Below are 226427 nucleotides of genomic sequence, written 5' to 3' on the forward strand. Positions count from 1 at the left end.
GCCGATCACGTGTCCGGGCGATGTCGAGACGTCCCAACCCGTTCCCGCAGTTCGAGGAGGATCGTGAGCACGCTCGCGCCCTACGACGCCGTGATGGTCCTGTCCTTCGGAGGCCCCGAGAGCCCGGAGGACGTCATGCCCTTCCTGCGGCACGTCACCGGTGGGCGGGGGATCCCCGATTCCCGCCTCGCCGAGGTCGCCCATCACTACGACATGCGCGGTGGCGTGAGCCCGATCAACGACGAGAACCGCCGGCTCATCGCCGCCCTGAAGAACGAACTGGCGGCCCGCGGAGAGTCGGTGCCCGTCCTCTGGGGCAACCGCCACGCCGCGCCGTTCACCGTCGACGCTCTCCGCGAGGCGGGCGCGCGTCGCATCGTCGTCGTGGTGACCAGCGCGTATCCGTCGTACTCCGGGTGCCGTCAGTACCGCGAGGACCTCGCGGAGGCCGTGGGGGAGATCGCGGCCGAGGCCGACCCGCAGTCCGGTGTGGGCTCCGGCCTGCGCATCGACAAGGTGCGGCCGTACTCCGATCACCCGGGGTTCGTCGAGGCCGCCGCCGACCGCACGGTGGCGACGCTGCGGGCGTTCCTCGCCGAGCACGGTCCGAGCCGCCCGCACCTCGCGTTCGTCACCCACTCCATCCCGGTGGAGATGGAACGCACCTCCGGCCCGCACGGCGGGGCCTATCTCCACCGCCACGCCGAGGTGGTCGAGCAGGTCATGGCACGCGTCCGCGAGATCGCTCCGATCGAGCACAGCCTCGTGTACTGCTCGCGCTCGGGCCCACCGCGGCAGCCGTGGCTCGAGCCCGACATCGGCGACCACCTGCGCGCGCTGTCGGCGGACGGCGTCGACGGCGTCGTCGTCAGCCCGATCGGGTTCGTCGCCGACCACATGGAGGTCGTCCACGACCTCGACACCGAGGCCGCCGGCATCGCCGCCGAACTCGGCCTCGCGTTCACGCGTGTCCCCACGGTGCAGGACGATCCGCGCTTCGTGCGGGGGCTCGTCGACCTCCTCGAGGAGCGGGCTCGTGAGGCCCGCGGCGAGGTCGTCACGCCCGTGAGCGTGTCGGAGGAGCCGTTGCCGTCGGTGTGCGCACCCGGCTGTTGTCCCAACCTGCGGGGCGAGCGCCCCGCGCTCTGCGAGGAGTCCCGATGACCGAGAACCCCACGCCGCTCGTTCCCGACGACGCCGAGCTCGCACGGCTGGAGGCCCTCGCGGTCGACGTCGCCGCGGAGGCCGCCCGGTTCGTCGTCGACCGCCGGGCCGTCGAGCTCGAAGTGACGACGAAGTCCTCCGACGTCGACATCGTCACGGTCATGGACTCCCGCAGCCAGGAGCTCATCGCCCGCCGCTTGCGCGAGGCCCGGCCCCAGGACGCGTTCTTCGGTGAGGAGGACGCCGCCGCACCGGAGGCCCCCTCGGACTCCGGGCCCGGGGAGGGGCGTCTGACCTGGGTCGTCGACCCCATCGACGGCACCGTCAACTACCTCTACGGCTACCCCCAGTACGCCGTGTCGGTGGCCCTCGTCGAGGGCGACCCCACCGTGCCGGGGCGATGGCGTCCGATCGTCGGGGCGGTCGCCGACGCGGTCGCCGGGGTCGTCCACCACGCCCGCCTCGGGGGCGGCGCACACACCCGAAGGGCCGACGGCACCGAGACCGGACTCGCGGTGAGCGAGGCCACCGATCTCGCGACCAGCCTGGTCGCCACCGGCTTCGGCTACGACGCGGCCAAGCGCCGGCGTCAGGCGCTCGCGCTCGCCGAGATCGTCTCCCACATCCGTGACATCCGACGCGGCGGCTCGGCCGCCCTCGACCTCTGCCACGTCGCGGCGGGGCGCGTGGACGGCTACTACGAGATGGGGATCAACCCCTGGGACATGGCCGCCGGTTGGCTCGTCGTCACCGAGGCCGGCGGCACGCTGACCGGCGCGCAGGGAGAACCGCCGTCGACCGACTGCGTCATCGCCGCCGGGCCTGGCGTGTACGCAGAACTCGCTGCTCTGGTCGACGGCGTCGTCGACATCGTCCGCGAGGGCACCCCCCGGGCGTGAGGTCGGCCGGGACCAAGGTCCCGGTCGAGAACGCGTGCCGATGCGGTGGCAACACCGAGGCGAACGAAGAGGCGAACGCACGGGCGGGCACCCGGATGATCCGGATGCCCGCCCGTGATGGAGCGATCGTGACCGACCCTCGGGCCGCGCGGCGGCGGCCGCCTCTCGAGGTCAGGCCACCTGCGGCACGAAGGGACGCAGCTGGGGAACGTCGAGGTCGTGGTCGTGGGCCGTGCGGGCCAACGATTCCAGTTCACCGGTGTGAACGTGGACGAGGTGCTGCTCGTCGTTCTCCTCGGCACGCTGCAACGATGCCAGCGCCTCGGTCGCCCGGTGAACGATCTGTGTCTGAAGCTCGGTCATGACCCACCTCCTGCGGGAGTTCTCGGCTGGTCCGCCGGCGGCGCCGGGGACGTGACGGACGGTCGTCCACGATGAGCGTAAACGCTTCTCGGCGTCGTCGAGAATCGCGAGGTGTCCTGTGGATGACGACTCGGTGACATCTCGCGCGAGAGCGTAACGCCGTGCCCGGGGCCGCCCGCCCGCCTCCTGGTCACTCGTCCAGGTGCGCGGGTACCACAGGTGTTCGGGCCCGGGCCACCGAGCCACGAGAAACTCGTCGGGGCGGTGGGTGTGCTCCGGAGCCGCCGATGGTGCAGAATCCCCGGCGTCGGAATCGTTGCGCGTGTCCGTGCGTTGGTCCGATACGGCCCTCGAGCAGGGCCGGCGAAGCAGACACCTTGAGGAGAGACGAGCCGGATGGCCACTGACTACGACGCCCCACGCAAGACCGACGACGACGAGCTCGGTGAGGACTCCATCGAGGAGCTGAAGTCGCGGCGTGTAGACAAGTCGGCCTCCAGCGTCGACGTCGACGAGGCCGAGCAGGCCGAGAGCTTCGAACTGCCGGGCGCCGACCTGTCCGGCGAGGAGTACTCCGTGCGCGTCGTGCCCAAGCAGGCCGACGAGTTCACGTGCTCGCGTTGCTTCCTCGTGCACCACCGCAGCCAGTTGGCCAAGGAGGTCAACGGCCTGCCGGTCTGCAAGGAATGCGCGAGCTGACCCGCCGATGACGCGAGCCGAGCCACCGACGAGCCGACGCGACGACGAGCCGCTGCAGGTGCGCCTGCGGCGGCTCGCGGCGGATCTGCCGATGCCCCGCCGGGCCCATCCGGGTGACGCCGCGGTCGACCTGCACGCGGCGCAGGACGCGACGATCCCACCCGGACGCCGTGTGCTGGTACCGACCGGCATCGCCCTCGAGATTCCCGAGGGGTGGGTGGGGCTCGTGCATCCGCGCTCCGGACTCGCCGCGCGGCACGGCATCACGGTGCTCAACGCACCCGGCACGATCGACGCGGGTTATCGAGGCGAGATCAAGGTCGACCTCGTCAACCTCGATCCCGACGAGACCTTCGACGTCCGCCGCGGCGACCGCATCGCCCAACTGCTGTTCGCCCGGGTGCCGCGAGTGGAGTTCGTCGAGGCCGATGTGCTTTCCGACACCCCCAGGGGTGACACTGGACACGGCGACAGTGGTGGATTCGGCCCGACGACGGGCCGTTCCGCCGTCGAGGGCCCACCGGCCCGCACACGACGCGAGGAGTAGACATGGCCTGGTTCCGCCGCGGCAAGGGCGCGAAGTCGTCACAGGACGACGCCCAGCAGGACGCGCCCACAGCCGAGTCCACCGCACCCGGCGCCGGTGCAGACTCCGGGGCTGGCGCCACCCCGGCCGACACGACCGACGCGTCGGGTGACGGCACACTCGAGTCGCGCCCCGCGCCCGAGCACAGCCCCCGAGATGCGCGTGACGTGACCTCCGACGAGGGCTACCTGCGCCTGGGCGCGATCTGGTTGCCGGCGGTCGAGGGCATGATGCTGACCTTCGAGATGGATCAGAGCCAGAGTCTCGTCACCGCGGTCCAGGTCGTGCGCGGTGACTCGGCCTTGCAGTTGCAGGCCTTCGCCGCCCCCCGCTCGGCGGGTATCTGGGACGAGATCCGCGACGAGATCGCCGAGGGGCTGCGCGCCCAGGGATCGTCGGCCACCGAGGAGACGGGCGAGTTCGGCACCGAGCTCGTCGTCGAGACCGGCAGCGGCGTCATGCGCTTCGTCGGCGTCGACGGCCCGCGCTGGTTCCTCCGCGGTGTCCTCAGCGGCCGGGCCGCGGTCGATCCCGCCGCCGCCGCGCCGCTGCGCGAGCTCTTCACCCACCTCGTCGTCGACCGCGGGGACGAGCCGATGGGTCCGCGCGAGCTGCTGCCGCTGACGTTGCCGAACGACGACTCGGCCTCCGAAACCGATGGCGACCCGGGGCGCAGCGCCTCCGACCTCGATCCCTTCACGCGTGGCCCGGAGATCACCGAGATCCGCTGACCGCTCGTTCGCCGCCCGGAGGGGGAGCCGAGATGGAGTTCGTCGACCGGTTGCGTCACTGGTCCAGCCCCGGCAGCGACGACGCGCAGGAGTTGGAGCAGCGCCGTCACGCGCTCGGCGCGACCTCCATCGCGCAGGCTCCCGACCGGGAGTCGGTCGACGTCGGCGGGGTCGTGCGCTCGCTCACCCACCCGCCGGCGTCGGTCGGTCCCCTCGAACTCGTCGTCTCGCTCTACGACGGCACGGGCGCGCTCGACGTCGTGTGGCTCGGCCGCCGCGCGATCCCGGGGATCCGTCCCGGCGTCCATCTGCGCGTGCAGGGCCGCATCACGTACCGCGCGGGGGTGCGCACGATGTTCAACCCGCGGTACGAGCTCCTTCCCACCGACTGAGGCGACCGAGACGACTGCGGCGGCGGGCACCGTCGCGCGCGTCTCGGCTTGCGACCGGACGACGATCCTCTCGCCGTCGGCTCACTCCTCGTCGTCGTCCTTCGGCTCGGGCGCGTGGGGGTTGAGCAGGCGTTCGAGCTCGTGTTCCCGGTCGGTGGCGGTGACGAGGATGAGTTCGTCGCCCACCTCGAGCACGTCGTCGGTGCTGGGAGCGATGGCCCGCTGTTGGCGCACGAGACACGTGAGCACGGTGTCGGCGGGCCACGGCACGTCGCCCGCCCGGTAGGTCGCCCACGGGCTGCCCTCGGGGAGGGTGAGTTCGACCAGTACCGCCTGCGACTGCTGGAACTCGAAGATCCGCACGAGATCGCCGACGCTCACGGCCTCCTCGATGAGGGCGGTCATGAGACGCGGGGTCGAGACCGCGACGTCGACCCCCCAGGCGGAGTCGAACATCCACTCGTTCTTGGGGTTGTTGACGCGGGCAACCGTGCGGGGCACCCCGAACTCGGTCTTGGCGAGGAGCGACACGACGAGGTTGGCCTTGTCGTCGCCGGTGGCGGCCACGACGACGTCGCAGTTCTCCAGCCCCGCCTCCTCGAGGGAGGTGAGCTCACAGGCGTCGGCGAGCAGCCAGGAGGCATCCGGCACCCGGGAGGACTGCACGTCGGCGGCGTCGCTGTCGATGAGCAGCACCTCGTGACCGCTCGCGATGAGCTCGCGGGCAATGGACCGGCCGACGCTGCCGGCTCCGGCGATGACGACGCGCATGGGTGTCCTTTCGAGTCGGGCGGTTCGGGCCGTCAGTCGCGCTCGGCCGGGGGCTCGAGCAGGACGTTCTCGACGGCGTGCAGGGCCTCGGACTCGCAGATGACGTGGAGCACGTCGAGCTCCTGGAAGACGGTGTCCGGCCCGGGGATGTGGCCCTGGTCGAGCCGGGTGTAATAGGCGATGCGCGCCCCGCTGCGCTGCTCCATCTCGGCCATGCGGTGACCGATCCACTGGGCGTGCGCGGGCACCTCGGCGAGCACGACGCGCCCGGTGGGGTCGGTGTACTGGGGGACGGCGCCGATGGGCAGCAGCCGGCGCATGATGCGATCGGAGGTCCATCGCACGGTGCCGACGGTGGGGATACCGAGACGCTGGAAGACCTCGGCGCGGCCTGGGTCGTAGATGCGGGCGACGACGTTGTCGACGCCGTAGGTCTCGCGGGCGACGCGCGCGGCGAGGATGTTCGAGTTGTCGCCGCTGCTCACCGCCGCGAAGGCGTACGCGTTCTCGATGCCGGAGCGCACGAGGGTGTCGCGGTCGAATCCGACGCCGGTGACGCGTCGGCCCTGGAAGTCGGGGCCGAGGCGGCGGAAGGCGTCCTTGTCGCGGTCGATGACCGCGACGTCGTGGCCGCGGGCCTCGAGGCTGCCGGCGAGGGCGGCCCCCACGCGGCCGCAGCCCATGATGACGAAGTGCACGAGGCCACGCTACGACGACTGCGGCTCACCGGTGCACGCGGATGCGCCCGTCGGGCCTACATTGTTGCCCGTGTCAGATCTGACCCGCGCCCTCAAGCGCCTCGTCGTCGGCCGCGCCATGCGCAGCGACCGCCTGGGGGAGACGCTCCTACCGAAGCGGATCGCGCTCCCGGTCTTCGCGAGCGACGCGTTGTCGTCGGTCGCCTACGCTCCCGACGAGATCTTCCTGACGCTCGCCCTGGCCGGCGGGGCGTTCGCCGCGATGCACTCCTGGCAGATCGGCCTGGGCGTCGTGTTCGTCATGGTCGTCGTCGTGGCCTCCTACCGGCAGAACGTCCACGCCTATCCGTCGGGCGGCGGCGATTACGAGGTCGCGACGGTCAACCTCGGTCCCAAGGCGGGGGTGACGGTCGCGAGTGCGCTGCTCGTCGACTACGTCCTCACCGTGGCGGTGTCGGTGAGCTCGGGCGTGCAGAACGCGGCCGCGGCGATGCCGTTCCTGCGGGGGCACGAGGTGTGGGTGGCGCTCGCACTCGTCGCGCTGCTCACCGCGATGAACCTGCGCGGGGTGCGCGAGTCGGGTTCCGCGTTCGCGGTGCCCACCTACGCGTTCATGATCGGCATCATCGGCATGGCCCTGTGGGGCAACGTGCGTGCGGCGATGGGCACCCTGCCCGAGGCACCGAGCGCCCACTTCGAGCTGCGCCCCGAGCCCGGTTACGAGATGCTCACCGGCATCGCGTTCGTGTTCCTGCTGCTGCGGGCCTTCTCCTCGGGGTGCGCGGCCCTCACCGGCGTCGAGGCCATCAGCAACGGCGTGCCGGCGTTCGAACGTCCCAAGAGCCGCAACGCCGCGACGACGCTGGTGATGATGGGGACGATCTCGGTCGTCATGCTCCTGTCGATCATCGCGCTCGCACGGCGCACCGGCGTGCAGTTCGCCGAGGACCCGGCCACGCAGCTCTTCGAGAACGGCCGGCCGGTGGGCGCGGACTACGTGCAGGAGACGATCATCGGGCAACTCGCCCACACCGTGTTCGACAACTTCCCCCTGGGCGTCGTCGTCATCGCGGTGTGCACGGGCGTCATCCTCATCCTCGCGGCCAACACGGCGTTCAACGGGTTCCCGGTGCTCGCGTCGGTGCTGGCCAAGGACGGGTTCCTGCCCCGCCAGCTCTCCCAGCGGGGAGACCGGCTCGCGTTCAGCAACGGCATCCTCATCCTCGCCGGGTCGGCGATGCTGCTGATCTTCCTGTACGACGCCGAGGTCACCAAGCTCATCCAGCTCTACATCGTCGGGGTGTTCGTCTCGTTCACCCTGAGCCAGATCGGCATGGTGCGGCACTGGAACCGGTACCTCGACGACGTCGTCGACCCGCGTGAGCGCGGTCGGGTGTACCGCTCGCGGGTCATCAACCTGGTGGGTGCCGCGATGTCGGGCACCGTGCTGCTCGTCGTGCTCGCGACCAAGTTCGTGCGCGGCGCCGGCTTCGCGATCGCGGCGATGGTCGTGTTGTTCTTCATCATGCTCGCGATCGACAAGCACTATCGGCGGGTGTCGGAGGAGCTGGAGCTCTCCGCGGACCGGGGCCAGGAGCGAGCGCTGCCCTCGCACGTGCACGCCGTCGTGCTCGTGAGCAAGATCCACAAGCCGACGATGCGGGCCCTCGCCTACGCGCGGGCCTGCCGCCCGTCGGTGCTGGAGGCGCTCACGGTCGCCGTCGAGCCCGATCGCACCGACGACCTCATCGCGGAATGGGACGATCTCGACATCCCCGTGCCGCTCAAGGTCCTCGACTCGCCGTACCGCGAGATCACGCGGCCGGTCGTGGACTACGTCAAGTCGATCCGCCGCTCGAGCCCCCGGGACGTCGTCACCGTCTACGTCCCCGAGTACGTCGTCGGGCACTGGTGGGAGCAGGTGCTGCACAACCAGAGCGCCTTGCGGCTCAAGGCGGCCCTGCTGTTCACTCCCGGGGTGATGGTGGTCAGCGTCCCGTGGCAGTTGCGGTCCTCCGAGGGGGCCGAGGAGTGGTTCACCGGCGGTCGGTCCTCGACCTCGTCGGTCCGCGGGCCGGGACGGGGGCGGCGATGAGCGCAGCGAGGGAGCCCAGGGGCGGTTCGGAATCGCGACGCGGCCGCCCGAAGGAGTCGCTCGTCGGCGCCGAGTCGGAGGTCGACCTCACCGACATCGCGCACGGGGGCCACGCCGTGGGCCGGGTCGAGGGCCAGGTCGTGTTCGTGCGCCACGGCCTGCCGGGTGAGCGGGTGCGGATCGTCGTCACCAAGGGCCGCGAGGGCGACCGGTTCGTCTTCGCCGACGCCGTGGAGGTGCTGCGGGCCTCCGAGCACCGGGTCGAGCCGCGGTGCCCGGTCTCGGGACCGGGAGGGTGCGGGGGTTGCGACTTCCAGCACGTCGCCCTGCCGTACCAGCGCGAGCTCAAGGCGCACGTCGTCGAGACGCAGCTCGCCCGCCTCGCCGGTCTCGATCGGCGGGTCGAGGTGCGGCCCGTCCCCGGCGACGAGGACGGCCTGAGGTGGCGCACGCGAGTCGAGTTCGCCGTGGACGAACAGGGCCGGGCCGGGCTGAGGCCCCAGCGCAGCCACGACGTCATCCCTCTCGCCGACTGCCCCATCGCCACGCCGGGGGTCGTCGGCACGGGCGTGCTCGCCGAGGAGTGGCCGGGCATGCGTGCGGTCGACGTCATCGCACCGTCGGTGGGGGAGGCCGTGCTCGTGCCGATCCCCACCGACGACGAGATCGAGGTGGAGGTCGACGGCGTACCGGCGGCCGAGCAGTTCGTCGTCGAACGCGTCGAGGGTGAGCGCTGGGCCGGCGAGTTCGAGGTCCACGCCCGCGGCTTCTGGCAGGTGCACCCGGGAGCGGCCGCGACCTTCGTCGACCACGTGCTCGACCTGCTCGCGCCGCGCCCGGGGGAGCGTGCGCTCGACCTCTACGCGGGTGTCGGCCTGTTCGCGCGGGCGATCGCCGACGCGGTCGGGCCCGAGGGCGCGGTGCTCGCGGTCGAGGGCGACGAACGGGCGTGCACCTCGCTCGCCGCCGACGCGGCCGACCTCGAACAGCTCGAGGTCCGACACGACGCGGTCGGCACCGCGCTCGCCCCGCTCGTCGAGGGCGGTGACGAGGTCGACCTCGTCGTCCTCGACCCACCCCGGGTCGGAGCCGGGGCGGAGGTCGTCACCGACCTCTGCGCGATGGGCCCGCGCGCGATCGCGTACGTCGCCTGCGACCCCGCCGCCCTCGCCCGCGACCTCGCGACGGCGGCCGAGCACGGGTACGTCGCCACCGACATCACCGGCTTCGACGCGTTCCCCATGACCCATCACGTCGAGACCATCGCCCTGCTCGAGCCCGCACGACGCTGAACGGCGCTGAACGGCGCGCCTGGTGTGCGGTCCGTTCGCGGGCCACGGCCGGCCGCCGCAACCCGACGGCGAGTTCGGCGGCGAACGGCAGGGAACTGCGAGAGGATCGGACGTGTGCCGCACGCGGTCGCGCACGCCCGTGTGGTTGAATAGAGGCAGTTGTCTCGATGTCGAGAGACTTCGCGCTCCGGCGCCGCTCTCGACGAGACACCTGTCACGCATTGCGCGTAGGACTCAACGCGAAGGAGCACAGGTGAGCCAGGACACCTTCAAGGCCAAGAGCACTCTCGCCGTCGGCGGGCGCGAGTACGACATCTTCCGGATCGACAAGGTCGAGGGCAGCCAGACCCTCCCGTACAGCCTCAAGGTCCTCCTCGAGAACCTCCTTCGCACGGAGGACGGCGCCAACATCACCGAGGAGCACATCCGCGCCCTCGGTGGGTGGGACGAGACGGCCGATCCCGACACCGAGATCCAGTTCACGCCCGCGCGCGTCATCATGCAGGACTTCACCGGTGTGCCCTGCATCGTCGACCTCGCGACCATGCGTGAGGCCGCCGCGGAGCTCGGCGGTGACGCCGAGAAGGTCAACCCCCTCTCGCCGGCCGAGCTCGTCATCGACCACTCCGTGCAGATCGACGTCTTCGGCCGCCGCGACGCGTTCGAGAAGAACGTCGAGTACGAATACCAGCGCAACAAGGAGCGCTACCAGTTCCTGCGCTGGGGCCAGGGCGCGTTCGACGACTTCAAGGTCGTCCCCCCGGGCACCGGCATCGTCCACCAGGTCAACATCGAGCACCTCGCCCGCGTCGTCATGTCGCGCGAGCAGGACGGGGTGACCACGGCCTACCCCGACACGTGCATCGGCACCGACTCGCACACGACGATGGAGAACGGCCTCGGTGTGCTCGGCTGGGGCGTCGGCGGCATCGAGGCCGAGGCCGCGATGCTCGGCCAGCCCGTCTCGATGCTCATCCCGCGCGTCGTCGGCTTCAAGCTCACCGGCGAGATCCCCTCGGGCGTCACCGCGACCGACGTCGTGCTCACGATCACCCAGATGCTGCGCAAGCACGGGGTCGTCGGCAAGTTCGTCGAGTTCCACGGCGAGGGCGTCGCCTCGATCCCGCTGGCCAACCGCGCCACGATCGGCAACATGAGCCCGGAGTTCGGCTCCACCTGCGCGATCTTCCCCATCGACGACGTCACCCTGGACTACCTGCGCCTCACCGGCCGCAGCGACGAGCAGGTCGCGCTCGTCGAGGCGTACGCCAAGGAGCAGGGCATGTGGCTCGACCCGAGCGCGCAGATCCGCTTCTCCGAGCAGCTCGAGCTCGACCTGTCCACGGTCGTCCCGAGCATCGCCGGGCCCAAGCGCCCGCAGGACCGCATCCTGCTCTCGGAGTCCAAGGCCCAGTTCGCCGCCGACCTCAAGAACTACGTCATCGACGGCAACGGCATCGACAAGAGCAGCGTCGACACCGAGCTCATGGAGTCCTTCCCGGCCTCCGACGCCCCCTCGCACGACGTGTTCGACGTCTCCGAGGCCGACGGTGCGCCGGTGCTCTCGCCCCCGCTGCGCAAGGGCATCGACCGGGCGACCAACCCCGTCACCGTCACCCGCGACGGCCAGAGCTTCGAGGTCGACCACGGCGACGTCGCGATCGCCTCGATCACGAGCTGCACCAACACGTCCAACCCCTCGGTCATGCTCGCCGCCGGCCTGCTCGCCAAGAACGCCTCCGAGAAGGGGCTCGAGGTCAAGCCGTGGGTCAAGACGTCGATGGCGCCCGGCTCGAAGGTCGTCACCGACTACTACGAGAAGGCGGGTCTCTGGCCGGCGCTGGAGAACCTCGGCTACCACCTCGTCGGCTACGGCTGCACCACGTGCATCGGCAACTCCGGCCCGCTGCCGGAGGACGTCTCCAAGGCCGTCAACGACAACGACCTCGCCGTCGTCTCGGTGCTCTCGGGCAACCGCAACTTCGAGGGTCGCATCAACCCCGACGTCAAGATGAACTACCTGGCGAGCCCGCCGCTGGTCATCGCCTACGCGCTCGCGGGCACGATGGACTTCGACTTCGAGACCGAGGCGCTCGGGCAGGACTCCGAGGGCAACGACGTCTTCCTCAAGGACATCTGGCCCAGCGCCGAGAGCGTTCAGGCGACGATCGACTCCTCGATCAACCGCGACATGTTCGTCGAGCAGTACGCCGACGTGTTCGCCGGTGACGAGCGGTGGAAGACCCTCGACACCCCGTCGGGCAACACGTTCGAGTGGGATGCTCAGTCGACGTACGTGCGCAAGCCCCCGTACTTCGAGGGCATGTCGATGGAGCTCACGCCGGTAGAGGACATCTCGGGTGCGCGTGTGCTGGCCAAGCTGGGTGACTCGGTGACCACCGACCACATCAGCCCGGCGGGCTCGATCAAGGCCGACAGCCCCGCCGGAAAGTACCTCGCCGAGCACGGCGTCGACCGCAAGGACTTCAACTCCTACGGGTCGCGCCGCGGCAACCACGAGGTCATGGTGCGTGGCACGTTCGCCAACATCCGCCTGAAGAACCAGCTCCTCGACGGCGTCGAGGGCGGGTTCACGCGCGACTTCACCAACGGCGGTGAGCAGAGCAGCATCTACGACGCCGCGATGAACTACGCGGAGGCCGGCACCCCGCTCATCGTCCTCGCGGGCAAGGAGTACGGCTCCGGCTCCTCGCGCGACTGGGCCGCCAAGGGCACCCGACTGCTCGGGGTCAAGGCCGTCATCGCCGAGAGCTACGAGCGCATCCACCGCTCCAACCTCATCGGGATGGGCGTCCTGCCGCTGCAGTTCCCCGAGGGTGAGAACGCCGACTCCCTCGGCCTCGACGGCACCGAGACCTTCGACATCTCGGGAATCGAGAAGCTCAACTCCGAGAAGGTCAAGAGCGTGCACGTCACCGCCACGAAGGACGGCGGCGAGACGGTCGAGTTCGACGCGGCCGTGCGTATCGACACCCCCGGAGAGCGCGAGTACTACCTCAACGACGGCATCCTGCAGTACGTGTTGCGGTCGCTGGTCGGCCGGTGACGCACTGACGCGACGCACCGACGCGGCCCCGGGACTCCTCACGGAGTCCCGGGGCCGCTTGCTCACCCGCCGGGCCCGGCACGGCTCTCAGGCGACGACCGACAGGGGCACACCGGTGTGGTGCATCGCGACGAGTTGACCGTCGATCTCGTGCACGTCGATGTGCAGCCCGAAGACGTCGGCCAGGGTCGCCGAGGTCATGATCTCGGCAGGGCCCCCGTCGGCGACGATGCGCCCGTCGCGCAGGGCGATGATCCGGTCGGAGTACGCCGCGGCGACGTTGATGTCGTGGACGACCATGACGACGGTCTTGCCGAGTTCGTCCGCTGCGCGCCGCACCAGCCGCATCATGTTGGCGGCGTGCGCCAGATCGAGATTGTTCAGCGGCTCGTCGAGCAGCAGGTAGTCGGTGTCCTGGGCGATCGTCATCGCGACGAAGGCGCGCTGACGTTGACCACCGGACAACTGGTCGAGGAACCGATCGCGGAAGGGCACGAGGTCGAGGAACTCCAGCGCACGCTGGACGTGCTCGCGGTCCTGCAGGGTGGCGCGGCCGCCGGTGTGGGGGAAGCGTCCGAACGTGACGAGCTCCTCGACGCGCAGGCGGGCCGTGAGGTGGTTCTCCTGCCGCAGGATCGCGAGGGTGCGGGCCAGTTCCCGGCGGGAGGCGTTGGCGACGTCCAGCCCGCCGACCTCGATGCGGCCCGAGGTGGGCTGCAACAGGCGACCGATGATCGTCAGCAGCGTCGACTTGCCTGCGCCGTTCGAACCGACGAGCGAGGTGACACCGCCGGCGCGGATCTCGCCCGAGACGGGGCCGAGAACGGTGAGGTCGCCGTAGGTCTTGGTGACGTCGTCGAAGCGGATCACAGGCTTCTCCTTCGAAGCAGGAGGTACAGGAAGCAGATGCCGCCGACGAACTCGATGATCGTCGTGAGGAACCCGGCGGCGTAGAACACGTGCTGGAGCAGGAATTGGCCGCCGGCGAGGGCGATCACGCCCAGGGCGGTGGCCATCGGTACGACGGCGGCGTGGCGGTAGGTGCCGGTCAGCTGGTAGGCCAGGGTGGCGATGACGAAGCCGAAGAACGTGAGCGGTCCGACGAGTGCCGTCGAGAACGAGACGAGGACCGCGATGAGGACGAGAGCCGCGGTCATCTCTCGCCGATGGTCGATCCCGATGCCGAGGGCGGCGTCCCGTCCGAGGAGCAACGCGTCGAGGATGTGACGCCGGCGCCAGGCGACGACCCCGGCGACGAGGCAGACGGCGAAGGCGAGCGGCAGGTAGCTCGCGTCGACGTCGGTGATGCGGCCGAACAGCTCCACGGACAGCAGGTCGTAGTCGGTCGGGTGGAGAAGGCGTTCGAGGAACGTCGAAGCACTGCGAAACGCCATGCCGATGACGACGCCGACCAGCAGCAGCACGTGCATGCTGCCGAACGTCCCCGAGAACAGCCACCGGTAGAGGAGCACCGCGAAGAGCACCATCACCGCCGTCTGCGCGAGCAGCATGGGGATGCCCTCGAGTTCGGTGAGGACGAGACCGCCGAACAGGGTGACGAGCACCGTCTGCAACAGCACGAACAGGCTGTCGAACCCCATGATCGACGGGGTCAGGATGCGGTTGTCGGTCACCGTGTGGAACAGCACCGTCGCCAGCGCCTGCGTGAACGCCGCGACGAGGATCGCGCCGGCCGTGGGAAAGCGCAGCGAGAAGGCGAACTCCACCGGTCCGACGACGAAGGCGAACAGGTAGGCCGACAGGGCGGCCACGGCGAGGGACCACGCGATGAGGATCCGCAGCCACGGGCGGGCTGCGCGGTCGCGGCGGTCCAGGGGAGCGCGCACCAGCGGCCTGGTGGCGGTCGTCTCAGGCGCTGACACGAGAGCGGCTCCTCACGACGATGGCGACGAAGACGACGGCGCCGACGACCCCGAGGATCACCGACGCCGGGATCTCCATCGGGGCGACGATCGTGCGGCCCACGAGGTCGCAGATCAGCAGGAGGACGGTGCCGGTGAGGGCAACCCAGGGCAGGTTCCGACGCAGGTCGTCACCGAGGAGCATCGACACGAGGTTGGGGACGACGAGCCCGAGGAAGGGGATGAAGCCCACGACGACCGACGTGATGCCGGTGGCGAGGGCCACCAGGGCGGTGCCGAGGAGGACGACCGCGTGGTAGTTCACGCCCAGGTTGGTCGAGGTCTCCTCACCGAGACCGGCGACGGTGAACCGGTCGGCCGCGATCCACGCGGCGAGGGTGATGGCGGCCACGGCCCAGAGGGGCTCGTAGAAGCCCTCGACGATGGAGCTGAAGCCACCCGATCGCCACGCCGACATCGACTGGAGCAGGTCGAACCGCCCGGCGAGGAACGTCGAGATCGCCCCTACGACGGCGCCGAGCATGATGCCCGCGAGCGGGACGACGATGGAGTTGCGAACGGCGATGCGCCGCAGGATCGCGAGGAAGACCATCGTGCCGACGAACGCGCAGATGCTCGCGAGGACCATCCGTGCCATCACCGGCGCGGCCGGCCAGAGGATGAGGGTGAGCAGGATCCCGAGACCGGCCCAGTCGCTGGTGCCGGCGGTCGTGGGTTCGACGAACCGGTTCTGCGTGATCATCTGCATGATGACGCCCGAGACACTCATGGCGGTCGCCGCGAAGATGAGGGCGAGGGTGCGGGGGATGCGTGAGATGAGGAACATCCGCGCCTGATCCTGGTCGTGCAGCAACTCGGTGACGCGGATGTCGTAACCGCCGACGAACAGGGACGCGAGGGTGAGCACGACGGCCGCGACGCACAGCGCGGCGAGCAGCAATGGGACGTGCGCCCGCCGGGGACGGCCGAGAGCGGCCGGGGACGAATCCGGCCGCTCTCGGATGGTGGTGCCGGTGGTCATCAGGAGGTGGCGCCCGCGGATACCCCGAGGGCGTCGGCGATCTTGGTGTAGGCGTCGGTGTAGGCCTGGATGCCCTCGGTGACGTAGAAGTTGTCGGCGAGGTAGACGATCGCGTCGTTCTTCATGAACGTCGTGTCGCTCCAGGCCTTCTGGGCGGCCACGGTCTGGCTCGCCGGGGTGGCGGTGTCACGGGTGGAGGAGACGGCCGCGTCGCGATCCATGACGATCATGAGGTCGGGGTTCTTCTGTGCGACGGTCTCGGGCGCGAGGCCGGAGTCCTGGTGGACCGACTCGTTGTTCGCCGCGGTGCCGAAGACGTCGGTGACCTTCAACGGCTGCAGGAGCACGCCGATGCGGCCGGCGCCGTTGTCGATCTTGCCGCCGTTGTGGTTGGCCAGGAACGCGGTCTGTCCGTTGCTCTTCTCGGCTGCGGCGGCGACGGCCGCGTCGAGGTCGGCCACGAGCTTGTTCGCCTCGGCCTGCTTGCCGAAGATCTCGCCGAGGGTGCGGGTCTGCTTCTTCAGGGCGTCGACGTAGCCGGCCTTCTCGGTGCTGGGGGCCAGGTCGATCACCGGCGCGACCTTCTGCAGGTTCGCCGTGACCTTCTGGAACCGCTTGCCGCCGACGATGAGGTCCGGCTGCGCCTGGGCGACGACCTCCAGCTTTGGCTCGCGGTGGGTGCCGACGTCGAGGATGTCGCCGTCGTCCGCCCACTCCTTGAGGTTCTCGGGCAGGAGCTGCTTGGGGGCGGCGACGGGGGTGATGCCGAAGGCCTTGAGGGTCTCGAACGAGGAGTTGTCGAGGGCGACGACGCGCTGGGGGTCGGTGGGGACCTCGACCTTGCCGTTGTTCGCCTCGACCGTGATCGTGGCGGGGCGGGCCGACGGCGACTGGGCGGCGCGGGCGGCCTGCTCCGTCCCGCCCCCACCTGAAGCGGCCGAACCACAGCCGGCGAGAGTGAGGGCGAGGGCCGTGGAGAGCACGGCAGGGGCGACGCGACGCATCGAGGACTCCTATCAGGGAAATTAGGGGTGCCTTACTGAGGCAACGCTAACCTAGCAGGGTTTTCGACGGGAATGTCGGAAGGTGTCGCCGCGCTCCTTGCGCTTCGTTTGCCACACTCCGCCGCGGCTCGAGTGCGGCGGAGGCGGGCGTGTTCTCACGTGGGCAGGGCCGCTCAGACCTGATCGTCCGGGTTCGTGCCGCGCGTCCGAGTCCTTCGCGAGGGGGTCGGCTCTGCCGTCTGCCCTCGTGTGTCCGTCGGTACCTTGTGCGGCAAGGTAACCGCGAGTACCTTGTGAGGCATGACAGCGAGGGGCGATGCCGCGATGACGCAGTTGCGGCGGGGTGTGCTCGAGCATGCCGTGCTCGCCCTGTTGGAACACGAGGAGCGGTACGGCTACGACCTCGTCTCGGAGCTGTCGGAGGCCGGCCTGGTCGCGAGCGAGGGCACAGTGTACCCGCTGCTCAGCCGGCTGCGCAAGGACGACCTCGTCGTCACGGTGTGGCGAGAGTCCGATTCGGGGCCACCACGGCGCTACTACCGGATCTCCTCGACGGGCGCGGCCGCCCTCGCCGAGTTCCGCACGGCCTGGGCGCAGTTCAGCGCCTCGGTCGACTCCGTTCTCCACACGTCCTCCGGAAAGGAACGGTCATGACCGCGACCGCCCACCGCCTGACCGTCGCCTACCTCGACCGGTTGCAGACCGCCGCGCGCGTCCTGCCGGTCGACGCCGCGGCCGATCTCCTTGCCGACATCGGCGAGCATCTCGACGTGGCCCTGGCCGACGTCGACCCCGAGTCGCCGGGGGCCGAGGCGCGGGTGCGAGACGTGCTGGATCGGTTGGGCGAGCCGGCCGATCTCGTGGCCGACGCGATGCCGGAGAGTGCCGGAGTCGTGCCTGGGGGTGCCACCGGGGCCGACCTCGGCCGCGGCCGAGAAACGTCACTGGGAGCGGCGATCGCGGCCGTCGCCTTGCTCCTGGCCGCCGGGCTGGTTGCCGTGATGTGGCCCGCAGCGCTGGTCGCGTGGGTCGTCGGCCTCGTCCTCTTCGTCCGGTCGTCGCTCTGGCGGACGATCGAGAAGGCTCTCGGGGGTGCGGTGCTCGCCTCGGCCTTTCCCCTCGGTCTGCTGCTCTGGAACGCGGCCGGCCTGGCCTTCGTGGAGGGCGGCGCCACCGGTGACGACTGTGTCGTCGGAAGCGCGCAGCCATGCGCACCGTCGGTCTCGCCCCCGGCTTCCGAGCTCTGGTTCGGGGCCGTCGTCCTGGTCGTCCCTGTCGTCCTGCAACTCGTCACGGCCGGGATTCTCGTCGCCCGGGCCCGCCGCCGGGCTCGGGCGCAGGTCGCGTCGTCACGGCGGTCCCGCCCGCGGCGGTGAGGCCGCTCGCGTGCTGAGCAGCGTCAGGCGTCCTCGTCGGGGACGTGGCCGGCAGCGGCGGGGTCCTCGCGGAGCGCGGCGCGCAGGCGAGCCGCGGCGTCGTCCATCATCGCGGGGTCGGGATCCTGTTGGGCCTTGCCGAAGTCGAAGTCAGCGGGGGAGTCGGCCGGCCACACGTGCACGTGGAGGTGGTTCACCTCGAAACCCTGGATCGCGACGACCGTGCGGGCACACGCGAAGGTGGCGAGCTGCGCGCGGCCGATCGTCTGGGCGACGGTGGCGAGGTGGGCGAAGAGGTCGGGCTCGGCATCGGTCCACGCGTCGACCTCCGCGCGGGGTACGACGAGCGTGTGACCGGGCGTGATCGGGCCGGCGGAGAGGAACGCGACGCAGCGGTCGTCGGACCACACGAACCGGCCCGGGATCTCGCCGTCGATGATGCGGGTGAAGATCGTCGTCATGACGCCACCCTAGGAGAGACACGCCTGCGGCGTCTCGCCCTGCGCACGCCGTTCGAGATGCCGTGCCGTGGGCGATTTCACGGGCCCGGGAGCGACGAGGTCGAAGGGTTGTCGGTGGCTTCGGTGAGGGTGGGGCGTATGAACGACGCAGCGGTGCCGCCCGGCTGGCCTCCCGAGGTTCCGCCGCCCTCTGCCGGCGGCTGGGAGCAGACCGCGGTGGCGTGGCTGCTCGATCAGTGCCCGGCCGACCACCGCGGCCAACCCGTGTGGCGGCGCCACCCCGTCGCGCTCGCCTGGGTGGCCACCCACCACGTCGAGGCGCAGGTCGAGGCCATGCGCACGTGCTATCGCACGGCACGGGTCGGCCTCGCTGATCATCTCGAGCCCGAGGCCATGCCCGAGGTGCTCGCCGCGCTCGAGGCCGAGGGGCTGCGACTGCGCGCGGTCTCGCGCGCCGTCTCGCTCGTCGCCGACGCCCTCCGGGGCAAGACCTACGTGCCGCGGCTGTGATCGACGGCGGTGATCGGCGATGCGAGCGAGACGAGCGAGGAGGCGCGGGTCAGCCGGTGTTCTGCAGCCCGGCAGCGGCACCGTTGACGGTGAGCAGCAGCGCATGGGTCCACGCCGCCCGGTCGGGGCGCGCGTCCGCGCGTGGATCGGTCGGCAGGCGCAGCACGCGCAGCGCCTGGTGCTGCATGTGGCTCAACGCGTCGATGTACGGCGCGCGCAGGCTCACGGCCGTCTGCAGGTGCGGCTTGTGCTCGAGCAGTTCCTTCTGGTCGAGCACCTCGAGCACGAGCCGGCGGGCGAGGTCGTACTCGGTGAGGATCTGGTAGGCGAGATCCGGTCGCTCGCCCAGCGCGAGGAATCGCTCGGCCAGCGCACGGTCGGCCTTGGCGAGGCTCATCTCGGCCACGTCGATCATCGACGCGAACAGCGGCCACTGCGCGTACGCCCGGCGCAACAGGTCGACGTCGCCGACCGCGGCCAACCCGCTGCCCAGGCCGTACCAACCCGGCAGGTTGACCCGCGTCTGGGCCCACGAGAACACCCACGGGATCGCACGCAGATCGTCCAGGCTGCGCCCGCTCTCCTTGCCGCTGCGCCTCGACGGCCGCGAGCCGAGCCGCAACTCTCCGATCTCATCGAGGGGGCTCACCGCGGCGATGAGATCGGCGAACCCCTCCTGGGTGACGAGGGCGCGGTAGCACCCGCGGCTCTGCGCGTCGATCGTCGCCGCGAGGTCCCGATAACGGGCGTCGGCCTCCTCGCGTTCGCGGGCGATGTCGGGTGCGTCGGCGAGCAGCACCGCCGAGGTGAGGCGCTCGAGGTGTCGTTGGCCGATCATCACGTCGCCGTAGCGGGCGAAGATGACCTCCCCCTGCTCGGTGACCTTGAAGCGACCGTCGACCGAGCCGCTCGGCTGGGCGAGGATCGCGCGGTGCAGAGGCCCGCCGCCGCGGCCGAGCGAGCCGCCGCGACCGTGGAACAACGTGAGCTCCACGTCGTTCTCGCGGGCCCAGGCGACGAGTTCGCGTTCGGCCCGGTCGAGGGTGAGGGTCGCGCTCGCCGGTCCGACGTCCTTGGCCGAGTCGGAGTACCCGACCATCACCTCGACGCGGCGACCGCGCGCGTCCCAGATCTGCTGCGTGCCCCGCAACGTCGCGAGGTCGGCGAGGATCCTGGGCGCGTTCTGCAGGTCCTCACCGGTCTCGAAGAGCGGGATGACGTCGAGCGTGAGCGGGCGTTCGCCCACGGCGAGGCGGGCGAGGGCTCGCACGGTGGCGACGTCGGCGGCATGGCGCGTGAAACTGATGATGTACCGCCCGCAGCTGCGCTCGCCCCACCGCCGCTGCAGCCACGCGATGACGCGGATCGTGTCGAGCACCTCGCGGCCCTGATCGGTCGTCGGCTGCACGTGCCGTGGCCAGCCCTCGCGGGCGAGTCGGTCGAGGAACTCGGCGTCGGTCAGCGCGGCCTGCGGATCGGCGACGTGCTCGGTGCCGAGCTGTTCCAGCAGGTCGAGCAGCACGGCCTCGTGCACGTGACTGTGCTGGCGCACCTCGAGTTCGGCGAGGTGGAACCCGAAGGTCTCGACGAGCCAGATGAGGGTCTGCAGTTCGCCGCGCGCCGTGCGGTGATCCCCGGCCGCGTCGAGGCTGCGCTGCACGAGGCGCAGATCCTCCAGCATCTCCTCGGGGCCGGCGTAGGTGAGACCGACCTGCTCGTTGAGCGTCGCCTCCACCCGGGCCGCCACGACGAGCAGCTTCTGGCGGTGGGGTTCACCGGGGGAGTTCTTGACGATCTCGGTGAACGCGGCAGACATGGCCACCGCGTCGGCCTCGAGCGAGGCGAGCAGTTCGTCGGAGGGGGGAGTGGTGACGACGTCCATCGTCAACGTGCGGGCCACTCGGTCGGCGTGCGCGGCGAGCAGGGTGAGCGCCTCCCGGGCCTGGGTGGCGAGCGTCTCGCGGGTCACGGCGGCGGTGACGTAGGGGTTGCCGTCGCGGTCACCGCCCACCCACGTGCCGAACCGCACGAAGGCCGGCACCGGCTCGGCGTCGCGGCCCGACTCGCCGGGCAGCGCGGTCTCGACCGTGCGGTAGAGGCGTGGCACCGCCCGAAAGAGCGTCTGGTCGAACACCGAGAGCATGGTCTTGACCTCGTCACGGGGCTCGGGCCGGTCTCGGCGCAGGGTCGAGGTGCGCTGGAGGATCCCGATGTCCTCGAGCAGCCGCCGCCGGGCGTGCGCGCGCTCACTCGCCCCGTTGTGCGAGTCGTCGTAGCGGTCGAGCTGGGCGGCGATGCGCACGAGAGCGGAGGTCACCGCCCGGCGGCGTGCCTCGGTGGGATGCGCCGTGAGCACGGGGTGGATGCGCAGCTCCTGCAGCCGCGCGTCGAGCGAGGTCCCCCCACGGGCGAGTTCGGCGATGGCCGGGGCCACTCCACCGGACTCGATCCCACCGGTGAACTCCCCGTCCTCGGCGCGCAGGGAGCGCACCCGCTGCCGTTCGTCGGCGAGGTTGGTGAGGTGCAGGTGGACGGTGACGGCACGGGCCACCTCGGCGGTGGTGGCCGCATCGAGTGTCGCGACGATGGCGTCGGCCGCAGAACCGACCCGCCCGTTGTCGCTCTCACGGCACGCGTCCACCAACGCGCGAACCGTGCGCACCAGTGACGCGCCGCCGGCCTCGTCGAGTACCTGCTCGTGCAGCTCGGTGAGCAGGTCGAGGTCACGGCGTAGTGCCGCCGAGTGCTGGGCCTCGTGCTGTTCGGGGTCCGGTGTCGTGGGGTGCGCGGATGCCTGAGCAGGGGCGTTGACGACCATGGCGGCAGTGTAGGAACGAGGTTCCACCGGCCTTCGAGGTCGTCTGCGGGATGGACACCGACACGGGGATCGGCGCGGACGACGGCCACGTCGTCGCGCTCGGCATCCACGCAGTCCCCGCACATGTCGTTCCAGGCCCGACGACGTATCGTCGCCTGGTGGACCCGTCATGAAAGGACCGTCCGTTGAGCCTGCTCGCCTCCGTCACGACCCCCGCAGATCTCGATTCGCTGTCTCCGGCACAGCTCACCGAGCTCGCCGCCGAGATCCGCGCGTTCCTCGTGGAGTCCGTGTCTCGCACCGGCGGCCACCTGGGCCCCAACCTCGGTGTCGTCGAGCTGACGATGGCGGTCCACCTGGCGTTCGAGTCCCCGCACGATTCGATCGTGTTCGACACCGGCCACATCTCCTACGTGCACAAGCTGCTCACGGGGCGGCAGGACTTCGACCGGCTTCGCTCCGCGGGCGGGCTCTCCGGCTACCCGAGCCGGGGGGAGTCCGAGCACGACATCGTCGAGAACTCCCACGCCTCCACGAGCCTGGCCTGGGCCGAGGGCATCGCCAAGGGTCGCCGGCTCGCGGGCGAGACCGGCACGCACACCGTGGCGGTCATCGGCGACGGCGCGCTCACCGGAGGCATGGCCTGGGAGGCGCTCAACGACATCGCGGCCGACAAGGACCTGCCGCTCGTCATCGTCGTCAACGACAACGAACGCTCCTACGCGCCCACGACGGGTGGCCTTGCCGAGCATCTCGCCGTGCTGCGTGCGACCCGTAGCTACGAGCAGATGATGTCGTGGGGCCGGCGCACGATCACGAGCACCCCGGTGGTGGGGCAGCGCGCGTTCGAGGCCCTCCACGGCATGAAGAAGGGCCTCAAGGACATCATCGCGCCGCAGGTGCTCTTCGAGGATCTCGGCCTCAAGTACCTCGGTCCCATCGACGGTCACGACGTGCACGCGCTCACCACGGCGCTGCGGCGCGCGCGCGACTTCGGCGGCCCGGTCATCGTCCACGCCATCACCCAGAAGGGTCGCGGGTACGAGCACGCCCGCAACAACGACGACGACCAGTTCCACGCGGTCGGCGTCATCAACCCCGAGACGGGACTGCCGCTGGAGATCGCCGGTCGGAGCTGGACCGAGAACTTCTCCGACACGCTCTGCGAGCTCGCCGAGGAACGGGCGGACATCGTCGCGGTCACCGCCGCGATGCTCATCCCCGTCGGTCTGCGGGGCTTCGCCGACGCGCACCCGCAGCGGGTCTTCGACGTCGGCATCGCCGAGCAGCACGCGACGGTCATGGCTGCGGGGCTCTCCTACGCCGGGATGCACCCGGTGGTCGCGATCTATTCGACGTTCCTCAACCGGGCCTTCGACCAGATGCTCATGGACTGCGCCCTGCACCGCCAGGGCGTCACGTTCGTCCTCGACCGCGCGGGGGTGACCGGCAGCGACGGGGCCTCGCACAACGGCATGTGGGATTTCGCGCTCACCTCGATCGTCCCCGGCATCCGCGTGGCCGCGCCGCGCGACGGCGAACAGGTGTCGTTGCTGCTGCGTGAGGCCGTCGCCGTCGAGGACGGCCCGACCGTCCTCCGCTTTCCCAAGGGCTCCGAGCCCGAGACCATCCCGGCGGTCGCGCGCCTCGGTGACCTCGACGTCATCGCCCGGTACCCGGCCCCCGCGGGCCAGGCGGGGGAGGTGCAGGAGGCGAGCGACGCCTCGGTGCCGCAGATCACCGACCTGCCGGACCTCGACCCGTCCGAACAGGTCGACGTCCTGCTCGTCGGGGTCGGGGCCATGGCCCAGGTCGCCGTCGACGCGGCGGCCGTCATCGCCGAGACCGGAGCCCGCGTGCAGGTCGTCGACCCCCGCTGGGTGCTGCCGGTCTCCGACGACCTCGTCGCGGCCGCGCGTACGGCGCACTACGTCGGGGTGATCGAGGACCACGTCGCCGCCAACGGCATCGCCGCCGCGCTCGACGCCGCGCTCGCCGAGACGGGCGAGCCGGTCGCGGTCCACCGCTTCGGCCTGCCCAAGCGGTTCCTCGACCACGGCAGCCGCAGCGAGATCCTCGCCGAGGCGGGCCTCACCGCTCCGGCCGTCGCGGAGGCCGTCGTCGCGGCCCTGCGCCCCGCCGTCGTCTGAGCCCAGAACGCCGAGACAGCCGCGGATTCCGAGCCCATGTCCGCGTTCCTGACAAGGGAACGCGAGCGAGGCCGGAATCCGCGGCTGTCTCGGCGCGGGATCAGGGATCAGATGTCGCGGAAGGTCTCCACCGTCGCGCCGAGGTCGTTGAGACGCTGCGCGAGGTCCTCGTAACCGCGGTTGATGACGTAGACGTTGCGCAGCACCGAGGTGCCGGGGGCGGCGAGCATCGCGATGAGCACGACGACACCCGGGCGCAGAGCGGGCGGGCAGATGACCTCGGCCGCGCGCCACCGGGTGGGGCCGTCGATGAGCACCCGGTGCGGGTCGAGCAGCTGCACCTTAGCGCCGACCTTCGTCAGCTCCGTGAGGTAGATGGCGCGGTTCTCGTACACCCAGTCGTGGATCATCGTGCGGCCCTCCGCGCAGGCGGCGATGAGCGCGAAGAACGGCAGGTTGTCGATGTTGAGCCCGGGGAACGGCATCGGGTGGATCTTGTCGATCGGCGCCTTGAGCGGCCCGGGGTGGGTCGTGAGGTCGACGAGACGGGTCTCGCCGTTGGCCGAGCAATACTCGTCGCTGAGCTCGTACTTCATGCCCATCTCGGTGAGCAGCGCGAGCTCGATCTCGAGGAACTCGATGGGCACCCGGCGAATGGTGATCTCGGACTCGGTGACGACGGCCGCCGCGAGCAGGCTCATCGCCTCGATCGGGTCCTCGCTGGGGTGGTACTCGACGTCGACGTCGATCTCGCTGCAACCCCGCACGGTGAGCGTGGTCGTGCCGATCCCGTCGATCTGGACTCCGAGCTTCTGCAGGTAGAAGCACAGGTCCTGAACCATGTAGTTGGGGCTCGCGTTGCGGATGACCGTCTCGCCCGCGTACCGCGCCGCGGCCATGAGCGCGTTCTCGGTGACGGTGTCGCCGCGCTCGGTGAGCACGATCGCCCGGGTCGGGGCGATGCCCTCGTGGACGGTGGCGTGGTAGGCGCCGTGCGTGGCCTCGACGTCGAGCCCGAAGTGGCGCAGGGCGGTCATGTGCGGCTCGATCGTGCGCGACCCCAGGTCACAGCCACCGGCGTACGGCAGCGAGAACGAGTCGAACTCGTGCAGCAGCGGGCCGAAGAACATGATGATCGTGCGCGTGCGCCTGGCCGCGGCCTCGTCGAGGGCCGCGAGGTCGAGGCGTGCCGGCGGGACGATCTCGAGGTCGCTGCTGTCGGGCAGCCAACGGGTCTTCACGCCGATGCTCGAGAGAACCTCGAGGATGCGGTTGACCTCCTCGATGCGTGCGATGTTGCGCAGCGTCGTGCGGCCCTTGTTGAGCAGCGAGGCGCACAGCAGAGCGACGGCGGCGTTCTTGCTCGTCTTGACGTCGATCGACCCGTGCAGCTTGGTGCCGCCCTCGATGCGCAGGTGCTGCGGGCCCGAGGTGCCCAGCGAGACGAACTGGGAATCGAGGTTCTCACCGATCCGCGAGAGCATCTCCAGGCTGAGATTCTGCTTGCCCTGCTCGATGCGCACGACCGCGCTCTGCGACGTGCCGAGCAGATCGGCAAGTTCGTTCTGCGTCATGCCCTGGTGCCTCCGAGCTTCTCGAATGAGCGTGCCGATGCGGGCCAGGTAGTCCTCTTTCATGAGCTCGATGATAACTCACATGTGAGATAACGCGCACATCGGGCGATCCGTGATCGCGCCTTCGCAATTGGACGCTCGTCCCAGTGTGCCATGTTCCCCTTGCCACGCCGCGCCCGGCACGCCGACGACGGGCCGCAACCGATCTCACGACCCGTCGTCGAGCGTCTCACCGAAGGTGCGGTCAGAGCGGCAGACTCGCCGCTCCCGGGGGGAGGAATCGGGCGCCCGTGACCTTCTCGGCGATGCCGGTTCGGTCGAGCAGGGGAGTGAGGCCGCCGTTCCAGAACTGGAAGCCCGCCCCGGTGATCATGCCGAGGTCGAGATCCATCGGAGCCTGGACCACGCCCTCGTCGAGCATGAGCCGGGCCTCCTCGGCGAGGCCCGAGAGCACCCGTTCACGCACCTGCTCGGGGGTGAGGGGCGTGCCGCGAAGCGACGACTCCTCGTACAGCGCTCTGATCTCGGGGTCGACGACCTGTTCGCCGTCCGCCTCGACGTAGAAGGCGGGCTTCTTCATCTCCACGATCCGCCGGAAGGTGTCGGAGACGGAGTACCGCTCCGGGAACGCCGCGGCGAGGGTCTCGTTGTTGTGCAACGCGATCGCCGGGCCGACCAGCCCCATGAGCTGGAACGGTGGCATCGGCGCGATGCCGGCGAATCCGGCGTCGGCGACCTCGATGGGTGTGCCCTCGTCGACGATGCGGGCCATGTCGCTCATGAAACGCCCGAGCAGGCGGTTGACGATGAAGCTCGGGCTGTCCTGGACGAGGATCGTCGTCTTCTTCAGCTTCTTGCCCACCGCGAAGGCCGTCGCGAGCGTGGCGTCGTCGGTCTTCTCGCCCGAGATGATCTCGAGGAGGGGCATGATCGCGACGGGGTTGAAGAAGTGGAAGCCGACGACACGCTCCGGGTGCTGCAGGTCGGCCGCCATCTCGGTGATCGACAGCGAGGAGGTGTTGGTCGCGAGCACGCACTCCTCACCGACCACGGCCTCGACCTCGGCCCACACCTGCTTCTTGACCGACATCTCCTCGAAGACCGCCTCGACGACGAACTGGGCGTCGGCGAACCCGTCCTTGCTCGTCGAGCCCGTGATGAGGGCCTTGAAACGGTTGGCCTTGTCCGCGTTCAGGCGTCCCTTGGCGAGGAGCTTGTCGATCTCGGCGTGGACGTGCCCCACGCCGGCATCGACTCGCTGCTGGTCGATGTCGGTCATGACGACCGGCACCTGCAGGCGCCGGACGAACAGCAGGGCGAGCTGGCTCGCCATGAGACCCGCACCGACGATGCCGACCTTGCTCACCGGGCGGGCGAGGGATTTGTCGGGTGCCCCGGCCGGCCTCTTGGCGCGGCGCTGCACGAGGTCGAAGGCGTAGAGGCCGGCGCGGGACTCCTCACCCATGAGCAGGTCGACCAGGGCGTCGGCCTCGCCGGCGAGGCCCTCGGCCTTCGTGGTCGTCCGCGCCGTCGAGATGAGGTCGAGCGCACGGTAGGGGGCGGGGGAGTATCCGCCGGTGCGGGCGTCGGCCACGGCACGACCCTTGGCGACGGCGGCCTCCCACGTCGCCTCGTCGCGGTCGACCTCGGCACGCTGCACCGTCGTGGCGCCCGTGATGACGCCCTCCGCCCAACGCAGCGAGCTCGCGAGGAAGTCGGCGGGCTCGAACAGTTCGTCGAAGAGGCCGAGCGCGTGCGCCTTCGCGCCGTCGATCATGCGGTTCTGCGCGAGCGGGTTCTCGATGATCATCGTCACGGCCTTCTCGGCTCCCACGAGGTTGGGCGTCAGCCACGTGCCACCCCAGCCGGGCAGGATGCCGAGGAAGCACTCGGGGAACGCGATCATACCGACGTCGGAGGAGATCGTGCGGTAGTCGCAGTTCAGCGCGATCTCGAGGCCGCCACCGAGGGCGACCCCGTTGACGAACGCGAAGCTCGGCACCCCCAGCTCGGTGAACTTGGAGAACACGCGGTGCCCGAGCTCGGCGATGGCGCGAGCCTGCCCCGGCTGCTGCACCGCCCCGATGCCGGAGAGGTCGGCGCCGGCGGCGAAGATGAACGGCTTGCCGGTGATGCCGACGCCCACGATCTCCCCGGCCTTCGCGCGCTCGGCCAGGGCATCGAGGGCCTCGCCGAGGGCCGTCACGGTCTGCGGGCCGAGCGTCGTCGGCTTGGTGTGGTCGAGGCCGTTGTCCAGCGTGATGAGGGCGAAGGTGCCCCCGCCGCCGGGCAGCTCGACGTCGCGCACGAGCGAGGAGGCGACGACCTCGTCGGGAAAGATGGCGGCGAAGTCGATGCTCATCGCTGGGCCTCGCTGTTCGTGTCGGTGCTGTTCGTGTCGGTGTGGTGCGGGTTCTCCCAGATGACGGCGACGCCCATGCCGATGCCGATGCACATCGTCGTCATGCCGTAGCGCACCTCCGGGTGCTCCTCGAACTGACGGGCCAGGTTGGTGCACAACCTGATTCCCGAGCTCGCGAGCGGGTGGCCGACCGCGATGGCGCCCCCGTAGGGGTTGACCTTCTCGGAGTCGTCCGGGATGCCGAAGTGGTCGAGGAACGCGAGGACCTGCACGGCGAAGGCCTCGTTGATCTCGAAGAGGCCGATGTCGTCGATGGCGAGGCCTGCCTGGGCGAGGGCCTTCTCGGCGGCCGGGACGGGCCCGTAGCCCATGACCTCGGGCTCGCAGCCGACGAACGCCCAGGTGACCAGGCGCATCTTGATCGGCAGTCCGAGCTCCCTGGCGGCCTCCTCGGACGCGATGATCGCCGCGGTCGCGCCGTCGTTGAGGCCGGCGGAGTTGCCCGCGGTCACGCGGCCGTGCGGCCGGAAGGGGGTGCGCAGTTCGGCGAGCGCCTCCATCGTCACCCCGGCGCGCGGGGGCTCGTCCTTCGTGGCGAGACCCCAGCCCAGCTCGTCGGTGCGGATGGCCACGGGCACGAGGTCGGGCTGGATCTTGCCGGCCTCGTAGGCAGCCGCCGTCCTGTCCTGGCTCGTCTTGGCGTAGGCGTCGCTGCGCTCGCGGGTGAGCTGCGGAAAGCGGTCGTGGAGGTTCTCGGCGGTGTTGCCCATCGAGAGCGCCTCGGGGTCGACGAGCTTCTCACTGAGCAGCCGGGGGTTGGGGTCGATGCCCTCGCCCATGGGGTGGCGGCCCATGTGCTCGACGCCGGCCGCGATCGCGACGTCGATGGCGCCGAAGGAGATCGCTCCGGCCGTCGTCGTCAGCGCGGTCATCGCACCGGCGCACATGCGGTCGATCGAGTAGCCGGGCGTCTGCTGCGGCAGGCCCGAGAGGATCACGGCCAGGCGGCCGAGAGTGAGTCCCTGGTCACCGATCTGGGTGGTGGCCGCGACGGCGACCTCACCGACACGCTCGGGCGGGAGGTTCGGGTTGCGGCGCAGCAGTTCGCGGATGCAGGCGACGACGAGGTCGTCTGCTCGGGTCTGGGCGTACATGCCCTTGTCTCCCGCCTTGCCGAACGGCGTTCGCACACCGTCGACGAAGACGACCTCTGTTCGTGACACGAAGGTTCTCCTGTCGGCTCGAAGGCGAGCGTCATCGCACGCCGGAGTCATGTCCCCCAGATATTACTGACCAGTACCCCACTTGTCGTGAGCCGGGAGACGAGACGTGGAACACGCGCTCGATCCTGCCGGACACGTCGTCGCGCCGCCAGGGCCGCGCCCGGTCGCGCGTGAGGGGGCTACGGTCTCAGACCGGCCGAGCGGTGGCGAAGGCGTGCGCGAGCACGGGCGCGGCGATGTCGGCCTGCCACGGGCGGGCGCCGAGTTCGCGCAGCTCGTCGTGGACGGAACTCTCATCGAGGTGCTGCGGTGGGGTCCACACGACGCGGCGCAGGGTGTCGGGGGAGAGCAGGTTCTCCAGGGGTAGCCGGTGCTGCTCGGCGAACGCGCCCAGCGCCTCGCGGGCCATGGCGAGCCGGGCCGCGGCGAGCGGGTCGCGGTCGGCCCACGACTTGGGCGGCGGCGGCCCCTGGTTGGGCAGCGACGTGGCCGGCAGGCGTGACTCCGGCAGGTCGAGAGCTCGTCGAACGGCCTCGACCCACACCTCGGGGTGGCGACGCACGACGCGGTGGGTCGTGGCCTCGTGCGCGGCGCGCACGTCGGTGGGCGCGGCCGTGGCGAGTGCGACGAGCACGGCGTCGGGGACGACGCGGCCGGGGGAGATGTCGCGGGCGCGGGCCAGGTCGTCGCGGGCGTACCAGAGCTCGCGCACGATCGCGGCCATGCGTGGTGTGCGCAGCCGGCGCAGGCCGGAGACGCGACGCCACGGGTCGACCCGAACGGGGTGGCCCGTGAACGAGGTCAGGGCGTCGAACTCCTGGCGCGCCCATTCGGCCTTGCCCTGCTGCTCCAGATCGGCGGCCATGGCGTCTCGCACGTCGGCCAACAGCTCGACGTCGAGCGCGGCATAGCGCAGCCAGTCCTCGGGCAGGGGGCGCGTGGACCAGTCGACGGCCGAATGTTCCTTGGCCAGCGAGACACCGAGGTAGTGCTCGACGACCGCGGCGAGACCGACCCGGGGCAGGCCGGCGAGCCGGGCGCCGAGCTCGGTGTCGAACAGTGCACTCGGCGTCAGGCCCACCTCACGCAGGCACCCGAGATCCTGGGTGGCGGCGTGGAGGATCCACTCCACGCCGGCGACCGCCTCGTCGATGGGGCCGAGGTCGGGGCAGGCGACCGGGTCGATGAGCCACGTGCCGGCCCCCTCGCGACGCACCTGAACGAGGTACGCGCGCTGCCCGTACCGGTAACCGGAGGCGCGTTCGGCGTCGACGGCGAACGGCCCGGTGCCCGAGCGCAAGGCGGCGGCGGCCTCGAGCAGCCCGGTCTCCTCGGTGACGACGTCGGGCAGGCCATCCGCGGGCTGGGTGAGGACGACGGGGGCCGGCGCTTCGACCTCGATGTCGTCACCGGTCGGGACGCTGGGAGCGGTTGGAGCGGTCGGAGCGTTCGGGACACTCAGGACGCTCGGGGCATCTGGAGCGCTCGGGCTGTCCGGAGCGCTCGGAGCACTTGTGGCCTCGGCGGCCTCCGGCGCGGCCTGCTCGGGCGCTCGGTGCGGCGTGGCGGGCTCGTGCTCGCGGGACGCCGGCCGCTCGGGCTGCGCGGGCAGCTCGGGGACGGCGAAGGGATCGGTGAGGTAGGTCATTCGGCGGTTCTCTCAGCGCAACCGGCCGCTGAGCGAGGTGACGCCCTGCGGGACCGGGGGAACGCCCGCGATGGTGGCGAGGACGTCGGTCCAGATGGTCAGATGGTCGGCGAGGTCGTCGCCGTCGGGAGTCCAGGATGCACGCAGTTCCATCTCGACGGAGGACTCTCGGTCGGCGAGGGCCCCGAAGCTCTCGGAGACGACCCGCGTGACCGTGCCGCCCAGCGCGCGGTGGGCGATGCCGCCGGTGTGCAGGGCATCGGTGAGCCAGGACCAGCCCACCTCGCCGAGCAGGGGGTCGCTCGCCAGTTCGGCTTCGAGCTGGGCTCGGGCGAGGGTGACGATGCGCCAGGTGCCCTCCCACGCGTCGGGGGCGTCGTCGTCGTGCAGGACGATGAGCCGGCCCGTGGCGAGCGGCTCCTCCTCCGAATCGAGGACGACCTCGGCCGAGAGCGCCGCCGAGTGCAGGGCGATGCGCTGGGGTGCCGGGATCTCGGCGAGCCGGATCTCGGGACGCAACGTGAGGGCGCGCAGCGCGTCGATCGCCTCGGCGAAATCCGAGGCGGCGCTGGGTGTCGCGCGGCGAATCGTCACATCGCGCACAGTACGGCGCGGCACCGACAGCCATGGGTCTCCCACGCCGACCCGTGCGAAGATCGGCCCGTGACGACGCCTGCGACCACTCCCGCCACGCCCACTCCCGGCCCCGCCGACAGCCTCCTCGTACGGGCGGCCCGAGGCGAGCGGCTCGACCGTCCGCCGGTGTGGTTCATGCGTCAGGCGGGGCGTTCGCTGCCGGAGTACCGCGAGGTGCGTGAGGGCACGACGATGCTCGAGTCGTGCCGTCGCCCCGACCTCGTCACCGAGATCACCCTGCAGCCCGTGCGCCGCCACGGCGTCGACGCGGCGATCTTCTTCAGCGACATCGTCGTTCCCCTGCAGGCCGTCGGCGTCGATCTCGACATCGTTGCCGGAGTGGGCCCGGTCGTCGAGGAGCCGTTCCGCAGTCGCGCCGACCTCGCCCGCCTGCCCGAGCTCACCCCCGACCTCGTGCCCGACATCACCGAGTCGGTGCGACTGCTCGTGGCCGAACTCGGCGCCACCCCGCTCATCGGGTTCTCCGGCGCCCCGTTCACGCTCGCCAGCTACCTCGTCGAGGGCGGCCCGAGCCGCAACCATGAGCACACCAAGGCGCTCATGCACGGAGACCCGCAGCTGTGGCACGACCTGTGCGCCCGGCTCGCGCAGATCGCGGGCGCGTACCTCACGGTGCAGATCGACGCGGGGGCGAGCGCGATCCAGCTCTTCGACTCGTGGGTCGGCTACCTCTCCCGCGCCGACTACGAGAGATACGTGCGACCGCACTCGGCCCGCGCGCTCGAGGCCGTCGCCGGCCGGGTCCCGCGGATCCACTTCGGCGTCGGCACCGGTGAGCTGCTCGGATCGATGGCCGAGGCAGGAACCGAGTGCATCGGGGTCGACTACCGCGTCGACCTCCTCGACGCGCTCGAACGCACGGGCGGCCGGTACGCGGTGCAGGGCAACCTCGACCCGGCACTGCTCTTCGCGCCGTGGGAGGTCGTGGAACGCGAGGTCCGCCGCATCGTCGATGAAGGCCGCCAGGCGCCGGGCCACGTCTTCAACCTCGGCCACGGGGTTCTGCCCACCACCGACCCGACCATGCTCACGCGCGTCGTCGAACTCGTCCACTCCCTCGGCGACGACAGCGCCTAGTCCAGACGCACCGTGCAGAGCGGGAGGAAGAACTGCACGAGCGGGCCGATGGCCAGCGCGTAGATCACCGTGCCCACCCCTACGGTGCCGCCGAGCAGCCAGCCGATCACGAGAACCCCGATCTCGATGCCCGTACGCACGATACGCAGGCTGGTCCCCGTGCGGCGGTGCAGACCGGTCATCAGTCCGTCACGCGGGCCCGGGCCGAGCTGACTGCCGATGTACAGGGCGCTCGCGAGGCCGTTGAGCACGATGCCGCCGAGCATCAGCCCCATGCGGGCAGGCAGACCATGCGGTTCCACGAGCACGGCCAGGGTCACGTCGGTCGCGGCACCGATCCAGACGGAGTTCGCGATCGTGCCGAGCCCAGGCATCTGCCGCAGAGGGATCCACAGCAGCAGTACGACGAAGCTCGAGGCGATGACGACCATGCCGAACGACCACGGCACGTGGAGCGCCACACCGAAATGGAACACATCCCACGGGTTGAGCCCGAGCACACCACGAATCATCATCGCCATCGACACACCGAACAACGACAGACCCACGAAGAGCTGAACCAACCGGAGCGGCAACCGACCGGCACGCAGCTGCTCCACCGGACCGATCTGCAGAAGCTGCGGACGATCACCGGCCCTGGCCCACCGCCCGGCGGGGATACGACGACGCGACATGGACGACAGCATGACGCAGCTCGCACTTCGCGCGTCGGCGGCGTTCACTGACGCCGCGGGCTCCTGTGTCCGGGGCCGGCCTCCTCGGATGCTCGTGGCCCGCTGATCGGGAAGTGGTTGCGGCGTGTGAGGGGTTCTCGCCCCGATCGCCCTCGTCGACGTCGCGACCTGCGGATTCACGCTCCCGGTTCTCCTGCTGTCATTCTGACGTCATGACCGCGGACGCCGCCTACCTCGTCGTCGGCATCGGCCTCGTCCTCGCGGTCGTGCTGCCGGCTCTCCTGCAACGCTGGGCCTTCTCGGCCCCCATGGCGCTGCTCGCCACCGGCTTCGTCGTCGGCCTGCTGCCGCCCTTCGAGACCACACGTGTCTCGCCACTGGAACACCCCACCATCACCGAACACGCCGCCGAACTCTGCGTCATCGTCGCGCTCATGGGCGTCGGACTCTCACTCGACCGGCCGTTGGAACGCACCCTCTCCTCGTGGCGTGCCTGGCGCTCGACATGGCGGCTGCTGGCCATCGCCATGCCGCTCTGCATCCTCGGTGTCGCAGTGCTCGGGTGGTGGGTCATGGCGCTCTCACCCGCCGCGGCCCTGCTGCTCGGAGCCGCGCTCGCCCCGACCGACCCGGTCCTTGCCGTGGACGTCCAGGTCGAAGGGCCGACGACCGATGAGCGCGAACACATTGACGAACAGGACGAGGTGCGTTTCGCTCTCACCTCCGAGGGCGGCCTCAACGACGCGCTCGCGTTCCCGTTCGTATACGCCGCGATCTTCCTCGCCGAGAAGGGCCCGCTGCAGGAGTGGTGGTGGCGGTGGATCGGCTGGGAGCTCATCGGCAAGGCCCTCATCGGAGCGGCGGTCGGGTACATCGGTGGGATGCTGCTCGGACGCGTCGCGTTCCGCAGCCGCGCCTCCGTACTCCGGTTCGCCGAGCAGGGCGAGCCGCTCCTCGCTCTCGCGGGCACGCTGGCCGTCTACGGGCTCACCGAACTCGTGGGCGGCTGGGGATTCCTCGCCGTGTTCGTCGCGGCGCTACGACTGCGCGCCGAGGAACGTCGCAGCGACTACCACGGCGTCATGCACGAGATGGTCGAACGTCTCGAGCTTCTGCTCACCCTCCTGCTGCTGTTGGCCCTCGGCATCGCGCTCGGCGACGGCCTGCTCGGTCACCTCACGTGGCAGGGGATCGTGGTGGGCGCCGCCCTCGTGCTCGTCGTGCGCCCGGTCACGGCGTGGCTCGCCCTCGGGCGGCAGGCCGACGTCGACCAGGCCGGAGACGGCAACCTCGGCCCGCGCGAACGGCTCGTCACCGCGTTCTTCGGGGTGCGTGGCATCGGGTCGATCTACTACGTCGCCTACGCCCTCGGCCACGCCCACTTCCCCGAGGCCGAGGTGCTGTGGTCGACGGTCGGGTTCACGATCGTGCTGTCGGTCGTCCTCCACGGCGTGGCCGCGACCCCGGCCATGCGATGGCTCGACGCCGTCCGCGACAACTCACCCGGCGGCTCGTCCGGCTCCCGCGAGGGCGCCGGTGGGGCTCGTGGTGGGGCCGGGGGCGATGCACGCGGGAACGTGTGAAGAATGGCCCCATGACGACTCCCGACACGCCCACCACCGGCCCCTCCGAGACCGCGATGAGCAACGCCGCGCGGTTGCGCGCTCTCAACGAGACGATCCGGTACGCGATGTGGTCGGTGTTCCGGGTGACGACCCCGCTGCCCGAGCAGGAGTCCGAGCGCGACCGCATCGCGGCCGACCTCGAGGGCTTCCTCGAGGCCCTCGGTGCCGAGGGAGTCACCCCGCGGGGTCTGTACGACGTCGCCGGGTTCCGTGCCGACGCCGAGGTCATGGTGTGGTGGCACGCCGAGGAGGTCGAGGCGCTGCAGGCGGCGTACAAGACGTTTCGTCGCACGACCCTCGGCCGCCACCTCTCACCCGTGTGGTCCCAGATCGCGCTGCACCGGCAGGCGGAGTTCAACAGGGGGCACGTGCCGGCGTTCATGAAAGAGGAGCGCGTGCGCGACTACGTCTGCGTCTACCCCTTCGTGCGCAGCTACGACTGGTACGTCATCCCCGAGGACGAGCGCCGCGAGATGCTCGCCGAGCACGGCCGCATGGCTCGTCCGTACGCCGAGGTGCGCGCCAACACGATCCCGAGCTTCGCTCTCGGCGACTACGAGTGGATCCTCGCCTTCGAGTCCGACGACCTGCCCCAGATGGTCGACATGATGCGTGAGCTGCGCCGATCCCGTGCTCGGCTGCACGTGCGGGAGGAGACGCCGTTCTACACCGGGCCGCGCGTCGACGCCTCGACCCTGGTGCACGGGCTGCCCTGAGCCGGGTCGCGCCCGAGTCCGGGCCGCGCCGGCAACCGATGACGCCGAGAGCTCGGTTCGCCGATCAGTCCTCGGTGAGGCGCATGGAGATCGAGTTGATGCAGTAGCGCTGGTCGGTGGGGGTGTCGTAGCCCTCGCCCTCGAAGACGTGCCCGAGGTGGGAGCCGCAGTTCGCGCACCGCACCTCGACGCGCTTCATGCCGAGGGTGTTGTCCTCGACGTACTCGACGCGGTCCTCGGCCAGAGGGGCGTAGAAGCTCGGCCACCCGCAGTGGCTGCCGAACTTCGTGTCGCTGCGGAACAGTTCGGCGCCGCACGCGCGGCAGGAGTAGACGCCCTTCGTGGTGGTGTTCGTGTACTCCCCGATGTGGGGGCGTTCGGTACCGGCCTGACGAAGCACGGCGTACTCGGCCGGGGTGAGCAGTTCACGCCATTCGGCGTCGGTGCGCTGGACGGGGTAGGACGGGGCGGTGTTCTCGGTCATGCCGGTTTCAACACCGGGCGGGCCCGATCGGTTCCCGCGCGCGCCACGGATCGGGGTCACTCTCGTAGGCTCGGCCCATGACCGAGGAGATCCTCACCCTGCCCGGCCCGGACGGCCAGGAGCGGCGCGTGCGGTTGAGCAACCCGCGAAAGCCCGTCTGGCCGGCCGGCGAGGACTCCGGTGAGATCACCAAGCGCGACCTCGCCGACTACGTCGTCGCCGTGGAGGACGGACTCCTCCGTGCCCTCCGCGACCGGCCCGTCACGCTGCAGCGCTTTCGCGGGGGAGTGAACGGCGAGGAGTTCTACTCCAAGAACCCGCCCAAGGGCACGCCGGACTGGGTGCGCACGGTGGAGTGCACGTACCCGAGCCGTCGGCGACACCCCCAGCTCGTCGTCGACGAGATCGCGACCGCCGTGTGGGCCGTGCAGATGAGCACCGTGACGTTCCACCCGTGGCCGGTGCGGGCCGACGACACCGACCGCGTCGACGAGTTGCGGATCGACCTCGACCCGCAGCCGGGAACGGGGTTCGCGGAGGCTCGCGAGGCCGCGTTCGCGCTGCGAGAGCTCATGCTCGAGCTGGGCCTCACACCCTGGGTCAAGACGAGCGGCAACCGTGGTCTGCACGTGTACTCGAGGGTGAGGCGGACCCACGAGTTCCTCGACGTGCGGCACGCGGCCATCGGCATCGCGCGTGAGCTCGAGCGCAGACTGCCCGCGCTCGTCACCGCGGCGTGGTGGCGCGAGGAGCGGGGCGAGCGGATCTTCGTCGACTTCAACCAGATGAACCGTGACCGCACGATCGCCTCGGCCTACAGCCCACGTCCGCTGCCCGGAGCGCCGGTCTCGATGCCGGTCTCGTGGGACGAGCTCGCCGACGTCACGCCCGGGGAGTTCACCGTCCGCACGGTGCCCGCGATCGTCGCCGAACGCGGTGACGCGTGGTCGGGCATCGACGACGAGGTGGGCGACCTCGGCCCTGCCCTCGGGCTGTGGGAGGCCGACGTCGAACGCGGGTTGCCCGAGCTGAACTTCCCGCCGGACTATCCCAAGATGCCGGGCGAGCCGCCACGGGTGCAGCCGAGCAAGAAGAACGCGGCCAACTGGGCCGACGACGGGGTGACGCCGGCGGAGGCACCGGGCCGCGCGAAGTCCCGCACTCGAGTTCAGCCTCGCGATCCCGCCTGATCGTCGAGGACGGCGGCGAGATCGTAGGCGGGCGCGACCTCGATCTGGCTGAGCAGACAGGATTCGGGCTCACGGTCGGGTCGCCACCGCAGGAAGGTCACGGTGTGCCGGAACCGGTGGCCCTCGAGCTGGTCGAACGCCACCTCGACGACCTTCTCGGGGCGCAACGGCACGTAGCTGACGTCCTTGCTGCCGGAGAAGCGGGACCGGTCGGTCTCGGCGTGGGCGATCTGGCCGTCGGCGTCGCGCACGACGCAGGGCTCGAGCTTGTCGACGAGTTCGAGGCGTCGCTTCGCCGTGAACGCGGCGATTCCGCCGACGTTGAACAGCTGACCGTCGTCCGTGTAGAGCCCCAACAGCAGCGACCCCACCCCGGAACCCGACTTGTGCACCCGGTAGCCGGTGACGACGGCCTCGGCCGTGCGCTTGTGCTTGACCTTGAGCATCGTGCGCTTGCCGGGGGTGTAGAGCCCGTCGAGCGGCTTGGCGACGACCCCGTCGAGACCGGCGCCCTCGAAGCGGGTGAACCAGTCGCGCGCCTCGTCGGGATCGCGCGTCGCCCGCGTGAGGTGCAGCGGGGAATCCGGAGTGCGTCCGGAGAACAGCGCCTCCAACCGGGCGCGACGAGTGGCGAACTCCACGTCGAGCAACGACTCCCGCCCGACGGCGACGAGATCGAACGCGATGATCTCCGCAGGGGTCTCCGCCGCGAGCCTCGCGATCCGCGACTCGGCAGGGTGGATGCGCTGCGACAACGCGTCCCAGTCGAGCCGCTCGGCGCCGGGCCGTCCTGCACGCACGACGATCTCGGCGTCGACGACGGCCTTGTCGGGCAGGAGGTCGAGCAGCGGATCCCGCAGCTCCGGAAAGTACCGCGTGAGCGGCTTCGAGCCCCGACTCGCCAGCTCGAGCTCGTCGCCGTCGCGGAGCACGAGGCACCGGAACCCGTCCCACTTCGGCTCGTACGCCAGACCCCCCGCCACGGAGTCGGGGTCGGGCACGGCACCGACCGACTTGGCGAGCATCGGCGACAGCGGAAGGGGCACGGGCAGATCCATGCCGACATTCTGGGGTCGACCGCTCGCCTGCCGCACCCGCCGCGCCGCACCGGCCCAGGGCCGAGCCTCCGCCCGAACGCACCGGCCCCGGACATGCGCCTACACCTCTCGCACAGGCCCCTCGCGCTCGAACAGGCGTCCACACCCCTGGCGCGAGCCCCTTGCGCTCGAACAGGCGGTTTGGTCGGGTGATACCGCCTGTCTGGGTGGGATCGGCGCTCGGACAGGCGTTTCCGTCGGACGCCCCCGCCCGCTCGAGCCGGGGAAGAGCGCTCGGACAGGCGTTTCCGTCGGACGCCCCCGCCCGCTCGAGCGGGGGAAGAGCGCTCGGACAGGCGTTTTCGTCGGGTGAAACCGCCTGTTTGAGCGGGGGTGGAGCTCGGACGGGCGGTTCGGGTTCGTGACGCCCGGTGGAACCGCCTGTTTGAACGGGGGTGGGGCTCGGACGGGCGCCCACACCCCTGGCGCGAGCCCCTTGCGCTCGAACAGGCGGTTTGGTCGGGTGAATCCGCCTGTCTGGGTGGGATCGGCGCTCGGACAGGCGTTTCCGTCGGACGCCCCCGCCCGCTCGAGCGGGGGAAGAGCGCTCCCAGTGGAAGGCTTGGGGGTGTTCCGGTGGGTTCGCTCCTGTTGCGCTCTGCCCTCGTGGCTAATGTCCGTAGTGCGGCTCGCCGGGACACCACGGCCCGACCGGCGTGGCTTGAGAGGAGCGTGATCGGCGCATCCTGACTGGGATATGCCCACCGGCCGGACCGTGAACCCCACCCGATTCACGGCCAGGAAGGGCACTTCCCATGATCACGTTCGGTGTCGATGCACACAAGCGCTCTCACACGATCGTTGCCGTCGATGAGCTGGGCCGCAAGATCGCGACCCGCACCATCGGGACCACCACCAGCGAGCATCTGCAGGCCCTCGCTTGGGCCGTGCAGGTCACCCCGGCCGGGCACGATCGCCGTTGGGCCATCGAGGACTGCCGGCACATGACCCGGCGACTGGAAGCAGACCTGCTCGCCGCCGGGGAGGACCTGGTGCGTGTCCCACCCAAGCTCATGGCCCACGTGCGCGACAGCGCCCGCAGCTACGGCAAGTCCGACCCCATTGATGCCTTGGCCGTGGCCCGCGCGGCACTACGCGAACCTGACCTGCCGGTGGCCCGCCTGGACGGCGCAGAGCGTGATATCCGCCTGCTGGTGGACCACCGCGAAGCCCTCATCCGCGAACGAACCGCCCTTGTCAACAGGCTGCGCTGGCACCTGCACGAGCTCGACCCCGGCACCGAGATCACCGCCCGCGGGTTCCGCCAACTCAAGGCCTACACCCTGGTCGAGCGCCAGCTCGCCGACAAAACCGGAATCGTCGCCCGCCTGGCCCGCGACCTCAACGCCCGAGCCCGCGACCTCACCCACACGATCAGGGAGTTGGAGAAAGAACTCCAGCAACTCACCCTCGAGCACGCACCCGCCCTGCTGGCCATCCCCGGCTGCGCCGCGTTGACCGCGGCCAAGATCGTCGGTGAAACCGCAGGCATCGACCGCTTCACCACCAGCGACGCCTTCGCCAGCTACAACGGCACCGCCCCACTGCCCGTCTGGTCCTCCAACACCCCACGTCACCGACTCTCACGAACGGGCAACCGACAACTCAACGCCGCGATCCACCGAATCGCCCTCACCCAAGCCCGCCACCACCAACCCGCCAAAGACCTCATCAAACGCCGCGTCGAAAGCGGCAAATCCGGCCGAGAAGCCCTCCGCGTCCTCAAACGCCACATCTCCCGCACCGTCTACCAAGCCCTGCGCACCGACCAACAAACCCAGCTCACCCTCGCCGCTTGACAGAGGAGCTAGGGACAGGCGTTTTCGTCGGGTGAAACCGCCTGTTTGAGCGAGGGTGGGGCACGGGTCGGGTGGAGGCGCGGGGCCGGGGCGTGGGGCTCCGGTCGGGCACACGGCTCACGCGGTGTTCGATACCCGAGCGCCTGTCCGAGCCGGGGGAGAGCGCTGAGACAGGCGTTTTCGTCGGATGGAACCGCCTGTTTGGGCGGGGTCGAGGCTCGGACAGGCGGTTCGGGTTCGGGACGCCCGGTGGAACCGCCTGTTTGAGCGGGGGTGGGGCACGGGTCGGGTGGAGGCGCGGGGCCGGGGCGTGGGGTCTCCGGTCGGACACACGGCTCCCGCGGTGTCCGACACCCGAGCGCCTGACCGAGCCGGGGGAGAGCGCTGAGACAGGCGTTTTCGTCGGGTGGAACCGCCTGTTTGGGCGCGGGTGGAGCTCGGACAGGCGGTTCGGGTCCGGGGATGCCCGGTGGAACCGCCTGTTTGAGCGGGGATGCCCGGTGGAACCGCCTGTTCGAGCGGGGGTGGAGTACGGATCGGGTGGCGGTGGGCCGCGCCGGGAGAACCGGACACCCCGGCGTTCGCGGACGCGGATGTCACCATGGGGAGATGAAGTCGGACAGGATCCCCTGGCGCACGGTGGCGAAGGTGGCGGGGGTGACGTCGGGGGCTCTTCTCGCGACGTCGGTGATCGCCTCGTTCGGCGTCGCGTGGTACTTCGCCCGCGTCCTGCTCACGCCGGAGCGTGAGAAGCCCGACAACACCACGCTGCTCGAGGTGGACGACGACACCGTCACGCTGCGACTCGACGCCGAGACCGCCGTGCGCGGGCAGTACGGCATGTGGCTCGACGGCGGCCGCACCCACGTGCGCATCGGCGACATCGTCGAGATCGACCACACGCGGCGCACGGTCGTCCGCGAGCTCGTCGCCGTCGACATCGGGACCCCGGCTCCCGGCCCGGGACGTTGGACGAGCCACATCTACGTCGGCAGCCCGGCGAAGTCACTCGGCATCTCCTCCCGGGACGTCGTCATCGACGGCGAACTCGGCCCCCTGCCGGCCTGGGTCGTCGACGCGGACGACGACGGCCCGGGGAGGCGCTGGGCGGTGCTCGTCCACGGTCGCGGGGCCATGCGCGAGGAGTGTCTACGGGCCGTGCCGGTGCTGCACGAGCTCGGCCTCACCTGTCTCGTCCCGTCGTATCGCAACGACTCCCTCGCCCCGGACAGCCCCGACGGGCTCATCGCGCTCGGACTCACCGAGTGGCGTGACGTCGAGGCGAGCATCCGCTACTGCATCGAGGAGGGCGCCTCGGAGGTGCTGCTCGTCGGCTGGTCGATGGGCGGCGCGATCGTGTTGCAGACCCTCGCCCACTCCGAGTTCGCCGACCGCATCCCGGGGCTCGTCCTCGACGGGCCGGTCATCGACTGGGTGGAGGTCATCGAGCACCAGGCACGGCTGCGGCGTCTGCCGCGGCTGCTCGGAGATCTCGTGCGTGCCCTGCTCGGCGACCGGTGGGCCTCCCGGTTGCTCGTGGGCGCCGAGCAGCCGCTCGACCTCGCGACGACCCGCTGGCAGGTGCGCGCCGACGAGCTCGACCGCCCGATCCTGCTCATCCATTCCCGCGACGACGACGTCGTTCCCGTCGGAGCCTCGGTCGCACTCGCCGAGTTGCGTCCCGACGTCGTCACCTTCGAGGCGTGGGACGATGCCCGGCATGTCAAGGAGTGGAACGTCGACCCGGACCGGTGGAACCGCGTGGTCACCGAGTTCGTCTCGGGCCTGCCGCGCCGGCCGGTCTGAGTCGGCGCCCGTTCCGCCGTCTCACCCGAAGGAGAAGCATGGCCGAGAAGACCGGCAGGAAGAGTGCGCAGTCCGCATCGAAGACCGGTGACGGACCGGTCGGGACGGGCACTGAGCCTCTCGACGAGAAGGATCGGAAGAAGGCGCGCAAGAAGGCTGAGAAGGCCCAACGCAAGGCGGCCGAGGCAGCAGAAGCGGCCGTCCGAGCGAACCTCGAGGCCGAGGCGGCTGTCGAGACGGCGGCAGCGAAGGCGAGCAAGGCCGCCCGGGCGGCGGCCGCGGCACCTGGCGTGGCGATCGACCCCGAGCTCGTGCCCACCGTCGTCTCGCCCGGCGAGTTCGCGACGGCACTGCGTGTGGGGCCGGGCTTCCGGCTCGCCGACGTCGACACCTCCTCGACCCCCGCGTTCACCGGCGACAAGGCCCAGGCCGAGCTCGTCATGCGCGCGTACGAGCCCGAGATCGCCGACCTGCAGGAGCGCCTCTACGCCGCCTCCCGAGACGGCGACGGCGCCTCGGTGCTGCTCGTCGTGCAGGGCATGGACACCTCCGGCAAGGGCGGCATCATGCGACACGTCGTCGGCCTGCTCGACCCGCAGGGCACGTCGATCCACGCCTTCAAGAAGCCGACGGCCGAGGAGCGGCGCCACCCGTTCCTCTGGCGCATCCGCAAGGCCCTGCCCGAACCCGGCATCATCGGCGTCTTCGACCGCTCGCACTACGAGGACGTGCTCGTCGCCCGCGTCGACGACCTCGTCCCCGCCTCCACCTGGCGACGCCGCTACGGCCAGATCCGCACGTTCGAGGAGTCGCTCGTCGACTCCGGCACGACCCTCGTCAAGGTCATGCTCGACATCGGCCACGCCGAGCAGAAGGCACGCCTGGCCGCACGTCTCGAACGCCCCGACAAGTACTGGAAGTTCAACCCGGGGGACATCGACGTGCGCCACAAGTGGGACGCCTACGCCGAGGCCTACGAGGAGGCCCTGGTCAAGACCTCCACCGACGAGGCCCCGTGGTACGTCGTCCCCGCCGACCACAAGTGGTACGCCCGCCTGGCCGTGCAGCAGCTGCTGCTCGGAGCGCTGCGGCGCATCGACCCCCAGTGGCCGCCGGCCGACTTCGACGTCGAGGAGCAGAAGGCCCGGCTGGCCGACAGCTGAGTGCCTCCGGTCGAGGGCCGGCGACGGACGAAGGGCGCCCCGCACGTTGCGGGGCGCCCTTCGCGATTCGCGTGAGTGTGACGGCGGCTCAGCCCTGGTGCTCGCCGTCCTGTGACTGGTTCTCCCCGTCCTGCGGCTGATCCGCCTGGTCGGCGTGCTCCTCACCCTGGTGCTGCTCCTCACCCTGCTGCTCGTCGCCCTCACCGTGCTGCCGGGCGCGGGCGGCGCGCTCGGCGGCCTTCTCGGTGAGTTCGGGGGAGCGCTCGACGTGGCCGGTGTGGACGGCCTGTTCGAGCATGACCGCGGCCTCGTGACGGGCCTCCGCGGCGTCCTGGGCGAGGATGTCGTCCTCGATCTCGCGGCTCTGCAGGATGACCATCGACCGCGGCGCCAGGGTGCGGGTGGAGCCCGAGTGGACGGCCTCCGTCGTGGGCTCGGGGATTCCGGTGGGCAGGTCGGTGTCGACCACCTCGATCCACTCGACGCCCTCGATGACGGAGGGGATGACGAAGTCCAGCGGCTCGTGGTGGGCGTTGAACATGAGCACGAAGCTGTCGTCGGTGATCCGCTGGCCGAGCGGGCCGGGCTCCTGGATCGCGTCGCCGTTGAGCAGCACCGACAGGGTGCGGGCGTACCCGGTCTGCCAGTCCTCCTCGGTCATCTCCTCGCCGGAGGTCGAGCACCACACGATGTCGCCGACGTTCGACTGGCCGCCGTGGTCGGCGCTGCCCTCGAAAAACCGGCGCCGCCGGAAAACGGGGTGATCGAGGCGCAGCGCGACGACGTACTTGGCGAACTCGAAGAGGGTCTGCTGCTCCTTGCCCAGGTTCCAGTCGATCCAGGAGATCTCGTTGTCCTGGCAGTAGACGTTGTTGTTGCCGCCCTGGGTGCGGCCGACCTCGTCGCCGTGGGCGATCATCGGCACGCCCTGGCTCACCAGCAGCGTGGTGAGGAAGTTGCGGACCTGCCGCAGGCGCAGCGCCCGGATCTCGGGGTCGTCCGTCGGCCCCTCGACGCCGCAGTTCCACGAACGGTTGTGGCTCTCGCCGTCGTTGCCGTCCTCGCCGTTGGCGAGGTTGTGCTTCTCGTTGTAGCTGACGAGGTCGCGCAGCGTGAAGCCGTCGTGGGCGATGATGAAGTTGATCGAGGCGATCGGGCGTCGCGCCGAGTGCTCGTAGAGGTCGGAGGAGCCGGTGAGGCGCGAGGCGAACTCCGACAGGCCGGCGGCCTCTCCACGCCAGTAGTCGCGCACGGTGTCGCGGTAGCGGCCGTTCCATTCCGTCCACAGGGGCGGGAAGTTGCCCACCTGGTAGCCGCCGTCGCCGAGATCCCAGGGCTCGGCGATGAGCTTGACCTGCGAGATCACCGGGTCCTGCTGGATGATGTCGAAGAACGCCGAGAGGCGGTCGACCTCGTGGAACTGCCGCGCCAGGGTGGCGGCGAGGTCGAAGCGGAACCCGTCGACGTGCATCTCGGTCACCCAGTAACGCAACGAGTCCATGATGAGCTGCAGCACGTGCGGATGCCGCATGAGCAGCGAGTTTCCGGTGCCGGTCGTGTCGTAGTAGTGCTCCTTGGCGTCGTCGACGAGGCGGTAGTAGGCCGCATTGTCGATGCCGCGGAAACACAGGGTGGGGCCGAACTCATTGCCCTCGGCGGTGTGGTTGTAGACGACGTCGAGGATGACCTCGATGTTGGCCTCGTGCAGCGCCTTGACCATCGACTTGAACTCGGTGACCTGCTGGCCGGCGGTGTTGTGCGCGGCGTACTCGTTGTGCGGCGCGAGGAACCCGATCGTGTTGTAGCCCCAGTAGTTGCGCAGGCCCTTCTCCTGCAGGTGCGCGTCCTGCACGAACTGGTGCACGGGCAGCAGTTCGATGGCGGTGACCCCGAGTTCGGTGAGGTGCTCGATGATCGCCGGGTGCGCGAGTGCCGCGTACGTGCCGCGGATCTCCTCGGGGATGTCGGGGTGGGTCATCGTCAGACCCTTGACGTGCGCCTCGTAGATGACCGTGTCGTGGTACTCGTGTCGCGGCGGACGGTCGTGACCCCAGTCGAAGAAGGGGTTGACGACGACCGACAGCATCGTGTGCCCGAGGGAGTCGGTCTCGTTGTAGGAGTCGACGTCGCCGAAGTTGTAGGCGAACAGGGCCTCGTCGCCGGTCACCTGGCCGTCGATGGCCTTCGCGTACGGGTCGAGGAGCAGCTTGTTGGGGTTGCAACGGTGCCCGTTGGCGGGGTCGTACGGGCCGTGCACGCGGTAGCCGTAGCGCTGCCCGGGCTGCAGGTTGGGCACGTACCCGTGCCACACGTAGCCGTCGACCTCGGTGAGCTCGAGCCGGGTCTCGGTGCCGTCGTCGCTCACGAGGCACAGCTCGACCCGCTCGGCGATCTCGGAGAAGAGTGCGAAGTTCACGCCGGAGCCGTCGAACGTGGCGCCCAGCGGGTACGCGTTTCCTGGCCAGATGTCCATAGGTGCTTCTTGCTCTCCGTGGTGGTCGTTCGTGCCTGAGGAGCCGCTCGGCACGAGGCGTGGCGGTCGGCAACCGTGGTCGAGGCGCATGAGCACCCCATCCCCGCGCGGCGGTTGCCGCCCGGGGACTGAAGAACGGTAGCGCGTTCGCGGCGATCCGCCCTACCGCGCGCCCAGGGCCGACCCGTCGTGTTCCACCGGTGTTCGGGTCGCGGTCCAATCGAGTCGCGTCGGCAACCCCCGCGAGAACACTCCCGGCGCGCGTCGCCCCCGTCACGGGCGCCGGCCCGAGCTCGATGTCTCCCCGCCACGTCCGCGACACCCCGACGACACCCGGGGGCGGCCTCGGTTGGACTCCGGCCGCCGGAATCGGTTACTGTCGTCCAGCACCGCAAGAGTGGGGATCGGCCGAACGGCAGGTCACCGACCTGGCGGAATCGCATGCGGACGTGGCTCAGTTGGTAGAGCATCACCTTGCCAAGGTGAGGGTCGCGGGTTCGAGTCCCGTCGTCCGCTCGGAGGATCGCCTCCCTCGAGAAGGCAGTCATTCAGCCTCCGTGGTGGAGTGGCCGAGAGGCGAGGCAACGGCCTGCAAAGCCGTGTACACGGGTTCAAATCCCGTCTCCACCTCTCAGAAGCACCTCAGGCGCTTCTTCGGGCGATTGGCGCAGCGGTAGCGCGCTTCCTTGACACGGAAGAGGTCACTGGTTCAAACCCAGTATCGCCCACCACGCAAAAGACCCCCCTGTTCGTACCGAGCAGGGGTCTTTTCGTGCGCCCGCGTGGCCGCGCAGCCTCGTGGCCGGGTCGACTTTGCGCATCAGCTTACGCCAGGGCCCTTCCCGCCGACAGGAGGGGGGCCCTGCGGCCGCACCACCACCTTCTGCTTGACCTCTGCATCACCACCTTCTGCATCACCGCCACCTTCTGCTTCACCACAACATCGCACCCAGGAGTTGATACCCCCATGAGCGTCATGGCCCCGGTCGGAACGCGCCTGTACAGCGTTCTGCTCACCTCGCACGACGACCGGCCGGGCACGTGGCTGACCGTTGCGGCCGACGACGTGGTCGAGGCGATGCGTCGGGCGCGAGAACGCTCCTGGTGGGGTGGGGACGCTCCCGAGTGGGCCGAGACGAGCCGGGTGTCGGCGGTGGAGTGTCTCGGACTCGCCTGGCACTGAACGCAGGGCCCTTCGGGCTCACCCGCGTGGCCCCGGACGTACACGTTCCGATCGCGACGACGGGAACCTCATCGGTCATGATGTCGTTCATCATGGACGTGGCGACGGCCACGACACGATCTGGGGGGTGACATGACCGCGACCGATTCCGGATGCGCCGGCAGCGAATGCCCGACCGCGCCCGAGCGGGAGCGCGTCGACCCCGGTCGTCGTGGCGGGGCCCACGCTCACGGGCTCAAGCGTCCGCGGGACTGGGAGTGGCGCAGACGGATCCGCTCCAACCCGCAGTCGCGGCGCATCTACCGCACGATCATCGCGACGCTGGGGCTCGTCATCGTCCTGGTCGGCCTCGTCGCGGTGCCGTTGCCCGGGCCGGGTTGGCTCATCGTCTTCATCGGCGTGAGCATCTGGGCCTCGGAGTTCCACTGGGCGCGCAGGCTGCACGAGTACGGCGTGGGCAAGGTGCGCGAATGGGACGCCTGGGTGCGCCGCAGGTCGTTCGCGGTGCGGGCCGGTCTCGCGGTGTTGACGTGCGTCTTCGTCAACGCGTTCCTCTGGGGCATGCTCAAGCTCACGGGCGTCCCGGGCTGGGTCCCGGACCAGGTCACGGAGTGGATGCACACCTACCTCGCCCTGTAGACCGCCCGTGCGGCGCAGCCGAGTTGGAGCCCGCCGCGAAGCACGGGTATGGTTGCCTCTCGGTTCCCCGGACGTATAGCTCAGTTGGTTAGAGCGTTCGCTTCACACGCGAGAGGCCGCAGGTTCGAGTCCTGCTACGTCCACCCCACATTCGACGCGCTCCGCACCTGCGGGGCGCGTCGTCGTTTCCCCGGCCTTCCCAGGCGCCCGCGATGTCGGTCACGCAGCTCCCGACGCTCGACGCAGCGCGAGAGATCCCCGCCTCAAGGGTGGTGAGGCCTGGTTGTCGAGGTTGCCCGGCGCCCTGAGGCGTGTCGGTCAGGGCCGGACGAACGCGGCAACGTCGACGCTGAGGGTGACGTCGGTCGTCGACTCGGACGCGGCCAGATGCTCCAGGGCTGCGGCGGCCACATGGTGTGCCGCCGGGCCCATCCGTGCGAGCGATGCCGCGGTGGCCCCGTCCACGCTCAAGGTCTCGCGCACGCAGCGGGCCGGTCCCTGAGCGAAGCCGGCGAAGGTCGCGGCGAGCCGCTCGGCCTTGCGCGGGTCGACCTGTGGCATGCCGAGCGCGGCGACGAGTTCCCCGAGGTGCTCGGGCCTGGGCGTGACCAGGACGACCGCGCCGCCGGGGGCGAGGACGCGCGCGAACTCCTCGGCGTTGCGGGGTGCGAACACGTCGAGCACGAGGGCGATGGCACCGGCGCGTACCGGCAGGCCCGCCCACACGTCCCCCACGAGCGAGGCGAGGCGTGGGTGTGCGCGCGCCGCGCGTCGGGCGGCGTACGCCGAGAGGTCGAGGGCCACGCCTGCACGATTGGGCAGCGTCTCCAGCACCGCGGCGGTGTAGTACCCGGTGCCGGCCCCCACGTCGAGGACGCCACCGGCGGGCAGGTCGAGAGCGTGGACGACTCTCGTCAGCGCGTCGGCCAAGGGGGAGTACAGCCCCGAGTCGAGCAACGCGTTCCGGGCGGCGACCATCGCGGCGTCGTCGGCCGCGGCGCCGGGGGGCCGGCTCAGGAGGTTGACGTAGCCCTGCTTCGCGACATCGAAACTGTGGCCGGTCGCGCAGCGCAGGGTCCGGTCTGCGACGGTGACGTCGGCGGCGCATCGGGGACACCGCAGGAGCGGGGCGGCGTCGAGGAGCGCGGACATGCGCTCAGGGTACGGGCGGCCGTTCGAGGCTCCCGCGTCGGTGACGAGGTCGGTCGCTCGACTCGCTACCGCAGGGCGGGGCCGGTTTGGCAGAGTACGTCCATGGATCTCCTGCGACCGGTCATCGGCGGCACCGTGCTCTCCCTCGCCGTGTACCCCGAGAAGGACGCCCCGGGGCGTTCGCTTGCCGAGGCCAGGGTCGATGTCGAGGGGCTCGACGGCGATCGACGCAAGAAGCGGCCGGTCCACGTCGTCGGCCGCGAGAACGACCCCGACGTGACGAGGGCGAACATCTTCCTCGACGTCTCGGACGAGGATCTGCAGCAGCTCGTCGGCGAGGAGTTGCACGTCGGCCGCGTGTTGCTGCGGGTCACCGAGCTGCCCAAGAACTGTCCCGGCGTGTACGCCGACGTGCTGCGCACGGGCACGGTGAGCGTGGGCGACCACATCGGCTGAGCCCTCCGACGCAACACACGCGCTCGCATCGCCCGACACCCGGAAAACCCCGGTGAGGCGACACGGGTGGGGCGATTACCCTGGAAAGGCGGCCCGCTTCGGGCCCGCGACGCCGCGTGCGTGGCGAATCCACCCTTTCGACAGGAGTACTGACGTGTCAGCCGAGATCACCGTGTCCGTCGCCGGGAGCGAGCGATCGGTGCCGGCGGGCACGACGGCCGCCGACCTGTTCGAGGACGACAAGCGCATCGTCGTGGCCCGCGTCGGCGGCGAGCTCAAGGACCTCAGCTACGAGCTCGCCCAGGGCGACACGGTCGAGGGCGTCGACATCGCCGAGCCCGACGGTCTCGACGTGCTCCGTCACTCGTGCACCCACGTCATGGCCCAGGCCGTGCAACAGCTGTGGCCCGAGGCCAAGCTCGGCATCGGCCCGTACATCCGCGACGGGTTCTACTACGACTTCGACGTGCCCGAGGCGTTCACCCCCGAGGACCTCAAGAAGCTCGAGAAGACGATGCAGCGCATCGTCAACGAGGGTCAGCGCTTCGAACGCCGGGTCGTCTCGGCCGACGAGGCGCTCGCCGAGCTCAAGGACGAGCCGTACAAGTGCGAGCTCATCGGCCTCGCCCACGGTCCGGGCAGCGGGGCGAGCGAGGACGCCCTCGACCAGCGCGCCGAGGGGGCCTCGGTCGAGGTCGGCGGCGGCGAGATCACGATCTACGACAACGTGCGCCGCGACGGCTCCGTGGCCTGGGGCGACCTGTGCCGGGGGCCGCACATCCCCACCACGAAGCTCATCGCCAACGGCTTCAAGGTCATGCGCAGTGCCGCCGCGTACTGGCGTGGCAACCAGGACAACGCGCAGCTGCAGCGCGTCTACGGCACCGCGTGGGCGAGCAAGGACGACCTCAAGGCCTACCTCACGCGCCTGGAGGAGGCCGAGAAGCGGGACCACCGCAAGCTCGGCACCGAACTCGACCTGTACTCCTTCCCCGACGAGCTCGGGTCGGGCCTGCCGGTGTTCCACCCCAACGGCGGCATCATCAAGCGCGAGATGGAGGACTACGTCCGCGCACGGCACATCGAGGAGGGGTTCCAGTACGTCGGCACCCCGCACATCAGCAAGGACGGGCTGTTCCACACCTCGGGCCACCTGCCGTACTACGCCGAGACGATGTTCCCGCCGCTGCACGTCGACGCCGAGTACGACGAGGACGGGGAGGTGCTCAAGCCGGGTCAGGACTACCGCCTCAAGGCGATGAACTGCCCGATGCACAACCTCATCTTCCGCTCGCGCGGACGCTCCTACCGAGAGCTGCCGATGCGGCTGTTCGAGTTCGGCAGCGTGTACCGGTACGAGAAGTCCGGCGTCATCCACGGCCTGACCCGTCTTCGGGGGTTCACGCAGGACGACAGCCACTCCTACGTCATGCCCGAGCAGGCCGATGACGAGATCAAGCACCTGCTGGGCTTCGTGCTCTCGCTGCTGCGCGACTTCGGCCTCGACGACTTCTACCTCGAGCTCTCGACGCGCGATCCCGACAGCTCGAAGTTCATCGGCTCCGACGAGGACTGGGAGATGGCGACCCGCATCCTCGAGGAGGCGTGCACCTCGACCGGGCTCGAGCTCGTGCCGGACCCGGGTGGTGCCGCCTACTACGGTCCGAAGGTCTCGGTGCAGGCGCGCGACGCGATCGGGCGCACGTGGCAGATGAGCACGATCCAGTACGACTTCAACCAGCCCGAGCGGTTCGAGCTCGAGTACCAGGCGCCCGACGGCTCCCGGCAGCGGCCGGTGATGATCCACGCGGCGAAGTTCGGCTCGATCGAGCGGTTCATGGGCGTGCTCGTCGAGCACTACGCCGGGGCGTTCCCGGTGTGGCTCTCGCCGGTGCAGGTGACGGCCGTGCCCGTCGCCGAGGAGTACAACGAGTACCTCTTCGACGTCGCCGACCGGCTCAAGGCCGCGGGCGTGCGCGTCGAGGTCGACATCTCCGACGACCGGTTCCCCAAGAAGATCCGCAACGCGAGCAAGTCCAAGGTGCCGTACGTGCTCATCGCCGGTGAGGACGATCGGGCCGCCGGGGCGGTCTCGTTCCGCTACCGCGACGGCAGCCAGCGCAACGGCGTCCCGATCGAGGAGGCCGTCTCCGAGATCGTCGCGGCGATCGAGTCCAAGGCGCAGGTGACGACGGCACCAGCCGAGGCCTGAGGGTCGCCGTCTCGGCGAAGGCGGGCCTGAGTGGGGGCTCGCCGAACGGCCCCCCCGCCTGCGAACGAAGAACGGGGCCCGCCTGGTGCGGGCCCCGTTCTCCGTGGGGTCGCCGATGCGACCCCGACGTCCTGTGGTCAGTGCTTGCGGTAGGCGTTCATGCCGTCGCGAACGGTGAAGAAGAGGTCCGTCTGGTCGATGAGGCCGGCGACCTGCGCGGCGCCGGGGCCGTAGGCGGCGACGGGGATCTGAGCGCCGGTGTGCTGCTGGCTGCCCCCGAGCGGGGCTGTGCCGTAGGTGACGATCATGTCCGCGCCGTCGTGGGTCTGCAGGCGCGCGTCGAGACCGGGGGTGGCGCCGTCGACGATCTGGCTCGTGTGGGCGTGGTCGGCGGTGACGATGACGAGCGTGTTGCCGTCCTTCTTGGCGAAGTCGAGGGCGGCGGCGACGGCGTCGTCGATCTGAGCGGTCTCACCGATCTGACCGCAGGCGTCCGCCGCGTGGTCCTTCTTGTCGATCGAGGCCGACTCGACCTGGAGGAGGAAGCCCTTCTTCTGGCCCGCCCGGCTCTTGGAGAGCACATCGATCGCCTTGCCGGTCATGTCGCCCAGCGTCGGGACCTTCTCGAAGTCCTTGTTGGCCTGGCACTGCACGGCAGCCTTCTCGGCACCGCCCTTGCTGGCGACGAGGGAGGCGAACTTGACCGGCATGTTGCCCTCGGAGAACAGGCCGAGAACCGGGTGGCGCTGGTCGGCCGAGCCGATCTTGGCGAGGTCCTCCTTCTTGGTGAGGTAGGTGAAGCCGCGCTTGCGGGCCTGGTCGGCGAGCGTCATGTCCTTGTACGGGCCCGCCTTGGCCTTCTGCGAGAAGGTCTTGGAGCCGCCACCGAAGGTGAGGTCGGGACGGGTCTCGAGGAGCTGCTCGGAGATCGAGCCCTTGCCGCCGTTCTCGAGAGCGGCCTCGGGGCAGGAGGCCGACGTCTCGTTCGGCCCGTAGCACTTGCGCAGCGAGATGTTCGCGACCTGCACGGCAGGCGTGGCGTCCTGGATCTCGGAGGTCGTGACGTTGCCGGTGGCGCGGCCGGAGCGCTTGGCGAGCTGGAGCATCGTCGGGCGGGCGGTGCCGTGGCGGTCGACCGAGACGGCGTTGTCGTACGTCTTCACGCCGGTGGCCCACGCGCTGCCGGTCGCGGCGGAGTCGGGCGTGTAGTCCGGCTTGCCGGTCTTGCGGTCCACGCTGTAGTGGGTCATCTGGCCCGTGATGGGCAGGGCGTCGAGGCCGCGCAGCTGGCCGCCGGCGCCGACGAGGTAGTTGCGTCCGATGGTGATCTCGGAGGCGCCCATGCCGTCACCGATGATGAGGATGACGTTCGTCGCGCCGGCCGGCTTGAGGGCCGAGGCGATGGTGGCGCGCTGGTCGCCGTCCACGCGACGGGCGCCGCCGTACGTGTCGACCGCGCCTGCGGCAGCGCGGTCGAGGGTGGGGGACGGGCGGCGGTCGTGACCGCCGGCGAAGCCGGTCGCGGTGGTCGCGCCGATGATGGCGAGGGAGGCGACGGCGGTCGCCACGGTGACAGTGCGCTTGATGGCCATGATCGAACTCCTCGAGGGGTGAAGAAGGAAGGCAGCACACGGCCCCCCGCCGCTACCGAGCCCGGTGGAGTGCGGTCGGGCTGCCGCGAATCACGGTGCTCCTCCAAGGCGGTCGGACACCTGACCAACAGATGAACAGATATATGCAATCCGGCGAATGTATCCTCCGTCGGGAACTCTCGCGGGACGCGCCGTCGGACCACCTGCGTGCGGCACTCCCCGTCGACGTGAGGGATCTGGTCGACCGCGCCGGCCGTGAACCGAGGCGCTCGGGTGTCACACTGCCGTCATGGCCGGTTTGAAGGGGCTGTCGTTCCAGCTCACGCGCGTGGCGCGGGCGGAGGCCGACGACGCCTTCCGCCTGGCGGCCCTCGAGATCGCGTACAACCGTGAACTCGGCCGGCGCCCGGAGGAGGGGTTCCTCGACCGGTTCACCGACGCCTGGCTGCGCGAGCGCGACCGTTACCCGAGCTGGATCGCCTCGACCGTCGACGGTAATCCGCTCGGGGCGTGCACGATCGCGCTCATGCGGGCGTTGCCTCGCCCCGGTCGGATTCCGCGCTCCTGGGGACACATGACCAATCTCTACGTCCGCCCGGAGGCTCGCGGGCTCGGGCTCGCCACTCGGCTCGTCGAGGAGGCCCTGCACTGGAGCGACTCCGCCGAGTTGCTCTGGGTACAGCTCATGACGAGCGACGACGCGCAGCCGCTGCTGCGGCGACACGGGTTCACGGACTGCGGGGACCGTCTGCTGCGGCGCGATCGCCTCACGGGGTGAGGGGCTCGCCTGCCGATCCGCGGTGTGCCGGCAGCTCGCGTCGCTGCAGTTTGCCGTTGCGGGTGCGGGGGAGGGAATCGAGGACGACCACCTCCCGCGGTCGCTTGTAGGCGGCGAGCTCGATCGCCGCAGTGTCGACGATCTCGCGGACGGCGGCGGCGTCGATCCCCGGGTCGGGAACGACGAACGCGGCGACGACGTGGACGTCGGGGCGCACCTCCATGGCCGTGACCGCCACCTCGGCGATTCCCTCGGCCGCACCGAGCACCGTCTCGACCTCGTCGGGGGAGATCCGATAACCCCCTGCCGTGATGACGTCGTCGGCGCGCCCGTGGTAGGTGACGTAGCCGTCGGGATCCAGGCTCACCAGGTCGCTGGTGACGAACCAGTCACCACGAAAAGGGCTGTCCTGCGGCCGGTTCCAGTAGCCGAGCATGAGGCCGGGGTCGTCTCGACGTACCGCGAGCCGGCCGATCTCACCCGGTCCGGCCTCCTCGCCCATCGCGTCGAGGACGGCGATGTGGCGACCTGGCTGCGCCCGGCCCGGCGAGCCCGGTCGGACCGGCACGCTCGGCGAACTCGAGACGAACGTCGAGATCTCGCTCATGCCGAGCGCCTCGTAGAGCGGGGTTCCGGTCGCGGCCTCCCACGCCTCACGGGTGCTCTGCGGGAGGGCCTCACCGGCGACGAGCCCGTGGCGCAGGGTTCTGCGGAGCCGGGCCAACGGTTCGGCCTCGGTCGCGAGGATCTGGCGGTAGACGCCGGGAACGGCGGCGAACATCGTCACCCCCGCGGCCTCGATGAGACGCGGCCACACCCGTCGGTCGCGCTCACCGGTGTAGACGACGGCGCAGGCGCCGTTCGCCCAGGGATCGGTGAGGCCGACCCCGAGCGTGTACGTCCAGTTGAAGGCTCCGGCGTGGAGTACGACGTCGTCGGCCGTGATGCCGTACCAGCCGTCGTACATCGGCCGCCGTCCCCACGCCGAGCGGTGCGCGTGGAGGACGCCCTTGGGCCGGCTCGTCGTGCCCGAGGTGTAGACGAGGAACGCCGGATCCTCGGCCGCGGTGTCGGCGAACTCGGCCCGCGCCGACGACGCCCGCCAGGCGGTGATGTCGTCGGGGGTGAAGCGACGCAGGGCGGGTATCCCCGCGTCGGGCAGTCCTCGTCCGGCGCCGTGGATGAGGGCCCGAGCGCGGGAGTCCTCGAGGAGGAAGGTCGCCTCGCCGTCCGTGAGCTGGTCCGAGGACGGCAGTGACACGAGTCCTGCGGCCATCGCCCCGAAGTGCGCGAGGGCGTAGTCCGTCGTGTTCCCGAGGCGGATCATCACCCGATCGCCGCGTTCCAGCCCCGCGGCGAGCAGACCGGCGGCGACGGCCCGCACCGCGTCGTCGAGATCCCCAAAGCTCCATCGTTCGACCGTCTCGGCCGCCTCGACCGCCTCGACCGCAGGTGCGTGGGTGGCAGCGCGGTCCGAAGCGGACTCCAGCGCGGCGATCCCCGCCGGACCGTGGACGACGACGAGGGCGGTGCGTGCCGCGCCGGGCGGATCTGCCGCGGCCGCCAGGCAGTACCGGGCGAGGTTGAAGCGGGCGGGAACCGCGGCCACGTCGCCGCACGCGGACCGCGGGCCGGGGGAGGAGTCGTCGTGCGCCATGCCCCCTAGTCAAGCGCAGCGCCGCGGTGACGCCGCGCACCCGGGGCGGTGTCCGGGCTGCGGCCCACGCATGCCCCGACGGCCTAGGATCGGCTCATGCAGACGCCCGAGGCACCCGAGGAAGCCAGCAAGTTCGCGCGTGTCAAGGACGGCTTTCAGCGGCTGTGGACCCCGCACCGCATGGCCTACATCCGCGGCGAGGGCAAGCCGAGCGGCAAGCCCGGGCCCAAGAGCAAGGCCGACCGGCCGCAGTGCCCGTTCTGCACGGCGCCCGAGGGCACGGACGCCGAGGGTCTCATCGTCCACCGCGGGCGCACCTGCTACGTCGTGCTCAACCTCTTTCCGTACAACCCCGGCCACATGCTCGTCTGTCCCTACCGTCACGTGCCGCGCTACCTCGACCTCACCGACGAGGAGACGAGTGAGTTCACCGCTCTCACCAAGGACGCGCTCCGGGCCGTCGAGGCCGCCTCGCAGCCGATGGGGTTCAACGTCGGCATGAACCAGGGCGCGGTCGCGGGTGCCGGCGTGGAGGCCCACCTGCACCAGCATGTCGTCCCTCGCTGGGGCGGCGACATGAACTTCCTGCCGATCATCGCCCAGACGAAGGCCCTGCCCAGCCTGCTGGAGGACACGCGGCAGGAGCTCGTCGACGCCTGGCCCACCCCCTCCGGCGCGGGCGACTGACGCGACCGCGGCCAGGGCAGAGCAGTCGAGGCCTGGGTTCACCGCCGGACCATGCGACGACGCGGCCCCTCGCCGGTGCGAAGGACCGCGTCGGTCGGACGAGCGTCGGATCAACTCGCGGTCGCGAGTTCGGCGACGAGGTGGGTCGGCATGAGTTCGTAGCCGATCATCTCGCGTTCGAACGAACCTGCGCCCTGGGTCAGCGAGCGCAGTTCGACCGCGTAGCGCGTGAGCTCGACCTGCGGCACCTCGGCCTTGACGACGGTGAAGCCCTCCTGCCCGGCCTGGTCGCTGCCGAGGATGCGTCCACGTCGGCCGCTGACGTCGGTCATCACCGCGCCGAGGTGATCGTCGGGCACGGTGACCGTGAGCAGGTCGATCGGTTCGAGCAGCGCCGTCGTCCCCGCCTGCGCGGCGGCCTCCTTGAGGGCGAGGGCACCCGCCATCTGGAACGCCGCGTCCGAGGAGTCGACCGAGTGCGCCTTGCCGTCGAAGAGGGTGACCCGCACGTCGACCATCGGGTATCCCGCGACGATGCCCTTCTCCAGTTGGGCGCGCACACCCTTCTCGACGCTCGGGATGAACTGCCGCGGCACCGAGCCGCCCACGACCTTGTCGACGAACTCGAACCCGCCGCCGCGCTCGAGAGGCTCGATCGTCAGGTCGCAGATCGCGTACTGCCCGTGACCACCGCTCTGCTTGACGTGTCGGCCCTTGGCGGTCGCCGGACCGACGAACGTCTCGCGCAGCGCGATCCGCAGGGGGACGACCTCGACGCTCACGTCGAGTTCCTCGGCGAGGCGGCCGAGAACGAGATCGAGATGGGTCTGGCCCATGGTCCACAACACGACCTGGGAGGTCTCGGCGTTGTGCTCGACCCGCAGGGCGGGATCGGTGGCGGCGAGGCGCTGCAGGGCTCCCGGCAGCTTGTCCTCGTCGGCTCGGGTGGCGGCCTTGACCGCGGTGGGCAGCAGCGCCTCCGGCATGGTCCACGGTTCGACGACCACCGGGCGGTCCTTGGCGCTGATCGTGTCGGAGGTCGCCGCGCTCGGCAGCTTCTGGACGACGACGATCTGACCGGCGATCGCGCTCGCCGTCGGTCGGAGCGTGTCGCCGAGCGGGGAGGCGAGCGGCCCGACCCGGACATCGTCGTCGTGGTCGGGGTGGCCGGCGACCTCGTGGCCGGTGAAGCTGCCGAGATGCCCGGAGACGTGGACGACGTCGTCCTGGCGCATCGTGCCCGCGAAGATGCGGACGAGGGCGACGTGGCCGACGTAGGCGTCGGTCGTCGTGCGCACGACCTCGGCGACGAGTGGGGCGTCGGCGCTCACCTCGATCGTCGGCGCATCGGCGCCCGCGATCGTGTAGGCCTTGGGCCGGTGCGCTCCCGTGGGCGGCGGGAACGCCGCCCCGATGAGGTGCAGGAGCACGTCGATCCCCGCGCCCGTGGTGACGCTCACCGGAACGACCGGGTGGAACGAGCCGCGTGCCACGGCCGTCAGCAGCGCGTCCTCGACGACCTCGAAGCCGATCTCCTCGCCCCCGAGGTACCGGTCGAGCAGGGTGTCGTCCTCGGCCTCGGTGATGATGCCCTCGAGCAGCGGGGCGTGATAGGCGTCGAAGAAGCCGATGTGCTCCTCGCCGGTGGGTCGCACGACCCGGTCGGCGCCGGTGTAGTCGTGCACCTCGCCGAGGACGAGGTCGACGATGTTCTCCAGCGCGTTGTCGGCGCCGAGGACGGGCACGCCGAGCGGCATGACCCCCTCGCCGAAGGCGACCTGGCAGTCGGCGATCGCCGACTCGAAGTCGGCGTTCGGTGTGTCGAGCTTGGTGAGCACGACCGCCAGCGGCGCCCCGACCTGCTTGCACTCGTGCCACAGGGTGCGCGTCGCAGCGTCGACGCCCTCGGCCGCCGAGATGACGAACACCGCGGCGTCCGCCGCGCGCAGCCCCGCGCGCAGCTCACCGACGAAGTCGGGGTAACCGGGGGTGTCGATGAGGTTCACCACCAGATCGCCGCTCGTCACCGACGCCACCTCGAGGGCGGTCGACCGGCTGCCGTCACGCGCCGGGGGACGGTACCCGGGCGTGGTCGTCGCGACCAGATGATCGAAGAGGCGGGTCTTGCCCGACCCGCTCGGTCCGACGAGCACGACGTTGCGCAGGGCCTCGGGTGAGGTGACGACGGGGGATCCGGTGGTGTGGTCTTGTCTGCCCATAGCTCACTGTGCGCCTCGACCGAAGGGGTCGGGCAGGACCTTGGTCACGACCGATGTTCGTCCCGGTCAGGCCCCCCGACCACCCCAGAGGTCCCGTCGCCGCGACACGCGTGGAAACGCCCGCGTCATGGCGAGCGGTTACTCTGACGCCACCATGCTGAGCCGATTCGCGCAGGCCTTCGTCCGCCGCCTCCTCACCCCGCTCGCCCAGGCATTGCTCAAGATCGGTGTCGGACCCGACACCGTCACCATCGTCGGCACCATCGGCGTCGTCGCCGGAGCGCTGCTCTTCTACCCGCGAGGCGAGCTCTTCTGGGGCACGATCGTCGTCACGGTCTTCGTGTTCTCCGACACCCTCGACGGCACCATGGCCCGCATCTCCGGACGCACGAGTCCGTGGGGCGCGTTCCTCGACTCCACCCTCGACCGGCTCGGCGACGGCGCGGTGTTCGGCGGCCTCCTGCTCTACTTCGCCGGGCACCACGACGGCATCCTCACCGCCTGGTTCGCGCTCGCCTGCCTCGTGTTCGGCTTCCTCGTCAGTTACGCCCGCGCCCGCGCCGAAGGGCTCGGCTTCGAGGCCAAAGGCGGGATCGCCGAGCGCGCCGACCGCCTCGTCGTCGTCCTCGTCGCCACGGGGCTGACCGGCCTGTTCGACTGGCCCGACACGGTGCTCACCGTCGTCCTCGCCATCCTCGCCGCGGCCAGCGCGATCACCGTGGTCCAGCGCATGTGGGCCGTCAAACAGCAGGCCCTCCCGCGTTCCTGATACCGCACCTGAGCGACCGGTCCCCGCACGTAGAATGACGCGGCCGGGCGCACGAACCGCGCCGGCCATCCCGACGTACGAAGTGAGTTTTCCGTGACCTCAGTCGACAACCGCGACGCCGACCCCACCACCCCCGACACCGCCGCGGCCGGTTCCGCCACCGGCACCGCACGGGTCAAGCGCGGTATGGCCGAGATGCTCAAGGGCGGCGTCATCATGGACGTCGTCACCCCCGAGCAGGCCAAGATCGCCGAGGACGCCGGCGCCGTCGCGGTCATGGCGCTCGAGCGGGTGCCCGCCGACATCCGCGCCCAGGGCGGCGTCTCCCGCATGAGCGACCCCGACATGATCGACGGCATCATCGAGGCCGTCTCGATCCCGGTCATGGCGAAGGCCCGCATCGGTCACTTCGTCGAGGCGCAGGTGCTGCAGAGCCTCGGTGTCGACTACATCGACGAGTCCGAGGTGCTCACGCCCGCCGACTACAGCAACCACATCGACAAGTGGCAGTTCACGGTGCCGTTCGTCTGCGGTGCCACCAACCTCGGCGAGGCCCTGCGCCGCATCACCGAGGGCGCGGCGATGATCCGCTCGAAGGGCGAGGCCGGCACCGGCGACGTCTCCAACGCCACCACCCACATGCGCAAGATCCGCGCCGAGATCAACCGGCTGCGCGCGATGGAGCCCGACGAGCTCTACGTCGCCGCCAAGGAGCTCCAGGCCCCCTACGACCTCGTCAAGGAGGTCGCCGAGGCCGGCAAACTGCCCGTCGTCCTGTTCACCGCGGGCGGCATCGCCACCCCGGCCGACGCCGCGATGATGCGCCAGCTCGGCGCCGAGGGTGTCTTCGTCGGCTCCGGCATCTTCAAGTCCGGCAACCCGGCGCAGCGTGCCGCCGCCATCGTCAAGGCCACGACGTTCTTCGACGACCCCGACACCATCGCCGAGGTCAGCCGCGGCCTGGGCGAGGCCATGGTCGGCATCAACGTCGACGACATCCCCGTGCCCCACCGTCTCGCCGAGCGCGGCTGGTAATCCACGCGAGCACGACCGGTCGCCGGTCGGTCGTTCCGGTCTCGGGACGAGCCGCCGCCGGGCGAACACCGGTTGTGCGTCCGGGCTCGTGGTGTGGGTCATATCTGCCGATGGGCGGGTATGACCCACATCGCCGTCTCCGGCCACGACCGGTTCGAGTACCAAGAGATGATCGTCGGCATCGCGCACCGCCGCAGCGGCCCCACCTACTTTCGCCGGGTGACCACCCGGGCCGGGCACAGCCTGCAGATCGGTGAGGTCAACTCGCCGATGAGTGCCCTCAACGAGATGGGTGACGAGGGCTGGGAGGTCGTCCGCGAACAGCCGGTCGTCCACGAACAGCACCCGTGGGTCGTCGCCGAGTTGCAGGAGGCCGACTCCGACGTCGTCAGCGTCTCCGGCTCCCGGGAGTACCTGTTGGTGCGGCGACTGTCGGGGGAGCGCCGCACCGAGTAACAGGGCGTAGCACCGAGTAACAGGGAGTAGCGCGAGGTAGCCCGGGGCCTCTGGGAGCCGGGCGGCGCCGGCCGCGGGGAACGATCCGTTCGGGTGAATTCCGGCGTCCCAGATTCGAGATCCAATTTCGTCGGGAGGCGTGGCTTCGGGTATTTCGGCGGGATTACCGTCAGGGCACTCGAATTCTGGATCCACGATGAGGTGCTCCATGGTCGCTCCCGCCACGCCCACACCCGCCGGACACGAACACATCGGCGACGGTGGACTTCACGTCACCGACGCAGGAGACGCGGGCTATCACAAGACCCTGACCAACCGTCAGGTGCAGATGATCGCCATCGGCGGGGCCATCGGGGTCGGCCTCTTCCTCGGCGCCGGTGGGCGACTCGCCACGGCGGGGCCCTCCCTCATCCTCTCGTACGTCTTCTGCGGTGTCGTGGCGTTCTTCCTCATGCGCGCACTCGGTGAACTCGTCATGTACCGCCGATCCTCGGGCTCGTTCGTCTCCTACGCCCGCGAGTTCTACGGCGACAAATGGGCCTACGCCGCGGGCTGGATGTACATGCTCAACTGGATGATGACGGGTATCGCCGAGATCACCGCCATCGCCACCTATGTCTCCAAATGGCTGCCTCACCTGCCGCAATGGATTCCCGCTCTCGTGGCGTTGGCGATCGTGCTCGTCGTCAACCTCCTGTCGGCCAAGGCGTTCGGTGAGCTGGAGTTCTGGGCGGCACTGCTCAAGGTCTTCGCGATCTGTGCGTTCATCGTCGTCGCGCTCGTGCTCATCGTCATCGGCGCGCAGGTGGGGGGCCACACCGCGGGTCTGCACAACCTCACCTACCCCGACGGGTTCTTCCCCCACGGCGACGTGCTCGCGTTCGTCCTCGTCATGCAGGGCGTCGTCTTCGCCTACTCGACGATCGAGCTCGTCGGTACCGCCGCCGGTGAGACCGCCGACGCCGAGCGCGTCATCCCCAGGGCCATCCGCGCCGTCGTCTACCGCATCGCGTTCTTCTACGTGGGCTCGATCTTCCTGCTCGCCTGCCTGCTGCCGTACACGTCGTACAAGGCCGGTGAGAGCCCGTTCGTCACCGCGTTCGGCGCCATGGGCGTTCCGTGGATCGGTGACGCGATGAACCTCGTCGTCATCACCGCCGCGCTGTCGTCGTGCAACTCCGGCCTCTACTCCACCGGGCGCATTCTGCGCTCGCTGTCGATGGCGGGGGAGGCGCCGAAGTTCACCCGCGCCCTCACCAAGGGCGGTGTGCCCGCCGGCGGCATCCTGCTCACCTCGTTCGTCTACTTCCTCGGCGTGCTGCTCAACATGGTCCTGCCCCAGCAGGCCTTCGAGATCGCGGTCGCGACCGCAGCCGTGGGCATCGTCTGGACCTGGGGGACGATCTTCGCCTGCCAGATCGCCCTGCGACGGCGGATCGACGCCGGCATCGTCGCGCCGACGAGCTTCCCGATGCCCGGGGCCCCGTTCACGGCGTGGTTCGGCCTCGTCTCGCTCGCCGGGATCGTCGTCATCATGGTGCTCTCACCGGGCCCGGGCGGGTTCCAACTCAAGGTGCTCGCGGCCGCCGCGTTGTTCATGATCGTCGTCGCCGCCTGCTGGCCGTTCGTCGCCCGCAACAAGGCCGCCCACCCGGCCCTGCAGCACGCGCAGGACCTCGAGTTCTGACATCGAGGCCGCCCGTCGGGTGCCGGGGCCGGCACAGCGCCCTGCCTCCGGCCACGCCTCGGGTCCGTCGCGGCCGCCCGGCCACGGCCGGCTCGACGCCGGGGCCTACCATCTGCGACGTGACAGACCGACCCACCATCGGCGTGCTCGCCGTGCAGGGGGACGTGCGCGAACACGCCGCCGCCCTCACCGAGTGCGGCGCACGCACCGTTCTCGTCCGGCGCCCCGGGGAACTCGACGCGCTCGACGGCATCGTCCTGCCCGGCGGCGAGTCGACGACGATCGACAAGCTCCTGCGGGCGTTCGACCTGTTCGAGCCTCTGCGGGCGGCCATCGCCGAGGGGTTGCCCGTCTACGGCTCGTGCGCCGGGATGATCCTGCTCGCCGACCGGCTCGTGGAGGCCCACCGCGGGCAGCGGACTCTCGGCGGCATCGACATGCGCGTGCGACGCAACGCCTTCGGCAGGCAGGTCGACTCGTTCGAGGCCGACCTCGACGTCGCCGACGCGGGGTTCGACGCACCGCTGCGGGCGGTGTTCATCAGGGCGCCCTGGGTCGAGGAGGTCGGTGACTCGGTCGAGGTGCTCGCCTCGGTCGAGATCGACGGCGTCGAACGACCCGTCGCGGTGCGCCAGGGGGCTGCGCTCGCGACGTCGTTCCACCCGGAGGTGACCGGTGACCTGCGTGTCCACGAGATGTTCCTGCGGATGGCCCGCGGCTGACCGGTGACCCCGGTCGGCCGCTCGCCACGGGGGCTCGTCCCGCGCTCGTCTCGGGTTCGCGCCGGGCCGGAACGTGCCGGTTTCCCCGGTACGTGTGCCGAGCCGTAGGATTCGACAAGGCCTTTTCGATGTGTGCCCGGGATCGGCCCCGGGCCCCGGCGTCCCCCTGCCGAGCGCGGGGGTCGATGCCGCAGGTACGCGAGACGAAGGCCGGCAGGCGCCGGCAGTCAGGAGATGCACGATGAGCGGTCACTCCAAGTGGGCGACGACGAAGCACAAGAAGGCGGCCATCGACGCCAAGCGCGGCAAGCTCTTCGCCAAGCTCATCAAGAACATCGAGGTCGCCGCGCGCACCGGCGGAGGTGACCCGGCAGGAAACCCGACGCTGTACGACGCGATCCAGAAGGCGAAGAAGTCGTCGGTGCCCAACGACAACATCGATCGCGCCGTCAAGCGCGGCTCGGGAGCCGAGGGCGGCGGGGCCGACTGGCAGACGATCATGTACGAGGGCTATGCACCCGGTGGCGTCGCGGTGCTCATCGAGTGCCTCACCGACAACCGCAACCGCGCGGCCACCGAGGTGCGGGTCGCGCTCACCCGCAACGGCGGCAGCCTCGCCGACCCGGGCTCGGTGAGCTACCTGTTCAACCGCCGCGGCGTGGTCATGGTGCCCAAGGCGCAGAAGGACGGGGAGACCACCGAGGACGCGCTGCTCGAGATCGTCCTCGACGCCGGCGCCGAGGAGGTCGAGGACTACGGCGATGCGTTCCGCATCGAGTCCGAGGCGAGCGACTTCGTCGCGGTCCGTACGGCGCTCGTCGGCGCGGGCATCGACTACGACTCCGCCGAGGCCGAGTTCGTCCCCAGCATGGAGATCCCCCTCGACGCCGAGGGCGCGCGCAAGATGATGCGCGTCATCGACGCCCTCGAGGACAGCGACGACGTGCAGAACGTCTACGCCAACGGTGACGTCTCCGACGAGGTCGCCGCCGAGCTCGGCGAGGACTGAGACCCGCGCCGAGACAGCCGCCGTTTCCGGCCACGGGCATCCGCGTTCGTCGCGGATGCCGGGTAGGGCCGGAATCGGCGGCTGTCTCGGCGCGTGGGGGCGGGTGTGGCGGTGCAGGCTCGTGACCGGGGCACGCCGTACAGTGGCGATCGAACAGTTGTCCGTCGATCGATCCGGCCGTGGCGTGCGGCGAGTGAGGGGCGCACCATGCGGGTGTTGGGCGTGGACCCCGGTCTGACGCGGTGCGGTCTCGGGGTCGTCGACGGGGGAGTCGGGCGGCCGTTGCGCATGGTCGCCGTGGGGGTGATACGAACTCCGACCGGGGAGGCGGTGCCGCAGCGGCTGCTCGCTCTGCAGGCCGAGCTCGAGCGGTGGGTGGAGCGGTACGAGCCCGACGCGATCGCCGTCGAACGCGTCTTCGCCCGGCACGACGTCAGCACGATCATGGGCACGGCCCAGGCCAGCGCGATCCCCATGCTCGCCGCCGCCGCTCGCGGGCTGCCGCTCGCGATGCACACTCCGAGCGAGGTGAAGGCCGCGGTCACCGGCAACGGCCGGGCCGACAAGGCGCAGGTCACCGCCATGATCAGCCGCATCCTGCGCCTCGCCGACCCCCCGAAGCCGGCCGATGCCGCCGACGCGCTCGCCCTTGCCGTCTGCCACGTCTGGCGCGGCGGCGCGCAGTCGCGCATCGACGAGGCGGTCGCCGCATCCGGGGGTCCGCGATCGGCTCGCGCCGCCCAGCTGGCCCGCCGGCAGGCGGCGCAACGTCAGGAGGCCGAACGCCAGGCGGCTCGGCAGCGGGCCGCGATCCGGGAGGCGGCGCAGCGACAGCAGGCCGGAGCCTCCGGTCAGGCAGGTCAGGCCGGTCAGGCAGGTCGGGCAGGTCAGGCCGGACGGAGCGGGCAGACCGGGGGCAGTGCGATCGTGGCGCGGGGAGTGGAAGGGTTGTCGGGCCTGCCGGGTACCGTGCGCACGAGCGTCCGCAGCGTCCCAGGAAGCAGGCCATGATCAGCACCCTCACCGGATCCGTCGCCCACGTCGGCCTCGACCGCGTCGTCGTCGAGGTCGGGGGAGTCGGGTTCACCGTGTTCGCCACGCCTGCCACGGCCGCGGCCCAACGCGTCGGTGGTGAGGCGAGGCTGTCGACCTCGCTGGTCGTGCGCGAGGACTCCCTCACGCTGTTCGGGTTCGCGACGGGCGACGAACGCGATCTCTTCGAGAAGGTGCAGACCGTCTCGGGTGTCGGCCCCCGGCTGGCCCTGGCCATGCTCGCCGTGCTCGATCCGCCTACGTTGCGGCTGGCGGTGGCCTCGGGGGATGTGCGCACGCTCACGAAGGTGCCGGGCATCGGCAAGAAGGGGGCCGAGCGCATCGTGCTCGAGCTGCGCGACAAGATCGCCGAGCCCGAGGCCGTCGGCGCAGCGTCGGCTGCCGCGCCCACGCCGCAGCCGGAGGCCGCGCGGCGCGACCCGGTGCGCGAGGCCCTCGTCGGGCTCGGATGGAACGCCAGGCAGGCCGATGGCGCGATCGACGCCGTGCTCGCCCGGGACGGGGAGCAGACGAGCGTGCCCGCCCTGCTCAAGGCCGCGTTGCGAGAGCTCGGGCGATGAGCCCTCTCGACGGCGCGTACGACCACCCCGACGACCCGATCGAGTCCGAGGCCGACGGCTCGTACGACGCGAGCGCGCGCATCGTCGACCCCACCGCCGTCGAGGGCGACGAGCAGCGGGTCGAGGCGGCGCTACGGCCGCGGCGACTCGAGGAGTTCCCCGGTCAGCCGCGAGTGCGCGAGCAGCTCTCCCTCGTGCTGGAGGCCGCGCGCCGGCGCGGCGCCCCGCCTGACCACATCCTCCTCTCGGGTCCCCCCGGCCTGGGCAAGACCACGCTGGCGATGATCACCGCGGCCGAGCTCGAGGCGCCCATCCGCGTGACGAGCGGACCGGCCATCCAGCACGCGGGCGACCTCGCCTCGATCCTCTCCTCACTCACCGAGGGTGAGGTGCTCTTTCTCGACGAGATCCATCGCATGAGCCGGCCGGCCGAGGAGATGCTCTATCTCGCGATGGAAGACTTCCGCGTCGACATCATCGTCGGCAAGGGCCCCGGTGCCACGGCGATCCCGCTCGAGCTCGCGCCGTTCACCGTGGTCGGCGCCACGACCCGCGCCGGCCTGCTGCCCGCGCCGCTGCGCGATCGGTTCGGCTTCACCGGGCATCTCGACTTCTACGACACCGCCGACCTCGAGGCGATCCTGCTGCGCTCGGCCCGCCTGCTCGGCATCGAGGCCGAGGCGGCCGGCATCCACGAGATCGCGCGCCGGTCGCGCGGCACTCCCCGCATCGCCAACCGGCTGTTGCGCCGGGTGCGGGACTGGGCGCAGGTGCACGGCAGACACGTCGTCGACCTCGACGCGGCGCAGGCGGCCCTCACCCTCTTCGACGTCGACCACTCCGGCCTCGACCGGCTCGACCGTGCCGTGCTCGAGGCGTTGTGCCGACGGTTCTCCGGCGGCCCGGTCGGCCTCTCGACGCTGGCGGTGGCGGTCGGCGAGGAGTCCGACACCGTCGAGACGGTCGCCGAGCCCTACCTCGTGCGCGAGGGGTACATGGTGCGAACCCCGCGCGGACGCGTGGCCACGCCGCAGACCTGGGACCACCTCGGCCTGCGGCCCCCACCGGGGTCGCCGAACGCGGCGAACGGCGGTGTTCAGCCGCCGCTTCCCCTCGACGAGAGCTGACCGGTGGACGCCCGACCAGGACGAATGCGGCCTGGATCCGGCCCCGGTCGGAAATCTCGCCCCCGCCTCGGACGTTCACCTCGCGCGGCGCGGCACGTTGGCGTATGCGCCTGAGCGTCACCTAGACTCGACCGGGTGCCTCGCTGCGGGGCACCGTCAGATGGTGCCGGGGGAGGCGCTCATCCCTCGCGCGGCGGCCCGGTGCCGCAGCGTGTCCGGACGAGCGTGGCGACCGACACGACACCCGATGACCCGACGACGAGGACCTCATGGATTCAATTTTCGGCCTGCTACCCCTGCTGTTCCTCGTGCTGGTGATGGTGTGGATGATCCTCTCCCAACGCCGCCGGCAGCGTGAGGTGGCCACGATGCAGTCCTCTCTCGCCGCGGGCGACGAGATCCTCACCGTCGGCGGCATCGTCGGTCGACTGACCACCGTGGAGGGCCCCCTGCTCGGGGTCGAGGTCAGCCCCGGTGTCGTCATTCGCGTGGACCGACGCTCGATCTCCGGTCGAACGAGCGACGTCCCGGCGTTCGGTGCCGGCGCCGCGCGTGTCGACGACGCCTCCCCGCACGAGCGGTCGCCTCGTCCCGACACCACCGACGAGCAGGCCTGAGCATGGCGACCTCCTCGACCTCCCGCAGCGCCTGGAGGGCCCTGGGCGCGATGGCCGCGGTTCTCCTGGCCCTCGTGGTCGGCGTCTTCTCCACCGTGCAGTGGGCCGGCGGTCAGTGGTCCCCCAAGCTCGGCCTCGACCTCGAAGGCGGCACTCAGATGGTGCTCGCGCCGCAGGTCGGGGAGGGGCAGCGCGTCAACGAGCAACAGCTCGCCCAGGCCGTCGACATCATGCGGGCCCGCGTGGACGGGCAGGGCGTGGCGGAGGCCGAGGTCGCGACCCTCGGCCAGAACGTCGTCGTCGCCGTGCCCGGCGAGATGACCAAGGCGCAGGAAGAGGCGCTGCGGCAGTCCTCCCAGATGCGGTTCCGCCCCGTCCTCGCCGTCATTCCGGTCGAGCAGGCTCCCGCGCCCACGCCGAGCGGAGCACCCACGGGCACGCCGGCTCCCAGCGGTACCCCCGCGCCCGGCACGGCCACGTCGGCCCCGAAGCCGACGGCCAAGCCGACCGGCACCGCGAAGACCACCGCCAAGCCCAGCGCGAAGGCCACGCCTGCGCCCACGAAGACGGCGAACGCCGTGGCCCCGCCGCAGCTCCAGCGCGTCGGCGCACGGCCGGCCGCGACGCCGACGGCGACTCCCGCCGCGACCGCCCCCTCGCAGCCGTCGCCCGCGCCGAGCCCCAAGCCCGACCTGCTGCACCAGCCCAAGCTCGAGGAGGTCGCACCCGGCCTCACCCGCATCACGCCGGCCGAGCGGCAGGACCCGCAGAAGCTCATCGAGTACGCGACCAACGAGGCGTGGCTGCAGAACCCGCAGTACGTCGAGGAGATCCAGCAGCTCGACTGCACCCAGCCGGCCGAGTCCGACCCCACGAAGGAGGACCCCGACCTGCCGATCGTCGCCTGCGACACCGAGGGCCAGGCCAAGTACCTCCTCGGGCCGGCGGTCATCGACGGCGACCAGCTCGCCGACGCGTCCTCGGGCAACCAGGTGAACAACCAGGGCCAGCCGATGCCCGGCTTCCAGGTCAACCTCGAGATGAAGCCCGGGGCCCGCGAGCTGTACCGGGTCGTCAGCACGCACATGCTCGGGTTGCAGCAGCCGCGCAACCAGCTCGCGACGGTGCTCGACAACCGCGTCGTCTCGGCCCCTTACTTCTCCAGCCCGATCCCCGACGGAAACGCGGCCATCAGCGGCAACTTCGACGCCGACACGGCCAAACTGCTCGCCGACCAGCTGAAGTTCGGTGCCCTGCCCATGTCGTTCACCGTGCAGAGCTCCGAGCAGATCAGCCCGACCGTCGGTGGCGACCAATTGCGTCTCGGCCTCGTCGCGGGCGCCATCGGTCTCGGCCTCGTCATCCTCTACTTCCTCTGGCAGTACCGGATGCTCGGCCTGGTCACGACGGCCTCGCTGCTGCTCGTCGCCGTCGTCACCTACCTGACGATGGTGCTCATGGGGTGGCAGTACAACCTGCGTCTCACCATGGCGGGTGTGACCGGCGCGATCGTCGCGATCGGCACGACCGCGGACTCGTTCATCGTCTACTTCGAACGCGTCCGTGACGAGGTGCGTGACGGGCGGGCCGTACCGTCGGCCGTGCAGACCGGCTGGCTGCGAGCGCGGCGCACGATCGTCATCTCGGGCGCGGTGAACTTCCTCGCGGCGCTGGTGCTCTACGTGCTCGCGGCGAGCAACGTGCGCGGATTCGCGTTCATGCTCATGCTCACGACGATCATCGACCTGCTCGTCACGTTCTGGTTCACCCACCCGATGTTGCTCCTGCTCACCGGGACGAAGTTCTTCGGCCAGGGACACCGCTGGTCGGGGTTGTCGGCCGACACTCTCGGGGTCGACCGCACGCGTTACGTCGGGCGCGGCCGCATCGTCCGCGGCGCGACCCGACGTCCAGAAGGCGCTGCCGGCGGAGCGACCCGGTTCGACCCCGCAGGCGGCCTGGAGGGCGCCGACGACCCGATCGCCACCGGAACGAAGGGGGAGCGGGCATGAGCCGGTTCAGCGAATGGGGCAACGACCTCTACACCGGGCAGCGATCGATCGACTTCATCGGTCGTCGCAAGCTGTGGTACGTCGCCTCGGCGGTGCTCCTCCTGCTCACCATCGGCGGGCTCGTCCTCCGTGGCGGCATCAACCTCGGCATCGAGTTCACCGGCGGGTCGGACTTCCGTGTACCCGGCGTCACGAACTTCGAGAACTTCGAGTCCCGGGCGAGCACGGTCGTCCAAAAGGTGGGCAAGGTCGATCAGGCCAAGGTGACGCGGGTCGGCACCGACAGCGTGCGGGTCGAGACCGAGCGGTTCGACGACCGGCGGGCCATCGACGTGCGCGACGGTCTGGCCGATGAGTTCCACGTCGATCCCGACAGCGTGACCAGCTCGGTCATCGGTCCGTCGTGGGGTCAGTCGGTGACGAACGACGCGATTCGGGCTCTTCTGCTCTTCCTCGTGCTCGTCTCGGTCGTGCTCGCGGTGTACTTCCGCACGTGGAAGATGGCGGTGGCGGCGATCGTCGCCCTCGTCCACGACATCGTGTTCACGGTCGGCATCTACGCGGTCGCCGGGTTCGAGGTCACCCCCGCGTCGGCGATCGGGTTCCTCACGATCCTCGGTTACTCGATGTACGACACCGTGGTCGTGTTCGACAAGGTGCGAGAGAACACGGCCGAGGCGTTCCGGCGGGGCACGATGACCTACGACGAGGCCGTCAACCTCGCGGTCAACCAGACCCTCGTGCGCTCGATCAACACCTCGGTGGTGGCGTTGCTGCCCGTCGCCGTCATCCTCGTCATGTCGTGGGCCGTGATCGGCCCGGGAACCCTGCGCGACCTGTCGCTGGCGCTGTTCGTCGGCATCGCGGTGGGTACGTACAGCTCGATCTTCCTCGCGCCGCCGATCCTCGTGGACCTGCGCCGGGGGGAGAAGTCGGTGCGTGCGCTGCGCGAGCGGGTCGAGCGGCACCGGATGCACGGGGAGTCCTACGAGCAGACCGTCGCCGAGACCCAGGGCCGCCCTCGGCCTGCGCCCGGTGGGTCGTCCTCCGGCGTGGGCGTCGTCCAACGGCCGGTGACCACCTCGATGACCGATGCGTCGGCCCAGGAGTCCCGGTCGCCGGCGAGCGACGGGGGGATCACGGCCACCGGCCGCCCGATCCACCCCTACGCTCAACGCGCTCAACGCGACGAGGGCAGGCGCGACGCCCGTCGTCGCCGCAAGGACCAGGGCGAGAAGTGAGACCGCGTGCCGCCCGGCCCGCCCGCTCTCGAAGCGGGGGCCGGGCGGCACGGTAGTCTCTGGGCTCGTGACCGACTCGCTCGCCTCGCTCGTCGCTGCCAAGCTGCGGGACGTCCAGGACTTTCCCGAACCCGGCGTCGTCTTCAAGGACTTCACGCCCCTGCTCGCCGATCACACGACGTTCGCCGCGGTCATCGACGACGTCGTCGACCGCTACCGCGACAGGGTGGACATCGTCGTGGGTGTCGAGGCGCGCGGGTTCATGATCGGCGCCGCCACCGCCTACGCCCTCGGTGTCGGCTTCGTGCCGGTGCGCAAGCAGGGCAAGCTGCCCGGCGCCACCCAGCAGGCCAGCTACGCGCTGGAATACGGCCACGCGACGATCGAGATCCACGCCGACGCGTTCGAGCCCGGCACCCGCGTCCTCATCATGGACGACGTGCTCGCGACAGGTGGCACCGCGGCGGCGACGTGCGAGCTCGTGGAGCGGCTCGGAGGCATCGTCGTCGCGGTCGACGTCGTCGTCGAGATCGCGGGCCTCGACGGGCGCGCGGCGCTGGGTGAGCGTGAGCTGTCCTCCGTCCTGACGGTCTAGAGCCCTACACTCTCGTCATGAGTACGACGGGACAGCCAGAGGGAGCGACGGGCGCCTCCACCAGGCCGGCTGCCCCGGTGCAGCCGGCGGCCGCGGGATCCTCGGTCGGCGCGAGCATGCGGGCCCGGCTCGCCCGCCTGGGCTCGCGTCACTACGCCCATCCCGAACTCGAACCGCTGTTGCGGGCCGTGCGAGCCACGCATCCCAAGGCCGACGTGTCGGTCATCGAGCGCGCCTTCGAAACGGCCGAGAAGTGGCACGAGGGTCAGATCCGCAAGAACGGTGATCCGTACATCACCCACCCTCTCGCGGTGACGTCGATCCTCGCCGAGCTCGGCATGCCGCCGACCACGCTGGCGGCGGCGATGCTCCACGACACCGTCGAGGACACGGGTTACAGCCTGGATGCCCTGCGGGCCGACTTCGGTGACGAGATCGCCATGCTCGTGGACGGGGTCACCAAGCTCGACAAGGTGACCTACGGCGATGCCGCTCAGGCCGAGACCGTGCGCAAGATGGTCATCGCGATGTCGCGCGACATCCGGGTGCTCGTCATCAAGCTCGCCGACCGGCTGCACAACGCCCGCACGTGGCGCTACGTCTCGGCCGAGTCGGCGGCCAAGAAGGCCCGCGAGACCCTCGAGATCTACGCGCCGCTGGCGCACCGCCTCGGCATGAACACGATCAAGTGGGAGCTCGAGGATCTCTCGTTCGCGACGCTCTACCCCAAGGTGTACGACGAGATCGTGCGCATGGTGGCCGAGCGCGCGCCGGCCCGCGAGGAGTACCTCAATCAGGTCAAGCAGCAGGTCGAGGAGGATCTCAAGGCCTCGCGCATCACCGCGACGGTCACCGGGCGGCCCAAGCACTACTACTCCGTCTACCAGAAGATGATCGTGCGCGGCCGCGACTTCGAGGACATCTACGACCTCGTCGCGGTGCGGGTGCTCGTCGAGACCGTGCGCGACTGCTACGCGGCGGTGGGGGCGGTGCACGCCCGGTGGAAGCCGATGCCGGGACGGTTCAAGGACTACATCGCGATGCCCAAGTTCAACATGTACCAGTCGTTGCACACGACGGTCGTGGGGCCGGGCGGCAAGCCGGTGGAGATCCAGATCCGCACGCACACCATGCACCGCCGGGCCGAGTACGGCGTGGCGGCGCACTGGAAGTACAAGGAGGTCAGCGGATCGGTGGCGCCGCGGGCCGGCGAGGTCCCGTCCAAGGACCCCACCGACATGGCGTGGCTGCGTCAGCTCGTGGACTGGCAACGCGAGACCGCCGACCCGGGGGAGTTCCTCGACTCCCTGCGGTTCGAGATCAACGCGCAGGAGGTGTTCGCGTTCACGCCGAAGGGCGCCGTCATCGCGCTGCCGTTGGGTTCGACCCCGGTCGACTTCGCGTACGCCGTGCACACCGAGGTCGGGCACCACACGATCGGTGGCCGGGTCAACGGACGCCTCGTGCCGCTGGAGTCCCGACTCGAGAACGGCGACGTCGTCGAGATCCTCACGAGCAAGGCCGACGGCGCGGGTCCCTCACGCGACTGGCTGACGTTCGTCAAGAGCCCGCGGGCGCGCAACAAGATCCGGCAGTGGTTCACCAAGGAGCGTCGCGAGGAGGCCATCGAGGTCGGCCGCGAGGAGATCGCCAAGACGATCCGCAAGCAGAACCTGCCGCTGCAGCGCATCATGAGCGCCGGCACGCTGAGTGCCATCGCGAGCGACCTGCGCTACGCCGACATCGACGCCCTCTACGCGGCCGTCGGCGAGAACAATGTGTCGGCACAAAGCGTCGTCGAACGCATCATCGCCGCGAGCGGCGGGGAGGCCGGGGCCGAGGAGGACCTCGCCGAGGCGACGATGCCCGGCCGCCCGAGCCGCCGGCGCAAGAGCGACACCGGGGTCGTCGTCGAGAACACCTCCGGGGTCGAGACCAAGCTCGCCAAGTGCTGTACTCCGGTGCCGGGTGACGACATCATGGGCTTCACCACGCGTGGCGGGTATGTATCGGTACATCGCAGCAACTGCACGAACGCCGACGGCCTGCGCGCCCACCCCGCACGTCTCGTCTCGGTGTCGTGGGCACCGTCGGCGGCGAGCATGTTCCTCGTCCAACTGCAGATCGAGGCCCTCGACCGCAGCCGACTGCTCTCCGATATCACGCGCGTGCTCTCCGACCACCACGTCAACATCCTGTCGGCCACCGTCCACACCTCCCGTGATCGGCTGGCCGTCTCCAAGTTCACCTTCGAGATGGGCGACCCGAGCCACCTCGAGCACGTCATCAAGGCGGTGCGCCGCATCGACGGCGTCTTCGACGTGTACCGGGTGTCCGGCGGGGTCAAGCAGCAGACCAAGTACGCGTCCTGACACGGCGACGGCCGCCGTCTCCGGCGCATGCCCCCCGGGGGTTCTCCCGTTGCTGCGGGTTCTGCCGGGGAGGCTGTGCCGGAGACGACGGCCGTCGCCTCGCCTGGGTGTGAGGTCAGCCGCCGAACTCCTGAAGGCCGGCGCGGGCCTGGGCCAGCCAGGACTCGCGGGCCTCGAGAGCCTCTCGGGCCTTCTTGATCTTGCGCTCGTCGCCCTGGGCCTCGGCCCGCTGCAGGTCCTCGCGCAGCGACGCGACCGCGGCCTCGAGCTGGGTGGCCATGCTGTGCGCGCGAGCGGCGACCTCGGGGTCGGTGCGCTTCCACTTCTGCTGGTCGGCCTCGCGAATCGCCTGCTCGACCTTGCGCATGCCGTCCTCGATGCGCTTCATCGCCGAGCGGGGAACCTTGCCGGCCGCGTCCCACTTCTCCTGGATGGGGCGCAGGCGCGCCTTGGCCGCCTCGACGTCCTTGACGGGCAGGATCGCCTGCGCCTGGGCGAGGAGTTCCTCCTTGACCTTGAGGTTGGCCTCGAACTCGACGTTCTCGGCGGCGCTGATCTCGTCCTTGGCCGAGAAGAAGGCGTCCTGGGCGCTCTTGAACCGCTTCCACAGCGCGTCGTCGTCGGCGCGTGAGGCGCGGCCGGCCTGACGCCACTGGTCCATGAGGCGCTTGAACGCGCCCGCGGTCTGCCCCCAGTCGGTGCTGTCCTTGAGCGACTCGGCCTGGGCGACGAGCTCCTCCTTGCGCTCCTTGGCCTCGGCCTGCGCCGAGCCGAGCTGCGCGAAGTGGACACGGCGCATCTTGTCGAAGGAGTTGCGGGAGCTCGACAACCGGTGCCACAACGCCTGCTCGGTCTCGCGGTCGAGCTTGGGCCCCTGTCGTTGGGCGCTCTTCCACTCGTCGAGGAGGGCGCGCATGCGCGCGCTGCTGGACTTCCACTGGACCTTGGCCTCGTCCTGGCCGGCGATCTTCTCGGCTTCGGAGACGATGGCCTCGCGGGCCTTGATCGCCTCCTCGCGCGCGGCGCTACGTTCCTGGTTCTCGGTGGCGCGACGGACCTCGACGGCGGTGGCGATGTCCTCGATGCGCACGAAGAGGGCGGGGAAGTCACCGACGGCGCGAAGATCCTTGACCGCGTCGCGCAGGCGCTTGAGCCCGTCGGCGCCCTCCTTGGCCGACAGGTCGGTCTGGGTGACGCGCTGGTGCAGCAACTCGGCGAGCGCGGCGACCTCGTCGAACTTGCGCGCGAAGTAGGCGAGGGCCTCCTCGGCGCTGGCGCCGGGGTAGGAGCCGACCTCACGCTCCTCCTCGCCGATCCGGACGAACACGGTGCCGTCGTCGGCCACGCGCCCGAACCGACCCGGATCGTGGGTGACATACGCGGGAGCGGCGGGGGCGGTCGGTGCGGGGGCGGCGACGACCTCGGGAGACGGAGCCGGGACGCGGATCGCACCGGGCGTGGCGCCGCGCGGGGGCGGCGACGACCTCGGGAGACGGAGCCGGGACGCGGATCGCACCGGGCGTGGCGCCGGGCTTGGGCACGGGCGGGGCCGACGGCGTCGGCGGCGTCGAGGGTGTTGAAGGCGTCGGGGGCGTCGGGAGCGCTGAAGGTGTCGGGGGCGTCGGAGCCTCGGGCACGTCGGCCGCCTTCGTCGCGTCGCCCTCGGGAGTGGCGGCAGTCTCGGGAGTCTCCGCAGTCGCGGGGCTCGTGGCGTCCGCGGGAGCCGGGGCCTGAGGCTCGCGCGTGTTCTCCTCGCCGGGCCCGTCGGCCGGAGCAGCAGCGTTCTCGACGGCGGTCTCGCTGACCGCGCCGGGGGAGTCGTCGGCGGGAGTCGGGTCGCCGCCGGGCGCCTCGTCCCGGGTGGGAGCAGGGGCCTGCGTCGCGTCCCCGGTGGGCTCGACCGGAGCGGAGGCGTTCTCGACCATCGTCTCGCTCACGGGCTCCGCCGTCTCGGTCGCGTCGCCGGTCGGAGCCCCGCCCGCCTCGTCGGCGGCAGCGGCAGAGTCGGCGGAGGCGTTCTCGACCATGGGCTCGCTGACCACATCCGCGGCCTCGATCGCGTCACCACCAGAGGCACCGGATGCATCACCGGCGGCAGTGGCGTCGCCGGCGTCAGACGCCTCGGCGGCGTCCGGGGCATCGGTGGCGGGAGTTGCCGGTGCAGCGGCGTTCTCGACCATGGGCTCGCTGACGAGGTCGGCCGGGTCGGCGGGACCTGCGTCGGGCGCCCCTGCGGTGGTCGTCGGGTCGGTGTGGGGAGTCTGATCGGACACGGCGTGGACCTTCGCTTCTGGACACCGGCGTCGCCCCCGGGAGGGCCCTGCGCGGTTCGTGATGGAGACGTCCTCGTCCACGATACTGGCCCACCAGCGCATTCGGGCAGCTCTGGTGGTCGGGAACCGTCCCGGGTCGGTGCTGCCGGGGAGCGTGCGCCCGGTCTGCGGGCCGCGCCCGAGGTGAGCGATCCGGGCTAGGGTGGTCCGCGTGTTCCTGATCGGATTCCCCGCGACCATGCTGGCGACGAACTGCTTCGTCGTCGCGCCGTCCGAGGACGCCGAGTGCGTCGTCGTCGATCCCGGGGGCGGGATCACCGACCGCCTCACCGACGTCCTGCGCACCCATCGGCTGCGGCCCGCGGCGGTGGTGCTCACGCACGGTCACCTCGATCACATCGCCTCGGTGCCTCCGCTGGGGGAGACCTACGAGATCCCCACCTACATCCACGGCGACGACGAGTACCGGCTCGCGGATCCGGCGCAGCAGCTCGGTGAGGAGCTGCGATACATGCTCGAGGCGCAGTACGGCGGACTCGAGTGGAGTCCGCCGACCGATGTCGTCACGTTCGGCGACGGTGAGACGTTGTCGCTCGCGGGTCTCGATCTCACGGTCGCGCATGCGCCCGGCCATACCGAGGGGTCCGCGCTGCTCACGGTCGATGACCTGCCGGACTCGTTGCCGGAGGACTCCGGGCTCGCCCGCACCGTGCTGGCCGGCGACGTGCTGTTCTCCGGTGGCATCGGCCGCACCGACCTCGTCGGTGGCGACGACGCGACGATGCAGGTCAGCCTGCGCGATGTCGTGCTCGGCATGCCCGACGACAGCCTCGTCCTGCCCGGCCACGGGCCGGCCACGACGATCGGCCGTGAGCGCGCGACGAACCCCTTCCTCGCCCACCTGACCTGAACGGGCAGCGGCACCCCGAGTGCCCGCCGACGCGGTGCGTCCGCGTAGACCGAAGGAATGACGTTGATCCAGAACAAGATCATGCCCATGTCCGGATTCCCCGAGTGGCTGCCGGCCGAGCGCGCCGTCGAACAGCACGTTCTCGACGTCATCCGGCGCACGTTCGAGCTGCACGGCTTCGCCAACATCGAGACCCGGGCGGTGGAGCCGGTCGAGCGGCTGCTCGGCAAGGGCGGTGACGCCGACAAGGAGATCTACGCGGTCTCCCGGCTCGCCGCCGAGCCCGAGGGGCGCGATGCCAAGGAGCCCGACCTCGGCCTCCACTTCGACCTCACGGTGCCGTTCGCGCGGTACGTGCTCGAGAACGCCGGCAAGCTCACCTTTCCGTTCCGCCGCTACCAGATCCAGAAGGTCTGGCGCGGAGAACGGCCGCAGGACGGGCGCTTTCGCGAGTTCATCCAGGCCGACATCGATGTCGTCGACGCCGGAGAGCTGCCGTTCCACTACGAGGTGGAGGTGCCGCTCGTCATCGCCGACGTGTTCCGCCGGCTGCCGATCGGCGAGTTCCGCATCCAGGTGAACAACCGCAAGATCCCCGAGGGGTTCTACCTCGGACTCGGGCTCGCTCCCGAACAGGTCGTGCCGGTGCTGCGCATCGTCGACAAGCTCGACAAGGTCGGTGCCGAGGTGGTCGCGACGATGCTCACCGAGGCGGGCCTCACGGCCGAACAGGCGGCGCAGTGCCTCGCGCTCGCCGAGATCGACGCCACGGACTCCTCGTTCGCCGACCGCGTACGCGCCCTGGGTGTCGAACACCCCACTCTCACCGAGGGGCTCGAGGAGTTGTCGGCGGTCATGGACGCCGCCGCCGAGCACGCGCCCGGTCTGCTCGTCGCCGACCTCAAGGTCGCGCGCGGCCTCGACTACTACACGGGCACGGTGTACGAGACCCAACTCGTCGGGCACGAGTCCTACGGGTCGATCTGCTCCGGTGGCCGCTACGACGCGCTGGCGAGCGACGGGCGCACCACCTACCCGGGTGTCGGGATCTCGATCGGTGTCTCCCGACTGCTCGCCAAGCTCATGCCCTCGCTCGACGCCACCCGCGCGACTCCGTCGGTCGTGCTCGTCGCGCTGGCGAACGACGAGCAACGCCCCGCCGCGATGCGCATCGCCGCCGCGTTGAGAGAACGGGGCATCGCCTGCGAGGTCGCGCCCAGTGCCGCCAAGTTCGGCAAGCAGATCCGGTTCGCCGACCGCCGCGGCATTCCCTTCGTCTGGTTCCCGGGTGACGACGGAGCGACGGGTTCGGTCAAGGACATCCGCAGCGGCGAGCAGGTCGAGGCCGACCCGACGCAGTGGATGCCCCCGGCCGACGACCTCACGGTCGGCATCCGCCCCCGCTGACCGGCTCCCTCGTTCGCGTGGGCCGACGCGCGGCCCGGGTTCGTCGGTGTCGCGCGGACCGAGTGCCACGATGAGCCGGTGATCTACGCCCTCACCCCCGCCCGTCGCACACGCCAGATCGTCGGCGACCTCGCCGTCCTCGCGTGGTGCGGGGCGTGGGTGTGGGCGGCGACGATCGTCCACGGTCTCGTCATGCGGCTCGCCGAACCGGCCCGGTCCCTGCAGCGCAGCGCCACCGACCTCGGGTCGGCGATGACGGAGGCGGGCACGAGCGTGTCGCGGATCCCCTTCGCAGGCGAGGAGCTTCGACGCGCGTTCGACCGGGTGGCCGGGATCGGGGCGCAGGCGACCGACGCCGGGATGCGGTTCGAGACGACCGTCGGCCAACTCGCCCTCGCGACCGCGCTGGTCACCGCCCTGGCACCGGCGCTCGGTCTCGGCATTCCGTGGCTCGTCCTGCGCATACGGTTCGCGAGGCGGGCCTCGGCGGCCCGCCGGTTCGTCGATTCCGAGGCCGACCTCGACCTCTTCGCCCTGCGCGCGATGTCGCGGCAGCCACTGCCCAGGCTGGCCGCGATCTGTACCGACCCGGTCACCGCGTGGCGCAACGGCGACACCGAGGTGATCCACGCCCTCGCCGTGCTCGAACTGCGCAGCATCGGTCTGCGACCGAGCATCGGGCGGGGTGGAACGGTGAGCGCGGAGTGACCTCGCCGCGCTCGCTACCCGCCGAGCAGGCGTCATGGCTCGCGCACCTACGCATCGAGCGGGGGCTCTCGGCCAACACGCTGCGCAGCTACGAGCGGGATCTCGGTCGCTACGACGCGTTCCTCGGGGCGCGTGGGCGCGCCGATGTCGCCGAGGTCAGCCGAACGGACGTGACCGAGTTCGTCGCCGCCATACGCGAGGGCTCCGACGGCGGCAACCCGCTCTCGGCGTCCTCGACGGCCCGCGCACTCGCGGCGGTGCGCGGCTTCCACCGGTTCGCGCTGCTCGAAGGGCTCGTCGGCGAGGACGTCGCCGCCGAGGTCTCCCCGCCGTCGGCGCCTCGGCGGCTGCCCAAGGCCGTGACCCGCGACGAGATCGAGCGGCTCATCGAGGCCGCCGGCTCGACCCCGGGCCCGATCGGACTGCGGGACCGCGCGCTCGTCGAGACCCTCTACGCGACCGGGGCACGGATCAGCGAGGTCGTCGGGCTCGTCGTCGACGATCTTGCCGATCTTGCCGACACCGCCGGCCTCACCGGCCGCCCCGAGGGCTCCGGCCGCTCCGGCCCCGAGCGCGCGGCCCCGGCGCAGCGCCTCGCCCAGGTCCATCTGGTCGGCAAGGGCGACAAGGAGCGCATCGTGCCCCTCGGCAGCTACGCCGCCCGTGCCTTGGAGGACTACCTCGTGAGCGGCCGGCCCGCGCTCGTCGCCGCTCGCACCCGCACGACGCGTGCCGCCGGTCACACGGTCTTCCTCAACACTCGCGGCGGGCCCTTGTCGCGCCAGAGCGCCTGGGCCGTCATCGCGCGCGCGGCCGACTCGGCCGACCTCACGGGCCGCGTCGGGCCACACACTCTGCGCCACTCCTTCGCCACTCACCTGCTCGAGGGCGGCGCCGACGTGCGGGTCGTCCAGGAGCTGCTCGGCCACGCGAACGTGACGACGACGCAGATCTACACGCTCGTCACAGCGGCGCATCTGCGCGAGACGTACGCGGCCGCGCACCCGCGGGCGCGCTGACGACGCGGGCTCGACGCGGCCGTGCGTCGAATCGCGGTGCTGCGGTGACGAACCCGTGGAAATCCCCAGCCGCGACCGGCGATGACCCGCCCGTCGGTGACCAGGGGCGCTGGTAGGGTCGGGCGGGAGATCCGCATGCACACCCGGAGTCGCGATCGACGCCGATCGACCCGGGAGGCCCGCGACCGAAGTGAGGACGATCGATGAGCGCGTACGAGACGCAGCCGGCCTACCCCTCCCACGCGGAGGACCGGGCGGAGGGTCCGTACGACGACGAGCGCGAGTTCGACGCCGCCGCACGTCCGGCCGCGGTCGAAGGGCTCGGCCAGGGCGGGCAGGAGAGGCTGCCGGGCACCGAACCGCAGGGCCACATGGGGATCACCGGCCGCCCGATGCCCGAGTTCCCCGACCCCCAGCCGCTGTCGACCCACGGCCCGGCACGAGTCATCGCGATGTGCAACCAGAAGGGCGGCGTCGGCAAGACGACGACGACCATCAACCTCGGCGCGGCCCTCGCCGAGCTGGGTCGCAAGGTACTGCTCGTCGACTTCGACCCCCAGGGCGCCCTCTCGGTGGGCCTCGGCGTGCGCGCCAACGACCTCGACCTGACGATCTACAACCTGCTCGTCGAACGCGGGCACGACGTGCACGACGTCATCCAGCACACCCGCACCACGGGCCTGGACCTGCTGCCCGCGAACATCGACCTGTCGGCCGCCGAGGTGCAACTCGTCGGTGAGGTCGCGCGCGAGATGGTCCTCGCCCGCGTGCTGCGCCCCGTGCTCGACGAGTACGACGTCGTGCTCATCGACTGCCAGCCCTCGCTCGGCCTGCTCACCGTCAACGCGCTCACCGCGGCGCACGGCGTCATCATCCCGCTCGAGTGCGAGTACTTCGCCATGCGCGGCGTCGCGTTGCTGGTCGAGACCATCGAGAAGGTCACCGACCGGCTCAACCCGCGCCTGGAGGTCGACGGCATCCTCGCGACGATGTACGACGGTCGCACCCTGCACAGCCGGGAGGTGGTCGCGAGCGTCGTCGATCACTTCCGCGACCGGGTGTTCCACACCGTCATCACCCGCACCGTCAAGTTCCCCGACGCGACGCTGGCCGCCGAACCCATCACGAGCTACGCGCCCGGCCACGGTGCCGCCGAGGCCTACCGCCAGCTCGCCCGCGAACTCATCGCCCGTGGCGGCGCTGCCTGACGCCGCGGCCGAGACGACCGGGCTCGCCGTGACGGCTCACCCCGATTCGACGACGCCGCCGGCCGAGGCCCCGGCTGCGTCCGCGTCCGAGACACGCGGCGCCGAGAACCCCGAGGCCACACCCGGTGGCGTCCTCACCCGCCGGGCCGCGAGCCGCCCGTTCGAGGTGCACCTCGACGTGTTCTCCGGGCCCTTCGAGCTGCTGCTCGGTCTCGTGGCCAAGCACCGGCTCGACCTCACCGAGATCGCGCTCGCGCAGGTCACCGACGAGTTCATCGCGCACATCCGGGCCCAGCAGGCCGCCGACACCGACTGGGACCTCTCGCAGGCGAGCGAGTTCGTCCTCGTCGCCGCGACACTGCTCGACCTCAAGGCGGCGCGACTGCTGCCCTCGCTGGATCCCGAGGAGGAGGACCTCGAGCTCATCGAGGCCCGTGACCTTCTCTTCGCCCGCCTGCTGCAGTACCGCGCATTCAAGGACGTCGCGGCCTGGGCCGACGAGCGCATGGACACCGCGGGTCGCATCACCGCGCGTCAGGCCGAGATGGAGCCCCGATTCGCGGCGTTGCTGCCCGAACTCGTCATCGGCATCTCACCCGAGCAGCTCGCGATGATCGCCGCCCACGCCCTCACCCGCACCCCGCCGCAGGTCGGTGTCGCCCACTTGCACCAGCCGCTCGTCAGCGTGCGGGAGCAGGCACGGATCGTCGTCGGTCGGCTGCGCGGCGCCCGCCGGATGTCGTTTCGCGACCTCGTCGCCGACGCGGACTCCACCCTCGTCATCGTCGCCCGGTTCCTCGCGCTGCTCGACCTGTTCCGCGAGGCCGCGGTCGCGTTCGAACAGCCCGAGGCGCTCGGTGACCTCACCGTCGAGTGGACGGGCAGTGAGGCCGGCGAGATCGACGCCGGCGCCGACTTCGACGAGGAGGACGACGCGACCGCGCCACCGGTGGGCGACGTCACGGCTGTTCCCGAGGAGGAAGCATGAGCACCGAGCCGACGGAGTCGGCGAGCACCGACGAGACCGGCGGGGCCGCCACGAGCGAACCGATCGCTCCGCGCGCGGAGGGAATCGTCGACGTCGAGCCCGACGAGGTCGACGTCGACGCGATGCCCGGTGGTGCGCGCACCGCGATCGAGGCCGTGCTCATGGTGGTGGAGGAGCCGGTCGAGGTCGACGCGCTCGCGCAGGCCATGGATCTCGAGCCGGACGAGGTGCTCGATCATCTCGAGGATCTGGCGGCCGAGTACGACCGGGACATGCGGGGATTCAGTCTCCGTCGCACTCCGGCGGGGTGGCGGATCTACTCCCGCGCGGAGTACGCGCCGGTGGTGGAGCGGTTCGTGCTCGAGGGGAAGCGGGCCAAGCTGTCCAAGGCGGCGTTGGAGACCCTCGCCGTCATCGCGTACCGTCAACCGGTCTCGCGCGCGCGGATCGCCGCGGTGCGGGGCGTCAGCGTCGACGGGGTCGTGCGCACCCTCATGACGCGAGGGCTCATCGACGAGATCGGCACCGACGCCGACCACGGTGCGGTGCTCTACGGCACGACCGACTACTTCCTCACCAGGCTCGGGCTGAGCTCCCTCGCGGAGCTGCCGCCGCTCGCGCCGTACCTGCCCGAGGGGCACGAGGTGGACGAGATCGCCGAAAGGGGCGGGATATGAGCAGCCGAGGAGACGGCCGGGGACGCCCCGGCGCCGGCCGTGGCAAGGGCTCCGGCGCGAGCAGGGGCGGCAAGGGCCTCGGTGCGGGCAAGGGCGACAAGTCCGCCGGAGGGAGCCGTTGGTCGGCATCGTCGGGGCGCGGCGGCTCGGCCGGTGGCGGCGGGGTGCGCCGGGGCGGTACCTCCGGCGCGTCCGGTGCGGCCGGCAAACGCCGGGGGAGGGGCGGCGCCAAGGGGCAGGTGCCCGGCGGTCCCGACCGCGGCTTCGGCATGCGGCCGCCTCGCGGCTCACAGGCACCGCGCGACACGACCCCCGACGTCGACGTCCACGACCCGAACGGCGTGCGGCTGCAGAAGCTGCTCGCCGCCGCGGGCGTGGGTTCGCGACGCGCCTGCGAGATCATCATCGGCCAGGGCCGGGTCGAGGTCGACGGGCACGTCGTGCGCGAGCTCGGTGTGCGGATCGACCCGGCGACCCAGACCGTGCACGTCGACGGCGAGCGCATCCAGCTCGACGCCGACCGGCGCTACTTCGCGCTCAACAAGCCGCTCGGCGTGGTCTCGACGATGCAGGACGACCTCGGTCGCCCCTCCCTCGGCGACCTGCTCGAACAGCGCCACGACCGGCTCTTCCACGTCGGCCGGCTCGATTCCGACACCGACGGTCTGCTGTTGCTGACCAACGACGGCGAGTTGGCCAACCGGCTGCAACATCCCTCGTACGGCGTGCCCAAGACGTACGTCGCGACCGTGCCCGGGCCGGTCGCCCGTGACGTGGGACGCAGGCTGCGCGAGGGCGTCATGCTCGAGGACGGGCCGGTGGCGGTCGACTCCTTCAAGCTCGTCGACTCGGCACCCGGGCGCGCGATCGTCGAGGTCGTCGTGCACGAGGGCCGTAAGCACATCGTGCGGCGTCTGCTCGAGGAGGTCGGTCACCCCGTCGAGACCCTCACCCGCGTGCAGGTCGGGCCGGTGCTGCTCGGCGACCTCAAGCCCGGCAAGCTCCGCCCGCTCAACGGCCGTGAGGTCGCCGCCCTCTACAAGGCCGCGGGGCTGTGACCGACCGTTCGTCCGCCGCGCCGAACTCCGCTGCCTTCGTGGGTGCCTCGGCCGCCGACTCCTCGAACGGTTCGGGCGTCGCGACTCCCGGGCCCGTGCGCATCGTGGGAACCGGGCTCATCGGCACGAGTCTGGGGCTCGCCCTACGCGCGCAGGGCATTCCCGTCACCCTCACCGACGCCTCGCCGACGGCCTGCACCCTCGCGCGCGATCTCGGCGCCGGCGTCGTCGCCACTCCGGAGGATCCGGAGCCGGAACTCGTCGTCGTCGCCGCGCCCCCGGACGTCGTGTCGACCGTCGTGGCCGCCGAGCTCGCGGCGCATCCGGGTGCGGTCGTCACCGACGTCGCCTCGGTGAAGCGGGCGATCCTCGACGAGCTCACCCGTTCGGGCGCCGATATCGGTCGCTACGTCGGCTCGCACCCGATGGCGGGCCGGGAACGCAGTGGCGCGATCTCGGGCCGGGCCGACCTCTTCCAGGGTCGTCCCTGGGTCGTCGTCGCCCACGACGCGAGCAGGCCTGGTGCGGCGGAGCGGGTCACCGCTCTGGCCCGGGCGGTCGGCGCCGCACCCGTGGCGATGCCGGCGCGCGAGCACGACGAGGCCGTCGCGGCCGTCTCCCACGTGCCCCAGATCGCGGCGAGCCTCGTCGCGGCCCGGCTCCGGGACCTGTCCACCGAGGCGGTCGGCCTCGCCGGGCAGGGGGTGCGCGACGTCACCCGCATCGCGGCGAGCGACCCCACGCTGTGGACCCAGATCTTCGTCGGCAACGCCGCGGCCGTGGCCCGGGTGCTCACCGAGATGCACCTCTCGCTCGGCGCGGTCATCGACGCGCTCGAATCCCTCGCCGACGATCCCGACGCCGACGCGCCGGGGTCTCGCTCGGCCCTCGCCGCCCTCATGGCCGACGGCAACGCGGGCCACGCACGCATCCCGGGCAAGCACGGTGCCGCGCCGAGTGTGCTCGCGACCGTCACCGTGCTCATCCCCGACGAGCCCGGCACGCTGGGGCGCCTGTTCGCCGACGTCGGCGACGAGGGCGTCAACATCGAGGACGTCCGCATGGAGCACGCCGTCGGCCGCCTCGTCGGCGTCGTCGAACTGCTCGTCGAGCCGGCCGAGGTGGAGCCGTTGCGCACCGGGCTCACGGCCCGGGGCTGGAACGTCAGCGAGTAACCGCCGAGGAATCCTCGCGCGGTTCGACGACGCTCAGTCGCGAGTCGCTGCCACCGCCTCGACGGCCTCGACAGTCTCGGAGTCGTCCTCATCCGCGGCCTGCTCGGTCTGCACCGCCGCAGAGACGGCGGTGGCCGCCGCCTGCTGCGCGACGATCGCGCGCTCGGCCTCGTTGACGGTCTCGGGTGTCACGGCCTGCGGACGACCGAGGTTGCCCGCCCAGTCGAGCAGGTTCACCGCGCCGTCCGAGAGGCGGTAGGTGACACCCGCGATCGCGAGGTCGCCGCGCTCGACGGCCGAGGCGATGCGCTCGCACCGCGAGAGCAGGCCGCGCACGGTCTGGCGGACGTGCTCCTCCATGACCTCGCCCGCGCACGTGGTGCCGGTCTCGCTCGCCGCGTGCACGCTCGGCAGGACCTGGCGCACGAGGGAACCGACGTAACCCCCCGGGATCTCACCCGATTCGGCCGCGGCCATCGTGGCGGCGATGCACCCGCACGCCTCGTGACCCATGATGACGAGCAACGGGGTGCCCGCGACGTGCACGCCGTACTCGATGCTGCCGAGCGTGGCGTCGTCGAGGACGTGGCCGGCGTTGCGGACGACGAAGACGTCGCCGAGGCCGCGGTCGAAGGCGATCTCGGGGGAGACGCGTGAATCCGAGCAGCCGACGACCGTCGCGAACGGGTGCTGACCCGCGGCGAGGTCGCGGCGTCGCCACATGCTGTGGTGCGGGTGGCGGGGCGTGCCGTTGACGAAGCGGGCGTTGCCCGAGGCGAGCAGCTGCCAGGCGGCGGCAGGCGTGAGGGCATGGGGGAGCGTGGCTGCGGACATGGGGTTCCTTCGGAGGGTCGTCGTGGCGGGGTGTCCCGTGGGCGGGGACTCGACCGGAGGAGGGATCCGGGCAGCGATTGCCGTGCAGAGGACTCATCGTCGCAAGACCGCGAGGCCTGAGGACCCGGGCGTGAAAGACGGGGCGCTAGGCTGCGCGGCGTGAGCGACGTCCGTGAATCCCTCGATGCAGCCGCTACCCCGTCTCTGGTCGTCGCGATCGACGGACCGTCGGGGTCGGGCAAGTCGAGCGTGTCCCGGGCCGTCGCGGCGCGCCTCGGGCTCGCCTACCTCGACACCGGCGCGATGTACCGCGCGTTGACGTGGTGGTGCATCGATCAGGGGATCGACCTCGGCGACGAGGCCGCGGTGACCGCCGCCGCCGAACGACTCCCGCTGCGCATGGGCACCGACCCGGGCGATCCTCGCGTGTTCGTCGGCGACACCGACGTCACCGCCGCGATCCGCGAGACCCGGATCTCCTCGGTCGTCTCGGCCGTCGCGCGGCACCTGCCTACGCGAGCCGTGCTCATCGGCATCCAGCGTGATCTCATCGCCCGCGGCAGTCGCCCAGGCATCATCGCCGAGGGCCGCGACATCACGACGGTCGTCGCTCCCGACGCCGACCTGCGCCTGCTGCTCACGGCGAGCGAGCACGCCCGCCTCATGCGCCGCGCCCGCGAACAGCACGGGGACGCGGGGGAGACCGCGCTCGCGGCCACCCGCGACGAGGTCGTGCGACGTGACCGGGACGACTCGATGACGACCTCGTTCCTCGTGCCCACCGACGGGGTACAGCTGCTCGACACCTCCGAGCTCGACTTCGAGTCGACCGTCGCGGTCGTCGTCGACGCGATCGAGGCGGTGCGTCGCGCGGCGTCGGCGTTGTGAGGCTCCCGGCCCGAGGCGGCGACGGGGTGGGGCATACGCGAGAATGAGGGAATGTCCGAGACTCCCCGCCCCGAGCCCGTGACCGATCCGTCCACCCGGCCGGACGACGGCGGTGCCCCGGCATCGGATGCCCCCCTCACCGCGTCCGACGGCACGTCCTCCTCCGCGACCGGCCAGAGCGACCGTCCGGACGACGACGTCGCGATCGTGGTCACCCATGCCGATGCAGGCGATGACGGCTCCATCGAGCGCGTGTTGCGCGCCGGCCTCGAGGACTTCGAACTCGAGGAGGACGACCTCGCGCTGCTCGAGGGTCACGATCCCGCCGAGTTCGACGAGGAGGCGGAGGAGCGGCCGGTCGTGGCCGTCATCGGGCGTCCGAACGTCGGCAAGTCCACCCTCGTCAACCGCATCCTCGGCCGCCGCGAGGCGGTCGTCGAGGACGTCCCCGGAGTCACCCGTGACCGGGTGGCCTACGACGCCGAGTGGTCGGGGCGACGGTTCACCCTCGTCGACACCGGCGGCTGGGAGGTCGACGCCTCGGGCATCCACCTGCGGGTCGCCGAGCAGGCCGAGGTCGCCGTCGAGCTCGCCGACGCCGTGATGTTCGTCGTCGACGCGACCGTCGGGCCCACCGACACCGACGAAGCCGTCGTCAAGTTGCTGCGTCGGGCCGGAAAACCGGTCATCCTCGTCGCCAACAAGGTCGACGACACCCGCGCGGAGTCCGACGCGGCGATGCTGTGGTCGCTCGGCCTGGGCGAGCCGCACCCGGTCTCGGCGCTGCACGGGCGGGGGAGCGGTGACCTGCTCGACGCGGTGCTCGAGGTGTTGCCCGAGAAGTCCGCGGTCTCGGGGGCCTACGCCCGGGGTGGGCCGCGACGGGTCGCGCTCGTGGGGCGTCCGAACGTCGGCAAGTCGAGCATGCTCAATCAGCTCGCCGGTGAGGACCGGGTGGTCGTCGACGACATCGCGGGCACCACCCGCGACCCGGTGGACGAGCTCATCGAGCTCGGTGGCAAGACGTGGCGGTTCGTCGACACCGCGGGCATCCGGCGGCGGGTGCACCAGACCCGCGGCGCGGACTTCTACGCCTCGCTGCGTACCCGTACGGCTCTGGAGAAGGCCGAGGTCGGGGTCGTGCTCATCGACGCCGGCGAGCCGATCACCGAACAGGACGTGCGCGTCGTGCAGCAGGTCGTCGACGCGGGCCGCGCCCTGGTCATCGCCTACAACAAGTGGGACACCCTCGACGAGGAGCGCCGCTACTACCTCGAGCGCGAGATCGAGCGGGAGTTCGTGCAGGTCGCGTGGGCGCCACGCGTCAACGTCTCGGCGCGCACCGGCCGGCACATGGACAAGCTCGTCCCCGCCCTGGAGACGGCCCTCGACTCGTGGGACACGCGCATCCCCACGTCCCGACTCAACGCGTTCCTCGGCGAGCTCGTCGCGGCCCACCCCCACCCGGTCCGCGGCGGCAAGCAGCCCCGCATCCTCTTCGGCACCCAGGCGAGCACCCGCCCACCTCGGTTCGTGCTGTTCGCGTCGGGGTTCCTCGAGGCGGGCTACCGCCGGTTCGTCGAGCGCCGCCTGCGCGAGGATTTCGGGTTCGTCGGCTCGCCGATCGAGATCTCGGTGCGCGTCCGCGAGAAGCGCCGCCGCAAGGGCTGAACCCGCGCGCCTCACACGAGGAGACGTCGGACCGCCCCGGATTCGGTTCGGACGGCCCTGGTGGGGTACTCTCGGGTTCGCCCTGAAGCGCGACAGCGCAGCAGGACGACACCGGACCGGGATGTGGCGCAGCTTGGTAGCGCACTTGACTGGGGGTCAAGGGGTCGCAGGTTCAAATCCTGTCATCCCGACGCACAGCCCTGGTGAGACCATGAGTCTCACCAGGGCTTCGTCGTGTTCGGGGTGGATATCCCGCCGAGGATCCCCGCCACCCGGGAGCTCGATTCCGGGTTCGCCAGGTGCCCGCCACGTGCACGCCCCGCCCATGCCGGCGAAACTCGCGCAACAAAGACCGGTCAGTCGCGGGTCGCCTCACGGGGTCAGCGCCGTGACCTGGGCAGATCTCCGACCGGGCTCGCCTCCACTCCGCTGTGACCGGTCTTTGTTGCGCGGGCGAGAGCGGGCGCGCCGCCGCGGTCGTCGAGTCGCGGATCGTAGGCTGGGAGTCATGGCATCAGGACGGGCGCGCGGCGACGCGGCCTCCGACCTGCCCGGATCACCCGCTGACGTGGAGTACCCGAACGAGGAGCACCCCGCCGGGTACGACCGCGTCTGGACGATTCCGAACATCCTGTCGATGGTGCGGCTCGCCGGCCTGCCGGTGTTCCTCTGGCTCATCGTCGACGGCCGCCTGGGGTGGGCCGTGGTCGTGCTCGTGATCTCCTCGGTGACCGACTTCCTCGACGGGGTCCTCGCGCGCCGCCTGCATCAGATCACGCGGCTGGGCCAGTCGCTCGACCCGGTCGCCGACCGGCTCTACATCCTGTGCACGCTGTTCGGGCTGTGGTTCGTCGGCGCACTGCCGTGGTGGTTCCTCGTCGCATTGCTCCTCCGCGACGTCGCCGGCTCGATCCTCGTCGCCCGCGTGCGCCGCGAGGGGTATCGGGGGCTGCCCGTCCACGACCTCGGCAAGGCCGGCACGTTCTCCCTGCTCGCCTCGTTCCCGATCCTGCTGCTCGCCTACCGTCTGCCCGGAGGCGCGGTCGACACCACGGCCCTCGCCGCCGGGTGGGCCTTCGCCTGGTGGGGCCTCGGACTCTACTGGATCTCCCTCGCGTACTACGTTCGCCAGACCCGCGACCTCACCCGGACGACGTGATGGCGGCACCACCCGGAGGCCACGGACACCCAGGGCCGACGCGACGCGTCGACGCCTCGATGTCCCTGCTCACCGACCTCATGGATCGCCCGCTCGACCCTGCCTACGAGGCCGCCCGCCGCGCCAGGCAGGCCCGCGGCTCCGAGACACCAGGGCGGCGCCGCCCCTGGAACACCGCGCTCGTCGGCGCGACCGCGGTCCTCACCGGGGTGCTCCTCGGGACCTCCGCGCTCACCTACGCCGGGCCGGAATCCCGCGACGGGCGCGCCGACCTGGTCGCCCGCATCGAGGAGCGCCGACAGGCGATCGAGACCGCCTCGGTACGCAACGTCGCCCTCGCCGACGAGATCCACGCCCGCGAGGCCGGGGCGCTCGGCCGGAACAGCGACGAGGCCGCGCAGCTCGAGCAACTCCGCGTCTCGGCCGGAGTCACGCCGGTCACCGGCCCGGGCGTGCGGATCACCCTCGACGACGCCCCCGGCCTCGACCCCATCGGCGGCGGCCCCCGGGACGAGACCGACGACACCGGCCGCATCGTCTACCGCGACCTGCAGAACATCACCAACGACCTGTGGGCCGCCGGCGCCGAGGCCATCGCGATCAACGGTCACCGGCTCACCTCGACCACGGCGATCCGGTTCGCCGGGGCGGCCGTTCTCGTCGGTTTCCGCCCGCTCGCCCGGCCCTATGTCATCGAGGCGGTCGTCGGGCCCGAGGGGCGGAGCGCCTTCCAACGAGGTGACGGCGGCCGCTATCTCGCCGACCTGCGGACGGCCTACTCCGCCCGGGCAGCGCTCGAGCGGGCGCAGAGCCTCTCGCTTCCCGCGGCCGACCCCCTCGCACTCGAGTACGCCCACCGCCCCGGCGGGGCACGGACGCCGCGCGGCTCGGCTCCGGCACCCCCGTCTCCCACGTCCCCGTCTCCGGCACCACAGGAGAAGCAATGATCCCCCTCATCGGTCTCGTCGTCGGGATCGTCCTCGGCCTCGTGCTGCAGCCGAGCGTGCCCCCGCTGTTGCAGCCCTACCTGCCGATCGCGGTGGTCGCGGCCCTCGACGCCGTGTTCGGAGGCCTGCGCGCCAGCCTCGACGGCATCTTCGACGACAAGGTCTTCGTCGTGTCGTTCCTCTCCAACGTCGTCGTCGCGGCCTTCATCGTGTTCCTCGGCGACCAGCTCGGGGTCGGCGCCCAGCTCTCGACCGGTGTCATCGTCGTCCTCGGCATCCGGATCTTCTCCAACGTGGCCGCGATCCGCCGCCACCTGTTCAAGGCGTGACGCGCATGAGCCACCCCGACGATCCGACGCCCGACGACGGCCGCACCGGCCGGGAGCCGGGGACCCGCCGTGGACTGCTCGCGATCCGCCCCACCCGATCCGCGATTCTCGCGGGCGTACTCACCCTCGGCCTGGGCCTCGCGATCTCCGCCCAGATCCACCAGACCCGTGACCTCGGCCTCGAATCCCTGCGCGAGACCGAACTCGTCGGCATCCTCGACACCGTGACCTCGCGGGCGGCGCGCCTCGACGCCGAGACGAGGTCGCTCGAGGCCGAGCGGGCGCGCCTGTCCGACGGAAGCTCCGAGGAGGCGCAGCAGCGGGCGCAGCAACGCATCGACGACCTCGGCATCCTCGCGGGCACCGCCCCCGCCGAGGGGCCCGGTGTGCGGATCAGCCTCGACCGCGGCTCCGAGGCGCCCACCGCCTCGGTCCTGCTCGACCTCGTCCAGGAGTTGCGCGACGCCGGAGCGGAGGCCATCCAGATCGGCGACGTGCGGGTCGTCGCCTCCACGAGCTTCGTCGACCGCGACGGCGGGATCGCCGTCGACGGACACGCGGTGCGCTGGCCTCTCACGGTCCTCGCCATCGGCGACGGACGCACCCTCGCCTCCGCCCTGGCCATCCCCGGGGGCGTCGAGGAATCGACCCGACAGCTCGGCGCGACGATCAAGGTCGATCCGGCGCCACGGGTTCTCGTGAATGCATTGCGACCCCCGAGTACGCCCCGATACGCTCGACCGGTGAGCCCGTCCGGGACGCAATCGCCCTGACCAGCGTCCCGATCACCACGAGAAACAACGTCGAAGGAGAGTCATGAGCGACCTGGAGTACCCGCAGGAACTGCGCTACACGGCGGAGCACGAGTGGGTGCGCACCGGCAACGACGACGTCGTGCGGGTCGGCATCACCTCCTACGCCCAGGACGCCCTGGGCGACGTCGTCTTCGTCGACCTCCCCTCCGTCGGTGACGACGTGACCGCCGGCGACACGTGCGGCGAGATCGAGTCCACCAAGTCCGTCAGCGACCTCTTCAGCCCGCTCACCGGCGAGATCGTCGCCGTCAACGAGGGCCTCGAGGCCTCCTCCGAACTCGTCAACACCGACCCGTACGGCGAGGGCTGGATGTTCGAGCTCCAGGTGACCGACCCCTCCCAGCTCGAGTCGCTCATGGACGCCGACGCCTACACCGAGACGCTCGACTGACGGCGAGAGCGCCGTTCGACGCGGGCGTCTCCCGGTGTGGGAGCCGTCCGCGTCGTCGTCGTCGTCGCGTCGGTGGTCGCCTTCGGTGTTCGGCGCCGACCTCGATCCTGCTGGGCGTCAGGGACTTCGGGAGAAGACGCGACCGCGCCGGTGTCCCTCTTCGTTCACGCGACCGTCGACCTGTGGTCTAGGGTGAGATATCCCATCGAAAGGAAGGTGAGCCGTCATGACCGACGACATGGCGCAGAACCCCGCACAGGGCCAGGAGCCGCCGCGCGCCGATCCCGCCACCATGCGGTTCACCGGTGTGCCCGACGTCGACGTTCCGGCCGACGCCGACGTGCGCCTCTCTGCCGAGGACACCTCCACGATCGACGCCCTTCGCCCCGGCACGGCGCTGTTGCTCGTGCTGCGCGGCCCCAACACCGGCGCCCGGTTCCTGCTCGACTCGGCGATGACCACCACCGGTCGTCACCCCGACAGCGACATCTTCCTCGACGACGTCACCGTCTCCCGTAAGCACGCGGTGTTCCAGCAGGACGGCGACACGTTCGTCGTGCGCGACGTCGGCTCGCTCAACGGCACCTACGTCAACCGTGAGCGCATCGACTCCGCCGTTCTGCGTGCCGGCGACGAGGTGCAGATCGGCAAGTTCCGCCTCGTGTTCCACACCCCGCGCCCCTCGGCCTGATGGCTCGGGCCGCGAGAGCGGCGGGATCCCGGATGAGCATCGGCAGGGTTCTCGATGCCCTGCGTCCGGACTTTCCCGACGTCACGATCTCGAAGATCCGTTTTCTCGAGGCAGAGGGGCTCGTGAGCCCGGAGCGCACGCCTTCGGGCTACCGCTCGTTCTCGCCCGACGACGTCGAACGTCTCCGGTTCGTGCTCACCGCACAGCGCGACCGGTTCTGGCCGTTGCGCGTCATCCGCGAGGCGCTCGACGCCCGTGATCGCGGCCTCGACGTCGGTCTCGACGCACCCGACGACGCGAGCGCGACGCCGCGCGTGCCGGCGGTCGCACCGGACGCCGACGTGCCGTCCACCCAGGCGTTGCTCGACGACGACCCCGAGTTCCGGCTCACCGCATCCGAACTCGCCCGCTCCTCCGGCCTCGACCCGGCGACCCTGGATGCGCTCGTCACCTACGGTCTGCTCGTTCCCGATTCCGACGGGCACTACGACGCCCGCGCGCTGCAGGTGGCGCGGGCGGCCGCCGAGCTCGCCGCCTACGGCCTCGAACCACGGCATCTGCGGCCCTTCCGCACCGCGGCCGACCGCGAGATCGGCCTGCTCCGCCAGATCTCCGCTCCGGCACGTCGCCGGTCCGACGAGGCGGGCCGTGAAGTGGCCGCCGACGTCCTGCGACACTGCATCGCGTTGCACACGGCGCTGGTCAAAGCAGGACTCTGACGGCCCGATCGCCTAGCGTGGAGACGTGATCGATGTCGACGTCCTCGGTGTCCGCGTGGAGATGCCCACGAACAACCCCATCGTGCTGCTGCGTGAGCGCGACGGCGATCGCTACCTGCCGGTGTGGATCGGCGCGGCCGAAGCGGCGGCGATCGCCTACGCCCAGCAGGGCGTGGTGCCGCCCCGGCCGCTGACCCACGACCTCACGGTCGAGATCGTGCGCGCGCTCGGCCACACCCTGGAGGGAGTGCGCATCGTCGAGATGCGCGACTCGGTCTTCTACGCCGCCCTCGACTTCTCCGGCGGCATCGAGGTGGGCTCGCGCACCTCCGACGCCATCGCGTTGGCGCTGCGCTGCGACGCCCCGATCCGGGTGGCCGAGGCCGTGATGGACGAGGCCGGGGTCATCGTCGACTCCGACGAGGACGAGGAGGTCGAGAAGTTTCGCGAGTTCCTCGACCAGGTCTCGGCGGAGGACTTCCTCGGCGACGAGCCGGGGGAGGGGCCGGGTGACGAGCCGGGCGCGCCGTCCGGTTCCGGTGGGCCGCAGGGCGGCCCGAGCGCGTGAGTCGTCTCACCCCCAAGGCATCCCTGCGCGTCGACGGCGCATCGACGACTCATCGAGCGGTCGCGTGGGCGTGAGCGAGGAAGGATCCGGTGCGCGGCACGCCGCGCAGATCGTTGATGCGCGTGAGGCACCCCCCGTACCATCGGGAGTGGCCGACGGATCCGCGCGAGTGCGTGGGCGTTCCGGCCCGCCGGTGAGAGGGAGGGACAGCGTGAACTCGACGGATCGCGACGTGCCGAGCATGATGGCCGCGGTGTCCGGTACCCAGGGCGTGCTCTTCACTCCGGAGGACGCGATCGGCGACGACCAGGGCTTTCGTGGGCCCATCGCGTGTCGCGCGGCCGGCATCACCTACCGCCAGCTCGACTACTGGGCGCGCACCGGCCTCGTCGAGCCGTCGCTGCGCAGTGCCACCGGTTCGGGAACCCAGCGCCTCTACAGCTTTCGCGACGTGCTCGTGCTCAAGGTCGTCAAGCGCCTGCTCGAGACGGGTGTGACGCTGCAGCAGATCCGCGTCGCGGTCTCGACGCTGCGTGAGCGCGGGGTCGACGACCTCGCCCAGATCACGCTCATGAGCGATGGGGCCACCGTCTACGAGTGCACCTCCAACGACGAGGTCATCGACCTGCTCCAGGGGGGTCAGGGCGTCTTCGGCATCGCGGTCGGGCGCGTCTGGCGCGAGGTCGAGGGCGACCTCGCCCACCTGCCCACCGAACGCCTCGGCGACGAGGACGAGGAGGCCGCCGGAGCTCCGGCGGCGGAGGTCACCGACGAGCTCAGCGCACGTCGCCGGGCGCGTCGCAAGACCGGCTGACCGGGCGCGCTTCGCCTGCTCCCAGGCTGCCGCGGCTGCTCCGGAACCCCGTGAGTCGCCCGGGACGCGATGTTAGTCTGCGAGGGCTGCATGCTCACGCGTGAGAGACCGTCTGCCGGCCACCGGTGAGGCGGCGCCGAAGGGGCAACACTCCCCGTAACCTCTCAGGCTTCAGGAACGCGTGAGACTCGGCACCGTGGAGCCGCTGACGGCACGACGTCGGGGGTGACTCGTGGGGAGAGGGCGCCGAAGACGGCGCCTGCGCCCGATCCCGCCCATCAGGAGGTCGTCGATGACCCAGCCCGTTCCCCCGGCATTCGCCGAGCGTCACATCGGTCCCGGTGACGCCGAGACCGAAGAGATGCTCGAGGTCGTCGGGGCGTCCAGTCTCGACGCGTTGATCGACGCGGCCATCCCGGCCGGCATCCGTGCCGAGAAGCCGCTCGACATCGAGGCCGCCGCGAGCGAGCAGGCCGTCATCGACGAGCTGCGTGCGATCGCCGACGAGAACACCGTCGTCACCTCGATGATCGGCCTCGGCTACTACGGCACCCACACCCCGCCGGTGGTCAAGCGCAACATCCTCGAGAACCCGGCCTGGTACACCGCGTACACGCCGTACCAGCCGGAGATCTCCCAGGGCCGCCTCGAGGCGCTCCTCAACTTCCAGACCGTGGTCTCCGACCTCACCGGGCTCGACGTGGCCAACGCCTCGATGCTCGACGAGGGCACGGCGGCGGCCGAGGCGATGACCCTCATGCGCCGCGCGGCCAAGGCCAAGGAGGGCGCGGTCCTCGTGCTCGACTCCCGCCTGCTGCCGCAGACGGTGGGTGTCATCGAGACCCGCGCGTTGCCGCTGGGCATCGAGACCGTCATCGTCGACCTCGACGACATCGACTCCGCCGACGCGCTCTCGTTCGCCGTCGACGGCAAGCCGGTGTTCGGCGTCATCGTGCAGTACCCCGGCAAGGACGGCGAGATCCGCGACTTCCGCAAGCTCGCCGACGCCGCCCACGGTCTCGGCGCCCTCGTCACCGCGGCCGCCGACCTGCTCGCCCTCACCCTGCTCGCCGAGCCGGCCTCGTGGGGTGCCGACGTCGCCGTCGGGTCCTCCCAGCGCTTCGGCGTGCCGATGGGTTTCGGAGGCCCGCACGCCGGTTACATGGCCGTCGGCCAGAAGCTGTCGCGCACGATGCCCGGCCGTCTCGTGGGCGTCAGCGTCGACGTCGAGGGCAAGCCGGGCTACCGGCTCGCGCTGCAGACCCGCGAACAGCACATCCGCCGCGAGAAGGCGACGAGCAACATCTGCACCGCGCAGGTCCTCCTCGCGGTCATGGCCTCGATGTACGCCGTGTGGCACGGCCCGGTCGGCCTCAAGAACATCGCCCTGCACGCCCACGGCCACGCGAAGGCGCTCGGCGAGGCTCTGGCCGCCGGGGGAGTGGACGTCACCACGGCCCGCTTCTTCGACACCATCACGGTCTCGGTGCCCGGGCGGGCCGCCGAGATCACCGCGAAGGCCCTCGAGAACGGGGTCAACCTCTGCGTCGTCGACGACGACACCCTCTCGATCAGCACCGACGAGACCACGGTGCTCGGCGATCTCGTCGCCGTCTGTGACGCGTTCGGAGTCGAGGCACCGACCGGCGTCGACACCGTCGAGCCCGACTTCGGCGACGTCGCGCGCACCTCCGAGTACCTCACGCACCCGGTCTTCCACGCCCACCGCAGCGAGACCGCGATGCTGCGTTACCTGCGCCGCCTCGCCGACCGCGACTATGCGCTCGACCGCGGCATGATCCCGCTCGGCTCGTGCACGATGAAGCTCAACGCCACGACCGAGATGGAGTCCATCACCTGGCCCGAGTTCGCGTCGCTGCACCCCTTCGCGCCCGCCGACCAGACGAAGGGCATCCGCGACCTCGCCGGGCAGCTCTCGGCGTGGCTCGTCGAGATCACCGGCTACGACGAGGTGTCGCTGCAGCCCAACGCCGGCTCACAGGGCGAGCTCGCCGGCCTCATGGCGATCCGCGCCTACCACCGCGCCAACGGTGACGACGAACGCACCGTCTGCCTCATCCCGAGCAGCGCGCACGGCACCAACGCCGCGAGTGCCGCGATGGCCGGGCTGCAGGTCGTCGTCGTCAAGTCCGCCTCCGACGGCTCGATCGACATGGACGACCTGCGCGCCAAGATCGACAAGCACGGTGACCGCCTCGCGGCGATCATGGTGACCTACCCCTCGACGCACGGCGTGTACGAGGACACGATCACCGAACTGTGCGAGCTCGTCCACGCGGCCGGCGGCCAGGTCTACGTCGACGGCGCCAACATGAACGCCCTCGTCGGGGTCGCGCGCCCGGGGCACTTCGGTGCCGACGTGAGCCACCTCAACCTCCACAAGACGTTCTGCATCCCGCACGGTGGCGGCGGCCCCGGCGTGGGCCCGGTCGGCGTGCGCTCGCACCTCGCGCCCTACCTGCCCAACCACCCCCTCGCGGCGGAGGCGGGCCCCTCGACCGGTGTCGGCCCGATCTCGGCGGCCCCGTTCGGCTCGGCGAGCATCCTGCCGATCAGTTGGGCCTACATCCGGCTCATGGGCAGCGCCGGCCTCACCGCCGCCACGCACCTCGCCGTGCTCAACGCCAACTACATCGCGGCGCGGCTGCGGGACTCCTACCCCGTGCTGTACACGGGCGAGAACGGTCTCGTCGCACACGAGTGCATCCTCGACCTGCGCGAGCTGACGAAGATCAGCGGAGTCACCGTCGACGACGTGGCCAAGCGCCTCATCGACTACGGCTTCCACGCGCCGACGATGAGCTTCCCCGTGGCGGGCACGCTCATGGTGGAGCCCACCGAGAGCGAGGACAAGGGCGAGATCGACCGGTTCTGCGACGCGATGATCGCGATCCGCGCCGAGATCCAGGACGTCATCGACGGCAAGGTCGCGGTCGACAAGAGCGTTCTACGCGGTGCTCCGCACACCGCTCACAGCCTCGCGGGGGAGTGGGACGCGGAGTACGACCGCATGACCGCGGCCTACCCGGCCGGCGTCGACCCGCGGGCCAAGTACTGGCCCCCGGTGCGCCGCATCGACGGTGCGCACGGCGACCGCAACCTCATCTGCTCCTGCCCGCCGCCGGAGGCGTTCGAGGAGTCCGAGGACTGACCGAACCGCGTCGTCGCGGCGCCCTCGCCGCCCCAGGGCGAGGGCACGCCAACTGCGTTCTCACTGCACGGCCCCGGAGCGTCATGAGCCACTCCGGGGCCGTACAGTGTGCGCCACCGGTACCTCGAACGAACGGTGGAGCCCATGGGCCAAGAGGTGAGCAGCGGCGAGTGGAGCAACACTCAACGGCAGCAGTACCGCGAGAAGGTGCGCCAGAACCTCGACGTCTTCGAACGCATGCTCGCGGTGAGCAGCTTCGATCCCGGACGCTTCATGACGGGCATGGAGATGGAGTTCTCGCTGCTCGACGAGAACCTCGACCCGGCGTTCCGCAACGCCGAGGTGCTCGAGGCCATCGACGACGACTCCTTCGTTCACGAACTCGCGCGTTTCAACATCGAGGTCAACGTCGACCCACGCTCGCTCGAGGGTGACGGCCTCAGCACGCTGGAGAAGGACGTCGTACAGGCCCTGGGCGAGGCCGGTCGGGCCGCGCAGAGCGTCGGGGCACGCCTGGCGATGATCGGCATCCTGCCGACGATCATGGTCTCCCACGTCACCGACGACGGGTGGATGAGCACGCCCAACCGGTACAGCGCCCTCAACGACGCCATCATGCGGGCGCGCGGCGAGGACATGTTCATCGACATCAGCGGGCCGTCGGGGGAGCGGGTGTCGGTCTACGCCGACTCGATCGGCCCGGAGGCCGCGTGCACGTCGATGCAACTCCACCTGCAGGTGGCGCCCGCCGACTTCGCCGCGTACTGGAACGCCGCTCAGGCGTTGGCCGGCCCCCAGCTCGCCATCGCCGCGAACTCGCCGTTCTTCGCCGGGCAGATGTTGTGGCACGAGACCCGCATCCCGTTGTTCACGCAGGCGGCCGACACACGGTCGGTCGAGCTCGTCAACCAGGGCGTGCGTCCGCGCGTCGACTTCGGCGACCGCTGGATCACCTCGATCTTCGACCTGTTCGAGGACAACGTGCGCTACTTCCCGGCGCTGTTGCCCGAGATCAGCGACGTGGACCCGATCGAGCAGCTCGAGCAGGGTGAGCCGCCGGACCTCGCGGAGCTGCGGCTGCACAACGGCACGATCTACCGGTGGAACCGGCCGATCTACGACACCGCGGGCGGGCGTCCGCACCTGCGCGTCGAGAACCGGGTGCTGCCGGCGGGACCGACGATCACCGACGTCATCGCCAACGCGGCCTTCTACTACGGCGTGCTCGTCTACCTCGCGCGCGAGGACCGGCCGGTGTGGACCCAGATGAGCTTCTCGGCCGCGAGCACGAACTTTCGCCACGGCGCCCGCGACGGCATGTCGGCGCGTCTCTACTGGCCCGGTTACTCGTCGATCTCGCCCGACGAACTCGTCCTGCGGCATCTGCTGCCGCTGGCTCAGGAGGGCCTGTCGACCCTCGGTGTCGACGCCGACGTGCGCGATCACTACCTCTCGGTCATCGAGGGCCGGGCCCTCTCGCGTCAGAACGGTGCATCGTGGCAGCGCGACACCGTGCTCGCCCTCGAGCAGTCCGGCCTGGATCGCGCGGAGGCACTGCGACGCATGCTCGCGATCTACCTCGACCTCAGTGAGGCGAACGAGCCGGTGCACACGTGGGAGATCCCGCAGCGCTGATCGCCGGTGGACTCCCGCACTGCGGCGATCCGGGACCTTACAGGCCCCGGCCGCGAGCGCTCGGGCATCCGGCGGGTGCGGCCGATAGGCTGGGCCGCGATCGCATCCACGAGCTGGGAGAGTTGGTGTCATGGCTGTTCGTCGCGTAGCCCTCTTGACCGCGGGCGGGTTCGCGCCCTGTCTGTCCGCGGCCGTCGGTGGCCTCATCGAGCGGTACACGCAGGTGGCCCCCGACGTCGAGATCATCGCCTACAAGCACGGCTACCAGGGCCTGCTCACGGGCGACTCGATCACCGTCGACCGCGCCGTCCGTGACAAGGCGGGCCTGCTGGCGCGGTACGGCGGCTCGCCGATCGGCAACTCGCGCGTCAAGCTCACCAACGTCGACGACCTCGTGAAGCGTGGCCTGGTGCCCGAGGGCGTCGACCCGCTCGACTTCGCGGCGCAGCGTCTCACCGAGGACGGCGTCGACGTGCTGCACACCATCGGCGGCGACGACACGAACACGACCGCCGCCGACCTGGCCGCGCACCTGGAGAAGACCGACCACCACCTCGTCGTCGTCGGCCTGCCCAAGACCATCGACAACGACATCGTGCCCATCCGGCAGTCCCTCGGCGCCCAGACGGCCGCCGAGCAGGCCTCGCGGTTCGCCCAGAACGTGCTCGCCGAGCACAACTCCGGCCCCCGCATGCTCATCGTCCACGAGGTCATGGGCCGCAACTGCGGCTGGCTCACCGCCGCCGCAGCCCGGGAGTACCGCGCGTGGCTCGCTCAGCAGGAGTGGCTGCCCGAGATCGGCCTGTCGCGCGAGGCGTGGGACATCCACGGCGTGTATGTCCCCGAGGTCGAGATCCACATCGACGCCGAGGCCGAGCGCCTCAAGCACACGATGGACACGGTCGGCAACGTGACGATCTTCCTCTCCGAGGGCGCGGGTGTCTCCGACATCGTCGACCTCATGGAGAGGAACGGCGAGGAGGTGCCGCGCGACGCGTTCGGGCACGTGCGTCTCAACGAGATCAACCCGGGGGAGTGGTTCGGCAAGCAGTTCGCCGAGAAGCTCGGCGCCGAGAAGGTCCTCGTGCAGAAGTCGGGGTACTTCTCCCGCTCCGCGCCGGCCAATGACTACGACCTCGACCTCATCTCGCAGATGACGACGATGGCCGTCGACAGCGCGCTCGCCGGTACGCCCGGCGTGGTCGGCAACGACGAGGACCACGACGACGTCCTGCGGGTCATCGAGTTCGACCGCATCGCCGGTCACAAGCCCTTCGACTACCGCCAGCAGTGGTACGCCGACATGCTGGCCGAGATCGGCCAGGGTCGTCCCGAGGGTCAGCACCCGGGCGGGCAGTGAGCCGATGAACCTCGCCTGAGCCGCCGCCCACCGGGCAGCGTCGGGGCCGTACGGACGGGCCGGAATTCGAGTCGCCATGACTCGGGTTCCGGCCCGTCGGCGTATCGGTGACGTCTCAAGGACTTTCCGAAACATCTCAGTTCGGTATCGGTCGGGTCGATGTGAGCAACGGGCCGTCGGTTCCCTCCCAGCGGAATCAGGGCGGCTCGGGGGGCCCGTAGAGCGCGCCGCAGACAGCGGTGACGTGCACCGATGTCCGACAGGAAGAGTTCTGCCCGTGCGTTTGCGACGCCTTTCCACGTTGACCGCCGCCACGATGCTGGCTCCCGCCTTCTGGGCCCTGCCGGCTCAGGGCGAGCCCAACCAGAAGCCCGTCGAGACGACCCAGGAGGCCGCGGCGCTCGTCGACCCGGCCGACCCGGCCGTCGGCGACGGCGACTACGCGACCAGCCAGGACATCGCGCTGGCCAAGGACAAGACCCCCGAGGTGGCCCGCGAGCGCGACCTCGCGGTGCTCGGGGCGACCGGTCGGCAGGCCGTCGAGTCCTCGCTCGCCGTCATCGGCGTGACGTGGGAGGGCGACACCCCCCTCGCGGTGCAGTACCGCACCGAGGGCCCGAAGGGCTGGGGCGCCTGGCAGGGTATCGACACCTCGTCCGAGGGCGACGGCGTGGAGTCGCAGGCGCGCACCCGGGCCGGCTCGGACCCCATCGTTCTCACCGGCGCGACCGCCGTGCAGGCCCGTATCCTCGGTGCCCCCGGCGACGCGCCCCGCAACCCCACCCTCGCGGTCATCGACCCGGGCCACGGTGAGGGCGACGCGAACACCGGCGTCCAGGCCGGTGCCGCTCAGGCCGCCGCCTCGCGGCCCACGATCCGCAGCCGCGCCCAATGGGGTGCCGACGAGTCGATCCGCAAGGGTTCCCCGTCCTACGGCGTCGTGCGCGGCGCGATCGTCCACCACACGGCCGGCACGAACAACTACAGCCCCAGCCAGGTGCCCGCGATCCTGCGCGGCATCTACGCCTTCCACGTCAAGGACCGCGGCTGGAGCGACATCGGCTACAACTTCCTCGTCGACAAGTGGGGCCGGGTGTGGGAGGGCCGTTACGGCGGCACGAACCGCTCCCTCGTCGGTGCCCAGGCCAGCGGCTTCAACGGCGTGACCATGGGCATCTCGGTCATGGGCGACTACCGATACGTCAACCCCCCGCAGGCCTCGATCGACGCCGTGACCCGCGTCATCGCCTGGAAGGCCTCGATTCACGGGTTCGACCCGCGCGGCCGGTTCACCCACAACGGCAAGTCCTACCGCAACGTCAGCGGCCACCGCGACGTCGGCCAGACCTCGTGCCCCGGCCTCATCTACAACTACCTGCCGGCGATGGCCACGCGCGCCGCCGCGCTCAAGGGCGGTTCGTCCCTCGGCAACACGGGCGGATCCGCGCAGGTGGGCGGCACGACGCGTCCGCCCGCGGTCGGTTCGCCGCCCTCGGGTGGGCTCAACGTCGCCGACGCGATGCTGCTGGGCACGACGGGCAAGCTCTTCGCGGTGAGCCCGGCCGGCGCCGCGTCGATCTCCTACGCGCGCGCCCTCGACCAGCGCAGCTGGCGTGGCTATGACCGCATCCTCGTCACCCAGGACATCTCCGGCGACCGGTTCCCCGACCTGCTGACGCGGGGCCGTCAGGACGGGCGGCTCTACGTCCACCCGGGGCGCGGCACCGGAGTGGCCGCCCGCACGTCGCTCGGCGGAGGCTGGAACGCGATGGCGCACATCGTCGCTCCGGGCGACTGGACCGGCGACGGTCGGGCCGATCTGATCACCGTGCAGAAGTCCGACGGGAAGATGTACCTCTACCCCGGCAAGGGCAACAACAAGTTCGGCTCCCGCGTCGCCATCGGCCAGGCCTGGGGCGGAATGGCGCACGTCCTCGCCGTGGGCGACTGGAGCGGCGACCGCAAGCCCGACCTCGTCGGCATCACCGCATCCGGGCAGGCCTACCTGTACCGCGGCGACGGGCGCGGCCGCTTCACCAAGGCCACGAAGTCCTCCCTCGGCTCGGTCAAGGGTTACTCGCGGTTCGTCGGCATGACCGGCACGGGCCGCATCCTCGCAGTCCGCGCGGACGGAAGCGCTGCCGTCCTCCGTCCTTCGGGCAACGGCATGGCGGCCACCGCGGTGTCACCCAACTTCCGCGGCCTCACCGTCTTCGGCGGCTGAGACCGAAACCGAAGGCCCGGCTTCTCCACCCGAGGAGGAGCCGGGCCTTCGACATCGAATCAGTTCCGACGGGTCCCGCAGGGACGGCGGCGGCAGCGACGGCAACGCCCGCGGAGGCCGGGGGCTGGATCGTGAGGTTGTCGGTGGCGTGGTCCACACTTGACGGCGTGACGACCTCCACCTCCGCACCGCGCAATCTCACCCGGTTCGCGTGGCTCTCGATCGCGACGGCCGTGGCCACCATCGCCCTCAAGACGGGGGCCTGGTACATCACCGGGTCGGTCGGTCTGCTCTCCGACGCGGCCGAATCGGTGGTCAACCTCGTCGCCGCCTTCGTCGCCCTCGTCGCGCTGCACGTGGCGGCCAGGCCCGCCGACAAGAGCCACCACTTCGGCCACAGCAAGGCCGAGTACTTCTCGGCGGCCGTCGAGGGGATGATGATCTTCGTCGCGGCGGTCTTCATCATCGTCACGGCCGTCGAACGCCTGCTCAATCCCGTCGCCATCGACAACGTCGGCATCGGCCTCGTCATCTCGGTCGTGGCGGCGGTGCTCAACGGCGTGGTGGCCGTCGTGCTCATTCGCGCCGGCCGTCGCTACCGGTCGAGCACCCTCACCGCCGACGGCAGGCACCTCATGACCGACGTCTGGACCACGGGTGGGGTGCTCATCGGGGTGGCGCTCGTCGCGCTCACCCAGTGGCCACCGCTCGACCCCATCGTGGCGTTGCTCGTCGGCGTCAACATCATCGTCACGGGCTGGAAGCTGCTGTCGCAGTCGATCGACGGGCTCATGGACGCCTCCTGGCCCAAGGAGGAGAACGCCGAACTCGCGCGGCTCATGCGCCGGTTCACGGGCGACGACGTCGACATCCACGCTCTGCGCACCCGGGAGTCGGGCCACCAGCGCTACGTCGACTTCCACCTTCTCGTCCCGGGCCGGTGGACGGTCGCGGACGCTCATGACCTGTGTGAGGAGGTCGAACAGGCCGTCGCCGAGGCGTTCGAGGGGGTCATCGTCACGGGGCACATCGAGCCCAGCGAGGACCCCCGCGCGTACTCCGATTACGACGCCGAGGTCGCGCTCCCGCCCCACGATGAGCTGGCGTGAGCCACACGGCTTCTCGCGCTCGAACGGCTGTCCCGACGGAGGCAACCATCCTGGCGCGTGACGACTTCTCGAGAATCGCTCAGGACGGTCGTCCAATCGCCGATCTGGACGGCACACCGCAGTGGAGTGCGGTTCGAACGGACGACGGGGTGAGGATCATGGAGGTCCTGGGCAGGCTGGATCATCGGTTGACGTCGGCTCTCGTGTCGAAGCAGTGGAGGCGGCAGGGGAGTCGCCGATTCGTCGGTCCTACGCACCTGGTGGAGTTGCTGCCACCCTCGAGCGAGGATCGCGTCACCGTCTTCTTCGGGCGATGCGCCACACCTGGGGACTCCTCCAGGCTGTCGGACTGCTCGCGCATCACGCTCGCGCAGCGCGAGGAGCTCGATCGCTTCGTCGCCCGGCTGGACTGAGCGTCGCGGGGCGTGAGACGAGGGTGGGCCGTCCTGCTGCGACGGCCGGGCCGTCGCAGGGTGTCGGCCGCCGGCTCGCGTCCTCGAGCGGGGAACGCGTCGGCTTCCGTAGGCTGGCAGGCAGCACTGCCCCAGCGAACGAGGAGCCGAGCATGACCGAACAGCAGGCCCGTGACGGCCGACGCAGCGTGACGATGTCGCGGGTAGGAGCGGGGCGCTTCGAGGCGCAGAACGTGCGGGGAGGGCGCATCTCCCTCGGCACGGGCGACTCGTCCGATTTCACACCCGTCGAGCTGTTGCTCGCCGCCATCGCCGGCTGCAGCGGCATCGACGTCGACATGCTCACGGCCCGGCGCGCCGAGCCCGAGCAGTTCGACATGGTCTCGGCGGGGGAGAAGGTGAGCGACGAGGACGGCAACCACTTGCGCGATCTCGAGGTGACGTTCACGGTGCGTTTTCCCGAGGGGGAGGGCGGCGACAAGGCGCGGGAGATGTTGCCCCGCGCGATCGAGGCATCACACGACCGGCTGTGCACCGTCTCACGCACCGTGGCCCTGGGCACCCCGGTCACACTGCGCGAGGCCTGAGCGTCGCCGCCGCGCGGCACCGCAGAAGACGGATCCGGCCTGCGTCGAGCCATGTCGACGCAGGCCGGATCCTCAGCCGGGTGGGGCCTCACTCCTGCTCGATGCGCAGGGCGTCCTCCTCCGGAGACTTCAGATCGGGGGCGTGGTCGAGCAGTTCGAGATCCTCGTCCACCTGCTCCCCGACACCGACGTCGTCGACGTCCTCCTCCACGGGATCGATGTCGCGGTCCTCGGCGAGAACGTCACGCTCGGCCGGGATCGCGTCGGGGTCGTCACCGCCGAGCATCGGTTCGTCGAGGCCGCTTTCGTTCTCGGGTGCGCCGTAGGCGGAGTCGGGGTCGGGCTCCTCCTGCATGATCCGCTGGTCGATCGTCTCCTCGACCGCGGGATCCTCCCCGAGGTACTCGGCCCCGCGAGGCTGCATGTCGGGCGGCGAGACGGGGAGGTCGTCGGTCTCGTCGCTGCTGATGCGGACGTCCTCCTCCTCGGGAGGGATGGGCACGTCGTCGTACTCGCTGGGCTGCTCACTCATGCCCCTACCCTGCGACGTTGCGCGGGACTCCGCAACACGCACACGCAGGGTGTCGCGGCTCGCCAACCTTCGAGGCGGGCAACGCGACGCACACCCGCCGTCGCGCGATAGGACTCCTCGACGAGTTCGGCGATCTCCGACCAGTCCGCCTTGGCCAGGTCGACACCGATCCATCCACTCGGACCGACGTAGCCGGGAACGAAGGTGTCGCCACGGTCGAGGAGTGCGCGACGCTCGTCCTCGGGCAGGAGCACGAGCACCGACTGAGGATGCTGCCGCCAGGCCCCGCCGACCTTCACCGAGCCGCCGTACCAGGCGAAGATCTTCGTCGTGTAGAAGGTCGGACGGCCGTGCGAGACCTTCTCTTTCGCGTCGGGCAGCGCGAGGCAGATGTCACGCACCCGCGCGAGCAGAGGGTCGTCCTCGTCGAACATCACCGGGTGCGCCATCGGCCATCCTTTCGCAGGCGGCGCCGTCGCTGACGACAGTACCCGCTGTGCCTACGCGGCCCACCCGACGAAGAGCGAGCACGTGCCGTCGGGCGGATGCGTCAGTAACGACGCTCGCTCGGCATGACGATCCACAACAGGATGTAGATCAGCAGTTGAGGGCCGGGCAGAAGGCATGAGGCGACGAACGCGAGCCGGACGACCTTCGCGTTCCAGCCGTAACGACGCGCGAGCCCGCCACAGACCCCGCCGATGACGCGATTCGTGCGGTCGGTGCGAACGAGTGCCTGGGTCACGAGATCCTCCTGAAGGGTCGACGGCTACATCTCGAGTCAACCGGAGGATGCGCAATCGGGCCATCGGGGATCGCCCCGAGCTCACCCCGAGGCAGGACCAGAGCCTCGGCGTCGCCCCGGGTCAGCGGCGGCGGACGACCTCAGGGTGCGCGGCCCCGAAGGCACGGACCGCGGTGAGCACGGGAGCCACGTCCCGCCCGGCCTCGGTCAGCCGGTAGACGACCGCACTCGGCGGGCCGGGGTCGACCATGCGCTCGGCGAGGCCACGGGCGCAGAACTCCTTGAGGCGGGCCGACAGAACACTGTCGGTGACCCCCGGCACGGCGCGTGCGAGCTCTCGAAACCGCTCGTGACCGGCGAGCATCGCCTCGAGGATGGCGCCGGCCCAGGCCCTCCCGAGCACGCTCATGACGTCCTCGAGGTCGGTGCATGGTGCCGTCGCCCCGGGGGTAGCAAGGGGCTGGTGTCGGCCCATGGGCCCTCCTTCCATGTGGTCTCGGTCGCGCCACCCATCGCGGTGGTATACCGTTCAACTATCGCTAGGAATATCCTAGCGGGCGAGGCCGTTGAGGCAAGTGTTCACATCCGGACTTCCCCGAGGAGGACGTCATGCAGTTCGGGATCTTCACGGTCGGCGACGTCACCACCGACCCCACCACGGGCCGCACGCCCACCGAGCACGAGCGCATCAAGGCCACCGTCGCGATCGCGAAGAAGGCCGACGAGGTCGGTCTCGACGTCTTCGCGACGGGGGAGCACCACAACCCGCCTTTCGCCGCTCCGGCCAACCCGCCGGTCCTGCTTGCGCACCTCGCGGCGGTGACCGAGCGGATCACCCTGTCCACCGCGACGACCCTCATCACGACCAACGACCCGGTGCGCCTCGCCGAGGACTACGCCTACGCCCAGCACCTCGCCGACGGCCGCCTCGACCTCATGATGGGCCGGGGCAACACCGGCCCGGTCTACCCGTGGTTCGGTAAGGACATTCGCGACGGCATCGAGCTCGCGGTCGAGAACTACGCCCTGCTGCACCGGCTCTGGCGCGAGGAGGACGTGACGTGGTCGGGCAAGCACCGCAGTGCGTTGCAGTCGTTCACCTCGACGCCGCGTCCGCTCGACGGGGTGCCGCCGTTCGTGTGGCACGGCTCGATCCGGTCCCCGGAGATCGCCGAGCAGGCCGCCTACTACGGCGACGGCTTCTTCCACAACCACATCTTCTGGCCGCCGTCGCACACCGAGCAGATGGTGCGGCTGTACCGCCAGCGGTTCGAGCACTACGGCCACGGCTCCGCCGACCAGGCCATCGTCGGCCTCGGCGGGCAGGTGTTCATGCGCAAGAACAGCCAGGACGCGGTGCGCGAGTTCCGGCCGTACTTCGACCGGGCGCCGGTCTACGGCGGTGGTCCAGGGCTGGAGACGTTCACGCGGGAGACGCCGCTCACCGTCGGCAGCCCGCAGGAGGTCATCGAGCGCACACTGTCGTTCCGCGACTACGTGGGTGACTACCAGCGTCAGCTGTTCCTCATGGACCACGCGGGTCTGCCGCTGAAGACGGTGCTGGAACAGATCGACATCCTCGGCGAGGAGGTCGTTCCGGTGCTGCGCAAGGAGTTCGACGCGCTGCGCCCGGCCAACGTGCCGGACGCGCCGACCCACGCCTCGCTGCTCGCCGCCAAGCGCGCCGCAGAAGGTGGCGACGCTGCGCAGGGGGAGACCCGCGAACCCAGCGTCGACCGGTGGACCGGCACGCGGGCGGAGGAGTCGAACGCCGGGGCCGCGCGCCGGCTCTGACGCCGGAACCGTGGGGCGGGGACGACGGTCGTCCTCCCCGCCCCACGGCCGCGAGCGGTGAGTGTCCCCGTCGGAATGTGCCGATACAAGGCCGGCCGGATCGCCGACTCGCATCCAGACAAGATCAGCATCACGACCTGTTCAGGACAGGAGAACTATGTTCCGTCTCACCGTCGTCAGCGCCGGACTGCGCTCGCCGAGCTCGACGCGTCTGCTCGCCGACCGGCTCACCGACGCGACGCGCGCCACGCTCGTCGCGCGTGGGGAGCAGGTCGAGGTCCGCGTCGTGGAGGTGCGCGAACTCGCGCACGCCATCACCGACGCCCTGCTCACCGGCTTTCCGACCGGAGACCTGCGCACCGCCCTCGACGACGTGACCTCCGCCGATGCGCTCATCGTGGTCACGCCGACGTTCCAGGCCTCCTACGCCGGTCTGTTCAAGTCGTTCATGGACCTCGTCGAGGAGGGCACGCTGCGGGGGATGCCGGTCGTGCTGGCCGCGACCGGAGGCACGGAGCGGCACTCCCTCGTCATCGAGCACGCGCTGCGCCCGCTGTTCGCGCACCTGCGGGCGATGCCCGTGGCGACCGGGGTCTACGCCGCGACCTCCGACTTCGGCGGCGAGGGCAGCGCGGCCTTGGATGCTCGAATCGCCCGCGCGGCCGGGGAGCTCGCCGACCTTGCGGCCGGCGCCCGCACCCGCGTTGCGCCGCGGGACGAGTTCGCCGATGTCACGCCCTTCGCCGAGCTGCTCGCGCGCGGCAGCGCCTGATCGCTCGCACAGGCGGTTCTCACCGGGTTCGCGGGTGAGAACCGCCTGTTTCGTCGACGCCCGTCTCGGGGGGCGGGCGACGACGACTGTCGAGGCGGTCAGCTCCGGCGGGCGGAGAGGATGCAGAACTCGTTGCCCTCGGGATCGGCGAGCACCGTGAACGACGCGTCGTGCGGCTGACCGACGTCCACACGCGTCGCGCCGGCCTCGAGAAGCCGGGCGATGATCGCGTCCCGGTCCTCGGAGGAGTGCGGCGCGAAGTCCAGGTGGACGCGATTCTTCGCCGTCTTGCCCTCGGGCACCGGGACGAAGCACACGCCGGTGCTGACGCGGTCGAACTCGTCCTTGTCCTCGACGTCTCCGCCCTCGGCGTGTGGCGGGGAGATCGACGCCTCGTGACCACTCTCGAAGACGACGTTCCATCCGAGGGCATCTGCCCACCAGCGGGCCTGGGCGCGCACATCGACGCAGTCGACGACGGCGGAGTAGAGCCTCATGCTTCCTCCTGCTGAGACGAACGGCTGCTGCCAGCATGCGCCGGGTCACTCACCACCGCTCGGCGAGCGCGGGGGAGTCCGCCCGCCGAGTGCGGGGAGCCCTGCGGCTGGCGCCGGGGGTTCGGGATCAGCGCACCGAGACGTCGGTGATGACGACCGGGCGGGTCGGGAGTCCGTCGCCGTCCTTGTCGACCGTGCCGGCCTTCGCGATCGCGTCGAGGGTGCGGAAGCCGCTGCTCATGCGGCCGAGGATCGTGTACTCGGGCTTGATGTTCGCGTGGCTGTGGACGACGAAGAACTCGCTGCCGTTCGTGCCCGGGCCCTGGTTGCCCATGGCCAGGGTGCCGCGCGGATAGGTGTTGCTCGGTGAGACCTCGTCGTCGAATCGGTAACCGGGGCCGCCCTCCTCCTGGCGGTAGATGTCGCCGCACTGCAGCACCCCGAGGCGCTCGGTGTCGGTGAAGCGCCAGCACTGGCTCTCGTCGTAGAAGTCCTGCTTCACGAGGCTGACGATGTTGGCCACGGCGCAGGGGGCGGAGTCTCGCTGGAGGACGAACGTCATCGGGCCGTAGTTCGTGCGGATCCGCAGGTGGACGATGCCCGCGCCCTTGGTCTTCGCCGGCGGCGGGTCGACCGGTCGCGCAGCGGGATTCTCCGGCGTCGGGGTGAACGTGCAGTTCACCCACTTCTGGCGGGGAGCCTTGGTCGCGGTCGACGTGGTCGCCTGCGCGGACTGGGGGAGGAGCAGTGATCCGGCCGCGAGAGCGGTTGCGGCGCAGCGAAGAAGGGTTCGTGGGGTCATGACGTCACGATAGTGAGCCAGGTCACGTCACGGGGTGAAGTCGGTTCGTCGAGCTGGGGTTGATCGCGGCCGTGGCGTTCGCAGGGTGCCAGACGGTTCGTTGAGCCCAGGTGTCGAGTGCGCAGGCGGTATCGGCGGTCCGCGCGGAACAACGACGCACACGCCAAGAACTGCCCCCGAGGTCCAACAGCCACCGCGTCGCCACGGTCCCGACCGCCACCGCTGACCAAGCCCCATGATCACAAGCCGAGGTCGGTGTCCGCGCTGATTTTCCACGCCTCCGGGACCCGCACACATTGCCCCAGCGACGCCATCGACTGATGCCGGTCTGACGGGCAATGGCTCAGTCCGAGGCGCCCCGCAGGTGCGCCCAGGTCACGAACCCTGCCCGCAACGAGTGTGCGCTGAAGCCCTCGGGGGAGCGGCCCGCCCGCCGGATCGCAACACGTTGGCCACGGTCCCGATGGCAGGCGGGGCACTGGCGATGCGCCGAAGCTTGCGGAAAACCTGGCACGTGGGGCGGCCACGGTGCGGCCTCGGCCGCCACGCGCGACCGCAGCCGCTCCCCACCGGTACCGCCGAACGCGAAGCAGCAGCATCTGGGGGGCGCCGTGCCACAAGGACATTCGACATCTAAGCGAGAGTCCGGCAGCAGCTGACGTCTGCACCGACAGCTGCGAAGAGCGCACATTGCGCAACGTCGGTGACATGAAAGACCTCGGTAGCGCGGAACGAAACGGGCTCGTTGCGCGTCCAGGCGAGTGTGCAGATGGTCGACGATGTGGGGCGCATGTCTGGAGAGTCATCCGTTGAGGACATCTACCGGGCGCAGTGGGGGGACCTGGTGCGCTTGGCTTCCGTCGTCTCTGGTGACCTCGACGACGCGGTGGACCTCGTCCAGGAGGTCTTCGTCGACTTCACGCGGGATGCGGCCTCGATCCACAATCCGCCCGGATGGCTACGCACGGCAGTCATCCACCGCTCCCGATCCTCCGCGCGGCGGGCGGGCACAAGGCGCCGCTACCTCGAACTTCACGGATGGGAGCACACCGGTCCCGTCGCCGACCGGCTTGTCGACGTCGATGTCCGTCGCGCCCTTGCGCAGCTCAACCCGGATCAACGGGCCACCGTGTTCATGCGCTACTACCTCGACCTGCCTTTGGAGGACATCGCCGAGGTGCTCGGCTGCCGTGTCGGAACGGTCAAATCCCGCCTGAACCGGGCCGAGAACCGCCTGAAGGAGATCCTCCATGAGCATCCATGACAGCGACGTGGCCGTGCGGATCGTCTCATTCGTGGACAGTCTGCCGATCCCCGACGCGCCTCCGCTGCCCGCCGCTACCGCTACGGCGAAGGTCAGTCGACCCCACCGCGGTTCGTCCCGGCCGGTCTGGGCAGGCGTGGCGGCGGCTGTCGCCATCGGCCTTCTCGTGCTCGGCGCAGGGATGCTCGGGTCCTCCCACCGGCAGCCCACGCCGGCCGGCGCGTCCTCGTCGCTCATGCCTGGTCGGCAATGGCTCGGGACCGGCATCACCGACCACCCCATCGGCCCGGTCCTGATCGCCGCGCACATCTACAGCGCGGTCGAGAACTTCCCGCTGCCCAATCAAACCGTGCTGCGCGACACGACGGGTGACGGCATCGCCACCGCCCCTACTGCTGACGGCGTTGTTCTGGTGTCTCCCGACGGTCGCCACCTCGCCGTCGGTTCCCGCCAGGCGGCCAAGGTGACCCTCATCGACACCCTCGACGGAGCCAGCGCAGACGTCACCGTACCCAGCGACGCAGACGAGGCCGGACCGATCGGCTGGTCCCGCGACAGCAGTCGCGTCTTCGTCGCAGGAACACGCCCGGCGCACGAACCGGCCAGTGGACTGGAAACCGGACAGGTCTCGACCGTTGATGTGGCGACCGGGACCGTTCGGCGGTTCCCCCAGTTGGACGGCGCCACTTCGGTCTTCCCATCCCCGGACGACCGAGAGGTAGCCGCCGGCATCGGGCGCGAGCTGCGTGTCATGGGCGCCTCCTCCGGGAGACTCATGCGGAGCATCCCGGCGGGCCCGGGGGTGCAGTTCGATCACGACGCCTGGTCCGACGACGGCCGGTGGATCGTGGGGGTCACCGCGGACCGGCACCAGCTCGTCCGCTTCGATGCGCACACCGGAGAGCGGTACCACCTTCCTCGCTCGCCCGGAACCTTTCTGGGGGTGACCTGGGCGAACGGGCGCTACCTGGTCCGGCACATCTCGTGGGGTGACGCCGAGTCCTCGCAAGCCGCCGTTCTGCGGGCCGTCGATGTCCTCACCGGCGAGGCCGTCGACGTCGCGCATTGGGACACCGACACCATCACCCACGACATCCCCGACGACGTCAGCATCGCGCGCAACGACGCCGGCAACTTTCTCAGGTAAAGGGCGCCTGCGAGGGAGGGCGGACGTTCAAGGGCGAGCTCGCCGATGGCACGGTTGTGGGCGCCGAGAAGGTTGACGCCCACGTCGGGGAGCCGGTCCATCACGGTGTCGGGGTGCAGGTGCCTGCCAGCCAGCGTGCTGGGAAAGAGCCACGGACTGTCGGGTCCGGCGCCCGTGACAAGCTTCGGTGCTGGGTTCCCGCAGGTCAGACCGAGGTTCAGCCCAGCGAGCGGGGGAGTAGATCAGTCGCGCGCGGTTGATTCATCCGATGCAACACACAGGCGCACATATGACATAATGTAGATTATCGGCGCGATTGGTCCATGGGCAGGCCAGGCGTGTGCTCATGACGCGATCGGCCCGTCTCAGCGTTGCCCGCGGTCTTCGACGGTGGATCGGCGATGAGAAGAGGCGTGAGGATCGACGTGGCGAGGTGGCGGATCATCGACGCTGCTGCTCGATGAGATCGCTGATCGTTCCCTGGGTATTGATCGGCGCGGGGCGACGTCCCTTATGGCGACTAGCCGGCGTCGCCTTGCCGCTCGCGGCCAGTTGCTTGAGCTTGGCCGGAACGCCTGCGGGAATGATCCGCGCCACACGCCGTCCGTGATCGGTCATCGTGATCGTGGCCCTTTCCGACTTCGGTCAGATGGCGACTGAGGCCGTCGCGTAGTTTGCGGGCTCCGTAGCAGTCACCAACCGCTCCGCGTTGCCACATTGAGTCTGCGTAGATGAATACTTTGTCACGACAGCCATTCGCGCCGCAGAGCGCCTATTTGTACCGACACAAAGGGGTGCCCGCGGGCGGTGTCTCGCGGATTCCCCTCTCCCCCGGTGCCGCCTCGGCACGGCGTCTGCGACAGGGCCGAGACGTCGGCGTACCGTATTGCCGCCCCCGATCAACTTCGGAAGGCCCCACCACACAGCCGCGAGCGAGGGAATCATGAACGCTTCGACGACGCCCGGCCTCAAGCGTCAGGTCACCTTTCCCGAGCTCATGGCCTACGGGCTGGTGTTCATCGGCCCCGCGGCCGCGGTCGGCGTCTTCGGAGCCCTGGACGCCGAGAGCCGAGGCGTCGTGCCGGTCGTGTATCTGGTCGCGACCGTGGCGATGGCCTTCACGGCGCTGTCCTACGTGGCGATGTCCCGCGAGATCCCCAGCGCCGGATCGGTCTTCGCCTACGCCCGGGCCGGGATCGGCCGTCGGGCAGGCTTTCTCACCGGCTGGATGGTGATGCTCGACTACCTGCTCATCCCCTCGGTGGCGTATCTCTTCACCGGCATCGCCCTGAACTCCCTCCTGCCGTCCGTGCCCGTCTGGGTCTGGACCGCCGCGGCGGTGCTCACAACGACGAGCCTCAACCTCGCGGGTTCGAAGATCGCCGCCCGCGCGGCGAGCGTCGTCGTCATCGTGGAGATCATCGTTCTCGCGCTCGTGCTCGTCTTCGGCGTGTACGTGTTGGCGACCCACGGTCCGCAACGCCCCTGGCTGAGCCCGTTCGTCGGCTTCGGAGACTTCTCCTGGACGGCGGTGTTCGCCGCGACCTCGGTGGCCGTGCTGTCGTATCTCGGGTTCGACGCGATCGCGACCTTCGCCGAGGAGACGGTCGGTGACAGTCGCGTCGTCGGTCGTGCGACGCTGGCGTGTCTCGTCGTCGCGGGGCTGCTGTTCATGCTGCAGACCTACATCGGCGCACTGCTCACCGCGGTGACGCCGGCCGAGCTCGCCGCGAATCCCGAACTCCAGGGCCCGGCCTACTACACGACCGTGGGCGACCAGCTCGGCGGATGGCTGCACACCGCATTGGCGCTGGCCAAGGGCGCCGGTGCGGCGTTCTCCGCGATGGTCGGGCAGGCTGCGGCGTCCCGCATCCTCATGGACATGGGACGGACGTCGGCGCTCCCGGCTGCATTGACCCGGGTCTCGGGACGGACCGGCGTGCCGACGGTCGGAGTGCTCATCGCCGCCGTCGGCAACGTCGCGATGGCGACCTGGGCGGCGACGCAGGCCGATGGTCTGGACCACCTCGTCTCCATCGTCGACGTCGGCGCGCTGGTCGCGTTCGTCGCGCTGCACGCCTCCGTCGTCGGGTACTACTGGGTGCGCCGATCCGGCCCGGAACGCTCCCTGTGGCGGCACGTCGTCCTGCCGGTCGCGGGCGCGATCATCCTGCTCGTCGTCCTGGCGAACGCCTCCCGCCTGGCGCTGACGATCGGCCTCGTCTGGTTCGTCGTCGGCCTCGTCGTCCTGGCCGTGCGTCGGGATCCGCAGCTCCTGGAGGGGTGACGGCGGCGACCGCGCCGCACCCGCGGACGCGACCGATACCACGACAAGGCGAGCCCAGCGGTGCCGCTCCCCCACACCCCGACCCGGGCCGGCGTTGCTCTTCGGCCGTGCAGTGCCCGCCGTGCAGCGCCTGGGGGTCGTGCCGTCAGCCCTCCCAGTCCGGGCGGAGCGGGTAGGCCGTCGTGCCGTCGGCGAAGGGCCGTGAGAGCAGGACCTGGTGCAGTTGAATCCAGTTGAGCTCGAACCCGAGTCGTGACCCGGCCATGTAGAGGCCCCACAGCTTGGCCATCGGCTCGCCGACATCGGCGACACACGCGTCCCAGTGCTGCCGCAGGTTGGCGCACCATGCGGTGAGGGTGCGCGCGTAGCTCATCCGCAGGTTCTCCTCGTGGTGCAGCTCGAAGCCGGCGTCGTGGGCACGGCAGATGATCTCGCCCGGGGAGGCGAGCTCACCGTCGGGAAAGATGTAGCGGTCGATGAACGCGTCCGGCCGGTGACTGGTCGCGTCGTTCGGGCGCGTGATGCAGTGGTTGAGCATGCGCCCGCCGGGCCTGAGGCGCTCGAAGAGGAACCCGAAGTAGGAGTCGTAGTTGTCGACGCCCACGTGCTCGAGCAGCCCGATCGAGCTGATCGCGTCGAACTCCCCCGGCGGGACCTCTCGGTAGTCCAGGTATCGCACCTCGGCACGGTCGGAGAGCCCCTCGGCCTCGATGCGCGCCTGTGCCCACTCCGCCTGCTCCCCCGACAACGTCACGCCGAGGGCCTGCACGCCGTGATGTCTCACCGCGTGCCGCACCATGCTGCCCCACCCGCAGCCGACGTCGAGCAGGCGCATGCCCGGCTCGAGTCGCAGCTTGCGACAGACCAGCTCGAACTTGCGCTCCTGCGCGGCCTCGAGGGTGTCGGAGGGGTCGGTGTACACGGCGCACGTGTAAGCCATCGACGGGCCGAGAACCTTCTCGTAGAAGGAGTTTCCGACGTCGTAGTGGTGGGAGATCGCCTCGGCACGCCGACCCGACGGATCGAGCACCTTCTCGAGGTGGCGCCGCCACCGCGGGGGCGACTCCAGGGCCGGAGGGGTGGGTGGCAGGAGCATCCCGCGGCCGTGGGCGCGGACGATCCGCGCCGTCTCCCCGGCGGTCGGATGCCGGAAGCGCGCGGTCTTCAGCGCCTTGAACGCCGCGTACGGGTCGGCCGGGTGGATGCCCGAGACGTGCAGACCGCCCGTGAGGTAGGCGCGGGCCGCACCGAGATCGCCGGGGGCGGTGAGGAGGTAGCGCAGACCCTCCGGGGAAGCGATGTGGAACGCGACCTCGGCGTTCTCGGGGCCGGCCTGGCTGTCGTCGTAGGCCGTGATGCGGAAGGGCAACGGTGCGGTGGCCATCGAGGTGATCAGATCGCCGACACGGGTGGCGGTCGCCGGATCCGATGACAGAAGGGTCATCTCGTCGTCACTTTCTCGTAGAGATCGGTGAGCCGGTGCTCGGGGTCGTAGCGGTGCCGGACGGCGCGGTACTCGGCCGCGCCGTGAAGCCGCTCGAAGGTCTCGCGGTCGTAGTAGACATCGGAGTACAGGGACTTGTGGCCGCCGAGTCGGCCGACCTCGTGCTCGACCATCCGGTTGACGTCGCCGTCGTGACGACCGGGCAGGACGGGGACGTTGCCCCAGAAGCCGACGTTGACGTAGGTGCGTCCGGGCTCGATCGGATAGAGCGGCCAGCGACGCGCCGAGCCGGGGCCGTCCGGCTCCCGCAGCCGCAGGGGGCAGATCCAGACCGGTCGCATCGGCACCTCACGCAGGAACCACCGCAGGAACTCCGCGGTGCGTTCGAGCGGGATCTCGACGTCCTGCACGAGCCGCTCCAGCGGCGGCCGGCCCCGCCACCGGTCGACGGTCGCCGCGACGTGGTGGCGGTTCTCGAAGCGGACGATCCGGTGGTAGACGTCGCTGCGGCGCCACCGCCGGGGCCACACGCGTCGGACCAGCGGGTGCTGCACGCCGAACGCCCGGGAGCACCAGAACCAGTCGGTGTCCCAGCGCCACAGGTAGTCGTGGCCGGTGAGGCGGTCCTCCTCGAAGCGCTGCAGCGAGCGGTAGTACACGTCCTGGCCGGTGTAGTCGCTGCCCGGCGCGACGACGTCCTCGAAGGCGGCGAGCACGAGGTAGGCCTCGTCCTCGGCGAACACGACCCCGTCGAGGGCGTCGACGGCCTGCCCGTTCCACTCGCGGGTCTCGACGATGCGGCCGACGACCTCGACGAGCCGGTCGAGATCGGAGAAGCGCAGGTTGCGGGTGCGCACGGTGCGGCCGACGGGTTGCAGCTCGATGCGCATGCGGGTCGTGTACCCCAGCGAGCCGTAAGAGTTCGGCATGGCGGCGAAGAGGTCGGCGTGCTCGCCCTCGGGGCGAGCGGTGACGATCTCGCCGTCGCCGGTGAGCACGTCCATCTCGAGCACCGACTCGTGCGGCAACCCGTTGCGGAACGACGTCGACTCGATGCCGAGCCCCGTGACCGCTCCCCCGAGGGTGATGGTGCGCAGTTGGGGGACCACCAGGGGCATGAGGCCGTACGGCAGGGTCGCGGCCACGAGCGTCTCGTACGTGCACATGCCCTGGACATCGGCGGTGCGGGCCGTCGCGTCCACGCAGATCACGCCGGTGAGCCCGGAGACGTCGAGCCCCCTGGTGCTCGTGTCGCGAGTGCGGAAGAGGTTGGACGTCGACTTGGCGAGGCGGATCGTCTCGTCGCGGGGAACGTCGCGGTAGGAGCGCAGGAGGGCGTCGACCCCCCGGGCGTGAGCCGCCACGCCGACGGGTTCGGACGCCGAGGTCTGACGTTCACGGTGCGGCCGAAGGAGTGCCATCGTGCCTCCGGTGAGGGTGCCGGGCCTTGCCAGTGCCGATCCTAGGCACGTTCGAGCCGGCCGGTTCGGCGAGAGGCGGCGGCGATCCGGCCTTCGTCCGGCCGGGGCGCGCACATCACCGCTCGCTCGATCGCCTTCTGCGAGTGCCTCCGGCCGGAGATCTGCCTAGGGTCGGATCAGGCCGAGGGTCGTGTCACCCGGGCGCGGCCCGGTCCCCACCGGGAGGTATGACGCGCATGGATCCGTTCGACAGCCCGTTCGACGACATCTTCAGCCGATTCTTCGGTGGCGATCCCTTCGGTGGGATGCAGCGCCAGCAACGCGTGCAGCGCGTGGATCTGTCTCGCCTGCTCAACGACCAGGCGCGCGAGCTGCTGCAGCAGGCCGCCGACGCGGCCGTCGAGTGGGGCAGCCCCGACGTGCAGCCCGAGCACATGCTCTACGCGGCCACGCAGAATCCCGCGACCCGCGAGATGCTCCTCAAGGCCGGCGCCGACGTCGAAGGACTGGCCCACCGGATGCGGGAGGCCGTGACCACGGGTGAGACCGACGACGCCGAGAGCATCAGCCTCAGTCCGGCGGCCAAGAAGGCGCTCTCCGACGCCTTCCAGCAGTCCCGCGCCGCGGGCGTCTCGTACATCGGGCCGGAGCACATCGTGCTCGGCATCGCCGCCAACCGCGAGACCCCCGCGGGACGTGCGCTGCGGTCACTGGCCACCGACGGACTCGCCCCGGCGGCCGCCGCCCAGGAGAGCGGCGGTGCACCGGCGCCGGGCGGCGAGGCGAGCAAGACCCCCACCCTCGACCAGTACGGGCGCGACCTCACCCAGGCCGCCCGCGACGGCAAGCTCGACCCGGTCGTCGGACGCGAGATGGAGGTCGAGCAGACCATCGAGGTGCTCTCGCGCCGCACGAAGAACAACCCGGTGCTCATCGGTGAGGCCGGCGTCGGCAAGACGGCGATCGTCGAGGGCATCGCCCAGCGCATCGTCAACGGTGACGTGCCGCGCACCCTCGAGGACCGCCGCATCATCGCGCTCGACCTCACGGGCATGGTCGCGGGCAGCAAGTACCGCGGCGAGTTCGAGGAGCGCCTCAAGAACGTCATGGACGAGGTCAAGGCCTCCGAGGGCGACGTCATCCTCTTCATCGACGAGCTCCACACGATCGTCGGCGCCGGTGGTGCCGAGGGTGCGATGGACGCGGCCAACACCCTCAAGCCGGCGCTCTCCCGCGGAGAGCTCAACGTCATCGGCGCGACGACGATCGACGAGTACCGCAAGGGCATCGAACCCGATCCGGCACTGGAGCGTCGCTTCCAGCCGATCCTCGTCTCCGAGCCGTCGGTAGAGGACACGATCGAGATCCTGCGCGGCCTGCGCGACGCCTACGAGGCGCACCACCAGGTCCGCATCACCGACGAGGCGCTCGACGCCGCCGCCGAGCTCTCCGACCGGTACATCACGGCCCGGTTCCTGCCCGACAAGGCCATCGACCTCGTCGACCAGGCCGCCGCCCGGGTGCGGATGAAGTCGAAGGTGCGCACCCCCGACACCAGGGAACTCGAGGACGAGCTGGCCGCCCTCAGGCGCGAGAAGGACAGCGCGGTCGCCGCCGAGGACTACGAGCGCGCGGCGGACCTGCGCAGCAAGATCGCCGACGCCGAGGAGCGCCTGGCGAACATGCAGGACGACTCGAGCACGCCGGAGGTCACTGCGGAGTCGATCGCCGAGATCATCTCGCGTTCGACGGGCATCCCGGTCACCCAGCTCACCGAGGCCGAGCGCGATCGGTTGCTGCGACTCGAGGATCACCTGCACGAGCGAATCATCGGTCAGGACGACGCCGTCACCGCGATCGCCGAGGCCGTCCGCGCCGCCCGCGCCGGTCTCGCCGACCCCGACCAGCCCGACGGCTCGTTCCTCTTCCTCGGTCCGACCGGCGTCGGCAAGACCGAACTAGCCCGGGCGCTCGCGGGCGCCCTGTTCGGCGACGACGACCGCATGATCCGCTTCGACATGTCGGAGTTCCAGGAGAAGCACACGATCTCGCGTCTGCTGGGTGCCCCTCCCGGTTACGTGGGTTACGAGGAGGCCGGACAGCTCACCGAGGCGGTACGGCGCCGCCCGTACAGCATCGTGCTGTTCGACGAGATCGAGAAGGCCCACCCCGACCTGTTCAACGCCCTGCTGCAGGTGCTCGACGCCGGGCGGCTCACCGACGGCCAAGGCCGCACGATCGATTTCACGCACACGGTCATCATCATGACGAGCAACATCGGCTCGCAGCGCATCCTCGCCGCCGGGGGTGACGTCGAGTCGATCCGCGACCAGCTCATGAGCGATCTGCAGAACCACTTCCGCCCGGAGTTCCTCAACCGGATCGACGACATCATCATCTTCCACGGCCTCGACAAGGAGCAGTTGCACGCGATCGTCGGGCTGCGCGTCGAGGAGTTGCGCCGCCGGCTCGCCGGGCAGGGCGTCCACCTCGAGGTGACGCCGGAGGCCGTCGACCACCTCGCCGACGTCGGCTACTCCCCCGAGTTCGGGGCCCGGCCGCTGCGCCGCGCCATGCGCACCGAGCTCGACCGTCGCCTCTCGCGGATGTTGCTCTCGGGCACCCTCGGCGAGGGACAGATGGCCACCGTCGGCATGAAGGACGGCGAGCCCGAGATCCTCGTCTCCGACGGCGCTCCCGACAACGTCGAACAATCACAGGACGAGGAGGCAGGCGACGCCTCGACGACGGGCTGAGTGCGCTCACGTCATGCTGCCGCGGGCGGGCACCTGGGACTCGACCGGGTGCCCGCCCGCGCGCGTCGACGGGATGATGCGGAACCGTGAAGACTGCGGGAACAGCGTTCGAGCGCCCTTGCGAGGCCGAATGGCCACGGTGAGGATGGCGTCATGGACATCGTGCTCATCGCCGGGCTCTGGCTGGAGTCAACCGTGTGGGACGAGGTCGTCGCCGCGCTCGCGACGCAAGGCCACCGTGGAGTGCCTGTCGCGCTGTCCGGTCAGGGCGACGGTGACGTCGCCGCCACGCTCGATGAGCAGATCGAGGTCGTGCTCGCCGCGGTCGACGCGTGCGAGGAGCCTCCGCTGGTCGTCGGGCACTCGGCGGCGGCGTCGTTGGCGTGGATCGCCGCCGACCGCCGGGCCGAGGGGATCGCGGGCACGGCACTGATCGGGGGCTTTCCGGAGGTGGACGGTGCCGAGTACGCGCCGTTCTTCCCCTGCGTCGACGGCGTGATGGCGTTCCCCGGCTGGGAACCGTTCGAGGGCGCCGACTCCGCCGACCTTGACGCCGACGCGAAGGCTCGGATCGCCGCAGCCGCGATCCCCGTTCCCGAGGCTGTCGCGACGGGGACCGTGCGGCTCACGAACCCGGCACGTCAGCAGGTGCCGGTCACGGTCGTATGCCCGGAGTTCACTCCCGAACAGGCCATGGAATGGATCGACGCCGGTGAGGTTCCCGAACTCGCCGAGGTCGAGCGACTGCGGCTCGTCGACATCGTCTCCGGTCACTGGCCGATGATCACCCGTCCCACCGAGCTCGCGGCGATCCTCGCCGACGTCGCGAACGATCTCAGCGAGGGCGCGGACGACGATTGGGACGAAGACGACGAGCACGACGACGAGTAGATCCGCCACGTCTGCGGTGCCCGGCGGGACTCGTCACCACCCGCCGACCACGGCGGTATCTCACGTCCGCTGCCCCGGCCACTCAGGGCGACGCGCGCCTACGATGACGGCATGACGCTGCGCACCGTCGACGCCGACCACCTGCTGCCAGGCATCAGCGCCCTCGACGTCGAGACGTCCCGGCTGCGGATGCGGATGCTCGTCCGCGACGGCGACGAGATCACCGGCGACTCCCGGGTGCTCGTGCTCGTCCACGGCAACGTCTCCTCCTCGCTCTTCTACCAGCGGCTCATGCTCGCGCTGGCCGAGGCGATGCCCGACATCGTCCCCGTCGCTCCCGACCTGCGCGGCTACGGCGAGACCGAGCCGGCGCCGATCGACGCGAGCCGGGGTCTGCGCGATCACGCCGACGATCTCGTGGCGCTGCTCGACACGCTCGGCGTCCGCGTCGCCGACCTCATGGGGTGGTCGATGGGCGGTGGGGTCGTCGCCCGCCTCGCCACCGACGACCCGACGCGCGTGCGCTCGCTCGTCCTGCAGGCGCCCGTCTCGCCGTACGGCTTCGGCGCCACGACCGACGTCGCCGGCACGCTCGCGACCGGCGACGCGGCCGGCACCGGTGGCGGTGGAGCGAACCCTCGCTTCGTCGAGTTGCTCGCCGCAGGCAGCGCCGACGGCGAGGGAACCCGCGACGAACCCGAGGGCTCCTCGCCGCGGGCGACGCTGCGGGCCGTCTACGTCGCCCCTCGCGCGCAGCCCTGGCCCGACGAGGACATGTGGGTGGCCTCGATGTGCACGACGAGGGTCGGCCCCGACCACTACCCGGGTGACGCGACCGCCTCGGAGAACTGGCCGGGGTTCGCTCCGGGTCGCCGCGGTGTCCTCAACTCGATGGCGCCGCTGTTCTGCCGCTGGGACGACCTCGTCGGAGCGTCACCGAAGCCCCCGGTGCTCTGGGTCCACGGTGACGCCGACCGCATCGTCTCCGACGCCTCGGCCCTCGACCTCGCGGTACTCGGCGCGGCCGGGATCCTGCCCGGGTATCCCGGGGCGGAGATGCTTCCGCCGCAGCCGATGATCGCCCAGACGCGCACCGTGCTGGACGCCTACCGCGACAGCGGCGGGACGTACCGCGAGCTGTCGCTACCCGGCATCGGTCACTCCCCTCACCTCGAGGCACCGGAGCGGGTGCTCGCGGCGCTCGTCGAACACTTGCTGCTCACCACGAGGGACGGATAACCCGCCAGGCGACGGCCGTTCGCGACGTGATGGCGGTCGCACTCATCCGACAGGACAGCCCGAGGGTTCGTGGCGAGGATGGGGTGAATCGCCCACATCCGACGAAAGGGAACGACATGGCGCCCTCACTGCCCGACAGCACCCTCGCATTCCTCCGGGAGGGATACCCGTTCATCTCGGCACGATGCGATGCGCTCGGCACCGACGTCTTCACGAGCCGTATCGCGTTCAGACCGGTGACCTTCATCCGGGGTGCCGAGGCCGCCGGCCTCTTCTACGAGGGCAACCGCTTCACGCGGCAGGCCGCGATGCCGCCGACGGTCCAGCACCTGCTGCAGGACAAGGGTTCGGTGCAAGGGTTGGACGGGCAGGCCCACGCGCACCGCAAACGTGCCTTTCTCGGTCTCATGACTCCCGACGCGATGACGCGGCTCGGAGACCTCTTCGAAGAGGAGTGGCGCGCGGCCATGAATCGTCTCGCGTCGCGGCGGGGATTCCGCCTCCTGGATGTCGCTCGGGAGGTGCTCGTCCGCGCGGTCTGCCGGTGGTCGGACGTGCCGCTGCCGGAGAACGAGGTGAGGCGTCGAACCCACGAGTTCGCCCTCATGATCGATCAGGTCGCACACGTCGGCCCGGGTAACTGGTACGCCCAGTGGCGGCGCCGGGGCACCGAGAGGTGGATCGCGGGCCTCGTCGAACAGGTGCGCTCGAACAGGCTCGAAGCCGCTCCCGGAACCGCCCTCGAGGTGTTCGCCCACCACCGCGAGAATGGTGAACTCATCTCCCCCGAGGTCGCCGCCGTCGAGATCATCAACATCCTGCGGCCCACGTTGGCCCTCGCGAACTTCGTCGTCTTCGCGGCCCTGGCCCTGGACGAGCACCCGGAGTGGCGCGAGGCCTTCGCCGCCGGCGACGAGAGCGACCTCGAACCGTTCGTCCAGGAGGTCCGCCGCTACTACCCGTTCTTCCCGGCCGTGCCGGGCCGTGTCGTCGAACCCTTCGAGTTCGGGGGCCACTCCTTCGCGCGGGGCGAGTGGGTCATCCTCGACCTGTACGGCACGTGCCACGATCGGCGCATCTGGCAGGACCCGGAGAGCTTCTCCCCCGAACGCTTCCGCGGCTGGAGCTGGGAGGAGAGCCCGAACACCCTCATCGCTCAGGGCGCGGGACGCCATCTGGAGAACCATCGGTGCCCGGGAGAATGGAGCACCGTCGAGCTCCTCAAGCGTGCCGCGCGTCTTCTGTCCACTTCCGATCTGTATCTGCCTGCGCAGGATCGGACGATTCCGCTCGACTCGTTCCCGTCCATCCCTCACAGCGGGGTCATCCTCGCGCATCGCTGAGTGAACGCGGCGCTGTGCGGTAGGGCCGTCGTCGTGGGCCGAGCGGGTGTCCTCAGCGTCGGCCGACGTACTCCGCGAGGTGCTGCCCGGTGAGGGTCGACTTCGCGGCGACGAGGTCGGCGGGCGTGCCCTCGAAGACGACCCGGCCGCCGTCGTGGCCCGCTCCTGGGCCGAGGTCGATGATCCAGTCGGCATGGGCCATGACGGCCTGGTGGTGTTCGATGACGATGACCGACTTGCCGGAGTCGACGAGCCGGTCGAGCAGGGCGAGCAGCTGCTCGACGTCGGCGAGGTGCAGGCCGGTCGTCGGCTCGTCGAGCACGAGGATGCCGCCCTTCTCGCCCATGTGCGTCGCGAGCTCGAGCCGTTGACGCTCACCGCCCGACAGGGTCGTCAGCGGTTGCCCGATGGTGATGTAGCCGAGCCCGACGTCGTCGAGACGCTCGAGGATCTTCAGCGCCGCCGGGATGCGAGCCTCCCCCGTTCCGAAGAACTCCCGGGCCTGGGCGACGGGCATCGCGAGCACCTCGGCGATGTCCTTGCCCCCGAGGTGGTACTCGAGCACCTCGGGCTGGAACCCCTTGCCGTCGCACACCTCGCACGGCGTCGAGACGGTCTCCATGATGCCGAGTTCGGTGTACACGACACCGGCGCCCTTGCAGTTGGGGCAGGCACCCTCGGAGTTCGCGCTGAACAGCGCCGGCTTGACGCCGTTGGCCTTGGCGAACGCCTTGCGGATCGGTTCGAGCAGACCGGTGTACGTCGCCGGGTTGCTCCGGCGTGATCCCTTGATCGCGCCCTGGTCGATCTCGACGACGTCCTCGCGCCCGCCGAGCGAGCCGTGGATGAGCGAGCTCTTGCCCGACCCCGCCACCCCCGTCACCGCGACGAGCACCCCCAGCGGCACGTCGACGTCGACGCCCGCGAGGTTGTGGGAGGTCGCGCCCCGGATCTCCAGGTGGCCGCTCGCCTCGCGCACCGACTCCTTGAGCCGCGCGCGGTCGTCGAGGTGACGGCCGGTGAGGGTGTGAGCCTGACGCAACCCCTCGACGCTGCCCTCGAAGCAGATCTCTCCCCCACCGGTGCCGGCGCCCGGCCCGAGGTCGACGACGTGATCGGCGATGGCGATGGTCTCGGGCTTGTGCTCCACGACGAGCACGGTGTTGCCCTTGTCGCGCAGGCGGAGCAGCAGTTCGTTCATCCGCTCGATGTCGTGCGGGTGCAGGCCGATGCTCGGCTCGTCGAACACGTACGTGACGTCGGTGAGTGCCGAGCCCAGGTGCCGGATCATCTTGGTGCGTTGCGACTCACCCCCGGAGAGGGTGCCCGCGGGGCGGTCGAGCGAGAGGTACCCGAGCCCGATCTCGACGAAGGAGTCGAGCAGGTCGCCGAGGGTGCTGAGCAGCGGTGCGACCGACGGCTCGTCGAGATCGCGCACCCACGCGGCGAGGTCGCTGATCTGCATCGCGCAGCAGTCGGCGACGTTCACTCCGGCGATTCTCGACTCCAGCGCGTGCCGGGCGAGACGGGTGCCGCCGCACTCCGGGCAGTCGCGGAACACGACGGCACGGTCGACGAACGCGCGGATGTGCGGCTGCATCGCGTCGCGGTCCTTGCTGAGCATCGACTTCTGGATCCTCGGGATGACACCCTCGTAGGTGAGGTTGATGCCCTCGACCTTGATCTTGGTGGGCTCCTTGTGCAGCAGGTCCTCGAGTTCCGCGGCCGTGTAGTCCTCGAGCGGCTTGTCCATGTCGAAGCCGTAGCCGCTGAAGATGCGCCCGTACCAACCGTCCATCGAATAACCGGGTACGAGCAGGGCTCCCTGCGACAGCGACCGCGTCCGGTCGTAGATTGCGGTGAGGTCGAAGTCGGAGACCTTGCCCGTGCCCTCGCACTTCGGGCACATGCCACCGGTGATCGAGAAGGTGCGCTTCTCCTTCTTGCCCTTGTCCTTGCCGGTCTGGATGGTCACGGCGCCGGCGCCGCTCACCGACGGCACGTTGAACGCGTACGCCTGGGGTGAGCCGACGTGCGGGTCGCCGAGGCGCGAGAAGAGGATGCGCAGCAGGGCGTTGGCGTCGGTGGCCGTGCCGACCGTCGAGCGGATGTTCGCGCCCATCCGCTCCTGATCGACGATGATCGCCGTGGTGAGACCCTCGAGCACGTCGACGTCGGGCCGCGCGAGGGTCGCCATGAACCCCTGGACGAAGGCGGGGTAGGTCTCGTTGATCATGCGCTGGGACTCCGCCGCGATCGTGTCGAACACGAGCGAGCTCTTGCCCGAGCCCGAGACGCCGGTGAACACGGTGAGCCGTCGTTTGGGGATCTCGACGTCGATGTCCTTGAGGTTGTTCTCCCGCGCGCCCCGCACGCGGATGACCTCGTGACTGTCGGCGGCGTGCTCGGATGCTCCGGCCATGTCGTGGTCTCCCTGTCGCTGGATCGGCCCGGTCCAGTGTGCGCCATGCCGCGCACAGGCCGTCACCGTCGGACGGATCCGACCCTCAGAGACGTTCGACGCACACGTCGGCCGGGCGACCGTACACCCAGCACATGAGTTCGCTCGGCGACCCCGACACCCGCGTGCGCGGCCGTCCGCGAGTGGCCTGTGCGGTGAGGCCGTCGGGCCGGGTGAGGAGCAGGCCGGGGTGATCGCGCCACTTCAGCACGGGGGTCGCGACCCCGAGCCGCCGCCACAGGGCATTCTCCAGCTCGAGCGCGGGCGGGCGCTGCTCGATCCCGTTCGCGCGCACGATGTCCTGGGTGTGGACGAAGTACTCCCCGATCGCGTGCCGGCATCCCTCGAGGCGTTCGTCGCCGGGCATACAGGCGATGGCGCCCGACCCGGCACGCAGCGCCGCCACCAACGCGGAGTACGGCCGCTCGGTACGCAAGCGGCGGGCGCGACGACGCGTGAGTCGGCGCAGGGGTGTGATCGGAAGGAACTCCCCAGGCCACGACAGCGGGTCGTGCGTGATCACCCACAGGTGCACCGCGAGGTCGTGGGCGTCCCAGCCCTCGCACAACGTCGGTGCGTCGGGTGCGACGGCGTCCAGGGCGTCGCAGAAGGCCTGCAGGGCCTCCCGGCGCAGCTCACGGCTCACGCCCCCATCGCCTTCGCGGCCCCGTGCAGATGTTCACGCAGTTGATCGCTCAGCTCGGCGACGGCCTGCGGGGCCGACCGGCACACGTTGGGGAACGAGAGGAAGCCGTGGGGCATGCCGACGTAGTCCGTCGTGCGGACGGGTACGCCGGCGGCGCGCAGGATGTCGGCGTAGCGCAGGCCGTCCTCGCGCAACGGGTCGTGCTCGGCCACCTGCACGAGCGCCGGCGGCAGCCCGGTGTGATCGGCGGCCAGGGCCGGCGAGGCATGCGGATGGCGGCGGTCCTCGCTGTTCGGGATGTACGCGGTGCCGTAGGCCAGACGGTCTCGTTGCGGAAGGATCGGCGCGTTCGCGAGCACGTCGTTCTCGTCGATGGCCGCGGTGAGGTCGGTGGCCGGATAGATCAGTCCCTGGAAGGTGATGGGCGGGCCACCGCGATCGCGGGCCATGAGGGTGACGACCGCCGAGAGGTTGCCGCCCGCGCTGTCGCCGGCGACCGCGACCCGACGGCCGTCGGCCGCCCACTCCCCCGCCCTGGCGACGACGTCGACGCAGGCCGCGTAGGCGTCCTCGGCGGCCACGGGCCAGCGATGAGTGGGCGCGAGCCGGTACGCGACGGAGACCACGACGACGTCGGCCCGCGCCGCGACGTGGCTCGTCACCCAGTCGTAGGAGTCGAGGTCACCGGTCATCCAGCCGCCGCCGTGGTAGAAGACGACGAGCGGCAGCTCACCCGCGCTGCGCCGGGGGCGGTACACCCGCGCCGGCAGGTCGCCCTCGGCGCCGGCGACGGTGATGTCCTTCGTCATGACACCGGCCGCCAGAGTGCCGGAGAGCCACTCGGTCAACCGGTTGCGTGGCACGCCCCGCTGCTGGAAGGCGACGATCTCCTCGTCGCTTCGCGTCGCGATCGACGTCCGTCCCAGAATCCTGCCCAGCAGCCGGATCCGACGATCCATGCGCATCCTCGACTCCTCGTGTCCCGGGGACCTCGGGGGCGAGCGGCGACGTGGGTCGCTGCGGCCGCCCACGCCACTGTGTCACACCCCGGTCATCCCCCGGCCGGGGTTCGAGAGGACCCGGCGCGACTCAGGCGACGTCCGAGGGCGCGAGAACGCCGGCGCCGAGCAGCCCGAACAACACGAGGGCCAGGACGATGCGGTAGACGACGAAGATCGTGAAGTCGTGCGTCGAGACGTACCGCAGCAACCACGCGATGACGGCGTACCCGATGACGAACGCGATGAGCGTCGCGACCGCGATCTGACCCCAGGCCGGAGGCACGGGGTCGCCGGCGATGTCGAAGAGCTGCTGGAACCCCGACAGCAGGACCGCGGGGATGGCGAGGAGGAAGGAGTAGCGTGCCGCCGCCTCGCGGTCGTAGCCCATGAACAGGCCACCGGCGATCGTGCCGCCCGACCGTGAGACGCCGGGGATCAACGCGAGGGCCTGGAAGAAGCCGAACGCGACGCCGTCTCGAACCGAGAGGTCACTCAACCGCTTGCGCTGCGTCGCATGACGGTCGGCGTACGCGATGACGAGCGCGAACACCAAGAGCATCGTCGCCGTCACCCAGAGGTTGCGAAACGGGCCGGTGATGAGATCGCTCAGCGTGAGACCGAGGACACCGATCGGCAAGGTGCCGACGATGACCATCCACCCCATCCGGGCGTCGGGGTCGCTGTGAGGGATGCGGCCCGCGACCGCAGCGCACCAGCGGCGCACGATGCGGGCGATGTCCTTGCGAAAGTAGAGCAACACGGCGGTCTCCGTGCCGAGTTGGGTGATCGCCGTGAACGCCGCGCCCGGGTCGGTGCCGCCGAACAACCGGCCCGCGATCGAGACGTGGGCGCTGGAGGAGATCGGCAGGAACTCGGTCAACCCCTGCACGACGCCCAGGGTGATCGCCTCTGCCCAGCTCATGTCGACCCGCTTCCCTCGTTCTGCGACGCGGCGAGTTCCGGCGTCGACCCCGGGCGACGGTAGCAAGAGCGAGCCCGCGGACGTCGAGGCCTCCCACCGACGCGCGGGCCTCTCGGCGTGGCGAGCCCGGCGACGACGCACGGGGGTGGCGTCACGCGATCGCTTCGGTGTGCACCCCGTAGTAGCCGGCGGTGCGATCCTCGACCCACAGTTCGAGGCTGCGGCGCACCGTGCGGAACGCGATGTCGTCCCAAGGGATCTCGTCGATCGTCACCAGACGGTTCTCGATGGTCTCGGGCCCGGGTGCGAGGTCGAGATCGAGCAGCCGCGCCCGAAAGAGGACGTGGACCTGCCCGACGCGCACGACGTCGAGCGCGCTGAACAGCCCCTGCAGCTCGACCCGAGCGCCGGCCTCCTCGCACGTCTCGCGCACGGCACCCTCGGCGAGGGTCTCCCCCAGCTCGAGGAACCCGGCCGGCACCGTCCAGTAACCCTTGCGAGGCTCGATGTTGCGCAGGCACAACAGAATGCGTTCCTCCGGGCCACCCTCGTCCCAGACCGGGATCGTTCCGACGACGTTGATCGGGTTGACGTAGTCGATGTACCCGCATGCCGGACACACGGCGCGCGGCCTGTCCTCCATCTCGGGAACGCGCTGCTCCGTGGCGGTACCGCAGCGGCGACAGAAGCGGATATCGACAGCCATACCCGCGACTCTAGAGCGAGCAGCGCACTCGGCCCGTCCGACACCCCATCGTCGGTACGCTCGGTGGCACCCGGTCGTGCGCGGCGACGGCGCTGTGGACGGGTCCGATCAGACAGGTGGACGACGTGGATGTTCTCGTAGTGGCCTTCACCGGCGACGACTGCCCCGGGCTCGTGCACGCCCTCGCCGAGATCGTCTCCGACCACGAGGGCAACTGGGAGTCGAGCCACATGACCGCTCTGGGCGGGGTCTTCGTCGGCAACCTCGTCGTCTCCGCCGAACCCGACCGCATCGACGCCCTCATGGAGGACCTGCGGGGCCTCGACGGCATGCTCGACGTCTGCGTCCAACGGGCGCGCGGGCTCACCGACGTCGCCGACGGGCACCGTTCCCTCACCGTCGAGATCGTCGGCGGCGATCACCCCGGCATCGTCGAGGAGTTCGCCGCCGCCGTGGCGCGCCCGCGGGTCAACGTCCGCCGACTCGACAGCGCGAACGTCGACGCCCGCTCCGAGGGGGGCGGCGCGGCGGGGCGGAACTGCCGGGTACTGGCCGAACTCGAGGTCGGCGAGGACGTCGACCTCACCGCGCTCTCCGAGGAACTCATCGCCCTCGCCCGCGGGATGCGGGTGGAGATCGCCCTCGACCCGCCGTTGGGTTGAAGCGCGTCGGTGGGCGTTGACGTGCACCGACGCACACGGCCTACACCGAATCGCGCTGACGTGCGCTGACGGGTGCTGACCTGTCTGACGTGCGCCGCCCCTGAGTCGACATACGGCTGCGACGGGCGGGGATCTCGACGGGTGCGCAGTTCGGTGCTGCGCATACCGGCCTGGGGCGTCGACCCGCGCGGGAACACGCGAACGGCGGAGGAGACGCACTCCCCCGCCGCTCGGTTCTGGTGGCGCTCGGCGCCACCGCTCACTTCTTGAAGGCGTCCTTGACGTTCTCGCCGGCCTTCTTGACGTCGGCGCCCATCTGGTCGCCCTTGCCCTCGGCCTCCAGGGCCGGGTCGTCGGACGCCTTGCCCGCGGCCTCCTTGGCCTTGCCGCTGAGGTCCTGGGCGGCGTTCTCGATCTTGTCTCCCATACCCATGAGCCACTCCTTCGTGTCGAGGACGGTTGATCGCCCGACGGTACGACCGCGCGCCTGGTCGCGCCATCCGAACGACATCCGACCGAACCCGGAAGACACCCGACCGAGCGATGCACCAACCCCGGCCTATCTCGCCTCCCCCGTCTCCCTCGCCGTCGAACCCGCCTCCGAATCCCCTCACACACCACCCCTCATCCGCGAGACGGCAGATGGGATGGAAGCGCCGGTGGGGTGATCACCCCCGATTCGCTGCCATCCCGTCTTCCACACCGCTCGGTTGCGCCATACCGGTCGGACGACGCGTCGCCGCCGTGCGGGTGAACGGATTTCGAACGGGCGGCATCAGGGGCGTCTGCGGATGGTCCAGGACTCGTCACGACTCGGTCGCAAGCCTGCGACCTGGTCTTTTCTCCCCTTCGAGTCGGACGTCCGACGCCGGCGGCGATGTTCGCCCTGACGCGAAATCGGTTACCGTAGTAGGCGTCGCGCGGGTGCGCGGTCCGGGGTGGACGAGAGAATGGGAGCGGATCACACATGCGCGGTCACCGGCTGACGACGCTGCTCGCGGCATTCTCGATCGGCTCGGTCCTCGTGAGCACCCCGGCCACCGCCGCACCCTCGACGCCCCCGGCCCAGCCCGGCTCGGCCGTGGCCGCAGGCGGCGCCGACTCCGGCAAGGAGTCGCAGAACGGCCCAGCGAACTCGAAGGACCCGAAGAAGGATTCGGGTGAGGAGCGCGCCCCGCTCACCCCCGAGCAGGTCAAGGCCCAGGTCGCGGAGGCCACCGCCCTGCAGGCGCAACTGCGCAAGGAGGACGCGGCCCTCGCCGACGCCGGACGCAAACTCGCGACGCTGGCTGCCCGCTCGAACGCGCTCATGAGCAGAGTCGGCGCGGCCCGCGCCGCCGAGGCCGAGGCCGCGCGCAAGGAGGCGGCCGAGCTGGCCCGGCTCAAGCAGCTCACCGCCGAGGTCACCGCAGCCCAGCAACAGCTCGACGCCATGGCCTATGACGCCTACGTCAACGGCCCGGGACTTCTGCGTGAGGTCGCCGCCCTGGTCGACCTCGTCGGTTCCGGGGGCGAGGGTGCCGACGCCGCGGCCAAGGCCGACTATCTCGCCAGGACGCGAGCCGCCGACGAGGCGCACTACCGCAAGCTCGCCACGCGGCAGCGCACGACGGCCCAGCGAGCCGCGGCCGCCCGCGCCGCTCGCGAAAAGGCCACGGCCGAGGCCGAGAAGGTGCAGAAGGCGGCCGCGGCGGCCGTGGCCGAGCAGCAGACGTCGGTCGTCGCGCTGCAGAAGCTCACGGCCGAGCGCCGGGACCGCCTGAACGAGCTCGGCGTCGACGGCGGGCTGCTCGCGGGCGTCGATCTCTCGGCACTGGAGAAGGTCACCACCACTCCCCTGTGCACCGAGGAGAACGCCGCCTACCCCAACGGTCAGTGGCCGGGCTCCGCGCTCTGCGGGCTGCAGACCGCGCCGGGTCACATGCTGCGACCGTCGGCGGCCCGCGCCTTCGACGCGCTCTCGGAGGCCTACACCAAGGCCCACGGCACGAACCTCTGCATCACCGACAGTTACCGCTCCCTCGCCGCCCAGATCGACGTGCGCCGGCGCAAGCCCACGCTCGCGGCCAAGCCGGGCACGAGCAATCACGGTCTCGGCCTCGCGGTCGACCTCTGCGGCGGTATCGAGAGCTTCGGCACCGCCCAGCACCTGTGGATGCAGCAGCACGCACCGCTGTTCGGGTTCTTCCACCCCGCCTGGGCACAGGCCGGTGGCTCCAAGCCCGAGCCCTGGCACTGGGAGTTCGCGGGCTGACCCGGGTTGGCGGTGCGGCGCGGCGTGCCGGACACTGGTCCGAAGGCCGCTCGCGGAACAACCACGTCCCCGCGGGCGTTGACCTGAGAACGCCTATCGCTCGCGCCGCTCGACGCGGGCGTCGGACCGATGGAGGACATGTCGATGGCAGAACGATCGTTGCGGGGCACCAACCTGTCGGCGCTCAGCATGGAGACCGACGAGAACGTCGTGCTCAGCGAGCGCCGCATCACGCGGTACGTGTGCGAGAACAAGCACATCAGCGAGCTCCCGTTCTCGGTCGAGGCCGACATCCCGCCGGTGTGGGAGTGCCGTTGCGGCCTCGAGGCCAAGCTCGTCGACGGCCCTGAGCCCGAGGGCAAGCCCACCAAGCCGGCTCGTACGCACTGGGACATGCTGCTCGAACGCCGCTCGGTCCCCGAGCTGGAGGAGCTGCTCGAGGAGCGCCTCGACCTGTTGCGGGTCTCGCGAGGAGAGAAGCCGAAGGCGAAGGCCTGAGAGATCACGCCACACGACGGAGGGCGGTCACCCGATCGGGGTGACCGCCCTCCGTCGTGTCGTGGGTGGTGCGGCTTCGTCGATGCCGTCCGCGCGTCTCAGCGCTCGTTCTCGGGACGCAGGTCGATGTGCGGCAGCTCCCGCGGCGACCGCCCCGGCGTGAACGGGTCGTCCTGCTCGGGGGCCGGACGTCGGGTGGCGGTGCCCGGCACGACGGGCGCGCCGACCCTGACCGAACGCACGATGCCGGCGCTCGACATCAACCGGCGCTCGACCCCGCGCTGGAGCAACCTGGCCGACGTCTGACGGATGCCGGGCAGCAGGAGAAGAAGGGCCACGACGTCGGAGAGGAAGCCGGGCAGGAGCAACAGCGCACCGGCGATGAGCACGACGGCCGCGTTCGCGACCTCCGTCGTGGGCATGCGGCCCGCGCGCCCGGCGTCCCGCAGCGCTCGCCAGGACGCCAGCCCCTCACGCTTGATGAGCCAGACGCCGAGCACCGAGACGACGATGAGCAGCGCGACCGTCCACCAGAAGCCGATGGCACGCCCGGTGGCGACGAGCGCCGTGATCTCGAGGATGGGCAGCAGAACGGCCGCGAGCAGGAGCAGACCACGCCACCGACCGGAGCGGCGCGGTGTTGGGGCGGCGCCGCCGTGGGGGCGGTGGACCTGCGGTCCGCTCGGCTGCGGCGAAGGGTAGGCCGTGGACACGATGACTCCTAGTGGCGTGCGGACCTGCCCGTCGGTATGCGGGTCGACGCGAATCCGCGTGCCTGTTCATACCTGTAACGCATTCCCCATGCCGTGACGTTCCGCAACGACTCGACGAAGATGTCGCGGCTCATCTTCGACTGGCCCGCGTCGCGTTCGACGAAGGTGATCGGCACCTCGAGAACCCGCAGGCCGGCGCGGATGATGCGCCACGTGAGATCGACCTGGAAGCAGTACCCCTGGGAGGCGACGTCACCGAGGCCGATGTGCCGCAGCGCCTCGGCCCGGTAGACGCGAAAGCCCGCGGTGGCGTCCATGACCGGCATCCCGAGCAGGACCCGCACGTACTGGTTGCCGCCGACGGAGAGGAACTTGCGGTGCGGCGGCCAGTTCTCGATCGCTCCCCCGGCCACCCACCGGGACCCGATGACGAGATCGGCCTCGCCGGCGACGGCGAGGAGCGCGGGGAGGTCCTCGGCCCGATGGGACCCGTCGGCGTCCATCTCGACGAGGGTGTCGTAGCCGGCGTCGAGCGCCCAGGCGAACCCCGCGAGGTAGGCCTTGCCCAGCCCCTCCTTGCCGGCGCGGTGCAGGACGTGGACGTGCTCGTCGCCGGCGGCGAGCGCGTCGGCGAGCTCACCGGTGCCGTCCGGCGAGGCATCGTCGACGACGAGGACGTCGACCTGCGGGCACGTCTCGCGGACCGACGTGACCTGGCGCACGATCGACTCGCGCTCGTCGTACGTCGGGATGAGGACGAGGATGCGCTGCACGGGCTCCCGCGAGAACAGCCGGCCCGGCGGGTGCGGGCGCGGACGTGGGAATGCAGGCATGGGTCTCCTCCCCCGACGATGAACGACCAGTCTATCGACGTGCCGCGACGCCTCCGCGGCGCAGCGGGAGGAGCAGCGCCCACCCGGCGATCACCGCGAGGACGACGTCGGGGAGCACCCCCAGCGTGGTGGCGGGAGTCGTCGCCGTGCGCAGGGGCAGTGCGCCGGAGACCACCGCGGGGGTGAACAGCTCCGTGCGCTGATGGGCCTCGCCGTCGGGGGTGATGAGCGCGCTGATGCCGACGTTGCTCGCGTGCACGACGCTGCGGCCGTACTCCACGGCGCGAACGCGGCTGATCGCGAGCTGCTGGGCCGACTCGGCCGAGCGGTCGAACATCGCGTTGTTCGTCTGGATGACGAGGAGGTCGGCCCCGCCCCGCACGACGTCGTCCATGACGTGGTCGACCGCGACCTCGAAGCAGATCCCGATCCCGGCGCGGATCGTCCCGCTTCCGTCCTGCTGCGGCACCGTGACGATCCCCGGGACCGAACCGGGGACGAAGTCGCGTTCGAGCAGGTCGACCTTGTTCGTGATGGCCCGGAAGAAGGCCCGGTAGGGCATGTACTCGGCGAACGGGACGAGCGCGCGCTTGTCGTACCGCTCGTCGGTGGCGCCGACGCCCGGCAGCCACAGGATCGAAGTGTTCGTCAGGTCGCTGCGACCGCCGCCGAGCACGGCTCCGACGAGGACGGGACGCCCCACGGCGTCGACGGCGGTGTCGATGACCCGGCCGGCGTCGGGGTTGACGAACGGGTCGATGTCGCTCGCGTTCTCGGGCCAGACGACGAGGTCGGGTCGAGGCAGTTCACCCGAGTCGATGCGCCGGGCGGCCTCGCGGGTGACCGCACCGTGGTTGTCGAGGATCTGGCGGCGTTCGGCGTTGAAGTCGAGCCCCGTCTGCGGGGCGTTGCCCTGGATCGCCATGAGCTGCGCCGACGGGCCGTCGGTCGGGGCGGGGATGAGCAGGGGGCCGAGGAGGACGATGACGGCGACCGCGGCCGGCACGCCGGCGGCGGTGACGGTGGTGGCCATGGCGGTGGCGGCGGCACCGCGGCCCGCAGGCACGTGCGAACGGATCGCGTCGACGACGCTCAGGCCGAGGGCGCCGACGAGGGCCACGGCGAATCCGAGCAGTGCCGGGCCACCCCACGCCGCGAGATGCAGCAGCGGACCGTCCGCCTGGCTGTAGGCGATTCTGCCCCAGGGGAATCCGCCGAACGGCACTGAGGCCCGCGCCCACTCCGCCGCCGACCACAGGGCCGCGACGATCACCGGCGAGCGGCGGGGCGTGCGCCGATGGGAAAGAGAGATCAGGGCCCCGAACACCCCGACGAAGAAGGCCTGCAGCGCCGCGAGCGCGAACCACGGCATCGCGCCCACGTGCAGACCGGTCCACGACACGTACGGCACGAACCAGGCCAGCCCACCCACGAAACCGAGCGCGAAGGCCGCGCCGGTCCGCACCGTTCGCGTGACGGCGACGAGCAGCGCCACCCCCACGGGCGCCAGGGCCCAGACGTTCGCCGTCGGAAAGGCGAGCCAGATCGAGAGTCCTCCCACGACGGCGAGGACGAGACGGCGCAGCACGTCCCCCAGCGTAGGGGCGTGCCGATCGGACCGAAGACGTGGGCGAGGCCTGTACGCCGGTGGGGCCAGACTCCCGAGCCAGGAGACGGCGAGCCTGTTTTCTACTGGGCGTACAGGCCTCGCAGCCACCACACGATCCGTGGAGAGCGGAGAACGCCACCGACGGCGTCGACGACCGCGCGCGCACGTCGCCGGACCGGGCCGAAGCAGGCCTGTTCGGAGGGCGTTCACCGCAGCCCTGGCAGGGGACCGGCGGTGACAACGGCTACACGCTACCGGTCCGGCGCGGCGAGTCAACAACGCCCCCACCTGCACGGATACGACAAAGCCCCAGGCAGGGCGCGTGCCGAGGCAAAGTAAGGGTTCGTTCAAGAGTGGCTGCCGAATCGATCGGGGCGGGTCTGCGCAGGTCTCGTCCGCCACGAGGGCTCGGCGCTCCTCCTGGGCTCCGCCACCGAGAACGAGCTTCGGTGCGTGGCGAGCGGTGGCGTGGGAGACTCCGGGCATGGCGCGGCGTGGCGAAGCGACGACAACCGGTGGGGCGACCCCGGCCGTCGTCGCGCTCACGCGGGCCGGAGTGTCGTTCACCCCACACCACTACGACCACGATCCGGCGGCGGAGTCCTTCGGACTCGAGGCGGCCGAGGAGTTGGGTGTCGAGCCGGGACGGGTCTTCAAGACGCTCGTGGTCGACCTCGCCGCCGGGGGAGGCCGCGGTCTCGGCGTGACGATCCTGCCCGTCGACCGGCAGCTCGACCTCAAGGCGGCCGGCGCCGGATTCGGGGTGAAGCGGGTCGCTCTCGCCGATCCCCTCGTGGCGGAGCGGGCCACGGGCTACGTCGTCGGAGGCATCAGCCCCCTCGGTCGCCGCACCGCCGCCCCGAGCGTCCTCGACGACAGCGCTCTCGGCCACCCCTCGATCTTCGTCTCCGGCGGGCGGCGCGGCTTCGACCTCGAACTGGCCCCCACCGACCTCGTCACCCTGCTCGACGCACGCCTCGCCCCGATCTCGCGGTGATCCCCGACCCCACCCGTCCGTCCCCCGGAGCACCCCCATGAGCCCCCTGATGCTGCTCGACACGGCCTCGCTCTACTTCCGCGCGTTCTACGGCGTGCCCGACCGTTCCGCACCGGACGAGCCACCCCGCAACGCCGTCACCGGCCTCGTCGACATGATGGCGACCCTCGTGCAGACCCACCGGCCGTCGGGCCTCGTCGCGTGCTGGGACGACGACTGGCGCCCGCAGTTCCGCGTCGACGCCGTGCCGTCGTACAAGGCGCATCGGGTCGCCGAGGAGTCGGTGCACGCCGGCGCGCCCACGGGGACCGCGGAGGAGGTACCCGAAGCCCTGAACGTGCAGGTCCCGGTCATCGTCGACCTGCTCGAGTCGATCGGCATCCCCCGCATCGGCCACCCCGGTTACGAGGCGGACGACGTCATCGGCACCCTGACCACGCGAGCGGTCGAGGCCGGGCGTCCGGTGCTCGTCGTCACCGGAGATCGCGACCTGTTCCAACTCGTCGACGACGCGGCCGGGGTCGTCGTGCTCTACACCGCCCGGGGCGGGGTGCGGGGAGCCGACGTCGTCGACGAGGCGTTCCTGCAGGCCGCCTACGGCATCCCGAACGGGGACGCCTACGTCGACCTCGCCCTGTTGCGCGGCGACCCGAGCGACGGGTTGCCCGGAGTCAAGGGCATCGGTGAGAAGACCGCGGTCAAGCTCCTCACCGAGTACGGCAGCCTCGCCGCGCTGCAGGACGCGATCGCGGCGGGCAACCTCCCCCGGGGTGCCGTGGGCAAGCGACTCGTCGACGCCGGGGACTACCTCGACCGCGCCCGCCCCGTGGTGCAGGTGGCCCGCGACATCCCCCTCGCGGGGGCGATCGACGGCACCGTGCCCGCACGCGTCGTCGACCCGGCTCGACTGGCGCAGATCGCCGAGAGCCACCACCTCACCGGTCTCCCCCGGCTGCTCGACGCCCTCGGTGTCCGCCCCTGACCGCCTTCCCGCGGACGAGCCGCGGGAAGGACGGATTCAGTCGAGACGATCGGCCGCGACGACCCCGCGCATGATCTCGTCGACGGCCTTGCGAGCGGACTTGCGCACCTCCGGGTCGGGGGCCGCATCGGCGATCTGGTCGAGGAGGTCGACCGTCTGCTTGCACCGGCGCACGAAGTCGCCCGCCGCGAGATCGGAGTCACGCAGGACGACGCCGAGGCTGCGTCCGCTCGCCCAGCGATAGACGAGGGTGGCCAGCCCGGGGTCGGGGTAGCCGGTGGTCGGCAGGTCGTGCTCGGTCTCGGCGTCCTCGATGCCGCTCCACAACCGCACCATCTCGTCGTGGACCCGCTCGAGCGCCGGGGTGGGCATCTGCGGCATGAGATCGTCCTCGTCGCGTCGCGGCTCGTGGATGAGGCACGTGACCGCCGCCGCGAGCTCGGCGGGGATGAGGCCGGCGAAGAGGTTGTCGCGCAGGCATTCGGCGGTGAGCAGGTCGCGCTCGGTGTAGATGTGCCGCAGGCGGCCCCCGAGCTCGGTGACCTCCTGCCCGGTCTCGTCGAGGTAGCCCCGGGCCGTGAGCAGGTCGCAGACCCGGTCGAACGTACGCGCCACCGAGCCGGTACGGCCCCCGACCTTGCGTTCGAGCCCGGCCCGCTCGCGTTCGAGCCGCCACCAGCGTTCGGCCCAGCGGGCGTGGTTCTCGCGATCGGAACATCCGTGACACGGATGCGCCTTGAGCCGGCGCCGCAGGTCGGTGATCTGCTGCTCGTAGTGCTCGGGCATCGACGTGCCCCCGACCGAGGCGTCACCGACCGGCATGTCGTCGGGCACCTTGATGCGCAGGGTCGCCGCGAGGTCGCGGCGCGCCTTGGCGTTCCGGAGGTTGAACCCCTTGCCGATGGGCAGACGCGCGTACGGCGTCACCGGCGCCGACACGTCGTCGAGGGTGAGCCGCCGCAGCCGCGCGTCCTCGGTGACGACGTTCGGGGAGGCCGCGACCCCCTTGGTCCCCCGGGAGGCGGTGACCACGACCGCCCGGCCCCCGTTGCGGCCGGGCAACCGGACGACGTCACCGGGAGCGAGCTCGGCGAGGGAGGCGTCGACCGCGATGCGCGCCGTGGCCGCCCGGGCCCGCCCCGCCTCCTTCTCGACGTCGGAGAGCCGTCGGCGTAGCTCGGCGTACTCGGTGAAATCGCCCAGATGGCACGTCATGGCCTCCTCGTAGCCGGCCATCGCCTCGGTGAGTTCACGGATCTGCCGGTTGAGCCCGACGACAGAGCGGTCGGCCTGGAACTGCGCGAACGAGGTCTCGAGGACCTCGCGGGTTCGGGTGCGGCCGAACTGGGCGACGAGGTTGACGGCCATGTTGTACGTGGGGCGAAAGCTGCTGCGCAGTGGATAGGTGCGAGTGGAGGCGAGACCACCGACCGCGACCGGGTCCATGTGCGGGTTCCAGATGACGACCGCGTGTCCCTCGATGTCGATCCCGCGGCGCCCGGCGCGCCCGGTGAGCTGGGTGTACTCGGCCGGGGTGATGTCGGCGTGCGTCTCGCCGTTGAACTTGACGAGCTTCTCGAGCACGACGCTGCGGGCCGGCATGTTGATACCGAGGGCCAGGGTCTCGGTGGCGAAGACCGCCCGGATGCGCCCGGCCGTGAAGAGCTGCTCGACGATCTCGCGGAACGTCGGCAGCATGCCCGCGTGGTGGGCGGCGAATCCGCGCGAGAGTCCCTCGACGAAACTCCAGTACCCCAGCACGGCGAGGTCGGACTCGGCGATGCCCTGGATCCGCTCGTCGACGAAGCGCCGGATGCGCTCCCCCTCCTCGGGCGGGATGAGCCGCATGTCGGAGGCGAGCATCTGCTCCACCGCACCGTCGCAACCCGCGCGGCTGAAGATGAACGTGATGGCCGGCAGCAACGCCGCCCGGTCCAACGCGGCGATGACCTGGGAGCGGCTCGGCAGGCCACCCGGGCGTGAGCCGCGCCGCGGACCCTCCTGCTCCTCGACCGGGCTCCAGACCTCACGGCGACCCCGTCGCGCGGGGTGGGTGCGGCCGTGCGGGCCGCCGTGCTGCCCGCGTGAGCGACCCCGTCGGCCCCGCGGCGCGCCGGCGTCCTCGAGCCGCCCCCGCCCTCGGTGGCGGGACGACGAGCGCCGCATCGCCTCGACCGCCTCCATGAGGTCGGGGTCGAGTCTCGCCTCGATCGCGCGCTGACGGTCCTCGCGGCGAGCGGCACGACGCCGGTGGCGCGGCCCGTGCGACGACGCATCCTTCTCGTGCCGATCGTCCCCGGAGTCGTCGGCCTGGTCGACGAAGAGGTCGAACAGGTCGCGCCCGACCATCATGTGCTGCCACAGCGGCACCGGCCGGTGCTCCTCGACGACGATCTCGGTCTCGCCCCGCACGTCGCCGAGCCAGGCGCCGAACTCCTCGGCGTTGCTCACCGTCGCCGAGAGCGAGGCGAGCTGCACGTGCCGCGGCAGGTGGATGATGACCTCCTCCCAGACCGCCCCCCGAAAGCGATCGGCGAGGTAGTGCACCTCGTCCATGACGACGTACCCGAGCCCGCCGAGGGTGGGTGAGTCGGTGTACATCATGTTGCGGAGCACCTCGGTCGTCATGACGACGACGGGCGCCTCGCCGTTGACCGAGGAGTCGCCGGTGAGCAGGCCGACGTTGCGCGCCCCGTGACGCCGCACGAGGTCGGCGTACTTCTGGTTGGAGAGCGCCTTGATCGGCGTCGTGTAGAACGCCTTGCGCCCCCGGGCGAGTGCGAGGTGCACGGCGAACTCGCCGACGACGGTCTTGCCCGCGCCCGTGGGGGCCGCGACGAGGACTCCCTTGCCCTCCTCGAGGGCCCGGCACGCGCGCACCTGGAACTCGTCGAGCTCGAAGTCGAGACCCGCCTCGAACGTCGCGAGCTGGGAGGCCGCATGCTGCTGTGAGCGGCGCGATGCCGCATAACGTTCCGCAGGTGAGGACATGTGCCTCAGGCTAGGTCACGCCACCGACAGTCACCCGTCGGCCACCGGCACGACACCCCGGGCGCCGAACACTCCCGACCTCAGAGGGGGCTGGCCTCGTCGTCGGCGACGTCGTCGGCCCAGTCGGGTCGACGCCTGGCCCTCATCCGGTCGAGGACGGCCGCCACCGCGCAGGCCGCGAAGTACAGGCCACACATCGGCAGGGCGAGGCCTGCCATCGTCCACGGGTCCGGCGTCGGAGTGATGACGGCGGCGAAGACGAAGATGCCGAGCACCGCCCACCGCCATCCCTTGAGCATCGTGCGCGCCGGCAGCACCCCGACCATGTTGAGCGCGACGAGCAGGATGGGCAGGAGGAACGCGAACCCGAACGCGAGGATGAACCTCATGACGAACTTGAGGTAGAACGACGCGTCGATGATGTTGTCGCCGACGCTCGGGGTGAATCCCAGCAGGATGTTCACGGCCGCGTCGAGGGTGTTGTAGGCGAGCCAGCAGCCGAGCAGGAACAGCGGCACCGAACACGTGATGAACAGCGCGGCGACCCGCTTCTCGTTCTTGCGCAACCCCGGAACGATGAACGCCCAGACCTGCCACAGCCAGATCGGGCTCGAGAGGATGAGCGCGAGGAACAGCGCGACCTGCAACTGCACGACGAACGGGTCGGTGAGGTTGGCGAAGTTGAGCTGACCACCCCGCCGCATCATCGGAGCAGACAGCGCCGCGATGAGCGGCTTGTAGAAGACCCACCCGGGCACGGCCGCGACGAGGAGGGCCACGCCCGCGATGATGAGGCGGTTACGGAGTTCTCGAAGGTGGGCCCCGAGGGTCATCCGCCCTTCGGGGTCGCGCTTCGCACGACGGAGCGCCATGCCCCGATCAGGCCGTCGGCGGGCGGTACTGAGGGTTCTCGTCCCGGGAATGGTCACGCGCGTACGCGTCGTCGACCGGGCTGCCGCCGGCAGCGGCTTCGCCGGCCGGAGGGGTGGCGCCCGGCTGCGGAGGCTGTCGGTGATCCTCGGGTCGCAGTGTCTCGTGCTGGACGTCCTCGCGCCGCGCCTCGCCCGAGACGGTGTCACGGCTGGCCGCGCTGGGCTTGTCCTTCATCTCCTCGACCTCGGCCTTGAAGATCCGCATCGAGCGGCCGAGGCTACGCGCGGCGTCGGGGAGCTTCTTCCAGCCGAAGAGGATGACGACCACGAGGATGATGATGATGAGCTCGGGACCGCCGGGCAGGGTAGGCATCGTGCAGACCTCCGGTTGACGAATCGACGAGGGGCGCCGCGGCACCGAACCGGTGCTCTGGTGGGCAGTCTACGGGCCGTTCCCACCCGGGTCGTACGGGCCGGTGGGGCACCGCGAGGCCGGGGGGCGTCCCCCCGCTTTCACCGCCGTTCCTCGGATGGCTGCACGGGCAGGTCGTAGAGGGCGAGCGCCGCGGAGGCCTCGTCGCGCACCCGCTCGACGAGTTCCGGCGGGTCCACGATCTGCGCGTGGCCGCCGAGACGGCGCACGAGCCGGGTGACCCACGCCGGGTCGGAGGCCGGGATGCGGATCGTCACCCGTTCGCCGTCGGTCGAGCCGAGCACCTCGTGGGGGTAGTAGTCGAGAACCCAGCGCGCCTCGGGCTCGAGGACGAGGCCGGCGGAGAACGCCGCGTCCTGGGGGCGGTAGGGGCCCTGGGTGAGGTCGCGGGGGTGCGCCTGCGGCGGCGGGGTGCCGTCCTCCTCGAGCACCTCGAGTTCCTCGATGCGATCCAGCCGGAACAATCGCGTGTCCTGCGAGCGGTGACACCACCCCTCGAGGTACCAGTGCCCCGTCGATCGGGTGAGGCGCATGGGGTCGACGTCGCGTTCGGTGGCCTCGTCGCGGGTCGGGACCACGTACCGCAGGTGCACGCGGCGGCGTTGTCGCAACGCCTCGCGCAGCGCGGGCACGTGGCGGGTCTCGGCGTGCGAGCCCGCATCGACGTGGATGCGTCGACTCGCCGTGCGCGCGAGCGCGGCCGAGGAGGCGTCGACGGCGTCCTCGAGAACGGCGATCGTGTCGGCGAGGACCTGCGGATCGGCGAGCCCGGGCACGTCGGCGAGGCTGCGCAGGCCCACGAGCAGGGTCAACGCCTCGTCGACGCCGAGGCGCAGAGGCCGGGCGATCGTGTCGGCGTTGCCGAGGTAGACCCGGCCGGACTCCCACTCGGCCTCGATGAGGTCGTCGGGCATGCCGCCGGGCAGGCCGCACACGAAGAGCAGCGCGAGGTCGGCGTCGATCTGCTCGGGGCTGACCCCGAACCGGTCGGCGGCGTCGGCGAGGTCGACGCCCTGACGACGCAGCAGCCACGGCACCATGGTCAGCAACCTGCTCAGCCGCGCGGTCGCCGACTCCTGCCCCGCTCCCCCGGCTCCACGGCGGGCGGGGCTCATGCGAGCGCCCCCGTCGGTTCCGCGGTGCTCGGATCGTGCGCCGCGAGGACCGCGCGCAGACGGGCGACGACGGTCTCGCGCAACGCGTTCGGGGCCTCGACGACGACGTCGGCGCCATGCCCGACGATCTCGTCGGCGAGAGCGCCGAGATCTCCCCGCAGCGTGAGGACGTCCCATTCCGGGTCGTCGCCCGCGCGGACGTCGGCCCCCCGGCGCAGGACGTGACCCCGGCCCTGCCGGACCCGCAACCGGGCCGTCACCGGTTCGCCTCTGGCGAGCGATGAGGCGACGACGGCGCGCGGATCGTGGTCGTCGGGGATGTCGTAGGAACCCGGCGCACCTGTGGCGGTGACGTCGCCCTCGATGCGGTCGAGACGGAACACCCTCGGCTCACCCCGGCCGACGTCGTGCCCCGTGAGGTACCAGTGGCCGTGCCAGGCCGTGATGCCCCACGGCTGCACGTGCCGACGCTCACTCGCGCCGCGTCTTCCCCGGTAGGCGAACCGCACCGGCCGCGTCGCGACCACTGCGGCACGCACCGCCTCGAAGGCCGGGTCGCTCGTGCTCACGCCGGTCTCGATGCGGTCGAGCCCGTCGACGTTCTCGACCGGCTCGTCCTCCGACGGGACCTCCGGCGCGACCGACTCGATCTTGCGCAGTGCCCGGACGGCCGCTCCCCCGAGCGCGGCCTGCGACCACGTGCGGCCGGCCAGGGACAACAGTGAGAGTTGCTCGGGGGTGACCTCGAGGTCGGGCAGGGCGTACTCACGGCGGTCGATGCGGTACGCGGGCTCGTCGCCGAAATACGGGTCGAGCTCCTCGGTGATCAGCGGGATGCCCAGGTCACGCAACTCGTCCTTGTCACGCTCGAACATGCGCTCGAACGCCTCGGAGTTGGGGGCGTCGCGGTAGGACGCCACCCGCTCGCGAATCTGCGACCTGGAGAGGGCACGCCGGGTCGACAGCAGAGCGATGACGAGGTTGAGCAGACGCTCCGTCTTGGCCGCAGCCATGGGCGTGGACCGCATGAGGGAACGCTACCGCACAGACGTTCGAGCGTCAGTTCGCGTCGAGGATGTCGAGAACGAAGATCAGGGTGTCGGTTCCCTTGATCTCCGGCTCACGGCCCTGGGCACCGTAGCCGTCCTTCGGCGGCACGACCACGAGCAGACGGCTGCCGACGGTCTGACCGGGGATGCCCTGGTCCCAGGCCTTGATGAGCTGGCCCTTGCCGACGGCGAACTCGGCGTACCCCTGCGGGGTCTTGCCGGAGTAGTCGAACGGCTTGGACGGGTCGCGCCAGGTGACGCCCGTGTAGGTGACGCGCACGGTCTGTCCCGGGGTCACCTTCGGTCCCGTGCCCTTGATGAGCGGCTGCACGACCGTCTCCTTGGGCGGAGTCGCGCCCTTGGGGATCGTGAAGGTCGCCGGGTCCTTGGAGGTCTTGCCCATCTTGACGGTCGGCAGACCGGCCTTGGGCGGCACCGGGGTGCCGGTGGCCTCCTTGAGCGGCGTCTTGGCGCCGGTGACCTCGAAGTAGTAGACGAGCGTGTCACCCGGCGCGATACCCATCTGCGCGTTGCCCTGCTCACCCACCGCCTCCTTGGCGGGGATCGCGACGAGCACCCGCGCGCCGACCTTCTGGCCGACCATCGCCGAGCGGATCGCCGGCTGCAGGGTGTCGTCCTGCATCGACAGGCCGACGACCTCCTTGCCGAACCGGGCGTCGAGTTCCTTGCCGTCCTTGCCGTTGACGAGCAGGTAGTGCGCGCTCACGTCGTCCTGGTCGCCGATCTGCTGGCCGGTGCCCGGCTGCACGACGCGGTAGCCGGGACCGCTGGTCGAGAACGGCGTCGCCGGGAGCTTGATCGACGGCTTGGCGCCCGCGGCGCCCTCGACCTTGACCGGGGCGAGCTCGGAGGACTCCGCCGCGGCCGCAGCGGTCGTGGGCGGCGGGGCGTCCGAGCTCTTCTCGTCCTTGGCTCCGCAGGCGGCGAGGACGAGGGTGAACGGCAGCACGGCGGCGGCCAGACGCAGGCGGATCGGTGACACGCGGGAGCCTTCTCGTTCGGTGGGATCGGGCCGGATTCGGTCGGATTCGGTCGAATTCGGATTGCGCGGGCAACGACCCGCGACTGCCCACCATAACGAGACAGCCTGGGAGTTCTCCGACACCGACCCACGCCCGCGGTGCGGATCGTTGAACGATCGTGACCTCGCCCGGCGCCGCAGGGACGCCGATGGGACGCCGGAGGAAGGCGCTGCGGGGCGGGTCTGTGCCCGGCCGTCACGCGGTCAGACGAGCGGTGCGGCGGCGACGCCGTCGGCGCCGTGGGCCATCGAACGCAGCAGCCGATCGACGCGGGGGTCCTCCGAGGCGAAGGGGTCCTTGCACAGCACCGTGTGCGCGGCCTGGTCGTTGAGGCGCAGATGGCTCCAGTCGACGGTGTAGTCCCGGCGGTGTCGTTGCGCCTCGCGTACGAAGGCTCCGCGCAGGTGGGCTCGGGTCGTGGCCGGCGGGGTCGTGCGTGCGGCGCAGATCTGGTCCTCGTCGACGACGGTCGCGACAGCTCCCTTCTCCCGCAGTCGCTGGACGACCCCGCGGCGTGGATCGATGTCGTGGATGTTGAGCTCCATCTGCGCCACTCGCGGGTCGGCCAGGTCGAGACCGGCGCGCTCGGCGTAGCGCGTGAGGAGGCGGTGCTTGACCACCCAGTCGATCTCGCGGGACACCCCGCTCATGTCGTGTGCCTCGAGCCCGTCGAGGGTGCGGCCCCACAGGTCGAGGACCTCGGAGTCGAGCGGCCGCGAGGGGCCCTCGGCCTCGAGGTGCGCGGCCGCGAGCTCGAAGTAGGCGCGCTGGATGTCTCGGGCGCTCGCCCGTCCCCCGCGGTCGAGCTCGAGCAGCGCCTCGCCGGTGAGGTCGCGACTCGCGGCGCGGATCGCGTTCATCGGGCTGGCCAACGCGAGATCGGGCGCGCCGGCGCCGGCCTCGAGGGCCCGCAGCACGAGGTCGGTGGCGCCGACTTTGAGCATCGTCGTCGTCTCGCACACGTTGGAGTCGCCGACGATGACGTGCAGGCGCCGGTAGAGGTCCGCGTCGGCGTGCGGCTCGTCACGCGTGTTGATCATCGGCCGCGAGCGGGTGGTGGCGCTGCTCGCGCCCTCCCACATGACGTCGGCCCGCTGGGAGAGCACGAACCGTGCGACGCCGTCGACCCCGACGAGGACGTGTCCGGCCCCGCAGACGAGCTGGCGGGTGACGAGGAACGGCAGCAGCGCGTCGCTGAGCTGGTCGAGGTTCGTCGAGCGGGCGACGAGGTAGTTCTCGTGACAGCCGTAGGAGGTGCCTGCGGAGTCGAGGTTGTTCTTGAACAGGTACACCGACGCGTCGATGCCCTCCTCGAGCAGTCGTTCGCGGGCCTGCTCGGCGAGGGACTGCACGATGCGCTCCCCGGCGCGGTCCTGCGCGATGAGGTCGGGCAGGGTGTCGCACTCGGCGGTGGCGTACTCGGGGTGGTTGCCCACGTCGAGGTAGAGACGCGAACCGTTGGCGAGGAAGACGTTGGACGAGCGACCCCAGGCGACGATGCTGCGGAACATGTACCGCGCGACCTCATCCGGCGACAGGCGTCGCTTGCCGTCGACGGTGCAGGTCAACCCGTACTCGGTCTCGATTCCGTAGATGCGCCGGTCCATGGGACGAAACTCTACGGCCGCCCGCGCCCTCTCCCCGGCTGCCCGCCTCGTCGTGGCGCCGGGGTCGTCGGGGTCGAGCGTGTCACTGACCGCCCTTCTGCACGAAGCCCCGCACGAACTCCTCGGCGTCGACCTCGAGGACCGAGTCGATCTCGTCGAGCACGGAGTCGATGTCGGCGTCGAGGGCGGCCTTGCGCTCCCCGGTGGCCGGCGCGGGCGGCGGGGTGGCGTCGGCTGGGTCGTCGCCCTCGCGACGCTGCGGGCGGATCTGTTCCTGACCGGACATGGGGTCCTCCTTCGGTGGTGCCGTGCGGTGTGTCGTGAAACGGACGGGCGGCTCCACCGGGCATCGGTGGAGCCGCCCCCCGTGCGCTCAGGCGTTGGGTGCGACCTCGGTGCCGATGCCCCGACGCCGGACCCGGACCTGGCCGGCGTGGGCGTCCTGCTGGCCGGCACCGTCGTGGAACGCCGCGGCGGTGGCGAGCACCCGGTCGGCGGCAGCGCGGTCGGCGTCGACGTCGGCGGTCTCGGCCGCGTCGATCGCGTCGGCCGACGCGCCCGGCGCGCCGTGACCTCCGCAGGCGCTGCCACAGCCGCCGCACCCGCCGTCGGTGCCTTCGGCGCCGTGCCCGCCGCAGCCACCGGCGGCGAGCGTCTCGTCGACGAGGTCGGCGCGGTGCAGGCCGCGGGCGAGCAACTGCCCCGGCTCGGTCTCCTTGTCCTCGACGACGAACCCGGCGTCGGCGATCATCTCGAGGTCGGCCGTGGCCGCCTGGCCCTCGCTGGTGAGGTAGTCGCCGAGGAAGATCGAGTTGGCGATGTGCAGCCCGAGCGGCTGCAGGGAGCGCAGGTGGATCTCGCGGCCACCGGCGATGCGCACCTCGGAGTCCGGGCACACGAACCGCACCATCGCGAGGATGCGCAGGCACTCCGCCGGGGTGAGGTTCCACTCCTGCGACAGCGGGGTGCCGTCGAACGGGATGAGGAAGTTGACCGGGATCGAGTCCGAGCCGATCTCCTTGAGCGAGAACACGACCGAGACCAGGTCCTCGTGGGTCTCGCCGGTGCCCGCGATGAGGCCCGAACACGCCGACATGCCGGCCTCGTGGGTCTTGGTCACGGTGTCGACCCGGTCCTCGAACGTGTGCGTGGAGCAGATGTCGTCGTACCGCTCGGAGGCCGTGTTGAGGTTGTGGTTGTAGGCGTCGGCGCCGGCATCGGCCAGACGCTGGGCCTGCCCCTCCTTGAGCAGGCCGAGGCACGCGCACACCTCGACGTCGGGGTGTTCGCCCTTGAGCGCCTCGATCGCGTCGGTGACCTTGGTGATGTCGCGATCGCTCGGGCCACGGCCGCTGCTCACCAGGCACACGCGCTTGGCGCCACCCTCGACTCCGGCCTTGGCCATCGACAGCACCGCGTCGGGCTTGGCGAGGGAGTACTTGAGGATCTCGGCCTCCGAGCCCAGCCGTTGACTGCAGTACGTGCAGTCCTCCGGGCACAGACCGGACTTGATGTTGACGAGGTAGTTGAGCTTGACGCGGTTGCCGAAGAACTCACGGCGTACGCGGTAGGCGCCGGCGACGACATCGAGGATCTCGGAGTCCGGCGTGCGCAACACCGCGAGGGCCTCCTCCCGCGTCGGTGTCTCACGACGGAGCGCCTTCTCGACGAGACGATCGATGAGTTTCATTCCAGGCCTTTCGGGCGTCGGCGATGTCGGGTCCACGATAACGGCCGGGTCTCGCGCCGGGCCGGGTCTCGAGCGGGGTGAGGACATGGGTCCCGGCCTGCGCGAACACCTCGCGGAAGGTTCGGTGCCGCTGTCGGCGAACGCGGGTCAGCCCCCTCCGGCCAGCTCGGCGAGCAGGCCGGGCGCGTCGGGATGGCGGTCGAGCAGGGCGGCGGTCAGTTCCTCGGTACCGCGCAGCGGCTCGGAGGTGTTGACCCGTTGGAGAGGGCCGCCGTCGGCGCGGTCGATGAGCACCGACTGCCACGACGCGGCCACGACCGACTGCGGGTACCGGCGGACGCACTCGCCGCGGAACCACGCGCGGGTCGTCGGCGGCGGGTGCTCGACGGCGTGGGCCACCTCCTCGTCGGTGGTGAGCCGCTCGAGGCGACCCCGCGCCTCGAGACGACGGGCCAGACCCTTGCCGGGGGTGCCGTGCGACCACTGCAGGTCGATGAGCGTGAGCCGCGGGTCGCTCCACGTGAGGCCGTCGCGGGCCCGGTAACCCTCGAGCAGGTCGCGCTTCGCCACCCATTCCACGAACCGCCCCGCGTCGGAGGACTCCCCGCGGGCCAGGGCCTCGAGCGCGTCGAGCGCCTCGGTCCAGCGCGTGAGCACCTCGATCGTGTCGTGATCGGCGAGGACGAGCGGGTCGCCGCCGAGCTCCGCGCGCAGATGATCGTGGACCATCGCCTCGTAGCGGCGCAGGATCTGCAGCCCGGTGAGGCTGCGCCCGTCACTGAGCTCCACCGTGGTCGTGAGCCCGGGATCGTGGGAGATGGCCCGCAGCGCGGCCACCGGGTCGACGAGCGAGAGATCGTCCGCCATGCGTCCGGACTCGATGAGGCCGAGCACGAGACTCGTCGTGCCGAGCTTGAGCAGGCCCGCGACGTCGGCGTGGTTGGCGTCACCGATGATCACGTGCAGCCGCCGGTACTTGGAGGCGTGCGCGTGCGGCTCGTCGCGGGTGTTGACGATCGGGCGTCGGAACGTGGTCTCGAGCCCCACGCGGGCCTCGAAGAAGTCCGAACGCGAGCTGATCTGGTAACCGGGCTGCTCCGAGTTCTGCCCGATGCCCACCCGGCCCGCACCGCAGAGGATCTGACGCGCGACGAAGAACGGGGTGAGCTGCTCGACGATGCGCTCGAACGGGGTGGCCCGCGCGACGAGGTAGTTCTCGTGGGTGCCGTAGCTCGCGCCCTTGCCGTCGGTGTTGTTCTTGTAGACGTCGATGGGCGGCTCACCCGCCACGTCGGAGGAGCCCACCCGGGCGGCCTCGGCGACGACGACCTCCCCGGCGCGGTCCCAGACGACCGCCTGTCTCGGGGTGGTGACCTCGGGTGAGGAGTACTCGGGGTGGGCGTGGTCGACGTACAGCCGGGCGCCGTTGCCGAGGACGACGTTGGCCACGCGGGGATCGTCGGCCCACTCGTCGGTGAGCTGCGACTCGTGGGCGAGCGCCCGGCTGAGCGTGAACCCACGGGCGTCGTCGAGCGGGGATTCACCTGCGTAGTCCCACCTCGTGCGATGGGTGCGCCCGTGGCCCCCGGCGGCGTACTTCTGCACGACCCGGCCCGACAGCACCACGGGGTCGAGCAGCGGATGCCCGGGCACGGCGATGCCGTACTCGGTCTCCAGCCCCATGACGCGCCGCACCGACCCGGGTGCCACCGCCGCCGTGGGCTGCTCGGCACCGCCCGTCGTCGCCTGCAACCCCGGCTCGTCGGCCGACGCGGGTTGTTCACCGCCGAAGGAGTTCATGGCCGACAGCGTAGGCGGCACCGCCGACAACCGATCGGGACGGCGCACGAGCGGTCCTCGACCGGCCCGCCCCGCGCGGCTACCCCTCGCGACGATCGAGACGTGGGTTGACGAACCCGAGCTCCGTCGCCCGGATGAGCAGGCGCACCCGGCCGTCGACCCCGAACTTGGTGCACAGCTTGGCGATCCGGCTCTTCACCGTCGCCTCGGCGACGACGAGCTCGCTCGCGATCTCGGAGGTGTTGCGGCCGCACGCGAGCAGTCGCAGGACGTCGAGCTCCGCCTCGGCCAGCCGAGGCGCGCCGGGCGCCGGGCCGGGGGCGAAGCGGCCACCGGCATCGGTCTCCCCGTCGGCCACGGCCTGGAGCAGCGACATCGTCACCGACGGCGACAGCGCGGGCTCTCCCCCGACGACCTGCCGAATGGAGTCGATGAGCGTCGCCGGATCGACGTCCTTGAGCAGGTAGCCACGCGCCCCCGCCCGCAGCATCGGCACGGCGGCGTCGATGCTGCCGAGCGTGGTCAGCGCGATGACCTTGACCGACGGATCGGCGTGCGTGATGACGTCGGTGGCCTCGATGCCGTCCATCACTGGCATGTGGATGTCCATGAGAACGACGTCGGGGCGCAGACGCTGCGCCGCCTCGACCGCCTGCACGCCGTTCTCGACGGTGCCGACGATCTCGAGATCCTCGGCGCCCCGGAGGAAGATCGACAACGCGTGCCGCATGAGCTGTTCGTCCTCGGCGATGAGCACGCGGCTCACGCTCGCCGACCCCTCGTCGCCGGCAGTCGCCGCGCCGATGCCCCCCATGCTCCGATCCTCCCCGTCGATCGCCACGGTGCTTGCGGATTCCCACGTTATCGCCCCAGGTGGGGCACAGCACGGGTACGCTCGTCCTACTTCCGCTCTGCTCCAAGGAGGAGCCTTGTCTCGTTGCACCCGTGGCCTCACGCTCCTCGTCCTCACCGTCTCGCTGGCCGTCGGAGCCCCCATGCCCGCGTCGGCGGGCGCGCTCGCCTCGGCCACGGCGGCCCCGTCGGCCGTGCTCGAGACCGACAACCTTCCTGAGCGCGTGCCCGACTGGGTGTGCCAGTGGTTTCCTCGCCTCTGCAGGATGTGAGCCGAAGGCCCGCGGCCTCCGGCGCCCTCCTTCGCGCCCAGAACCGCCTGTCGTCTCGCCTCGAACGACTGCGGCCGCAGCAGGTCCTGCTGTGGCTGTTCGTGCTGTATGCCACCTACGTCTCCCTGAGCTGGTTCGTCCGTGACCTGTTCGGCGGGACGCCCTGGGTGCAGGGCTCCGTTCCCCTGGCCTTCCTCCTCTTCACCTACTCGCTGCTGCTGCGAGAGCCGTGGCGCAGTCGTTCGTCCCTGCTGTTCGGGGCGTTCGTCCTACCCCTGACCGACTACCTGCTGCCCGAGATGCGGATCAACGGCTCCGGGCTGTTGGTCAGCATCGCGGTCGCCATCCTCACCTTCACGTTCTCCTACGCTCGGCGGCCGGGAATGTTCGCTCTCGGCATGGTCGGGTGGTTGACCTGGACCATCGCCTGTGAGATCCGAGATCCGCGGTCCTCCGGTTTCACCGTCGAGTTCCTTCTCCCCCTGGCGCTGCTCATGGGCACCGCGGGATGGGTCGCAGGCACCGTGACCCGGCACCGGCGCCGTGCCGAGGAAGAGCTCGCGAACGTACGGGAACGGCGCCGCCGTGAACGCGTGACGCTGGCGCGGGAGCTGCACGACAGCGTCGCCCGTGATCTGACGATCATCGCGATGCAGTCGGTCGTGTTGCGCACGACCGATCGCCCGGAGGAACAGGAGTACGCGCGCGCCGCCATCGAGCAGACGGCGCGATCGGGGCTCGACGCACTCAAACGACTGCTCGTCGTGCTCCGCGCCGAGGATGCCGTGGAATCCCCCTCACTCGTGCGGGATCTCGAGGCGGAGCGGTTGCCCGCCGCCCTCGCCGAGGCGGCACGGCACCTCGCCCTGCTCGGTTACCAGGTCACCGTGTCCGGCGCCCCCGGCGACCTGCCGCGGGCGGCCGAGACGACGGCCGTGCGCGTGATCCGTGAGGGGACGACGAACATCACCAAGCACGCCCCGACCGCGGCCGTCTGCCACCTCGACTGTGCCGTGCGTCAGGAGCAACTGATCGTGCGGGTCGAGAACCGGCTCGGCGACGATCCCGAGCACCGCGTCCCCTCCACCGGCCTCGGCGTGGAGTCCCTGGCCGAACGCCTGCGCCTCCTCGGCGGCACGCTCACGAGCGGGCCAGTCGAAGGAAGTTGGGTCCTCGAGGCCCGCATCCCGGTCGTGGCGCCGCTGGTCGGGACCGTCGGGCCCGGGCCGGGAGAGTCCGCGGGAGAGGCACGGGCCCAGGTCCTAGGATGACGACGTCCCCTCCCCCTGCCTGCGAGGACCCGACGTGCGCGATGTGATCGTCTTCTCCGGTTCGGCCCACGAGCCCCTGGCCCGCCAGATCTGCGACCACCTCGGGGTTCCGCTCTCGGGGGTGGACATCGCACGATTCAGCAACGACTGCCTCCAGGCGCAACTGCTCGTCAACTGCCGTCAGCGCGACGTCTTCATCGTGCAGCCGCTCGTGCCGCCCACCCAGGAGCACCTCATGGAGCTCCTCATGATGATCAACGCGGCTCGTGGCGCCTCTGCCGCCCATGTCACGGCGGTGATCCCGCACTACGCCTACGCGCGCTCGGACAAGAAGGACGCCTCGCGCATCTCCCTCGGCGGCCGGCTGGTCGCCGACATGCTCGTGACCGCGGGCGCCGACCGGGTCATCACCATGGCGTTGCACGCCCCGCAGGTGCACGGCTTCTTCTCCTGCCCCGTCGATCACCTCACCGCGATCGGCGCGCTCGCCGCCCACTTCCGCGACGACCGAGACCTCACCGATTACGTCGTCGTCTCCCCCGACCTGGGCAACGCCAAGAACGCGACCCTCTTCGCCCGTCTGCTCGGGCTGCCCGTCGCCGCCGGCAACAAGCAGCGCCTGGCCGACGACCGGGTCGTCATCGACTCCATCGTCGGTGACGTCGACGGAAAGCGAGCCATCGTGCTCGACGACGAGGTCGCGACCGGAGGATCGATGATCGAGCTCCTCGACAAGCTCGAGGCGGCCGGCTCCCCCGGCGCCGCGGTCGTCTGCACGCACGGCCTCTTCGCGGGCCCGGCGGTGGAGCGACTCAACGCCCACCGGCTCATCACCGAGGTGGTCTCGACCGACACCGTGCCGCCGCCGCAGGGGCTCGACAAGCACATCGTCGTCTCGGTCTCCGACCTGTTCGCCGAGGCCATCGCCCGCATCCACGTGGGCGAGTCCGTGAGCAGCCTCTTCGACGGCGTCGACCCCACCCACGCCTCACCGCAGCTCAAGCTGCCGTTCTGAGCCGTGGCTTCGCCCCCGCACCAGTCCGCACACCCGAGAAGGAGTCCTTCGCCATGACCACGTCGGCCCCCTCGACCCGAGCCCACGTGAGCCCGGCCCTCGCCGCCGTGCTCGACCTCGTCCTCATCATCGTCTTCGCCGCGATCGGCCGTGCCACCCACGCCGAGTCGTTGACGGCGGCCCTCGCGACGGCGTGGCCGTTCGTCGTGGGCGGCGCGATCGGCTGGCTGCTCTGGTGGGCGATGCGCCGCACGGCCCCGGTGTCGATGGCCGGCGGAGTCGTCGTCTGGGTGTGCACGGTGGCCGGGGGCATGGCGGTGCGCGCGCTGATCGGCCAGGGCACCGCGCTGAGTTTCGTCGTCGTCGCCTCGATCGCCACGGCGATCCTGCTCCTCGGCTGGCGGGCACTCGCTGCCCTGGTGACGCGCCGGCGTGGGCGGGAGCGGTCCGTCTCCGTCTGATCCGCACGGATCCACCCGCGCGCTCGTCACCGAGACGCACAGCGGCCCCCGCCGATGCCGGCGGGGGCCGCTGTGCGATGTCCCGGCGCCGCTGACGCGCCGAACGGGGTCAGACGCGACGGAACAACGCGGCGAGGGCCTGCCCGCCGCCGATGCACATCGTGACGATGCCGGTCTCGAGGTCGTTGCGGACGAGGTGCTTGGCCAGGCGCACGGTGAGGATGGCGCCCGTGGCACCCACGGGGTGGCCGAGGGCGATGGCGCCGCCGTACGGGTTGACCTTGTCCATGTCGAGTTCGGTGTCGCGGACGACGGCGCACGCCTGAGCGGCGAAGGCCTCGTTGAGTTCGATGCAGTCGACGGTCGCCGGGGTGAGGCCCGTCTGCTCGAACAACTTCTTGAGGGCGAACGTCGGCGTGTACCCCATGAGCCCCGGTTCCATCGCCGCGACCGCCACGGCCTCGAGCGAGACGAGCGGCCTGAGCCCGCGGTCCTGCGCCGCCTTCTCGGTGGCGAGGACGACCGCCGCGCCACCGTCGTTGATACCGGAGGCGTTGCCGGCGGTGACCGAGCCGTCCTTCTTGAAGGCGCCACGCAGCTTGGCCAGACCCTCCGCGGTCGTGTCGGGCTTGGGGTGCTCGTCCTTCTCGACCCGGACGGGCTTACGGCCGGCGGTCTCGATGGGCTCGATCTCGTCGGCGAAGGCCTCCTGGGCCTCCTTGCTCGCCGCCCGCTGCTGGCTGCGGAGCGCGAACTCGTCCTGTTCCTCGCGGGAGATGCCGTACTTCTCGGCGACGTTCTCGGCCGTGATGCCCATGCCGATGTTGTCGAACGGGTCGGTGAGCATGCCCATCGTCCCGTCGACGAGCGTGCGGTTGCCGAGCTTGTAGCCGTTGCGGGCGCCGAAGTCGAGGAACGGCATCATCGACATGTTCTCGTCACCGCCACCGACCGTGAAGTCGAGGCCGTTCCACCGCATCTCCTGCGCGGCCGACCAGATGGCCTGCAGGCCACTGCCACACAGCCGGTTGACCGTGAACGCGGGCGTGCTCTCGGGCAACCCGGCCTCGATCGTGACCCGACGGGCGTTGTACGCGTCGCCGCCCACCTGGCCGATACACCCCATGACGACTTCCTGGATCAGGTCGCCCTCGACACCGGCGCGGCTCAGGGCGGCTCGAACGGCGTGCGCGCCGAGCACGTGAGCCGGGGTGGCCTTGAACGCACCACCGAAGGTGCCGATGGGGGTACGGGCGCCGTCGACGATGACGATCTTCTCGGGTTCGGACATGACGCTGCCTTCCTGTGGAGGTCTGTGCCGACAGGCTAGGCGTCCAGAACAGCCGTTCGGGCCGAAGTGCGGCGCCGGTTTTCACCCGATCGTCGTGGCGACCCGACCCGGGCTCGACCCGCGCTACACGTACTCGCCGGTCACCTCGACGTCCTCGACACCGCGCGGCGATCGCTGCCCGGAGGCCTCGGCCCCGCGACGTTCGGCCGCGAGCCTGCGGATGTGCTCGACCCGACTGCCCTTGCGGCCCGAGACCCGTGCCCACTCGTCCGGACTGTTCGTGTTCGGCAGGTCCTCGTTCTCGGCGAACTCGGTACGCAACGCCTCGGTGAGGTGCCGTCGGGACAGACCACGGCTGCCGTCGGCGAGGAACTCCTTGATCGCGGCCCGCTTGGCCCGGTCGACGATGTTCTGGATCATCGCGCCGGAGGCGAGATCACCGAAGTAGAGGATCTCGCTCGTGCCGTCGGCGTGGATCAGCTCGAGGTAGCGGTTCTCGGGAGTGCGGGCGTACATGCGCCGCACGACGTCGTCGATCATCGCGGCGACGGTGTCGCGGGCCGAGCCGTCATGGGCCGCGAGTTCGGACGCGGCCAGGGGCAGATCGGCCGTCAGGTACTTGGCGAAGATGTCGCGGGCGGCCTGCTCGTCCGGCCGGTCGATGCGGATCTTCGCGTCGAGGCGGCCGGGGCGCAGGATCGCCGGGTCGATCATGTCCTCGCGGTTGCTCGCCCCGATGATGATGACGTTGTCGAGCCGCTCGACGCCGTCGATCTCGGCGAGCAGCTGGGGCACGATCGTGGTCTCGACGTCGCTGGACAGGCCGGAGCCGCGTGTGCGGAACAGCGAGTCCATCTCGTCGAAGAAGACGACCACGGGAGCGCCGCCCGTGGCGTGCTCGCGGGCTCGCTGGAAGATGAGCCGGATCTGCCGCTCGGTCTCGCCGACGTACTTGTTGAGCAGCTCCGGGCCCTTGATGTTGAGAAAGTAGCTCTTGGGCTCCGACAGACCCGCCTTCTCGGCGCTCTGCCGGGCGAGGGAGGCCGCGACCGCCTTGGCGATGAGGGTCTTTCCGCAGCCCGGAGGGCCGTAGAGCAGCACCCCCTTGGGCGGGCGCAGGTGGTGCTCGCGGAAGAGCTCGGGGTGCAGGTAGGGCAACTCGACCGAGTCGCGGATGGCCTCGATCTGCCCTGCGAGCCCGCCGATGTCGTCGTAACCGATGTCGGGGACCTCCTCGAGCACCAGGTCCTCCACCTCGGCCTTGGGGATGATCTCGTGGACGAAGCCGGTGCGCGAGTCGTAGAGCACCGTGTCGCCGCCGCGCAGGATCTGGCCGTGGAGAGGCTCGGCCAGGCGGGCGACGCGCTGCTCCTCACCGTGGACGACGACCACGACGCGGTGGTCGCCGAGGATCTCGTGGACGGCGACGACCTGGCCGAGGTCCTCGTACTCCCCCACCCCGACGACGCAGAGCGTGTCGTTGAGCCGCACCTCACGCCCTGGGACCAGCGCGGCCTCGCGTACGTCGGGCGAGACCGTGACGAGCATCGGGCGGCCACCGGTGAGCACCCGCACCGTGCCGTCGCGCGGCGGGCGGAGCACGACGCCGTAGGTCGAGGGCGGGGTGGCGAGCGATTCGACCTGCGCCTTGAGCCCGGAGAGCTGTCCGCGCGCGTACTCCAGCGTGCGGGTCAACTCGTCGTTGCGCCGCGTCAGCGTCGCCACCGTCGTCTCGAGCCTGGCCGCTCGCGCCGCGGGGTCCGACGGGGGCTGGGTGAGCGGGCCGGTGGTCTGGAATCGCCTGCGGTCGTCGCCGGTCTCACTCATGGGTGGTCTCCTCGTCGTCGAGAGCCGCGGCCGGTGGGTCGGTGGCGGGCACCCCGCCCTCATCGGCCCGGGAGGCCGCGGCGGCCCGGCGCATCTTGCGGATCTTCTTCTCGCTCACGGGCCGTTCGCCCACGTCCTCCGGGCTCCAGTCGTCGGTGCTCAACGCCGGGCTCTCGGCTCCGGCGCCGTCCTCGCCGTACGCGCCCTTGGCGGGTCGGCGCTTGCGCAGCGGTGGCGTGACCCCGGGAGCGAGTCGGCGGGCGGTGATGAGGAACCCGGTGTGGCCGTGCATGCGGTGTTCGGGACGCACGGCGAGGCCTTCGAGGTGCCATCCCCGCACGAGCGACTCCCATGCCGCCGGCTCGGTGAACCCGCCGTGGTCGCGCAGGTCTTCGGCCACGCGGGAGAGCTGGGTCGTCGTGGCGACGTAGCAGATGAGTACGCCGCCGGGGATGAGTGCGTCGGCGACGACGTCGAGACATTCCCAGGGCGCGAGCATGTCGAGGACGACACGATCGATACTCGCCGGCTCGACGGTCTGCGGCAGGACGTCGACGAGGTCGCCGACCTCGACGCTCCACGCGGGGTGCGGGCCGCCGAAGAACGCGTGGACGTTGCCGCGGGCGATGTCGGCGAAGTCCTCGCGACGTTCGAAGGAGAACAGTCGCCCACCGTCACCGACCGCCCGCAGCAGCGACATCGACAACGCGCCGGAGCCGACCCCGGCCTCGACGACGCGGGCGCCCGGGAAGACGTCGGCCATCTGCACGATCTGCCCCGAGTCCTTGGGGTAGACGACGGCCGCGCCCCGCGGCATGGACATGACGTAGTCGGCCAGCAGTGGACGCAGCACGAGGTACTCGATGCCCGTGGTGTTGGTGACCGTGGACCCGTCCGGCGAGCCGATGATGTCGTCGTGCGCGAGGCTGCCCCGGTGGGTGAAGAACTGCCCGCCCGGCATGAGCGTGATGGTGTGCAGACGCCCCTTGGGGTCGGTGAGCTGAACACGGTCACCGGCCGCGAAAGGTCCGCGACGCAACGCGGCGCCGGTGGGCTGGGCAGGTGCGTCGGTCATGGGGGCGAGTCTAGGTCGTGGCCCCGACAGCCCTTCGAGCGACGCGTCAGAAGGCGCCGGCCCGCGTCAACGCCTCGTTGACCGCCTCGGCCGTGACCACCCCGATGGGGCGATCGCCGTTCCGGAGCAGGACGATCGGCACCGTGCTCACGTGCATGTGGTCGATGACGTGCTCCAAGCGTGGGTGGTGCCCCGCGTCGAGGATCCAGCCCCGTGGTGGGCGGACCGTGAACGCCGATGCCGGCGCGTCCGCCAGTGAGGCGGTGTCGACCTCCTGCGGGACGGTGACGAGATCCCAGTCGGGAGAGGTGGCAGAGCCGTGAGGCGCGGGAACGAGCACGTAGGCGCCGGGTACGCGAGCCTCGTCGCCGGGTCGATTGGCGCCGCCATCGGCCACCGCCAGGCGACGGACCTCGCGCATCGGCGTGCGCGGATCGACGACGATCGCCGGGGCCAGGACGTCGTCGAGCGACACCCGGGAGTACGCACCGAGCCGTCGGCCGGCCGTCACGGCCTGGGAGGCGCCTGCCCACATCATCGCGCCGACGAGGCCCGCCCACGCGAGCATGACGAACGACGGCTGTCGACCCTCGAAGAGGGGCACCAGGACGAACCAGCCCACGAGCGCGACGACGAAGAGCCGTCCCGCCCAGCCGGAGGCGATCATGCCGAGGTCGCGCCGACCGGTGACCTTCCAGATCACGGCGTCGAGGAGGTGTCCGCCGTCCAGCGGGTGCCCGGGGACGAGGTTGAACGCGCCGACCACGGCGTTGGTGAGGACGAAGGCGGTGCCCACGAGCCACGGCACGCCGGGTGGGAGGTGCGGCAGCACGAGCGATCCGAGAACGGCGAGCACGCCGTTGGCGAGTGGTCCGACCACGGCGATGATCGCCGACCGACCGGGGGTGAGACCGGCGGATTCGTACGTCGTGTGCCCTCCGAAGACGTCGAGGACGACGCGGCCGACCCTGGCTCCCAACAGCCGGGCCGCGACCGCGTGCGCTGCCTCGTGGGCGAGCACCGAGACGGCGAGCAGCACCGCGTAGAGCGCGGCGACGGCATAGGCGCCGACGGTTCCGATACCGGGGATCGCGCCCGCCATCTGTGGACCGAAGTACAGGATGATGAAGGCGGCGAAGATCGGCCAGGAGCCCGACACGTACAGCGGCACTCCCCACGGTGCACCGACCCGCCATCCACGCGGCGCATCTCGGTCTCTCATCTCAGCTCACCGCGCCGTCGCGCCTGTCGCGCCGACCGGACCTCACGTCCTCGACAGTCGCCACAGGTCCTCCGGTCGCACGCCCTCGAGGGTCGGGACGCGGGCGAGACCGGCGGCCTCCGGGATCTCGACGAGGTACGGGATCGCGATCGTGCGGGCCCCGGAGGCGAGGGCGGCCCCGACGCCCGCGCGCGAGTCCTCGAGTGCGACGCACTCGGCGGCCTCGACCCCGAGCACGTCCATCGCCGTGAGGTAGGCCTCGGGGTGCGGCTTGCCCTCGGCGACGACGTCGCCGGTGACGACCGCGTCGAAGGTGCCCTCGGGCAGGGCCTCGAGGAGGACGTCGACCATGGGGCGCCACGACATCGTCACCAGAGCGCACGGAACACCGCGGCTGCGCAGCGCCGCGAGCAGTTCCTGAGCTCCCGGCCGCCACGGCATGCGCTCCCGCATACGCCCCATGACGCCGGCCTGCATGTGCTCGGTGATCTCGCGTTCGGGCAGATCGACCGGGCTGTTCTCCCGGATGTACCGCGCCGAGACGTCGAGCGGGTTGCCGACGCACGCCAGCGCGTTCTCCTCCGTCCAGATGCCGCCGAACGACTCGACGAGCGCGGTCTCGAACTCCGCCCAGTACGGCTCGGTGTCGATGAGCGTGCCGTCCATGTCCCACAGCACCGCCGCGGGCAGCCGCGAACGCCCCTCGCCGGCTTGGGAATCCGCGGCCTCCGGGCGGGCGTCCGCCGGTGAACCGAACACGTCGTGGACGCCTGTCGGGGTGGTCGTCTGCTCGTCCATGGCGCTCAGACCTTGAAGTACTTCGCCTCGGGGTGGTGCACGACGAGCGCGTCGGTGGACTGCTCGGGGTGCAGCTGCAGCTCCTCGGAGAGCTCGACACCGATGCGCTCGGGCTCGAGCAGCCGCACGAGCGTCGTGCGGTCCTCCAGGTCGGGACAGGCCGGGTAGCCGAAGGAGTACCGGCAGCCGCGGAATCTGACGTCGAGCACGTCGTCGAGGTCCATCGACACCGGGTCGCCGATGCCGAGCTCGTCGCGCACTCGGGCGTGCCACATCTCGGCGAGGGCCTCGGTGAGCTGGACCGAGAGGCCGTGGAGTTCGAGGTAGTCGCGGTAGGCGTTCTCGGCGTAGAGCTTGGCCGTGACGTCGCTGACGTGCGCGCCCATGGTGACGAGCTGGAACGCGATGACGTCGGGCACCCCGTCGGCCTCGTAGGCCTCCTTGTTCTTGAAGAAGTCGGCGAGGTCGAGACGCCGGTCGCGGCGCTGACGCGGGAACGTGAACCGCTCGCGCTCCTCGCCCTTGCGGTGCTCGACCTGCTCGCCGTCGAGGGTGTGGGTGCCGTCCTCGTGCCAGAGGACGACGAGGTCGTTGCCCTCGCTGTAGCAGGGGAAGTACCCGTAGACGACGGCGGGCGCCATGATGTCCTCGGTCTTGATGCGGTCGAGCCACATGCGCAGCCGGGGGCGTCCCTCGGTCTCGACGAGCTCCTCGTAGCCGGGCCCCTCTCCGCCACGAGTGGGCTTGAGACCCCACTGCCCGAGGAACGTCGCCCGCTCGTCGAGGAAGCTCGCGTAGTCGGCCAGGGCGATGCCCTTGACGATGCGCGTGCCCCAGAACGGCGGGGTCGGCACCTCGCTCAGGCGCTCGACGTCCGACGGCGTCGTGTCGTCGGTGCCCTCGCCGCCGCTGTAGCGCACGTCGTCGCGGGTCTTGACGCGGCGCTTGCGCAGTTCGGGCAGGGCGTCGGCGAGGTCGAGCTCGGGGTCGGCCTTGGCCTTGGCCACGGCGTCCATGAGCCGCAACCCCTCGAACGCGTCGCGGGCGTAGCGGACGTGGCCCTCGTAGATGCTCGCGAGGTCCTCCTCGACGTACACCCGGGTGAGCGCCGCACCGCCGAGCAACACCGGCCACTTGTCGGCCAGGCCCCGCTTGTTGAACTCCTCGAGGTTGTCCTTCATGACGACGGTCGACTTGACGAGCAGCCCGCTCATACCGACCGCGTCGACGTCGTTCTCCTCCGCGGCGTCGATGATCTCGTTGACCGTCTTCTTGATCCCGATGTTGACGACGTCGTAGCCGTTGTTGCTGAGGATGATGTCGACGAGGTTCTTGCCGATGTCGTGCACGTCGCCCTTGACCGTGGCGAGCAGCACCTTGGCCTTGGCCTGCCGGCCGCTTCCACCCGACGCGGCGACCTGCTCCTCGATGACCGGCTCGAGGTGGGCGACGGCGGCCTTCATCGTCTCGGCGCTCTGCAGCACGAACGGCAGCTGCATCGTGCCGGCGCCGAACCGTTCGCCGACGACCTTCATGCCCTCGAGCAGGTGGTCGTTGATGACGGCGAGGGCGGGGATGCCGGAGTCGACGGCCTCGTCGAGATCGGCGTCCAGGCCCTGACGTTCGCCGTCGATGATGCGCTGCGCGAGGCGTTCGCCCACGGGCAGCGACTTGAGCTCTTCGAGACGCGACTCCTTGAGCGAGGCGGAGTCGACGCCCTCGAACAGCTCGAGCATGCGGGCCAGCGGGTCGTACGTGCACTCGCTCTCGCCCGGTTCGCCGGCCCATTCGCGACGGTCGTGGACGAGGTCGAGGGCGACCTTGTACTGCTCCTCGTCGATGCGGGCGATGGGCAGGATCTTCGCGGCGTTGACGATCGCGCTGCTGAGACCGGCCTTGACGCACTCGTCGAGGAACACCGAGTTGAGCACCACGCGCGCGGCCGGCTTGAGGCCGAAGCTGACGTTCGACACGCCGAGGGTGGTCTGGACCCCCGGGTAGGTGGTGGTGATCTCGCGGATCGCCTCGATGGTCTCGATGGCGTCGCGGCGGGTCTCCTCCTGGCCCGTGGCGATGGGGAAGGTCAGCGCGTCGACGATGATGTCCTCCACGCGCATGCCCCACTCGCCGGTGAGCGCGTCGATGAGCCGGGAGGCCACCGCGACCTTGTGCTCGCGGGTACGGGCCTGGCCCTGCTCGTCGATGGTGAGCGCGACGACCGCGGCGCCGTGCTCGCGCACCAGACGCATGACCCGGGTGAAACGCGACTCCGGGCCGTCGCCGTCCTCGTAGTTGACGGAGTTGATGACCGCACGCCCACCCATGCGCTCCAGGCCCGCCTCGATCAGCGGCGGCTCGGTGGAGTCGAGCACGAGCGGAAGCGTGGAGCTGGTGGCGAAGCGGCTGACGATCTCGCTCATGTCGTCGACGCCGTCGCGGCCCACGTAGTCGACGCAGACGTCGAGCAGGTGAGCGCCCTCGCGGGTCTGGTTCTTGGCGATCTCGACGCACTGGTTCCAGTCCTCGGCGAGCATCGCCTCGCGGAACGCCTTGGAGCCGTTGGCGTTCGTGCGCTCGCCGATGGACAGGAAGCTCGCGTCCTGGCGGAACGGCACCGCCGTGTAGAGCGAGGCCACCGACGGCTCGGGGTGCGGATCGCGGGGCGTGACCGGCTTGCCACCGACCGCCTCGACCACGGCGGCCAGGTGCTCGGGCGTGGTGCCGCAGCAACCGCCGACGAGCGAGAGGCCGTACTCCTCGACGAACGACTTGTGGGCCTTCGCGAGCTCGGCGGGCGTGAGGGGGTAGACCGCGCCGTCCTTGCCCAGCTCGGGCAGGCCGGCGTTGGGCAGGCACCCCACCGCGATGCGCGCGTTCTGCGAGAGGTGGCGCAGGTGCTCGCTCATCTCGGCCGGGCCGGTGGCGCAGTTGAGCGAGATCATGTCGATGCCGAGCGGTTCGAGCGCGACGAGCGCCGCGCCGATCTCGGTGCCCATGAGCATCGTTCCGGTGGTCTCGACGGTGACCGAGCAGATGATCGGCACGTCCAGCCCCAGCTCGGCCAGGGCTCGCTTGGAGCCGACGATGGCGGCCTTGGCCTGCAGCAGGTCCTGGCAGGTCTCGATGAGCAACGCGTCGGCGCCGCCCTTGACGAGACCTCGGGCGCACTTCTCGTAGGCGTCGCGCAGGTCGGCGTACCGGGCGTGCAGCAGCGACGGGAGCTTGGTGCCCGGACCCATCGAGCCGAGCACGAAACGCGGCTTCTCGGGCGTCGAGTACTCGTCGGCGACCTCGCGGGCGATGCGCGCGCCGGCCTCGGCGAGCTCCTCGATGCGCTCGGGGATGTCGTACTCGGCGAGGTTGGGCAGGTTGGCGCCGAAGGTGTTGGTCTCGATCGCGTCGACCCCCACCTCGAGGTACTCCTGATGCACCGAACGCACGATGTCGGGGCGGGTGACGTTGAGGATCTCGTTACAGCCCTCGAGCTGCTCGAAGTCGTCCAGCGAGGGGTCGGCGGCCTGCAACATGGTGCCCATGGCACCGTCGGCGACGATGACGCGCTCGGAGAGAAGGGCACGGAACTGATCGGAGCGGCTGCTCACAGGTGACGACCTCACGCTCGGGGGGCCCGGCCACGAGGCCGGTGGGGGAACGTGTCCATGCTAGTTGCCGCCGCCGACAACCCCGGATGGCCCCGTAGTCTGGGGGGATGAGTGAGGAAGACGCATGATCGAGGTGGAGGACCTGCCGGAGCTGCGACGCCCGATCGTCGTCGCCGCGTTCGAGGGGTGGAACGACGCCGGCGAGGCGGCCTCGTCGGTCATCGCCCACCTCGCGGACGTGTGGGGAGCCGAGGCCGTGGCGGCCGTGGATCCCGAGGACTACTACGACTTCCAGGTCAACCGGCCGCGCGTCGGGCCGCACGAGGGCATCCGCCGCATCACGTGGCCGACGACCCGCATCCTGCTCGCCCGCGACACGGGGTTCGACCACGACGTGCTGCTCGTCCAGGGCATCGAGCCCTCGATGCGGTGGCGCGCGTTCGTCATCGAGCTGCTCACGCTCGCCCACGAGGTCGACGCCGAGCTGCTCGTGTGCCTCGGCGCCCTGCTCGCCGACGTGCCCCACACCCGGCCGTGCCCGGTCTTCACCACCGCGGAGGACCCGGAGCTCATCGAGCGATACGGGCTCGAGGAGAGCACGTACGAGGGGCACACCGGCATCCTCGGGGTGCTCGCGGACGCCGCGCACCAGTCCGACCTGCCGTGCGTCTCGAGCTGGGTCTCGGTGCCGCACTACGCGGGCGGCCACAACTCCCCCAAGGCCACGCTCGCACTGCTCAACGCGCTGGAGAGTCTGCTCGACCTGGCCCTCCCCCACGGCGACCTCGAGGACCTCTCCCGGGCGTGGGAGCGCGGGGTCGACGAGCTCGCCGGCTCCGACGAGGAGATCGGCGAGTACGTGCAGGCGTTGGAGTCGGCGCAGGACACGGCCGACCGCCCGGAGGCCTCCGGCGACGCCATCGCGGCCGAGTTCGAGCGTTACCTGCGCCGCCGCGGCAACGACCAGCAACAGGGCGGCTGAGGCCGGCGATTCAGCCGTGCGGCGTCCGTTTCAGCGGCGCTGTGTCAGACGGTCAGAGGCGAACGGACGTCAGCGGCGAACGGACGTCAGAGGCGGACGCCGAGCAGAGCGTCGACGATGTCGCCCAACGGGGCCTCGCCGAGCCCTGCCGGGTCGGCTCCGGCCTCGATCCACGCGTCGATCGCGGCGAGTGCGCCGGGGGTGTCGAGGTCGTCGGCGAGCCGGGTACGCACGTCGGCGAGCAGTCCGGCCGACGGGGCGTCGAGCCCACCGACGACCTCGCGGGTCTGTGCGTCGGCCGAGCGCCAGCGCGCCAGCCGGCGGCGGCCCTCCTCGACGCCGTCACCGGTCCAGTCCCACGGGGTGCGGTAGTGGTGCGCGAGCAGGACGAGGCGGATGAGCGCGGGGTCCTCGCCCTGCTGCCGCAGCCGGGAGACGAGGACGAGGTTGCCCTTCGACTTGCTCATCTTCTCGCCCTCGAGCCCGACCATGGCCTGATGCAGGTAGACCTGGGCGAACGCTCCCTCGCCGTAGAGCGCGTCGGCCTGTACGGCGCTCATCTCGTGGTGGGGGAAGATGAGGTCGGTGCCCCCGCACTGCACCGTGAACCGGGGGCCGAGGTAGGCCGTGGCGATGGCCGAACACTCGATGTGCCAGCCCGGCCGCCCGGCGGGCAGGCCCGCCACGTCCCACGACGGCTCGCCCTCGCGCTCGGCCCGCCACAGCAGGGGGTCGAAACGGGTGCGCTTGCCCTCGCGCGCCGGGTCCCCGCCGCGGTCGGCGAAGACCGCGTCCATCTGCGCCTCGTCGAAGCCGCTCGTGCGGCCGAACTCGGGCTGCTGCGACAGGTCGAGGTAGACGTCGTCGGCGCCCTGCCCGTCGGCCTCGGCGACGCCGATGCGGTAGGCCGCTCCGGATTCGAGGAGCTTCACGACGTCGCGGCCGATGAGGTCGATGCTCTCGACGACACCGACGAGGTGGTCGGGCGGGAGGACCGACAGGGCGGTCATGTCGTCGCGGAAGAGCTGGATCTCCCTCTCCGCGAGCTCGCGCCAGTCGATCTCGTCGCGCTTGGCCCGTTCCAGCAGCGGGTCGTCGACGTCGGTGACGTTCTGCACGAACGCGAGCTGCGCGCCGGCGTCGAGCAGCGCACGGTTGAGCACGTCCACCGTCACGTAGGTGGCCGCGTGGCCCATGTGGGTCGCGTCGTAGGGCGTGATGCCGCAGACGTACACCCCGGCCTTCGGGTTCTCGCCGGGGCCGACGTCGAGACGCCGCAACGAGTCGGTCGCGGTGTCGTGGACGGTCGGGATCTCACCGCGTCCGGGAAGCTGGGTCAGAGCGGGAGCAGGCCAGGCAATCACGTCGTGATCGTAGTCGGCCCGACAGCGAGCCTCAGAGCGCGGGCCACGGAACGGGTGGCCAGCCGGGGTGCGGTAGCGGGTAGCGGCCGTCGGCGACGAGAGCGGCGACCCGGGCGGCCAGGGCGTCGATCTCGACGCCGGTGAGCAGGTCGCTCAGCTCGGCACGCACTGATCCCGAGTCGAGGGCCGTCTCGACGCGCCTCACCCTGGCGAGATCCTCCTCGGGGATCGGGTCTCCCGCCCACCCCCACAGCACCGTGCGCAGTTTCGGGTGCTCGTGCAGCGTCACGCCGTGGTCGATGCCCCAGAGGTGACCCTCGGGTGAGCGCAACAGGTGAGAGCCCTTGCGGTCGCTGTTGTTGAGCACGGCGTCGAGCGCGGCGACGGTGCGCAACTCGGGCGAGTCGGCGTGGGCGAGCACGACGGGCCGGCCGTCGGGCAGCTCGCCGCTGAAGACCGGTAGCCACGGCGGCGCCACCCGCCCCGGGGGCAGGAGCGCGAAGAGCGTGTCGTCGACCTCGTCCTCGGCGACGACCTCGACCTCCCCGTCGCCGGCGTCTTCGTCGTCGCCTTCGACGTCGTCGCCTTCGTCGTCGGTGGCGTCCTCGTCGCCACCCCGAACGAGGAGGTCCGGGTCGGTGATCCACCGTTGGACGGCACCCTCACCGAACGGACCGTCCACGAGCGCGGTCGGCGGCACGACGCCGAACCCACCGGCGGCGTCGATGAGGTAGGAGGCGCGTTCTCGGTGAGCGAGGCAGCCCGTCGGGAAGTCCCAGAGCGGGCGCTCCCCGCGCACCGGCTTGTAGATGACGGGCACCGGCCCGGCCCACGCGAAGAACGCGTCGTTCGAGGCGTCGAGGAGCTGCCCGACGATCTCGAGGGGATGGGAGTCGAGCGCGCTGGTCAGCTCGGCGAGGCTGTCCTCGGGTGGAGCGGCCCGGCTCGTCACCGCTTGTAGCCGTTGGCCCGGGGGCACACGTGGCCCGCGGGATCGAGCGGCGACCCGCAGAACGGACACGGAGGACGCCCGGCCGCCACGACTTTCGCACTGCGACGGGCGAACTCGCGCGCGGCCCGCACGTCGAGGCTCACCCGCAGGCAGGGCGCGTCGATGGCGGCGAGGTCGGTGTCCTCGTCGACCTCCTGCCCGAGAGGCACGAGGTGCAGGACGAGCCGCTGCGTCGCCGGGTTCCAGTCCAGCCGCATGGTGCCGACGGTGAACTCCTCGTCGAGCGGCATGTCGAGAGGGGCGTTGTCGGGGAGCTGCTCGCCGTCATCGTGGCCGCCGTACTCGTCGAGCAGATCCTCCACGCGCTCGGCGAGGATGAGGACCTGGCCCTTCTCCAGCGCCACCGACGTGACGCGGCCGCCACCGCTCGCCTGCAGGTAGAACTGTCGCTGTCCAGGGGGGCCGACCGTTCCGGCGACGAAGCGCTCCGGAGGGTCGTAGTCGATGACGGCCATGGGTCCACGGTAGCCCCGGGATCGGCGCGTGGCGCAGGCGAGGGGGACTCTGCGGGCCTGTCAGACCCCGCCGCCGACGACTCCCGTGCTTCCCTCGCCGGGGGCCGACTCCGGGGGCGGTGGCACGAGGCCCGCGAGCTCGGTGCCGGTGTCGTTGACGCGGACGACGTAGGGGCGCTCGGCGGTGTGACGTACGACCGAGAGCGAGGCCGGCCCCACCGTGAAGCGCTGGAAGAGGTCGAGGTGGGTACCCGCCGCGTCGGCGAGGATCGCCTTGATCACGTCGCCGTGCGAGACGGCGACCCACAGCGCGGAGGGGCCGTGTTCGGCCTCGATGCGGGCGTCGATCCGCCGGACCGCGCCCACGGCACGATCGGCCATCTGCCGCAGCGACTCGTGCGCGAAGTCCGGCGACGGCGGAAAGGTGGCCGCGCTGGGCTGGCTCTGCACGGTGCGCCACAACGGGTCCTCGGCGAGCTCTCGCAGAGGACGCCCCGTCCAGGCGCCGTAGCGGCATTCGCCGAGGTCGTCGCACTCAGACGTAGTGACCGACGGCCAGGATGCCCGCAGCACGTCGGAGGTCTGCAGGCAGCGGGTCAACGGGCTCGAGACGATCTCGGCGATCGGGAGATCGTGCAGGCGCGCCGCGAGGGCTTCGGCCTGGCTGCGCCCGGTATCGTCGAGATCGACGCCGGGGCTCCAGCCGGCGAGCACTCCGTCGGCGTTGGCGCTGGTGCGTCCGTGTCGGACGAGGAGAACGGTGGCCACGCGGCCACTCTAGGCGTCGGAGGACGGTGGGCCGTCGCCCGATCCGTCGGCGCGGCGTCCGGGCGCCTCCTGCGCGAACGCGGTGATCACCGAGGCCCGGGACGACGCGTCGGGTGCGTGGACGATGACGGCGACCTCGGATGCGCCCGCCGATTCGTGACGGGCCAGGGCGGCGCGCACGTCCTCGACCGAGCCGACGAGGCACGTGGCGCGGACGAGTTCGTCGGGCACGATCTCGGCGGCCCGAGCCGGGACGCCGCGGGCGTAGGCGGCCTCGACGTCGCCGATCAGCCCGGCCGGACCGAGCCGGCGCGCGACACCCCGTGCGGTGTGGTGGCCCGGCACTCCCGGAACGGCCAGACGCTCGGCGACGAGGGGGCGCACGGCATCGATCCCGCTGCGGTCGTTCGGGTCGTCCCGGTCGTAGGCGTCGAGGGCGAGGTCGAGCCACACCTCGAGCGCCGGGGGGTCGTTCAGGCGTCCGACGGCGGCCGCGATGTCACCGACGAGGGTCGCGTCGGCGCCGCGAACGGCGAGTCGGTCGGCGTGCGGTGCGGCGGAGAGCGCGGTCGCGACATCCCCCACGAGTACCCCGAGAGGTACCGAGGCGCGATGCACGAGCGGCGCGATCTCCGCCAACCGCTGCTCCCAGGCAGGACGTACGGACGCCGCCGGCGTCGACGGCACGGCGACCGTCATGCGGACCCGACCGGCGGCGAGCAGTGTCAGGGTTCTCAGCGTCTCGTCGAGGTGCGCGTGGCCGCGGCTGTCGAGGGTGACACCCAGGCCGAGGTCGATGCCGGCGGTGGCCGCAGCCAGAGCCGCGACCCGCGCCGGTGCGTCCTGCGGTGCCCGCTCCCCCACCCACACGCAGTCGAACCCGGCGTTCGAGGCCGCACGGGCGGCAGCAAGGTCGGCGGTGGGGGTCGAACGGGTGGCCGGGGAGAGGATCAGGGAACGTCGGAGCACAGACCCCTACCGGCGGGAGGGGCCGAGGTCGTCGTCCTCGTCGTCGCTGTCGTCGTCGTCATCATCATCGTCATCGTCGTCATCGTCGAGATCGTCGTCGTCATCATTGTCGTCGTCGAGATCGTCGTCGTCATCGTCGTCGAAGTCGTCGTCGTACTCGTCGTCGGTGAAGATCTCGAGGGGGGTGACCTCCTCGAAGGCCTCCATGAGCGCGTCCTCGTAGGCGTCGAAGGTCTCCGCGACGGCCTGGTAGGCGGCGACGACTGCCGGGTCGTTCTCCCCGCGTCGGGACGATGCTGCCTCGAGATGCCGCTCGAGGGCGGTGACGAAGGTGACCAGGGCGGCCCGGGGGTCTGCGCTCATGCCTCGACGCTACCTCGTCGGAGCGCCGAGAGGGGAGGCAAATCGCGTGTTGTATCCGACCGGCCGCGGGTCCACACGGGCGGCCTCGTCGACGGCCGGCGTCGGCGCGGGCCGTGGGCCGCTCCGGGGCCAGGACGGCGTGCGGTGAGACAATGGCGGGGATGGTCGAGTACGAGTACCGCGAGTTCACCGTTTCCGCGCGCATCCCCCGCGGAGAGATGCGCGCGCTCCTCGCCGCCGAGGCCGAATACGGCCAGTGGGAGCTGGCGAGACTGCGCCTGTTCACCGGCGGAAGACGCCGGGTGTGGCTGCGACGCAAGATCATTCGCGTTCCGCGGCCATGAGGTGACGCGGATGCGAAAGGCCCTCTCCCGCTGGAGAGGGCCTTGCACGATCATGATCGGTGTCCGGAGGGGGACTTGAACCCCCACGCCCGATAAAGGGCACTAGCACCTCAAGCTAGCGCGTCTGCCATTCCGCCACCCGGACGGGGTGTGTGCGCTGCACCTCTGGGGCGCCTCGCGACCTCCGGAACACTAGCACGGGCCCCCGGCCCGAAGCGAAACGAGGCGGGTCACCCGCCGTCTCGCGCGTCCCGGTGCTGTTGGCGGATGCTGCGCAACTGTTCCATCGTGCGCGGGTCGGCGGCGTGGGCGAGCGGGTCGTCGATGAGGGCGTTGACGACGAGGGCGTAGGTGCGTGCGTCGAGGCCCAACTCGCGTGCTTCGTCGAGTTTCATCGGTAGGGCGGACGGCCCCGGCCCCCACCGGCGTTCGATCGCCATGACCTGGCGGTCGCGCTCACTGAGCGACGGAGTGCGGTACGGACGGCGCATCTCGTTCCCTTCTGCTGGCCTGGTCACCCATCGGCACAGGGCATCCTCGACTGAGCGAGGCGGCCGTGAGCGGCGGCAGCACCGCGGTGGGACGGTGCGGGCACGGACCTGGGTCCCGGAGCCGCCGAAGTCGCCCTGAACGCATGCCGACGCTCCCCTAGAGTGGAACGGGCCCGGGTCTCGGGCCGCGGACCATCACAGGAGGGGACACATGAGGCTCGTCGTCACCGGGGGCGCCGGATACATCGGTTCGGTCGTCACCTCACAACTGCTCGAGGCCGGACACGACGTCACCGTCGTCGACGACCTCTCGACCGGCCACGAGGACGCCATCCCCGAGGGCGCGCGATTCGTCAGGTGCCGCATCCACGACGCGGGCGAGCTGCTCGCCTCGGGCGGGTTCGAGGGCGTCCTCCACTTCGCCGCGAAGTCGCTCGTCGGCGAGTCGGTGGACCGGCCCGAGCTGTACTGGGAGAACAACGTCGTCGGGTCGTTCCGGCTCTTCGACGCCGTGCGCGCCGCGGCCATCCCGCGCGTCGTGTTCTCCTCGACCGCCGCGGTCTACGGCGAACCCGACGTCTCCCCCATCACCGAGGACGTCACGCCCTCCCCCATCAACCCCTACGGCCACTCCAAGTTGGCCATCGACATGCTGCTCAGCGGCTACGCGAAGGCCTACGGCATCGGCGCGACCTCGCTGCGGTACTTCAACGTCGGTGGCGCCCGCGGACGCTTCGGCGAACGGCACGCCGTCGAGACCCACCTCATCCCCAACGTGCTCAAGGTGCCGGCCGGGCAGCGCGATTCCGTCGCGATCTTCGGCGACGACTACGCCACCGAGGACGGCACGGCCGTGCGGGACTACCTCCATGTCGTCGATCTCGGCCGGGCGCACCTGCTCGCCCTCGAGAGCTCGGAGGCCGGCCGTCACCGCGTGTTCAACCTCGGCAGCGGCAGCGGGTACTCCGTCGCCCAGGTCATCGAGGCATGCCGCGAGGTGACCGGCCACGAGATTCCGGCGAAGGTCCAGCCGCGCCGGGCCGGCGACCCCACGACGCTCGTCGCGTCCTCCCAGCGTGCCGCCGACGAGTTGGGCTGGCGTCCCGAGCTGTCGCTGCACGACATCGTCGAGGACGCCTGGGCGTTCATGTCGTCTCAAGCCTGAGCACCGCACCCGCGCGACAACGACGGCAGCCCCGGACCATTCGGTCCGGGGCTGCCGTCTGAGTGTGGCGATGCCTGGCGGCATCGGCCTCAGGGGTCTACTCAGAGACGCTTGTCGTCGCGGCCGCGCGTGACGTCACGGTCGCGCTCCACCTCGACCTGCTCCTTGCGGACCTCTTCGCTGACCTGCTCGGTGCCGCGGTGGGTCTCGGTGTCGAGGCCGACGCGCTCCTTGGCCACGGTCTCCTTCTCGACGACCGGGCGCTCCTCGTGCAGCTGGACCGAGACCTCCTCGTCGCCGTCACCGATGCGGCCGACGCCCTCGCCCTCGCGAACGGGCTCGCGGGTCACGTGGACCTCCTCGCGCTCGACCGGTACGTTGACGGTCTCGGTGTCGGAGACGACGTGCTTGCGCAGACGCACGCGACCGGTGGCGACGCGCTCGGTGCCGACGTTGAGCTGCTCCTCGCGGCGGACGACGGAGTCGCCCTCGGCGTGGGCCAGGTCGCGGTCGCTGCGGTCGTAGTCGCGCTCGGCACGGTCGAGGTCGCGCTCGGCGTGCTCGACGCGGCGGTCACCCTTGTGCACCTCGTGCTCCGCACGGCGACGGTCGATGTCGTCCTCGGCGCGACCGACGACGCCCTCACGCTCGGTGCCGGCGTAGCCGCGCTCCTGCGAGAGGTTGTAGTAGCGGTAGAGTTCGTCCTCCTCCGCCTCCGAGATGTGGTGCTCGGCGTCCATGTTGGGCGCGTCCTTGATGAACTCCTTGGTGTACGGCACCCGGATGTCGTCGCCGTCACGGGTGGCCTGGCCGAGCGGCACGAAGGTCTCCTTGGTGCCGAACAGACCGGTCTTCACCGTGACCCAGGTGGGGCGGTTGGTCTGGTCGTCGAGGTAGATCTGACCGACGGAACCGACCTTGTCACCGTCCTGGTCGATGACGTGAGCGTCGTGCAGACGCGTGATGTCTTCCTGCGTCATGTTCTGGTCGAACATCTGGTCTTCCTCTCGTCAGGGGCGGTGACGTACACGGGATCTCTCCACGCCACCGCCGTGAGCGTCATCTCGGCGCACGGTGGAGGGCGAACCTCCGAACCGACCGATCCGGAAGGGACCGGGCCGAGCGTCGTACGCCCCCCTTCTTGCCCAGGGGTGCGGCTCGACAAACCTTTCGGCCGTCCAATTCTTCGAGGCAATGTGAATGCCGTTGGGAGGGTGGAAGATCGAGGCACAACGAACTTTCGTGTCAGTGAGTAGGACCACTGCGTGACGGTGCTCATGGATGCGCGTTCTGCTCCGTCTCACCCTGGCGACGACGCCTGCGCGACGCGTCGGCCGAACCCGCTGTGGGCGCAGACCCGCCGACGGCACGCTCACGGGCGGCGGTGGATGAGGAGTGGAAGTACCCCGGCCGCTCCGCACGAGCGGAGCATCGACGCGGCCACGGTGACGACCCACGTCGTCGAGGTGGCGTCGACGACGAGCAGCACCCACCGGCCCGTGAGGTTCTCCACCTGATCGTCCGGGACGAGGAGGCGTCGGGCCCAGCGGTCGGCCTCGACCCCGCCGCCCGCCGAACCGTCGGAGATCGCTGCCTCCAGGCCGGCTTCCGCGGGCGTCTTGACGACGAGGCTCGCCCGATCGAGCCGGCCCACGGTGGCGAGGTGGTCGGCCACGGCTTCGGTGACGGTCGGGTGCCCTTCGGCGTCGAGCGCGACGACGACCTCGGGGCGCGCGGCCCAGGAGCTCCTCCAGTCGGCGAGGGCCCGCACGGCATGGTCGAGGAGAACGGGTGACACCTCGTCGCGCGCGAACTCCTGCAGGTACCCGCGCCATTCGGGGGCGTCGGCGTGGATGAGGACACGGCCCGGTTCCGCGGCCTCCCCCGCCGGGATGCGGCCGCGTCGCTCGAACGGCGCCCCGGGCCACATCTTGCGCGGCTCGAGCTCGTGGAACCGCGTGCGCAGGCCGACACCGATGCGGGTGACGAGGTCGGGGGCCGGGCGCTGTGTGAGGCCTTCGGGCAGACGGCCCAGACAGACCGAGCAGCGCCCGCAGGGCCGGGCCGCCGGGTCGTCGAGGGAGCGCTGCAGCAACGCCATGAGGCAGTCGCGTCCCGCGATGTAGTCGCGCATGATGTCGGCCTCGCGGCGGCGCTGGGCGAGGATGCCGTCGTAATGATCGGCGTCGTAGTGCCAGTCACGCCCGGTGCGCACCCAGCCGCCCTCGACCCGTTCGACACACCCGTCGACGGCGAGCTGCTTAGTGAGCAGTTCGACCCGGCCACGCCGTACGCCTGTGCGGGCCTCGAGGGCGACGACGCTCATGGGTTCGGGGGCTCCCTCTTCGAGGGCACCGAGGATCGCCTGCACCTGCGCGGGATCCGGCAGGGTGGCGGTGGCGAAGTGCTCCCAGACGTTCTCGTCGCCTCGAGAGGGCAGCAGGACGACGAGAGCGTGGTTGATACCTCGACCGGCACGTCCGACCTGTTGGTAGTACGAGACCGGCGACGGTGGTGACCCGACGTGCACGACGAACCCCAGGTCGGGTTTGTCGAAGCCCATGCCGAGAGCGGAGGTGGCGACGAGCGCCTTGACCTCGTTGGCCCGAAGCCCACCCTCCAGACGGGCCCGCTCGTCGGCCGGCAACCGGCCGGTGTAGGCCGCGACCGGCACGTGTGGGCCGAGCTCGCGGGTGATGGCCTCGGTGAGTCGTTCGGCGTCGGCCACCGTGAGGGCGTAGACGATGCCCGAGCCGGGCAGGTCGCGCAGGTGCTCGACGACCCACGCGTACCGGGTGAGGGGGTCGAGTTCGCCCACGACCGCGAGCTGCAGGCTGGAGCGCGCGAGCGGGCCGCGCAGGACGAGGGTGGCGGGACCGAGTTGGGCGGCGATGTCGTCGGTGACGCGGGCGTTGGCCGTGGCGGTGGTGGCCAGCACGGGGCAGGTCGGGTCGAGATCGCGCCACGTGTCGGCCACGCGGCGGTAGTCGGGACGAAAGTCGTGACCCCAGTCGGAGATCGAGTGCGCCTCGTCGACGACGAGCAGGCCCAGGCGCCCTCGCAGGCCCTCGAGGACGCGTCGACCGAAGCCCGGGTTGGCGAGACGCTCGGGGGAGACGAGCAGGACGTCCAGCTCCTCGTCGCGCAGCCTCGACTCGATGTGGTGCCAGTCGTCGACGTTGCCCGAATTGATGGTCGCGGCGGTGAGCCCGGCCCGGCCGGCCGCGGCGACCTGGTCGCTCATCAGTGACAGCAGCGGTGAGACCACGAGCGTCGGCCCGGCTCCCGCCGCGCGTCGAAGAGCGGTGGCGGCCCAGTACACCGTCGACTTGCCCCACCCCGTGGCCTGGACGACAAGCGCCCGCGCCCCCGGGACCGTCAGTGCCGCGACGGCCGTCTCCTGATCTGGTCGCAGGGACGCGCCGGGACCGGCGAGGCTCGTGATGACCCGGTCGGCGATCTCACGCTGAGCGTCGGAGAGGGCGGGTGCAGAGGTCTGCGTCGTCATGAACGCGAGGCTAGACGCCACCACCGACAGCGGACCGACTCGACGGGCGCGCTGTGGAGGACGACCGGCACCGGCGGTGGGCTGTGGGCGAGGACGTCGCGGGAACCCCGACGCCGCCGCGCCTCAGAGCTGCCCGGCCACCTCGGCCGGGTCCTCACCGCTCGGCTGCTGCGCCGCTCGACGCTGCCGACGCATGCGGGCCTCCTCGAGGTCGAGGGCCGTCGCCTCCTCGAGCGTGGGGGCGGTGCCGCCGAGCCGGGCCGGTACGAAGGCGCGCTCCTCCCACGGCACGGTGGGGTACGCCCGCTGGGCGGTGTGCAACATCTCGGTCATGCGGCCCCGCAGCGCGGCGAGCACCTCCTCGGGGTTCTCGCCGCGCGGGACGAGGATCGGCGCGCCCGCGTCGAGCGAGATCGGGATGTTCGATCGTCCGAGCCTCTTGGGGTGGCCCTTGGTCCACACCCGCTGACTGCCCCACAGCACCACCGGGATGATCGGCACGCGCGCTGCCTGGGCCATGCGTACCGCCCCGGACTTGAAGTCCTTGAGCTCGAACGACCGCGAGATCGTCGCCTCGGGAAAGACCCCGACGAGTTCCCCGGCCTTGAGCGCCTTGAGGGCGGCTCGGAAGGACGCCGAGCCGCTCTCGCGATCGACGGGGATGTGCTTCATGCCGCGCATCAACGGACCGGCCACCGGGTGGTCGAAGATCGTGTCCTTGCACATGAACCGGATGAGCCGGCCCGACGGCAGCGAGACGAGACCGGCGTAGGCGAAGTCGAGGTAGGAGAGGTGGTTCATGACGATGACCGCTCCACCCTCGGCGGGGATGTGCTCGGAGCCGGTCACCCGGAAGTTCAACCCCTCGGCGGCGAAGAGCGCACGGGCGAAGCCGATGACGGACGAGTAGACCGGTTCCATGCGCACACGGTAACGGCGCGGCCCGTCCCCTGTCGCGCCCTCGGGAGACCTGCGCGAACGACCGTTCGTGGCCTGCGTGCCTCTCGGGCGTCGGGTTGTCGGAACCGGTCCCTACCCTGGCCCTGTGATGGAGAACGTGCGGGCCACCCGCTATGTGCTGCCGCTGCGCGAGGGCGGGTCGATGCCCGGCCTCATGGAGGCGGACGACGACGGTATGTACGTCGTCAAGTTCCGTGGTGCCGGCCAGGGGCTCAAGGTGCTCGTCGCCGAGGTCGTCGTCGGGCTTCTCGGGCGGGCGATCGGCGTGCACGTGCCCGAACTCGCGGTCGTCGACGTCGACGCCGCCATCGCGAAGTACGAGGCCGACGAGGAGGTCCAGGACCTGCTCGACGCGTCGCTGGGCACCAACCTCGGCCTCGACTTCCTCCCCGGCTCGTTCGGGTACGACGGGTCACGCACGCCCGATGCCGCCACCGCCCAGGCGATCGTGTGGCTCGACGCGTTCACCGCCAACGTCGACCGCACGTGGCAGAACCCCAACCTGTTGTGGTGGCACGATTCCCTCGTCGCCATCGATCACGGTGCCGCGCTGTACTTCCACCACTCGTGGCCCTCGGAGGCTCCCGATCCGGGGCGGTTCGCCCGGCAGCGGTTCGACGCCTCGACCCATGTGCTCGCCGAGGTCGCCGGGCCTCTCGAGAAGGTGGCGGCGCGACACCCGGAGTTCGCGGCACTGCTGACCCCCGAGGTGCTCGAGAGCGTCGTCGCCGCGGTCCCCGAGGAATGGCTCGAGACGACCGAGTTCCTGCCGAACACCGCCGCCGTGCGAGCCGCGTACGTCGACGCCCTCACCGCGCGGCTGGCCGAGCCCGCCGCCTGGCTGCCGGGAGCCGCCTGATGAGCGAGCTGCTGCCCTACCAGTACGTCACCCTGCGCTGCGTTCCGCGCGTCGATCGCGAGGAGTTCGTCAACGTCGGGGTGGTGCTCTTCTGCCAGCAGGCCGAGACCCTCATCAGCGGATTCGACCTCGACGAAGCCCGGCTGCGAGCCCTCGACCCGTCGGTCGACCTCGATGCCCTCCGGGCCTCGCTGGAGCAGGTCGAGGCGGTCTGCCGGGGAGAAGCCGGCCGGGCAGACCTGTCGAGGCAGGGGGCTCGCTTCGGCTGGATCGCCGCGCCACGCAGCACCGTGCTCCAACCCGGGCCGCGCCACGGCGGGCTGACGGCCGACCCCGCCGCTGAACTCTCCCGCCTCCTGAGGCGTCTCGTCGTGCCGCCGCAGTGAGTCCTCGGTAGGGTCGTTGCCATGAATCTCGAGCGACCCCAGGCCCCGGATCCTTACGAACTGCTCCCCCAGGTCCCGTCGTTCTCGGTACAGAGCCCGGCGTTCACCGACGGGTCGACACTGCCCGACGCCCAGACCTTCGGCGGAGAGAACACCTCGCCCGCCCTGTCGTGGTCGGGTGCGCCGGAGGGCACGAAGAGCTACGTCGTCAGCCTCTTCGATCCCGACGCCCCGACTCCCTCGGGCTTCTGGCACTGGTTCGTCGTCGGCATCCCCGGTGACGTCACCGAGCTCGCGGAGGGCGCCGGCATGAGCAGCGGCACGCTGCCCTCGGGTGCGATCCAACTGCGCAACGACTTCGGCACGAACGACTTCGGCGGAGCCGCCCCGCCCGAGGGGGACTTCCCACACCGCTACATGTTCGCCGTCCACGCCCTCGACGTGGAGGACATCTCGATCGACCCCGACACCTCCCCGGCCAAGGCGTCGTTCGCCATGCTCGAGCACGTCATCGGCCGCGGCGTCCTCACCGGCCGCTACGCCCAGAGCTGACCCGCCTCACCGTCGACGCCACGCGGGACTCCCTCACGAGGGGGTCCCGCGACGTCGTTCCACCGGTTCGGCGCCGTACCCCGATCAGGGGAAGAGCCCGATGACGAGGGCGAGGATCACGGTGTTGAAGACGAACGCGATCGCGGCATGCACGGTGACGTTGCGCCGCATGGAACTCGTCTCGACCGTGACATCGGTCGCTCCGAAGGTCGTCATGACCGCCATCGAGAAGTAGAGGTAGTCCGACCAGCGCTCGACGCCACCGGGGAACGACAGGTGGGTGCCGGAGTCACGCTGGTCACGACACAGGTAGTCGATCGAGTACGTGAGCAGCACCGACACCCAGGCGAGCACGATGAGCAACACGGTGGCCGCCAGCTCGAGCGGATGCTGAAGATGGCGGCCCCATACCTGCGCGATGTTCCCGGTCAGGGCCGCGCCGAGAGCGACGAACGCGACGAGCGTCGAGGTGCCCGCGCCTGGATCGGTCGCGTAGACCCAGCGTTGGAACGGGTTGCCCCGGCGCGTCGCTCGAGCCCAGGCGAGGCAGTCTTCGGGCTTGGTGCGCGCGAAGCTCCACGTCGTCAGCGCGACGTAGACGACGAGGTAGATCGTGAAGATCAGCGCGGTACTCCCGGTGATCCTCGCGAGCGCCTCGGCCGGGGCGTGGGCGGCTCTCGTCGTCCACACGATCGTCGGACCTCCGACGATTGCGCACGCGGCCGACGCCATCCCGCGGTGCTTCTCGGGCAGCCACCCCAGCGGCGACCACCAGGGGACGCGCCTCGGCAGTCCCTCTCGCTCGCGTCGGTGGCCCGACCGGTCGTCCCCGTCGTCGGTCATGCGGAGACCGTACGCAACGCCCACATCGCGACGGCCGAGGCGGCCGCGACGTTGAGGGAGTCCACGCCGCCCGCCATCGGGATGCGGACGACGAGATCGGCGGCGGCGACCGTGCGCCGCCCGAGGCCGTCGCCCTCGGCGCCCATGACGAGCGCGAGGCGCTCGGGCGGGTCGGCGGCGAGGTCGTCGAGGGAGACCGCGCCCTCCTCGAGCGCGAAGGCGGCGACGGTGAAGCCCGCGGCCCGTAGCTCGTCGACGCCTGCCGGCCAGGGGCCCGTGCGCGTCCACGGCACCTGGAAGACCGTACCCATCGACACCCGGATGCTGCGTCGGTAGAACGGGTCGGCGCACCTGGGCGTGACGAGGACGGCATCCACGCCGAGCGCCGCTGCCGAGCGAAAGACGGCGCCGACGTTGGTGTGATCGACGATGTCCTCGAGGACGACGACGCGCCGCGCACGGCCGATCACGTCTCCGAGCGCCGGCAGTTCGGGCCGGCTCATCGAGGCGAGCGCACCACGGTGGAGGTGGAACCCCGTCATGTCACGGATGACGTCGTCGCCGGCGACGTACACCGGCACCCCGTCGACCTCCGCGGCCTCGACGAGATCACCCAGCTCGGCCAGCCACTTGCGAGCCATGAGGAATGCACGCGGTCGGTGCCCGGCGGCGAGAGCTCGGCGAATCACCTTCTCGCTCTCGGCGAGGTAGAGACCCCGCTCGGGCTCGAGCCGGCGCCTCAACGAGACATCGGTGAGCCGCAGGAAGTCGGCGACCCGTTCGTCGGCCGGGTCGTCGATGTCGATCGTCATGTCGTCCTCGTGCAGGCAGGTGGTTCGTGCGTGGGGCTTCGGGTGGTCCGGTCGTCGGTCGGCTGTGGGGTCGGGGGCCGGATCGGGCGGCTGTCGGGCGGAAGTGCCGCGCCTCAGGCGAACACCGTCATGCGGACGATCGCGACGACCCCCACGGCGGCGATGACCACGCGCAGCAGCAGCGGCGGCAGTCGACGACCCACCCGGGCTCCGACGACCCCGCCGATCATCGCACCGATGCCGATGGCGAGGACGACGGGCCACGCGATGCGATCACCGGCGACGACGACGAAGACGATGGCGGAGACGAGGTTGGCGAGGAGCCCGGCGAGGTTCTTGATGCCGTTGATGACCTGGATGTCGACGGAGAGCAGCGCCCCGAGGACCCCGACGAGGATGACGCCCTGCGCAGCGCCGAAGTACCCGCCGTACACGGCGGTGAGAAAGATCGCGATCGCCAGAGCCGCCCGGTGCCGGCCTTCCGCGACGGGGGCCTCTCGCTTCGCCGCTCGACGCTGCATCCACGGCCCGAGGAGGACGAGGACGACGCCGAACGCGATGAGCACCGGCACGACGACCTCGAAGATCGTCGAGGGCAGGACGAGCAGGAGCAGTCCCCCGACGAGACCGCCGGCGACACAGGCGGGCACGACCACCCGCAGGATCGGACCGGTGCCGCGCAGTTCACGCCGGTAACCGTGCACGCCGGTGATGTTGCCTCCGACGATGCCGAGGTTGTTCGACATGTTGGCGACGACCGGTGGGTACCCGAAGAAGAGCAGTGTGGGGAAGGTGACGAGCGAACCGGAGCCGACGATCGCGTTGATCGTCCCCGCGGCCACCCCCGCCAACAGGATGACCACCACCTCGAACGCGGACACCCCACCACCCTAATGGTGGCGGGGTGTCGCATGGTCTCCTGCCCACGCTGGACGGGGCGTGCGCCCTCACTCGCGGGAGAGCAGGAGCACCGTCACTGCTCGGGCGTCTGGTCCCGACGGATCGGCTCGGTGGCCGTGGGGTCCGGCGCGGTGGCCGGGTCGGGTGCGGCCTCGGGCACAGGCGTCCCGGGCACCTCGGTGCCGGGTGCGGCTCCCGGAACGCCGCCACCGAGCACCGGCATGTCCTGACGGCCGCCGAGGCCTTGGGGGTCGCGGCGGTGCGATCCCCGCCCCTGGATGGCGGCCGACGTGCCCTCGGCCTCCGCCGACGTGCTCGCCGCCTCATCGCGTGCCTTGCGCAGGGCCTCGTGCGGGTCCTGCAACGCGATGTCGTCGAACGCGTCGTCGTCGCCGTCCCAGTCGACCTCGGTGTCGTCGTTCGTCCCGCCGGGGAACTTGAACCCCTCGGCACCGAACGCGTTGCCGAACCCCTTCATGGCGTCGGTGAACTCGCTCGGCACGATCCACATCTTGTTGGAGTCACCGCGCGCGAGCTGCGGAAGGATCTGCAGGTACTGGTAGGCGAGGAGCTGCTGGTTGGGCTTGCCCTTGTGGATCGCCTCGAAGACCTGCTTGATGGCCCGCGCCTGACCCTGTGCCTCGAGGATGCGGGCCTGCGCCGAACCCTCGGCGCGCAGGATCTGACTCTGCTTCTCACCCTCGGCCTCGAGAATGGCCGACTGCTTTACACCCTCGGCCGTGAGGATCGCCGCACGCCGGTCGCGCTCGGCGCGCATCTGCTTCTCCATCGAGTCCTGCACCGAGTGCGGCGGGTCGATGGCCTTGAGCTCGACGCGGGAGACGCGGATGCCCCACTTGCCGGTGGCCTCGTCGAGGACGCCTCGCAGCTGGCCGTTGATCTGGTCACGGCTGGTCAGCGTCTGCTCCAGGTCCATGGAGCCGATGACGTTACGCAGCGTCGTGACGGTGAGCTGCTCGATGCCCTGGATGAAGTTGGCGATGCCGTAGACGGCGGCCTTGCTGTCGGTGACCGCGTAGTAGATGACCGTGTCGATGTTGACGACGAGGTTGTCGCTGGTGATCACCGGCTGCGGAGGGAACGAGACCACCTGCTCACGTTGATCGATGTTGGCACGGACCTTGTCGACGAACGGCACGATGACGTGGATGCCGGCGTCGAGCGTGCGTGAGTACTTGCCGAGACGCTCGATGATGAGCGATGTCTGCTGCGGCACGATGCGGATCGATCGCATGACGACGACCACGACGAAAAGCACCAGCAGCAGCAACAGGATGGTCCCGAAGGGCATTCGTTGTCACTCCCCTTGTGTGAGAACGGACGGATGAGCGGAGCCGCCCACCCGGTCGGGGGGACGACGGTGTCTGACCGGCTCAGGACTCCGGGGTCGACGGGCGACCGACGACGTCCTGGACCGGTGAGACCGGCTCGACGACGAGGGTTGCCCCGTCGACGCGCAGGATGGTGACCTCGGCGCCGACCGGCACCGGGATCATGGCGCGATCGGTGCGTGCCGACCAGATCTCGCCGTCGAACATGACCCGGCCGTCGTTCTCGTCTACGGGCTCGGTGACGCTGGCGGGTCGCCCGGCGTAGGTCTCGATGCCCAGACCGGAGCCGGGAAGCCGATCGAGCATGCGCCGTTTGAGCACCGGGCGCACGGCGCCGAGCAACAGGAGTGAGGCCACGGCCGCGGCGACGATCTGAATCGCCACGCTGGAGGTGAAGATGCCCGCGACCATGCCCGCCAGCGCGCCGCCCGCGAGCATGAGGAACACGAAGTCCACCGTGGCCGCTTCGACGACGCCCAGAACGAGGGCGAGCCCGAGCCAGGCGGCCCAGTGATTGCCGTTCAGCCACTCCTCCATGTCTCTACTGTCTCCTGTTCGGTCCCGGGTGTGGGACGGATCGCCCCGATGATGTGGACAGTCTTCTCGTCCAACGTATCCGAGCCCGCCGCGGGTTCCGCGAACGCGGCCTGCCGGGAGGGTCGGCGCCGGGCCGCCCGAGACGCCTCCCTCTCCGTGACGCAGGCGTCGCTCGTCAGTCCCGGGTGCCCGCGCGCGCGGTGAACCGGTCGCCGTGGCGATCGAGGATGACGTCGAGACCGAACGTGCGGCGCAGGTTGTCCTCGGTGAGCGTGATCTCGATGGGCCCGGCGGCGACCACCTCGCCGTCCTTGAGCAGCAGGACGTCGGTGAAACCCGGCGGGATCTCCTCGACGTGGTGGGTGACGAGCACGAGCGCCGGGGCCTCCAGGTCCTCGGCGAGGGCGCCGAGCCGGGCCACGAGGTCCTCGCGGCCGCCCAGGTCGAGACCCGCGGCGGGTTCGTCGAGGAGCATGAGCTCGGGGTCGGTCATGAGAGCCCGCGCGATCTGGACGCGCTTGCGCTCGCCCTCGCTGAGCGTGCCGTATCGGCGGTCGGCCAGGTGCGACACCCCGAGGGCCTCGAGCAGCTCATGAGCACGGGCGAGGTCGAGCCGGTCGTAGCGCTCGCGCCACCGGCCGACGACCCCGTAGGAGGCGGTGACGACGACGTCGGCGACGATCTCGTCACCGGGCACATGGTCGGCCAGCGACGCACTCGCCAGCCCGATCCGCGGCCGAAGCTCGAAGACGTCCACGGTGCCGAGCACCTCGCCGAGCACACCGGCGACACCCCGCGTCGGGTGCAGGCGGGCCGCGGCGAGCTGGAGCAGCGTGGACTTGCCGGCGCCGTTGGGGCCGAGCACCACCCAGCGCTGACCCTCCTCGATCTCCCAGTCGACCTCGGAGAGGATCTCCTTGCCGCCACGGGTCACGGTCACACCGGCGAAAGCGAGCACGTCACTCATGGGCCCGACCCTATCGGCAGGCGCGCGCCCGGCGTGCACCGCACGCGGCACGCCGGTGCCGCGGATCGTCGAGGCGACGGCGCCCCTACGCTGGCGGGGTGCCCGAGCTGCCCGCCTCCGTCCGACTCGCCCTGTGGGCGACGAGTGCCCTCGCCGGCGGGGAGCATGGGAGGGGTGAGGAAATCGACCACGGGGCCGCCGTCGCGGCCGCCGCTCCCGACCTGCCGGATGTCGACGATGCCGCCGCCCTCGCCCGCCTCGACCTGTGGGCCCAGCTCGGCGAGCGGGTCGTTCTCGTATCGCTCCCGGCCCCGGGCGATCTCGTCGGTCTCCCCCGCGGCGACGCCACGTTCGTCGGTGCCGCCGTCGAGGCCGGAGAGTGCGTCTGGTCGTCGCTGTTCGGAGGGGCACTCGTGCCCGTGTACGAGACCTTCGGGCCGGCCGACGACGAGGGCCTGCTGCTGCGGTGGGAGGCCCACGAGTGCGCGCCTCCGCCGAGCCACCTGCAGAGCTCACCCTCCCCCGCCGAGATCGAACGGGGCCTGCGCGAGGTGACGGCGACGGCCGTGCGCGCTCTGGAGGATCTCGACTCGCCCGCGTGGCGGGCGGGGCTGCGCGACGTGGCCGACGAGAGGCTGCAGGCCGGTCGGTGGGGGCTGCCCGACGGTCTCGGTCCGCGCGTGCGCCGCGTCATCGTCCAGGCCGCGACGATCGGCACCATCGCGACGACCGCGCTCGAGCGACTCGACGACGTCCCTTCCGTGGGCGTCGGAGCGAACCGCGACCGCATCCTGCGCGAGGTGCAGTTCCAGGCTCGTCGCGCGCTCGCCGCCGGTGCCTGCGCGGCGAGCATGGAACTGGCCGAAGGCGACCGCGGTTCTCGCTGAGACGAGTGTCGCGCCTCAGCCTGCGCGACCCTCGAGCACCTCGCGGTAGACCTCCATCGTGCGATCACCGATGGCGTTCCACGAGAACTGTTCGACCGCGCGCCGCCGTCCGGCGAGACCGCGCTGCCGGGCCCGCTCCGGGTCGCTCACCGCGTCGACGAGCGCGGCCGCGAGGTCGGCCTCGAACTTCGCGGGATCGACCGGAGTCCCGGTGCCGTCGGTGACCTGCTCGATCTCGACGAGCCACCCGGTCTCACCGTCGACGACGACCTCGGGGATGCCGCCGGTGGCCGTGGCCACGACGGGCGCCTCGCAGGCCATCGCCTCGAGGTTGACGATGCCGAGCGGCTCGTAGATCGAGGGGCAGGCGAAGACCGTCGCGTTGCTCTCGAGCGCGATGACCTGCTCGCGAGGCAGATGCTCGGCGATCCAGACGACACCCTCACGGCTGCGACGCAACTCGTCGATGAGGGCCTCGACCTCGGCCTTGATCTCCGGGGTGTCGGGTGCACCGGCGCACAGCACGAGCTGCACCTCCGGCGGCAGGGCGGCGGCGGCACGCAGCAGGTACGGCAGCCCCTTCTGGCGCGTGATGCGGCCGACGAAGACGACCGACGGGGCGTCGGGATCCATGCCGTGCCGGCGACAGATCTCCTTGCCCGCCTCGGAGTGGTCGGGGTGCCAGTCGGTGGAGTCGATGCCGTTGTGGACGACCTTGACCTTGGCGGGGTCGATGCCGGGGTAGCACCGCAGGATGTCGGCACGCATGCCGTGACTGACCGCGATGATCGCGGCCGCGGCCTCGTAGGCGGTGCGTTCGACCCACGACGACACCCGGTAGCCTCCGCCGAGCTGCTCGGCCTTCCACGGTCGCAGCGGCTCGAGGGAGTGCGCCGAGACGACGTGCGGCACCCCCGCGAGCAGTGAGGCGACGTGCCCGGCCATGTTGGCGTACCACGTGTGGGAGTGCACGAGGTCGGTGCCGACGCAGTCGTTCGCCATCTCGAGGTCGACACCGAGGGTCTGCAGCGCGGCGTTGGCCTCGGCGAGCTCGGCGACGTCGGGGTACCCCGTCGTGCCCGGTTCGTCGCGCGGACCGCCGAAGCAGCGCACCTGCACGTCCACGTCACCGCGACTGCGCAGCGCCCGGGTCAGCTCGGCCACATGCACCCCCGCACCGCCGTAGATCTGCGGAGGGAATTCCTTGGTCAGGATGTCTACGCGCACCGCTTCACCCTAGACGTGGAAACGCCGGCGCGGCGACCGAGCGACGACGGACGACAAATCGCGGCGAGCGATCGCGAGCGTGCGCAAGCCGGGGCCGGTCGTCCCTGCCACGAAGGCGCGGGCGCGGGTAGGTTGGCGACATGAGGCGACTGTCACGTAATCCCAAGGTCCTGGCCATCGTTCTCGCCGGCGGCGAGGGCAAGCGGCTCATGCCTCTCACCGCCGACCGTGCCAAGCCGGCCGTGCCGTTCGGCGGCATCTACCGGCTCATCGACTTCGCCCTGAGCAACGTCGTCAACTCCGGCTATCTCAAGGTCGTCGTCCTCACCCAGTACAAGTCCCACAGCCTCGACCGCCACGTGGCCCGCACGTGGCGCATGTCGACGATGCTCGGCAACTACATCGCGCCCATCCCCGCGCAGCAGCGTGTGGGCAAGCAGTGGTACATGGGCAGCGCCGACGCGATCTATCAGAGCCTCAACACCCTCGACGACGAGCGGCCCGACTACGTCGTGGTCGTCGGCGCCGACCACGTGTACCGCATGGACTTCAGCCAGATGGTCGAGCAGCACATCGAGACCGAGGCCGGCATCACCGTCGCGGCCATCCGTCAGCCGATCGGTCTGGCCGACCAGTTCGGGGTCATCGAGGTCGATGAGTCCGACGTGCGTCGCATCGCCCGCTGGCGCGAGAAGCCCAAAGACGCCAAGGGTCTGCCCGGCTCTCCCAACGAGGTCCTGGCCTCGATGGGCAACTACGTCTTCGACGCCGACGTGTTGCGCGACGTCGTCACCGCCGACTCCGAGAACGAGCAGAGCAAGCACGACATGGGCGGCGACATCGTGCCGTTGTTCGTCGGCTCCGGCAACGGGTACGTCTACGACTTCAACACCAACGAGGTGCCGGGCGCGACCGATCGCGACCGCGCGTACTGGCGTGATGTCGGCACGATCGACTCCTACTACGAGGCCAACATGGACCTCATCGCGATCCACCCGATCTTCAACCTCTACAACTACGACTGGCCGATCTACACCTCCGACGCCGGCATCCCACCGGCGAAGTTCGTGCACAACGAGACCGGGCGCCTTGGCGAGGCGATCAACTCGGCGGTCTCCCCCGGCACCGTCATCAGCGGATCCCGGGTCGAGGGCTCGGTCGTCTCACCGCGGGTGCGCGTCAACAGCTACGCGCAGGTGCTCGACAGCGTGCTGCTCGACGGCGTGCGGATCGGCCGCAAGGCGGTGGTCGAGAAGGCCATCCTCGACAAGAACGTCGTCGTCGAGGACGGCGCCGAGGTGGGTGTCGATCACGACAAGGACCGGGAGCGCGGTTTCCACGTGAGCGAAGGCGGCGTCGTCGTCGTCGCCAAGAACACCGTCATCACGGCGTGAGCGAGCGCCCGGGCGAGCAGGCGTCCCTCCCGGAGGGGCGCCTGCTCGTCGTCATGGACGTCGACTCGACGTTCATCCGCGACGAGGTCATCGAACTGATCGCCGCCCATGCGGGCACCGAGGCCGAGGTGCGCGCGGTGACCGAGGCGGCGATGCGCGGCGAACTCGACTTCGCCGAGAGTCTGCGGCAGCGATGCGCCACCCTGGCCGGCCTCGACGTGGCGGTCCTCGACGAGGTGCGCCGGGCCGTCCGCCTCACGCGGGGCGCCGACTCGCTCGTGCGCGAACTGCGGTCTCACGGCCACGCCGTGGCTCTCGTCTCCGGTGGCTTCGCCGAGATCGTCGACCCGCTCGCGGCGAGCCACGGCATCGCCCACGTGCGGGCCAACCGGCTGGAGGTGCGCGGCGACCGGCTCACCGGGCGGTTGCAGGGCGACATCGTCGACCGGGCCGGCAAGGAACGGGCGCTGCGGGAGTTCGCGGAGGCCGAAGGCATCGACCTCGCTCACACGGTCGCGATCGGGGACGGCGCCAACGACCTCGATATGCTGTCCACGGCCGCGCTCGGGGTCGCGTTCTGCGCCAAGCCGCTCGTGCGAGCGCAGGCCGACGCGACGATCGACGTGCCCGACCTCACCGCCGTGCTGCCGCTGCTCGGTCTCGGCGCCGGCGAGGAGGCAGGGGCAAGCGGCGTGGCGAAGCGGCGCCGGTAGCGGGTTCGGTCGCTCAGACCCGCCGCTCGGGGCGGTCGGTGAACAGTTGGATCGTGCCGTGGTGGCTCATGCCGGCCCGCTCGAGCGAGCGGATGGCGGGCACGTTGTAGGGCGCGACACATGCGACGACCAGCTCGTCCTCCGGTACCGAGCGCAGAGCCGCCTCGACGAGCTCGGTCCCCCGACCGCGACCGCGGTGCTCCGCCGCCAGGCGGACGCAGATCTCGCGCAGGCCGCCCACGCCCCGGGAGAGGACGACGAGATCCTCCGAATCGGGGTCGGGCGACCCGAACACCTGCACCTCGGTGTGTCCGCGGTGGGTGTACTCGACGAAGTCGTGCCGGGCGAGGTCGGGTCGAGCCACGAGCCGTGGCTCCCCCGGCTGCTCACCGCGCCCGGACCCGAGGAAGAGCATGTCGAGGGTGTCGATCCAACCGTCCTTGGCCAGGGTCGTGACGACCCGGGGGTCGTGCGCGCCGTCGTAGCCGTCGACGCCGAGCTCGCTGAGCTGGTTCTCGGTCCAGTCGTAGGAGACCGCGAGGATCGAATGACCCGGGAACGAGAGGATGGCCTGCACGTGCGGCACCCACGGGGTGACGCGCATCCAGCCGCCGTCGGCGGTCGGGCGCGTGCCCGTGGCGAGCTCGCGGAGGAACCGGGCCAGGGGATGGCGCGCCGGGGTCCAGATCGGCGAGTCGTTCGACATGCGGCCGTCCTCCACGGGAGTCCATCGGGGTCTGCGTTCGGGCGCCCACATGCGCCCTTACGGCCCCTATCGGCGAATGCCGCTGCTCACGTAGGGGTTTCGGTGACCGACGTGCCGGCGAGCCGTCTCCTGGGTGGGAGGACCGGCGCTCAGCCCCCGAAGGAGTGGAACCCGCCGTCGACGTGGACGATCTCGCCGGTCGTGGCCGGGAACCAGTCGGACATCAACGCGACACACGCCTTGGCGGCCGGGGTGGGGTCGGAGATCTCCCATCCGAGGGGCGAATGCTCGCCCCACTGAGCGAACTTCGAGAACGCCGGGATGCTCTTGGCCGCGGTCGTGCTGATGGGGCCGGCGGCGACGAGGTTGCAACGGATCCCCTCGGGCCCGAGGTCGCGGGCGCAATAGCGGTTGGTCGACTCGAAGGCCGCCTTGGCCACGCCCATCCAGTCGTAGCCCGACCAGGCGATCGAGGCGTCGAGGGTGAGGCCGACGATCGCGCCACCCGGGCCCATGAGCGGCAGGCAGGCCTTGGCCAGCGCCTTGAGCGAGTACGCGGAGATCTGCAGCGCCGGCGCGACGTCCTTCCACGTGGCGTTCATGAAGTCGAAGGCCTCCTGCGGGGCGAAGCCGATCGAGTGCAGCACCCCGTCGAGGCGGTCGGTGTGCTCGCCGACGCGCCCGGCGAGGGCCTCGAAGTCCTCGGCCTTGGAGACGTCGAGCTCGATGACCGGGGCCTCGGTCGGCAGGCGCCTCGCGATCTTCTGCGTGATCCGCGCGGCGCGGCCGAACGAGGTGAGGACGACGGTCGCACCCTGCTCCTGGGCGAGGCGGGCCACGTGGAACGCGATGGACGACTCCGTGAGCACGCCGGTGACGAGGATGGTCTTGCCGTCGAGCATGGCCATGGATGTACTCCTTGCAGATTCGTGAACTCGAAGGGGAATGGAAGGTCGAGGGCTCGGTGGCGCCGGTTGGATGGCCTGCGTTCGGTGGCCCACGTTCGGTGGGGCAGGATCAGTGACCCATGCCCAGGCCGCCGTCGACGGGGATGACGGCACCCGAGATGTAGGCCGCCGCGTCGGAGACGAGGAACCCGACGGCCGCGGCGACCTCGTCGGTGGTGCCGAAGCGGCCGGCGGGGATGACGCCCCGGTACTTCTCCTTGAGTTCCTCGGGCAGTTCCTCGGTCATCGCCGTGTCGATGTACCCGGGGGCGACGACGTTGGCGGTGATGCGGCGAGAGCCCAGCTCGCGCGTGAGCGAGCGAGCGACACCGACGAGGCCCGCCTTGCTCGCCGCGTAGTTGACCTGGCCCGGAGAACCGTAGAGCCCGACGACGCTGGAGACGAGGACGATGCGGCCGCCCTTGGCGCGCATCAGGCTCTTGGTGGCACGGCGGGCACAGCGGATCGCGCCGACGAGGTTGGTGTCGAGCACGGCGTCGATGTCGTCGTCGCTCATGCGCATGAGGAGCTGATCCTTGGTGATGCCGGCGTTGGCGACGAGGCCGCCCAGCGGGGCCCCGACGATCTTCTCGGCCTCGGTGAACGCGGCGTCGACGCTCGCGGTGTCGGTGACGTCGAGGGTGACGGCGTCGAGACCCTCGGGGGCCTCACCGGAGCGCGAGCCGACGACCACGGGGTGGCCCGCGTCGCGCAGGTGCGTGGCGATGGCGAGGCCGATCCCGCGGTTGCCTCCGGTGACGAGAACGGGGCGGGGGGTCGGGTCCGTCATCGGGTGCTCCTCGGGTCGGCTGCGGGGGGTGCGTCGCGGGCCACGGTGGGCCGGCGGCGCGTCGGCGCTCACGAACCTAATGCACCATCGGCTCCCGACGCACGAGCATCCCATCGCGATTCGCCGACGGCCTGGTCGGAGCCCCGGTTCGTCGCCCGATCGTCACCCGGCCTCCGTCCGGCCCTCGTGCGAGGGGCGGGCGTAGACTCGCGGCATGGTTCGAGAGGCACCCGAGCGCGTCCACTCGATCTCCGACCTGCCCAGATCCCGCGCCCAGGATCAGCGCGACCGCATGCGCTCGTACACGATCTCGATGACGATCCGCACCGTCTGCTTTCTGCTCGCCGGGCTGTTCGTCACGGTCGTCCCGTGGCAGCCCGGCGCCTGGATCTGCATCGTCGCCGCGCTCGTGCTGCCCTACCCGGCGGTGGTCATCGCCAACAACCGCGACATGCGTACCCAGGTCGCCGAACGCGAGCCGGTCGTGCCCCGCATGATCGCGGCCCCGGCCGGCGAGGACGGGGACGACGAGCCGGAGGCGGATGCGGGTTCCACCGTCATCCGCGGCGAGGCTCGGGAACAGGGCGACGGGCGCCCTCGAAGCGGCGAGCCCACCGAGCCCACCGAGGCCACGGAGGCCACGGACGTCGACGAGAAGCGCGAGCACGGCGCGGCCTGAGGTCCGCGGGCTCCGACACTCTCTACTCGTCCGCCGACTGCGCTCGATGCCCGCGCGGCGTCGTCAGCCGCCGATCGCCGACATCGGCCGGGCGGGCTGGGTGAAGTCGGGTTTGCCGATGCCGTGCCCCTTGGCCTTGCGCCACATCTCCCCGCGGATGAGGCGCACGAGGTCGCGATCGGAGGCGCCGTCGCGCATCGGTCCGCGCAGGTCGACCTCGCCGCGGGAGAAGAGGCAGTTGCGCACCATGCCGTCGGCGGTGAGCCGCACCCGGTCGCAGGCCCCGCAGAAGGGTGCCGTGACGCTGGCGATGATGCCGACCGTGGCGGGGCCGCCGTCGACGAGGAACCGTTCGGCCGGAGCACTCCCCCGCTCCGGGACCGGGGTGAGGGTGAAGCGCTGCTCGAGACGCTCGCGAAGCTCGTCGGCGGTGATCATCTCGCGTCGATCCCAGCCGTGTTGGGCGTCCAACGGCATCTGCTCGATGAACCGCAGCTCGTAGCCGCGTTCGAGACACCACTCGAGCAGGTCGGCGACGCCCGCGTCGTTGACGCCGCGCATCGCGACGGCGTTGACCTTGACGGGGGTGAGGCCGGCGTCGGCGGCCGCGGCGAGACCGGCGACGACGTCGTCGAAGCGATCCCGGCGGCTCAGCGTGCGGTAGGCCTCCCGGTCGATCGTGTCGAGGGAGATGTTGACCCGGTCGAGCCCGGCCTCGGCGAGGGGTGCTGCGAGACGGTCGAGGCCGATGCCGTTGCTCGTCATCGCGATGCGCGGGCGATCGGGCAGCGCCGCGATGCCCGCGACGAGCCCGACGAGACCCTTGCGCAGGATCGGCTCGCCACCGGTGAGGCGGACCATGTCGATGCCGAGCCCCACGAAGATCCGGATGAGGCGCAGCAGCTCGTCGTCGGTAAGCATCTGCGGCTTGGCCATCCACTCCAGGCCCTCGGCGGGCATGCAGTACGTACACCGCAGGTTGCAGTGATCGGTGAGCGAGACCCGCAGATCCCGGGCCACGCGCCCGAAGGTGTCGACGAGGGGGTGCCCGGAGTCGTGCTCCGCCGCCTCCGCCGCCTCCGTCGTCTCGCGACCAGGAGCGTCGTCGGACGCCATGGACGCGTTCGCGACGGGCCACGGCAGCGAGACCCCTGCCGGTCGGTGCTCCTGCTCGATCATGGCGGCCACGATAACGCGGACCCGATCGGGCGGCCGACGCGCCCCGGAGTAGCGTGACCTGCGTGTTCCGGGTGCTCCTCACACGCAAGTGGCTGATCGCGCTGCTCGTGGCGGCGTTGTTCTGCGTGGCGTGCATCTTTCTCGGGCGCTGGCAGTTCGGGCGGTATGTCGAAAGACGCGATCACGCCGATCTCGTCAACGCCTACTACCAGGCCGAGCCCGTACCTCTGGACGAGGTGTTGCCGAGCGGCTCGGCCCCTCTTCCCGACGATCAGGTGTGGCGCCGGGTCGAGGTGACCGGCACGTACTCGCCCGGCGACCGTCTCATGGTGCGCAACCGTCCGCAGAACGTCACGTACGGCTACGAGGTGCTGGACGTCCTGCGACCGGCCGGCGGCGACCCGGTCCTCGTCGACCGGGGGTGGGTGCGCAACGCCGAGCGGGCCGACGTGCTGCCCGAGGTACCTCCCGCTCCGAGCGGCACCGTTCGCGTCGTCGGCTGGCTTCGACAGGGTGAGGGCAGCCTCGACCGGTCGTTGCCCCGGGGTCAGCTCGCGTCGATCGACGTCGCCGAGGCGGCCGAGGAGACCGGCGCTCGGTTGCGCCCGGCCTACCTGCTCCTCGACTCCGAGCGCACCGCCGACGGCGGCACTCCCGAAAGACCGCAACCTCTCATCCCACCGAAGACCGACACGGGCCCGCACTTCGCCTACGCCCTGCAGTGGTGGGGTGCGGCACCCGTCGGCTTCGTCCTCGTGTTCGTCTACGCCCGGCGCGACTACCTCGACTCACTCGACGAGGACGACCCGCGGTCGCGTCGGCAGCGGCCGGCCAGGCCCAAGAAGGTCCGCATCTGGGACGAGGAGGACGCCTGACGAGCCGGTCCCGCCGTCAGGAGGCACCCGGTGCGAACTGCGTGGCGTGGAGGTCGGCGTACAGACCTCCCTGCTCGAGGAGTTCGGCGTGCGTGCCGTGCTCGACGATCCGTCCGTCGTCGACGACGAGGATGGCATCGGCACCGCGCACGGTCGAGAGCCGGTGAGCGATGACCATGGCGGTGCGTCCGGCCAGAGCGGTGTCGAGCGCGCGCTGCACGGCGGCCTCCGACTCGCTGTCGAGGTGGGCGGTGGCCTCGTCGAGGACGACGAGCCCCGGGCTCTTGAGCAGCAGCCGGGCGATGGCGATGCGTTGCTTCTCGCCGCCCGAGAGGCGGTGGCCACGGTCACCGACGATGGTGTCGAGACCCTGTGGCAGCGCCTCGACCAGCCCGCCGACCTGGGCGGCGTCGAGCGCCGCCCGGATCTCCGTCTCGCCGACGCCGGGCCGGGCGTACTCGAGGTTGGCGCGGATCGTGTCGTGGAAGAGGTGCGCCTCCTGGGTGACCATGCCGACGACGTCGTGCAGCGAGGAGAACGAGGCCTCGCGCAGGTCGACGCCGCCGACGCGCACCGTGCCGGAGGTGGGGTCGTAGAGGCGGGCCACGAGTGAGGTGATGGTCGTCTTGCCCGCCCCACTCGGCCCGACGAGGGCGACGAGCTGCCCGGGCTCGACGCGGAAGGTCACCCCGCGCAGCACCGGCTCCCCACCGGCACGGTCGCCCGCCGGGCCGCCCTGTTCGAGCGAGGCCAGCGACACCTCGTCGGCGCCCGGATAGCCGAACGTCACGTCGTCGAACTCCACCGACACCGGGCCGGTGGGAATGTCACGCGGCGACTCGACCTCCCGCACGAGCGGTTCGAGGTCGAGCACCTCGAAGACGCGTTCGAAGCTCACGAGCGCCGTCATGATGTCGACGCGCACGTTGGAGAGGGCCGTCAGGGGTCCGTATAGCCGACCCAACAGCGCGGCGAGCGCGAGCAGGGAGCCGACGGTGAGCGTCCCGTCGATGGCCTGCAGGCCGCCGACCCCGTAGACGACCGCGGTGGCCAGCGCAGCGACGAACGTCAGCCCGGAGAGGAAGAAGGTGCGGTTGAGCGTGATCGTCACGCCGATGTCACGCACCCGGCCGGCGCGGACCGCGTACTCGGCGGTTTCGGCCTCGGGGCGTCCGAAGAGCTTGACGAGCAACGCGCCGGCGACGTTGAAGCGCTCGGTCATCCGGGTGCCGAGCTCGGCGTTGAGGCCCATCGACTCGCGCTGCAGCCCCGCGAGGCGACGGCCCATGAACCGGGCGGGCACGAGGAACACCGGGGTGAGCAACAGCGCGAGCACGGTGAGCTGCCAGGAGGTGGTCGCCATCGCGACGAGGATGAACGCGACCGAGACGAGGTTGCTCACGGTCGAGCCGAGCACCGAGGTGAACGCCTGCTGCGCGCCGATGACATCGGAGTTGAGCCGGGTGACGAGCGCGCCGGTCTGCGCGCGGGTGAAGAAGCCGATGGGTTGGGCGAGGACGTGGGTGAAGACCTGGGTGCGCAGGTCGTAGATGAGGCTCTCGCCGATGCGCGCGGAGGTCCACCGTGATCCCAGGGAGACGAGGGCGTCCACGACGGCGAGTGCGGCGACCACGAGGGCGAGCCCGACGACGACGCCTCGGTTGCCGGGGATGACCCCGTCGTCGACGATCCGGCCGAGCAGCAACGGGGTGGCGACGACCAGCGCGGAGGTCGACAGGGACAGCGTGAGGAAGGCGGCGAACAGGCCGGAGTACGGGCGTGCGTACCCGGCGACCCGGCGGGCGGTGCCCGGCTTGAGCCGATTGCCCTTGAGGCGGTCGCGGGAGTACGACCGCATCGCCATCCAGCCGGTGCCGGTGCTCACCGTCTTCTCACGCGCACGGCTGGCTCCTCCTGACCGGTCATCGACGCCGCGCCGCCTCCGCGTGGGCGCAGAGCAGCCGGGCCTGAGCCTCGCGTTCACGACGCAGTTGCTCGTCGGGGGTCCGGGACTCGATCCCCCGGAACAGGCCCAGCATCTCGCGAGCAGTCTGTTCCGGCGCGGCGAGCACGGCCTCGACGAGGTCACCGACGGTCGCCCGAAGCTCCTCCGGCTCGACCGCGAGACTGGCGATGCCGGTCGCGACGGCCTCCTCGGCGCCGACGGGGCGGCCGGTGAGGCAGAGCTCGAGCGCGCGTGAGGCGCCGACGAGCCGGGTGAGGGCCGCGGTGCCGCCGAGGTCGGGCACGAGCCCGAGCGTCACCTCGGCCATCGCGAGACGGACGTCGGTCGTGACGATGCGCAGGTCGGCGGCGAGGGCGAGTTGGAAGCCGGCGCCGATCGCCGGGCCCTGCACGGCGGCGATGACGTAGGCGGGACACTCCTGCCACGCGGTGAAGGCGCGCTGGTACTCCGCGATCCGGTCGGCGAGCGCCTGCGGGCCGTCGTTCGTGAGCTCCAGCAGACCGGTCTCGCCGTCGACTCCCGCGTCGGCTCCAGCCGGGGCGAGCATCCCCCGGTCGAGCCCGGCCGAGAACGCCGGCCCCTCCCCCGCGAGCACGACGACCCGGACTTGGTCGGGCAGCGTCGTCGCGATGTGCGCCAACGCCGCCCACATCGCCGGCACCTGAGCGTTGCGCTTCTCGGGCGCGTCCAGGGTCACGGTCATCACGGCCCCGCTCGTCTCGACCCGCAGCCGCGGGTGCGGACGATCGACGGCGGGGGTGCTCGGCTGGTCGGGAGTCGTCATGGCCCGACTCTAGAGCGACGGCCTCACGCCAGGCTGATGAGATCGAGGTAGTCCGGGCCCCAGTGATCCTCGACACCGTCGGGCAACAGCAGCACCCGCTCGGGCTCGAGGGCCTCGACCGCGCCCTCGTCGTGGCTGACGAGCACGACCGCGCCCTCGTAGGCACGCAGCGCGCCGAGGATCTCCTCGCGGCTCGCCGGGTCGAGGTTGTTCGTCGGCTCGTCGAGCAGGAGCACGTTGGCGCTGCTCACGACGAGGGTCGCCAGCGACAGCCGGGTCTTCTCGCCACCGGAGAGCACCCGGGCGGGCTTGTCGACGTCGTCGCCCGAGAACAGAAAGCTGCCGAGGACCTTGCGCACCTCGGTCTCCCCGAGCTCCGGCGCCGCGGACTTCATGTTCTCCAGCACCGTGCGGTCGACGTCGAGGTTCTCGTGCTCCTGCGCGTAGTAGCCGAGCTTGAGGCCGTGGCCGGGGACGACCTCGCCGGTGTCGGGCGCGTCGATGCCGCCGAGGATGCGCAGCAGGGTGGTCTTGCCGGCGCCGTTGAGGCCGAGGACGACGACCTTGCTGCCGCGGTCGATCGCGAGGTCGACGTCGGTGAACACCTCGAGGGAGCCGTAGGAGCGCGAGAGGTCCTTGGCCGTGAGCGGGGTCTTTCCACAGGGCGCGGGCTTGGGAAAGCGCAGCTTGGCGACCTTGTCGCTCATCCGCTGCTCCTCCAGCCCCGAAAGCATCTTCTCGGCACGCCGGGCCATGTTCTGCGCGGCCACCGCCTTGGTCGCCTTCGCCCGCATCTTGTCCGCCTGCAGCAGCAGTGCCCCGGCCTTCTTCTCGGCGTTGGCGCGTTCACGCTTGCGGCGCTTCTCGTCGGTCTCCCGCTGGGCGAGGTAGGCCTTCCACCCGACGTTGTACTGGTCCAGCTCGGCGCGGCTGGCGTCGAGGTGGAAGACGCGGTTGACGACTTCGTCGAGCAGGCCGACGTCGTGGCTGATGACGATCAGCCCGCCCTTGTACGCACGCAGGTGCTCGCGCAGCCACACGATCGAGTCGGCGTCGAGGTGGTTGGTCGGCTCGTCGAGCAGCAGCGTCTCGGCGCCGGAGAACAGGATGCGCGTGAGCTCGACCCGGCGGCGCTGACCACCGGAGAGGTGACGCAACTCCATGCCGAGCACCCGGTCGTCGAGCCCGAGAGCCGCGGCGATCGTCGCGGCCTCCGACTCGGCGGCGTACCCGCCGGCGGCCTCGAACCGCGCCTGGAGCTTGGGGTAGCGCTCCATCGCGCGCTCGTGGGTCTCGGGATCGGCGCTCGCCATCGCTCCCTCGGCCTCGTGCATGCGACGCACGAGATCGTCCAGCCCCCGCGCCGCGAGGATGTGCGAGCGGGCGACGACGTCGAGACTGCCGTCCCGCGGATCCTGCGGCAGGTAGCCGATGGCGCCCGTGGTCTTCACCGACCCCGCGGCGGGCTGCGTCCACCCCGCGATCACCTTGGTGAGAGTCGTCTTGCCGGCGCCGTTACGGCCGACGAGACCGACCCGGTCACCCGCGGCGACGCGGAACGTCGCATCGCCGATGAGCAGGCGGGAGCCGGCGCGCAGCTCGATGCCGGTCGCGGTGATCACGGGGGTCCTCTCGATCGAAAGTGGCCGGCGAGGGCGCCATCGACCCGAATCAGCCTGTGGTGTCGCGCAGTTCGAGGTCGCGCCTCGGTATTGCCGCACGTCAGCGACGCGCACGAGTAGGTTTGGTGGACGGCCGCCGGATAGTCTAGACGAGCCGGTCCTGCGCGCCGCAGGCCAGACGCGCAGGAGGAATCCATGACGTTCAACGACGACGCCCAGCTCGACACCTCCGGGGTCTCTCGAGGCGGGGGCGGCCGTGGCGGCCGGGGCCTCGCCATCGGTGGTGGCGGCGGCATCCTCGGCCTCATCGTCCTCGTCATCTACCTCTTCATGGGCGGTGACCCCTCCCAGGTGCAGCAGCCGCAGCCGCAAGGGCAAGGACAGGAGCAGGTCGGAGCGGGCGACCTCGCCGAGAAGTGCCGCACCGGCGCCGACGCCAACAAGGACGTCGAATGCCGCATCGTCGCCGCCCAGAACAGCGTCCAGGCGTACTGGCGCGCGACATTGCCCGAGGCCTCCGGGGGCCGGTATCAGTGGCGTGACACGAACATGGTGCTGTTCGGTCGCGCTCAGGGTGAACAGGCGCGTTCGGCGTGCGGCACGGCGGACAACAACGTCGGCCCCTTCTACTGCCCGCTCGACAAGACGGTCTACCTCAGCGCGACGTTCTTCAAGGTGCTCGAGCAGCAGTTCGGCTCCTCCAGCGGCCCGCTCGCGCAGGAGTACGTCGTCGCGCACGAGTACGGCCATGCCCTGCAGGACCAGCTCGGTCTGCTCGAACGCGCCCAGCAGGACCCGAAGGGCCCCGAGGGCGGCGGGGTGCGCACCGAGCTCCAGGCCGACTGCTTCGCCGGCATGTGGGCCAAGGGCGCCGTCGAGACCAAGGATGCTCAGGGGCGGGCGTTGATGAAGCCGCTCACCGAGAACGACGTCCGCGACGCGCTGTCGGCCGCCGAGTCGGTGGGCGACGACCACATCCAGCAGCAGGCGCAGGGCCGCGTCACGCCCGAGAACTTCACCCACGGCACCTCCGAGCAGCGCCAGCGGTGGTTCATGACGGGCTACGAGACCGGCGACATCAACAAGTGCAACACCTTCGCCGCCACACGGCTGTGAACGCGCGCCTCTGAGCACGACGGACTTTCCCGACGCCCCCGCCCCGCGGGCGTCGCGGTGATTACCGCGCCGACCGCCCGCCGTCAAGGGTTCGTGGTGCCGCGGCACGATGCCACGAGCACCGCGTCGTGACCCTCGCGTGACGTGGCCGAGATCGCGCCGTTGCCCACGAGGGCGTCTCGATCAAGCCGCCGTGGCTCCCCCGCCACTCGTCCGGGCCGCTGCCGGATGAACGGATCGGCCTGTCCAGCCTCCGTATCCGTGCCGTGACCAGGGAGATCACGAGAACGAGCGGTGGGGGTCGACCCTGAGGAATCACCGGCGAGTGGGATCGGGGTCACACCCGCCCGACCCACGCTAAACAGTGATCTGCCTCACAAATCGGGGTTTCAGATTGGTTTCGTCGTTGCCCAGTCGTTATGTTCTCTGCGGCATCCACCCCTGGGATGTCACCGGTTCATGACGCTGAATCCTGCCACCGTGAACCGGTTCAGAACACGCAGAGATGTGTGGGTGGCAGGAACGGAGCACCCGAGCAGTACGGATGCACTTCGAACCAGAAGATGCGTCCTCGGGGTGAAGCCCGCACGGCAACCGCCGAACGGGCCGGGAACACCAGGTTTCCGAACCCGACAGGTCACGCTTCGCAAGCGCCTCCTGGAACCCTCACGTCACCATGAAGAAGCTCTTCTCGGGCGCCCCTGCCCGCCTCGCCGTCACCGGTGCGCTCGCCCTCTCCCTCTCCGGTGGTTTCGCCGTCGCCACCGCCCCGACCGCCGACGCCGCCCTCACCTCCTCCCAGGGAGTCAAGGCCGTCAGCATCGCCAAGACCAAGAAGGGCACCCCGTACCGCTGGGGCGCCTCCGGCCCCCGCGCGTTCGACTGCTCCGGCTTCACGAGCTGGACCTTCAAGCGCATGGGCAAGCGCCTGCCCCGCACGGCCGACGCGCAGTACCGCTCGAGCATCAAGATCAGCCGCGGCCAGGCTCGCCCCGGCGACCTCGTCTTCTACGGCGGCGGCCGCAAGTACCACGTGGGCATCTACGCCGGCAACGGCCGCATGTGGCACGCCCCCCGCACCGGCGACGTCGTCAAGCTCGCCAAGGTGCGCGGCGGCGCCTCCTACGGCCGCGTGCGCTGACCCCCTCAAGGCGGGTCTGACGCAGCGTCATTCAGGCGCAACGTCTTCCAGGACACACGACGAGAGGGCCGTCCCCGGCGGGGCGGCCCTCTCGCCGTGTCGTGTGCGCGCGGGAGGCCGCGTCGTCAGGCGTCGCGCGGCAGCTCGCGTTTGAGGATCTTGCCGGTCGCGCCCTTGGGGAGGGTCTCGATGATGCGCACGACCCGCGGGTACTTGTACGCGGCGACTCGGGCCTTGACGAACGCCCGTACCTCGTCGGGGTCGAGCATGGCGCCGTCGCGGGCCACGACGTACGCGCCCACCTCCTCGCCGTAGTGGTCGTCGTGCATCCCCACGACCGCGACCTCGGCGATGCCGGGGTGCTCGTACAGCACCTCTTCGATCTCCCGCGGGTACACGTTGTAGCCGCCACGGATGATGAGGTCCTTGGCCCGGTCGACGATGTAGTAGTACCCGTCCTCGTCCACGCGCGCGAGATCGCCCGAACGGAACCAGCCCTCGTCATCGAGTACCGCCGCCGTGGCCTCGGGCTTGTTCCAGTAGCCGCGCATGACGTTCTCGCCCCGGATGGCGATCTCACCGATGTCCGACGGGCCGGTGGACTCCACGTCGTCGGCGACCGGCACCAGGCGCATCTCCACACCGCGCACGGGGAGGCCGATGGAACCCGGCTTGCGTTCGCGGTCGGGGTGGTTGAACGAGGCGACGGGTGAGGTCTCCGACAGCCCGTAGCCCTCGAGGATGATGCACCGGAACCGCTGCTCGAAGCGGCGCATGAGCTCGACGGGCATCGACGAGCCACCGCTGATGCAGCGCCGCAACGACGAGACACCGAGATCGGCGTCATCTCCTCGAGAGGACGCCTCGGCGAGCAGCGCGCCGTACATCGTGGGCACACCGATGAACACGGTCACCGAGTCACGCCCGAGCATGTCGAGGGCTCGGCCCGGCTCGAACCGCGGGATGAGGGTGAGGGTGCTGCCCGCGGCGATCGAGAGGTTGAGCGCGCACGTCATGCCGAAGACGTGGAACAACGGCAGACACCCCATGATGACGTCGTCCTCGGTGATCTCCAGGAGGGTCTCGGCCGCCATGATCTGGTTGGACTGCAGGTTGCGGTGGCGCAACTCGGCGCCCTTCGGCGACCCGGTCGTCCCGGAGGTGTAGAGCAGGACCGCGGTGTCGTCGTCGTCCCGGTCCTCGACGCGTGGGTCGGGCTCGGTCGAGGCGAGCACCTGCGGCAGGGTGCCGACGCCGAGGAACTCCACCCCGAGCTCGGCCGCGGCCTCGGGGGCCTCCGAACCCGGCAGACCGATGAGGATCCTCGCGCCCGTGTCCTCGAGGTAGTACCGCACCTCGCGGTACTTGAACAGCGGGTTCATCGGCACCGCGATCGCGCCGACGGCCAGCGCCCCGTAGAACACGACGGCGAACGCCGGAATGTTCGGCAGACTGAGCGCCACCCGATCCCCCGGCTCGACTCCCCGCGACCGCAGGTGGGCCGCGAACCGCGCGACGGCGTCGGCGAGCTGCGTGTACGTCCACACCTCGTCGTCCTGTTTGAGGGCGATCGCGTCGGGCAGACGCTCGGCGGTGCGGGTGAGGTTGCTGGCGAGGTTCATGCACGACTCCCTTGTCGTCGACGGGTAACCGCAGAGTAACCACGAGGCGGAACACCGTCGACAGCCGCTCGTCTGCGTCGCGTCCTAGCGCGTGGAGGGCTCCTGCGCATCGAACGCCCCGGTGTAGATCCGAGCGACGCGCGGGGCCACGCCGCAGGTGATCTCGTAGCTGATCGTGCCGAGCCCCGCCGCCATGTCGTCGGCGGTGTAGGAGAGCTCCCCACTCTCGCCGAGGAGGACGACCTCGTCGCCGACCGCGACGACGGGCTGGGGGCCGGCGTCGAACATCGTCTGGTCCATGCACACCCGTCCGACGATCGGGTACCGGGCGCCGCCCACGAGGACGTGACCGGTGTTGCTCAGGTGGCGGTCGTAGCCGTCGGCGTAGCCCACGGGAATCGTCGCGATCCACGTCTGTCGATCGGCGGTCCACGTGCAGCCGTAACCGACGGTCTCCCCCACCTCGACGGGCTTGAGGAACGAGATGCGCGTGACCCACCTGGCCGCGGGCCGCAGGTCGATGGTGCGCGGCGTCGTCGAGTCCGGGTAGTAGCCGTACGACATGATCCCCGGGCGCACCATCCCGCGCCAGGCTCGCGGGTGTGCGAGCACGGCGCCGGAGTTCGACAGGTGCACCAACTCCACCTCACGGCCGATCCGCTCCTCGATCGCGGCCACGGCCGCCTCGAACCGGTCGATCTGGGCGTCGGTGAACGCGTCCCGGGCCGGGGCGTCGCTCACGGGAAAATGCGTGAAGACCCCGAGCAGGTGCAGGTGCGGCGACCGCTCGATGCGCTCGGCGAGCTCGGGAGCGACCGCGGCGGCGGCGCCGATGCGGCCCATGCCGGTCTCGATCTTCAGGTGCACCGGCGCCCGCACGCCCCGGGCCGCCGCGGCCGCCTCCACCGCGTCGATGCCCTCGGCGCCGACGACCGCGAGCTCGAGGTCGTGCTCGAGGGCCGCGTCGATCTCCTCCTCGAAGGCGTGCGAGAGCTTGAGGATCGGCAGCCGGATCCCCGCCTCCCGCAACTCGATGCCCTCCGGCACCGTGGCGACGCCGAAGCGATCCACGAGGCCGGCCGCCTCGACGTCGCGCGCGACCGCCACCGCGCCGTGCCCGTAGGCGTTGCCCTTGACCGCCATGCACACGCGCACGTCGGGACCGACCGCCGCGCGAACGCCCTCGAGGTTGTGGCGAACGGCCTCGAGATCCACCTGCAGGTGGGTCTGGTACAGCATCGGTGCCTCCCGTGGTGATCCCATGGTGTGCGCAAGGTGGTCGCGCGGTGTTCGCGAGGTGGCCGGGCGCGTCAGCCGCGGCGGACGATCTTCTCGACGTAGGGGGAGGTCGCGAGCCCGAGCAACGCGCCGTAGTTCGGGGTGAACGACACCTCGCTGCCGAGGCGCACCTCGGTCGTGGCGTCCTCCACGTCGAGGATGAGGTGGTCGCTGCTGCCGCCGATGACGCGGATGCCCGGGTCGTGCGGGAGGATGCCGTCGACGCTCGTGTCCTGGCGGCCGATGTTGCAGATCGCGCGCAGCCGCATGCCACGGTCGTCGAACTCGACGGTCTCGCCGAACGCGTTCTGCGCGCGCAGTCCGATCGGCACCGAGGGTTTGCGTTCGAGCTCGACGATCTCGGCGACGAGCCGCACCGTGTCCTGGCGGGTGCCCGGCCAGTCGCTGCGGTCGAGCACGTTGCTCCCGAGGATCACGGTTTCACCGATGCGGAAGTGGTTGATCTCGGCCGGCATGTCGCCGCTCGCGAGCAACGGCAGGCTCGAGGAGTTCCCCCCGGAGATGAGGCCGAGCTCCAGGCCGCTGGCCTCACGGCACGAGTCGCGAACGTCCACGAGCATCCGCATGTTCTCCACACTCGGGATGACGCCGCCGTAGCACGCGAGGTTGGCGCCGACGCCGATGAGCTCGAGGTTGGGCAGTGCTGCCGCGGCCTCGGCGACCTTGGCGGCGTGATCCGGCCAGACGCCCTCGCGCAGATCACCCACGTCGATCATGAGCACCGCCTGGTGCGTGACGCCGAGCATGCGTGCCGCGTCCGAGAGCACCTGCAGGCTGCCCAGGCTGCTGTTGAGCGTGATGTCGGCGTAGCGGACGATGTCGTGCGCCGCCGACGGGGTCGGGATGCGCAGCAGCATCGACGGCCGCTCCAGACCGAGCGCGGCGATCGACGTGAGGTTCTGGATGCGGGAGTCCGCGACCATGTCGGCGCCGGCACCGACCATCGCGTGGACGACCTCCGGGTGCGCGCACACCACCTTGCCGACCGCCGCGACCTGCGCCCCATGGGCGTGGCACAGGTCGTAGACGACCCGGGCGTTCTCGGCGATGCGGTCGGGGTAGATCTCGAGCCGCGGAGTCTGCGCGATCATCGGTGTCCTTCGTACGTGTCGTTGCGTATCGGGTCGTGCGTGTCGGGCGAGGTGCCGACGAGGTCCGGCCTCAGCCGTCGAGTTCGGATCGGGCCCACGCCGCGAACGAGGCGGCGACCTCGTCGGGGTAGGTGTGGGCGAGTGTCCCCATCGCGGAGAACAGGTACCCGCGGTCGACGAGGATGCGTGCCTCCGGTGAGGGCAGCAGCGAGGTGACGCCTCCGCGCGTCGACGGTCCCAGGCACACGCCGCGCAGGATCTCCTCACCGCCCGGCACCTGGGTGAGCGCGCCACCGGTGGCGACGACGTACTCGACCGCCGTGAGGTCCTTGCCCTTGACGACCTGCTTCTTGCCGCTCGGCGTGAACAGATCGGTGAGGGTGCCGGCGTGGCGGCGGATGCCGAGGTCGACCGCCCGCTCGGCGAGCCAGTGCGTGATCGCGATCTCGGCCTCGCTGCTCGGCATGGCCCGCAGGTGTTCCAGGCGCGCCTGCGCCTCCTCGTCGCCGGCGGCCACGTTCGCCGCGTTGACGTACACGCCGAGGTCGCCCTCGACGGTCCGTTTGGCCGTCGGCTCCGGTTCCAGCGCCTTGGCGGCGAACTCGACGCTGCCCTCGGTGACCGAGTGGATGTCGGTGGTCGCGCCGCCGACGTCGATGACGACGACGTCGCCGACCGCCTCCGCGAACAACTCGGCGCCCTTGAGCACAGCACCGGGAGTCGGCAGGATCTCGGCGTCGGTGAAGTCGCGCAGCCGCGCCATCCCCGGCGCGTGCGTGATGTGCGCGTTGAACACCTCGTGGATGAGGGTGCGCAACGGCGCGATGTTGAGCACGTCGACCTCGGGGAACACGTTGTCGGCGAGCAGCACCTCGACCCGGGCGTCACCGAACACCGACGTCACCGGCCGTCGCAGCGCCGAGTTCCCGGCGTACACGACCGGCGTGGCCCGCTCCCCCGCCTCCCGCTGCTCACGCAACAGCCCGGCGAGCAACTCGGCGTTGCGCAGGACCACACCCCGCTCACCGCCGTCGACGCCACCCGCGAGCAGCACGACGTTCGGACGGACCTCCCGGATCTCCTCCAGGTCGTACCCCGCCAACGGCCCGGCCGTCACCATCGTGACGATCGCGCCCGCACCCAGCGAGGCCTCCCGCGCCGCCCGAGCGGTCATGCTCACCGTCAACCCGTGCACCGTCATCCGCAGACCACCCGCGGCCGAGGAGTTCACGTGCGTCTCCACCGACCCCGGCTCCGGACCGCCCGCCACCCGGCATGCCTCCATCGCCGCGTCGATGCCGATCCCGACATCGCCCTCGTCCACCGACGTCGGCGCGAACCCCTGCGCGAGGGGGCGAAAGACCCCCTCGCGCAGTTCGAAGGCGTTGACCTTCGTGATGGTGGATCCGACTTCCACCGTCAGGATGGTGCCGGGACGATCCGTCACTCCGCACCTTCCCGCGCACGCAGGGCCTTGACCATCGCGTCGACGACCATGATGCCCTTGGTGCCGCGGCCGAACGTGGCGTCCAGGCCCGTCTCGGCCGCCATCTCACGGCTCACCTGGGTGCCGCCGGCGATGAGGACGAGATCGTCCCGCACGCCCTTCTCCACCGCCAGCTCGTGCAACCGCTTCATCATCGTGCGGTGCACGTCGTTGTGGCTGATGATCGTCGAGATGAGGATCGCCTGGGCACCGGTCTCGATCGCCGCGTCGACGAGCTTGGTCAACGGCACCGACGTGCCGAGGTAGTCGTACTTGACGCCGTACTTCTCGATGCCACCGTGCTTGATGTCGAGGATCTCGCGCAGACCCACGCTGTGCTCGTCCTCACCGACCGTGCCGGCGACGACGCGCAGACCACGGGCCTTGACCTCCTCGCGCAGCTCGTCCTCGGGCAGCAGCACCTCCTTCTCGGGGATGTGCAGGCTGCCGCGGTCGATCGCGAACTCGACCTTGCCCTTGACCTCGACGAACGTGCCCTCGCTCGGGTGCATCGGCTCGATGTTGACGACCTCCGGGTCGGCCAGACCCATCTTCTTCGCCATCTCGATCGCGTAGACCTCGGTGATGTCGACGTTCTCGGGCACGAAGAGCTGGATGAGCACCGTGCCGTCACCGGCCCACTCGGCCTCGGGCTTGATCTGTCCGCCCTTGCGGAACGGCAGGGTCTTCTCCAGGCGGGCCTCCGCCGAGTCCGCGGGGTCGAGCTCGTCGATGTAGACGATCTTCTCCGGGTGCTCGAGGGTGTCGCCACCGATCGCGTCCTCGGGCCTGGTGACACCCTTCTCCGCGAGCCACGCCGGGATCGTGTTGTCACCGAAGTGGCAGCTCACCGGGGCGAAGTAGTCCTCGTCGCGCTCGACGATCGAACCGGCACCCACACCACCGTCGCCCGCGCGGGCGATGCCGTCGCCGTTGCGCTCGGGGTAGCGGGCGGAGTCGACGAAGAACCCCGCCTCGACCGCGGCGAAGTAGCCGCCGATGTCGATGGCCTCCTCGAGGAACGCGACCGAACGCACCTTGAGGTCGTGCACCATCTCGCCGAGCGGGCCCTCCTTGTCGAGGCGCAGCAGCTCGTTGATGCCGTCGAGGGCCGACCACGTCTGCTTGACCGTCTGCAGGCCGCGGACGTTGTTGTAGTGCCAGGGCACGTTGCGGCCCTCGTCGGGCGTGATCGTCGACTGGATGTCTGCGCTGGTCAGCATAGAGATGAGCGTGTCGACCGTGTGCGTACGCACGGCCTCCTCGATGTTCGCCTCGATGTACCGGGTGTTCTGCTGGGCGCGGAACTTGTAGTCGGAGAAGAAGTCCCGCAGCGCCACCGCGTACGGCAGGTCGAACCACAGCTTGGGCGCGGGCGGGCTGTTCGGCGGCACCGTCGAGAGCCCGATGAGGTCCTTCGGCATGCCGACGAGCTCGGAGAACGCCGTGTTGATGCCGTGCTGCACCATGAGCTCCGGCATGACGAGCCAGCCGGCCTTCGCGGTCGCGTTGGCGTTGTGCGCACCGTCGATCTGGAAGATGTGCGCGCCGCTCATCACCCTCTTGGCCTCGGCGGCGTCGACGAAGCTGCGGTACATGTTCACGTTGCGGTACAGGACGTTGTACTGCGGGTCCTGGTGCGCGCCGTTGATGCCCTCCTCGGCGAAGAGGACGGCCACCTCCGGCCCGGCGACGCCGGAGACGTAGGAGTGGAAGTTGATCGGCCGGCCGACCTCGTCCTCGATCGCGTCACAGGCCTTGCGGGAGGCGCGGATCTGCTTGCGGGTGATCGGCACACCGCCGATGCCCTCGGGGGTGCCCTCGAGCAGACCGTCGATGTGGGACTGGCCGGTCGTGCGGATGACCATGAGGTGGTCGGCGCCGTGCCAGGCGGCCATGCGCATGCGGCGCACGTCGTCCTCGAAACGGCCCGAGGCGATCTCGGTGGTGACGACGCACTTGGGCTGCGGGTCGATGTCGCCGAAGTACTCCGAGGCGGGCAGGCCGAGGGAGTTCTTCAGCGGGGTCGACATGTCGCGGAAGTGGAACGGGCCCATGTCGACGCCCTCGGCGGGCACGTCACGCCAGGTCCAGCCCTTGCGGCGGGGGCGGTAGTTCTCGAGGTCGTCGAGCAGGTTCTCGACGTCGAGCTTGGTGTTGGGCTCCAGGGGTCCGAAGTCGCTCATGGGGCTCACTTCCCTTCGAAGAGTCCGGTGAGGACGCTCGGGTCCTCGGAGATGCGGGCGGCCGCGTCGCGCACGTCGAGGCCGTACTTGTCGCCCACCTTGAGCACGACGTGACCGGCGCCCTTGCCGAGCAGCCCGGCCTCGGCGATCGCGTCGACGACCCCGTGGCTGCTCACCGAGTCGATGCCCATGCGCAGCAGCACCGACCGCTCGATCGACGGGCTCGTGTGCGTGCGGGCGAGGTCGACGACCGGCGTCATCATCTGGCGGGTGAGATCCCAGAAGCGGGTCTTGAGCTCCTCGTCGGAGAGCGTGGCGAGCTCCTCGACCCGGGCGTTCATGCGCGCGGTGCGCTCGGCCGAGTCGGGAGCGGTGGGCTCGGGAGTGTCGGGGCCCTCGCCAGGGGCCGGCGTCAAGGGGGATCCGGCAGTGCTGTCGGTCATCGTCAACCCTCCGTGCTGCTGGTGCCGGTCTGGCCGGCGAGGTCGGTGAGCGCCTGGCGGACCCAGGCCTCGTCGGTGTTGGTGTCGGCGGCCACGAAGTCGATGTCGACATCGCTCCATTCGGCCGCGGGGAGACGCTTGAGCGCGTTCTTCACGTAGCTGCGGCGCACCTTCTCGAGGTCCTGCGCCCTGCCCTGCACCTGGTCGAGGCGCTCGGGCAGAACGATGACCTTGCCGGGCACGTTGTCCCGCGGGTCGCCGACGCGCACCTCGATGCCGTTCTCGCGGGCGAAGCCGAGTTGACGGTTGTGGTGCTTGCCGGCGCCGGTGTACTCGGTCTCCTGGACGACGACGATCTCGTCGCGGTCCATCTCGGCGGCGAGCGCGACGGCGGCGGTGACGCTGGTGTTGCCGGCCGGGCCGCGTTCGATGCCTTCGAGCTTGGTGAGCAGTTCGGTGATGTAGAAGACCTCCCCCTGGGTGACCAGGTGGTAGGCGTCCATGTACCGCAGGGCGCGGGCGGCGTTGCGGGGCACGTCGGTGCGGTCGGGCCAGGTGGCGAACGGGATGCCGAACCCGGTGTGGCCGGTGGTGAACGACTTGCGGTTGAAGTCGGTGTCGCTGCCCATGTGCAGGCCCGACAGGTCGACCGAACAGGCGATGACCTCGGTCTCGGTCGCGCCCGCAAGCTCGAGGCCGCGGGCGGTGCCGGTGAGGTTGCCGCCGCCGGCCTGGGTGACGACCACGGCCTCGGGGTGCTTGCCGTACGCCTGCTGCACCTGGTTCGCGATCTCGGCGCCGAGGGTCTCGACGCCGCGGATGCCGAACGGCGTGTACAGGCTGGCGTTGAAGAATCCGGTGCGTTCGAGCGTGACGAGCATCTGGTAGAAGAGCTCGGGCCCGACCGAGAGCTTCTGCACCTCGGCGCCGTAGGCCTCGCAGGCCCGCGACTTCTCGACGATCTCGGGCTGGCCGACGCCGCGGGAGTCGAAGACCTCCTGCAGCACGATGCACTTCAGACGCCGCATCGCCGCCTGGCTCGCGACGCCCGCACCGTAGTTGCCCGAGGTCGCCGTGGCGACGCCCTCGTATCCCCGTCGCTGCGCCTCGTAGCAGCTCACCGACGCACGACGGGCCTTGAACGAGCCCGAGGCGTTGGCGGCCTCGTCCTTGAGCAGGATGCGCGCGCCCTTGCCCGGGCCGGCGAACTCGCGGACGGCCCCGGTGAGGTTGCGCAGTTCGTACAGCGGCGTGTTGCCGACCTTGGTCTCGGCCTGGATGCGCGCGATGTCCTCGAGCGTGTAGTCACCGCCCGCCATCATCCGCTCGTAGTCGAACGCGAGGGGGGTGAGCTCGAAATCGTCGTAGTCGATGCCGAGGCTCGACTTCATGATCTCGTTCTTGCGTGCCATCACCGCGTCGTAGGACATGTCGCGACCGGCGTCGATGCTCATCGTGCACCTCCCTGCTCGTCCGGGCGGTCGGCGACGGGGCCGCCGTCGGGGTCGGGGTCGACGCTCGAACTCGCGGCCTGGGTGAACGAGGTGCCCGGCAGCCCGATGCGCAGCAGCTCGGGCACGGTGGTGCCGAAGCTGTGGTCGTAGCTCGGGTCGGTGCGCACGAGGCGGCCGGTGTGCTCGTGGCCGATGAGACTGGTCACCGTGACCTCGTCGCCTTCGGCCGCGTCGGCGGTGAGAAACCCGTTGATGCGCAGCACGTACGGCTTCTCACGGGTCTCGGCGGGCAGGTTGGCGGCGCGCTGCTCGGGCGTGAGCAGCACTCGTTCGACCTCCACCCACGTGCCCGCGGGGATCGTGGCCGTCATGGTCACACCCGCCGCGAGTAGGCGCTCTCGCCCATGAGCGCGCTCGTCATCGGGATGTCGAGCATGTTCTTCAGGCCCGGGGACGCCTCGACGATGCGGGGCACGACGTTGACCGCGATGGCCTGCGTGGCCTTGCCGCCGGCGTACTCCGGGTTGATCTGCATCGAGACCTCCGGCGTGCCGTGGATCGTGATGTAGTCACCGGTGCCCTGGCCCTCGAGCTCGGGCAGCACCTGCTGCGGGTGGACGAGGGTGAGGACGACGTCGTCCCCCCGGTAGCCGAGCAGGGTCTGCTTGCAGCCGGCCACCATGCCGGGCTCGATCGTGATGTGCGGGGTCTCGCGGCGCACGGTGGAGATGATCGGCTCGCGCTTCTGCTCGATGCGGTCGATGCCGAGGCCGACGGCGTCGCTGATCATGCGCGCCGACTCGGGGAAGCCGATGTGGCCGTCGACGGAACCGTCCTCGACGCCCTTGCGGAACTCCTCCTCCGACAGGCCCACGCCCTGGGTGCGCATGACCGTCGGGCCGTACGGCGAGAGGTCGTTGACCCGGGTGGCCTCGATGGAAGTGACCTCGAGGCAACCGGCGGTGAGGGCGACGACCAGGGTGTCCATCGACAGGCCCGGGTTGACGCCGGTGCCGATGATCGAGACGCCCTTCTTCTTGGCGAGCTCGTCGAGCTCCTTCGCCTGCTCGGGCGACTGCGCCTCGGGCGAGGACATCTCCTCGGCGATCGAGACGCAGTTGATGCCGGCGTTCAGGATGGTGCGCAGGTCGTCCATCTGCTCGGAGACCCACGACGTCGTCGCGATGATGACGCAGTCGACCTTGCTCGGGTCGAGCACCGAGGACGGGTCGTCGGTGACGGTCGCGCCGAGATCCCGATCGATGCCGATGACCTCGCCGAGCGGCCTGCCGACGTACTCCGGGCGCTGATCGATTCCCCCGACGAGCTGCATGCCCTCCTTGGAGGCGACGAGGCGGGCCATGCCGCTTCCCATCGCACCGAGACCCCACTGGACGACGCGCAACGCTGACATATCGGCTCCTCTGACGACGGTGTTCATGCAGACGATGTTCATGCAGACGGGCCACCGGCGATCCGCCCGTGGCCCCTAGGTTCACGGTAGAGCCGCAGCAGCGGCCTGTCCGTAGTTTCCGGGACCCGTCTCAGAGACGGCATGCGCCGTGAGAAACCTTCGTCTGGAATCCGAGACCGGCCGAATGGTCGTCGCTGTGGCTTCGGACATGTCGATCGTAGCCAGCACCGCATCCGAGCGTCGAAACAGGCCAGATGCCCGATTTAGGTCATGGAGAGGGGTCTTCGAGCCGACGAGAAGGACGTCCGTCCCCGCCCGAGGAGTGATTGTGTCCGTACCGGTGCTCCGTTCGTTGTCGCTGCGCGCGCGTCTCGTGCTGCTGGCGATCATCCCCCTGCTCGGCATCGCGACGACCAGCGGCATGCTGGTCGTCGACGCCGCCCACCGCGCATCCGCCGAGCAGCGAGTCGTCCACCTAGTGGACCTCACGGAGCGAACCTCGTCGCTCGTCCACAACATCCAGGCCGAGCGCGGCGCGACCGGCACCTTCGTGACCTCTCACGGGGCGAAGATGGCGGACAAACTCCCCGGTCTGCGCAAGAAGACCGACGAGACCAAGGCGGCACTCGACGCGTTCGTCGAGGAGAACCGTGACGAGCTGCCGGACTCCGTGCTCGAGGGCGTGACCGCCGCGACCGACGTTCTCGGATCCCTGCAGACCCAGCGCGACTCGGCCGACCGGTTCGAGAAGAAGCCCCCGGAGTACCTCGCCTACTACACCTCGGCCGTCACCTCGCTGCTGGGCTCGGTCGGGCCCGCGATCCAGGCCACCGAGGACGCCGGGCTCGGTCGGCAGATCGCCGCCATCCTCGCCCTCTCCCAGGCCAAGGAGCGCATGGGTCTGGAGCGGGCGCAGCTCTCCGTCGTCTTCACCCACGACACGTACGCCGAGGGCCAGGCCGCTCTCGTGCAGCGTCTCGCCGCGGCCCGCGACGCCTACCTCGACATGCACGACGCCCTCGGCGGGATGACCGCTCAGGAGTCTCTCGCCGCGGTGGACGCTCTCGACGCCTCGGTCGAGGTACGCACGTACGAGGACGTCGCGATGAAGCGCACCGAGAAGTTCGGCGTCGATTCCGAGAAGTGGTTCGCCGCCGCCACCGGCCGCATCGACGCCGTCCGCAAGCTCGAGCAGGAGACGTTCGTCAAGGTCGGCGACGCCGCACAGCAGGCGGCGGCCGGGGCCCGGCGTACGGTCATCCTCCTCGTCATCGCGACGACTCTCGCGACGGTCCTGACCATCGCGCTCGCCGTGTGGACGATCCGGACGATCATGCAGTCGCTGTCGCGCGTCAGCGGCGTCGTCGGCGCTCTCGGCCGGGGGCGCCTGGACGAGCGCGTCGAGCTCTCCGGCGGTGACGAGATCGCCGTCATGGGTCGTGACCTCGACCGGGCTCTCGACTCCCTCGAGCAGGCGATGGGGCGGGTCGCGGTCAGGGCGGGCGACGTGGGTTCGGCCGCCGAGGAGCTGTCGAGACTGGCCGGCGGACTGCGTGAGGACGCGGCCGGATTCGCCACCCAGGCCGGCTCGGCCGCCTCCTCCGCGGTCGCCGTGTCGGGCGACATCGACTCGGTCGTCGCGGCCCGCGAGGACCTCGACGCGTCCATCGCGGAGGTGGCCGCCGCCGCGGAGGAGGCAGGGGCCGTCGCCGGACGGGCCGTGGATGCCGCCGCCCACGCGGGCTCGACCGTGAGCGAACTCGGGCAGTCGAGCCGCCAGATCGGTGACGTGCTCAAGACCGTCGCCGCCATCGCCGAGCAGACCAACCTGCTCGCGCTCAACGCGACCATCGAGGCCGCCCGGGCCGGCGAGGCCGGCAAGGGCTTCGCGGTCGTGGCCGGCGAGGTGAAGGATCTCGCGCAGGAGACGTCCAAGGCGACCGAGGACATCGCCCGCCGGATTCAGCAGATCCAGGCCGACACCGGCGCCGCCGTGACCACCATCGAGGAGGTCACGACGATCATCACGGAGATGAACCGGCTGCAGCGCTCGATCGCCGACGCGGTGGTGCATCAGGGGGCGACCAGCCGCGCGATCTCCGAGCACGTGTCACACGCCGCCGACACCGCGGCCGACATCGCCGAGCGGGCCCAGGGCGTCGCCGACCGCGCCTCGCACACGAGCACGGGTGCGGTCAGTGCCGACGACGCCGCCGAAGAGCTCTCGAGCATGGGTCGCGACATGCTCGACATCGTCGACGCCTTCACGATCAGGCGGTGACGGGCAGACGGTGATGTGCAGGGGGTGACGAGCGGAAACGAGCTCGTCGATCATCCAAACAGAAGGATGCCGGTGGCGCGATGTGCGCCACCGGCATCCGTGGGTTCACCACGAAGGGTCACAGGGGGACCGTGCCGGCCTCCCCGGCACCCGGCTTGTCGCCGGTGACGGCCGCCTTGAGCATGCTCACCAGCGCGACCGGAGCGGCGGGCGAGTCCCAGTAGCGGGCCGAGGTGCAGTGGACGGCCAGGATCACGTTGTCGGGGTTCTCCGGCCCGCCCTGCGTGTAGGCCTCGTTGGCCGGGCCCCACAGCTCCTTCTTCTTGTCCACGTCGTCACGGATCTCGCCCGTGCCCGTGATCGAGACGAAGTCCATCCCGTCGACGAACGCGAGGTTGACCGGCTTGCCCTCGGCCTGCAGCGCCACGTCCTCGGCGCGCTGGGTGACGAACAGGATCGTCCAGTCGTCGCCGACCTCCTGCGGGGTCATCGGTCGCGACACGATGAGACCGTCGTCGCCGAGGGTGGCCATCATGGCGAACTTCGCCTTCTCCACGATCTTGCGGATCTTCGTCTGGTCGTCGCTCATGTGCGTCCTCCTGTGTTCGGGCTCACAGCCTGTCACGGCGGTGCGTTGCCTGCATCGGGAGCGAACGTCGGTCCGGGGCGCCCCAGATCGCCGGACGGGCACGCGAAGCCCGGTGCCTGCCACGATGGCGGCATGACGGAGCTTCTCGGGATCACCCCACTTCAGGCCGGGGCCGTGGTCGTCGCGGCGGCCGGGATGTACGCCGCCTTCCTCGTGCTGGTGCGGGTGCTCGGCGCCCGGGTGCTGGCCCGGATGTCGACGTTCGACCTCATCGTCACGCTCATGTTGGGCTCGATCGCCGGTCGCGTGATTCTCGGCTACGTCCCGGTCCTGGAGGCGGGGATCATCGGGTTGGCGACGTTGCTCCTGCTGGAGGTGATCGTCGGCCAGTTGCGCACGAACTCCCGCGTGCACCGATGGCTGACGCCGGACCCCATCCTCATCATCGACGACGGCGTCGTGCTCGACGACGGGCTGCGCCGCGCGCACATCTCGCTCGACGAGGTCGCGGGTGCGTTGCGAGAGCGGGGCATCCGGCAGATCGACGAGGTTGCGTACGGCATCTTCGAGCCGACGGGCGCGATCAGCCTGCTCAAGCGCGGCCTGCCCGTCGATCCGCAACTGCTGGCCGACGTCACCGTGCCCACCGGCCGCCCCCGCCCCTGGCACCGGCACTGAGGCCGCGGTGGGGGGCTTGCCGTGGTGTCAGAAGGGAACACCGAGGCCGTGGGTCAGTCGAACCATTCCGTCGGCGGGCCGGCGGCGAGCAGGCCACTGAAGACGAGGGCGACGACGACGAGCGTGACCAGTGCCGTCGCGATGGGGTGACGCAACGCGAAGGAGGCGAGGCGTTCGACCGGGTTGGATCCGGGTTCGTCGAGCAGTCGCCAGCGGGACGACAGGAGCCCCCGGCGCTCGGCGGAGCGCTCGAACGGCACGGTCGCGAACGGGATGATCGCCGATCCGAGCCCCAGCGCGAGGTCGCGTCCCGGCCACCGGCGGTCGATCGCCACGAGCACGGTCGTGGCCACGTACGACAGGAACACGAACCCGTGCACCCCGCCGCCGATCCGGACACCGAGGTCGGTGACCTGCACGGCGTACTTGAGGAACATCCCCAGCAACAGCAGGGTCCACGTCACGACCTCCGCCATCGCGAGAGCCCGATAGAGACGGGCGGGCGCGACGGCGTGGGCGTCGGCAGTATGAGCAGTGGCGTCGGACAGCCGGGTCATGTCTCCCTCATCGAGCTTCGGCGATCATCGGATACGGCGCCGAGACAGCCGATTCCCCTCCGCGCACGCTGGCGAGGGGAATCGACGGCTGTCTCGGCGAGCGTGCGGCGGGCGGATCAGACGTTGAACCCGAGCGCGCGAAGCTGCTCGCGGCCGTCGTCCGTGATCTTGTCCGGACCCCACGGCGGCATCCAGACCCAGTTGAGCCGGTGGCTCGCCACGAGCCCCTCGAGAGCCTGGGCGACCTGGTCCTCGAGGACGTCGGTGAGCGGGCACGCCGCGCTGGTCAGGGTCATGTCGATGACGGCGTTGTTGCCGGAGTCGACGGTGACGCCGTAGACGAGCCCGAGGTCGACGACGTTGATGCCGAGCTCGGGGTCGACGACGTCGCGCATCGCCTCTTCGATGTCGGCGGCGTTCGTCGGCATGGGCTGGTCGCCGCCTGCGGGGGCAGCGGTGCCGGAGACCGCCGCGGCGGTCGTCTCCGGGGCCTGGGTGGTGGTGTCGTCGGTCATGCGTCCTCCATCGGTCCGGCGGCCGGGGCGGCGCCGGATCCTGCTGTGTTGTCGCTGGTCGAGATGTCGGCGCCGGCCCGGGCCATCGCGTCGACGAGAGCCGACCAGCCGAGCAGTGCGCACTTGACGCGAGCGGGGTACTGCGCGACACCGGCGAGAGCGACGCCGTCGCCGATGACCTCCTCGTCGCCGACGTCCTGACCTCGGCTGGTGAGCATCGACTTCATCGCCTCGTACGTGCCGAGCACGTCGGCGACGGGGTATCCGATCGACTCCTCGGCGAGGATCGAGGTGGCGGCCACGGAGATCGAGCAGCCGATCGCGTCGTACGAGACATCCTCGACGGTCTGCTGCCCGTCCTTCTCCGCCAGTTTGACCCGAAGAGTGAGCTCGTCGCCGCAGCTCGTGTTGACGTGGTGCACCTCGGAGTCGAACGGGTCGCGCAGACCCGCGTGCTGGGGGTGCTTGCTGTGGTCGAGGATCAGCTCCTGGTAGAGGTCCATCAGGCGACTCCGAAGATCTCGGGAACACGGTCGAGCGCCTCGACGAACGCGTCGATCTCCTCGCGGGTCGTGTACACGTGAAAGCTCGCCCGGGTGGACGCCGGGACGCGCAGGGCCCGGTGCAGCGGCCACGCGCAGTGATGCCCGGTGCGCACGGCCACCCCGGAGTCGTCGAGCACCTGGCCGACGTCGTGGGGGTGCACGCCGTCGATGACGAACGCGACCGCACCCACGTGGCGATCGGGGTCGGTCGGGCCGAGGACGCGAACCCAGGGTCGCTCGGCGAGCCGCTCCAACGCGTAGGCGACGAGGTCGCGGTCGTGCGCGGCGACGCGGTCCATGCCGACCTCGGAGAGGTAGTCGACGGCCGCACCCAGGCCCACGACCTGCGCCGTCATCGGCACTCCGGCCTCGAACCGCTGCGGCGGCGCCGCGTAGGACGAGGCGTCCATCCGCACGAGCTCGATCATCGAGCCGCCGGTGACGTACGGGGGCAGTGCCTCGAGCAGCTCGTAGCGGCCCCAGAGCACGCCGATGCCCGACGGCCCGAGCAGCTTGTGGCCGGTGAAGGCGAGGAAGTCGACGCCGAGATCGGCCACGTCGACCGGGATGTGCGGTACCGACTGGCAGGCGTCGAGCACGGTGAGAGCGCCGACGGAACGGGCCTTCTCGACGATGCGCGGCACGTCGGTGAGCGTCCCGAGCACGTTGCTCACGTGGGTGAACGCGACGACCTTGGTCCGCTCGGTGATGGCCGACAGCTCGGGGTCGAGCTCGCCGGACTCGTCGATGTCGATCCACGTGAGCGTGGCCCCGGTACGGCGGCAGAACTCCTGCCACGGCACGAGGTTGGCGTGGTGCTCCATGGCGGTGACGCAGACCTCGTCGCCGGGGCCGATGCGCAACCGATCGGCGATCTCGGGGTCGACGCCGTCGAGCGCTCCCGGCGCGTTGGCGTTGGACAGCGCGTAGGCGACGAGGTTGATCGCCTCGGTGCCGTTGCGGGTGAAGACGATCTCGCGGGAAGGAGCGCCGACGAACGCGCCGATGCGCTCACGCGCCGACTCGTAGAGGTCGGTCGCCTCCTCGGCGAGCTGGTGTGCCCCGCGGTGCACCGCCGCGTTGTGGTGCTCGTAGAAGTCGCGTTCGGCGTCGAGCACCGATCTCGGCTTCTGCGACGTGGCCCCCGAGTCGAGGTAGACCAGCGGCTTACCACCGCGAACGGTGCGCGTGAGGATCGGGAAGTCCTCGCGCAGGCGGGCGATCTCCTCGGGGGAAGGCGCCGGGCGCAGTGCCTGGGCCGCCTCCTCCCGGGTGACCTCGAGAGCCTCGTCCGCTGCCGGGGTGGCGGCGGAGGGCTGGGTGTGCAGATCGGTCATCAGGCATTCGCCGCCGCGGCAGGAGTGGTGAACCGGTCGTAACCCTCGTCCTCCAGACGATCGGCGAGTTCGGGACCACCCTCCTCGGCGATCCGGCCGTCGACGAACACGTGGACGAAGTCGGGCTCGATGTAGCGCAGGATGCGCGTGTAGTGCGTGATGAGGACCACGCCCATGTCGTTGGTCTCCTTGGCGCGGTTGACGCCCTCGGAGACGACGCGCAGGGCGTCGACGTCGAGGCCGGAGTCGGTCTCGTCGAGCACCGCGAACCGCGGCTTGAGCAGCTCGAGCTGGAGGATCTCGTGGCGCTTCTTCTCACCGCCGGAGAAGCCGACGTTGACGTCGCGCTCGGCGAAGCTCGCGTCCATCTTGAGGTCGGACATCGCGTTCTTGACGTCCTTGACCCAGTGCCGCAGCTTGGGCGCCTGGCCGTCGACGGCGGTCTTGGCGGTACGCAGGAAGTTGCTCACCGACACCCCGGTGACCTCGACCGGGTACTGCATCGCGAGGAACAGGCCCGCGCGGGCGCGCTCGTCGACGCTCATCGCGAGCACGTCCTCGCCGTCGAGGGTGACGGTGCCGCTGGTCACCGTGTACTTGGGGTGGCCGGCGATGCTGTAGGCCAGCGTCGACTTGCCCGAGCCGTTCGGGCCCATGATCGCGTGGGTCTCCCCCGAGCGGATCGTCAGGTCGACGCCCTTGAGGATCTCCTTGGGGCCGTGCTCGGTGTCGACGCTCACGTGGAGGTCGCGCACCTCCAGCACGGAGGGCTGACGGGTGGTGCCGGTGGACTCGCTCATGTCACTCGCTCCAGATGGTCGAAGGGTCAGAAGTTGATGGGCGTCGAGGAGTCGACGTAGACGTCGTCGCCCTCGATCTCGACGCGGTAGACGGCGACCGCCGCGGTCGCTGGCGGGGTGATCGGCTCGCCGCTGTCGACGTCGAAACGCGAACCGTGGAGCCAGCACTCGACGCACCGGCCGGAGACCTCGCCCTCGGAGAGTGCGACGGCGCCGTGGCTGCACTCGTCCTCGATGGCGTGGATCGTGCCGTCCTCGAGCCGGATCATCGCGACGTTCCTCCCCTCGACCACCGCCGCGTGGGCCTGGCCGGGGGTGAGGTCGTCGACTTGGCAGACGAGCTCCCTCATGCGTGGGTCGCCTCGTCCGTCGCCGTCTTCTCGGCGTCGGCGGGTGCCAGGGCGCTGAGCTCGAGCTCGGCCTCGATCATCTCCATGAGGTGATCGCTCACCTCGGCGACCCCGATGCGGTCGACGATGTCGGCGAAGAAGCCGCGGACGACCAGACGGCGGGCCTCGTCCTCGGGGATGCCGCGCGCCTGCAGGTAGAACAGCTGCAGGTCGTCGAACCTTCCCGTGGCCGAGGCGTGCCCGGCACCGGCGATCTCGCCCGTCTCGATCTCGAGGTTGGGCACGGAGTCGGCGCGAGCACCGTCGGTGAGCAGCAGGTTGCGGTTGAGCTCGTAGGTCTCGGTGCCCTCGGCGCTCGCGCGGATGAGCACATCGCCGATCCACACGGTGTGGGCGTCGTCGCCCTGCAGCGCGTTCTTGTAGAGCACGTCGGAGCTGCAGTGCGGGGGCTCGTGGTCGACGAAGAGACGGTTCTCCAGGTGCTGACCGGCGTCGGCGAACGCAACCCCGAGACCCTCGAACGACCCGCCGGTCCCCCGGTAGAAGGCGTTGGTCGAGACGCGCACGAGCGCGCCTCCGAGGCTCACCGACACGTGGCGTACGTGGGCGTCCCGGCCCACGACAACGTCGTGCTGACCGACGTGGATCGCGTCGTCCGCCCACTCCTGCACGGTGACGACGGTGACCTGGCTGCCGTCGCCGGCGAGAACGGTGAGCATCTCCGCGTACTCGGCCGAGCCGTAGTGCGAGAGCACGATCGTGGCCTTGGCGAAGTTGCCGATGCGCACAAGCAGGTGCCCGTGCACACGGTCCGCGAGGTCGCGGCCGGTGAGGCGCAGGACGACCGGCTCGGTGAGCTCGGCCTCGGCCGGGACGTCGACGACCGCCACGCCCCCGCTGTTGGCGGCGGCGACCGCGGCGATGCGATCCGCCGGCTTCGGCGGCTGCAGGGCGCGCCATTCCTCGACGCTCATCGTCGAACTGGTGACGCCCTCGGGCAGCCGCTCGTCCCACTCGAGGCACGTGCCGGTGGCCGCGTCCTCGAACAGGCCCGCGAGCTTCTTGATCGGGGTGAAGCGCCACCCCTCCTCGCGGCCCGTCGGCATGCCGAAGTCGGCGACGTCGAAGGACGTGCGCCACTCGGCGCGCGACTGCTCGGGCACGGTCGACTCGACCGCGCCGCGCACCGCGTCACGAGCGGCGTTCTTCAGGCCGTTCGCACGCGCAGGCGCGTCCTTCGTCGTCACCCCCGGCGTGCCCAGGGTCGGCTTGTCGGACTCGACGGGCATCCCCGTCGAGGTCTCCCCGGTCTCGGGGCGAGGTGTCGAACGATCGACGAGCGGCATCAGCCCACGGATCCTTCCATCTGCAGCTCGATGAGGCGGTTGAGTTCGAGGGCGTACTCCATCGGGAGTTCGCGGGCGATGGGCTCGACGAAGCCGCGCACGATCATCGCCATGGCCTCCTCCTCGCTCATGCCGCGTGACATGAGGTAGAAGAGCTGGTCATCGCTCACCTTGGACACCGTGGCCTCGTGGCCGAGCTGCACGTCGTCCTCACGGACGTCGACGTACGGGTAGGTGTCGGAGCGGCTGATCGTGTCGACGAGCAACGCGTCGCACACCACCGAACTCTTGGAGTTGGTCGCGCCCTCGGCGACCTGGACGAGGCCTCGGTAGGAGGTGCGCCCGCCGCCGCGCGCCACCGACTTGCTCACGATGGAGCTCGAGGTGTTGGGCGCGTTGTGCACCATCTTGGCGCCGGCGTCCTGGTGCTGACCCTCACCGGCGAAGGCGATGGACAGCGTCTCGCCGCGGGCGTGCTCGCCCTGCAGGAAGACGGCGGGGTACTTCATCGTCACCTTGGAGCCGATGTTGCCGTCGACCCATTCCATCGTCGCCCCGGCCTCGCAGACCGCGCGCTTGGTGACGAGGTTGTACACGTTGTTCGACCAGTTCTGGATCGTCGTGTAGCGCACCCGTGCGCCCTTCTTGACGACGATCTCGACGACGGCCGAGTGCAGCGAGTCCGACTTGTAGATCGGCGCGGTGCAGCCCTCGACGTAGTGCACGTAGCTGCCCTCGTCGGCGATGATCAGCGTGCGCTCGAACTGGCCCATGTTCTCGGTGTTGATGCGGAAGTAGGCCTGCAGCGGAATGTCGACGTGCACGCCCGGCGGCACGTAGATGAACGAGCCACCCGACCAGACGGCCGTGTTGAGCGAGGCGAACTTGTTGTCGCCGGGCGGGATGACCGTGCCGAAGTACTCGCGGAACAGGTCCTCGTGCTCGCGCAGACCGGTGTCGGTGTCGACGAAGATGACGCCCTTCTCCTCCAGGTCCTCGCGGATCTGGTGGTAGACGACCTCCGATTCGTACTGGGCCGCGACACCGGCGACGAGGCGCTGCTTCTCCGCCTCGGGGATGCCGAGCTTGTCGTAGGTGGCCTTGATGTCCTCGGGCAGCTCGTCCCAGGTGGTGGCCTGCTTCTCCGTGGACTTCACGAAGTACTTGATGTTCTGGAAGTCGATGCCCGACAGGTCGCTGCCCCAGTGCGGCATCGGCTTCTTGTCGAACAGCCGCAGGGACTTCAGGCGCAGTTCGCGCATCCATTCCGGCTCGTTCTTGCGGCCCGAGATGTCTGTGACGACGTCGGCGTTCAGGCCTCGACGTGCGGAGGCACCCGCCACGTCGGTGTCGGCCCAGCCGTACTCGTAGCGTCCCAGATCCTTCAGGCCCGGGTTGAGCTCCTCGATCGTGCTCATCACGCGCTCCCTTCGTCGTGCCGGCCGTTCGTGTCGTTCTCGTCGTGCTCTGTCGAGTCGTGCGGATGGTTCAGGTGGTTCGGGTGGCCCGTCGTGTCGTGGGCGGTGGGGTGCTGCCCCTCGCTTCCGGCTCGGCGTTGCGGGTGATCGGCCGCCGTGGGGCGTAACCCGAGCACCTCCGGCTGCGCGGCCGTCCCGTTGGGGACGAACGTCGTGCACACGTGCTCACCCCCCGCGAGGGTGGCGAGCCGCTGGACGTGCACCCCGAGCAGGCGGGCGAAGACCGCGGTCTCCTCCTCGCAGAACTGAGGAAACCGGGCTGCGACCTCGTGCATCGGGCAGTGTCCCTGGCAGAGCTGCAGGCCGAGCCCGGACGGACCGACCGGACGCGCCGAGGCAGCATAGCCGTCGGCGGCGAGGGCCTGTGCAAGCGCCGTCGCTCGGCTCTCGAGGTCGTCTCCGGTCGCGTCGATGATCGCCGCGTACCGGCTCTCCATCGCGGCGAGCAATTCGCGCGCGAACTCGGCCACGGCATCTTCGCCGAACCGGTCGGCGACGAACTGCAGCGCCTCGGTGGCCACGTCGCCGTAACCGGTGGCAAGGCTGCGGTGTCCCTCGGGCGTGACGACGTAGGCACGAGCCGGCCGGCCACGCCCGCGGCGCGCCGGTGCCGTCTCGGACGGGGCGATGAGGCCTTCCTCGTCGAGCCGCTCGAGGTGACGCCGGACGCCGGCCGAGGTCATGCCGAACTCCTCGGCGAGGCGCGTGGCCGTCACCGGGCCGAGTTCGGAGACCCGTCGCAACACCAGGTCCCGGGTGCGGGCATCACCGTCCGCACCGGCGGAGACACTGCTCCGCGGTGCTGTCGACGTAGGACTCCCGATAAACACAACACCAACCTTACCTAATTCACCGGGCCGCGTCTGCCCGGGGGTCGGACGCCCGCCCGGGAGCCACCCTGTGGCCGGGTTCCCGGCGCCACCGGCCCCGCGACCTAGACTGCGGCCCATGTCCAGCGTCCCTCCTCCGCGCCCCGCAGGGCGCACTGCCGAGCGCCCCCTCCAGCACCCGGCCGTCGTCGTCGACGCCCTGTGCAAGCGCTTCGGAGCGATCGAGGCCGTGCGCGACATGACCTGGCAGGCCGAGGCCGGGCGCATCACGGCGGTGCTCGGCCCCAACGGCGCGGGCAAGACCACCACGGTCGCCTGCCTCGAGGGGCTGCTCGAGGCGGACGGCGGCGCCGTGCGGGTGCTCGGCGTCGACCCGTGGCGGGCGGGCCCGCAGCACCGCGCCCGAGTCGGGGTGATGCTGCAGGACGGCGGACTGCCCAACACGAGCACCCCGGCACGCCTGATCCCCCACCTCGCCCACTTCTACGCGCGGCCGTGGCCGGTGGACGATCTCATGAGCCGCCTCGGCATCGGTGCGTTCGCCCGGACGAGCGTGCGGCGCCTCTCCGGCGGGCAGCGTCAGCGCGTCGCCCTCGCGGCCGCACTCGTCGGACGCCCGGAGGTCGTGTTCCTCGACGAGCCGTCGGCCGGTCTGGACCCGCACGCACGCCTCGACGTCTGGGACCTCGTTCGCGAGGTCGCGGTCGCCGGAGCGTGCGTCGTCCTCACCACGCACTCCTTCGAGGAGGCCGAACGTCTCGCCGACGACGTCGTCGTCGTCGCCGAAGGACGAACCGTGGTCACCGGCACGGTCGCCGAGGTCGCCGGCGACGGGGGCCTGGAGGAGACGTATTTCGCGCTCACGCGTCCAGGCCGCCTCCACGGCCGTCCCGACGTTCACCCACGGACGCACGAGAGCACCGATGACGACGACCACCCCCGCGGCCTCCGGCGGCCCCGCCGCGGCGCCCGCCTCGGCGCGCGTGCTCGCCCAGGCGCGCTTCGAGACCGGCACGCTGCTGCGCAACGGCGAACAGTTGCTCGTCGCGATCGTGCTCCCCGCCCTCGCGCTCCTGGCGCTGATCAGCGCCCCCGTCCCCGGCTTCGACGGACCCCACCGGCTCGACCTCGCGATGGCCGGCGTCCTCGGCCTCGCCGTGATCTCCACCGCCTTCACGGGCCAGGCGATCTCGACCGGATTCGACCGCCGCTACGGAGTTCTGCGCCTGCTGGGCACGACCCCGCTCGGCCGCGGCGGCCTGCTCGTCGCGAAGGCGCTCGCCGTCCTCGTCGTCCTCGTCGTGCAGTCCCTCGCGCTCGGTGTGCTCGGTTTCGCGCTCGGCTGGCGACCGGACCCCACGCACCTCGTCATCGCGCTGCCGGTCCTCGGGCTGGGTGCCTGGGCCTTCGTCGCGCTGGCGCTGCTCCTGGCCGGCACACTCCGCGCCGAGGCCGTCCTCGCGCTCGCCAACCTCGTCTGGGTGTTGCTGCTCGGCATCGGTGGGGTCGTCATCCCCCCGCGGGAACTGCCGGGCGGGCTCCAGGGGTTCGCACCGTATCTGCCCTCCGGAGCCCTCGGCGACGGCGTCCGCGCCGCCGTGCTCGACGGCACCATCCCCCTCGGGCCGGTCGTCGTCCTCGTCGTCTGGGTCCTCGTCGCGACCGCTCTCGCGGCCCGGTTCTTCCGCTGGAGCGACTGAGACGGGGCTCGGCGTGGCACCGCGGACACGCTCTCGGCGCTCGCGCACTCGACGAGCAGGTCGAGCGCGGGGCGACGCGTGACCGAGGTCCCACGCGCACGCCGAGTGTCCGATCTGCGAGGTGCGCGGAATAGAGTCGGGGCGTGAGTACCTCAGCACCCGGCGTCGACCTGCACCCCCATCACCCCGCCCCGATCCCCCGTTACGTTCGAGGGCTGTTCATCGCGAACGTCGTGTGTCAGGCGGGCATCATCGTCACGGGTGGCCTCGTCCGGCTCACCGGATCCGGCCTCGGCTGCCCGACCTGGCCGCAGTGCACGCCCGGCTCGTACACGCCGACCGTGCACCAGGAGCAGGGCTTCCACAAGTTCATCGAGTTCGGCAACCGCACACTCACGTTCGTGCTGCTGGTGGTCGCGCTGGCCGTCGTCTGGGCCGTCTGGAAGAAGCTCCCCCACCGCCCCTCGCTGCGCACCCCTGCCGTGCTCGTCGTCCTCGGAGTCGTCGTCCAGGCCGTGTTGGGGGGGATCACGGTGCTCACCGGCCTCAGCCCGATCACGGTGGCGGCGCACTTCCTCATCTCCGCGGCGCTCGTGGCGGTCGCCACCTACCTGTGGCTCCGGCTCGACGAGACGGAGGACGCCCCACAGCTGCTCGTCCCCCCGATCGTGCGGACGCTGGGCCACGTCACGGCAGCAGTCGGTGTCGTCGTGCTCACGCTGGGCACCATCGTCACCGGTTCGGGCCCGCACTCCGGCGACGCGAACACCCCCGCCCGGTTCGGGTTCGACCCCGCCGCGATGTCGTGGCTGCACGCCGACGCGGTCATCCTCTTCATCGGCCTCGTGGTCGCGATCTGGCTGGCCTGCCACCTCTCCGCGGTCGGCCGGCCCACCGAGCGTGCCGCGAAGGCGTGGCGCGATCTGCTCATTCTCTGCGTCGTCCAGGGTCTCGTGGGCTACGCGCAGTACGCCCTGGCCCTCCCCGAGGGCCTCGTCCTGCTCCACATGAGCCTCGCGGCGGTCATGGTCGTCCTCCTCGTCCGGGCCCTCATGGCGATGCGCGCCCGAGGGGTCCTCGAGGAGCACGCGCCCGTCGTGGACGGCGATGCCGACCTGCGCGGGACGCACGAGACCGTGGAGCGCCGAGACTGAACCATCCCTCCCCGGTACGACGGAAGCGGTACGACGGAAGGCCCGGCCATCGAGGATGGCCGGGCCTTCTGCTGTCGAGGAACCAGAACTCAGAAGCTCACGGGAAGCGCGAGGTGGAACAGCGGGTCGAGGGCGACGCCGACGAACACGAGCGTGAGGTAGCTGATCGAGTAGTGGAACAGCCGCATCGGGCGCAGCGCGGCCAGGGTGGTGTTGGCCGGGTCCTTGGCGCGGGAGAGCAGCCGGTGCGACTCGAGGACGAACACGGCGCCGGAGACGAGGGCGATGACGGTGTAGATCCAGCCCATGTTCGCGACCGGCACGAGCGCGAGCGACGCCGCGACCGTGGCCCAGGCGTACGCGACGATCTGCCGGGCGACCTTGGTGTCCTCGGCGAGCACCGGCAGCATGGGGATGCCGGCGGCGGCGTAGTCGTCCTTGAACCGCATCGACAGCGGCCAGTAGTGCGGCGGGGTCCAGAAGAAGACGACGAGGAAGAGCACGACGGGGGCCCAGTCGAGCCGGTTCGTCACGGCCGCCCAGCCGATGAGCACCGGCATACAGCCCGCGGCTCCGCCCCAGACGATGTTCTGGGTCGTGCGCCGCTTGAGCACCATGGTGTAGAAGACGACGTAGAGCAGGATCGCGCCGAACGAGAGTGCCGCGGACAACGCGTTGACGAGCAGCCCGAGGACGAGCACCGAGGCGACGCCGAGCACGATCGCGAACACGAGCGCGTGCCGCACGGGGATGAGTCCGGTCGCGAGCGGACGCCCCTCCGTGCGTCGCATGAGGCGGTCGACGTCACGGTCGAGGATGCAGTTGAAGACGTTCGCGCACGCCGCGGAGAGCGTGCCGCCGACGAGGGTCGCGACGACGAGGCCGGCCGGCGGGACTCCGCCCTGGGCGAGGAACATCACCGGAAACGTCGTGATGAGCAGGAGCTCGATGATGCGCGGCTTGATGAGCGACACGTAGTCGCGGATACCGGCGCGGCGGGTGGAGTGGGATCCGCCCGCCTGGGCT

The 226427-nt window shown here is 70.7% G+C and carries 205 protein-coding genes, 6 tRNA genes, 2 pseudogenes and 1 riboswitch (1 of these 214 running past the window's edge); of the genes and pseudogenes, 108 read left to right on the forward strand and 105 right to left on the reverse strand.

All coding sequences use genetic code 11. From position 1 onward, the window contains the following. Positions 1–63: 63 nt before the first annotated feature. Both BN1197_RS13950 and BN1197_RS13955 read left to right on the forward strand, forming a co-directional pair. Complete coding sequence (locus BN1197_RS13950) at positions 64–1164, forward strand: ferrochelatase (protein WP_245851950.1); 1101 nt, start codon at positions 64–66, stop codon at positions 1162–1164. Further along, positions 1161–2063, forward strand: coding sequence for an inositol monophosphatase family protein (locus BN1197_RS13955; RefSeq protein ID WP_040160692.1), 903 nt, complete (start codon positions 1161–1163; stop codon positions 2061–2063). Before BN1197_RS13950 ends, BN1197_RS13955 begins: the two co-directional genes overlap by 4 nt. Positions 2064–2234: 171 nt before the next feature. On the opposite strand, the gene BN1197_RS13960 is transcribed toward BN1197_RS13955, so the two are convergent. Next, positions 2235–2426, reverse strand: coding sequence for a hypothetical protein (locus BN1197_RS13960; RefSeq protein ID WP_040160694.1), 192 nt, complete (start codon positions 2424–2426; stop codon positions 2235–2237). A gap of 396 nt (positions 2427–2822) precedes the next feature. On the opposite strand from BN1197_RS13960, the gene BN1197_RS13965 reads away from it, so the two are divergent. From BN1197_RS13965 to BN1197_RS13980, 4 genes are read left to right on the forward strand one after another with little or no spacing between them, the layout of a single operon-like run. After that, complete coding sequence (locus BN1197_RS13965) at positions 2823–3125, forward strand: DUF4193 domain-containing protein (protein WP_040160696.1); 303 nt, start codon at positions 2823–2825, stop codon at positions 3123–3125. Positions 3126–3132: 7 nt separating this feature from the next. After that, positions 3133–3672, forward strand: a complete 540-nt coding sequence (gene dut / locus BN1197_RS13970) for a dUTP diphosphatase (RefSeq protein ID WP_052466763.1) — start codon at positions 3133–3135, stop codon at positions 3670–3672. Positions 3673–3674: 2 nt separating this feature from the next. After that, positions 3675–4442 (forward strand): DUF3710 domain-containing protein, encoded by a 768-nt coding sequence (locus BN1197_RS13975; RefSeq protein WP_040160698.1) that lies wholly within the window; start codon positions 3675–3677, stop codon positions 4440–4442. 32 nt (positions 4443–4474) lie between these two features. Then, positions 4475–4834: an OB-fold nucleic acid binding domain-containing protein gene (locus BN1197_RS13980; RefSeq protein WP_040160700.1), complete on the forward strand. Its 360-nt coding sequence runs from the start codon at positions 4475–4477 to the stop codon at positions 4832–4834. An 81-nt stretch (positions 4835–4915) separates the two neighbouring features. On the opposite strand, the gene BN1197_RS13985 is transcribed toward BN1197_RS13980, so the two are convergent. Both BN1197_RS13985 and BN1197_RS13990 read right to left on the reverse strand, forming a co-directional pair. Then, positions 4916–5605 (reverse strand): potassium channel family protein, encoded by a 690-nt coding sequence (locus BN1197_RS13985; protein WP_040160702.1) that lies wholly within the window; start codon positions 5603–5605, stop codon positions 4916–4918. Positions 5606–5637: 32 nt separating this feature from the next. Continuing rightward, a complete protein-coding gene (locus BN1197_RS13990) occupies positions 5638–6303 on the reverse strand; it encodes a potassium channel family protein (RefSeq protein ID WP_040160704.1) in 666 nt (221 codons plus the stop codon). 70 nt (positions 6304–6373) lie between these two features. Here BN1197_RS13990 and BN1197_RS13995 point away from each other — a divergent pair, with 70 nt between their 5' ends. From BN1197_RS13995 to BN1197_RS14005, 3 genes are all read left to right on the forward strand, one after another. Then, positions 6374–8398, forward strand: coding sequence for an APC family permease (locus BN1197_RS13995; RefSeq protein ID WP_040160706.1), 2025 nt, complete (start codon positions 6374–6376; stop codon positions 8396–8398). After that, positions 8395–9690, forward strand: a complete 1296-nt coding sequence (locus BN1197_RS14000; protein ID WP_040161394.1) for a class I SAM-dependent RNA methyltransferase — start codon at positions 8395–8397, stop codon at positions 9688–9690. Before BN1197_RS13995 ends, BN1197_RS14000 begins: the two co-directional genes overlap by 4 nt. Positions 9691–9943: 253 nt before the next feature. Next, entirely contained in the window at positions 9944–12757 is a 2814-nt protein-coding gene (locus BN1197_RS14005; RefSeq protein WP_040160708.1) for an aconitate hydratase, read from the forward strand. Positions 12758–12844: 87 nt separating this feature from the next. On the opposite strand, the gene BN1197_RS14010 is transcribed toward BN1197_RS14005, so the two are convergent. Genes BN1197_RS14010 through BN1197_RS14025 form a run of 4 tightly spaced genes read right to left on the reverse strand, consistent with a single transcriptional unit; the run spans position 12845 to position 16665 of the window. Next, complete coding sequence (locus BN1197_RS14010) at positions 12845–13627, reverse strand: iron ABC transporter ATP-binding protein (protein ID WP_040160709.1); 783 nt, start codon at positions 13625–13627, stop codon at positions 12845–12847. After that, entirely contained in the window at positions 13624–14640 is a 1017-nt protein-coding gene (locus BN1197_RS14015; protein WP_245851951.1) for an iron chelate uptake ABC transporter family permease subunit, read from the reverse strand. The genes BN1197_RS14010 and BN1197_RS14015 overlap by 4 nt, the downstream gene beginning before the upstream one ends. Continuing rightward, the gene (locus BN1197_RS14020; RefSeq protein WP_082043923.1) at positions 14627–15661 is read right to left on the reverse strand and encodes an ABC transporter permease; all 1035 of its coding nucleotides are present in this window, start codon (positions 15659–15661) and stop codon (positions 14627–14629) included. Before BN1197_RS14020 ends, BN1197_RS14015 begins: the two co-directional genes overlap by 14 nt. Next, positions 15661–16665 (reverse strand): ABC transporter substrate-binding protein, encoded by a 1005-nt coding sequence (locus BN1197_RS14025; protein ID WP_040160712.1) that lies wholly within the window; start codon positions 16663–16665, stop codon positions 15661–15663. The genes BN1197_RS14020 and BN1197_RS14025 overlap by 1 nt, the downstream gene beginning before the upstream one ends. Positions 16666–16965: 300 nt before the next feature. Between BN1197_RS14025 and BN1197_RS14030 the strand changes: the two genes are divergently transcribed. Next, complete coding sequence (locus BN1197_RS14030) at positions 16966–17319, forward strand: PadR family transcriptional regulator (protein ID WP_040160714.1); 354 nt, start codon at positions 16966–16968, stop codon at positions 17317–17319. Further along, on the forward strand, positions 17316–18041 hold the full coding sequence (locus BN1197_RS14035; RefSeq protein WP_040160716.1) for an HAAS signaling domain-containing protein: 726 nt from the start codon (positions 17316–17318) through the stop codon (positions 18039–18041). Before BN1197_RS14030 ends, BN1197_RS14035 begins: the two co-directional genes overlap by 4 nt. A 23-nt stretch (positions 18042–18064) precedes the next feature. On the opposite strand, the gene BN1197_RS14040 is transcribed toward BN1197_RS14035, so the two are convergent. Further along, positions 18065–18502 carry an HIT family protein gene (locus tag BN1197_RS14040; RefSeq protein WP_040160718.1) on the reverse strand — a complete coding sequence of 146 codons (438 nt, stop codon included), beginning with the start codon at positions 18500–18502 and terminating at the stop codon, positions 18065–18067. A gap of 138 nt (positions 18503–18640) precedes the next feature. Here BN1197_RS14040 and BN1197_RS14045 point away from each other — a divergent pair, with 138 nt between their 5' ends. Further along, the gene (locus BN1197_RS14045; RefSeq protein WP_040160720.1) at positions 18641–19012 is read left to right on the forward strand and encodes a hypothetical protein; all 372 of its coding nucleotides are present in this window, start codon (positions 18641–18643) and stop codon (positions 19010–19012) included. 49 nt (positions 19013–19061) lie between these two features. Here the strand turns inward: BN1197_RS14045 and BN1197_RS14050 are convergent, their stop codons facing one another. Next, positions 19062–21830 carry a phosphoenolpyruvate carboxylase gene (locus BN1197_RS14050; RefSeq protein ID WP_052466764.1) on the reverse strand — a complete coding sequence of 923 codons (2769 nt, stop codon included), beginning with the start codon at positions 21828–21830 and terminating at the stop codon, positions 19062–19064. Positions 21831–22015: 185 nt separating this feature from the next. Here BN1197_RS14050 and dxs point away from each other — a divergent pair, with 185 nt between their 5' ends. Continuing rightward, the gene (gene dxs, locus BN1197_RS14055; protein WP_040160722.1) at positions 22016–23980 is read left to right on the forward strand and encodes a 1-deoxy-D-xylulose-5-phosphate synthase; all 1965 of its coding nucleotides are present in this window, start codon (positions 22016–22018) and stop codon (positions 23978–23980) included. Between the two features lie 107 nt (positions 23981–24087). On the opposite strand, the gene BN1197_RS14060 is transcribed toward dxs, so the two are convergent. The 5 genes from BN1197_RS14060 to BN1197_RS14080 form a co-directional block, all read right to left on the reverse strand. Further along, complete coding sequence (locus tag BN1197_RS14060) at positions 24088–25617, reverse strand: helix-turn-helix domain-containing protein (RefSeq protein WP_040160724.1); 1530 nt, start codon at positions 25615–25617, stop codon at positions 24088–24090. 181 nt (positions 25618–25798) lie between these two features. Beyond that, entirely contained in the window at positions 25799–27916 is a 2118-nt protein-coding gene (locus BN1197_RS14065) for a 3-hydroxyacyl-CoA dehydrogenase NAD-binding domain-containing protein (RefSeq protein WP_040160726.1), read from the reverse strand. Beyond that, positions 27913–29139 (reverse strand): thiolase family protein, encoded by a 1227-nt coding sequence (locus tag BN1197_RS14070; RefSeq protein ID WP_040160728.1) that lies wholly within the window; start codon positions 29137–29139, stop codon positions 27913–27915. The genes BN1197_RS14065 and BN1197_RS14070 overlap by 4 nt, the downstream gene beginning before the upstream one ends. Positions 29140–29326: 187 nt before the next feature. Further along, positions 29327–30787: an HRDC domain-containing protein gene (locus BN1197_RS14075; RefSeq protein WP_082043925.1), complete on the reverse strand. Its 1461-nt coding sequence runs from the start codon at positions 30785–30787 to the stop codon at positions 29327–29329. 12 nt (positions 30788–30799) lie between these two features. After that, positions 30800–31381 carry a DUF3000 domain-containing protein gene (locus BN1197_RS14080; RefSeq protein ID WP_040160730.1) on the reverse strand — a complete coding sequence of 194 codons (582 nt, stop codon included), beginning with the start codon at positions 31379–31381 and terminating at the stop codon, positions 30800–30802. A gap of 69 nt (positions 31382–31450) precedes the next feature. Between BN1197_RS14080 and hemE the strand changes: the two genes are divergently transcribed. Beyond that, positions 31451–32521: a uroporphyrinogen decarboxylase gene (gene hemE, locus BN1197_RS14085; RefSeq protein WP_040160732.1), complete on the forward strand. Its 1071-nt coding sequence runs from the start codon at positions 31451–31453 to the stop codon at positions 32519–32521. On the opposite strand, the gene yczE is transcribed toward hemE, so the two are convergent. Further along, positions 32518–33195, reverse strand: coding sequence for a membrane protein YczE (gene yczE, locus BN1197_RS14090; RefSeq protein WP_052466837.1), 678 nt, complete (start codon positions 33193–33195; stop codon positions 32518–32520). The two genes, hemE and yczE, sit on opposite strands and share 4 nt — an antisense overlap. 212 nt (positions 33196–33407) lie before the next feature. Here yczE and BN1197_RS14095 point away from each other — a divergent pair, with 212 nt between their 5' ends. After that, positions 33408–34778 carry a cation:proton antiporter gene (locus tag BN1197_RS14095; RefSeq protein WP_052466766.1) on the forward strand — a complete coding sequence of 457 codons (1371 nt, stop codon included), beginning with the start codon at positions 33408–33410 and terminating at the stop codon, positions 34776–34778. Positions 34779–34789: 11 nt separating this feature from the next. Beyond that, on the forward strand, positions 34790–35536 hold the full coding sequence (gene hemQ / locus BN1197_RS14100; RefSeq protein ID WP_245851952.1) for a hydrogen peroxide-dependent heme synthase: 747 nt from the start codon (positions 34790–34792) through the stop codon (positions 35534–35536). A gap of 64 nt (positions 35537–35600) precedes the next feature. On the opposite strand, the gene msrB is transcribed toward hemQ, so the two are convergent. Beyond that, a complete protein-coding gene (gene msrB, locus BN1197_RS14105; protein WP_040160734.1) occupies positions 35601–36020 on the reverse strand; it encodes a peptide-methionine (R)-S-oxide reductase MsrB in 420 nt (139 codons plus the stop codon). Positions 36021–36097: 77 nt separating this feature from the next. Between msrB and ligD the strand changes: the two genes are divergently transcribed. Then, on the forward strand, positions 36098–37210 hold the full coding sequence (ligD, locus tag BN1197_RS14110; RefSeq protein ID WP_082043926.1) for a non-homologous end-joining DNA ligase: 1113 nt from the start codon (positions 36098–36100) through the stop codon (positions 37208–37210). Here ligD and BN1197_RS14115 read toward each other — a convergent pair. Next, a complete protein-coding gene (locus BN1197_RS14115) occupies positions 37189–38268 on the reverse strand; it encodes an ATP-dependent DNA ligase (protein WP_040160736.1) in 1080 nt (359 codons plus the stop codon). The two genes, ligD and BN1197_RS14115, sit on opposite strands and share 22 nt — an antisense overlap. Before the next feature lie 794 nt (positions 38269–39062). On the opposite strand from BN1197_RS14115, the gene BN1197_RS14120 reads away from it, so the two are divergent. The 3 genes from BN1197_RS14120 to BN1197_RS14130 all read left to right on the forward strand — a co-directional run bounded on the left by BN1197_RS14120 (position 39063) and on the right by BN1197_RS14130 (position 43075). Continuing rightward, positions 39063–40106 (forward strand): IS110 family RNA-guided transposase, encoded by a 1044-nt coding sequence (locus BN1197_RS14120; RefSeq protein ID WP_040155195.1) that lies wholly within the window; start codon positions 39063–39065, stop codon positions 40104–40106. Positions 40107–40715: 609 nt separating this feature from the next. Then, on the forward strand, positions 40716–41912 hold the full coding sequence (locus BN1197_RS14125; RefSeq protein ID WP_040160738.1) for an alpha/beta hydrolase family protein: 1197 nt from the start codon (positions 40716–40718) through the stop codon (positions 41910–41912). A gap of 38 nt (positions 41913–41950) precedes the next feature. Further along, positions 41951–43075, forward strand: coding sequence for a PPK2 family polyphosphate kinase (locus BN1197_RS14130; protein WP_082043927.1), 1125 nt, complete (start codon positions 41951–41953; stop codon positions 43073–43075). 88 nt (positions 43076–43163) lie between these two features. On the opposite strand, the gene glgX is transcribed toward BN1197_RS14130, so the two are convergent. Continuing rightward, the gene (glgX, locus tag BN1197_RS14135) at positions 43164–45548 is read right to left on the reverse strand and encodes a glycogen debranching protein GlgX (RefSeq protein WP_040160740.1); all 2385 of its coding nucleotides are present in this window, start codon (positions 45546–45548) and stop codon (positions 43164–43166) included. A 443-nt stretch (positions 45549–45991) separates the two neighbouring features. Between glgX and BN1197_RS14140 the strand changes: the two genes are divergently transcribed. From BN1197_RS14140 to BN1197_RS14165, 6 genes are all read left to right on the forward strand, one after another. Beyond that, positions 45992–46064 (forward strand) — tRNA-Gly (locus BN1197_RS14140). A 43-nt stretch (positions 46065–46107) separates the two neighbouring features. Further along, positions 46108–46178 (forward strand) — tRNA-Cys (locus BN1197_RS14145). Between the two features lie 26 nt (positions 46179–46204). Continuing rightward, positions 46205–46279: transfer RNA gene (locus BN1197_RS14150), tRNA-Val, on the forward strand. 236 nt (positions 46280–46515) lie between these two features. Beyond that, complete coding sequence (locus BN1197_RS14155) at positions 46516–46731, forward strand: hypothetical protein (protein ID WP_040160742.1); 216 nt, start codon at positions 46516–46518, stop codon at positions 46729–46731. A 132-nt stretch (positions 46732–46863) separates the two neighbouring features. Further along, a complete protein-coding gene (locus BN1197_RS14160) occupies positions 46864–47370 on the forward strand; it encodes a TIGR02611 family protein (protein ID WP_052466767.1) in 507 nt (168 codons plus the stop codon). 69 nt (positions 47371–47439) lie between these two features. Further along, positions 47440–47513, forward strand: a tRNA-Val gene (locus BN1197_RS14165). Between the two features lie 175 nt (positions 47514–47688). Here BN1197_RS14165 and BN1197_RS14170 read toward each other — a convergent pair. Then, on the reverse strand, positions 47689–48522 hold the full coding sequence (locus tag BN1197_RS14170) for a putative RNA methyltransferase (RefSeq protein WP_040160744.1): 834 nt from the start codon (positions 48520–48522) through the stop codon (positions 47689–47691). 102 nt (positions 48523–48624) lie between these two features. Between BN1197_RS14170 and BN1197_RS14175 the strand changes: the two genes are divergently transcribed. Then, entirely contained in the window at positions 48625–48978 is a 354-nt protein-coding gene (locus tag BN1197_RS14175) for an MOSC domain-containing protein (RefSeq protein WP_040160746.1), read from the forward strand. Positions 48979–49132: 154 nt separating this feature from the next. Next, positions 49133–51190: a threonine--tRNA ligase gene (gene thrS, locus BN1197_RS14180; RefSeq protein WP_040160748.1), complete on the forward strand. Its 2058-nt coding sequence runs from the start codon at positions 49133–49135 to the stop codon at positions 51188–51190. Positions 51191–51327: 137 nt separating this feature from the next. Here the strand turns inward: thrS and phoA are convergent, their stop codons facing one another. Then, positions 51328–52782 (reverse strand): alkaline phosphatase, encoded by a 1455-nt coding sequence (gene phoA / locus BN1197_RS14185; RefSeq protein ID WP_040160750.1) that lies wholly within the window; start codon positions 52780–52782, stop codon positions 51328–51330. 289 nt (positions 52783–53071) lie between these two features. On the opposite strand from phoA, the gene BN1197_RS14190 reads away from it, so the two are divergent. Then, positions 53072–53560, forward strand: a complete 489-nt coding sequence (locus tag BN1197_RS14190) for a GNAT family N-acetyltransferase (protein WP_052466768.1) — start codon at positions 53072–53074, stop codon at positions 53558–53560. Here BN1197_RS14190 and BN1197_RS14195 read toward each other — a convergent pair. Further along, entirely contained in the window at positions 53550–55217 is a 1668-nt protein-coding gene (locus BN1197_RS14195; RefSeq protein WP_052466769.1) for an acetate--CoA ligase, read from the reverse strand. The genes BN1197_RS14190 and BN1197_RS14195 overlap by 11 nt on opposite strands. A gap of 96 nt (positions 55218–55313) precedes the next feature. Here BN1197_RS14195 and BN1197_RS14200 point away from each other — a divergent pair, with 96 nt between their 5' ends. Further along, the gene (locus tag BN1197_RS14200; protein WP_040160752.1) at positions 55314–55904 is read left to right on the forward strand and encodes an HIT family protein; all 591 of its coding nucleotides are present in this window, start codon (positions 55314–55316) and stop codon (positions 55902–55904) included. A 110-nt stretch (positions 55905–56014) separates the two neighbouring features. Here BN1197_RS14200 and BN1197_RS14205 read toward each other — a convergent pair whose 3' ends face one another. After that, entirely contained in the window at positions 56015–58123 is a 2109-nt protein-coding gene (locus BN1197_RS14205; protein ID WP_040160754.1) for an elongation factor G-like protein EF-G2, read from the reverse strand. Between the two features lie 154 nt (positions 58124–58277). On the opposite strand from BN1197_RS14205, the gene pgsA reads away from it, so the two are divergent. The 14 genes and pseudogenes from pgsA (at position 58278) to BN1197_RS14275 (ending at position 73378) form a co-directional block, all read left to right on the forward strand. Then, positions 58278–58892, forward strand: coding sequence for a phosphatidylinositol phosphate synthase (gene pgsA, locus BN1197_RS14210; RefSeq protein WP_040161429.1), 615 nt, complete (start codon positions 58278–58280; stop codon positions 58890–58892). 93 nt (positions 58893–58985) lie between these two features. Continuing rightward, on the forward strand, positions 58986–59927 hold the full coding sequence (gene pdxS / locus BN1197_RS14215) for a pyridoxal 5'-phosphate synthase lyase subunit PdxS (RefSeq protein ID WP_040160756.1): 942 nt from the start codon (positions 58986–58988) through the stop codon (positions 59925–59927). Between the two features lie 120 nt (positions 59928–60047). Continuing rightward, complete coding sequence (locus BN1197_RS14220) at positions 60048–60383, forward strand: hypothetical protein (RefSeq protein ID WP_040160758.1); 336 nt, start codon at positions 60048–60050, stop codon at positions 60381–60383. A gap of 208 nt (positions 60384–60591) precedes the next feature. Further along, positions 60592–62070 (forward strand): amino acid permease, encoded by a 1479-nt coding sequence (locus BN1197_RS14225; protein WP_245851953.1) that lies wholly within the window; start codon positions 60592–60594, stop codon positions 62068–62070. Between the two features lie 119 nt (positions 62071–62189). Continuing rightward, positions 62190–62792 carry a pyridoxal 5'-phosphate synthase glutaminase subunit PdxT gene (gene pdxT / locus BN1197_RS14230; RefSeq protein ID WP_040160760.1) on the forward strand — a complete coding sequence of 201 codons (603 nt, stop codon included), beginning with the start codon at positions 62190–62192 and terminating at the stop codon, positions 62790–62792. Positions 62793–63033: 241 nt separating this feature from the next. Next, on the forward strand, positions 63034–63801 hold the full coding sequence (locus BN1197_RS14235; protein WP_040160762.1) for a YebC/PmpR family DNA-binding transcriptional regulator: 768 nt from the start codon (positions 63034–63036) through the stop codon (positions 63799–63801). A 207-nt stretch (positions 63802–64008) separates the two neighbouring features. Next, positions 64009–64492: pseudogene (gene ruvC / locus BN1197_RS17890) on the forward strand (crossover junction endodeoxyribonuclease RuvC); the annotation flags it as partial. Between the two features lie 316 nt (positions 64493–64808). After that, positions 64809–65414 carry a Holliday junction branch migration protein RuvA gene (gene ruvA / locus BN1197_RS14245; RefSeq protein WP_040160763.1) on the forward strand — a complete coding sequence of 202 codons (606 nt, stop codon included), beginning with the start codon at positions 64809–64811 and terminating at the stop codon, positions 65412–65414. Continuing rightward, positions 65411–66541 (forward strand): Holliday junction branch migration DNA helicase RuvB, encoded by a 1131-nt coding sequence (gene ruvB, locus BN1197_RS14250; RefSeq protein WP_052466770.1) that lies wholly within the window; start codon positions 65411–65413, stop codon positions 66539–66541. Before ruvA ends, ruvB begins: the two co-directional genes overlap by 4 nt. Positions 66542–66810: 269 nt before the next feature. Beyond that, positions 66811–67158, forward strand: a complete 348-nt coding sequence (yajC, locus tag BN1197_RS14255) for a preprotein translocase subunit YajC (RefSeq protein WP_052466771.1) — start codon at positions 66811–66813, stop codon at positions 67156–67158. A 2-nt stretch (positions 67159–67160) separates the two neighbouring features. Beyond that, positions 67161–69170, forward strand: coding sequence for a protein translocase subunit SecD (gene secD, locus BN1197_RS14260; protein WP_052466772.1), 2010 nt, complete (start codon positions 67161–67163; stop codon positions 69168–69170). Beyond that, positions 69167–70411, forward strand: coding sequence for a protein translocase subunit SecF (gene secF, locus BN1197_RS14265; RefSeq protein ID WP_040160764.1), 1245 nt, complete (start codon positions 69167–69169; stop codon positions 70409–70411). The genes secD and secF overlap by 4 nt, the downstream gene beginning before the upstream one ends. A 67-nt stretch (positions 70412–70478) precedes the next feature. Continuing rightward, positions 70479–71006 carry an adenine phosphoribosyltransferase gene (locus tag BN1197_RS14270; protein ID WP_040160765.1) on the forward strand — a complete coding sequence of 176 codons (528 nt, stop codon included), beginning with the start codon at positions 70479–70481 and terminating at the stop codon, positions 71004–71006. A gap of 17 nt (positions 71007–71023) precedes the next feature. Beyond that, positions 71024–73378, forward strand: a complete 2355-nt coding sequence (locus BN1197_RS14275; protein ID WP_390622725.1) for a RelA/SpoT family protein — start codon at positions 71024–71026, stop codon at positions 73376–73378. A gap of 115 nt (positions 73379–73493) precedes the next feature. On the opposite strand, the gene BN1197_RS14280 is transcribed toward BN1197_RS14275, so the two are convergent. Together BN1197_RS14280 and BN1197_RS17895 are read right to left on the reverse strand one after the other, a co-directional pair. Beyond that, positions 73494–74723 (reverse strand): DUF349 domain-containing protein, encoded by a 1230-nt coding sequence (locus tag BN1197_RS14280; RefSeq protein ID WP_040160766.1) that lies wholly within the window; start codon positions 74721–74723, stop codon positions 73494–73496. After that, entirely contained in the window at positions 74674–75651 is a 978-nt protein-coding gene (locus tag BN1197_RS17895) for a RodZ family helix-turn-helix domain-containing protein (protein WP_040160767.1), read from the reverse strand. Before BN1197_RS17895 ends, BN1197_RS14280 begins: the two co-directional genes overlap by 50 nt. A gap of 211 nt (positions 75652–75862) precedes the next feature. On the opposite strand from BN1197_RS17895, the gene BN1197_RS14285 reads away from it, so the two are divergent. The 9 genes from BN1197_RS14285 to BN1197_RS14325 all read left to right on the forward strand — a co-directional run bounded on the left by BN1197_RS14285 (position 75863) and on the right by BN1197_RS14325 (position 84801). Continuing rightward, positions 75863–76561, forward strand: a complete 699-nt coding sequence (locus tag BN1197_RS14285) for an MBL fold metallo-hydrolase (protein WP_176489770.1) — start codon at positions 75863–75865, stop codon at positions 76559–76561. A 57-nt stretch (positions 76562–76618) separates the two neighbouring features. Next, a complete protein-coding gene (gene hisS, locus BN1197_RS14290) occupies positions 76619–77968 on the forward strand; it encodes a histidine--tRNA ligase (protein WP_040160770.1) in 1350 nt (449 codons plus the stop codon). 78 nt (positions 77969–78046) lie between these two features. Continuing rightward, positions 78047–78676, forward strand: a complete 630-nt coding sequence (locus BN1197_RS14295; RefSeq protein WP_040160771.1) for a hypothetical protein — start codon at positions 78047–78049, stop codon at positions 78674–78676. Next, positions 78673–79695, forward strand: coding sequence for a site-specific tyrosine recombinase XerD (locus BN1197_RS14300; RefSeq protein ID WP_040160773.1), 1023 nt, complete (start codon positions 78673–78675; stop codon positions 79693–79695). Before BN1197_RS14295 ends, BN1197_RS14300 begins: the two co-directional genes overlap by 4 nt. A 371-nt stretch (positions 79696–80066) precedes the next feature. Next, complete coding sequence (locus BN1197_RS14305) at positions 80067–80903, forward strand: ParA family protein (RefSeq protein ID WP_245852003.1); 837 nt, start codon at positions 80067–80069, stop codon at positions 80901–80903. Next, the gene (locus tag BN1197_RS14310) at positions 80896–81891 is read left to right on the forward strand and encodes a segregation and condensation protein A (RefSeq protein ID WP_390622727.1); all 996 of its coding nucleotides are present in this window, start codon (positions 80896–80898) and stop codon (positions 81889–81891) included. Before BN1197_RS14305 ends, BN1197_RS14310 begins: the two co-directional genes overlap by 8 nt. Further along, the gene (scpB, locus tag BN1197_RS14315; RefSeq protein ID WP_082043932.1) at positions 81888–82568 is read left to right on the forward strand and encodes an SMC-Scp complex subunit ScpB; all 681 of its coding nucleotides are present in this window, start codon (positions 81888–81890) and stop codon (positions 82566–82568) included. The genes BN1197_RS14310 and scpB overlap by 4 nt, the downstream gene beginning before the upstream one ends. A gap of 269 nt (positions 82569–82837) precedes the next feature. After that, positions 82838–83626 (forward strand): pseudouridine synthase, encoded by a 789-nt coding sequence (locus BN1197_RS14320; RefSeq protein ID WP_052466840.1) that lies wholly within the window; start codon positions 82838–82840, stop codon positions 83624–83626. Positions 83627–83664: 38 nt separating this feature from the next. Beyond that, positions 83665–84801, forward strand: a complete 1137-nt coding sequence (locus tag BN1197_RS14325) for a prephenate dehydrogenase (protein ID WP_082043975.1) — start codon at positions 83665–83667, stop codon at positions 84799–84801. 33 nt (positions 84802–84834) lie between these two features. On the opposite strand, the gene BN1197_RS14330 is transcribed toward BN1197_RS14325, so the two are convergent. Continuing rightward, on the reverse strand, positions 84835–85635 hold the full coding sequence (locus tag BN1197_RS14330) for a carbonic anhydrase (RefSeq protein ID WP_082043933.1): 801 nt from the start codon (positions 85633–85635) through the stop codon (positions 84835–84837). Between the two features lie 150 nt (positions 85636–85785). Between BN1197_RS14330 and cmk the strand changes: the two genes are divergently transcribed. The 19 genes from cmk (at position 85786) to BN1197_RS14425 (ending at position 105127) form a co-directional block, all read left to right on the forward strand. Beyond that, a complete protein-coding gene (gene cmk / locus BN1197_RS14335; RefSeq protein ID WP_082043934.1) occupies positions 85786–86523 on the forward strand; it encodes a (d)CMP kinase in 738 nt (245 codons plus the stop codon). 51 nt (positions 86524–86574) lie between these two features. Then, positions 86575–88194 carry a ribosome biogenesis GTPase Der gene (gene der / locus BN1197_RS14340; protein ID WP_245851958.1) on the forward strand — a complete coding sequence of 540 codons (1620 nt, stop codon included), beginning with the start codon at positions 86575–86577 and terminating at the stop codon, positions 88192–88194. 117 nt (positions 88195–88311) lie between these two features. Further along, positions 88312–88385, forward strand: a tRNA-Pro gene (locus BN1197_RS14345). A 317-nt stretch (positions 88386–88702) separates the two neighbouring features. After that, the gene (locus BN1197_RS14350) at positions 88703–89353 is read left to right on the forward strand and encodes a CDP-alcohol phosphatidyltransferase family protein (protein ID WP_176489771.1); all 651 of its coding nucleotides are present in this window, start codon (positions 88703–88705) and stop codon (positions 89351–89353) included. A 59-nt stretch (positions 89354–89412) separates the two neighbouring features. After that, a complete protein-coding gene (locus BN1197_RS14355) occupies positions 89413–90300 on the forward strand; it encodes a DUF881 domain-containing protein (RefSeq protein ID WP_052466774.1) in 888 nt (295 codons plus the stop codon). Further along, on the forward strand, positions 90297–90629 hold the full coding sequence (locus tag BN1197_RS14360; protein WP_040160775.1) for a small basic family protein: 333 nt from the start codon (positions 90297–90299) through the stop codon (positions 90627–90629). Before BN1197_RS14355 ends, BN1197_RS14360 begins: the two co-directional genes overlap by 4 nt. 5 nt (positions 90630–90634) lie before the next feature. Beyond that, a complete protein-coding gene (locus BN1197_RS14365; protein ID WP_095999924.1) occupies positions 90635–91402 on the forward strand; it encodes a DUF881 domain-containing protein in 768 nt (255 codons plus the stop codon). Positions 91403–91445: 43 nt separating this feature from the next. After that, complete coding sequence (gene gcvH, locus BN1197_RS14370; protein ID WP_040160779.1) at positions 91446–91835, forward strand: glycine cleavage system protein GcvH; 390 nt, start codon at positions 91446–91448, stop codon at positions 91833–91835. Positions 91836–92061: 226 nt separating this feature from the next. Further along, on the forward strand, positions 92062–92526 hold the full coding sequence (locus tag BN1197_RS14375; protein WP_040160781.1) for an FHA domain-containing protein: 465 nt from the start codon (positions 92062–92064) through the stop codon (positions 92524–92526). A 32-nt stretch (positions 92527–92558) separates the two neighbouring features. Next, a complete protein-coding gene (gene ftsR / locus BN1197_RS14380; protein WP_245851960.1) occupies positions 92559–93245 on the forward strand; it encodes a transcriptional regulator FtsR in 687 nt (228 codons plus the stop codon). 25 nt (positions 93246–93270) lie between these two features. Next, entirely contained in the window at positions 93271–93813 is a 543-nt protein-coding gene (locus tag BN1197_RS14385; RefSeq protein ID WP_052466775.1) for a bifunctional nuclease family protein, read from the forward strand. 241 nt (positions 93814–94054) lie between these two features. Beyond that, the gene (locus BN1197_RS14390) at positions 94055–94627 is read left to right on the forward strand and encodes a MerR family transcriptional regulator (RefSeq protein WP_040161484.1); all 573 of its coding nucleotides are present in this window, start codon (positions 94055–94057) and stop codon (positions 94625–94627) included. An 89-nt stretch (positions 94628–94716) separates the two neighbouring features. Beyond that, a riboswitch (glycine riboswitch) is annotated at positions 94717–94817 on the forward strand. A gap of 102 nt (positions 94818–94919) precedes the next feature. Beyond that, complete coding sequence (gene gcvP, locus BN1197_RS14395; RefSeq protein WP_040160785.1) at positions 94920–97799, forward strand: aminomethyl-transferring glycine dehydrogenase; 2880 nt, start codon at positions 94920–94922, stop codon at positions 97797–97799. A gap of 144 nt (positions 97800–97943) precedes the next feature. Further along, the gene (locus BN1197_RS14400) at positions 97944–99434 is read left to right on the forward strand and encodes a glutamate-cysteine ligase family protein (protein ID WP_040160787.1); all 1491 of its coding nucleotides are present in this window, start codon (positions 97944–97946) and stop codon (positions 99432–99434) included. 130 nt (positions 99435–99564) lie between these two features. Next, a complete protein-coding gene (locus tag BN1197_RS14405; RefSeq protein ID WP_040160789.1) occupies positions 99565–100794 on the forward strand; it encodes a pyrophosphate--fructose-6-phosphate 1-phosphotransferase in 1230 nt (409 codons plus the stop codon). A gap of 277 nt (positions 100795–101071) precedes the next feature. Beyond that, positions 101072–103018 carry an FG-GAP-like repeat-containing protein gene (locus BN1197_RS14410; protein WP_141397301.1) on the forward strand — a complete coding sequence of 649 codons (1947 nt, stop codon included), beginning with the start codon at positions 101072–101074 and terminating at the stop codon, positions 103016–103018. A gap of 167 nt (positions 103019–103185) precedes the next feature. After that, positions 103186–104127 carry a cation diffusion facilitator family transporter gene (locus BN1197_RS14415; RefSeq protein WP_040160791.1) on the forward strand — a complete coding sequence of 314 codons (942 nt, stop codon included), beginning with the start codon at positions 103186–103188 and terminating at the stop codon, positions 104125–104127. A gap of 260 nt (positions 104128–104387) precedes the next feature. Beyond that, entirely contained in the window at positions 104388–104540 is a 153-nt protein-coding gene (locus tag BN1197_RS17445) for a hypothetical protein (RefSeq protein ID WP_176489772.1), read from the forward strand. Between the two features lie 152 nt (positions 104541–104692). Then, positions 104693–105127 carry an OsmC family protein gene (locus BN1197_RS14425; protein ID WP_040160794.1) on the forward strand — a complete coding sequence of 145 codons (435 nt, stop codon included), beginning with the start codon at positions 104693–104695 and terminating at the stop codon, positions 105125–105127. A gap of 88 nt (positions 105128–105215) precedes the next feature. On the opposite strand, the gene BN1197_RS14430 is transcribed toward BN1197_RS14425, so the two are convergent. From BN1197_RS14430 to BN1197_RS14445, 4 genes are all read right to left on the reverse strand, one after another. Continuing rightward, entirely contained in the window at positions 105216–105659 is a 444-nt protein-coding gene (locus tag BN1197_RS14430; protein WP_052466777.1) for a hypothetical protein, read from the reverse strand. After that, the gene (locus BN1197_RS14435; RefSeq protein ID WP_082043938.1) at positions 105656–106108 is read right to left on the reverse strand and encodes an MmcQ/YjbR family DNA-binding protein; all 453 of its coding nucleotides are present in this window, start codon (positions 106106–106108) and stop codon (positions 105656–105658) included. The genes BN1197_RS14430 and BN1197_RS14435 overlap by 4 nt, the downstream gene beginning before the upstream one ends. A gap of 101 nt (positions 106109–106209) precedes the next feature. Next, entirely contained in the window at positions 106210–106404 is a 195-nt protein-coding gene (locus BN1197_RS14440) for a PspC domain-containing protein (RefSeq protein WP_040160797.1), read from the reverse strand. Positions 106405–106525: 121 nt separating this feature from the next. Then, positions 106526–106879, reverse strand: coding sequence for a winged helix-turn-helix transcriptional regulator (locus BN1197_RS14445; RefSeq protein WP_245851961.1), 354 nt, complete (start codon positions 106877–106879; stop codon positions 106526–106528). 134 nt (positions 106880–107013) lie between these two features. Here BN1197_RS14445 and BN1197_RS14450 point away from each other — a divergent pair, with 134 nt between their 5' ends. Next, positions 107014–108198, forward strand: a complete 1185-nt coding sequence (locus BN1197_RS14450) for an LLM class flavin-dependent oxidoreductase (RefSeq protein WP_040160799.1) — start codon at positions 107014–107016, stop codon at positions 108196–108198. Between the two features lie 157 nt (positions 108199–108355). After that, positions 108356–108970 (forward strand): FMN reductase, encoded by a 615-nt coding sequence (locus BN1197_RS14455; RefSeq protein WP_040160801.1) that lies wholly within the window; start codon positions 108356–108358, stop codon positions 108968–108970. A 98-nt stretch (positions 108971–109068) separates the two neighbouring features. Here BN1197_RS14455 and BN1197_RS14460 read toward each other — a convergent pair whose 3' ends face one another. Then, positions 109069–109467, reverse strand: a complete 399-nt coding sequence (locus BN1197_RS14460) for a VOC family protein (protein WP_040160803.1) — start codon at positions 109465–109467, stop codon at positions 109069–109071. 127 nt (positions 109468–109594) lie between these two features. Beyond that, positions 109595–110269 carry a peptidylprolyl isomerase gene (locus tag BN1197_RS14465; RefSeq protein WP_040160805.1) on the reverse strand — a complete coding sequence of 225 codons (675 nt, stop codon included), beginning with the start codon at positions 110267–110269 and terminating at the stop codon, positions 109595–109597. Positions 110270–111038: 769 nt separating this feature from the next. On the opposite strand from BN1197_RS14465, the gene BN1197_RS14470 reads away from it, so the two are divergent. Next, complete coding sequence (locus BN1197_RS14470) at positions 111039–111533, forward strand: RNA polymerase sigma factor (protein ID WP_040160807.1); 495 nt, start codon at positions 111039–111041, stop codon at positions 111531–111533. After that, entirely contained in the window at positions 111520–112680 is a 1161-nt protein-coding gene (locus tag BN1197_RS14475) for a WD40 repeat domain-containing protein (protein WP_040160809.1), read from the forward strand. Before BN1197_RS14470 ends, BN1197_RS14475 begins: the two co-directional genes overlap by 14 nt. A 441-nt stretch (positions 112681–113121) precedes the next feature. Here BN1197_RS14475 and BN1197_RS17900 read toward each other — a convergent pair whose 3' ends face one another. Beyond that, complete coding sequence (locus BN1197_RS17900) at positions 113122–113298, reverse strand: hypothetical protein (RefSeq protein WP_245851964.1); 177 nt, start codon at positions 113296–113298, stop codon at positions 113122–113124. A gap of 325 nt (positions 113299–113623) precedes the next feature. Here BN1197_RS17900 and BN1197_RS14485 point away from each other — a divergent pair, with 325 nt between their 5' ends. Next, positions 113624–114967: an APC family permease gene (locus BN1197_RS14485; RefSeq protein ID WP_040160810.1), complete on the forward strand. Its 1344-nt coding sequence runs from the start codon at positions 113624–113626 to the stop codon at positions 114965–114967. A gap of 145 nt (positions 114968–115112) precedes the next feature. Here the strand turns inward: BN1197_RS14485 and BN1197_RS14490 are convergent, their stop codons facing one another. Then, entirely contained in the window at positions 115113–116411 is a 1299-nt protein-coding gene (locus BN1197_RS14490; RefSeq protein WP_040160812.1) for a class I SAM-dependent methyltransferase, read from the reverse strand. Next, entirely contained in the window at positions 116408–117832 is a 1425-nt protein-coding gene (locus BN1197_RS14495) for an FAD-binding oxidoreductase (RefSeq protein WP_082043940.1), read from the reverse strand. Before BN1197_RS14495 ends, BN1197_RS14490 begins: the two co-directional genes overlap by 4 nt. 236 nt (positions 117833–118068) lie before the next feature. On the opposite strand from BN1197_RS14495, the gene BN1197_RS14500 reads away from it, so the two are divergent. The 4 genes from BN1197_RS14500 to BN1197_RS14515 all read left to right on the forward strand — a co-directional run bounded on the left by BN1197_RS14500 (position 118069) and on the right by BN1197_RS14515 (position 124061). Next, positions 118069–120588, forward strand: coding sequence for an ATP-dependent Clp protease ATP-binding subunit (locus tag BN1197_RS14500; RefSeq protein ID WP_245851965.1), 2520 nt, complete (start codon positions 118069–118071; stop codon positions 120586–120588). 153 nt (positions 120589–120741) lie between these two features. After that, positions 120742–121479, forward strand: coding sequence for an alpha/beta fold hydrolase (locus BN1197_RS14505; RefSeq protein WP_052466780.1), 738 nt, complete (start codon positions 120742–120744; stop codon positions 121477–121479). Positions 121480–121590: 111 nt separating this feature from the next. After that, positions 121591–122718 carry an alpha/beta fold hydrolase gene (locus tag BN1197_RS14510; protein WP_040160813.1) on the forward strand — a complete coding sequence of 376 codons (1128 nt, stop codon included), beginning with the start codon at positions 121591–121593 and terminating at the stop codon, positions 122716–122718. A 116-nt stretch (positions 122719–122834) separates the two neighbouring features. Next, positions 122835–124061 carry a cytochrome P450 gene (locus tag BN1197_RS14515; protein ID WP_040160815.1) on the forward strand — a complete coding sequence of 409 codons (1227 nt, stop codon included), beginning with the start codon at positions 122835–122837 and terminating at the stop codon, positions 124059–124061. Positions 124062–124113: 52 nt separating this feature from the next. On the opposite strand, the gene BN1197_RS14520 is transcribed toward BN1197_RS14515, so the two are convergent. The 5 genes from BN1197_RS14520 to BN1197_RS14540 all read right to left on the reverse strand — a co-directional run bounded on the left by BN1197_RS14520 (position 124114) and on the right by BN1197_RS14540 (position 129797). Then, positions 124114–126483, reverse strand: a complete 2370-nt coding sequence (locus tag BN1197_RS14520) for an ATP-binding cassette domain-containing protein (protein ID WP_040160817.1) — start codon at positions 126481–126483, stop codon at positions 124114–124116. Between the two features lie 85 nt (positions 126484–126568). Next, entirely contained in the window at positions 126569–127168 is a 600-nt protein-coding gene (locus BN1197_RS14525) for a maleylpyruvate isomerase family mycothiol-dependent enzyme (RefSeq protein WP_052466781.1), read from the reverse strand. Next, entirely contained in the window at positions 127165–128127 is a 963-nt protein-coding gene (locus BN1197_RS14530) for an alpha/beta hydrolase (protein WP_040161509.1), read from the reverse strand. Before BN1197_RS14530 ends, BN1197_RS14525 begins: the two co-directional genes overlap by 4 nt. Positions 128128–128257: 130 nt before the next feature. Continuing rightward, entirely contained in the window at positions 128258–129091 is an 834-nt protein-coding gene (locus BN1197_RS14535; RefSeq protein WP_040160818.1) for an undecaprenyl-diphosphate phosphatase, read from the reverse strand. 151 nt (positions 129092–129242) lie between these two features. Beyond that, positions 129243–129797 (reverse strand): NUDIX hydrolase, encoded by a 555-nt coding sequence (locus tag BN1197_RS14540; protein ID WP_040160820.1) that lies wholly within the window; start codon positions 129795–129797, stop codon positions 129243–129245. Between the two features lie 125 nt (positions 129798–129922). Between BN1197_RS14540 and BN1197_RS14545 the strand changes: the two genes are divergently transcribed. Then, on the forward strand, positions 129923–130459 hold the full coding sequence (locus tag BN1197_RS14545; protein WP_176489773.1) for a glycine cleavage system transcriptional repressor: 537 nt from the start codon (positions 129923–129925) through the stop codon (positions 130457–130459). A 259-nt stretch (positions 130460–130718) separates the two neighbouring features. Here BN1197_RS14545 and BN1197_RS14550 read toward each other — a convergent pair whose 3' ends face one another. Then, a complete protein-coding gene (locus BN1197_RS14550; RefSeq protein WP_040161515.1) occupies positions 130719–130892 on the reverse strand; it encodes a CsbD family protein in 174 nt (57 codons plus the stop codon). Positions 130893–131426: 534 nt separating this feature from the next. On the opposite strand from BN1197_RS14550, the gene BN1197_RS17580 reads away from it, so the two are divergent. Together BN1197_RS17580 and BN1197_RS14560 are read left to right on the forward strand one after the other, a co-directional pair. Beyond that, positions 131427–132713 carry a M15 family metallopeptidase gene (locus BN1197_RS17580; protein ID WP_052466784.1) on the forward strand — a complete coding sequence of 429 codons (1287 nt, stop codon included), beginning with the start codon at positions 131427–131429 and terminating at the stop codon, positions 132711–132713. Positions 132714–132857: 144 nt separating this feature from the next. After that, the gene (locus tag BN1197_RS14560; RefSeq protein ID WP_040161520.1) at positions 132858–133211 is read left to right on the forward strand and encodes an RNA polymerase-binding protein RbpA; all 354 of its coding nucleotides are present in this window, start codon (positions 132858–132860) and stop codon (positions 133209–133211) included. 98 nt (positions 133212–133309) lie between these two features. Here BN1197_RS14560 and BN1197_RS14565 read toward each other — a convergent pair whose 3' ends face one another. Genes BN1197_RS14565 through lnt form a run of 3 tightly spaced genes read right to left on the reverse strand, consistent with a single transcriptional unit; the run spans position 133310 to position 136345 of the window. Next, positions 133310–133924, reverse strand: a complete 615-nt coding sequence (locus BN1197_RS14565) for an FxsA family protein (RefSeq protein ID WP_052466785.1) — start codon at positions 133922–133924, stop codon at positions 133310–133312. 8 nt (positions 133925–133932) lie between these two features. Further along, positions 133933–134757 (reverse strand): polyprenol monophosphomannose synthase, encoded by an 825-nt coding sequence (locus tag BN1197_RS14570; protein ID WP_052466786.1) that lies wholly within the window; start codon positions 134755–134757, stop codon positions 133933–133935. Between the two features lie 31 nt (positions 134758–134788). Continuing rightward, complete coding sequence (gene lnt / locus BN1197_RS14575; RefSeq protein ID WP_040160822.1) at positions 134789–136345, reverse strand: apolipoprotein N-acyltransferase; 1557 nt, start codon at positions 136343–136345, stop codon at positions 134789–134791. A 505-nt stretch (positions 136346–136850) separates the two neighbouring features. Here lnt and BN1197_RS14580 point away from each other — a divergent pair. Both BN1197_RS14580 and BN1197_RS14585 read left to right on the forward strand, forming a co-directional pair. Then, positions 136851–137363, forward strand: a complete 513-nt coding sequence (locus BN1197_RS14580) for an aminoacyl-tRNA deacylase (protein ID WP_040161531.1) — start codon at positions 136851–136853, stop codon at positions 137361–137363. A 37-nt stretch (positions 137364–137400) separates the two neighbouring features. Continuing rightward, complete coding sequence (locus tag BN1197_RS14585; protein ID WP_245851966.1) at positions 137401–138345, forward strand: 5'-3' exonuclease; 945 nt, start codon at positions 137401–137403, stop codon at positions 138343–138345. A gap of 36 nt (positions 138346–138381) precedes the next feature. Here the strand turns inward: BN1197_RS14585 and BN1197_RS14590 are convergent, their stop codons facing one another. The 11 genes from BN1197_RS14590 to BN1197_RS14640 all read right to left on the reverse strand — a co-directional run bounded on the left by BN1197_RS14590 (position 138382) and on the right by BN1197_RS14640 (position 151759). Then, positions 138382–141336 carry a DEAD/DEAH box helicase gene (locus BN1197_RS14590; RefSeq protein ID WP_040160826.1) on the reverse strand — a complete coding sequence of 985 codons (2955 nt, stop codon included), beginning with the start codon at positions 141334–141336 and terminating at the stop codon, positions 138382–138384. Between the two features lie 80 nt (positions 141337–141416). Further along, positions 141417–142208 carry a twin-arginine translocase subunit TatC gene (gene tatC, locus BN1197_RS14595; RefSeq protein WP_082043944.1) on the reverse strand — a complete coding sequence of 264 codons (792 nt, stop codon included), beginning with the start codon at positions 142206–142208 and terminating at the stop codon, positions 141417–141419. Between the two features lie 7 nt (positions 142209–142215). Beyond that, positions 142216–142581, reverse strand: a complete 366-nt coding sequence (tatA, locus tag BN1197_RS14600; protein WP_040160830.1) for a Sec-independent protein translocase subunit TatA — start codon at positions 142579–142581, stop codon at positions 142216–142218. Between the two features lie 140 nt (positions 142582–142721). After that, complete coding sequence (locus BN1197_RS14605; RefSeq protein WP_052466787.1) at positions 142722–143756, reverse strand: helix-turn-helix transcriptional regulator; 1035 nt, start codon at positions 143754–143756, stop codon at positions 142722–142724. Further along, positions 143753–144784 carry a helix-turn-helix transcriptional regulator gene (locus BN1197_RS14610; RefSeq protein ID WP_040160831.1) on the reverse strand — a complete coding sequence of 344 codons (1032 nt, stop codon included), beginning with the start codon at positions 144782–144784 and terminating at the stop codon, positions 143753–143755. The genes BN1197_RS14605 and BN1197_RS14610 overlap by 4 nt, the downstream gene beginning before the upstream one ends. 31 nt (positions 144785–144815) lie before the next feature. Then, on the reverse strand, positions 144816–145808 hold the full coding sequence (locus tag BN1197_RS14615) for an FKBP-type peptidyl-prolyl cis-trans isomerase (protein WP_052466788.1): 993 nt from the start codon (positions 145806–145808) through the stop codon (positions 144816–144818). 243 nt (positions 145809–146051) lie between these two features. Continuing rightward, on the reverse strand, positions 146052–147455 hold the full coding sequence (gene pafA / locus BN1197_RS14620) for a Pup--protein ligase (RefSeq protein ID WP_040160833.1): 1404 nt from the start codon (positions 147453–147455) through the stop codon (positions 146052–146054). 82 nt (positions 147456–147537) lie between these two features. Beyond that, positions 147538–147741 (reverse strand): ubiquitin-like protein Pup, encoded by a 204-nt coding sequence (locus BN1197_RS14625; protein WP_040160835.1) that lies wholly within the window; start codon positions 147739–147741, stop codon positions 147538–147540. 87 nt (positions 147742–147828) lie between these two features. After that, positions 147829–149145 (reverse strand): biotin synthase BioB, encoded by a 1317-nt coding sequence (gene bioB, locus BN1197_RS14630; RefSeq protein WP_040160837.1) that lies wholly within the window; start codon positions 149143–149145, stop codon positions 147829–147831. 147 nt (positions 149146–149292) lie between these two features. Beyond that, positions 149293–150828 (reverse strand): depupylase/deamidase Dop, encoded by a 1536-nt coding sequence (dop, locus tag BN1197_RS14635; protein ID WP_040161541.1) that lies wholly within the window; start codon positions 150826–150828, stop codon positions 149293–149295. A gap of 196 nt (positions 150829–151024) precedes the next feature. Next, positions 151025–151759, reverse strand: a complete 735-nt coding sequence (locus tag BN1197_RS14640; protein ID WP_245851967.1) for a response regulator transcription factor — start codon at positions 151757–151759, stop codon at positions 151025–151027. A 115-nt stretch (positions 151760–151874) separates the two neighbouring features. Between BN1197_RS14640 and BN1197_RS14645 the strand changes: the two genes are divergently transcribed. Genes BN1197_RS14645 through BN1197_RS14660 form a run of 4 tightly spaced genes read left to right on the forward strand, consistent with a single transcriptional unit; the run spans position 151875 to position 154816 of the window. Continuing rightward, positions 151875–152069: a hypothetical protein gene (locus BN1197_RS14645; RefSeq protein WP_040160839.1), complete on the forward strand. Its 195-nt coding sequence runs from the start codon at positions 151875–151877 to the stop codon at positions 152067–152069. Further along, entirely contained in the window at positions 152066–153340 is a 1275-nt protein-coding gene (locus BN1197_RS14650) for a sensor histidine kinase (RefSeq protein WP_040160841.1), read from the forward strand. The genes BN1197_RS14645 and BN1197_RS14650 overlap by 4 nt, the downstream gene beginning before the upstream one ends. A 34-nt stretch (positions 153341–153374) precedes the next feature. Further along, positions 153375–154355, forward strand: a complete 981-nt coding sequence (locus BN1197_RS14655) for a ribose-phosphate diphosphokinase (protein WP_040160843.1) — start codon at positions 153375–153377, stop codon at positions 154353–154355. Between the two features lie 53 nt (positions 154356–154408). Further along, positions 154409–154816 carry a DUF3054 domain-containing protein gene (locus BN1197_RS14660; RefSeq protein WP_052466789.1) on the forward strand — a complete coding sequence of 136 codons (408 nt, stop codon included), beginning with the start codon at positions 154409–154411 and terminating at the stop codon, positions 154814–154816. A gap of 109 nt (positions 154817–154925) precedes the next feature. Here the strand turns inward: BN1197_RS14660 and BN1197_RS14665 are convergent, their stop codons facing one another. The 6 genes from BN1197_RS14665 to metH form a co-directional block, all read right to left on the reverse strand. Continuing rightward, positions 154926–156107, reverse strand: a complete 1182-nt coding sequence (locus BN1197_RS14665) for a thiolase family protein (RefSeq protein WP_040160845.1) — start codon at positions 156105–156107, stop codon at positions 154926–154928. 123 nt (positions 156108–156230) lie between these two features. After that, entirely contained in the window at positions 156231–157934 is a 1704-nt protein-coding gene (arc, locus tag BN1197_RS14670; protein WP_052466790.1) for a proteasome ATPase, read from the reverse strand. Beyond that, complete coding sequence (locus tag BN1197_RS14675) at positions 157927–159009, reverse strand: tRNA (adenine-N1)-methyltransferase (RefSeq protein WP_040160847.1); 1083 nt, start codon at positions 159007–159009, stop codon at positions 157927–157929. The genes arc and BN1197_RS14675 overlap by 8 nt, the downstream gene beginning before the upstream one ends. Positions 159010–159055: 46 nt before the next feature. Further along, positions 159056–160231 carry a site-2 protease family protein gene (locus tag BN1197_RS14680; RefSeq protein WP_141397302.1) on the reverse strand — a complete coding sequence of 392 codons (1176 nt, stop codon included), beginning with the start codon at positions 160229–160231 and terminating at the stop codon, positions 159056–159058. A gap of 42 nt (positions 160232–160273) precedes the next feature. Further along, positions 160274–161029 (reverse strand): HAD family hydrolase, encoded by a 756-nt coding sequence (locus BN1197_RS14685; RefSeq protein ID WP_082043946.1) that lies wholly within the window; start codon positions 161027–161029, stop codon positions 160274–160276. A gap of 5 nt (positions 161030–161034) precedes the next feature. After that, on the reverse strand, positions 161035–164631 hold the full coding sequence (gene metH / locus BN1197_RS14690) for a methionine synthase (RefSeq protein WP_040160849.1): 3597 nt from the start codon (positions 164629–164631) through the stop codon (positions 161035–161037). 124 nt (positions 164632–164755) lie between these two features. On the opposite strand from metH, the gene BN1197_RS14695 reads away from it, so the two are divergent. Beyond that, positions 164756–165613, forward strand: a complete 858-nt coding sequence (locus tag BN1197_RS14695) for a PAC2 family protein (RefSeq protein WP_040160850.1) — start codon at positions 164756–164758, stop codon at positions 165611–165613. An 86-nt stretch (positions 165614–165699) separates the two neighbouring features. On the opposite strand, the gene mshC is transcribed toward BN1197_RS14695, so the two are convergent. From mshC to BN1197_RS14725, 6 genes are read right to left on the reverse strand one after another with little or no spacing between them, the layout of a single operon-like run. Next, positions 165700–166977, reverse strand: a complete 1278-nt coding sequence (gene mshC, locus BN1197_RS14700) for a cysteine--1-D-myo-inosityl 2-amino-2-deoxy-alpha-D-glucopyranoside ligase (protein ID WP_040160852.1) — start codon at positions 166975–166977, stop codon at positions 165700–165702. A gap of 31 nt (positions 166978–167008) precedes the next feature. After that, on the reverse strand, positions 167009–167929 hold the full coding sequence (locus tag BN1197_RS14705) for an SCO1664 family protein (RefSeq protein WP_052466792.1): 921 nt from the start codon (positions 167927–167929) through the stop codon (positions 167009–167011). After that, the gene (locus tag BN1197_RS14710; RefSeq protein ID WP_040160854.1) at positions 167926–168444 is read right to left on the reverse strand and encodes a DUF3090 domain-containing protein; all 519 of its coding nucleotides are present in this window, start codon (positions 168442–168444) and stop codon (positions 167926–167928) included. The genes BN1197_RS14705 and BN1197_RS14710 overlap by 4 nt, the downstream gene beginning before the upstream one ends. A gap of 60 nt (positions 168445–168504) precedes the next feature. Beyond that, on the reverse strand, positions 168505–169212 hold the full coding sequence (locus tag BN1197_RS14715; RefSeq protein ID WP_040160856.1) for an MSMEG_4193 family putative phosphomutase: 708 nt from the start codon (positions 169210–169212) through the stop codon (positions 168505–168507). A 9-nt stretch (positions 169213–169221) separates the two neighbouring features. Beyond that, complete coding sequence (locus BN1197_RS14720; RefSeq protein ID WP_040160858.1) at positions 169222–170181, reverse strand: LLM class flavin-dependent oxidoreductase; 960 nt, start codon at positions 170179–170181, stop codon at positions 169222–169224. 6 nt (positions 170182–170187) lie between these two features. After that, entirely contained in the window at positions 170188–170544 is a 357-nt protein-coding gene (locus tag BN1197_RS14725) for a hypothetical protein (protein ID WP_040160859.1), read from the reverse strand. A gap of 161 nt (positions 170545–170705) precedes the next feature. Between BN1197_RS14725 and BN1197_RS14730 the strand changes: the two genes are divergently transcribed. Further along, positions 170706–170888: a DUF5703 family protein gene (locus tag BN1197_RS14730; RefSeq protein WP_040160861.1), complete on the forward strand. Its 183-nt coding sequence runs from the start codon at positions 170706–170708 to the stop codon at positions 170886–170888. 60 nt (positions 170889–170948) lie between these two features. Here BN1197_RS14730 and BN1197_RS14735 read toward each other — a convergent pair. Both BN1197_RS14735 and BN1197_RS14740 read right to left on the reverse strand, forming a co-directional pair. Beyond that, positions 170949–171033: transfer RNA gene (locus BN1197_RS14735), tRNA-Leu, on the reverse strand. 85 nt (positions 171034–171118) lie between these two features. Further along, on the reverse strand, positions 171119–171379 hold the full coding sequence (locus BN1197_RS14740; protein ID WP_040160863.1) for a DUF3263 domain-containing protein: 261 nt from the start codon (positions 171377–171379) through the stop codon (positions 171119–171121). Positions 171380–171590: 211 nt separating this feature from the next. Here BN1197_RS14740 and galE point away from each other — a divergent pair, with 211 nt between their 5' ends. Beyond that, a complete protein-coding gene (gene galE, locus BN1197_RS14745; protein WP_040160865.1) occupies positions 171591–172544 on the forward strand; it encodes a UDP-glucose 4-epimerase GalE in 954 nt (317 codons plus the stop codon). A gap of 101 nt (positions 172545–172645) precedes the next feature. Here galE and BN1197_RS14750 read toward each other — a convergent pair whose 3' ends face one another. The 3 genes from BN1197_RS14750 to BN1197_RS14760 all read right to left on the reverse strand — a co-directional run bounded on the left by BN1197_RS14750 (position 172646) and on the right by BN1197_RS14760 (position 176973). Continuing rightward, the gene (locus tag BN1197_RS14750) at positions 172646–173539 is read right to left on the reverse strand and encodes a DUF2382 domain-containing protein (RefSeq protein ID WP_052466793.1); all 894 of its coding nucleotides are present in this window, start codon (positions 173537–173539) and stop codon (positions 172646–172648) included. A 377-nt stretch (positions 173540–173916) separates the two neighbouring features. Then, the gene (locus BN1197_RS14755; RefSeq protein ID WP_040160868.1) at positions 173917–176052 is read right to left on the reverse strand and encodes a RecQ family ATP-dependent DNA helicase; all 2136 of its coding nucleotides are present in this window, start codon (positions 176050–176052) and stop codon (positions 173917–173919) included. Between the two features lie 123 nt (positions 176053–176175). Next, on the reverse strand, positions 176176–176973 hold the full coding sequence (locus tag BN1197_RS14760) for a lysophospholipid acyltransferase family protein (protein ID WP_040160870.1): 798 nt from the start codon (positions 176971–176973) through the stop codon (positions 176176–176178). A gap of 127 nt (positions 176974–177100) precedes the next feature. Between BN1197_RS14760 and BN1197_RS14765 the strand changes: the two genes are divergently transcribed. Genes BN1197_RS14765 through BN1197_RS14775 form a run of 3 tightly spaced genes read left to right on the forward strand, consistent with a single transcriptional unit; the run spans position 177101 to position 178809 of the window. Continuing rightward, positions 177101–177871: a HipA family kinase gene (locus tag BN1197_RS14765; protein WP_082043947.1), complete on the forward strand. Its 771-nt coding sequence runs from the start codon at positions 177101–177103 to the stop codon at positions 177869–177871. Further along, a complete protein-coding gene (locus BN1197_RS14770) occupies positions 177871–178257 on the forward strand; it encodes a DUF3037 domain-containing protein (RefSeq protein ID WP_040160874.1) in 387 nt (128 codons plus the stop codon). The genes BN1197_RS14765 and BN1197_RS14770 overlap by 1 nt, the downstream gene beginning before the upstream one ends. Before the next feature lie 21 nt (positions 178258–178278). Continuing rightward, positions 178279–178809, forward strand: a complete 531-nt coding sequence (locus BN1197_RS14775; RefSeq protein ID WP_040160876.1) for a YbhB/YbcL family Raf kinase inhibitor-like protein — start codon at positions 178279–178281, stop codon at positions 178807–178809. 84 nt (positions 178810–178893) lie between these two features. Here the strand turns inward: BN1197_RS14775 and BN1197_RS14780 are convergent, their stop codons facing one another. From BN1197_RS14780 to BN1197_RS14805, 6 genes are all read right to left on the reverse strand, one after another. Further along, complete coding sequence (locus BN1197_RS14780) at positions 178894–179652, reverse strand: DUF1345 domain-containing protein (protein WP_052466794.1); 759 nt, start codon at positions 179650–179652, stop codon at positions 178894–178896. Next, positions 179649–180464 (reverse strand): TrmH family RNA methyltransferase, encoded by an 816-nt coding sequence (locus BN1197_RS14785; RefSeq protein WP_040160878.1) that lies wholly within the window; start codon positions 180462–180464, stop codon positions 179649–179651. The genes BN1197_RS14780 and BN1197_RS14785 overlap by 4 nt, the downstream gene beginning before the upstream one ends. Positions 180465–180577: 113 nt before the next feature. After that, the gene (locus BN1197_RS14790) at positions 180578–181345 is read right to left on the reverse strand and encodes a sulfite exporter TauE/SafE family protein (protein ID WP_040160880.1); all 768 of its coding nucleotides are present in this window, start codon (positions 181343–181345) and stop codon (positions 180578–180580) included. Positions 181346–181437: 92 nt separating this feature from the next. Further along, positions 181438–182676, reverse strand: a complete 1239-nt coding sequence (locus BN1197_RS14795) for an SPFH domain-containing protein (protein ID WP_052466795.1) — start codon at positions 182674–182676, stop codon at positions 181438–181440. A gap of 82 nt (positions 182677–182758) precedes the next feature. After that, complete coding sequence (locus BN1197_RS14800; RefSeq protein ID WP_052466796.1) at positions 182759–183253, reverse strand: NfeD family protein; 495 nt, start codon at positions 183251–183253, stop codon at positions 182759–182761. A gap of 175 nt (positions 183254–183428) precedes the next feature. Next, a complete protein-coding gene (locus BN1197_RS14805) occupies positions 183429–184220 on the reverse strand; it encodes an ABC transporter ATP-binding protein (RefSeq protein ID WP_040160882.1) in 792 nt (263 codons plus the stop codon). Between the two features lie 98 nt (positions 184221–184318). On the opposite strand from BN1197_RS14805, the gene BN1197_RS14810 reads away from it, so the two are divergent. Further along, complete coding sequence (locus BN1197_RS14810) at positions 184319–185107, forward strand: hypothetical protein (RefSeq protein WP_052466797.1); 789 nt, start codon at positions 184319–184321, stop codon at positions 185105–185107. A 15-nt stretch (positions 185108–185122) separates the two neighbouring features. On the opposite strand, the gene glgA is transcribed toward BN1197_RS14810, so the two are convergent. After that, a complete protein-coding gene (gene glgA, locus BN1197_RS14815) occupies positions 185123–186334 on the reverse strand; it encodes a glycogen synthase (RefSeq protein ID WP_040160884.1) in 1212 nt (403 codons plus the stop codon). 140 nt (positions 186335–186474) lie between these two features. Here glgA and glgC point away from each other — a divergent pair, with 140 nt between their 5' ends. Both glgC and serB read left to right on the forward strand, forming a co-directional pair. Then, positions 186475–187728 carry a glucose-1-phosphate adenylyltransferase gene (gene glgC, locus BN1197_RS14820; protein WP_040160885.1) on the forward strand — a complete coding sequence of 418 codons (1254 nt, stop codon included), beginning with the start codon at positions 186475–186477 and terminating at the stop codon, positions 187726–187728. Beyond that, entirely contained in the window at positions 187725–188441 is a 717-nt protein-coding gene (gene serB, locus BN1197_RS14825) for a phosphoserine phosphatase SerB (RefSeq protein WP_052466798.1), read from the forward strand. The genes glgC and serB overlap by 4 nt, the downstream gene beginning before the upstream one ends. A gap of 13 nt (positions 188442–188454) precedes the next feature. On the opposite strand, the gene BN1197_RS14830 is transcribed toward serB, so the two are convergent. The 3 genes from BN1197_RS14830 to fabG form a co-directional block, all read right to left on the reverse strand. After that, positions 188455–189147 carry a GNAT family N-acetyltransferase gene (locus BN1197_RS14830; RefSeq protein WP_040161573.1) on the reverse strand — a complete coding sequence of 231 codons (693 nt, stop codon included), beginning with the start codon at positions 189145–189147 and terminating at the stop codon, positions 188455–188457. A gap of 149 nt (positions 189148–189296) precedes the next feature. Beyond that, on the reverse strand, positions 189297–190055 hold the full coding sequence (gene fabI, locus BN1197_RS14835) for an enoyl-ACP reductase FabI (protein ID WP_040160887.1): 759 nt from the start codon (positions 190053–190055) through the stop codon (positions 189297–189299). A gap of 109 nt (positions 190056–190164) precedes the next feature. Next, the gene (gene fabG, locus BN1197_RS14840; RefSeq protein ID WP_040160889.1) at positions 190165–190884 is read right to left on the reverse strand and encodes a 3-oxoacyl-ACP reductase FabG; all 720 of its coding nucleotides are present in this window, start codon (positions 190882–190884) and stop codon (positions 190165–190167) included. 214 nt (positions 190885–191098) lie between these two features. On the opposite strand from fabG, the gene BN1197_RS14845 reads away from it, so the two are divergent. Next, positions 191099–191563, forward strand: a complete 465-nt coding sequence (locus BN1197_RS14845; RefSeq protein WP_052466799.1) for a DUF3099 domain-containing protein — start codon at positions 191099–191101, stop codon at positions 191561–191563. A 63-nt stretch (positions 191564–191626) separates the two neighbouring features. Here BN1197_RS14845 and moaA read toward each other — a convergent pair whose 3' ends face one another. Further along, complete coding sequence (gene moaA / locus BN1197_RS14850; RefSeq protein WP_082043949.1) at positions 191627–192742, reverse strand: GTP 3',8-cyclase MoaA; 1116 nt, start codon at positions 192740–192742, stop codon at positions 191627–191629. A gap of 62 nt (positions 192743–192804) precedes the next feature. Between moaA and BN1197_RS14855 the strand changes: the two genes are divergently transcribed. Next, complete coding sequence (locus tag BN1197_RS14855; protein WP_040161579.1) at positions 192805–193617, forward strand: SURF1 family cytochrome oxidase biogenesis protein; 813 nt, start codon at positions 192805–192807, stop codon at positions 193615–193617. A 16-nt stretch (positions 193618–193633) separates the two neighbouring features. On the opposite strand, the gene BN1197_RS14860 is transcribed toward BN1197_RS14855, so the two are convergent. Genes BN1197_RS14860 through BN1197_RS14870 form a run of 3 tightly spaced genes read right to left on the reverse strand, consistent with a single transcriptional unit; the run spans position 193634 to position 197989 of the window. Continuing rightward, the gene (locus BN1197_RS14860) at positions 193634–195481 is read right to left on the reverse strand and encodes an ABC transporter ATP-binding protein (protein WP_040161581.1); all 1848 of its coding nucleotides are present in this window, start codon (positions 195479–195481) and stop codon (positions 193634–193636) included. A 58-nt stretch (positions 195482–195539) separates the two neighbouring features. Continuing rightward, on the reverse strand, positions 195540–196367 hold the full coding sequence (locus BN1197_RS14865; RefSeq protein WP_040160892.1) for an enoyl-CoA hydratase/isomerase family protein: 828 nt from the start codon (positions 196365–196367) through the stop codon (positions 195540–195542). A 23-nt stretch (positions 196368–196390) separates the two neighbouring features. Beyond that, a complete protein-coding gene (locus BN1197_RS14870; RefSeq protein WP_040160893.1) occupies positions 196391–197989 on the reverse strand; it encodes an ABC-F family ATP-binding cassette domain-containing protein in 1599 nt (532 codons plus the stop codon). Positions 197990–198184: 195 nt separating this feature from the next. Here BN1197_RS14870 and ypfJ point away from each other — a divergent pair, with 195 nt between their 5' ends. Both ypfJ and BN1197_RS14880 read left to right on the forward strand, forming a co-directional pair. Continuing rightward, positions 198185–199105, forward strand: a complete 921-nt coding sequence (gene ypfJ, locus BN1197_RS14875; protein WP_040160895.1) for a KPN_02809 family neutral zinc metallopeptidase — start codon at positions 198185–198187, stop codon at positions 199103–199105. A gap of 676 nt (positions 199106–199781) precedes the next feature. Beyond that, complete coding sequence (locus BN1197_RS14880) at positions 199782–200246, forward strand: C40 family peptidase (protein ID WP_040160897.1); 465 nt, start codon at positions 199782–199784, stop codon at positions 200244–200246. Positions 200247–200371: 125 nt separating this feature from the next. Here the strand turns inward: BN1197_RS14880 and BN1197_RS14885 are convergent, their stop codons facing one another. The 9 genes from BN1197_RS14885 to ord form a co-directional block, all read right to left on the reverse strand. Further along, positions 200372–201868, reverse strand: a complete 1497-nt coding sequence (locus BN1197_RS14885) for a long-chain-fatty-acid--CoA ligase (RefSeq protein ID WP_040160899.1) — start codon at positions 201866–201868, stop codon at positions 200372–200374. Between the two features lie 84 nt (positions 201869–201952). Then, positions 201953–203107: an alanine racemase gene (alr, locus tag BN1197_RS14890; RefSeq protein WP_040160901.1), complete on the reverse strand. Its 1155-nt coding sequence runs from the start codon at positions 203105–203107 to the stop codon at positions 201953–201955. Between the two features lie 71 nt (positions 203108–203178). After that, positions 203179–204258: an alanine racemase gene (locus BN1197_RS14895; protein ID WP_040160903.1), complete on the reverse strand. Its 1080-nt coding sequence runs from the start codon at positions 204256–204258 to the stop codon at positions 203179–203181. A gap of 70 nt (positions 204259–204328) precedes the next feature. Then, positions 204329–205675: a glutamate mutase L gene (locus BN1197_RS14900; RefSeq protein WP_245851968.1), complete on the reverse strand. Its 1347-nt coding sequence runs from the start codon at positions 205673–205675 to the stop codon at positions 204329–204331. Positions 205676–205701: 26 nt separating this feature from the next. Next, complete coding sequence (gene oraE / locus BN1197_RS14905) at positions 205702–207930, reverse strand: D-ornithine 4,5-aminomutase subunit OraE (RefSeq protein ID WP_040161583.1); 2229 nt, start codon at positions 207928–207930, stop codon at positions 205702–205704. 5 nt (positions 207931–207935) lie between these two features. Further along, complete coding sequence (oraS, locus tag BN1197_RS14910; RefSeq protein WP_040160907.1) at positions 207936–208373, reverse strand: D-ornithine 4,5-aminomutase subunit OraS; 438 nt, start codon at positions 208371–208373, stop codon at positions 207936–207938. 2 nt (positions 208374–208375) lie between these two features. Further along, positions 208376–209827, reverse strand: coding sequence for a 2-amino-4-oxopentanoate thiolase subunit OrtB (gene ortB / locus BN1197_RS14915; RefSeq protein ID WP_217991207.1), 1452 nt, complete (start codon positions 209825–209827; stop codon positions 208376–208378). Beyond that, positions 209824–210198, reverse strand: a complete 375-nt coding sequence (gene ortA / locus BN1197_RS14920) for a 2-amino-4-oxopentanoate thiolase subunit OrtA (protein ID WP_217991208.1) — start codon at positions 210196–210198, stop codon at positions 209824–209826. Before ortA ends, ortB begins: the two co-directional genes overlap by 4 nt. Before the next feature lie 2 nt (positions 210199–210200). Then, positions 210201–211241 (reverse strand): 2,4-diaminopentanoate dehydrogenase, encoded by a 1041-nt coding sequence (gene ord, locus BN1197_RS14925; protein WP_040160908.1) that lies wholly within the window; start codon positions 211239–211241, stop codon positions 210201–210203. Between the two features lie 328 nt (positions 211242–211569). Between ord and BN1197_RS14930 the strand changes: the two genes are divergently transcribed. Further along, positions 211570–213522, forward strand: coding sequence for a methyl-accepting chemotaxis protein (locus BN1197_RS14930; protein ID WP_176489774.1), 1953 nt, complete (start codon positions 211570–211572; stop codon positions 213520–213522). A 118-nt stretch (positions 213523–213640) separates the two neighbouring features. Here BN1197_RS14930 and BN1197_RS14935 read toward each other — a convergent pair whose 3' ends face one another. Next, on the reverse strand, positions 213641–214111 hold the full coding sequence (locus BN1197_RS14935; RefSeq protein ID WP_040160910.1) for a pyridoxamine 5'-phosphate oxidase family protein: 471 nt from the start codon (positions 214109–214111) through the stop codon (positions 213641–213643). Between the two features lie 132 nt (positions 214112–214243). On the opposite strand from BN1197_RS14935, the gene BN1197_RS14940 reads away from it, so the two are divergent. Further along, positions 214244–214789 carry a DUF421 domain-containing protein gene (locus BN1197_RS14940; RefSeq protein WP_040160912.1) on the forward strand — a complete coding sequence of 182 codons (546 nt, stop codon included), beginning with the start codon at positions 214244–214246 and terminating at the stop codon, positions 214787–214789. Positions 214790–214842: 53 nt separating this feature from the next. Here BN1197_RS14940 and BN1197_RS14945 read toward each other — a convergent pair whose 3' ends face one another. The 9 genes from BN1197_RS14945 to BN1197_RS14985 form a co-directional block, all read right to left on the reverse strand. Continuing rightward, the gene (locus BN1197_RS14945; RefSeq protein ID WP_040160914.1) at positions 214843–215346 is read right to left on the reverse strand and encodes a DUF3817 domain-containing protein; all 504 of its coding nucleotides are present in this window, start codon (positions 215344–215346) and stop codon (positions 214843–214845) included. A 116-nt stretch (positions 215347–215462) separates the two neighbouring features. Beyond that, positions 215463–215861 (reverse strand): metal-sulfur cluster assembly factor, encoded by a 399-nt coding sequence (locus tag BN1197_RS14950; RefSeq protein ID WP_040160916.1) that lies wholly within the window; start codon positions 215859–215861, stop codon positions 215463–215465. After that, positions 215858–216364: a Fe-S cluster assembly sulfur transfer protein SufU gene (sufU, locus tag BN1197_RS14955; RefSeq protein ID WP_040160918.1), complete on the reverse strand. Its 507-nt coding sequence runs from the start codon at positions 216362–216364 to the stop codon at positions 215858–215860. Before sufU ends, BN1197_RS14950 begins: the two co-directional genes overlap by 4 nt. Continuing rightward, entirely contained in the window at positions 216364–217743 is a 1380-nt protein-coding gene (locus tag BN1197_RS14960; RefSeq protein ID WP_082043951.1) for an aminotransferase class V-fold PLP-dependent enzyme, read from the reverse strand. Before BN1197_RS14960 ends, sufU begins: the two co-directional genes overlap by 1 nt. Beyond that, entirely contained in the window at positions 217743–218543 is an 801-nt protein-coding gene (gene sufC / locus BN1197_RS14965) for a Fe-S cluster assembly ATPase SufC (RefSeq protein WP_040160919.1), read from the reverse strand. Before sufC ends, BN1197_RS14960 begins: the two co-directional genes overlap by 1 nt. A gap of 26 nt (positions 218544–218569) precedes the next feature. Then, positions 218570–218893: a non-heme iron oxygenase ferredoxin subunit gene (locus BN1197_RS14970; RefSeq protein WP_040160921.1), complete on the reverse strand. Its 324-nt coding sequence runs from the start codon at positions 218891–218893 to the stop codon at positions 218570–218572. Beyond that, positions 218890–220239 (reverse strand): Fe-S cluster assembly protein SufD, encoded by a 1350-nt coding sequence (gene sufD / locus BN1197_RS14975; RefSeq protein WP_040160923.1) that lies wholly within the window; start codon positions 220237–220239, stop codon positions 218890–218892. Before sufD ends, BN1197_RS14970 begins: the two co-directional genes overlap by 4 nt. Then, positions 220239–221657 (reverse strand): Fe-S cluster assembly protein SufB, encoded by a 1419-nt coding sequence (gene sufB, locus BN1197_RS14980; RefSeq protein ID WP_040160925.1) that lies wholly within the window; start codon positions 221655–221657, stop codon positions 220239–220241. The genes sufD and sufB overlap by 1 nt, the downstream gene beginning before the upstream one ends. Further along, positions 221657–222463: a helix-turn-helix transcriptional regulator gene (locus BN1197_RS14985; RefSeq protein WP_245851969.1), complete on the reverse strand. Its 807-nt coding sequence runs from the start codon at positions 222461–222463 to the stop codon at positions 221657–221659. The genes sufB and BN1197_RS14985 overlap by 1 nt, the downstream gene beginning before the upstream one ends. 322 nt (positions 222464–222785) lie before the next feature. Here BN1197_RS14985 and BN1197_RS14990 point away from each other — a divergent pair. From BN1197_RS14990 to BN1197_RS15000, 3 genes and pseudogenes are all read left to right on the forward strand, one after another. Then, positions 222786–223226, forward strand: a pseudogene (locus BN1197_RS14990) (ATP-binding cassette domain-containing protein); the annotation flags it as partial. Between the two features lie 244 nt (positions 223227–223470). Next, on the forward strand, positions 223471–224247 hold the full coding sequence (locus BN1197_RS14995) for an ABC transporter permease (protein ID WP_040160931.1): 777 nt from the start codon (positions 223471–223473) through the stop codon (positions 224245–224247). A gap of 143 nt (positions 224248–224390) precedes the next feature. Beyond that, positions 224391–225401, forward strand: coding sequence for a COX15/CtaA family protein (locus tag BN1197_RS15000; protein ID WP_245851970.1), 1011 nt, complete (start codon positions 224391–224393; stop codon positions 225399–225401). Between the two features lie 89 nt (positions 225402–225490). Here the strand turns inward: BN1197_RS15000 and BN1197_RS15005 are convergent, their stop codons facing one another. Beyond that, positions 225491–226427, reverse strand: the 3' portion of a protein-coding gene (locus BN1197_RS15005) for a heme o synthase (RefSeq protein ID WP_040160933.1). Its footprint extends 38 nt past the window's final position; 937 of the gene's 975 nt are visible here — the last part of the coding sequence; its start codon lies beyond the right edge, outside the window; its stop codon occupies positions 225491–225493.

Source organism: Mobilicoccus massiliensis, from assembly GCF_000826525.2.
GTDB lineage: Bacteria > Actinomycetota > Actinomycetes > Actinomycetales > Dermatophilaceae > Mobilicoccus > Mobilicoccus massiliensis.

Excerpts from the sequence above, each read along its gene's own strand:
- BN1197_RS13955 (WP_040160692.1), top strand. The coding sequence starts at position 1,161 with ATGACCGAGAACCCCACGCCGCTCGTTCCCGACGACGCCGAGCTCGCA.
- BN1197_RS13960 (WP_040160694.1), bottom strand. The coding sequence starts at position 2,426 with ATGACCGAGCTTCAGACACAGATCGTTCACCGGGCGACCGAGGCGCTG.
- BN1197_RS13965 (WP_040160696.1), top strand. The coding sequence starts at position 2,823 with ATGGCCACTGACTACGACGCCCCACGCAAGACCGACGACGACGAGCTC.
- dut (WP_052466763.1), top strand. The coding sequence starts at position 3,133 with ATGACGCGAGCCGAGCCACCGACGAGCCGACGCGACGACGAGCCGCTG.
- BN1197_RS13975 (WP_040160698.1), top strand. The coding sequence starts at position 3,675 with ATGGCCTGGTTCCGCCGCGGCAAGGGCGCGAAGTCGTCACAGGACGAC.
- BN1197_RS13980 (WP_040160700.1), top strand. The coding sequence starts at position 4,475 with ATGGAGTTCGTCGACCGGTTGCGTCACTGGTCCAGCCCCGGCAGCGAC.
- BN1197_RS13985 (WP_040160702.1), bottom strand. The coding sequence starts at position 5,605 with ATGCGCGTCGTCATCGCCGGAGCCGGCAGCGTCGGCCGGTCCATTGCC.
- BN1197_RS14000 (WP_040161394.1), top strand. The coding sequence starts at position 8,395 with ATGAGCGCAGCGAGGGAGCCCAGGGGCGGTTCGGAATCGCGACGCGGC.
- BN1197_RS14020 (WP_082043923.1), bottom strand. The coding sequence starts at position 15,661 with ATGACCACCGGCACCACCATCCGAGAGCGGCCGGATTCGTCCCCGGCC.
- BN1197_RS14025 (WP_040160712.1), bottom strand. The coding sequence starts at position 16,665 with ATGCGTCGCGTCGCCCCTGCCGTGCTCTCCACGGCCCTCGCCCTCACT.
- BN1197_RS14030 (WP_040160714.1), top strand. The coding sequence starts at position 16,966 with ATGACAGCGAGGGGCGATGCCGCGATGACGCAGTTGCGGCGGGGTGTG.
- BN1197_RS14035 (WP_040160716.1), top strand. The coding sequence starts at position 17,316 with ATGACCGCGACCGCCCACCGCCTGACCGTCGCCTACCTCGACCGGTTG.
- BN1197_RS14040 (WP_040160718.1), bottom strand. The coding sequence starts at position 18,502 with ATGACGACGATCTTCACCCGCATCATCGACGGCGAGATCCCGGGCCGG.
- BN1197_RS14045 (WP_040160720.1), top strand. The coding sequence starts at position 18,641 with ATGAACGACGCAGCGGTGCCGCCCGGCTGGCCTCCCGAGGTTCCGCCG.
- BN1197_RS14050 (WP_052466764.1), bottom strand. The coding sequence starts at position 21,830 with ATGGTCGTCAACGCCCCTGCTCAGGCATCCGCGCACCCCACGACACCG.
- BN1197_RS14060 (WP_040160724.1), bottom strand. The coding sequence starts at position 25,617 with ATGAAAGAGGACTACCTGGCCCGCATCGGCACGCTCATTCGAGAAGCT.
- BN1197_RS14065 (WP_040160726.1), bottom strand. The coding sequence starts at position 27,916 with ATGAGCATCGACTTCGCCGCCATCTTTCCCGACGAGGTCGTCGCCTCC.
- BN1197_RS14075 (WP_082043925.1), bottom strand. The coding sequence starts at position 30,787 with ATGACCTACCTCACCGATCCCTTCGCCGTCCCCGAGCTGCCCGCGCAG.
- yczE (WP_052466837.1), bottom strand. The coding sequence starts at position 33,195 with ATGTCGCGTCGTCGTATCCCCGCCGGGCGGTGGGCCAGGGCCGGTGAT.
- BN1197_RS14095 (WP_052466766.1), top strand. The coding sequence starts at position 33,408 with ATGACCGCGGACGCCGCCTACCTCGTCGTCGGCATCGGCCTCGTCCTC.
- hemQ (WP_245851952.1), top strand. The coding sequence starts at position 34,790 with ATGACGACTCCCGACACGCCCACCACCGGCCCCTCCGAGACCGCGATG.
- msrB (WP_040160734.1), bottom strand. The coding sequence starts at position 36,020 with ATGACCGAGAACACCGCCCCGTCCTACCCCGTCCAGCGCACCGACGCC.
- ligD (WP_082043926.1), top strand. The coding sequence starts at position 36,098 with ATGACCGAGGAGATCCTCACCCTGCCCGGCCCGGACGGCCAGGAGCGG.
- BN1197_RS14115 (WP_040160736.1), bottom strand. The coding sequence starts at position 38,268 with ATGGATCTGCCCGTGCCCCTTCCGCTGTCGCCGATGCTCGCCAAGTCG.
- BN1197_RS14120 (WP_040155195.1), top strand. The coding sequence starts at position 39,063 with ATGATCACGTTCGGTGTCGATGCACACAAGCGCTCTCACACGATCGTT.
- BN1197_RS14125 (WP_040160738.1), top strand. The coding sequence starts at position 40,716 with ATGAAGTCGGACAGGATCCCCTGGCGCACGGTGGCGAAGGTGGCGGGG.
- BN1197_RS14130 (WP_082043927.1), top strand. The coding sequence starts at position 41,951 with ATGGCCGAGAAGACCGGCAGGAAGAGTGCGCAGTCCGCATCGAAGACC.
- glgX (WP_040160740.1), bottom strand. The coding sequence starts at position 45,548 with ATGGACATCTGGCCAGGAAACGCGTACCCGCTGGGCGCCACGTTCGAC.
- BN1197_RS14155 (WP_040160742.1), top strand. The coding sequence starts at position 46,516 with ATGAGCGTCATGGCCCCGGTCGGAACGCGCCTGTACAGCGTTCTGCTC.
- BN1197_RS14160 (WP_052466767.1), top strand. The coding sequence starts at position 46,864 with ATGACCGCGACCGATTCCGGATGCGCCGGCAGCGAATGCCCGACCGCG.
- BN1197_RS14170 (WP_040160744.1), bottom strand. The coding sequence starts at position 48,522 with ATGTCCGCGCTCCTCGACGCCGCCCCGCTCCTGCGGTGTCCCCGATGC.
- BN1197_RS14175 (WP_040160746.1), top strand. The coding sequence starts at position 48,625 with ATGGATCTCCTGCGACCGGTCATCGGCGGCACCGTGCTCTCCCTCGCC.
- phoA (WP_040160750.1), bottom strand. The coding sequence starts at position 52,782 with ATGGCCATCAAGCGCACTGTCACCGTGGCGACCGCCGTCGCCTCCCTC.
- BN1197_RS14190 (WP_052466768.1), top strand. The coding sequence starts at position 53,072 with ATGGCCGGTTTGAAGGGGCTGTCGTTCCAGCTCACGCGCGTGGCGCGG.
- BN1197_RS14195 (WP_052466769.1), bottom strand. The coding sequence starts at position 55,217 with ATGGCGCACGACGACTCCTCCCCCGGCCCGCGGTCCGCGTGCGGCGAC.
- BN1197_RS14200 (WP_040160752.1), top strand. The coding sequence starts at position 55,314 with ATGCAGACGCCCGAGGCACCCGAGGAAGCCAGCAAGTTCGCGCGTGTC.
- BN1197_RS14205 (WP_040160754.1), bottom strand. The coding sequence starts at position 58,123 with ATGGGCAGACAAGACCACACCACCGGATCCCCCGTCGTCACCTCACCC.
- pgsA (WP_040161429.1), top strand. The coding sequence starts at position 58,278 with ATGCTGAGCCGATTCGCGCAGGCCTTCGTCCGCCGCCTCCTCACCCCG.
- BN1197_RS14220 (WP_040160758.1), top strand. The coding sequence starts at position 60,048 with ATGACCCACATCGCCGTCTCCGGCCACGACCGGTTCGAGTACCAAGAG.
- BN1197_RS14225 (WP_245851953.1), top strand. The coding sequence starts at position 60,592 with ATGGTCGCTCCCGCCACGCCCACACCCGCCGGACACGAACACATCGGC.
- BN1197_RS14235 (WP_040160762.1), top strand. The coding sequence starts at position 63,034 with ATGAGCGGTCACTCCAAGTGGGCGACGACGAAGCACAAGAAGGCGGCC.
- ruvA (WP_040160763.1), top strand. The coding sequence starts at position 64,809 with ATGATCAGCACCCTCACCGGATCCGTCGCCCACGTCGGCCTCGACCGC.
- ruvB (WP_052466770.1), top strand. The coding sequence starts at position 65,411 with ATGAGCCCTCTCGACGGCGCGTACGACCACCCCGACGACCCGATCGAG.
- yajC (WP_052466771.1), top strand. The coding sequence starts at position 66,811 with ATGGATTCAATTTTCGGCCTGCTACCCCTGCTGTTCCTCGTGCTGGTG.
- secD (WP_052466772.1), top strand. The coding sequence starts at position 67,161 with ATGGCGACCTCCTCGACCTCCCGCAGCGCCTGGAGGGCCCTGGGCGCG.
- secF (WP_040160764.1), top strand. The coding sequence starts at position 69,167 with ATGAGCCGGTTCAGCGAATGGGGCAACGACCTCTACACCGGGCAGCGA.
- BN1197_RS14275 (WP_390622725.1), top strand. The coding sequence starts at position 71,024 with ATGAGTACGACGGGACAGCCAGAGGGAGCGACGGGCGCCTCCACCAGG.
- hisS (WP_040160770.1), top strand. The coding sequence starts at position 76,619 with ATGACGTTGATCCAGAACAAGATCATGCCCATGTCCGGATTCCCCGAG.
- BN1197_RS14305 (WP_245852003.1), top strand. The coding sequence starts at position 80,067 with ATGGGGATCACCGGCCGCCCGATGCCCGAGTTCCCCGACCCCCAGCCG.
- scpB (WP_082043932.1), top strand. The coding sequence starts at position 81,888 with ATGAGCACCGAGCCGACGGAGTCGGCGAGCACCGACGAGACCGGCGGG.
- BN1197_RS14320 (WP_052466840.1), top strand. The coding sequence starts at position 82,838 with ATGCGGCCGCCTCGCGGCTCACAGGCACCGCGCGACACGACCCCCGAC.
- BN1197_RS14330 (WP_082043933.1), bottom strand. The coding sequence starts at position 85,635 with ATGTCCGCAGCCACGCTCCCCCATGCCCTCACGCCTGCCGCCGCCTGG.
- der (WP_245851958.1), top strand. The coding sequence starts at position 86,575 with ATGTCCGAGACTCCCCGCCCCGAGCCCGTGACCGATCCGTCCACCCGG.
- BN1197_RS14350 (WP_176489771.1), top strand. The coding sequence starts at position 88,703 with ATGGCATCAGGACGGGCGCGCGGCGACGCGGCCTCCGACCTGCCCGGA.
- BN1197_RS14355 (WP_052466774.1), top strand. The coding sequence starts at position 89,413 with ATGTCCCTGCTCACCGACCTCATGGATCGCCCGCTCGACCCTGCCTAC.
- BN1197_RS14360 (WP_040160775.1), top strand. The coding sequence starts at position 90,297 with ATGATCCCCCTCATCGGTCTCGTCGTCGGGATCGTCCTCGGCCTCGTG.
- BN1197_RS14365 (WP_095999924.1), top strand. The coding sequence starts at position 90,635 with ATGAGCCACCCCGACGATCCGACGCCCGACGACGGCCGCACCGGCCGG.
- gcvH (WP_040160779.1), top strand. The coding sequence starts at position 91,446 with ATGAGCGACCTGGAGTACCCGCAGGAACTGCGCTACACGGCGGAGCAC.
- BN1197_RS14375 (WP_040160781.1), top strand. The coding sequence starts at position 92,062 with ATGACCGACGACATGGCGCAGAACCCCGCACAGGGCCAGGAGCCGCCG.
- ftsR (WP_245851960.1), top strand. The coding sequence starts at position 92,559 with ATGAGCATCGGCAGGGTTCTCGATGCCCTGCGTCCGGACTTTCCCGAC.
- BN1197_RS14390 (WP_040161484.1), top strand. The coding sequence starts at position 94,055 with ATGATGGCCGCGGTGTCCGGTACCCAGGGCGTGCTCTTCACTCCGGAG.
- gcvP (WP_040160785.1), top strand. The coding sequence starts at position 94,920 with ATGACCCAGCCCGTTCCCCCGGCATTCGCCGAGCGTCACATCGGTCCC.
- BN1197_RS14400 (WP_040160787.1), top strand. The coding sequence starts at position 97,944 with ATGGGCCAAGAGGTGAGCAGCGGCGAGTGGAGCAACACTCAACGGCAG.
- BN1197_RS14405 (WP_040160789.1), top strand. The coding sequence starts at position 99,565 with ATGGCTGTTCGTCGCGTAGCCCTCTTGACCGCGGGCGGGTTCGCGCCC.
- BN1197_RS14425 (WP_040160794.1), top strand. The coding sequence starts at position 104,693 with ATGACCGAACAGCAGGCCCGTGACGGCCGACGCAGCGTGACGATGTCG.
- BN1197_RS14430 (WP_052466777.1), bottom strand. The coding sequence starts at position 105,659 with ATGAGTGAGCAGCCCAGCGAGTACGACGACGTGCCCATCCCTCCCGAG.
- BN1197_RS14435 (WP_082043938.1), bottom strand. The coding sequence starts at position 106,108 with ATGGCGCACCCGGTGATGTTCGACGAGGACGACCCTCTGCTCGCGCGG.
- BN1197_RS14445 (WP_245851961.1), bottom strand. The coding sequence starts at position 106,879 with ATGGGCCGACACCAGCCCCTTGCTACCCCCGGGGCGACGGCACCATGC.
- BN1197_RS14450 (WP_040160799.1), top strand. The coding sequence starts at position 107,014 with ATGCAGTTCGGGATCTTCACGGTCGGCGACGTCACCACCGACCCCACC.
- BN1197_RS14455 (WP_040160801.1), top strand. The coding sequence starts at position 108,356 with ATGTTCCGTCTCACCGTCGTCAGCGCCGGACTGCGCTCGCCGAGCTCG.
- BN1197_RS14460 (WP_040160803.1), bottom strand. The coding sequence starts at position 109,467 with ATGAGGCTCTACTCCGCCGTCGTCGACTGCGTCGATGTGCGCGCCCAG.
- BN1197_RS14465 (WP_040160805.1), bottom strand. The coding sequence starts at position 110,269 with ATGACCCCACGAACCCTTCTTCGCTGCGCCGCAACCGCTCTCGCGGCC.
- BN1197_RS14470 (WP_040160807.1), top strand. The coding sequence starts at position 111,039 with ATGGTCGACGATGTGGGGCGCATGTCTGGAGAGTCATCCGTTGAGGAC.
- BN1197_RS14475 (WP_040160809.1), top strand. The coding sequence starts at position 111,520 with ATGAGCATCCATGACAGCGACGTGGCCGTGCGGATCGTCTCATTCGTG.
- BN1197_RS17900 (WP_245851964.1), bottom strand. The coding sequence starts at position 113,298 with ATGACCGATCACGGACGGCGTGTGGCGCGGATCATTCCCGCAGGCGTT.
- BN1197_RS14485 (WP_040160810.1), top strand. The coding sequence starts at position 113,624 with ATGAACGCTTCGACGACGCCCGGCCTCAAGCGTCAGGTCACCTTTCCC.
- BN1197_RS14490 (WP_040160812.1), bottom strand. The coding sequence starts at position 116,411 with ATGACCCTTCTGTCATCGGATCCGGCGACCGCCACCCGTGTCGGCGAT.
- BN1197_RS14495 (WP_082043940.1), bottom strand. The coding sequence starts at position 117,832 with ATGGCACTCCTTCGGCCGCACCGTGAACGTCAGACCTCGGCGTCCGAA.
- BN1197_RS14500 (WP_245851965.1), top strand. The coding sequence starts at position 118,069 with ATGGATCCGTTCGACAGCCCGTTCGACGACATCTTCAGCCGATTCTTC.
- BN1197_RS14505 (WP_052466780.1), top strand. The coding sequence starts at position 120,742 with ATGGACATCGTGCTCATCGCCGGGCTCTGGCTGGAGTCAACCGTGTGG.
- BN1197_RS14510 (WP_040160813.1), top strand. The coding sequence starts at position 121,591 with ATGACGCTGCGCACCGTCGACGCCGACCACCTGCTGCCAGGCATCAGC.
- BN1197_RS14515 (WP_040160815.1), top strand. The coding sequence starts at position 122,835 with ATGGCGCCCTCACTGCCCGACAGCACCCTCGCATTCCTCCGGGAGGGA.
- BN1197_RS14520 (WP_040160817.1), bottom strand. The coding sequence starts at position 126,483 with ATGGCCGGAGCATCCGAGCACGCCGCCGACAGTCACGAGGTCATCCGC.
- BN1197_RS14530 (WP_040161509.1), bottom strand. The coding sequence starts at position 128,127 with ATGGATCGTCGGATCCGGCTGCTGGGCAGGATTCTGGGACGGACGTCG.
- BN1197_RS14535 (WP_040160818.1), bottom strand. The coding sequence starts at position 129,091 with ATGAGCTGGGCAGAGGCGATCACCCTGGGCGTCGTGCAGGGGTTGACC.
- BN1197_RS14540 (WP_040160820.1), bottom strand. The coding sequence starts at position 129,797 with ATGGCTGTCGATATCCGCTTCTGTCGCCGCTGCGGTACCGCCACGGAG.
- BN1197_RS14550 (WP_040161515.1), bottom strand. The coding sequence starts at position 130,892 with ATGGGTATGGGAGACAAGATCGAGAACGCCGCCCAGGACCTCAGCGGC.
- BN1197_RS17580 (WP_052466784.1), top strand. The coding sequence starts at position 131,427 with ATGCGCGGTCACCGGCTGACGACGCTGCTCGCGGCATTCTCGATCGGC.
- BN1197_RS14560 (WP_040161520.1), top strand. The coding sequence starts at position 132,858 with ATGGCAGAACGATCGTTGCGGGGCACCAACCTGTCGGCGCTCAGCATG.
- BN1197_RS14570 (WP_052466786.1), bottom strand. The coding sequence starts at position 134,757 with ATGCCTGCATTCCCACGTCCGCGCCCGCACCCGCCGGGCCGGCTGTTC.
- BN1197_RS14580 (WP_040161531.1), top strand. The coding sequence starts at position 136,851 with ATGGCGCGGCGTGGCGAAGCGACGACAACCGGTGGGGCGACCCCGGCC.
- BN1197_RS14585 (WP_245851966.1), top strand. The coding sequence starts at position 137,401 with ATGAGCCCCCTGATGCTGCTCGACACGGCCTCGCTCTACTTCCGCGCG.
- BN1197_RS14590 (WP_040160826.1), bottom strand. The coding sequence starts at position 141,336 with ATGTCCTCACCTGCGGAACGTTATGCGGCATCGCGCCGCTCACAGCAG.
- tatC (WP_082043944.1), bottom strand. The coding sequence starts at position 142,208 with ATGGCGCTCCGTCGTGCGAAGCGCGACCCCGAAGGGCGGATGACCCTC.
- tatA (WP_040160830.1), bottom strand. The coding sequence starts at position 142,581 with ATGCCTACCCTGCCCGGCGGTCCCGAGCTCATCATCATCATCCTCGTG.
- BN1197_RS14605 (WP_052466787.1), bottom strand. The coding sequence starts at position 143,756 with ATGAGCCCCGCCCGCCGTGGAGCCGGGGGAGCGGGGCAGGAGTCGGCG.
- BN1197_RS14610 (WP_040160831.1), bottom strand. The coding sequence starts at position 144,784 with ATGCGGTCCACGCCCATGGCTGCGGCCAAGACGGAGCGTCTGCTCAAC.
- pafA (WP_040160833.1), bottom strand. The coding sequence starts at position 147,455 with ATGGACCGGCGCATCTACGGAATCGAGACCGAGTACGGGTTGACCTGC.
- BN1197_RS14625 (WP_040160835.1), bottom strand. The coding sequence starts at position 147,741 with ATGTCCGGTCAGGAACAGATCCGCCCGCAGCGTCGCGAGGGCGACGAC.
- bioB (WP_040160837.1), bottom strand. The coding sequence starts at position 149,145 with ATGAAACTCATCGATCGTCTCGTCGAGAAGGCGCTCCGTCGTGAGACA.
- dop (WP_040161541.1), bottom strand. The coding sequence starts at position 150,828 with ATGGGGCTGGAGACCGAGTACGGCATCGCCGTGCCCGGGCATCCGCTG.
- BN1197_RS14640 (WP_245851967.1), bottom strand. The coding sequence starts at position 151,759 with ATGGGGGGCATCGGCGCGGCGACTGCCGGCGACGAGGGGTCGGCGAGC.
- BN1197_RS14660 (WP_052466789.1), top strand. The coding sequence starts at position 154,409 with ATGACCACGTCGGCCCCCTCGACCCGAGCCCACGTGAGCCCGGCCCTC.
- BN1197_RS14665 (WP_040160845.1), bottom strand. The coding sequence starts at position 156,107 with ATGTCCGAACCCGAGAAGATCGTCATCGTCGACGGCGCCCGTACCCCC.
- arc (WP_052466790.1), bottom strand. The coding sequence starts at position 157,934 with ATGAGTGAGACCGGCGACGACCGCAGGCGATTCCAGACCACCGGCCCG.
- BN1197_RS14675 (WP_040160847.1), bottom strand. The coding sequence starts at position 159,009 with ATGACCGACGCACCTGCCCAGCCCACCGGCGCCGCGTTGCGTCGCGGA.
- BN1197_RS14680 (WP_141397302.1), bottom strand. The coding sequence starts at position 160,231 with ATGAGAGACCGAGATGCGCCGCGTGGATGGCGGGTCGGTGCACCGTGG.
- BN1197_RS14685 (WP_082043946.1), bottom strand. The coding sequence starts at position 161,029 with ATGGACGAGCAGACGACCACCCCGACAGGCGTCCACGACGTGTTCGGT.
- BN1197_RS14695 (WP_040160850.1), top strand. The coding sequence starts at position 164,756 with ATGATCGAGGTGGAGGACCTGCCGGAGCTGCGACGCCCGATCGTCGTC.
- BN1197_RS14710 (WP_040160854.1), bottom strand. The coding sequence starts at position 168,444 with ATGGCCGTCATCGACTACGACCCTCCGGAGCGCTTCGTCGCCGGAACG.
- BN1197_RS14725 (WP_040160859.1), bottom strand. The coding sequence starts at position 170,544 with ATGAGCGCAGACCCCCGGGCCGCCCTGGTCACCTTCGTCACCGCCCTC.
- BN1197_RS14730 (WP_040160861.1), top strand. The coding sequence starts at position 170,706 with ATGGTCGAGTACGAGTACCGCGAGTTCACCGTTTCCGCGCGCATCCCC.
- BN1197_RS14740 (WP_040160863.1), bottom strand. The coding sequence starts at position 171,379 with ATGCGCCGTCCGTACCGCACTCCGTCGCTCAGTGAGCGCGACCGCCAG.
- galE (WP_040160865.1), top strand. The coding sequence starts at position 171,591 with ATGAGGCTCGTCGTCACCGGGGGCGCCGGATACATCGGTTCGGTCGTC.
- BN1197_RS14750 (WP_052466793.1), bottom strand. The coding sequence starts at position 173,539 with ATGTTCGACCAGAACATGACGCAGGAAGACATCACGCGTCTGCACGAC.
- BN1197_RS14755 (WP_040160868.1), bottom strand. The coding sequence starts at position 176,052 with ATGACGACGCAGACCTCTGCACCCGCCCTCTCCGACGCTCAGCGTGAG.
- BN1197_RS14760 (WP_040160870.1), bottom strand. The coding sequence starts at position 176,973 with ATGGAACCGGTCTACTCGTCCGTCATCGGCTTCGCCCGTGCGCTCTTC.
- BN1197_RS14765 (WP_082043947.1), top strand. The coding sequence starts at position 177,101 with ATGGAGAACGTGCGGGCCACCCGCTATGTGCTGCCGCTGCGCGAGGGC.
- BN1197_RS14770 (WP_040160874.1), top strand. The coding sequence starts at position 177,871 with ATGAGCGAGCTGCTGCCCTACCAGTACGTCACCCTGCGCTGCGTTCCG.
- BN1197_RS14775 (WP_040160876.1), top strand. The coding sequence starts at position 178,279 with ATGAATCTCGAGCGACCCCAGGCCCCGGATCCTTACGAACTGCTCCCC.
- BN1197_RS14780 (WP_052466794.1), bottom strand. The coding sequence starts at position 179,652 with ATGACCGACGACGGGGACGACCGGTCGGGCCACCGACGCGAGCGAGAG.
- BN1197_RS14785 (WP_040160878.1), bottom strand. The coding sequence starts at position 180,464 with ATGACGATCGACATCGACGACCCGGCCGACGAACGGGTCGCCGACTTC.
- BN1197_RS14795 (WP_052466795.1), bottom strand. The coding sequence starts at position 182,676 with ATGCCCTTCGGGACCATCCTGTTGCTGCTGCTGGTGCTTTTCGTCGTG.
- BN1197_RS14800 (WP_052466796.1), bottom strand. The coding sequence starts at position 183,253 with ATGGAGGAGTGGCTGAACGGCAATCACTGGGCCGCCTGGCTCGGGCTC.
- BN1197_RS14805 (WP_040160882.1), bottom strand. The coding sequence starts at position 184,220 with ATGAGTGACGTGCTCGCTTTCGCCGGTGTGACCGTGACCCGTGGCGGC.
- glgC (WP_040160885.1), top strand. The coding sequence starts at position 186,475 with ATGAGGCGACTGTCACGTAATCCCAAGGTCCTGGCCATCGTTCTCGCC.
- BN1197_RS14830 (WP_040161573.1), bottom strand. The coding sequence starts at position 189,147 with ATGTCGAACGACTCGCCGATCTGGACCCCGGCGCGCCATCCCCTGGCC.
- fabI (WP_040160887.1), bottom strand. The coding sequence starts at position 190,055 with ATGGCCATGCTCGACGGCAAGACCATCCTCGTCACCGGCGTGCTCACG.
- fabG (WP_040160889.1), bottom strand. The coding sequence starts at position 190,884 with ATGACGGACCCGACCCCCCGCCCCGTTCTCGTCACCGGAGGCAACCGC.
- BN1197_RS14845 (WP_052466799.1), top strand. The coding sequence starts at position 191,099 with ATGGTTCGAGAGGCACCCGAGCGCGTCCACTCGATCTCCGACCTGCCC.
- moaA (WP_082043949.1), bottom strand. The coding sequence starts at position 192,742 with ATGATCGAGCAGGAGCACCGACCGGCAGGGGTCTCGCTGCCGTGGCCC.
- BN1197_RS14860 (WP_040161581.1), bottom strand. The coding sequence starts at position 195,481 with ATGGCGATGCGGTCGTACTCCCGCGACCGCCTCAAGGGCAATCGGCTC.
- BN1197_RS14865 (WP_040160892.1), bottom strand. The coding sequence starts at position 196,367 with ATGACGACTCCCGACCAGCCGAGCACCCCCGCCGTCGATCGTCCGCAC.
- ypfJ (WP_040160895.1), top strand. The coding sequence starts at position 198,185 with ATGACGTTCAACGACGACGCCCAGCTCGACACCTCCGGGGTCTCTCGA.
- BN1197_RS14880 (WP_040160897.1), top strand. The coding sequence starts at position 199,782 with ATGAAGAAGCTCTTCTCGGGCGCCCCTGCCCGCCTCGCCGTCACCGGT.
- BN1197_RS14885 (WP_040160899.1), bottom strand. The coding sequence starts at position 201,868 with ATGAACCTCGCCAGCAACCTCACCCGCACCGCCGAGCGTCTGCCCGAC.
- alr (WP_040160901.1), bottom strand. The coding sequence starts at position 203,107 with ATGCTGTACCAGACCCACCTGCAGGTGGATCTCGAGGCCGTTCGCCAC.
- BN1197_RS14895 (WP_040160903.1), bottom strand. The coding sequence starts at position 204,258 with ATGATCGCGCAGACTCCGCGGCTCGAGATCTACCCCGACCGCATCGCC.
- oraE (WP_040161583.1), bottom strand. The coding sequence starts at position 207,930 with ATGAGCGACTTCGGACCCCTGGAGCCCAACACCAAGCTCGACGTCGAG.
- oraS (WP_040160907.1), bottom strand. The coding sequence starts at position 208,373 with ATGACCGACAGCACTGCCGGATCCCCCTTGACGCCGGCCCCTGGCGAG.
- ortB (WP_217991207.1), bottom strand. The coding sequence starts at position 209,827 with ATGAGCATCGACGCCGGTCGCGACATGTCCTACGACGCGGTGATGGCA.
- ortA (WP_217991208.1), bottom strand. The coding sequence starts at position 210,198 with ATGACGGCCACGATCCCCGCGGGCACGTGGGTGGAGGTCGAACGAGTG.
- ord (WP_040160908.1), bottom strand. The coding sequence starts at position 211,241 with ATGTCAGCGTTGCGCGTCGTCCAGTGGGGTCTCGGTGCGATGGGAAGC.
- BN1197_RS14935 (WP_040160910.1), bottom strand. The coding sequence starts at position 214,111 with ATGAGCGACGACCAGACGAAGATCCGCAAGATCGTGGAGAAGGCGAAG.
- BN1197_RS14940 (WP_040160912.1), top strand. The coding sequence starts at position 214,244 with ATGACGGAGCTTCTCGGGATCACCCCACTTCAGGCCGGGGCCGTGGTC.
- BN1197_RS14945 (WP_040160914.1), bottom strand. The coding sequence starts at position 215,346 with ATGACCCGGCTGTCCGACGCCACTGCTCATACTGCCGACGCCCACGCC.
- BN1197_RS14950 (WP_040160916.1), bottom strand. The coding sequence starts at position 215,861 with ATGACCGACGACACCACCACCCAGGCCCCGGAGACGACCGCCGCGGCG.
- sufU (WP_040160918.1), bottom strand. The coding sequence starts at position 216,364 with ATGGACCTCTACCAGGAGCTGATCCTCGACCACAGCAAGCACCCCCAG.
- BN1197_RS14960 (WP_082043951.1), bottom strand. The coding sequence starts at position 217,743 with ATGACCGATCTGCACACCCAGCCCTCCGCCGCCACCCCGGCAGCGGAC.
- sufC (WP_040160919.1), bottom strand. The coding sequence starts at position 218,543 with ATGAGCGAGTCCACCGGCACCACCCGTCAGCCCTCCGTGCTGGAGGTG.
- BN1197_RS14970 (WP_040160921.1), bottom strand. The coding sequence starts at position 218,893 with ATGAGGGAGCTCGTCTGCCAAGTCGACGACCTCACCCCCGGCCAGGCC.
- sufD (WP_040160923.1), bottom strand. The coding sequence starts at position 220,239 with ATGCCGCTCGTCGATCGTTCGACACCTCGCCCCGAGACCGGGGAGACC.
- sufB (WP_040160925.1), bottom strand. The coding sequence starts at position 221,657 with ATGAGCACGATCGAGGAGCTCAACCCGGGCCTGAAGGATCTGGGACGC.
- BN1197_RS14995 (WP_040160931.1), top strand. The coding sequence starts at position 223,471 with ATGACGACGACCACCCCCGCGGCCTCCGGCGGCCCCGCCGCGGCGCCC.